At 69.2% G+C, this 222976-nt stretch carries 223 protein-coding genes, 2 pseudogenes and 4 riboswitches (2 of these 229 cut by a window edge); of the genes and pseudogenes, 119 read left to right on the top strand and 106 right to left on the bottom strand.

All coding sequences use genetic code 11. The annotated features are described in order from the left end of the window. The 6 genes in view from ACEWX3_RS26275 to rfbA are tightly spaced (at most 18 nt apart) and all read left to right on the top strand, a layout consistent with a single transcriptional unit that may run on beyond the window. On the top strand, positions 1 to 761 hold the 3' portion of the coding sequence (locus ACEWX3_RS26275; RefSeq protein ID WP_207068862.1) for a UDP-glucose/GDP-mannose dehydrogenase family protein. Its footprint begins 580 nt before the window's first position; the window shows 761 of its 1341 coding nt (coding positions 581–1341); the start codon falls outside the window, past its left edge; the stop codon is at positions 759 to 761. Between the two features lie 9 nt (positions 762 to 770). Beyond that, positions 771 to 1094 carry a DUF1330 domain-containing protein gene (locus ACEWX3_RS26270; protein WP_207068861.1) on the top strand — a complete coding sequence of 108 codons (324 nt, stop codon included), beginning with the start codon at positions 771 to 773 and terminating at the stop codon, positions 1092 to 1094. Beyond that, on the top strand, positions 1094 to 2434 hold the full coding sequence (locus ACEWX3_RS26265; RefSeq protein WP_374158134.1) for a cytochrome P450: 1341 nt from the start codon (positions 1094 to 1096) through the stop codon (positions 2432 to 2434). Before ACEWX3_RS26270 ends, ACEWX3_RS26265 begins: the two co-directional genes overlap by 1 nt. Before the next feature lies 1 nt (position 2435). Next, positions 2436 to 3182 (top strand): maleylpyruvate isomerase family mycothiol-dependent enzyme, encoded by a 747-nt coding sequence (locus tag ACEWX3_RS26260; RefSeq protein WP_207068859.1) that lies wholly within the window; start codon positions 2436 to 2438, stop codon positions 3180 to 3182. A gap of 18 nt (positions 3183 to 3200) precedes the next feature. Beyond that, positions 3201 to 3569, top strand: coding sequence for a nuclear transport factor 2 family protein (locus ACEWX3_RS26255; RefSeq protein WP_152515169.1), 369 nt, complete (start codon positions 3201 to 3203; stop codon positions 3567 to 3569). Continuing rightward, positions 3569 to 4432 carry a glucose-1-phosphate thymidylyltransferase RfbA gene (gene rfbA / locus ACEWX3_RS26250; protein ID WP_221350288.1) on the top strand — a complete coding sequence of 288 codons (864 nt, stop codon included), beginning with the start codon at positions 3569 to 3571 and terminating at the stop codon, positions 4430 to 4432. The genes ACEWX3_RS26255 and rfbA overlap by 1 nt, the downstream gene beginning before the upstream one ends. A 40-nt stretch (positions 4433 to 4472) precedes the next feature. On the opposite strand, the gene ACEWX3_RS26245 is transcribed toward rfbA, so the two are convergent. The 6 genes from ACEWX3_RS26245 to ACEWX3_RS26220 form a co-directional block, all read right to left on the bottom strand. Continuing rightward, on the bottom strand, positions 4473 to 5708 hold the full coding sequence (locus ACEWX3_RS26245; RefSeq protein WP_374158133.1) for a YibE/F family protein: 1236 nt from the start codon (positions 5706 to 5708) through the stop codon (positions 4473 to 4475). 126 nt (positions 5709 to 5834) lie between these two features. Next, complete coding sequence (locus ACEWX3_RS26240; RefSeq protein WP_207068856.1) at positions 5835 to 7151, bottom strand: pyridoxal phosphate-dependent aminotransferase; 1317 nt, start codon at positions 7149 to 7151, stop codon at positions 5835 to 5837. Positions 7152 to 7158: 7 nt separating this feature from the next. After that, positions 7159 to 8250: a nucleoside hydrolase gene (locus ACEWX3_RS26235; protein WP_374158132.1), complete on the bottom strand. Its 1092-nt coding sequence runs from the start codon at positions 8248 to 8250 to the stop codon at positions 7159 to 7161. A 5-nt stretch (positions 8251 to 8255) separates the two neighbouring features. Beyond that, a complete protein-coding gene (locus tag ACEWX3_RS26230) occupies positions 8256 to 11480 on the bottom strand; it encodes a heterodisulfide reductase-related iron-sulfur binding cluster (protein ID WP_374158131.1) in 3225 nt (1074 codons plus the stop codon). A 132-nt stretch (positions 11481 to 11612) separates the two neighbouring features. After that, a complete protein-coding gene (gene iniR / locus ACEWX3_RS26225) occupies positions 11613 to 14135 on the bottom strand; it encodes an isoniazid response ATPase/transcriptional regulator IniR (RefSeq protein WP_374158130.1) in 2523 nt (840 codons plus the stop codon). Further along, the gene (locus ACEWX3_RS26220) at positions 14132 to 15976 is read right to left on the bottom strand and encodes an Hsp70 family protein (protein WP_374158129.1); all 1845 of its coding nucleotides are present in this window, start codon (positions 15974 to 15976) and stop codon (positions 14132 to 14134) included. Before ACEWX3_RS26220 ends, iniR begins: the two co-directional genes overlap by 4 nt. Before the next feature lie 215 nt (positions 15977 to 16191). Between ACEWX3_RS26220 and ACEWX3_RS26215 the strand changes: the two genes are divergently transcribed. From ACEWX3_RS26215 to ACEWX3_RS26200, 4 genes are all read left to right on the top strand, one after another. Continuing rightward, the gene (locus ACEWX3_RS26215; protein WP_374158128.1) at positions 16192 to 16782 is read left to right on the top strand and encodes an Rv0340 family IniB-related protein; all 591 of its coding nucleotides are present in this window, start codon (positions 16192 to 16194) and stop codon (positions 16780 to 16782) included. Between the two features lie 183 nt (positions 16783 to 16965). Then, complete coding sequence (locus tag ACEWX3_RS26210; protein ID WP_221350269.1) at positions 16966 to 17925, top strand: IniB N-terminal domain-containing protein; 960 nt, start codon at positions 16966 to 16968, stop codon at positions 17923 to 17925. An 88-nt stretch (positions 17926 to 18013) separates the two neighbouring features. Beyond that, positions 18014 to 19870 (top strand): dynamin family protein, encoded by a 1857-nt coding sequence (locus ACEWX3_RS26205; protein WP_374158127.1) that lies wholly within the window; start codon positions 18014 to 18016, stop codon positions 19868 to 19870. Then, complete coding sequence (locus ACEWX3_RS26200; protein ID WP_374158126.1) at positions 19867 to 21348, top strand: dynamin family protein; 1482 nt, start codon at positions 19867 to 19869, stop codon at positions 21346 to 21348. Before ACEWX3_RS26205 ends, ACEWX3_RS26200 begins: the two co-directional genes overlap by 4 nt. A 1-nt stretch (position 21349) precedes the next feature. Here the strand turns inward: ACEWX3_RS26200 and ACEWX3_RS26195 are convergent, their stop codons facing one another. From ACEWX3_RS26195 to ACEWX3_RS26160, 8 genes are all read right to left on the bottom strand, one after another. Next, entirely contained in the window at positions 21350 to 21856 is a 507-nt protein-coding gene (locus ACEWX3_RS26195) for a hypothetical protein (protein WP_374158125.1), read from the bottom strand. A 24-nt stretch (positions 21857 to 21880) separates the two neighbouring features. Next, entirely contained in the window at positions 21881 to 22315 is a 435-nt protein-coding gene (locus tag ACEWX3_RS26190) for a hypothetical protein (protein ID WP_374158124.1), read from the bottom strand. A 40-nt stretch (positions 22316 to 22355) separates the two neighbouring features. After that, the gene (locus ACEWX3_RS26185) at positions 22356 to 23297 is read right to left on the bottom strand and encodes an LLM class F420-dependent oxidoreductase (RefSeq protein WP_221350261.1); all 942 of its coding nucleotides are present in this window, start codon (positions 23295 to 23297) and stop codon (positions 22356 to 22358) included. Between the two features lie 11 nt (positions 23298 to 23308). Then, entirely contained in the window at positions 23309 to 23932 is a 624-nt protein-coding gene (locus ACEWX3_RS26180; RefSeq protein ID WP_221350259.1) for a TIGR03085 family metal-binding protein, read from the bottom strand. Positions 23933 to 23971: 39 nt separating this feature from the next. After that, the gene (locus ACEWX3_RS26175; protein WP_221350257.1) at positions 23972 to 25774 is read right to left on the bottom strand and encodes a glycoside hydrolase family 15 protein; all 1803 of its coding nucleotides are present in this window, start codon (positions 25772 to 25774) and stop codon (positions 23972 to 23974) included. Further along, positions 25767 to 27173, bottom strand: coding sequence for a glucose-6-phosphate dehydrogenase (zwf, locus tag ACEWX3_RS26170; protein ID WP_374158123.1), 1407 nt, complete (start codon positions 27171 to 27173; stop codon positions 25767 to 25769). Before zwf ends, ACEWX3_RS26175 begins: the two co-directional genes overlap by 8 nt. Then, positions 27170 to 28549, bottom strand: coding sequence for a mycothione reductase (locus ACEWX3_RS26165; RefSeq protein WP_374158122.1), 1380 nt, complete (start codon positions 28547 to 28549; stop codon positions 27170 to 27172). Before ACEWX3_RS26165 ends, zwf begins: the two co-directional genes overlap by 4 nt. A gap of 79 nt (positions 28550 to 28628) precedes the next feature. Continuing rightward, positions 28629 to 29177 (bottom strand): hypothetical protein, encoded by a 549-nt coding sequence (locus ACEWX3_RS26160; RefSeq protein WP_207068901.1) that lies wholly within the window; start codon positions 29175 to 29177, stop codon positions 28629 to 28631. 344 nt (positions 29178 to 29521) lie between these two features. Here ACEWX3_RS26160 and ACEWX3_RS26155 point away from each other — a divergent pair, with 344 nt between their 5' ends. The 9 genes from ACEWX3_RS26155 (at position 29522) to ACEWX3_RS26115 (ending at position 38022) form a co-directional block, all read left to right on the top strand. Next, complete coding sequence (locus ACEWX3_RS26155) at positions 29522 to 30940, top strand: DUF222 domain-containing protein (RefSeq protein ID WP_374158121.1); 1419 nt, start codon at positions 29522 to 29524, stop codon at positions 30938 to 30940. A 13-nt stretch (positions 30941 to 30953) separates the two neighbouring features. Beyond that, on the top strand, positions 30954 to 31616 hold the full coding sequence (locus ACEWX3_RS26150) for a dihydrofolate reductase family protein (protein WP_374158120.1): 663 nt from the start codon (positions 30954 to 30956) through the stop codon (positions 31614 to 31616). A 185-nt stretch (positions 31617 to 31801) separates the two neighbouring features. Next, a complete protein-coding gene (locus tag ACEWX3_RS26145) occupies positions 31802 to 32224 on the top strand; it encodes a rhodanese-like domain-containing protein (protein ID WP_286183394.1) in 423 nt (140 codons plus the stop codon). A gap of 73 nt (positions 32225 to 32297) precedes the next feature. Further along, positions 32298 to 33029 (top strand): hypothetical protein, encoded by a 732-nt coding sequence (locus ACEWX3_RS26140; protein WP_207068125.1) that lies wholly within the window; start codon positions 32298 to 32300, stop codon positions 33027 to 33029. A 262-nt stretch (positions 33030 to 33291) separates the two neighbouring features. Next, entirely contained in the window at positions 33292 to 35172 is a 1881-nt protein-coding gene (dnaK, locus tag ACEWX3_RS26135; RefSeq protein WP_207068124.1) for a molecular chaperone DnaK, read from the top strand. After that, positions 35169 to 35801 (top strand): nucleotide exchange factor GrpE, encoded by a 633-nt coding sequence (grpE, locus tag ACEWX3_RS26130; RefSeq protein WP_374158119.1) that lies wholly within the window; start codon positions 35169 to 35171, stop codon positions 35799 to 35801. Before dnaK ends, grpE begins: the two co-directional genes overlap by 4 nt. A gap of 45 nt (positions 35802 to 35846) precedes the next feature. Next, positions 35847 to 37031 carry a molecular chaperone DnaJ gene (dnaJ, locus tag ACEWX3_RS26125; RefSeq protein ID WP_221350246.1) on the top strand — a complete coding sequence of 395 codons (1185 nt, stop codon included), beginning with the start codon at positions 35847 to 35849 and terminating at the stop codon, positions 37029 to 37031. A gap of 28 nt (positions 37032 to 37059) precedes the next feature. Further along, on the top strand, positions 37060 to 37434 hold the full coding sequence (locus tag ACEWX3_RS26120; protein WP_207068121.1) for a heat shock protein transcriptional repressor HspR: 375 nt from the start codon (positions 37060 to 37062) through the stop codon (positions 37432 to 37434). Between the two features lie 177 nt (positions 37435 to 37611). Next, the gene (locus ACEWX3_RS26115; RefSeq protein WP_207068120.1) at positions 37612 to 38022 is read left to right on the top strand and encodes a VOC family protein; all 411 of its coding nucleotides are present in this window, start codon (positions 37612 to 37614) and stop codon (positions 38020 to 38022) included. 87 nt (positions 38023 to 38109) lie between these two features. Here ACEWX3_RS26115 and ACEWX3_RS26110 read toward each other — a convergent pair whose 3' ends face one another. From ACEWX3_RS26110 to ACEWX3_RS26100, 3 genes are read right to left on the bottom strand one after another with little or no spacing between them, the layout of a single operon-like run. Further along, positions 38110 to 39012, bottom strand: coding sequence for an aldose 1-epimerase (locus ACEWX3_RS26110; protein ID WP_207068119.1), 903 nt, complete (start codon positions 39010 to 39012; stop codon positions 38110 to 38112). Positions 39013 to 39037: 25 nt separating this feature from the next. Continuing rightward, entirely contained in the window at positions 39038 to 40204 is a 1167-nt protein-coding gene (locus tag ACEWX3_RS26105; RefSeq protein ID WP_207068118.1) for an FAD-binding oxidoreductase, read from the bottom strand. A gap of 16 nt (positions 40205 to 40220) precedes the next feature. After that, complete coding sequence (locus tag ACEWX3_RS26100; RefSeq protein ID WP_374158118.1) at positions 40221 to 41246, bottom strand: ABC transporter permease; 1026 nt, start codon at positions 41244 to 41246, stop codon at positions 40221 to 40223. A 97-nt stretch (positions 41247 to 41343) separates the two neighbouring features. Between ACEWX3_RS26100 and ACEWX3_RS26095 the strand changes: the two genes are divergently transcribed. After that, on the top strand, positions 41344 to 41982 hold the full coding sequence (locus tag ACEWX3_RS26095) for a TetR family transcriptional regulator (RefSeq protein ID WP_374158117.1): 639 nt from the start codon (positions 41344 to 41346) through the stop codon (positions 41980 to 41982). Here ACEWX3_RS26095 and ACEWX3_RS26090 read toward each other — a convergent pair. After that, positions 41979 to 42650: a GAP family protein gene (locus ACEWX3_RS26090; protein ID WP_207068115.1), complete on the bottom strand. Its 672-nt coding sequence runs from the start codon at positions 42648 to 42650 to the stop codon at positions 41979 to 41981. The two genes, ACEWX3_RS26095 and ACEWX3_RS26090, sit on opposite strands and share 4 nt — an antisense overlap. 76 nt (positions 42651 to 42726) lie before the next feature. Between ACEWX3_RS26090 and ACEWX3_RS26085 the strand changes: the two genes are divergently transcribed. From ACEWX3_RS26085 to ACEWX3_RS26065, 5 genes are all read left to right on the top strand, one after another. Then, positions 42727 to 44133, top strand: a complete 1407-nt coding sequence (locus tag ACEWX3_RS26085; protein WP_207068114.1) for a guanine deaminase — start codon at positions 42727 to 42729, stop codon at positions 44131 to 44133. 47 nt (positions 44134 to 44180) lie between these two features. After that, positions 44181 to 44534, top strand: coding sequence for a VOC family protein (locus ACEWX3_RS26080; protein WP_207068113.1), 354 nt, complete (start codon positions 44181 to 44183; stop codon positions 44532 to 44534). Between the two features lie 79 nt (positions 44535 to 44613). Then, positions 44614 to 45081 carry a GtrA family protein gene (locus ACEWX3_RS26075; RefSeq protein WP_207068112.1) on the top strand — a complete coding sequence of 156 codons (468 nt, stop codon included), beginning with the start codon at positions 44614 to 44616 and terminating at the stop codon, positions 45079 to 45081. Between the two features lie 119 nt (positions 45082 to 45200). Beyond that, the gene (locus ACEWX3_RS26070; RefSeq protein WP_374158116.1) at positions 45201 to 46445 is read left to right on the top strand and encodes an NRAMP family divalent metal transporter; all 1245 of its coding nucleotides are present in this window, start codon (positions 45201 to 45203) and stop codon (positions 46443 to 46445) included. 9 nt (positions 46446 to 46454) lie between these two features. After that, positions 46455 to 47243: a putative hydro-lyase gene (locus ACEWX3_RS26065; protein ID WP_374158115.1), complete on the top strand. Its 789-nt coding sequence runs from the start codon at positions 46455 to 46457 to the stop codon at positions 47241 to 47243. Between the two features lies 1 nt (position 47244). On the opposite strand, the gene ACEWX3_RS26060 is transcribed toward ACEWX3_RS26065, so the two are convergent. The 7 genes from ACEWX3_RS26060 to ACEWX3_RS26030 all read right to left on the bottom strand — a co-directional run bounded on the left by ACEWX3_RS26060 (position 47245) and on the right by ACEWX3_RS26030 (position 53124). Then, on the bottom strand, positions 47245 to 47619 hold the full coding sequence (locus ACEWX3_RS26060) for a VOC family protein (protein WP_374158114.1): 375 nt from the start codon (positions 47617 to 47619) through the stop codon (positions 47245 to 47247). Beyond that, positions 47616 to 48467: an ABC transporter permease gene (locus ACEWX3_RS26055; protein ID WP_207068108.1), complete on the bottom strand. Its 852-nt coding sequence runs from the start codon at positions 48465 to 48467 to the stop codon at positions 47616 to 47618. The genes ACEWX3_RS26060 and ACEWX3_RS26055 overlap by 4 nt, the downstream gene beginning before the upstream one ends. Beyond that, positions 48464 to 49162, bottom strand: coding sequence for an ABC transporter ATP-binding protein (locus ACEWX3_RS26050; RefSeq protein ID WP_207068130.1), 699 nt, complete (start codon positions 49160 to 49162; stop codon positions 48464 to 48466). The genes ACEWX3_RS26055 and ACEWX3_RS26050 overlap by 4 nt, the downstream gene beginning before the upstream one ends. A 62-nt stretch (positions 49163 to 49224) precedes the next feature. Beyond that, entirely contained in the window at positions 49225 to 49905 is a 681-nt protein-coding gene (locus tag ACEWX3_RS26045) for a GntR family transcriptional regulator (protein WP_207068107.1), read from the bottom strand. Beyond that, a complete protein-coding gene (locus ACEWX3_RS26040; RefSeq protein WP_374158113.1) occupies positions 49902 to 51194 on the bottom strand; it encodes an FAD-binding oxidoreductase in 1293 nt (430 codons plus the stop codon). Before ACEWX3_RS26040 ends, ACEWX3_RS26045 begins: the two co-directional genes overlap by 4 nt. Beyond that, positions 51191 to 52348 carry an ABC transporter substrate-binding protein gene (locus ACEWX3_RS26035; protein ID WP_374158112.1) on the bottom strand — a complete coding sequence of 386 codons (1158 nt, stop codon included), beginning with the start codon at positions 52346 to 52348 and terminating at the stop codon, positions 51191 to 51193. The genes ACEWX3_RS26040 and ACEWX3_RS26035 overlap by 4 nt, the downstream gene beginning before the upstream one ends. Before the next feature lie 158 nt (positions 52349 to 52506). Continuing rightward, complete coding sequence (locus ACEWX3_RS26030) at positions 52507 to 53124, bottom strand: hypothetical protein (RefSeq protein WP_374158111.1); 618 nt, start codon at positions 53122 to 53124, stop codon at positions 52507 to 52509. A gap of 161 nt (positions 53125 to 53285) precedes the next feature. Between ACEWX3_RS26030 and clpB the strand changes: the two genes are divergently transcribed. Beyond that, a complete protein-coding gene (gene clpB / locus ACEWX3_RS26025; protein WP_374158110.1) occupies positions 53286 to 55832 on the top strand; it encodes an ATP-dependent chaperone ClpB in 2547 nt (848 codons plus the stop codon). 146 nt (positions 55833 to 55978) lie between these two features. Here clpB and ACEWX3_RS26020 read toward each other — a convergent pair whose 3' ends face one another. Beyond that, complete coding sequence (locus tag ACEWX3_RS26020; RefSeq protein WP_374158109.1) at positions 55979 to 56656, bottom strand: SDR family NAD(P)-dependent oxidoreductase; 678 nt, start codon at positions 56654 to 56656, stop codon at positions 55979 to 55981. Positions 56657 to 56761: 105 nt separating this feature from the next. On the opposite strand from ACEWX3_RS26020, the gene ttfA reads away from it, so the two are divergent. Genes ttfA through ACEWX3_RS26000 form a run of 4 tightly spaced genes read left to right on the top strand, consistent with a single transcriptional unit; the run spans position 56762 to position 59905 of the window. After that, on the top strand, positions 56762 to 57547 hold the full coding sequence (ttfA, locus tag ACEWX3_RS26015; protein WP_207068101.1) for a trehalose monomycolate transport factor TtfA: 786 nt from the start codon (positions 56762 to 56764) through the stop codon (positions 57545 to 57547). A gap of 14 nt (positions 57548 to 57561) precedes the next feature. Further along, positions 57562 to 58338 (top strand): SDR family NAD(P)-dependent oxidoreductase, encoded by a 777-nt coding sequence (locus ACEWX3_RS26010; protein WP_374158108.1) that lies wholly within the window; start codon positions 57562 to 57564, stop codon positions 58336 to 58338. Positions 58339 to 58374: 36 nt separating this feature from the next. Beyond that, positions 58375 to 59238: a hypothetical protein gene (locus ACEWX3_RS26005; protein WP_374159960.1), complete on the top strand. Its 864-nt coding sequence runs from the start codon at positions 58375 to 58377 to the stop codon at positions 59236 to 59238. Next, positions 59231 to 59905 carry an RNA methyltransferase gene (locus ACEWX3_RS26000; RefSeq protein ID WP_221350219.1) on the top strand — a complete coding sequence of 225 codons (675 nt, stop codon included), beginning with the start codon at positions 59231 to 59233 and terminating at the stop codon, positions 59903 to 59905. Before ACEWX3_RS26005 ends, ACEWX3_RS26000 begins: the two co-directional genes overlap by 8 nt. On the opposite strand, the pseudogene ACEWX3_RS25995 reads toward ACEWX3_RS26000, so the two are convergent. Next, positions 59795 to 61399: pseudogene (locus ACEWX3_RS25995) on the bottom strand (MFS transporter); the annotation flags it as partial. The gene ACEWX3_RS26000 and the pseudogene ACEWX3_RS25995 overlap by 111 nt on opposite strands. Beyond that, positions 61396 to 61929: a TetR/AcrR family transcriptional regulator gene (locus ACEWX3_RS25990; protein ID WP_207068098.1), complete on the bottom strand. Its 534-nt coding sequence runs from the start codon at positions 61927 to 61929 to the stop codon at positions 61396 to 61398. The gene ACEWX3_RS25990 and the pseudogene ACEWX3_RS25995, both read right to left, overlap by 4 nt. A 73-nt stretch (positions 61930 to 62002) precedes the next feature. Here ACEWX3_RS25990 and ACEWX3_RS25985 point away from each other — a divergent pair, with 73 nt between their 5' ends. The 9 genes from ACEWX3_RS25985 (at position 62003) to ACEWX3_RS25945 (ending at position 71825) form a co-directional block, all read left to right on the top strand. Further along, positions 62003 to 63142, top strand: coding sequence for a glycoside hydrolase family 76 protein (locus ACEWX3_RS25985; protein WP_374158107.1), 1140 nt, complete (start codon positions 62003 to 62005; stop codon positions 63140 to 63142). Then, positions 63135 to 64994, top strand: a complete 1860-nt coding sequence (nhaA, locus tag ACEWX3_RS25980) for a Na+/H+ antiporter NhaA (RefSeq protein WP_374158106.1) — start codon at positions 63135 to 63137, stop codon at positions 64992 to 64994. The genes ACEWX3_RS25985 and nhaA overlap by 8 nt, the downstream gene beginning before the upstream one ends. 136 nt (positions 64995 to 65130) lie before the next feature. Then, a complete protein-coding gene (locus tag ACEWX3_RS25975; protein WP_374158105.1) occupies positions 65131 to 65778 on the top strand; it encodes a GntR family transcriptional regulator in 648 nt (215 codons plus the stop codon). A 187-nt stretch (positions 65779 to 65965) separates the two neighbouring features. Beyond that, positions 65966 to 67123, top strand: a complete 1158-nt coding sequence (locus ACEWX3_RS25970) for an ABC transporter substrate-binding protein (protein WP_286188569.1) — start codon at positions 65966 to 65968, stop codon at positions 67121 to 67123. Between the two features lie 86 nt (positions 67124 to 67209). Beyond that, on the top strand, positions 67210 to 68073 hold the full coding sequence (locus ACEWX3_RS25965) for a branched-chain amino acid ABC transporter permease (RefSeq protein ID WP_286183392.1): 864 nt from the start codon (positions 67210 to 67212) through the stop codon (positions 68071 to 68073). Beyond that, positions 68073 to 69050: a branched-chain amino acid ABC transporter permease gene (locus tag ACEWX3_RS25960; protein WP_207068093.1), complete on the top strand. Its 978-nt coding sequence runs from the start codon at positions 68073 to 68075 to the stop codon at positions 69048 to 69050. Before ACEWX3_RS25965 ends, ACEWX3_RS25960 begins: the two co-directional genes overlap by 1 nt. A 2-nt stretch (positions 69051 to 69052) precedes the next feature. Beyond that, the gene (locus ACEWX3_RS25955; RefSeq protein WP_374158104.1) at positions 69053 to 69826 is read left to right on the top strand and encodes an ABC transporter ATP-binding protein; all 774 of its coding nucleotides are present in this window, start codon (positions 69053 to 69055) and stop codon (positions 69824 to 69826) included. Continuing rightward, positions 69823 to 70548, top strand: coding sequence for an ABC transporter ATP-binding protein (locus ACEWX3_RS25950; protein WP_207068091.1), 726 nt, complete (start codon positions 69823 to 69825; stop codon positions 70546 to 70548). Before ACEWX3_RS25955 ends, ACEWX3_RS25950 begins: the two co-directional genes overlap by 4 nt. Positions 70549 to 70649: 101 nt before the next feature. Then, on the top strand, positions 70650 to 71825 hold the full coding sequence (locus ACEWX3_RS25945; protein ID WP_207068090.1) for a RidA family protein: 1176 nt from the start codon (positions 70650 to 70652) through the stop codon (positions 71823 to 71825). Between the two features lie 10 nt (positions 71826 to 71835). On the opposite strand, the gene ACEWX3_RS25940 is transcribed toward ACEWX3_RS25945, so the two are convergent. After that, the gene (locus tag ACEWX3_RS25940; RefSeq protein ID WP_207068127.1) at positions 71836 to 72522 is read right to left on the bottom strand and encodes a VTT domain-containing protein; all 687 of its coding nucleotides are present in this window, start codon (positions 72520 to 72522) and stop codon (positions 71836 to 71838) included. A 57-nt stretch (positions 72523 to 72579) separates the two neighbouring features. Between ACEWX3_RS25940 and ACEWX3_RS25935 the strand changes: the two genes are divergently transcribed. Then, positions 72580 to 73593: an alcohol dehydrogenase catalytic domain-containing protein gene (locus tag ACEWX3_RS25935; protein ID WP_207068089.1), complete on the top strand. Its 1014-nt coding sequence runs from the start codon at positions 72580 to 72582 to the stop codon at positions 73591 to 73593. A 132-nt stretch (positions 73594 to 73725) separates the two neighbouring features. Then, a complete protein-coding gene (gene fbaA / locus ACEWX3_RS25930; RefSeq protein ID WP_207068088.1) occupies positions 73726 to 74763 on the top strand; it encodes a class II fructose-bisphosphate aldolase in 1038 nt (345 codons plus the stop codon). 133 nt (positions 74764 to 74896) lie between these two features. Here fbaA and ACEWX3_RS25925 read toward each other — a convergent pair whose 3' ends face one another. Continuing rightward, entirely contained in the window at positions 74897 to 75691 is a 795-nt protein-coding gene (locus ACEWX3_RS25925) for a DUF4878 domain-containing protein (RefSeq protein WP_374158103.1), read from the bottom strand. 99 nt (positions 75692 to 75790) lie between these two features. On the opposite strand from ACEWX3_RS25925, the gene ACEWX3_RS25920 reads away from it, so the two are divergent. Next, a complete protein-coding gene (locus ACEWX3_RS25920) occupies positions 75791 to 76207 on the top strand; it encodes a DUF3151 domain-containing protein (protein ID WP_207068086.1) in 417 nt (138 codons plus the stop codon). Between the two features lies 1 nt (position 76208). On the opposite strand, the gene ACEWX3_RS25915 is transcribed toward ACEWX3_RS25920, so the two are convergent. Further along, complete coding sequence (locus ACEWX3_RS25915) at positions 76209 to 77099, bottom strand: cation diffusion facilitator family transporter (protein ID WP_207068085.1); 891 nt, start codon at positions 77097 to 77099, stop codon at positions 76209 to 76211. 58 nt (positions 77100 to 77157) lie between these two features. On the opposite strand from ACEWX3_RS25915, the gene ACEWX3_RS25910 reads away from it, so the two are divergent. Beyond that, positions 77158 to 78348 carry a polysaccharide pyruvyl transferase family protein gene (locus ACEWX3_RS25910; RefSeq protein ID WP_374158102.1) on the top strand — a complete coding sequence of 397 codons (1191 nt, stop codon included), beginning with the start codon at positions 77158 to 77160 and terminating at the stop codon, positions 78346 to 78348. Here the strand turns inward: ACEWX3_RS25910 and ACEWX3_RS25905 are convergent. Together ACEWX3_RS25905 and ACEWX3_RS25900 are read right to left on the bottom strand one after the other, a co-directional pair. Beyond that, complete coding sequence (locus ACEWX3_RS25905; protein WP_374158101.1) at positions 78315 to 79094, bottom strand: site-2 protease family protein; 780 nt, start codon at positions 79092 to 79094, stop codon at positions 78315 to 78317. The two genes, ACEWX3_RS25910 and ACEWX3_RS25905, sit on opposite strands and share 34 nt — an antisense overlap. A gap of 20 nt (positions 79095 to 79114) precedes the next feature. Beyond that, the gene (locus tag ACEWX3_RS25900; protein WP_374158100.1) at positions 79115 to 79750 is read right to left on the bottom strand and encodes a peptidase M50; all 636 of its coding nucleotides are present in this window, start codon (positions 79748 to 79750) and stop codon (positions 79115 to 79117) included. Between the two features lie 51 nt (positions 79751 to 79801). Between ACEWX3_RS25900 and ACEWX3_RS25895 the strand changes: the two genes are divergently transcribed. The 5 genes from ACEWX3_RS25895 (at position 79802) to ACEWX3_RS25875 (ending at position 85149) form a co-directional block, all read left to right on the top strand. Beyond that, positions 79802 to 81217: a multicopper oxidase family protein gene (locus ACEWX3_RS25895; RefSeq protein WP_374158099.1), complete on the top strand. Its 1416-nt coding sequence runs from the start codon at positions 79802 to 79804 to the stop codon at positions 81215 to 81217. A gap of 106 nt (positions 81218 to 81323) precedes the next feature. Continuing rightward, positions 81324 to 82619 carry an adenylosuccinate synthase gene (locus ACEWX3_RS25890; protein ID WP_374158098.1) on the top strand — a complete coding sequence of 432 codons (1296 nt, stop codon included), beginning with the start codon at positions 81324 to 81326 and terminating at the stop codon, positions 82617 to 82619. Further along, positions 82616 to 83275, top strand: a complete 660-nt coding sequence (locus tag ACEWX3_RS25885; protein WP_207068081.1) for a PaaI family thioesterase — start codon at positions 82616 to 82618, stop codon at positions 83273 to 83275. Before ACEWX3_RS25890 ends, ACEWX3_RS25885 begins: the two co-directional genes overlap by 4 nt. 19 nt (positions 83276 to 83294) lie before the next feature. Next, a complete protein-coding gene (locus ACEWX3_RS25880; protein WP_374158097.1) occupies positions 83295 to 84404 on the top strand; it encodes a diguanylate cyclase in 1110 nt (369 codons plus the stop codon). Between the two features lie 25 nt (positions 84405 to 84429). Further along, complete coding sequence (locus tag ACEWX3_RS25875) at positions 84430 to 85149, top strand: hypothetical protein (RefSeq protein ID WP_207068079.1); 720 nt, start codon at positions 84430 to 84432, stop codon at positions 85147 to 85149. Here ACEWX3_RS25875 and ACEWX3_RS25870 read toward each other — a convergent pair. The 3 genes from ACEWX3_RS25870 to ACEWX3_RS25860 are packed head-to-tail and all read right to left on the bottom strand — an operon-like array spanning position 85106 to position 88577. Then, positions 85106 to 85306 carry a ferredoxin gene (locus ACEWX3_RS25870; protein WP_207068078.1) on the bottom strand — a complete coding sequence of 67 codons (201 nt, stop codon included), beginning with the start codon at positions 85304 to 85306 and terminating at the stop codon, positions 85106 to 85108. The genes ACEWX3_RS25875 and ACEWX3_RS25870 overlap by 44 nt on opposite strands. Further along, entirely contained in the window at positions 85303 to 86520 is a 1218-nt protein-coding gene (locus ACEWX3_RS25865; protein WP_374158096.1) for a cytochrome P450, read from the bottom strand. Before ACEWX3_RS25865 ends, ACEWX3_RS25870 begins: the two co-directional genes overlap by 4 nt. Continuing rightward, positions 86520 to 88577 (bottom strand): MMPL family transporter, encoded by a 2058-nt coding sequence (locus tag ACEWX3_RS25860; protein ID WP_374158095.1) that lies wholly within the window; start codon positions 88575 to 88577, stop codon positions 86520 to 86522. Before ACEWX3_RS25860 ends, ACEWX3_RS25865 begins: the two co-directional genes overlap by 1 nt. Positions 88578 to 88668: 91 nt before the next feature. Here ACEWX3_RS25860 and ACEWX3_RS25855 point away from each other — a divergent pair, with 91 nt between their 5' ends. The 6 genes from ACEWX3_RS25855 to ACEWX3_RS25830 are packed head-to-tail and all read left to right on the top strand — an operon-like array spanning position 88669 to position 92900. Then, the gene (locus ACEWX3_RS25855; RefSeq protein ID WP_374159959.1) at positions 88669 to 89130 is read left to right on the top strand and encodes a MarR family winged helix-turn-helix transcriptional regulator; all 462 of its coding nucleotides are present in this window, start codon (positions 88669 to 88671) and stop codon (positions 89128 to 89130) included. 57 nt (positions 89131 to 89187) lie between these two features. Beyond that, positions 89188 to 90375 (top strand): formate-dependent phosphoribosylglycinamide formyltransferase, encoded by a 1188-nt coding sequence (gene purT, locus ACEWX3_RS25850; protein ID WP_374158094.1) that lies wholly within the window; start codon positions 89188 to 89190, stop codon positions 90373 to 90375. Then, the gene (locus ACEWX3_RS25845) at positions 90372 to 90815 is read left to right on the top strand and encodes a lumazine-binding protein (protein ID WP_207069219.1); all 444 of its coding nucleotides are present in this window, start codon (positions 90372 to 90374) and stop codon (positions 90813 to 90815) included. Before purT ends, ACEWX3_RS25845 begins: the two co-directional genes overlap by 4 nt. A gap of 19 nt (positions 90816 to 90834) precedes the next feature. Continuing rightward, entirely contained in the window at positions 90835 to 91248 is a 414-nt protein-coding gene (locus ACEWX3_RS25840) for a rhodanese-like domain-containing protein (RefSeq protein WP_207069218.1), read from the top strand. Continuing rightward, positions 91245 to 92474: an O-succinylhomoserine sulfhydrylase gene (locus ACEWX3_RS25835; RefSeq protein WP_374158093.1), complete on the top strand. Its 1230-nt coding sequence runs from the start codon at positions 91245 to 91247 to the stop codon at positions 92472 to 92474. Before ACEWX3_RS25840 ends, ACEWX3_RS25835 begins: the two co-directional genes overlap by 4 nt. After that, the gene (locus tag ACEWX3_RS25830; protein WP_374158092.1) at positions 92475 to 92900 is read left to right on the top strand and encodes a hypothetical protein; all 426 of its coding nucleotides are present in this window, start codon (positions 92475 to 92477) and stop codon (positions 92898 to 92900) included. Positions 92901 to 92904: 4 nt separating this feature from the next. Here ACEWX3_RS25830 and ACEWX3_RS25825 read toward each other — a convergent pair whose 3' ends face one another. Genes ACEWX3_RS25825 through ACEWX3_RS25815 form a run of 3 tightly spaced genes read right to left on the bottom strand, consistent with a single transcriptional unit; the run spans position 92905 to position 95262 of the window. Continuing rightward, positions 92905 to 93777, bottom strand: coding sequence for an SDR family oxidoreductase (locus tag ACEWX3_RS25825; RefSeq protein WP_374158091.1), 873 nt, complete (start codon positions 93775 to 93777; stop codon positions 92905 to 92907). 32 nt (positions 93778 to 93809) lie between these two features. Next, positions 93810 to 94553, bottom strand: a complete 744-nt coding sequence (locus ACEWX3_RS25820) for a DUF899 family protein (RefSeq protein WP_374158090.1) — start codon at positions 94551 to 94553, stop codon at positions 93810 to 93812. A 10-nt stretch (positions 94554 to 94563) separates the two neighbouring features. Then, on the bottom strand, positions 94564 to 95262 hold the full coding sequence (locus ACEWX3_RS25815) for a maleylpyruvate isomerase N-terminal domain-containing protein (RefSeq protein WP_374158089.1): 699 nt from the start codon (positions 95260 to 95262) through the stop codon (positions 94564 to 94566). Between the two features lie 86 nt (positions 95263 to 95348). Here ACEWX3_RS25815 and ACEWX3_RS25810 point away from each other — a divergent pair, with 86 nt between their 5' ends. After that, positions 95349 to 95681: a helix-turn-helix transcriptional regulator gene (locus tag ACEWX3_RS25810; protein ID WP_207069212.1), complete on the top strand. Its 333-nt coding sequence runs from the start codon at positions 95349 to 95351 to the stop codon at positions 95679 to 95681. A gap of 32 nt (positions 95682 to 95713) precedes the next feature. Continuing rightward, positions 95714 to 96118, top strand: coding sequence for an SRPBCC family protein (locus ACEWX3_RS25805; RefSeq protein WP_221350942.1), 405 nt, complete (start codon positions 95714 to 95716; stop codon positions 96116 to 96118). Between the two features lie 5 nt (positions 96119 to 96123). Here the strand turns inward: ACEWX3_RS25805 and ACEWX3_RS25800 are convergent. From ACEWX3_RS25800 to ACEWX3_RS25790, 3 genes and pseudogenes are all read right to left on the bottom strand, one after another. Beyond that, positions 96124 to 96297, bottom strand: a pseudogene (locus tag ACEWX3_RS25800) (glyoxalase superfamily protein); the annotation flags it as partial. Positions 96298 to 96385: 88 nt separating this feature from the next. After that, complete coding sequence (locus tag ACEWX3_RS25795) at positions 96386 to 97921, bottom strand: helix-turn-helix domain-containing protein (RefSeq protein ID WP_374158088.1); 1536 nt, start codon at positions 97919 to 97921, stop codon at positions 96386 to 96388. 115 nt (positions 97922 to 98036) lie between these two features. Continuing rightward, positions 98037 to 99152, bottom strand: coding sequence for a hypothetical protein (locus ACEWX3_RS25790; RefSeq protein ID WP_374158087.1), 1116 nt, complete (start codon positions 99150 to 99152; stop codon positions 98037 to 98039). A gap of 388 nt (positions 99153 to 99540) precedes the next feature. Here ACEWX3_RS25790 and ACEWX3_RS25785 point away from each other — a divergent pair, with 388 nt between their 5' ends. Next, positions 99541 to 100053 (top strand): GNAT family N-acetyltransferase, encoded by a 513-nt coding sequence (locus ACEWX3_RS25785; protein ID WP_152515247.1) that lies wholly within the window; start codon positions 99541 to 99543, stop codon positions 100051 to 100053. A 36-nt stretch (positions 100054 to 100089) separates the two neighbouring features. Further along, positions 100090 to 100353, top strand: coding sequence for a hypothetical protein (locus ACEWX3_RS25780; RefSeq protein WP_207068724.1), 264 nt, complete (start codon positions 100090 to 100092; stop codon positions 100351 to 100353). Position 100354: 1 nt separating this feature from the next. On the opposite strand, the gene ACEWX3_RS25775 is transcribed toward ACEWX3_RS25780, so the two are convergent. Beyond that, positions 100355 to 101104, bottom strand: coding sequence for an MBL fold metallo-hydrolase (locus ACEWX3_RS25775; protein WP_374158086.1), 750 nt, complete (start codon positions 101102 to 101104; stop codon positions 100355 to 100357). 23 nt (positions 101105 to 101127) lie between these two features. On the opposite strand from ACEWX3_RS25775, the gene fgd reads away from it, so the two are divergent. From fgd to ACEWX3_RS25755, 4 genes are read left to right on the top strand one after another with little or no spacing between them, the layout of a single operon-like run. Then, positions 101128 to 102138 (top strand): glucose-6-phosphate dehydrogenase (coenzyme-F420), encoded by a 1011-nt coding sequence (gene fgd, locus ACEWX3_RS25770; protein ID WP_163672820.1) that lies wholly within the window; start codon positions 101128 to 101130, stop codon positions 102136 to 102138. 16 nt (positions 102139 to 102154) lie between these two features. Beyond that, the gene (locus tag ACEWX3_RS25765) at positions 102155 to 103126 is read left to right on the top strand and encodes an endonuclease/exonuclease/phosphatase family protein (RefSeq protein ID WP_374158085.1); all 972 of its coding nucleotides are present in this window, start codon (positions 102155 to 102157) and stop codon (positions 103124 to 103126) included. 54 nt (positions 103127 to 103180) lie between these two features. Then, positions 103181 to 105277 (top strand): phosphate acetyltransferase, encoded by a 2097-nt coding sequence (gene pta, locus ACEWX3_RS25760; protein WP_374158084.1) that lies wholly within the window; start codon positions 103181 to 103183, stop codon positions 105275 to 105277. After that, on the top strand, positions 105274 to 106440 hold the full coding sequence (locus ACEWX3_RS25755) for an acetate kinase (RefSeq protein ID WP_374158083.1): 1167 nt from the start codon (positions 105274 to 105276) through the stop codon (positions 106438 to 106440). Before pta ends, ACEWX3_RS25755 begins: the two co-directional genes overlap by 4 nt. Here the strand turns inward: ACEWX3_RS25755 and ACEWX3_RS25750 are convergent. The 4 genes from ACEWX3_RS25750 to glnX form a co-directional block, all read right to left on the bottom strand. Next, on the bottom strand, positions 106375 to 106833 hold the full coding sequence (locus ACEWX3_RS25750; RefSeq protein ID WP_221350142.1) for an STAS domain-containing protein: 459 nt from the start codon (positions 106831 to 106833) through the stop codon (positions 106375 to 106377). The two genes, ACEWX3_RS25755 and ACEWX3_RS25750, sit on opposite strands and share 66 nt — an antisense overlap. Positions 106834 to 107095: 262 nt before the next feature. Beyond that, positions 107096 to 109384: a serine/threonine-protein kinase PknG gene (locus ACEWX3_RS25745; protein ID WP_207068713.1), complete on the bottom strand. Its 2289-nt coding sequence runs from the start codon at positions 109382 to 109384 to the stop codon at positions 107096 to 107098. Beyond that, on the bottom strand, positions 109381 to 110352 hold the full coding sequence (locus ACEWX3_RS25740; RefSeq protein WP_152515255.1) for a glutamate ABC transporter substrate-binding protein: 972 nt from the start codon (positions 110350 to 110352) through the stop codon (positions 109381 to 109383). The genes ACEWX3_RS25745 and ACEWX3_RS25740 overlap by 4 nt, the downstream gene beginning before the upstream one ends. A 12-nt stretch (positions 110353 to 110364) precedes the next feature. After that, on the bottom strand, positions 110365 to 111684 hold the full coding sequence (glnX, locus tag ACEWX3_RS25735) for a protein kinase G-activating protein GlnX (protein WP_207068712.1): 1320 nt from the start codon (positions 111682 to 111684) through the stop codon (positions 110365 to 110367). A gap of 163 nt (positions 111685 to 111847) precedes the next feature. On the opposite strand from glnX, the gene ACEWX3_RS25730 reads away from it, so the two are divergent. Further along, positions 111848 to 112339, top strand: a complete 492-nt coding sequence (locus ACEWX3_RS25730) for an NUDIX hydrolase (RefSeq protein ID WP_207068711.1) — start codon at positions 111848 to 111850, stop codon at positions 112337 to 112339. On the opposite strand, the gene thiE is transcribed toward ACEWX3_RS25730, so the two are convergent. Next, positions 112323 to 113012: a thiamine phosphate synthase gene (gene thiE / locus ACEWX3_RS25725; protein WP_207068710.1), complete on the bottom strand. Its 690-nt coding sequence runs from the start codon at positions 113010 to 113012 to the stop codon at positions 112323 to 112325. The two genes, ACEWX3_RS25730 and thiE, sit on opposite strands and share 17 nt — an antisense overlap. A 36-nt stretch (positions 113013 to 113048) precedes the next feature. Beyond that, a riboswitch (TPP riboswitch) is annotated at positions 113049 to 113158 on the top strand. Between thiE and thiO the strand changes: the two genes are divergently transcribed. From thiO to ACEWX3_RS25680, 9 genes are all read left to right on the top strand, one after another. Then, positions 113149 to 114162, top strand: coding sequence for a glycine oxidase ThiO (gene thiO / locus ACEWX3_RS25720; protein WP_374158082.1), 1014 nt, complete (start codon positions 113149 to 113151; stop codon positions 114160 to 114162). Its footprint overlaps the riboswitch before it by 10 nt. Further along, the gene (gene thiS / locus ACEWX3_RS25715) at positions 114159 to 114356 is read left to right on the top strand and encodes a sulfur carrier protein ThiS (RefSeq protein WP_221350132.1); all 198 of its coding nucleotides are present in this window, start codon (positions 114159 to 114161) and stop codon (positions 114354 to 114356) included. The genes thiO and thiS overlap by 4 nt, the downstream gene beginning before the upstream one ends. Continuing rightward, positions 114349 to 115104: a thiazole synthase gene (locus tag ACEWX3_RS25710; RefSeq protein WP_374158081.1), complete on the top strand. Its 756-nt coding sequence runs from the start codon at positions 114349 to 114351 to the stop codon at positions 115102 to 115104. Before thiS ends, ACEWX3_RS25710 begins: the two co-directional genes overlap by 8 nt. Next, positions 115101 to 115859 carry an SGNH/GDSL hydrolase family protein gene (locus tag ACEWX3_RS25705; RefSeq protein ID WP_374158080.1) on the top strand — a complete coding sequence of 253 codons (759 nt, stop codon included), beginning with the start codon at positions 115101 to 115103 and terminating at the stop codon, positions 115857 to 115859. The genes ACEWX3_RS25710 and ACEWX3_RS25705 overlap by 4 nt, the downstream gene beginning before the upstream one ends. Then, on the top strand, positions 115856 to 116761 hold the full coding sequence (locus ACEWX3_RS25700) for an ABC transporter ATP-binding protein (RefSeq protein ID WP_374158079.1): 906 nt from the start codon (positions 115856 to 115858) through the stop codon (positions 116759 to 116761). The genes ACEWX3_RS25705 and ACEWX3_RS25700 overlap by 4 nt, the downstream gene beginning before the upstream one ends. Beyond that, entirely contained in the window at positions 116758 to 117477 is a 720-nt protein-coding gene (locus ACEWX3_RS25695; RefSeq protein ID WP_374158078.1) for an ABC transporter permease, read from the top strand. Before ACEWX3_RS25700 ends, ACEWX3_RS25695 begins: the two co-directional genes overlap by 4 nt. After that, positions 117467 to 118387 (top strand): alpha/beta fold hydrolase, encoded by a 921-nt coding sequence (locus tag ACEWX3_RS25690; protein WP_374158077.1) that lies wholly within the window; start codon positions 117467 to 117469, stop codon positions 118385 to 118387. Before ACEWX3_RS25695 ends, ACEWX3_RS25690 begins: the two co-directional genes overlap by 11 nt. A gap of 9 nt (positions 118388 to 118396) precedes the next feature. After that, positions 118397 to 119905: a M28 family metallopeptidase gene (locus tag ACEWX3_RS25685; protein WP_374158076.1), complete on the top strand. Its 1509-nt coding sequence runs from the start codon at positions 118397 to 118399 to the stop codon at positions 119903 to 119905. Between the two features lie 26 nt (positions 119906 to 119931). Next, positions 119932 to 121362 carry a M20/M25/M40 family metallo-hydrolase gene (locus ACEWX3_RS25680; RefSeq protein WP_374158075.1) on the top strand — a complete coding sequence of 477 codons (1431 nt, stop codon included), beginning with the start codon at positions 119932 to 119934 and terminating at the stop codon, positions 121360 to 121362. Here ACEWX3_RS25680 and ACEWX3_RS25675 read toward each other — a convergent pair. After that, positions 121316 to 122593 carry a uracil-xanthine permease family protein gene (locus tag ACEWX3_RS25675; protein WP_374159958.1) on the bottom strand — a complete coding sequence of 426 codons (1278 nt, stop codon included), beginning with the start codon at positions 122591 to 122593 and terminating at the stop codon, positions 121316 to 121318. The two genes, ACEWX3_RS25680 and ACEWX3_RS25675, sit on opposite strands and share 47 nt — an antisense overlap. Positions 122594 to 122607: 14 nt before the next feature. After that, positions 122608 to 123846 (bottom strand): APC family permease, encoded by a 1239-nt coding sequence (locus ACEWX3_RS25670; protein WP_374158074.1) that lies wholly within the window; start codon positions 123844 to 123846, stop codon positions 122608 to 122610. Between the two features lie 23 nt (positions 123847 to 123869). Between ACEWX3_RS25670 and ACEWX3_RS25665 the strand changes: the two genes are divergently transcribed. Next, complete coding sequence (locus ACEWX3_RS25665; protein ID WP_374158073.1) at positions 123870 to 125120, top strand: TetR/AcrR family transcriptional regulator; 1251 nt, start codon at positions 123870 to 123872, stop codon at positions 125118 to 125120. Here the strand turns inward: ACEWX3_RS25665 and ACEWX3_RS25660 are convergent. The 5 genes from ACEWX3_RS25660 to thiC all read right to left on the bottom strand — a co-directional run bounded on the left by ACEWX3_RS25660 (position 125087) and on the right by thiC (position 129934). After that, positions 125087 to 125329, bottom strand: coding sequence for a hypothetical protein (locus tag ACEWX3_RS25660; protein WP_221350936.1), 243 nt, complete (start codon positions 125327 to 125329; stop codon positions 125087 to 125089). The genes ACEWX3_RS25665 and ACEWX3_RS25660 overlap by 34 nt on opposite strands. Before the next feature lie 44 nt (positions 125330 to 125373). Beyond that, a complete protein-coding gene (locus tag ACEWX3_RS25655) occupies positions 125374 to 126861 on the bottom strand; it encodes an NAD(P)/FAD-dependent oxidoreductase (RefSeq protein WP_207068699.1) in 1488 nt (495 codons plus the stop codon). Between the two features lie 30 nt (positions 126862 to 126891). Then, entirely contained in the window at positions 126892 to 127518 is a 627-nt protein-coding gene (locus ACEWX3_RS25650; RefSeq protein ID WP_374158072.1) for an alpha/beta family hydrolase, read from the bottom strand. After that, on the bottom strand, positions 127518 to 128345 hold the full coding sequence (gene thiD / locus ACEWX3_RS25645; protein ID WP_374158071.1) for a bifunctional hydroxymethylpyrimidine kinase/phosphomethylpyrimidine kinase: 828 nt from the start codon (positions 128343 to 128345) through the stop codon (positions 127518 to 127520). Before thiD ends, ACEWX3_RS25650 begins: the two co-directional genes overlap by 1 nt. Continuing rightward, positions 128342 to 129934 (bottom strand): phosphomethylpyrimidine synthase ThiC, encoded by a 1593-nt coding sequence (thiC, locus tag ACEWX3_RS25640; RefSeq protein WP_207068696.1) that lies wholly within the window; start codon positions 129932 to 129934, stop codon positions 128342 to 128344. The genes thiD and thiC overlap by 4 nt, the downstream gene beginning before the upstream one ends. Further along, positions 129923 to 130032: riboswitch (TPP riboswitch) on the bottom strand. It overlaps the preceding gene by 12 nt. A gap of 113 nt (positions 130033 to 130145) precedes the next feature. On the opposite strand from thiC, the gene ACEWX3_RS25635 reads away from it, so the two are divergent. After that, positions 130146 to 131870, top strand: coding sequence for an MFS transporter (locus ACEWX3_RS25635; RefSeq protein WP_221350107.1), 1725 nt, complete (start codon positions 130146 to 130148; stop codon positions 131868 to 131870). On the opposite strand, the gene ACEWX3_RS25630 is transcribed toward ACEWX3_RS25635, so the two are convergent. From ACEWX3_RS25630 to ACEWX3_RS25610, 5 genes are all read right to left on the bottom strand, one after another. After that, the gene (locus ACEWX3_RS25630) at positions 131867 to 132247 is read right to left on the bottom strand and encodes a hypothetical protein (protein WP_207068694.1); all 381 of its coding nucleotides are present in this window, start codon (positions 132245 to 132247) and stop codon (positions 131867 to 131869) included. The two genes, ACEWX3_RS25635 and ACEWX3_RS25630, sit on opposite strands and share 4 nt — an antisense overlap. 7 nt (positions 132248 to 132254) lie before the next feature. Further along, complete coding sequence (locus ACEWX3_RS25625) at positions 132255 to 134060, bottom strand: DUF222 domain-containing protein (protein WP_374158070.1); 1806 nt, start codon at positions 134058 to 134060, stop codon at positions 132255 to 132257. A gap of 348 nt (positions 134061 to 134408) precedes the next feature. Next, positions 134409 to 135227: an exodeoxyribonuclease III gene (locus ACEWX3_RS25620; protein WP_221350103.1), complete on the bottom strand. Its 819-nt coding sequence runs from the start codon at positions 135225 to 135227 to the stop codon at positions 134409 to 134411. A gap of 9 nt (positions 135228 to 135236) precedes the next feature. Beyond that, positions 135237 to 136145 carry a GNAT family N-acetyltransferase gene (locus ACEWX3_RS25615; protein WP_374158069.1) on the bottom strand — a complete coding sequence of 303 codons (909 nt, stop codon included), beginning with the start codon at positions 136143 to 136145 and terminating at the stop codon, positions 135237 to 135239. A 3-nt stretch (positions 136146 to 136148) separates the two neighbouring features. Beyond that, positions 136149 to 136742, bottom strand: coding sequence for a peptide deformylase (locus ACEWX3_RS25610; RefSeq protein WP_207068806.1), 594 nt, complete (start codon positions 136740 to 136742; stop codon positions 136149 to 136151). A gap of 138 nt (positions 136743 to 136880) precedes the next feature. On the opposite strand from ACEWX3_RS25610, the gene ACEWX3_RS25605 reads away from it, so the two are divergent. From ACEWX3_RS25605 to ACEWX3_RS25585, 5 genes are read left to right on the top strand one after another with little or no spacing between them, the layout of a single operon-like run. Then, complete coding sequence (locus ACEWX3_RS25605; protein ID WP_152515279.1) at positions 136881 to 137189, top strand: DUF3263 domain-containing protein; 309 nt, start codon at positions 136881 to 136883, stop codon at positions 137187 to 137189. A gap of 31 nt (positions 137190 to 137220) precedes the next feature. After that, entirely contained in the window at positions 137221 to 137682 is a 462-nt protein-coding gene (locus tag ACEWX3_RS25600; protein ID WP_207068805.1) for a LytR C-terminal domain-containing protein, read from the top strand. Positions 137683 to 137692: 10 nt separating this feature from the next. Next, positions 137693 to 138397 (top strand): superoxide dismutase family protein, encoded by a 705-nt coding sequence (locus tag ACEWX3_RS25595; protein WP_374158068.1) that lies wholly within the window; start codon positions 137693 to 137695, stop codon positions 138395 to 138397. After that, complete coding sequence (locus tag ACEWX3_RS25590; protein ID WP_374158067.1) at positions 138375 to 139520, top strand: glutamate--cysteine ligase; 1146 nt, start codon at positions 138375 to 138377, stop codon at positions 139518 to 139520. The genes ACEWX3_RS25595 and ACEWX3_RS25590 overlap by 23 nt, the downstream gene beginning before the upstream one ends. A gap of 2 nt (positions 139521 to 139522) precedes the next feature. After that, a complete protein-coding gene (locus ACEWX3_RS25585) occupies positions 139523 to 140155 on the top strand; it encodes an LON peptidase substrate-binding domain-containing protein (protein WP_374158066.1) in 633 nt (210 codons plus the stop codon). Positions 140156 to 140160: 5 nt separating this feature from the next. On the opposite strand, the gene ACEWX3_RS25580 is transcribed toward ACEWX3_RS25585, so the two are convergent. The 8 genes from ACEWX3_RS25580 to ACEWX3_RS25545 form a co-directional block, all read right to left on the bottom strand. Beyond that, complete coding sequence (locus tag ACEWX3_RS25580) at positions 140161 to 140955, bottom strand: SAM-dependent methyltransferase (RefSeq protein ID WP_374158065.1); 795 nt, start codon at positions 140953 to 140955, stop codon at positions 140161 to 140163. 37 nt (positions 140956 to 140992) lie between these two features. Next, positions 140993 to 141331, bottom strand: a complete 339-nt coding sequence (mnhG, locus tag ACEWX3_RS25575) for a monovalent cation/H(+) antiporter subunit G (RefSeq protein ID WP_152515285.1) — start codon at positions 141329 to 141331, stop codon at positions 140993 to 140995. Continuing rightward, positions 141328 to 141603 (bottom strand): monovalent cation/H+ antiporter complex subunit F, encoded by a 276-nt coding sequence (locus ACEWX3_RS25570; protein WP_152515286.1) that lies wholly within the window; start codon positions 141601 to 141603, stop codon positions 141328 to 141330. The genes mnhG and ACEWX3_RS25570 overlap by 4 nt, the downstream gene beginning before the upstream one ends. After that, positions 141600 to 142136: a Na+/H+ antiporter subunit E gene (locus ACEWX3_RS25565; protein WP_374158064.1), complete on the bottom strand. Its 537-nt coding sequence runs from the start codon at positions 142134 to 142136 to the stop codon at positions 141600 to 141602. Before ACEWX3_RS25565 ends, ACEWX3_RS25570 begins: the two co-directional genes overlap by 4 nt. Further along, positions 142133 to 143734, bottom strand: coding sequence for a Na+/H+ antiporter subunit D (locus ACEWX3_RS25560; RefSeq protein WP_374158063.1), 1602 nt, complete (start codon positions 143732 to 143734; stop codon positions 142133 to 142135). Before ACEWX3_RS25560 ends, ACEWX3_RS25565 begins: the two co-directional genes overlap by 4 nt. Further along, positions 143731 to 144189: a Na(+)/H(+) antiporter subunit C gene (locus ACEWX3_RS25555; protein ID WP_163672848.1), complete on the bottom strand. Its 459-nt coding sequence runs from the start codon at positions 144187 to 144189 to the stop codon at positions 143731 to 143733. Before ACEWX3_RS25555 ends, ACEWX3_RS25560 begins: the two co-directional genes overlap by 4 nt. Beyond that, positions 144186 to 147047, bottom strand: coding sequence for a Na+/H+ antiporter subunit A (locus ACEWX3_RS25550; RefSeq protein ID WP_374158062.1), 2862 nt, complete (start codon positions 147045 to 147047; stop codon positions 144186 to 144188). Before ACEWX3_RS25550 ends, ACEWX3_RS25555 begins: the two co-directional genes overlap by 4 nt. Positions 147048 to 147124: 77 nt before the next feature. Then, complete coding sequence (locus ACEWX3_RS25545; protein WP_207068796.1) at positions 147125 to 147820, bottom strand: TrkA family potassium uptake protein; 696 nt, start codon at positions 147818 to 147820, stop codon at positions 147125 to 147127. Between the two features lie 76 nt (positions 147821 to 147896). Here ACEWX3_RS25545 and ACEWX3_RS25540 point away from each other — a divergent pair, with 76 nt between their 5' ends. Continuing rightward, positions 147897 to 149393 carry a potassium/proton antiporter gene (locus tag ACEWX3_RS25540; RefSeq protein WP_221350082.1) on the top strand — a complete coding sequence of 499 codons (1497 nt, stop codon included), beginning with the start codon at positions 147897 to 147899 and terminating at the stop codon, positions 149391 to 149393. On the opposite strand, the gene ACEWX3_RS25535 is transcribed toward ACEWX3_RS25540, so the two are convergent. The 6 genes from ACEWX3_RS25535 to ACEWX3_RS25510 form a co-directional block, all read right to left on the bottom strand. Next, on the bottom strand, positions 149390 to 149833 hold the full coding sequence (locus tag ACEWX3_RS25535) for a DUF1707 domain-containing protein (protein WP_374159957.1): 444 nt from the start codon (positions 149831 to 149833) through the stop codon (positions 149390 to 149392). The two genes, ACEWX3_RS25540 and ACEWX3_RS25535, sit on opposite strands and share 4 nt — an antisense overlap. A gap of 227 nt (positions 149834 to 150060) precedes the next feature. Further along, positions 150061 to 152292 (bottom strand): AAA family ATPase, encoded by a 2232-nt coding sequence (locus ACEWX3_RS25530; protein WP_374159956.1) that lies wholly within the window; start codon positions 152290 to 152292, stop codon positions 150061 to 150063. A gap of 10 nt (positions 152293 to 152302) precedes the next feature. Next, on the bottom strand, positions 152303 to 153154 hold the full coding sequence (gene pssA / locus ACEWX3_RS25525; protein WP_152515295.1) for a CDP-diacylglycerol--serine O-phosphatidyltransferase: 852 nt from the start codon (positions 153152 to 153154) through the stop codon (positions 152303 to 152305). Beyond that, on the bottom strand, positions 153151 to 153849 hold the full coding sequence (locus tag ACEWX3_RS25520) for a phosphatidylserine decarboxylase (protein ID WP_374158061.1): 699 nt from the start codon (positions 153847 to 153849) through the stop codon (positions 153151 to 153153). The genes pssA and ACEWX3_RS25520 overlap by 4 nt, the downstream gene beginning before the upstream one ends. Before the next feature lie 28 nt (positions 153850 to 153877). Continuing rightward, positions 153878 to 155071, bottom strand: coding sequence for a gephyrin-like molybdotransferase Glp (gene glp / locus ACEWX3_RS25515; RefSeq protein WP_374158060.1), 1194 nt, complete (start codon positions 155069 to 155071; stop codon positions 153878 to 153880). Further along, positions 155071 to 155988, bottom strand: coding sequence for an SDR family NAD(P)-dependent oxidoreductase (locus ACEWX3_RS25510; RefSeq protein ID WP_374158059.1), 918 nt, complete (start codon positions 155986 to 155988; stop codon positions 155071 to 155073). Before ACEWX3_RS25510 ends, glp begins: the two co-directional genes overlap by 1 nt. 20 nt (positions 155989 to 156008) lie before the next feature. Here ACEWX3_RS25510 and ACEWX3_RS25505 point away from each other — a divergent pair, with 20 nt between their 5' ends. Genes ACEWX3_RS25505 through ACEWX3_RS25490 form a run of 4 tightly spaced genes read left to right on the top strand, consistent with a single transcriptional unit; the run spans position 156009 to position 159324 of the window. After that, complete coding sequence (locus tag ACEWX3_RS25505) at positions 156009 to 156491, top strand: PH domain-containing protein (protein ID WP_207068789.1); 483 nt, start codon at positions 156009 to 156011, stop codon at positions 156489 to 156491. Between the two features lie 44 nt (positions 156492 to 156535). After that, positions 156536 to 157936: a PH domain-containing protein gene (locus ACEWX3_RS25500; protein WP_374159955.1), complete on the top strand. Its 1401-nt coding sequence runs from the start codon at positions 156536 to 156538 to the stop codon at positions 157934 to 157936. A 46-nt stretch (positions 157937 to 157982) separates the two neighbouring features. Next, a complete protein-coding gene (locus tag ACEWX3_RS25495) occupies positions 157983 to 158798 on the top strand; it encodes an HAD-IIA family hydrolase (protein ID WP_221350072.1) in 816 nt (271 codons plus the stop codon). 49 nt (positions 158799 to 158847) lie between these two features. After that, positions 158848 to 159324: an SRPBCC family protein gene (locus ACEWX3_RS25490; protein ID WP_374158058.1), complete on the top strand. Its 477-nt coding sequence runs from the start codon at positions 158848 to 158850 to the stop codon at positions 159322 to 159324. A 3-nt stretch (positions 159325 to 159327) separates the two neighbouring features. Here ACEWX3_RS25490 and ACEWX3_RS25485 read toward each other — a convergent pair whose 3' ends face one another. After that, entirely contained in the window at positions 159328 to 159837 is a 510-nt protein-coding gene (locus ACEWX3_RS25485; RefSeq protein ID WP_374158057.1) for a hypothetical protein, read from the bottom strand. Positions 159838 to 159894: 57 nt separating this feature from the next. After that, the gene (locus ACEWX3_RS25480; protein ID WP_221350068.1) at positions 159895 to 161595 is read right to left on the bottom strand and encodes a DEAD/DEAH box helicase; all 1701 of its coding nucleotides are present in this window, start codon (positions 161593 to 161595) and stop codon (positions 159895 to 159897) included. A 276-nt stretch (positions 161596 to 161871) separates the two neighbouring features. Between ACEWX3_RS25480 and ACEWX3_RS25475 the strand changes: the two genes are divergently transcribed. Beyond that, on the top strand, positions 161872 to 163119 hold the full coding sequence (locus ACEWX3_RS25475; RefSeq protein ID WP_374158056.1) for a PE-PPE domain-containing protein: 1248 nt from the start codon (positions 161872 to 161874) through the stop codon (positions 163117 to 163119). A 3-nt stretch (positions 163120 to 163122) separates the two neighbouring features. Here ACEWX3_RS25475 and ACEWX3_RS25470 read toward each other — a convergent pair whose 3' ends face one another. Next, positions 163123 to 163617 carry a cupin domain-containing protein gene (locus tag ACEWX3_RS25470; protein ID WP_221350064.1) on the bottom strand — a complete coding sequence of 165 codons (495 nt, stop codon included), beginning with the start codon at positions 163615 to 163617 and terminating at the stop codon, positions 163123 to 163125. A gap of 19 nt (positions 163618 to 163636) precedes the next feature. Beyond that, on the bottom strand, positions 163637 to 164539 hold the full coding sequence (locus ACEWX3_RS25465) for an SDR family NAD(P)-dependent oxidoreductase (RefSeq protein ID WP_207068785.1): 903 nt from the start codon (positions 164537 to 164539) through the stop codon (positions 163637 to 163639). A gap of 95 nt (positions 164540 to 164634) precedes the next feature. Between ACEWX3_RS25465 and ACEWX3_RS25460 the strand changes: the two genes are divergently transcribed. Together ACEWX3_RS25460 and groL are read left to right on the top strand one after the other, a co-directional pair. Continuing rightward, positions 164635 to 165195 carry a TetR/AcrR family transcriptional regulator gene (locus ACEWX3_RS25460; protein ID WP_207068784.1) on the top strand — a complete coding sequence of 187 codons (561 nt, stop codon included), beginning with the start codon at positions 164635 to 164637 and terminating at the stop codon, positions 165193 to 165195. A 186-nt stretch (positions 165196 to 165381) separates the two neighbouring features. Then, on the top strand, positions 165382 to 167007 hold the full coding sequence (gene groL, locus ACEWX3_RS25455) for a chaperonin GroEL (RefSeq protein ID WP_221350060.1): 1626 nt from the start codon (positions 165382 to 165384) through the stop codon (positions 167005 to 167007). A 182-nt stretch (positions 167008 to 167189) separates the two neighbouring features. Here the strand turns inward: groL and ACEWX3_RS25450 are convergent, their stop codons facing one another. Beyond that, positions 167190 to 168029 carry a DUF559 domain-containing protein gene (locus ACEWX3_RS25450; RefSeq protein WP_374158055.1) on the bottom strand — a complete coding sequence of 280 codons (840 nt, stop codon included), beginning with the start codon at positions 168027 to 168029 and terminating at the stop codon, positions 167190 to 167192. Between the two features lie 97 nt (positions 168030 to 168126). Continuing rightward, the gene (locus ACEWX3_RS25445) at positions 168127 to 168492 is read right to left on the bottom strand and encodes a pyridoxamine 5'-phosphate oxidase family protein (protein ID WP_374158054.1); all 366 of its coding nucleotides are present in this window, start codon (positions 168490 to 168492) and stop codon (positions 168127 to 168129) included. A gap of 30 nt (positions 168493 to 168522) precedes the next feature. Here ACEWX3_RS25445 and ACEWX3_RS25440 point away from each other — a divergent pair, with 30 nt between their 5' ends. Continuing rightward, entirely contained in the window at positions 168523 to 169341 is an 819-nt protein-coding gene (locus ACEWX3_RS25440) for an SDR family NAD(P)-dependent oxidoreductase (protein ID WP_374158053.1), read from the top strand. Here the strand turns inward: ACEWX3_RS25440 and ACEWX3_RS25435 are convergent. Next, the gene (locus ACEWX3_RS25435; RefSeq protein WP_374158052.1) at positions 169330 to 171063 is read right to left on the bottom strand and encodes an amidohydrolase family protein; all 1734 of its coding nucleotides are present in this window, start codon (positions 171061 to 171063) and stop codon (positions 169330 to 169332) included. The two genes, ACEWX3_RS25440 and ACEWX3_RS25435, sit on opposite strands and share 12 nt — an antisense overlap. 22 nt (positions 171064 to 171085) lie before the next feature. Here ACEWX3_RS25435 and ACEWX3_RS25430 point away from each other — a divergent pair, with 22 nt between their 5' ends. The 4 genes from ACEWX3_RS25430 to ACEWX3_RS25415 are packed head-to-tail and all read left to right on the top strand — an operon-like array spanning position 171086 to position 174130. Further along, positions 171086 to 171475 carry a VOC family protein gene (locus ACEWX3_RS25430; protein WP_374158051.1) on the top strand — a complete coding sequence of 130 codons (390 nt, stop codon included), beginning with the start codon at positions 171086 to 171088 and terminating at the stop codon, positions 171473 to 171475. 4 nt (positions 171476 to 171479) lie between these two features. Beyond that, on the top strand, positions 171480 to 171992 hold the full coding sequence (locus ACEWX3_RS25425) for a mycothiol transferase (RefSeq protein ID WP_374158050.1): 513 nt from the start codon (positions 171480 to 171482) through the stop codon (positions 171990 to 171992). Positions 171993 to 171997: 5 nt separating this feature from the next. Then, positions 171998 to 172591, top strand: a complete 594-nt coding sequence (locus tag ACEWX3_RS25420) for a PA-phosphatase (protein WP_286183617.1) — start codon at positions 171998 to 172000, stop codon at positions 172589 to 172591. A 9-nt stretch (positions 172592 to 172600) separates the two neighbouring features. Beyond that, positions 172601 to 174130 (top strand): aldehyde dehydrogenase family protein, encoded by a 1530-nt coding sequence (locus ACEWX3_RS25415; RefSeq protein ID WP_374158049.1) that lies wholly within the window; start codon positions 172601 to 172603, stop codon positions 174128 to 174130. Between the two features lie 22 nt (positions 174131 to 174152). On the opposite strand, the gene ACEWX3_RS25410 is transcribed toward ACEWX3_RS25415, so the two are convergent. Beyond that, positions 174153 to 175049, bottom strand: a complete 897-nt coding sequence (locus ACEWX3_RS25410; RefSeq protein ID WP_374158048.1) for a TauD/TfdA dioxygenase family protein — start codon at positions 175047 to 175049, stop codon at positions 174153 to 174155. A 186-nt stretch (positions 175050 to 175235) separates the two neighbouring features. Here ACEWX3_RS25410 and ppk2 point away from each other — a divergent pair, with 186 nt between their 5' ends. Both ppk2 and ACEWX3_RS25400 read left to right on the top strand, forming a co-directional pair. Next, positions 175236 to 176093 carry a polyphosphate kinase 2 gene (gene ppk2, locus ACEWX3_RS25405; protein WP_207068774.1) on the top strand — a complete coding sequence of 286 codons (858 nt, stop codon included), beginning with the start codon at positions 175236 to 175238 and terminating at the stop codon, positions 176091 to 176093. 24 nt (positions 176094 to 176117) lie between these two features. Next, entirely contained in the window at positions 176118 to 176960 is an 843-nt protein-coding gene (locus ACEWX3_RS25400) for a hypothetical protein (protein ID WP_374158047.1), read from the top strand. A gap of 3 nt (positions 176961 to 176963) precedes the next feature. On the opposite strand, the gene ACEWX3_RS25395 is transcribed toward ACEWX3_RS25400, so the two are convergent. The 3 genes from ACEWX3_RS25395 to ACEWX3_RS25385 form a co-directional block, all read right to left on the bottom strand. Next, complete coding sequence (locus tag ACEWX3_RS25395; RefSeq protein WP_374159954.1) at positions 176964 to 177662, bottom strand: ABC transporter permease; 699 nt, start codon at positions 177660 to 177662, stop codon at positions 176964 to 176966. A gap of 113 nt (positions 177663 to 177775) precedes the next feature. Beyond that, the gene (locus tag ACEWX3_RS25390; protein ID WP_374158046.1) at positions 177776 to 178486 is read right to left on the bottom strand and encodes a fluoroquinolone transporter permease; all 711 of its coding nucleotides are present in this window, start codon (positions 178484 to 178486) and stop codon (positions 177776 to 177778) included. After that, positions 178483 to 179370, bottom strand: coding sequence for an ABC transporter ATP-binding protein (locus ACEWX3_RS25385; protein WP_374158045.1), 888 nt, complete (start codon positions 179368 to 179370; stop codon positions 178483 to 178485). Before ACEWX3_RS25385 ends, ACEWX3_RS25390 begins: the two co-directional genes overlap by 4 nt. A 133-nt stretch (positions 179371 to 179503) precedes the next feature. Here ACEWX3_RS25385 and ACEWX3_RS25380 point away from each other — a divergent pair, with 133 nt between their 5' ends. Both ACEWX3_RS25380 and ACEWX3_RS25375 read left to right on the top strand, forming a co-directional pair. After that, a complete protein-coding gene (locus ACEWX3_RS25380; protein WP_207068812.1) occupies positions 179504 to 179944 on the top strand; it encodes a MarR family transcriptional regulator in 441 nt (146 codons plus the stop codon). A gap of 45 nt (positions 179945 to 179989) precedes the next feature. Next, positions 179990 to 180640 carry a DedA family protein gene (locus ACEWX3_RS25375; protein ID WP_286183615.1) on the top strand — a complete coding sequence of 217 codons (651 nt, stop codon included), beginning with the start codon at positions 179990 to 179992 and terminating at the stop codon, positions 180638 to 180640. Here ACEWX3_RS25375 and ACEWX3_RS25370 read toward each other — a convergent pair. The 9 genes from ACEWX3_RS25370 to ACEWX3_RS25330 form a co-directional block, all read right to left on the bottom strand. Beyond that, positions 180593 to 181231, bottom strand: coding sequence for a TetR/AcrR family transcriptional regulator (locus tag ACEWX3_RS25370; protein ID WP_374158044.1), 639 nt, complete (start codon positions 181229 to 181231; stop codon positions 180593 to 180595). The genes ACEWX3_RS25375 and ACEWX3_RS25370 overlap by 48 nt on opposite strands. Continuing rightward, positions 181228 to 182739 (bottom strand): FAD-dependent oxidoreductase, encoded by a 1512-nt coding sequence (locus ACEWX3_RS25365; RefSeq protein ID WP_374158043.1) that lies wholly within the window; start codon positions 182737 to 182739, stop codon positions 181228 to 181230. Before ACEWX3_RS25365 ends, ACEWX3_RS25370 begins: the two co-directional genes overlap by 4 nt. A 39-nt stretch (positions 182740 to 182778) precedes the next feature. Next, the gene (locus ACEWX3_RS25360; RefSeq protein ID WP_207068767.1) at positions 182779 to 183687 is read right to left on the bottom strand and encodes a crotonase/enoyl-CoA hydratase family protein; all 909 of its coding nucleotides are present in this window, start codon (positions 183685 to 183687) and stop codon (positions 182779 to 182781) included. A gap of 25 nt (positions 183688 to 183712) precedes the next feature. Then, entirely contained in the window at positions 183713 to 183964 is a 252-nt protein-coding gene (locus ACEWX3_RS25355; RefSeq protein ID WP_374158042.1) for an anti-sigma factor, read from the bottom strand. After that, positions 183961 to 184599, bottom strand: coding sequence for an RNA polymerase sigma factor (locus ACEWX3_RS25350; RefSeq protein WP_286183613.1), 639 nt, complete (start codon positions 184597 to 184599; stop codon positions 183961 to 183963). The genes ACEWX3_RS25355 and ACEWX3_RS25350 overlap by 4 nt, the downstream gene beginning before the upstream one ends. After that, positions 184596 to 185033, bottom strand: coding sequence for a YkgB family protein (locus ACEWX3_RS25345; protein WP_373889113.1), 438 nt, complete (start codon positions 185031 to 185033; stop codon positions 184596 to 184598). Before ACEWX3_RS25345 ends, ACEWX3_RS25350 begins: the two co-directional genes overlap by 4 nt. Positions 185034 to 185180: 147 nt before the next feature. Then, a complete protein-coding gene (locus ACEWX3_RS25340; protein ID WP_374158041.1) occupies positions 185181 to 185498 on the bottom strand; it encodes a hypothetical protein in 318 nt (105 codons plus the stop codon). Then, entirely contained in the window at positions 185495 to 186121 is a 627-nt protein-coding gene (locus tag ACEWX3_RS25335; protein ID WP_207086036.1) for an LpqN/LpqT family lipoprotein, read from the bottom strand. The genes ACEWX3_RS25340 and ACEWX3_RS25335 overlap by 4 nt, the downstream gene beginning before the upstream one ends. Position 186122: 1 nt before the next feature. Further along, positions 186123 to 188165 carry a prolyl oligopeptidase family protein gene (locus tag ACEWX3_RS25330; RefSeq protein WP_374158040.1) on the bottom strand — a complete coding sequence of 681 codons (2043 nt, stop codon included), beginning with the start codon at positions 188163 to 188165 and terminating at the stop codon, positions 186123 to 186125. A gap of 97 nt (positions 188166 to 188262) precedes the next feature. Here ACEWX3_RS25330 and ACEWX3_RS25325 point away from each other — a divergent pair, with 97 nt between their 5' ends. Continuing rightward, the gene (locus ACEWX3_RS25325) at positions 188263 to 189318 is read left to right on the top strand and encodes a diguanylate cyclase domain-containing protein (RefSeq protein WP_374158039.1); all 1056 of its coding nucleotides are present in this window, start codon (positions 188263 to 188265) and stop codon (positions 189316 to 189318) included. A gap of 124 nt (positions 189319 to 189442) precedes the next feature. Here ACEWX3_RS25325 and ACEWX3_RS25320 read toward each other — a convergent pair whose 3' ends face one another. After that, the gene (locus ACEWX3_RS25320; RefSeq protein WP_374158038.1) at positions 189443 to 191275 is read right to left on the bottom strand and encodes an NAD(P)-binding domain-containing protein; all 1833 of its coding nucleotides are present in this window, start codon (positions 191273 to 191275) and stop codon (positions 189443 to 189445) included. Positions 191276 to 191415: 140 nt separating this feature from the next. Between ACEWX3_RS25320 and ACEWX3_RS25315 the strand changes: the two genes are divergently transcribed. Genes ACEWX3_RS25315 through ACEWX3_RS25305 form a run of 3 tightly spaced genes read left to right on the top strand, consistent with a single transcriptional unit; the run spans position 191416 to position 194617 of the window. Further along, positions 191416 to 192468: a 2,3-butanediol dehydrogenase gene (locus ACEWX3_RS25315; protein ID WP_207069103.1), complete on the top strand. Its 1053-nt coding sequence runs from the start codon at positions 191416 to 191418 to the stop codon at positions 192466 to 192468. Between the two features lie 2 nt (positions 192469 to 192470). Then, positions 192471 to 193265: an acetoin reductase gene (locus tag ACEWX3_RS25310; RefSeq protein ID WP_207069102.1), complete on the top strand. Its 795-nt coding sequence runs from the start codon at positions 192471 to 192473 to the stop codon at positions 193263 to 193265. Between the two features lie 23 nt (positions 193266 to 193288). Beyond that, positions 193289 to 194617: a helix-turn-helix domain-containing protein gene (locus tag ACEWX3_RS25305; RefSeq protein ID WP_207069101.1), complete on the top strand. Its 1329-nt coding sequence runs from the start codon at positions 193289 to 193291 to the stop codon at positions 194615 to 194617. Here ACEWX3_RS25305 and ACEWX3_RS25300 read toward each other — a convergent pair. Then, complete coding sequence (locus ACEWX3_RS25300) at positions 194614 to 195384, bottom strand: DUF5134 domain-containing protein (RefSeq protein ID WP_374158037.1); 771 nt, start codon at positions 195382 to 195384, stop codon at positions 194614 to 194616. The two genes, ACEWX3_RS25305 and ACEWX3_RS25300, sit on opposite strands and share 4 nt — an antisense overlap. Before the next feature lie 118 nt (positions 195385 to 195502). Between ACEWX3_RS25300 and ACEWX3_RS25295 the strand changes: the two genes are divergently transcribed. The 9 genes from ACEWX3_RS25295 to ACEWX3_RS25255 all read left to right on the top strand — a co-directional run bounded on the left by ACEWX3_RS25295 (position 195503) and on the right by ACEWX3_RS25255 (position 203868). Next, positions 195503 to 195991, top strand: a complete 489-nt coding sequence (locus tag ACEWX3_RS25295) for a DUF779 domain-containing protein (protein WP_207069099.1) — start codon at positions 195503 to 195505, stop codon at positions 195989 to 195991. Between the two features lie 79 nt (positions 195992 to 196070). After that, positions 196071 to 197669, top strand: coding sequence for an ABC transporter substrate-binding protein (locus ACEWX3_RS25290; RefSeq protein ID WP_374158036.1), 1599 nt, complete (start codon positions 196071 to 196073; stop codon positions 197667 to 197669). After that, complete coding sequence (locus ACEWX3_RS25285; RefSeq protein ID WP_374158035.1) at positions 197657 to 198703, top strand: ABC transporter permease; 1047 nt, start codon at positions 197657 to 197659, stop codon at positions 198701 to 198703. The genes ACEWX3_RS25290 and ACEWX3_RS25285 overlap by 13 nt, the downstream gene beginning before the upstream one ends. Next, positions 198700 to 199530, top strand: a complete 831-nt coding sequence (locus tag ACEWX3_RS25280; protein WP_374158034.1) for an ABC transporter permease — start codon at positions 198700 to 198702, stop codon at positions 199528 to 199530. The genes ACEWX3_RS25285 and ACEWX3_RS25280 overlap by 4 nt, the downstream gene beginning before the upstream one ends. Continuing rightward, complete coding sequence (locus ACEWX3_RS25275) at positions 199527 to 200297, top strand: ATP-binding cassette domain-containing protein (protein WP_374158033.1); 771 nt, start codon at positions 199527 to 199529, stop codon at positions 200295 to 200297. The genes ACEWX3_RS25280 and ACEWX3_RS25275 overlap by 4 nt, the downstream gene beginning before the upstream one ends. Next, the gene (locus ACEWX3_RS25270) at positions 200294 to 201001 is read left to right on the top strand and encodes an ABC transporter ATP-binding protein (protein WP_374158032.1); all 708 of its coding nucleotides are present in this window, start codon (positions 200294 to 200296) and stop codon (positions 200999 to 201001) included. Before ACEWX3_RS25275 ends, ACEWX3_RS25270 begins: the two co-directional genes overlap by 4 nt. A gap of 5 nt (positions 201002 to 201006) precedes the next feature. Then, the gene (lpdA, locus tag ACEWX3_RS25265) at positions 201007 to 202407 is read left to right on the top strand and encodes a dihydrolipoyl dehydrogenase (RefSeq protein ID WP_207069095.1); all 1401 of its coding nucleotides are present in this window, start codon (positions 201007 to 201009) and stop codon (positions 202405 to 202407) included. Continuing rightward, complete coding sequence (locus tag ACEWX3_RS25260) at positions 202408 to 202686, top strand: hypothetical protein (RefSeq protein WP_207069094.1); 279 nt, start codon at positions 202408 to 202410, stop codon at positions 202684 to 202686. Positions 202687 to 202782: 96 nt separating this feature from the next. Next, a complete protein-coding gene (locus tag ACEWX3_RS25255; protein WP_207069093.1) occupies positions 202783 to 203868 on the top strand; it encodes a diguanylate cyclase in 1086 nt (361 codons plus the stop codon). On the opposite strand, the gene ACEWX3_RS25250 is transcribed toward ACEWX3_RS25255, so the two are convergent. The 3 genes from ACEWX3_RS25250 to ramB are packed head-to-tail and all read right to left on the bottom strand — an operon-like array spanning position 203770 to position 206833. Continuing rightward, a complete protein-coding gene (locus tag ACEWX3_RS25250; protein ID WP_374158031.1) occupies positions 203770 to 204807 on the bottom strand; it encodes an alpha/beta fold hydrolase in 1038 nt (345 codons plus the stop codon). The genes ACEWX3_RS25255 and ACEWX3_RS25250 overlap by 99 nt on opposite strands. 59 nt (positions 204808 to 204866) lie before the next feature. Next, positions 204867 to 205412, bottom strand: a complete 546-nt coding sequence (locus ACEWX3_RS25245; protein ID WP_374158030.1) for a carboxymuconolactone decarboxylase family protein — start codon at positions 205410 to 205412, stop codon at positions 204867 to 204869. Next, positions 205409 to 206833, bottom strand: coding sequence for an acetate metabolism transcriptional regulator RamB (gene ramB / locus ACEWX3_RS25240; protein WP_374158029.1), 1425 nt, complete (start codon positions 206831 to 206833; stop codon positions 205409 to 205411). The genes ACEWX3_RS25245 and ramB overlap by 4 nt, the downstream gene beginning before the upstream one ends. 159 nt (positions 206834 to 206992) lie before the next feature. Here ramB and ACEWX3_RS25235 point away from each other — a divergent pair, with 159 nt between their 5' ends. From ACEWX3_RS25235 to ACEWX3_RS25225, 3 genes are all read left to right on the top strand, one after another. Next, entirely contained in the window at positions 206993 to 207769 is a 777-nt protein-coding gene (locus ACEWX3_RS25235) for an acyl-ACP thioesterase domain-containing protein (protein ID WP_374159953.1), read from the top strand. A 234-nt stretch (positions 207770 to 208003) separates the two neighbouring features. Next, positions 208004 to 209290, top strand: a complete 1287-nt coding sequence (aceA, locus tag ACEWX3_RS25230; protein WP_207069089.1) for an isocitrate lyase — start codon at positions 208004 to 208006, stop codon at positions 209288 to 209290. Positions 209291 to 209598: 308 nt separating this feature from the next. Next, positions 209599 to 210453, top strand: a complete 855-nt coding sequence (locus ACEWX3_RS25225) for a 3-hydroxybutyryl-CoA dehydrogenase (protein ID WP_374158028.1) — start codon at positions 209599 to 209601, stop codon at positions 210451 to 210453. Here ACEWX3_RS25225 and ACEWX3_RS25220 read toward each other — a convergent pair. The 3 genes from ACEWX3_RS25220 to ACEWX3_RS25210 all read right to left on the bottom strand — a co-directional run bounded on the left by ACEWX3_RS25220 (position 210447) and on the right by ACEWX3_RS25210 (position 213469). Next, a complete protein-coding gene (locus tag ACEWX3_RS25220) occupies positions 210447 to 211322 on the bottom strand; it encodes an endonuclease domain-containing protein (protein ID WP_374158027.1) in 876 nt (291 codons plus the stop codon). The genes ACEWX3_RS25225 and ACEWX3_RS25220 overlap by 7 nt on opposite strands. Positions 211323 to 211875: 553 nt before the next feature. Continuing rightward, positions 211876 to 212760, bottom strand: a complete 885-nt coding sequence (locus ACEWX3_RS25215) for a polyphosphate kinase 2 family protein (protein ID WP_221349980.1) — start codon at positions 212758 to 212760, stop codon at positions 211876 to 211878. Between the two features lie 4 nt (positions 212761 to 212764). Further along, positions 212765 to 213469 (bottom strand): TetR/AcrR family transcriptional regulator, encoded by a 705-nt coding sequence (locus ACEWX3_RS25210; protein WP_152515352.1) that lies wholly within the window; start codon positions 213467 to 213469, stop codon positions 212765 to 212767. A gap of 118 nt (positions 213470 to 213587) precedes the next feature. Between ACEWX3_RS25210 and ACEWX3_RS25205 the strand changes: the two genes are divergently transcribed. The 6 genes from ACEWX3_RS25205 (at position 213588) to deoC (ending at position 217637) form a co-directional block, all read left to right on the top strand. Beyond that, complete coding sequence (locus ACEWX3_RS25205) at positions 213588 to 214931, top strand: DUF445 domain-containing protein (RefSeq protein ID WP_207069436.1); 1344 nt, start codon at positions 213588 to 213590, stop codon at positions 214929 to 214931. A 90-nt stretch (positions 214932 to 215021) separates the two neighbouring features. Further along, complete coding sequence (locus ACEWX3_RS25200; RefSeq protein WP_207069435.1) at positions 215022 to 215558, top strand: helix-turn-helix domain-containing protein; 537 nt, start codon at positions 215022 to 215024, stop codon at positions 215556 to 215558. A 17-nt stretch (positions 215559 to 215575) separates the two neighbouring features. Next, positions 215576 to 216205 (top strand): heparin-binding hemagglutinin, encoded by a 630-nt coding sequence (locus tag ACEWX3_RS25195; RefSeq protein WP_207069434.1) that lies wholly within the window; start codon positions 215576 to 215578, stop codon positions 216203 to 216205. A gap of 49 nt (positions 216206 to 216254) precedes the next feature. Continuing rightward, positions 216255 to 216539, top strand: a complete 285-nt coding sequence (locus tag ACEWX3_RS25190) for a DUF2516 family protein (protein WP_207069439.1) — start codon at positions 216255 to 216257, stop codon at positions 216537 to 216539. A gap of 44 nt (positions 216540 to 216583) precedes the next feature. After that, positions 216584 to 216964, top strand: coding sequence for a DUF2599 domain-containing protein (locus tag ACEWX3_RS25185; RefSeq protein ID WP_374159952.1), 381 nt, complete (start codon positions 216584 to 216586; stop codon positions 216962 to 216964). Position 216965: 1 nt separating this feature from the next. Beyond that, the gene (deoC, locus tag ACEWX3_RS25180) at positions 216966 to 217637 is read left to right on the top strand and encodes a deoxyribose-phosphate aldolase (protein ID WP_374158026.1); all 672 of its coding nucleotides are present in this window, start codon (positions 216966 to 216968) and stop codon (positions 217635 to 217637) included. Positions 217638 to 217697: 60 nt separating this feature from the next. Here the strand turns inward: deoC and ACEWX3_RS25175 are convergent, their stop codons facing one another. The 3 genes from ACEWX3_RS25175 to ACEWX3_RS25165 are packed head-to-tail and all read right to left on the bottom strand — an operon-like array spanning position 217698 to position 220613. Then, on the bottom strand, positions 217698 to 218618 hold the full coding sequence (locus tag ACEWX3_RS25175; protein WP_221349971.1) for a DUF2993 domain-containing protein: 921 nt from the start codon (positions 218616 to 218618) through the stop codon (positions 217698 to 217700). Continuing rightward, entirely contained in the window at positions 218615 to 219451 is an 837-nt protein-coding gene (locus tag ACEWX3_RS25170) for a carbon-nitrogen hydrolase family protein (protein ID WP_374158025.1), read from the bottom strand. The genes ACEWX3_RS25175 and ACEWX3_RS25170 overlap by 4 nt, the downstream gene beginning before the upstream one ends. A 13-nt stretch (positions 219452 to 219464) precedes the next feature. Then, a complete protein-coding gene (locus ACEWX3_RS25165) occupies positions 219465 to 220613 on the bottom strand; it encodes an agmatinase family protein (RefSeq protein WP_207066820.1) in 1149 nt (382 codons plus the stop codon). Between the two features lie 11 nt (positions 220614 to 220624). Then, positions 220625 to 220693: riboswitch (guanidine-III (ykkC-III) riboswitch) on the bottom strand. Between the two features lie 119 nt (positions 220694 to 220812). Continuing rightward, a riboswitch (guanidine-I (ykkC/yxkD leader) is annotated at positions 220813 to 220921 on the top strand. Positions 220922 to 220950: 29 nt separating this feature from the next. Between ACEWX3_RS25165 and ACEWX3_RS25160 the strand changes: the two genes are divergently transcribed. After that, on the top strand, positions 220951 to 222546 hold the full coding sequence (locus tag ACEWX3_RS25160; RefSeq protein WP_374158024.1) for a sodium:solute symporter family protein: 1596 nt from the start codon (positions 220951 to 220953) through the stop codon (positions 222544 to 222546). Between the two features lie 24 nt (positions 222547 to 222570). Here the strand turns inward: ACEWX3_RS25160 and ACEWX3_RS25155 are convergent, their stop codons facing one another. Continuing rightward, positions 222571 to 222976, bottom strand: the 3' portion of a protein-coding gene (locus tag ACEWX3_RS25155; protein WP_374158023.1) for a class I SAM-dependent methyltransferase. The gene runs 395 nt beyond the window's last position; 406 of the gene's 801 nt are visible here — the last part of the coding sequence; the start codon falls outside the window, past its right edge; the stop codon is at positions 222571 to 222573.

The following is a 222976-nucleotide window of genomic DNA, read 5'->3' as shown; positions in this document are numbered from 1 at the left end:
ACGGGGTGCCCTTCCTGCTCACCGACCTACAGACCGCCGAGCTGGTCAAGGTCTCCGCCAATGCTTTTCTGGCGACCAAGATCTCGTTCATCAACGCGATCTCGGAGGTGTGTGAAGCCGTCGACGCCGACGTCACGCTGCTGGCCGACGCGCTGGGCTACGACGCACGTATCGGTCGCCGCTTCCTCAACGCGGGCCTCGGGTTCGGCGGCGGCTGCCTACCCAAGGACATCCGCGCATTCATGGCCCGCGCCGGCGAACTGGGTGCCAACCACGCGCTGACCTTCCTCCGCGAAGTCGACAGCATCAACATGCGCCGGCGCACCCGGATGGTGGAGTTGACCACGAAAGCCTGTGGCGGCTCGCTGCTGGGCGCCAACATCGCTGTGCTGGGTGCCGCGTTCAAGCCCGAGTCCGACGACGTGCGCGACTCGCCGGCCCTCAACGTCGCCGGCATGCTGCAACTCAACGGGGCCACCGTCAACGTCTACGACCCCAAGGCGATGGACAACTCCCGCACCGTGTTTCCGACGCTGACCTATGCCACCTCCGCCGTGGAGGCCTGCGACCGGGCCGACGCGGTGCTGGTGCTCACCGAATGGGCGGAGTTCGTCGGCCTCGACCCGGCCGCACTGGCCGACACCGTGCGGGCGAAAGTCGTTGTCGACGGCCGCAACTGCCTCGACGTGGCGCGCTGGTTGCAGGCCGGCTGGCGGGTGTACGCGCTGGGCCGCTCCATCGGGGAACCGTCCGCGGCGTAGCGTCGCGGCATGACCGTCTACGCGCTGAACCTGTTCGACGTCGCCGACCGCGACGAGTACCTGGCCTATTCGAAGCGCTCGCCGGCCGAGGTCGCCAAGCACGGCGGTCGGGTTGTCGCGCTGGGCAAGTTCCGCGAATCCATGACCGGCGACATCGAACCGCGCACCGTGCTGATCCTGGTCGAGTGGGACTCCAAGGACGCGTTCGACAGCTACTGCAACGACCCCGAGCTGGCCGACCTGCACGCCCACCGCGAGAACGGGTCGTCGTCCTACATCTGGCACCTGTTCGATCGCTTGGACGACTTGCGTCCCGTGCTTAAGCTCGAGTGATGGCAGCTGATCGATTTCGCCAGCGCATCCGCTGGGTGGCTCTGCACGGGGTGATCCGCGGCCTGTCCAAGTTCGCGATGCGGCGCAGCGGCGACCCGCAGGCCCGGCTCATCGCCGACCCGCAGGTGCGCGCCGATCCGGCCGCGTTCGCCGACGAACTGCGCGCCCACGGGCCCGTCGTCCGGTGCCGCGCGGTGCTGATGACCGTCGACCACCAGGTGGCCAACGAGCTGCTGCGCTCCGACGACTTCCGGGTCTCGTCGCTCGGCGCCGGTCTGCCGGCGCCGCTGCGCTGGATCAACGAGAAGACGAATCCGGGGCTGCTGCACCCGATCGAGCCGCCGTCGCTGCTGTCGATCGAGCCGCCCGACCACACCCGCTGCCGCAAACTGGTGTCGTCGGTGTTCACCACGCGGGCGGTCAATGCGCTGCGTGACCGCGTGCAGCAGACCGCCGACGAGCTGCTCGACAGGCTGGCCGACGAGTCCGGGGACGACGTGGTCGACATCGTCGAGCGGTACTGTTCGCAGCTTCCGGTGGCGGTGATCAGCGACATCCTCGGCGTGCCGGAAAGCGACCGCCAGCACATCCTGCGGTTCGGGGAACTGGGTGCCCCCAGCCTGGACATCGGGTTGTCCTGGCAGCAGTACATGCAGGTCCATGAGGGGCTGGTCGGCTTCAACACCTGGCTGACCGGCCATCTGGAACGCCTGCGCCGCAACCCGGGCGACGACTTGATGAGCCAGCTGATCCAGGCCAGCCAGGCCTCCGACGAGGCCGCCCGGCTGTCGGAGCGCGAGCTGCAGGCCACCGCGGGCCTGGTGCTGGCCGCCGGCTTCGAGACCACCGTGAACCTCCTCGGCAACGGGATCCGGATGCTGCTGGACACCCCCGAGCACCTCGATACGCTGGCCGCCCGCCCGGAGCTGTGGCCGACGGCGGTCGAGGAGATCCTGCGGCTGGACTCCCCGGTGCAGATGAGTGCCCGCTTCGCGCGCAGTGACGTCGAGGTGGCCGGGACCCCGATCGAGCGCGGTGAGCTCGTCATCATCTATCTGGCCGGCGCCAACCGCGACCCCCAGGTGTTCGCCGACCCGCACCGCTTCGACATCGAACGCGACAACGCCGGTAAGCATCTGTCGTTCTCCGGCGGCCGGCACTTCTGCCTCGGGGCGGCGCTGGCCCGCGCCGAGGGTGAGGTCGGCCTGCGCACGTTCTTCGAGCGCTACCCGGACGCCCGGCTGGCCGGGGCGGGCAGCCGCCGCGACACCCGGGTGCTGCGGGGATGGTCGACATTGCCGATCAGGCTCGGCGCGGCCCGCGCCGCGATAGGTTCGTGAGGTGGATTTTCGGGCAGCGCTGCTCGAGCAGACTCGGGCGTTCGGAGACCTGATCAGATCGGGTGACCGGGACACCCCGGTGCCGACGTGCGGCGACTGGACCCTGGAGAAGTTGTTCCGCCACGTCGGGCGCGGGAACCGCTGGGCCGCTCAGATCATCATCGAGCGCCGCAACGAGCCCCTGGATCCCCGCGACGTTCCCGACGGGCGCCCGCCGGACGATCGCGACGCGGCTGCCCAATGGCTCGACAGCGGTGCGCAGATGGTCCTCGACGCCGTCGACCGGGTGGGTTCCGACACCCGGGTGTGGACCTTCCTCGGCCCGCGCCCGGCGGGCTGGTGGATTCGGCGGCGCCTCCACGAAGCGACCGTGCACCGCGCCGACGCCGCGATGGCGCTCGGCACGGACTACGACCTGGACCCGGAGTTGGCCGGTGATGCGCTGAGCGAGTGGATCGAGCGGACCTGTGTCGACCGCCGGCATCCACCGCGGCTGGACCGCGGTCAGTCCATCCACCTGCACGCCACCGAGGAAGCGCTCGGGCCGACGGGCGAGTGGACCATCGTCCACGACGAGGACGGCGTCGGCTGGTCGCACAGCCACAGCAAGGGCAGTGTCGCGTTGCGTGGCCCCGTCACCGAGCTGCTGTTGGCGACCGTGCGCCGCAAGACCGCGGCCGAGGCCGGGCTGCAGGTGTTCGGCGACACCGCGGTGTGGGACGCCTGGCTGGCCAGCACGCCCTATTGAGCCGCCTATGCTCCGAGCATGACCACTTCCGAGATGGCCACCGTCCTTGCCTGGCACGACGCGCTGAACGCCGGTGACGTCGACACCCTGCTGTCGCTGTCCAGCGACGACATCGAGATCGGCGACCCGCACGGTGCCGCCCAGGGTCACCAGGCTCTGCGGGACTGGGCGGAGAAGCTCGACTACAAGCTCGAACCCGGCCGGGTCTACGTCCACGACGGGGTCGTAGTCGTCGAGCAGCGCGTCGTGTCGGTCACCGGCGAGGCCGGTCCGGGAGCGTCGGCGTTCCGGGTGGTCCACGACCATGTCACGTCGATGTTCCGGCACGACGACCTCGACGCCGCCCTGGCCGCCACCGAGCTGACCGATGAGGACCTCGTGAGCTGATGCGCGGCCTCATCCTGGCCGGCGGGTCGGGCACCCGGCTGTATCCGATCACGCGGGGAGTCAGCAAGCAGCTGCTGCCCGTGTACGACAAGCCGCTGATCTACTACCCGTTGTGCACGCTGATGATGGCCGGCATCCGCGACATCCAGGTGATCACCACCGCGCATGACGCGCCGGCATTCCATCGGCTGCTCGGCGACGGTTCGGCGTTCGGCATCCACCTGAGCTACGCGGTGCAGGACCAGCCCGACGGGCTGGCCCAGGCGTTCGTCATCGGCGCCGACCACATCGGCACCGACTCGGTGGCACTTGTGCTGGGCGACAACATCTTCTACGGGCCCGGCCTCGGCACGGGCCTGCGGCGGTTCCACAACGTCTCCGGCGGTGCGATCTTCGCGTACTGGGTCGCCAACCCGTCGGCCTACGGTGTCGTCGACTTCGCCCCCGACGGCACCGCGCTGTCGCTGGAGGAGAAGCCCGCCACGCCCAAGTCCCACTACGCCGTGCCGGGCCTGTACTTCTACGACAACGACGTGATCGAGATCGCCCGCGCACTGGGCAAATCCGCGCGCGGTGAGTACGAGATCACCGAGATCAACCAGACCTACCTGGACCAGGGCCGGCTGTCGGTGGAGGTGCTCGCGCGCGGCACCGCCTGGCTCGACACCGGCACCTTCGACTCTCTCTTGGACGCAGGCGATTTCGTGCGCACGATCGAACGCCGGCAGGGGCTGAAGATCAGCGTGCCCGAGGAGGTCGCCTGGCGGGTCGGGTTCATCGACGACGACGCGCTGGCCGCGCGGGCCCAGACCCTGCTGAAGTCGGGCTACGGGCAGTACCTGCTGGACCTGCTGGAGCGTTGAGGCTCAGGGCAACCCGGGTGCCGGATGCCGACGGGTGAGGTCAGGTACTGCGCTGCGGGGTCGCCAGAATCGCGGCGATGCCGGTGGTCAGCGGCACCGACAGCGCCAACGCGATACCGCCGACCGCCGAGCGGGCGATCTCGATGGCCACGCTCTCGCTGGTCAGCACGTCACCCAGCGACCGGTTGGCCACGCTGAACAGCAGCAGCAGCGGCAGGGCGCTGCCGGCGTAGGCGAGGACCAGCGTGTACACGGTGCTGGCGATGTGGTCGCGGCCCACCCGCATCGCGCCGACGAACACGTCCCGCCGGTCGGCGCCGTCACCGAGGGCCGCGAGCTCGAACACCGTCGACGCCTGGGTGACGGTGACGTCGTTGAGCACGCCGAGGGAGCCGATGATGAACCCGGCCAGCAGGAGCCCGGTGATCGACACGTTGCCCAGATAGGCCGCGACCTCGTTGTTGGTGTCCTCCGACAACCCGGTCAGATGCGCCAGTTCGATGGCGCCCCAGGACAACGCCGCGGCCAGCAGCAGCGACGCCAGCGTGCCGAGCAGAGCCGCGCTGGTGCGCAGACTGACGCCGTGGGCCAGGTAGATCACCGCGTACAGGATTGCCGCCGAGGCGACCAGCGCCACCGGGACGGCGGGCGCCCCGTCCCGCAGCGCCGGCAGCAGGAACACCACCAGCACCCCGAACGCGACGACGATGCCGACCAGGGCGCGGAACCCGCGCCACCGGGCCACCGCGACGACGACCACCGCGAAGACAGCGGCCAGCGCGATCAACGGCCAGGTGCGCTCGTAGTCGTAGAACGCGTAGGTGGTGGTGCCGAGGTCGTCGACCTGCCTGCTGATGCGGATGTCGTCACCGGCGGCCAGGCGGGGCTGGCCGGGTCCGCCGCCGAACTCCAGCAGAGTCCGGGCGCCCTGGTTGGGTCCCGATTCGATGGCCACCACGGTGTGCACGCAGGTGGTGGCGCTGTCCTGCGGGGCGGGCAGGGGATCGGCGGTCAGTACCGCGCCGGCCGACGGGCTGCCGCACGGTTCGGTGCCGCTGGACAGCACGCGACCCGACTCCGTCGTCACCGCCGCGCCCGTGGCGTTCTGGAACGGCAGCGGGATGTCGGCCTTGTCGCCGCTGGGCCACAGCAGCGCCGCGCCGAGGAGCACTGCCACCCCGGTGGCCACCAGCAGGCCGACGACGACCTTGGCCGCCAGCGGCCCGACCGGCGAGGGACCGCTCAGCGAGTGCGAGTGAGAGTGCGAGTGCGCCACCCGGACAGGGTAGAGGTCGCGCCCCGCCGCGCCCGCGGGTGTGAACCTGCGCCGAGCGTGACGGTAGGTTCACGCTCGGCGCTCACCGTCGCCGTGGGTTCACGTTCGGCGCTTACGGTCGCGGCGCTACTGGCGGTAGCTGACCAGGAAGTTGCCCAGCCGCTCGATGGCGTTGGCCAGGTCGCGCGACCACGGCAGCGTCACGATCCGCAGATGGTCGGGGGTGGGCCAGTTGAACCCGGTGCCCTGGGTGACCAGGATTTTCTCCTGCAGCAGCAGATCCAGCACCAGCTGCTCATCGTCGACGACGTCGTAGACCTCGGGATCGAGGCGGGGGAACGCGTACAGCGCGCCCTCGGGTTTCACGCACGACACCCCGGGGATCTCGTTGAGCTTCTCCCACGCCACATCGCGCTGCTCGAGCAACCGGCCACCCGGCAGCACCAGGTCCTCGATGCTCTGGTGGCCGCCGAGCGCCACCTGGATGGCGTGCTGTGCAGGCACATTCGGGCACAGCCGCATGTTGGCCAGCAGGCTGATGCCCTCGATGAAACTGGTGGCGTTCTCCTTGGGGCCGGTGATGACCAGCCACCCCGACCGGTAGCCGGCCACCCGGTAGGCCTTGGACAGGCCGTTGAAGGTCAGCGTCAGTACGTCGGGCGCCACCGACGCCATCGCGATGTGCTCGGCGTCGTCATAGAGGATCTTGTCGTAGATCTCGTCGGCCAGCAGCATCAGTTCGTGCTTGCGGGCCAGGTCGGCGATCTGGGTGAGCACCTCGCGGCTGTACACCGCCCCGGTCGGGTTGTTCGGGTTGATCACGACGATCGCCTTGGTGCGGTCGGTGATCTTGGACTCCAGGTCCGCGATGTCGGGCTGCCAGCCCTGGGTCTCGTCGCACAGGTAGTGCACCGGGGTGCCGCCGGCCAGCGACGTCGACGCCGTCCACAGCGGATAGTCCGGCGCCGGGATCAGCACCTGGTCGCCGTTGTCCAGCAATGCCTGCAGCGTCATCGTGATCAGCTCGGAGACCCCGTTGCCGAGGTAGACATCGTCGATGTCGAAGCGGGGAAACCCGTCGACGAGTTCGTAGCGGGTGAACACCGCGCGGCGCGCGCTGACGATGCCCTTGGAATCCGAATAGCCCTGCGCATAGGGCAGTGCCTGGATGATGTCGCGCATGATCACATCGGGCGCCTCGAACCCGAACGGCGCCGGGTTGCCGATGTTCAGCTTCAGGATGCGGTGGCCCTCGGCCTCCAGCCGGGAGGCGTGCTCGTGCACCGGACCGCGGATCTCGTAGAGAACGTCCTGCAACTTGCTCGACTGCGTGAACACACGCTGGCGCGCGTGATGGCCGCTGCTCGCCTGCCACGGCGCCGGTTGGGTAGTCACGTCGACAATTCTCCCACGGTTGTCGACGTGTTTTTGCCGGTGGCCCACACCAGCGCTAGCGGTAGGACACCGACAGGTTGGTGTACTCGACCCAGGCGCGCTGGAACTCCTGCGGGCTGAGCACCGTCTCCAGATGGGCCCCGACCGGCTGGAACAGCGCGGGATCCAGCAATGCCAGCGCCGTCGACTGGTCCCAGAACATGGTCCGCCCGCCGTAGCCGGACTGCTCCCACGTGTCGAGTGCCCACGTCGCCGAATCGTCGAGCAGGATCTGCCGGAGGTAGCCGGGCAGGCCCGTCGGCGCCAGCTGCCGCGCCATCGCCAGCGTGGGCCCGTAGACGCGGCCTTCGCAGCCGGGCTTGTTCGGGGTGGTGTCGCAGTCGGCGCGCGGCACGTCGACGAAGACGTGGTCCAGACCGGGTAGCTGCCGGTCGAAGACCTGTGCGCAGGAGTGGCGGTCGTAGACGCAGTTGAAGGATTCGCCCGCCTCGAGCTCCGCATCACCGGCCGGCGGCCGGCCCGTGATGACGACCCGCCCGATCTTGGACCGGATCGCCGGGCTGTAGCGGACGAACGACGAGAACGGGCCCAGGATCAGCACATCCACCTGTGCGCACCCGGCGACCGAATCGCTCACCCGTCGTACCTCGTCGTCGGGGGCGGCGGGCGGCAGGGCGACGGGCAGGGCGTTGTTCACGCGGCTCATCAGGGCCCGGTAGTCGAGGACGTAGTCGCCGAAGGTGGCGGCGATGTCCGCCTCGGGCCGCTCGGTGGCCGCGCCGACGATGACCGGGACATCGCGCTGGCCGGGGTGATCGATCAGGTGCTCGACCGCCGGGGCGCCCAGGGCGGGCACCGTGTATCCCTCGGTGGCGACGACGGCCGCGACGTGGCGGGCTCCGATCACGGTCGGGATCGTCATCATGTCGTCGATGTCGAAGTCGGTGTCGATCAGGACACAGCTGTCGACCGGGGGTTCGGGCCCGGGGGCGGGGGCTTGCGCGTCCGCGGGGACCGCGGCGAAGAACACTGCGGCCGAGAACACCGCGGCCGAGAACACCGCGGCCGAGAACACCGGGGCTGACAACACCGGGGCTGAAAACAGCGAGGCCGCCGTCGCGAACGCGACGGCGGCCAGGCGGGTCAACTGACCTACCGCTTGCCCGGGCGGCGGGCGCCCTTGGCGATGCCGAGGCCCTTCACCGGCGGCTCGTCGCCGACGATTCTCGCCTCGCCGTTACCGGAACCGTGTGACGCCGTGGTCTCCGGCTCCGAGTCGGCCGTCGGCGCGGCTGTGGACTCGTCGGCCGGGGATTCCTCGGCAGCAGACTCCCCAGGCTTCGGCTCGGGCTCTGCCTCGGGGGCCGAGCCGGTCGACGAGGCCTTCTTCGCGCCGGGTCGACGTGCACCCGGGGCGATCCCCAGGCCCTTGACCTCGGGTTCCGGCGTGGCGTCGAGCCCGCGGTCGGAGTCGGCGCTGTCGGGCGCTTCGGTGCCCGCCTCGACGTTGTCGGGGTCGACGTTCGGCGGCTGCACGACCGTCGGCTCGCCCTCGTTGGGCGAGACCTTGGCCGCCGGGGCCTTCTTCGCACCGGGCCGGCGCGCGCCTGACGCGATGCCGAGCCCCTTGACCTCGGGCTCCGGCTTGACCTCGGTCTGAGCTTCGGCCTGAGCTTCGGCAGGCTCCGCGGCAGCTGTCTCGGCCTTGGCCGGGGCGGCCTTCTTGGCGCCGGGTCGCTTGGCGCCCCCGGCGATACCGAGGCCCTTGACCTCGGGTTCCTTGGCCGGCGCTGCGGTCGTCTCTGCGGACGTCTCGGCCTTGGCGGGAGCGGCCTTCTTCGCGCCCGGTCGCTTGGCGCCGCCGGCGATGCCGAGCCCCTTGGCGGGGGCGGCGGCCGGAGCCTCGGCCTTGTCCTCCGGTGCCGCGGTCTTCTTGGCGCCGGGTCGCTTGGCGCCCCCGGCCATCCCGAGTCCGGTGACCGGCTTGGATTCGGCCGGAGCCGTGTCGGCCTTCGCCGACGGCTCGGGCGCCTCGTCGGATTCCGGCTCCGCTTTCGCCGGTGCCGCCGGAGCCTCGGCGGCGACCCGTGCCGCACGCTCCTCGGCTTCCTTGGCGGCCGTGCCCTTCTCGGGCAGCGTGACGCTGCCCTTGTCGAGCGATCCCAGCAGCAGCTGGGCCACGTCGAGCACCTCGGGCTTCTCGACGTCGCGGGTGGCCGCCACATCGTCGACGCCGTCGGTCATCATGACGCGGCAGAACGGGCAGCCGGTGGCGATCGCCGACGCGCCGGTGTCGACCGCTTCTTCGGAGCGTTCCACGTTGACGCGTTTGCCGATGTGCTCTTCCATCCACATGCGCGCACCGCCGGCGCCGCAGCACAGACCGCGGTCGGCGTGGCGCGGCATCTCGGTCAGCTTCGCGCCCGACGCGCCGATCAGCTCGCGCGGTGCCGAGTACTCCTTGTTGTGGCGGCCCAGGTAGCACGGGTCGTGGTAGGTGATGTCCATGCCGTTCTCGGAGGACTTCACCGGGATCAGCTTCTTGTCGCGGATCAGCCGGTTCAGCAGCTGGGTGTGGTGCAGCACCGTGTAGTTGCCGCCCAGCTGCGGATATTCGCGGCCGAGGGTGTTGAAGCAGTGCGGGCAGGTCACGACGACCTTGCGGTCGACACGCTCGACACCTTCGAACAGGTCGTTGAGCGTCTCGACGTTCTGGGCGGCGAGCTGCTGGAACAGGAACTCGTTGCCGGAGCGCCGCGCGGAGTCGCCGTTGCAGGTCTCGCCCTCGCCGAGCACCAGATACTTGACGCCCGCGGTGGCCAGCAGTTCGGCGACCGCCTTGGTGGTCTTCTTGGCGCGGTCTTCGAAGGCGCCGGCGCAGCCCACCCAGAACAGGTACTCGTAGCCCTCGAACGAGTCGACGTCCTTGCCGAAGACCGGCACGTCGAAGTCGACCTCGTCGATCCAGTTGGTGCGGTCCTTGGCGTTCTGGCCCCAGGGGTTGCCCTTGGTCTCCAGGTTCTTGAACAGCACGCCGAGTTCGCCCGGGAACTCGGATTCCATCATCACCTGGTAGCGGCGCATGTCGACGATGTGGTCGATGTGCTCGATGTCGACCGGGCACTGCTCGACGCAGGCGCCGCAGGTGGTGCAGGACCACAGCACGTCGGGGTCGATGACGCCCAGTTGTTCGGCGCTGCCGACCAGTGGCCGGGCGGCCTGCTCGGGTCCGGAACCCATCACCCGTTCGAATCCGGACTCGGGGACGTGGTGTTCCTCGTCGTGCTCGGTGCCGACCAACCCGCCCTGGGCCGACTCCAGTGCCTTGGCCAGTGTCTCTTCGTCAGGCTCAGGCTTCTCGCCGAGGAAGTACGGCGCCTTGGCGAACATGTGGTCGCGCAGGTTCATGATCACGAGCTTGGGCGACAGCGGCTTGCCGGTGTTCCACGCCGGGCACTGCGACTGGCAGCGTCCGCACTCGGTGCAGGTGGTGAAGTCGAGATAGCCCTTCCAGGTGAAGTCCTCGATCTTGCCGCGGCCCAGCACGGCGTCCTCGGCGGGATCCTCGAAGTCGACGATCTCGCCCTTGGACTCCACCGGCAGCAGCGGGCCCAGACCGTCGGGCATCCGCTTGAAGGTGACGTTGATCGGAGCCAGGCCGATGTGCAGGTGCTTGGAGTGCAGCACGATCAGCAGGAAGACCAGCATGATCGCGATGTGGGCGAGCAGCGCCAGCGTCTCGATCCACACGTTGGCCGTGTAGCCGAGCGGGCCCATGATCCAGCCCATGAACTGGGAGAAGAACGCGCCGTTGCCGTACGGCAGCGCGTCGGTGTTGACCGCAGCGCCGCGGACCAGCGCGTAGGTCCAGATGACGTTGAAGATCATGAACAGGATCAGCCACGCGCCGCCGGTGTGGGAACCGTAGAAGCGGGACTCGCGGCCCAGCTTCTTGGGCTCACGGGTGAGGCGGATGATCGCGAACGTGATGATGCCGAGCAGCACGGCCACGGCGAAGAAGTCCTGCAGGAAGCCCAGAGCGTCCCAGCGGCCGATGAGCGGGATGTGGAAGTCGTGGTCGAACAGCAGGCCGAACGCCTCGAGGTAGACCGACGCCAGGATGAAGAAGCCCCACATGGTGAAGAAGTGGGCGATACCGGGGATCGACCACTTCAGCAGCCGGGTTTGCCCGAAGACCTCTTCGAATTGCGTCGTGATCCGCTTGCGAAGGTCGTCCTTGCGGTTGTTGGACTCGCTCATCGGCTGACCTGACCGGATGAGTTTCGTCAGCCACAGCACTCGCTTGACCGCGAAAACGCCCACGATCGCGGTCATCAGGACCCCGACGACGATCCTGATCAGCATCTGCGTATCCACACGCGCCTCCGGTTTCGTGGTTACCCGTCGGTAACTTAGACAAAGTTACCGGTGAGTAACTTTAGCTCGGTGCCTGCTCATAGTTGCATCCTGGCGGGAAAGCCCGCTACGAAGGCTGACCTAACTAACCGGTTAGGTGGGATCCGAGCCGGCCGGCGCGGTGTCCAGCAGGGCGCGCAGCATCGACAGCATCTCCGACCGTGACTCCGCGCCGAGCCGCCGCCGGATGCGGGCGACGTGGTGCTCGACGGTCTTTGCCGAAATGAGCAGTTGGCTGCCGATATCCCGATAGGGGCGACCGAGAAGCAGTAGCTCGGCCACCTCGCGCTCGCGGTCGGACAGCGTGGGCGCGGCCGGCCGCACGACCTCGCCGCGGCGGGGACCGGCCGACGGGCGTTCCGACAGGGCGGACTCGTCGGCGGCGATGGTGTGTTTGAGGTCACGCGCCAGCTGCAGCATCGCCCCCGACACCCGGGCGTCGGGTGAGTGCAGCGCGGCCTGGCTGGCCAGCCGGGTCGCCTCCCACGTCAGCCCGAACTGGCAGAGGGTGCGGGCCGCGGCCGTGACGTCGTCGGTGTCCACGCGCTGGGCCAGCACCCGCAACCAGGTGCGACCGGCCGTGGCGAGGGCCCGTGCGTACGTGCTCCCGGCGGCGGCGGAGGTCAAGGCCTGGCCGTACGGGGCGACCGCTTCCGGGGTGTTGGCCAGGATCCCGGCGTGCACCCCGGCCCACTGCAGGGGCACCGACCACAGCGCGGGGTTCCCCAGTGATTCCAGGGCGGCGAACACCTCGCGTACGGGATGCTCGACACGGTCCTGGCGGCGCAACAGCACCGCAGCCACCCACAGTTCGCCGACCGGCAGTACCGAGAACACGTCGACCGAGCACTCGACGAGAACCTCCATCGCCGCGTGCCAGTGGGTGTGCAGCGCTCCGCTGTCTCCGGCACGGCGAGCGATCGCGGTGTTCAACGCGTGCGCCCACAGCGCGTCGCGTCGGGGCAACGGGCCGTCGGGGGCATTCAACACCGCACGGGCGTCGGTGCCGGCGGCGCGCAGTTGACCGTCCTGCATCCGCAACCACCCCTGCAGCAGCCGATGCCGGTGGCTGTAGGCGCGGCCGTGAGCGCTGCCGCTGAGCTCAGGGCCTGCCGGACCGTCCCCGTGCAGCGCGCGCGCCAGCACGCTGCGCGCCCGCACCGGATCCCCGCCGTGCAGCGCGGCCAGCGCGGCCACCGCTGCCGCACTGTCCACCCCGATCGGCACATCGACGCCCGCCGCGCGGCCCAGAACCGACACCACCTCGAGATACGGCCGGTCGACGGAGGCGAGAACGCCGTCACCGAGGCAGCGCGCCGCCCTGGACGCCGAGGTGGGCGGTCCCTGCGCGGGCCCGCCGAACGCCGACCGGGCCAGCTCCAGGTCGCCGACGGCGACGCCGGCCAGGACCCCGCTGACCGCGACGACCGGATCGGGCTGCGGGCCCAGCCAGCGGTACAGGTCGGCTGCCTGAGCCATGGCCCCGTCGTGAGCGGCCGCCGCGGCGGCGATCCGGACGGCGGCCACACGCTCGTCACGGTCCTCGGAGCCGACCATTTCCTCGGCCATTCGTCCGGCCGTCACGAGGTCACCCGAGATGGCCAGCGCGTCGGCCAAGTCGGCGCTGACGTGGGTGCCGCCCGCGGAGCGCGCGGCGCGCAACAGCCGCGCCGCCCGGGCCGGGGCGGTGTCGGGCCGACCGGCGAGGTCGGTCAGCGGGCGCGCGAGACGATCATCCTGCAATCCGTGCTCGGCCAGCTGGAGCGCCAGCTCGGCCGACAGTGACGCGGCGTCGAGTTGCGTTGTGAGAAGGGTGGTTTCGAGTTGACGGTGGCGCGCGGCGCCGACGGAGTGGGCCGCGCAGTGGTGGACGCGCTGCAGGAACGTGTCGGGGAGGGACGGTCCCAGCAGGCCGCTGGCCCGGGCCCGGTCCACCAACGCCACCGCGTCGGGCACCTCGATCCGCATCGCGGCAGCCAGGTCGGCCGCACCCAGCTCCCCGGACAGCGACAACACCACCACCGCGTCGAGGACGGCGTCGTCGCACCAGCGCAACCGCTCGGTCAGCGCCTGCTCCGCGCGCCGGGCCAGAGCGACCGGGTCGGTGCCGGGTTCGCTCAGTGCCGCGGTGATCAGCAGCGGCAGGCCGCCGGTCACCGTCGTCAGGGCCCGGATCAGCTCCGGCGACGGCTCGGTCGCGAGGATGGTGGCGGCGGCGTCGGCGATGTCCGCTGCGGTCAGCGCGGACAGCGCCAGCACCGGGCGCTCGCGCTGCACGGCGATGACCAGCGCGCGCAGCGCCGGGCGGTGCGTGAGCGGCTCAGCGGCCACCACCACGGTGCAGGTGCGGTCGAGGACCAGTTCGGTCAGCTGGTGCAGCGCGTCGTCGTCGAGCAGGTGCGCGTCGTCGATGACGACCGCCTGGCCAGGTTCCTCGCCCGGGCGCGGCAGACGCGGTGTGACCGCGACGCCGCCGGCGGCCAGCGCCACGCGCACGGCGGCCAGCGTCGAGGACTTCCCCGTGCCGATGCCGCCGGTCACGGCCATCACCGCCGGCTCGGTGGGCGCGGCGGCCAGACTCGCGACCGCGGCCCGCGCGGCCGGGGGAACCCTCACGGTGACAGTGGCGGCGCAGCCAGCGGGGTGGTGACATCCCCTCCGGCGTCCGGGGTGACCGGATCGGGTTCGGGTTCGGGCTCGGGTTCCGGGGGCGGCGCCGTCGTGGTGGGGGGCGGTGCCGTCGTGGTGGGCCGCGTGGTGGTGGGCCGGGTCGTGGTGGTCCGGGTGGTCGTGGTGGTCGGCTGCGTCGTGGTCGTCGTCGGTTGCGTGGTCGTCGTGGTGGTCGTCTCGGTGGTCGCGCTGGTGGTCGACGTCGTCTCCGAGGCCGGGCTGGTCGTGGTGGTCGTCGGCGGCGGCGGGGTGAACACCGACGTCGTCGGCAGCCCGTCCGAGCCGGTGACCGTCACCGTGACCGGGGGCGGGGGTGCCACCGGTTCCCCGTTCTCCCCGGTGGTGGGGGTGTCGGAGGAGGGGCCGGTGTCCCCGTCGGTCGAGGCGAGGGTGACGGCCAACCCGCCGGCCGCCACCAGTGCCGCCGCCGCGGCCACGCCGAACAGCACCGGTGGGCGTTTGTACCAGGGCAGCGGCGCCGGGTCGGCGTAGTCGGCGTCCGGTTCGGCGTCGAACGCCATCGCCGGGCGCGCCTCGGTGCCCTCGAAGGTGTAGTCGTCGCCCACGTAGGGGACAGGCTCCTGGCCGCTGGCGTCGTCCTGCGACCACGCCAACGCGCGGAATGTGGCCGACGGCGCGCCGTCGGCGGCGGATTCGGTGGCTGCGGCCCCTGCCGTGCCGGCCGCCCATGCCGCCGGTGCGATGCCGGTGGGGCTGTCGGCTGCCCCGGACATGGTCGTGGCATCGGAGGTCAGCCCCCGCTCGGCGACCAGGGCGGCGCCGGCGGCGACACTCGTCTGCGGCGCCGGGGTGGTGATGACCGGCACCCGCAGCCGCTCCGAGAGACGCTGGGTGATCAGCGGAATCTGCGCACCGCCACCCACGGTCGCCACCGCTGCCAGCGAGGCGGCGCTCAACCCCACCCGCTGCAGGCTGTCCTCGAGCACCAGCAGTGCCCCCGACAGGGGCTGGTCGACGAGGTTCTCCAGCTCGGCCCGGGTGATCCGCACGTCGGCCGGCAAGCCGGGCACCTGCGTGCTGACACTCGTCGACGTCTCGGTGGACAGGCGTTCCTTGGCCAGCCGGCACTCGGCCCGCAGACGGGCCAGCGAGCCGACCGCCGCGGTACCGGCCGGGTCGGCGGCGTCGGTGGCCGAGGCCGCGATGACATGGTTGAGCAGCAACGCGTCCACACCGTCACCGGAGAACTCGGCGAACCGCGCCGTCTCACCCAGCGGGGCGAATCCGGCGCCGGCATCGGCCAGGCTGATCGACGTACCGGTACCGCCGAAATCCAGCAGCGCCACCACGCCGGTGGTCGGCAACCCGGGCGCGGCCTGCAGCGCGGTCAGTGCGGCGGCCGAGTCGGGAACGAGGGCGGCGGGCACCCCGCCCGGAGCCAGGGCGGGCACGGCGCGCAGCGCCCCCCGTAACGCGCCGACCGCCGCGGGACCCCAGTAGGACGGCACCGCGATCGCGACGGGGGATCCGCCACCGGCCGCCCGCGCCATCGCGTCGAGAGCTTCGGCCAGCACCCGTTCGGCCTGGTGGGCCGAGCCGTCCGCGGCCACCAGCGGGATGGGGTCGCCCACCCGTTCGACGAAGCCGGTGAGCACCAGGCTGTCCGGTTGCGGCACGTCGAGGTTCGGGTTCTCGCCGGGAACCCCGACCTCGGCGGGCCGGTCGGGATAGACGGTGAGCACGGAGCGCCGGATCACGGTCGATCGACCGGCGGCGGTGGCCACCAGATTGGTCGTCCCCACGGACAACCCGAGTGAGTCACCCACTCGCACCTCCCTGCTCTGTTCGACACACCTTAGCCGCCCGAGCCGTCATTTCCGGGCAAGCCCCTAGTGGCCCCGAGTCCCTAATCGAAAGCCCCTAACCGGACCCTCGACAGGGATGGGTGCCAGCACCGATCTCCGCATCGGGAATCGTCATTACGATCGGGTCCGGCGGGGTCTGAGCCCGCCGTGAGCTGCGAGCGAAGGTAGGACGTGTCATGGCGAACCCGCTGCTGGAGTTCGTGCTGTCCCTGGTGCGTGACCCCGACGCGGCGGCCCGCTACGCCGCCGACCCCGAGCGGGCCATCGCCGACGCCCACCTGGCCGACGTCACCAGGGTCGACGTCAACAGTCTCATCCCGGTGGTGTCCGAGTCGATGTCGGCCGGGGCGATGGATGACAACGTGTGGACCAGCGGGCAGGCCGTGTCGGCGTTCGACGCCTTCGGCGATGAACTGCCCGCGCAGGTCACCGGTGATGACCTCGTCGCGGCGGGCCGAGAGGTCATCGACGCCTCCGATGTCCCCGACACCTGGGGTGTCTCTTCAGTCATCTCCGACCTGTCCGCCCCGGACCCCGGGGTCCCCGACCGCCTCGGTGCATTCGACGACGTTCTGGACGCCCCCGACGGGATGCCGGCGGTGGACGACGCCGTCGTCGGCGGGGAGTGGTTCGACGACGGGCTGGACGCGGTATCGCCACCGCTCGACGGGCACGGTGGCCCCGATGGCTCAGGTGATCCCGGTGGCCTCGAGGACCTCGAGGACCTGCCGCACCAGGCCGGCGGTTTCGACGCCTTCGGGCAGTGACGGTGCGCGCCGGCCTGCCCCGGTCCACCCCCTAATCCCCTAATAGGGTCTCCCCCTGGACCCCTGACATTGATCCCCCAAGAAGGGGTGGTCGCCCCGTTTTCGGGGCCTCCTCCGAGCCATAGCGTGGTTCTTGCCTCGCCGGACACGGCGACCGAACACCCCCAGTGAGAGGACCCCGACATGAACGCCTTGATCGAGTTCATCATCAACCTGTTCCGCAGCCCGGCCTCGGCCGCCGAGTTCGTCGCCGATCCCGAGGAGGCGATGCGCACCGCGGGGCTGCCCCCGGTCAACCCGGCCCAGCTGCAGGCGATCGCGGCGACCGCGGCTCCCGCCGGCGCCGTGCTGGGCGGCGGCGACCCGATCGTCGGACTGCAGCGCGCCGTCGCCGACCATCACAACATCGCCTCCCCGTTCTCGCCCCAGACCACCTGGGCCCCGCAGACCCAGAGTGAGTTCGCCAGCCGCAACGACACCGAGTTCGCCAGCCGCAACGACACCGACTTGGCCAGCAACAACGACACGTCGCTGCTGAGCCCGGAGCAGTCCTCCGGCGCCAACTCCCAGCAGGGCGGGCTGAATCTGGGCTTCGGCGACATCACGTTCGGCGACAAGACCTCCAACACCGCCACCGACGGCGCCGTGATCGCCGATGGTGACATCTCCGGCCCGGTGGCCACCGGTGACGACGCCGTCGCGACCGGCGGCGACAACTCCGGCGACATCCTGACCGGCGACCGCTCCGTGCAGGGCGACGGAAACAGCGCCAACTCCGGTGACGTGCTCGCCGGCAGCGGGTCCAACGTGGTGATCGGTGAGGACAACGACGTCGAGGACAACGGCAACACCACCAGCGGCGGCGGCGACATCGTCACAGACAACGAGGGCCCGGTGATCGGTGAGGTCGACTCCGGTGACGACTCGGCGGTGGTGATCGACGACGGAGACGTCGCGACCGACACCACGACCGTGGTGGACGGGGACGTCCTGACCGGCGGCGATGCGTTCGACATGTCGGACAACTCCGGTCAGGACAACTCGGACAACCGGGACTACTCCGATGACGACCTGACGTCGATCGACACCGACATCAGCAACGACATCATCACCGACATCGACAACGACATGAGTCTGCTCTGATCGCACGGACCATCACCGAGGCGGTGTGGCGGGATCGAGAAGGTCCCGCCACACCGCCGCGATATGGTCCTGGTTCGCTAGGAGTGCCATGAGTCAGCCGAACCACCAGCCCGAGCACCGCACCGCGACCGGCGGGCGCCGCGACGTGAAGGTCATCGTCGAGTTGATCGAGCACACCGCTTCGATCGCCGGCACCTACGAGCGCGGTGACCTCGTCGACCGGATGACCCGCGCCAAGGCCCGCATCACCGATCCGCAGATCCGGGTGGTCATCGCCGGGCAGCTCAAGCAGGGCAAGAGCCAGCTGCTCAACTCGCTGCTCAACGTTCCCGTCGCCCGCGTCGCCGACGACGAGTCCACGGTGCTGCCGACCGTGGTGACCCACGCCGAGGAGCCCTCGGCCCGCATCGTCGTCGAACGTCCCGGTGCTGAGGCCCCCGAGCTCATCGACATCCCGACCGCCGACGTGCGGACCGACCTGCGCTTCCATCCGCTGGCCCGCGGACGACGGGTGATCCGCGCCGAGGTCAGCGCGCCCAGCCCGCTGCTCAAGGGTGGACTGGCGTTCGTCGACACCCCCGGGGTGGGAGGCCACGGTCAACCCCATCTGTCCGCCACGCTGGGCCTGCTGCCCGACGCGGACGCGGTGCTGATGGTCAGCGACACCAGCCAGGAGTTCACCGAACCCGAGATGACGTTCCTGCGCCAGGCGGTGCAGATCTGCCCGGTCGCCCGGATCGTGGCGACCAAGACGGATCTGTACCCGTACTGGCGTGACGTCGTCGCCGCCGACGAGCGGCACCTGCAACGCGCCGGGGTGGCGGTGCCGGTCATCCCGGTGTCCTCGGTGCTGCGCAGCTACGCGATCAAGACCAACGACAAGGAACTCAACACCGAGTCCAACTTCCCGGCGCTGGTGAACTTCCTGTCCGAGCAGGTGGCCTCCCGCGAGAACGACCGCATCCGCGCTCAGGTTCTGGCCGAGATCCGTTCGGCGGCAGAGCATCTGCGTCTCGCGGTGGGCGCCGAGCTGGAAGCGCTCGACGACCCCGCGGCGCGAGAGGCGCTGCGCGCCGACCTGGAACGCCGAAAAGCCGAAGCGCAGGACGCCCTGGCGCAGACGGCGCTGTGGCAACAGATCCTCAACGACGGGATCGCCGACCTCACCGCCGACATCGAACACGACCTGCGTGGCCGCTTCCGTGCCATCACCCAGCACACCGAGAAGGTGATCGATTCCTGTGATCCGACGCGGGTGTGGGCCGAGATCGGCGCCGAACTCGAAGACGCCGTCGCCACCGCGGTCGGGGACAACTTCGTGTGGGCCTTCCAGCGGGCCGAGGTGCTCGCCGAAGAGGTGGCCCAGACCTTCGTCGGCGCCGGGGTGGACTCCGTCGATGTGCCCGCCATCAGCGCCCGGATCATGGGCACGGGGTTCGGGGAGATCAAGGCGCCCCAGAAGCTGGAGGCCAAGCCGGTCGGCAGAGGCCGCAAGGCGACCATCGGACTGCAGGGATCCTACGGCGGTGTGCTGATGTTCGGCATGATGACCTCACTGGCCGGGTTGGGCATGTTCAATCCGATCTCGCTGGGCGCGGGAGCCCTGATGGGCCGCGCGGCCTACCGGGAGAACATGGAGAACCGCATGGTGCGGGTGCGCAGCGAGGCCAAACTGAACAGCCGCCGGTTCGTCGACGACGTCGCGTTCGTGGTGGCCAAGGAGTCCCGTGACCGGCTCAAGGAGATCCAGCGGCAGCTGCGCGATCATTACCGCGACATCGCCAACCAGGCCACCCGCTCCCTCAACGAATCGCTGCAGGCGACCATTGCCGCTGCCAAAGTCGAAGAGAACGAACGGAACTCGCGTATCAAGGAGCTGCAACGCCAATTGAGCATCCTGAGCCAGGTGCTCGACCACTGCGCCGAGCTCACGACCGGGCGATGAGCGCGGGCGATCAGGTCCGGGCGATCCTGGCCGGGGTCGTGCGGGCCTACCAGGCCGACCCCGCCTACCGGCAGCGTGCCGACGTGCACAACGAACTGGACCGCATCGGTCGGCGGCTGAACCAACCGATTCGCATCGCACTGGCCGGAACGCTGAAGGCCGGGAAATCCACCCTGGTCAATGCGCTGGTGGGGGAGGACATCGCGCCCACGGACGCGACAGAGGCCACCCGCATCGTCACGTGGTTCCGGTACGGGCCCACCCCGCGGGTCACCGCGAACGAACGCGGCGGCAGGCGGCGCAACGTCCCCATCGTGCGCGAGGGTGGCCTGACCTTCGATCTCGCCGATCTCGACGCGGCCGAGGTGGTCGATCTCGATGTCGAGTGGCCGGCCGGCGCGCTGGTCGACGCCACCATCATCGACACCCCGGGCACCTCCTCGTTGTCTCCCGATGTCTCCGAGCGCTCGCTGCGGCTGCTGGTTCCCGACGACGGCGTGCCCCGCGTCGACGCCGTGGTGTTCCTGCTGCGCACCCTCAACGCCGCCGACATCGCCCTGCTCAAACAGATCGGCATGCTGGTCGGCGGCGCGACCGGCGCACTCGGCGTCATCGGGGTGGCCTCGCGCGCCGACGAGATCGGGGCCGGGCGCATCGACGCGATGCTGTCCGCCGACGAGGTCGCCACACGGTTCACCACCGAGATGGACAAGACCGGCATCTGCCAGGCGGTGGTGCCGGTGTCCGGGCTGCTCGCGCTCACCGCGCGCACGCTGCGCCACGACGAGTTCGCCGCGCTGCGCAAACTGGCCGACGTCGACCCCGCCGAGCTGGCCAAGGCGATGCTGTCGGCCGACCGATTCGTCCGCGACGACAGCTCGCTTCCGCTGGACGCGGCGACGCGCCGCGCGTTGCTCGACCGGTTCGGGATGTTCGGCATCCGGATCTCGGTGGTTGTGCTGCAGGCCGGGGTCACCGACTCGGTGGCGCTGGCCGACGAACTCCTCGAACGCAGCGGTCTGGTGGCGCTGCGGGAGGTCATCGACCAGCAGTTCGCCCAACGGTCGGACGCTTTGAAGGCGCACACCGCACTGCTGTCCCTGCGCCGGATGGTGACCGCGAATCCGCTGTCGGCCTCGGCGCAGATCGTCGCCGACATCGACCCGTTGCTGGCCGACACCCACGCGTTCGAGGAACTGCGACTGTTGAGTCAACTGCGTTCCCGGGCAACCACATTGACCGACGACGAGATGGTCTCGCTGCGGCGGATCATCGGCGGCGCGGGTACCGATGCGGCCAGCAGACTGGGGCTCGGGCCGGGATCGGCCGACGACGGCCCCCGGGCGGCCTTCGCCGCGACGCAGCGGTGGCGCAGACGCGCCGATCATCCCCTCAACGACCCGTTCACCACCCGGGCGTGCCGGGCCGCGGTGCGCAGCGCGGAAGCGCTCGTCGCGCTGTACTCGTCGCGCCGCTGACTCAGGGGGCCGGGGGCGTCTCCGTCACCGTCTCGGTCTGGGTCTCGGTCTGCGTGACGGTGCTGGTGCTCGTGCTGACGCTGGGGCTGGTGGTCGTCGTTGTGGTCGTGGTCGTGGTGGTCGTCGGCGCAGTGGTGGTCGTCGAGGTAGTTCCAGCGGGCCCGGTCGGCTCGGTGGTGGAGGGTGTCACCGTCTCGGTCACGGTCTGCGGCGGCACCACCGCCGGAGCAGAGGTCGAGGTGAGCGGCGTCAACGGCGTGGTGGTGGTGTCGGTGCCCGGGCCGGAGTCGCCGGTGATCAGGCGCGCCAAACCGTAGACGATCAGCGCGATCAGTACTGCCCCCAGCGCGCCGAACGCCACGAGGGCGACGGGTTTGCGGAACCACGGCACCTCGCCCGACTCCGCCGGTCCCGGCTGGCCGTACCCGCTGTAGCCGCCGGTGTTGAGGCGGGTCGGGTCGTCGTCGGAGTAGTAGTTCTGATCGTCGTCGGATCCGTAGCGCGCCACGAAACCCGATAGTAGGCGCTGCGGCTAGGGATTTTCGGCGGGTTCCTCGCTGGGCGTGGTCCTGCGCGTCAGCCTGGGCCGCTCCCGCGTCGTCGGACCCACATCGGTTTCGCGGGTGCGCGGCGGGCGGGTGGTGATCGTCGACGGACCGGACTCGGTGGTCGTCGGCGTCGTCTCCTCGGGGTTGATGTCGGTGGTCACCGGAGGGCTCGTAGTGGTGATCGTCCCGGTCGTCGCGGGCGACCCGGAGTTCGGCGTGCTGCTGTCGGTGACCGAATACGTGGGTTCGACGAAGTCGATCGGCGCCGGCTCGGGTTCGTTGGCCTGCCCGGTCACGTAGCTGATCGCGCCGATCAGCAACGCGAGCAGAGCCAGCGCCGCGGCGCTGACCCCCAGCAGCGTCGACGGGCGGTTGTGCCACGCCGGCTGCGGCGCATCGTCACGGTCGGGGCCGGTCACGGGCACCGATAGTAACCGCGCACGCGTACGGAGTGCTGGGTCAGCGAAGCTGCGGGACGACCGTCTCGGCGATGAACTCGATGTGCTCGAGGTCCGACATGTCGAGAACCTGCAGATAGACGCGCTGCACACCGCCCTGCAGGAAGGGGCCGAGCTTGTCGACGATCTCGTCGGGGGTGCCGACGGCGGGGGAGTTGGAGCGCAGTTCGTCGACCTCGCGCCCGATGGCGGCGGCGCGTCGAGCGATCTCGGCGTCATCGCGCCCGGCGCACAGCACGAACGCCGCCGAGTAGGTCAGCGAATCCTTGGCGCGGCCGGCCTCCTCGACCGCAGCCGCCACCCGGGCGTACTGCTGGATCAGGCCGTCCAACGGTGCGAACGGGATGTTGAACTCGGTGGCGAACCGCGCGGTCAGCGCCGGAGTGCGCTTGGCGCCCATGCCACCCAGGATGATGGGCGGGTGCGGTGTCTGAGCCGGCTTGGGCAGCCCGGGTGACTCGGCCACGCTGTAGTGGGTGCCGGAATAGTCGAACGTCTCCCCGGACGGGGTCCCCCACAGTCCGGTGATGATCTCCAGCTGCTCGGTGAGCCGGTCGAACCGCTCGCCCAGCGGTGGGAACGGGATGGCGTAGGCGCGATGCTCGGCCTCGAACCAGCCCGCACCGAGTCCGAATTCCACTCGCCCGCCGCTCATCTCGTCGACCTGGGCCACCGAGATCGCCAGCGGGCCGGGATGGCGGAACGTGGCCGAGGTGACCATCGTGCCCAGCCTGATGGTGGTGGTCTCCCGGGCGAGACCGGCCAGGGTGACCCAGGAGTCGGTCGGCCCGGGGAGACCGTCACCGCTCATCGCGAGGTAGTGGTCGGACCGGAAGAACGCCGAATACCCCGCACTTTCGGCAGTGCGGGCGACGGCGAGCTGATCGGCGTAGCCGGCGCCCTGCTGGGGTTCGACGAAGACACGGAAATCGACGGGGCTCACGGTTGTCCAGCCTAGAGGCCCGCGCGGGACTTCTTCACCGCGGCGACCGCGTCGGCAGGCCCGTCGAACTCGACCCGCGCCTCGTCCCGTCCGGCGGCGAACATCAGCAACTCGCCGGCATCACCGGTGACCTTGACCTGAGTCCCGCTGCCCAGCGTGGCCAAGGTGTCGCCGTCCGGCGTGGCCAGGACCACCGTCGCCGGTGCCTTCCGCAGCGTCATGCGTGCCATCATCTGAACGGGCCGGCGCAGCGCCGACGCCGTCGGCTCGTCGAGCGGGCGGGGCTCCCACCCCGGACGGGCCCGCCGGACGTCCTCGTGGTGGATGAACATCTCGGCGACGTTGGCGATCGGGTCCAGCAGCTTGAACGGCGAATACAGCGGCGGGCCGGACGCGACCTGACCGACCAGTTCGTCCCAGTCGGTCGAGGACGCCACGTTCTTCTGCACCCGTTCGGTGTAATCGGCGAACGCCGGGATCAGGATGCCGGGCGCGGCGTCGAGCCGCCGTTCCCGCACCACCAGGTGTGCGGCCAGATCCCGGGCGTCCCACCCGTCACACAGGGTGGGAGCGTCGGGGGCCTGTTCCCTGAGTGTCGCCACCAGGGCCGCCCGCTCGCGCTGTGCAATCGTCATGGGAGTCCTACTTTCCCTCGTGCGGTCATGCGAAACACGTCAACCGAGCGCGCGGTCCAGGTTGATCGCTGCGCTGATCAACGACAGGTGTGTGAAGGCCTGCGGAAAATTGCCGACCTGGTCACCGGTGGCACTGACCTGCTCAGCGTAGAGGCCCACGTGATTGGCGTAGGTGAACATCTTCTCCAGCGCCAGTTGAGCGTCGGCCAGGCGGCCGCACCGGGTCAGCGCCTCGACGTACCAGAACGTGCACAACGAGAACGTGCCTTCGTCGCCGTCGAGACCGTCGGTTTCCGGCTGATAGCGAAAAACCAGGCTGTCGGTGACCAGCTCGCGCTCGATGGCCGCCAGGGTCGACAGGAAGCGCGGATCAGCCGGCGAGATGAACTTGACCATCGGCATCAGCAGGACGCCCGCGTCGAGCCGGTCACCGCCTTCCACCTGCGTGAAGGCCTCCAGGTCGGTGTTCCATGACTCCGTCATGATCCGGTGGTACATCGCGTCGCGCGCCGAGGACCACGTCACCAGATCGGCGGGCAGACCACGGTGGCGGGCGATGCGGATGGCGCGCTCCACCGCGACCCAGCACATCAACCGTGACGTGGTGTGCGCCTTCTCCGCATCGCGGATCTCCCACATCCCGGCATCGGCGCGTTCCCAGTTGTCGATCAGCCAGTCGATGACGAAGACGACATCGGACCAGGCGTCGTAGCTGATGCCGGGACCGTACTTGTTGAACAGGTACACCGAGTCGATCAGGTCACCGTAGATGTCGAGCTGCAGCTGGCCGACCGCCGCGTTGCCGACCCGCACCGGCCGCGAGTCCAGATGGCCGCGCAGGTGGTCGAGTTCGGCCTCAGGCGGTGGTTCGTTGCCGTCGATGTCGTAGAGCACCCGCAGCGGGCCGAGACCGTCTGCTTCCCGGTCGCCACAGCCCAGCCGCCGCGACAGCCAGGCGATGAACGAGTGTGCTTCGTCGTGGAAGCCCAGCGCCAGTAGCGCGTAGAGGCTGAAGCCGGCGTCGCGCATCCACACGTAGCGGTAGTCCCAGTTGCGTTCCCCGCCGATGTCCTCGGGCAGGCTGGTGGTCGGTGCCGCGATGATGGCCCCGCTCGGCTCATGGGTGAGCAGCTTGAGCGTGATCGCCGAGCGCTCCACCATCTCCCGCCAACGGCCCTGGTATCGCGAGTTCTTCAGCCAGGACCGCCAGAAGTGGATCGTCCCGTCGAAGAGCTCGTCGACGCTCGGGCCGTGCTCGGGGGCATCGCGGTCGCTGGTCTCACCCAGCTCGAGGACGAACTCGGCGGTCTGACCGGGCTTCAACTCGAATTCGGCGGCCACCACGGTGTCGTCGACGGTGAGGTCCACCGACGAACGCAACTGCATCGCCAACCCGTCGAGGCGGAAGCGCGCAGTCCCGTGAGATGACTGCACGTCGAAACGGCGGCGGCCGTAGTCGGGGCGGGCGTCGAACACCATGCTGACGGTGGTCGTGCCGCGAACCGCGACGACGCGACGCACCAGCCGCTGGACGTGGGCCTCGTCTTTGGGCTGCAGCACCGGCATGAAGTCGTGGACCTCGATCACACCGTCCGCGGTCAGGAAGCGGGTGATCAACGCCGCGGACTGCGGAAAGTAGAACTGGTGGGTGCGACTGTCCTTGCGCGCGGTGGATATCGTCCAGCTGCCGCCGCGTTCCGGGTCCAGGATTGCGCCGAACACGCTGGGGGAGTCGAACCGCGGGGCACAGAACCAGTTGATGCTGCCGTCGCTTCCGACCAGCGCGCAGGTGCGCAGGTCACCGATCAGGCCGTGCTCGGCGACCGAGGGGAAGTCAGTCATCGGCAAGCCGCCAGCCCGCCGGCCCGGGCAGCGCCAGCGCGGGTTCGGGACCCCATGAACAGCGCTCGTAGCTCAGCGCGGGCGGGGGGTTGTCCAGCACCGGTGCGCAGATCTGCCAGAGTCTGTCGACCTCGTCGGCGCGGGCGAACAAGGTCTGGTCCCCGCGCATCGCGTCGAGCAGCAGCCGCTCGTAGGCGTCCATGGCGTCGGACTCGAGGTTCGGATCGGCCAATCCGGTTGTCACCGTGAGGTGTTGCGGCGTGAGGCCCGGACCGGGCCGCATGCCGGTCAGGTCGAAGGCGGCGTTCGGGGAGTCGGTCAGGTCGAGCACCAGCCGGTTGGGCCGCGGATCGGGGAACGTCGCCGGTGCGGGGTCGCGGAACGTCAGCGTCACGGCCCGGCGGTCGGCCGGCATGGCCTTGCCGGTGCGCAGATAGAACGGCACCCCCTGCCAGCGGGGCGTGTCCACGAACGCTTCGAGTGCGACATACGTTTCGACGCCGGAGTCGTCGGCGACATCGTCCTCGTCGCGGTATCCGTCGTACTGGCCGAAGACCACCCGTGCGGGATCCAGCGGACGCATCGCCTCGAACACCGCCGACTTGGCGTCGCGCAGCGAGCGGGCATCCATACCGGACGGCGGCTCCATCGCCACAACACCGAGCACCTGACACAGATGGGTGCTCACCATGTCGCGAAAGCATCCGGTCTTCTCGTAGAAGCTGCCCCGGCCCTCCATGCCCAGCTGCTCGGGCACATCGATCTGCACGGACGCGACATGCTCGCGGTTCCAGAGGGATTCGATGAGGCCGTTGGCGAACCGTAGCGCCATCAGGGTGCGCACCGCCTCTTTGCCGAGGAAGTGGTCGATCCGGTAGACGTGATCCTCGTCGGTGACCGCCTTGAGGGCCTGATCGAGCTCGCGCGACGACTCCAGGTCGGTGCCGAACGGCTTCTCGACGATGAACCGCGCCTCCTCGGCCAGGCCTTGCCGGCCGAGCATGCCGATCAGCGGTTGCATGGCCACCGGCGGCACCGACAGATAGATCAGTGTGCGCGCACCGTCACCGAGCTGTGCCGCCTTGGCGCGGACAGCCTCGGCCAGGTCGGAACCGTCGTCGTCGCTGGCGGCCTGAAAGCTCAACCGCGACATCAGGTCATCGAGGATCTCGTGGTCCGGCTCCTCGATGTCCTCGGCGATGGCATCGCTGATGTCGTCGCGGAATTCATCGTCGCTGTCGGGCGTGGTGCGCCCGGATCCGATGACGGCGAACTCGTCGGGCAGCCGGCCCGCCGCGGCGAGACGGTAGAGGCTGGGGAACAGCATCCGCCGTGCCAGATCGCCACGGGCCCCGAACAGGACGAGCACCAGCGGTTCAGCGCGGTCGGATTCGGTCATGTGCTGGGTCTCCTCACATTGAGCAGTGCGTTCTCCACGACCTCGCTGAGCGCGGGGTGGATCCAGTACGGGCGCCGCGCCAGGTCACCGGCGGGGATACCGAAGTTCATGGCCACCACGAAGATCTGGATCAACGAGGCGGCCTGGCTGCCGATCACATGCGCGCCCAGGATGCGGCCGGACTCGGCCTCGGTGAGGACCTTGCACAGCCCGGTGTGGTCCTGCATCGCCCAGCCGTAGGCGACGTCCTCGTACCGTGCCACCCCCACCCGGTAGTCGCGGCCGTCGTCACGACAACTCTGTTCGGTGGCTCCCACGGAGGCCATCTGCGGGTTGGTGAAGACCGCCGACGGCACCAGGCTGTGGTCGACCTGGTGCAGGTCATCGGGGTTGAGCAGGTTGTGCTGGACCACCGCGGCTTCCCGGTTGGCGACGTGTTTGAGGGGGATCGCGGTGCAGATGTCGCCGAGCGCGAACACGCCCGGCGCGGTGGTGCGGCAGTACTCGTCGACGACGACGCGGCCGTCGTCGTGGGTGTCGATGCCGCCGCACTGCACGTCGAGGTGGTCACTGTTGGGAGTTCGTCCGATCGCCACCAGCAGCGTGTCGGCCTGCACGTCGGTTCCGTCGTCCAGGTGGAGGACCAGATCTCCTGGCGTGCCGGACATCTTGGTCAGCTCGGTACCGCAGCGCAGATCGTAGCGGGCACGCATCATCTCGGTGTAGGTGTCGCGCAGCGCCTCGTCCTGCGGACCGCCGAGAAGCCGGCCCGCCTTCTCGATGATCGTGATCTCGCTGCCGGCGCTGGAGAACACGTGGGCGAGTTCGGCGGCGATGTACCCGCCGCCGAGCACGGCGAGGTGCCGCGGCGCGGTGTCCATCCGCATCACGGTGTCGGAGGTCTCGTAGGGCAGACCCGACTCGGCGACCTGCGGCGGCACCGCAGGGCGGCTACCGGCTGCGACGACGATCCGGTCGGCGCTGAGATACTCCATGCCCTCGGCCGTGGTGACCGCGAGTTCCCGGTCGCCGGTGAAGCGGGCATGTCCGGAGTGCACGTCGACGAAGTCGGCGGCGCGGCGGCCGCGCTCGCCCTCGGCGGACACCGCGTCGGTGCGACCGAAGACACGGTCGCGTACCTGTGGCCAGCGCAGTTCGTGCAGCTCAGCGTCGATGCCGAAGGTGTTCGCCCTGGCGATGCTGTCGGTCAGCTCGGCGGTGTAGGACAGCATCTTCGACGGGATGCAGCCGTAGTTCACGCACGTCCCACCGAATTTGCGGTCCTCGACGATCGCCACGCGCAGGTCTTCGAACCGGTCGTCGACGACCATGTTGCCCGAGCCCGCGCCGATGACGATGAGATCGTGGGTGCGCACGCCTGTGCTGTTCCCGGGCCGGGGTTGCGGTCAAACCCGGCTGCGATGACCGAACGGTGACCTCGGACTCACTGGGTGTTCAGAAGCCTTCGACGCCCTCGACACTGATGACCATGCCGTGGCCGGTGCTGTCGTTGGTGAACCGGGTGCCGTTGACATCGGCATCGATGGTCCAGCCCACCGCCGAGTAGGTGCGGTAGTCCAGGGTGACCGCCGGAATGGCGCCGAGATTGCCCAGCACCCAACTGATGTCGCCGTCGGCGCTGAGACGGACGCCGTTGGCGGGCATGCCGTCGATCTCGGGTGCGTTGACGAACGAGGACTCGCAGCCGACTTCGCGAGTGTCGAGCTGGCAGCGGGTCTTGCCCGACTTGGTCTCGATGAAGACGTAGCCGTTCTGCGGACTCAGCACCTCCCCACCCGGTGCCGGGGTCGCGGAAGGCGCCGGTCTCGGATTCGCGGTGGTCGGGGGAGGAGAGGGATCAGGTCGGGTCGGACGCGGTGTCGGGAACTCCGGCTCGGCGAAGGAGTCGGGGCTGCGGGTCGCGGTGCCCTCGATGTTCGACGAGCACCCCGCGAGCGTCACGCCCACGCCGAGTGCGACGGCGACGACCGACCGAGCCTGCATCACCCCAGCGTACGCACATTGGTGCCTGCGGGACGGAAGTGACTCGCGGGCCGCTCCGGCTCCAGACCAACTACGTCTTCTGCGCGACTGATGTCCATCAGTTGCACGGCAGTTTTCGCTCTGCGTCCCGCCGCCGGTCCGAGCCGTTTACTGTTCGGGCCCGACCTAGAGCGTGTTGCGGCGTTTCGGTCCGCTGGTCGCCCGGTAGTTGAGGCTTCGTGTCGCTTCCCAGAACGAACGAGGCGACGGCGCGCCCCTGATTTTGTCGATTGTGGTCGCCGGAGACTGTGCGGTACGGGCTGCGGGCGCCCGTTTTTGTCGGACCCTGCTGCTTTGATGGGGTCATGTCCTCTGCTGCAGCGTCTTTGGTTGACGATGAGGTGTCGCCGAAGGAGCGGTTGGCGGAGTTGTTCGAGCAGATCGCGGAGTTGACCGGTCAGCGCAACGCCATCGATGCGCAGATCGTGGACATTGTCGCCGAGATCGATCATGGCGGGTTGGCGGGGATGACCGGGGCGCGGTCGATGTCGGCGCTGGTGGCCTGGAAGACCGGGGTGTCACCGCGTAACGCGAAGACGATCGCGGCGGTCGCGGCGCGTGGTGAGCAGTTTCCGCGGTGTGTGGCCGGGTTGCGGGAGGGCCGGTTGTCGTTGGATCAGGTCGGGGTGCTCGCTGAGCGCGCCGCCGAGGGTTCTGATGATCATTACGTGGAGTTGGCGTCGGTGGCGACGGTGACCCAGTTGCGCAAGGCGGTCAGCCTGGAACCGCGCCCCGATACAGCCCCGAAACCGCAGCCAGAACGCGCCCTCTCGCGCACCGATCATGGTGAGTTGGTGACGTATCGGATCACGGTGTCCAAGCTCGAGGCCGCCAAGGTCGACGCTGCCCTGGCCGGCAAGCGCGACGGGTTGATCGCGGACTGGAAACGCGACCACGACCAGCAGCCCGATGCCGCCACCGGCACCAGCGCCACCCCCTGCGCCGAGGATTTCGATGCCGTCGCCGACGCCACCACCGACGCCGACGCCGACGCCGACGCCGACGCCACAGCCGACCCCGCCGATGGCGTCGGTGGGGAGTACGACGACGACTTCGACGACCTCGCCGACATTGCGGGTGAAGGCCCTCAGCGTGCGCCGATGCCGACCACCGTGGATGCATTCATGGAGCTGATCGAGACCGGCTGGGACGCCGAGGTGGCCCGGCGCCCGCACGCTCAGCACACCACCGTGGTCGTGCACGTCGACGCCGACAAGCAGGTGGGGGCGCTGCATCTGGGTCCGCTGCTCACCGACGCCGAACGCCAGTACCTTTCCTGTGATGCGACCTGTGAGGTGTGGTTCGAACGCGCCGGACGCCCGATCGGCGCCGGCCGCTCGACCCGCACCGTCAACCGGCGGCTGCGCCGCGCGCTGGAACATCGGGATCGCTGCTGTGTGGTACCCGGCTGCGGCGCGACCCGCGGCCTGCACGCTCACCACCTACGGCATTGGGAGAACGGTGGGCTCACCGAGTTGGAGAATCTGGTGCTCGTCTGTCCGTACCATCACCGGCTGCACCACGCCGGGGGGATCACCCTGGCCGGCCCCGCCCACCAGCTCGTGGTCACCGACGCCGACGGCCAGGTCCTGATCAACGCCTCGCTGGCCCGCCCACCCACACAGCCGCCACCGGCCGTCGCCCCCTGCACGGGGCCGACCGGCGAACGCGCCGACTGGTGGTGGTACGAACCCTTCCAACCCCAACCACCACCGAGAAACTAGTTCGCTGATCGCGATGAGTTCGTCGGTGGGACCGGGTCGGTATGTCATGCATCAGCCCACCTTCACCACCGTCCACTGCAGCATCTCTCTCGATGGCTTCATCGCCGGGCCGAACCAGAGCTACGACGCTCCAGGCGGGATCGGCGGATTCGACCTTCATCGCTGGCACTCCGACCGCGAACAGGGCGGCCGGGTGGTCGACAAGGCCTGGGCGGACTCGTTGCTCCGTCCGCGGGGCGCATACCTGATGGGACGCAACATGTTTTCGCCGGTGCGCGGGGCCTGGTCATCCTGGGAGGACGTGCACGGCGAGTGGCGCGGTTGGTGGGGCGACGAGCCCCCGTACCACGCCCCGGTCGTCGTACTGACACATCACGACCATCCGCCCGTCACGATGAACGGCGGCACCACCTTTCACTTCGTCACAACCGGTTTCGATGCCGGGTTGGCGCGGGCGCGAGAGCTCGGCGACGGCGACGTGCACGTCGCGGGCGGCGCCGCCACGATCCGGCAGGCACTGGCCGCCGGCGTCGTCGACTCGCTCGCCCTCGACATCGCACCAGTTCTGTTGGGCACCGGCGAGAGGATCTTCGACGGCACGGCCCAGCCCCGGCTGAGCATTGTCGAGGTCGCGCACTCGCCGTACGCGACACACGTGCGATACGACATCGGCTGAGGACGACAGACAAGCCGTGTCTGTCGTCGCCCCGCCGGACTGCCGTCAGAGTGACGGTGCACATGTGTCGGACTGCACGCCGTAGCTGTCGACTTCGCGCACCGGTTGGCCTTCCGGTTCCGGCCCCCATCGTGAATGATGGAAAGATGCGGGGCCCGAGGCAGATGTCGACTGGATGCAGTTGCGTGGCCTTCGCGGTGGTGTTGACGCTCTCCGGTTGTAGCGCAAACGATTCCCGTACGATCCCGGCGGCGACGTCCTCTCCGTCCGCAACTGATCTGGGTGCTCCAGCGGGAATGCGATCGGTGGGGCCGCCGGAGTTCGAGCGCGCCATCGCCGGTGGCGAACGCGTCATGATCAACGTCCATGTGCCCTACGAGGGTGAGATCGCCGGAACGGACCTGTCGATCCCGTTCGACCGGATCGAGGCGGAGAGCGGGCGTTTACCCTCCGACCGTTCGGTCCCTCTGGCGATCTATTGCCGCAGCGACCGAATGAGCGCCGTTGCCGCCCAGTCGCTCTCCCGTCTGGGATACGACGACATCGTTGAACTCGACGGCGGCATGCAAGCCTGGGAGCAGAGCGGGCGAGCGCTGATCTGGCGCTGACCGCCGGTCGTCGACGAGGAGCAGGTGACGAAGCCATCTCGTTCCGGTGGAGATGTGGTGTCCCGCTGGGGTCATGCGGGGTCGCGCTGTCATCATCGGACGCGTGGTGAGCGGACCAGCGAGGAGGACCGACACGGCCCTCGCGGCCCGGTTGGCCGCACTCGCCTCGTTCGGTGCGGCTGTCATCCACTTTGCGGTGGTGCCGGCGCATTGGCAGGAGTGGATGGTCGCTGGGCAGTTCTTCGCACTCCTGGCGCTGTTCCAACTCGTGTGGGCACGCGCGGTGCTGGCCCGACCGACGAATCTCGTTCTTGCCGGCGGAGTCCTGCTCAACTTGGGAGCCATTGCGCTGTGGGTGGTGTCCAGAACCGTGGGAGCGCCGTTCGGTCCGCACGCCGGAGAGCCTGAGCTCGTGCAGGCTGCCGACCTGTGCGCGCTGCTGCTCCAGCTGTATGTGGTGATGGGAGCGGGGTGGCTGTGCCACCGCGGCCTACGGGGCAAGCCGATTTCGTGGTTGGCCAACGGTGTCGTCCTCCTCGGTGCCACCAGCATCGTCGCGCTCGCCTCCACTGTCGGCGTCGCTTCCGGGCTCCAGCACGGCCATCACTCCCCGTCCGGGACGGGCACCGGTCATCACGGGCCCGGCGTCGATCACGCCGATGAGCATCGAGCTCACCCGCCGGAGGCGAACTCTCCCGCGCCCCTCGACGAATCGGTCGGCACGCCGGCGCAGACCGCACCTGCGCCGCGGGTCGCCCCGTCAGCTGTGCCGTTACACGACTCACATGACCACGAGCACGGCTGACAGCTGATCTCCCGCCGGGATGACAGCGTGCCCGCCGAACGTCGTCGGGATCCCCGCCGGGACAGCCGTCAGCGCCCCATCGAGGCGCGACTGGTGTGACGGTGCTCATGTGTCGGGAACAAATGCGGTGCGCACCCCGTTGACCCGAGCGATAGTTGAGTGAACCAGACTCAAGTCAGGCTTGACACCACGGTGTGACAAGAGCAGGCTTGAGCGCGGCGCACTCAGTTCCACCAAACGTTCTATTCAGGAGGCAGTAACTATGGCTCGTGCGGTCGGTATCGACCTCGGGACCACCAACTCCGTCGTCGCAGTGCTCGAGGGTGGCGACCCCGTCGTCGTCGCGAACTCCGAGGGCTCCCGGACCACCCCGTCGATCGTCGCGTTCGCGCGTAACGGCGAGGTGCTGGTCGGCCAGCCCGCCAAGAACCAGGCCGTCACCAACGTCGACCGCACCATCAGGTCGGTCAAGCGTCACATGGGCTCGGACTGGAACGTCGAGATCGACGACAAGAAATACACGCCGCAGGAGATCAGCGCGCGTGTGCTCATGAAGCTGAAGCGTGACGCGGAGAGCTACCTCGGTGAGGACATCACCGACGCGGTCATCACGGTGCCCGCCTACTTCAACGACTCGCAGCGTCAGGCCACGAAGGAAGCCGGCCAGATCGCCGGCATGAACGTGCTGCGCATCGTCAACGAGCCGACCGCCGCGGCGCTGGCCTACGGGCTGGACAAGGGCGAGAAGGAACAGACCATCCTGGTCTTCGACCTCGGTGGCGGCACGTTCGACGTGTCTCTGCTCGAGATCGGCGAGGGGGTCGTCGAGGTGCGTGCCACCTCCGGTGACAACCACCTCGGTGGCGACGACTGGGACGACCGGATCGTCGAATGGCTGGTCGACAAGTTCAAGGCCAGCAGCGGTATCGACCTGACCAAGGACAAGATGGCGATGCAGCGTCTGCGCGAGGCGGCCGAGAAGGCCAAGATCGAGCTGAGCTCCAGCCAGTCCACGTCGATCAACCTGCCCTACATCACCGTCGACTCCGAGAAGAACCCGCTGTTCCTCGACGAGCAGCTGACCCGCGCGGAGTTCCAGCGCATCACCCAGGATCTGCTGGACCGCACCCGTCAGCCGTTCCAGTCGGTGATCAAGGACGCCGGCATCTCGGTCGGCGAGATCGACCACGTCGTGCTGGTGGGTGGTTCCACCCGTATGCCCGCGGTGTCCGAGCTGGTCAAGGAAATGACCGGCGGCAAGGAGCCCAACAAGGGCGTCAACCCGGACGAGGTCGTCGCCGTCGGCGCCGCGCTGCAGGCCGGTGTGCTCAAGGGTGAGGTGAAAGACGTTCTGCTGTTGGACGTCACGCCGCTGTCGCTCGGTATCGAAACCAAGGGTGGCGTGATGACCAAGCTCATCGAACGCAACACCACGATCCCGACCAAGCGCTCGGAGACGTTCACCACCGCCGACGACAACCAGCCGTCGGTGCAGATCCAGGTGTTCCAGGGCGAACGCGAGATCGCCGCGCACAACAAGCTGCTCGGCAGCTTCGAGCTGACCGGCATCCCGCCGGCCCCGCGCGGTGTGCCGCAGATCGAGGTCACCTTCGACATCGACGCCAACGGCATCGTGCACGTGACCGCCAAGGACAAGGGCACCGGCAAGGAAAACACCATCCGCATCCAGGAGGGCTCCGGCCTTTCCAAGGAAGAGATCGACCGGATGGTCAAGGACGCCGAGGCCCACGCCGAGGAGGACCGCAAGCGCCGCGAGGAGGCCGATGTCCGCAACCAGGCCGAGTCGCTGGTCTACCAGACGGAGAAGTTCGTCAAGGAGCAGCGCGAGGCCGAAGGTGGCTCGAAGGTCCCCGAGGACACCCTGACCAAGGTCGACGCCGCGATCAGCGACGCCAAGTCGGCGCTGGAGGGCACCGACATCGGTGCCATCAAGACCGCGATGGAGAAGCTGGGTGAGGAGAGCCAGGCCCTGGGCCAGGCGATCTATGAGGCCACTCAGGCCGAGCAGGCCTCTGCCGGTGGCCAGGAAGGCGCAGCAGGCGGCGCCGGCGGCTCTGCCGACGACGTCGTCGACGCCGAGGTGGTGGAGGACGATAGCGCGGACGGTGGCGAGCGCAAGTGAGCGACAAGGATCGAGAAGAGCCGATCACCGTCACCGACAAGCGCCGCATCGATCCCGACACCGGACAGGTTCGTGAGAGCCCGAACTCGCCCGGCCCGGCCCCCAGTGGGTCGGGGCCGGACGAGTTCGCCGGGGAGACGCCCGAGGAGGCCGGCAAGGCCGCCGAACTGCTCGCGGATCTGCAGCGGGTCCAGGCCGACTTCGCCAACTACCGCAAGCGGGCCCTGCGCGATCAGCAGGTGACCGCCGACCGGGCCAAGGCGACGGTCATCGGCCAGCTGCTTCCGGTACTCGACGATCTCGACCGGGCGCGCAGCCACGGCGACCTGGAATCCGGGCCGCTGCGGGCGGTCGCCGACAAACTCGTCAGCGCGCTGGAAGGCCTCGGCCTCACGGCGTTCGGCGACGAGGGTGACGAGTTCGACCCGGGGTTGCACGAAGCGGTGCAACATGAGGGCGACGGGACACATCCAGTGGTCGGGACCGTGATGCGCAAGGGCTACAAGGTCGGCGAGCAGGTCGTCCGTCACGCGATGGTCGGTGTCGTCGACACCGTGCCCGAGGCGAATGGTTCCGGCGACGCCGGCGCTGATGCCGGCTCCGAAGCCGGCGAGCCCTCAGAATCGTAAGAAGTGACCGCGAACAAGAATCATTAGGTAAGGAGGTGACGCGGTATGGCCCAACGAGAGTGGGTTGAGAAGGACTTCTACAAGGAGCTCGGCGTCGCCTCCGACGCCAGCCAGGACGAGATCAAGCGGGCTGCCCGCAAGATCCTCGCCGAGAACCACCCCGACCGGAACCCGGGCAACTCTGTGGCCGAAGAGCGGTACAAGGCCGCCTCCGAAGCCAAGGAGGTGCTCACCGATCCGGCCAAGCGCAAGGAATACGACGAAACCCGCCGGCTGTTCGCAGGCGGCGGGTTCGGTCGTGGCCGGTTCAGCGGTGGCAGTGGTGGCTTCGGTGGATTCGGCGGAGGCGACGGTCAGGAGTTCAACCTCAACGATCTGTTCGACGCCGCCGGGCAGACCGGCGGCGCCAACATCGGTGACCTCTTCGGCGGACTCTTCGGTCGCGGCGGGGCGCAACCGCGCCCGTCGCGGCCGCGGCGGGGCAACGACCTCGAGACCGAGACCGAGTTGTCCTTCCTCGAGGCCACCAAGGGGGTGGCGATGCCCTTGCGGCTCACCAGCCCCGCCCCGTGCACCAACTGTCACGGCAGCGGTGCACGGCCGGGCACCAGTCCCAAGGTGTGTCCGACCTGCAACGGCGCCGGAGTCGTCAACCGCAACCAGGGTGCTTTCGGGTTCTCTGAACCCTGTACCGAATGCCGCGGCAGCGGGTCGATCATCGAGCATCCGTGCGACGAATGCCGTGGCACGGGTGTGACCACCCGTACCCGCACCATCAACGTGCGGATCCCGCCGGGCGTCGAGGACGGTCAGCGCATTCGGCTGGCCGGTCAGGGCGAGGCCGGGCTGCGCGGTGCACCGTCGGGCGACCTGTACGTCACCGTGCACGTCCGGCCGGACAAGGTGTTCGGCCGCAACGGCGACGATCTCACCGTCACGGTCCCGGTCAGCTTTCACGAGCTGGCGTTGGGCACCACGCTGTCGGTGCCCACGCTGGAGGGCAAGGTGGGTGTGCGGGTGCCGAAGGGCACCTCGGACGGACGAATCCTGCGGGTACGGGGGCGCGGTGTGCCCAAACGCTCCGGCGGTAACGGCGATCTGCTGGTCACCGTCAAGGTCGCGGTGCCGCCGAACCTCGAGGGCGAGGCCGCCGAAGCACTGGAGGCCTACGCGAAGGCCGAACGCGCGAGCGGGTTCGACCCGCGGGCGGGATGGGCTGGATCCCGATGAGCGCTTGCGCGAAGAGGCGAGACTACCGATGAGCGCCAGCCGGAAGGATCCGGCCGAACAGGCTCGAACCTTCCTGATCTCGGTGGCGGCCGAGCTGGCCGGTATGCATGCGCAGACGTTGCGCACGTACGACCGGCTCGGCCTGGTCACTCCTCAGCGGACCTCCGGTGGGGGGCGCCGCTATTCGCAGCGTGACGTCGACCTGTTGCGCGAAGTCCAGCGGCTCTCGCAGGACGAGGGTGTCAATCTGGCCGGGATCAAGCGGATCATCGAGCTGACCAACCATGTCGAGGCCCTGCAGGCCCGGGTCCGTGAGTTGACCGAGGAGGTCGAACGGCTGCGCTCGCAGCCGCGGCCCAAGAGCACCGCGCTGGTCGTGTGGCAGCCCCGCAATCAGCGCTAGCCGTCAGCCGGGCCATGCGTGAACTCGGCCTCGCGGGCGTTTTCGCAGTGGTGCCCGACGGCTTCACAGCCGAGATGGTTCGGTAGCCGGCTCAATCTGCAAGGCGGTGTTGCAGGCAGCGCATGGGCTGGACGCCGCACTCGCCTTTCATTGCAGGCCACTCGTAGGCTCGGATGCGTGTCCTCCATCTGGCCCGTCCTGCACTACGACGATACGAGGGGAGCGCTGCGGTTCCTCGTTGACGTCTTCGGCTTCCATGAGATTCTCGCCGTCGCCGACGAGGACGGTGACATCGTGCATGCCGAGGTGGGCTGGCCGGGTGGCGGCTGCATGGTCTTCGGCTCGACCAAACATACCGACAGCGTTCACGGAGCCATGAAGCCAGGAGGCAGTGCCGTGTACGTCATCTCGGGCGACGTGGACGCCGTCTACGAGCGAGTGGTTCACGCCGGCAACGCCACCGTCGTCCAGGCGCCGAACAACACTCAGTTCGGTTCGGGCGTTCAAACCTACGCATTCACCGCAGCCGATCCTGAGGGCAACCTCTGGACGTTCGGCACGTACCAAGGGACGACCCAACGGTTGTAGGGGATCACTTCGTGCGACGGCCGGCTGACCGAGAGGTGCGTCGCTCCGCCGACGTGGGGGACTGGCCCGCGCAATCAGCGCTGGCCGTCAGCCGACCACGATCCGGAACTGGGCGGTGACCGACTCACCCGGCTGGACCTCGCGGTAGCCGCCGCGCCGCAACGCATCGGTGGGGGCCGCCATCGGCTCGAAGCACACCACCTCGTCGGTGGCGGGGGCGAAGACCTGCGCGGCGGTGTAACCGGCGTCGAAGTGGACCTCGATGCGGCGGTCCCCGCCCGAGACGGCGAACACCGAGCCGTCGGCGACCTCGTCGAAGCCGTCGTCGATGACCTTGTCTCCCAACGTCTCCGAGGTGGCCGGATGGGCTATCGCGGCCCCGGTCGGGATGCCCCACGGATTGACCGGCCGGTGCCGCATCGTCGGGGTCTCGATCTGCCACTGCGCCCGCGGCACACCGGGGAGTGTGAGATAGGGATGGAAACCGAAGCACATCGGGACCCGCGCCCCCGTCGTCGCCGTGACGGTGGTCTGCACGGTCAGCGTGCGCTGCATCAATGTCACGTCGAGCGTCAGCAGATGCGGAAACGGGAACGAGGCCAGCAGACCCGGGCGCGCGGCGAAGTCCAGTTCGGCGGTCAGCTGAGATTCCAGCTCGGTCGTGACGCGCCAGCCCGGGTAGGCGGCCAGCGTGCCGTGGATCGGGACACCGTGCTCGTCGGTGCGCACCCCGCCGGTGCCCGGGGTCAGGGTCACGACGGCGCCGTCGACGCCGTAGCCGTTGCTGCTGAGCCGGTTCGCCCACGGGTAGAGGATCGGGATGCCCATGGTCTTGTGGTTCGAGACGTAGGCCTGCAGGCCCCGACGTTGACCCAGCAGTTCCGCGCCGGCGTCGGACAACGACGTGGCGATCATGCCGGCTTCGGGGACATAGGTGGCGGTCAGCGCCGATGACGGGTCGCGCAGGGTGACGGTTTCGAACTCGGCCATGACCCTCGATCCTGCCACGCCGGGATCAGCTGGCCAGCGGGTCGTGCTGAATTCGTTCCGCCGGTGCGCCTTTGGCGATGAGCGCCTGCTTGGTCGCCGTCACCATCGCCGGCCCGCCGCAGAGCAGGATCTGACGGTCACTCCAACTGCCGTAGCGGGTCACCACCTCCGGTAACAGGCCGGTCTGGCGCACGTGCAGTCCGCGTGGCGGGGTGGGGTCGGGGTAGTCGGCGGCCCACGGCGGGTCGAACGTCAGCTCGGACACCGGGGTCACCGACAGCCACGGGTTGGTCGCGGCGACCTCCCACAACGTCGGGAGATCGTAGAGGTCGGCGGGATATTTCGCGCCGAAGAACAGGTGCACGCGCGGATTCTCGCTGAACCGGGCCAGGTCCATGATCAGCGCCCGCAGCGGCGCCAGCCCGGTGCTGCCGGCCACCATGAGCACGTCGCCGGCGTCGCGGTCGATGTGCAGCGCGCCGTGTGGGTTCGACACCCGCCAGCGGTCGCCGGGCCGGGCCTCACCCAGGATCGCGGTGGAGACCATGCCGCCGGGCACCGAGCGGACGTGGAACTCGACGTAGCCGTTCGCGTCGGCCGGAATCGAGGGGCTCAGGTAGCGCCACCGGCGCGGCCACTGCGGTATCTGCACCGGCACGTACTGGCCGGGCAGATAGGACAGGGCATGGTCCATCTTCAGCCGGATCACCGACACGTCGCGGGTCGGGCGCAGATGCTCGAGCACGGTGCCGTCGCAGAACGGGGGGCTGGTCTCGGCATCGGCCGCTCCGCTCATGACTCCCACGACGAGGGTCACGACGTCGTTGACCGCCTCGGACATCCGCCGGTCCCAGTGCTCGGCCAGATGGGTGCGCAGCGCGCCGAGCAGGGCAGTCTTGAGCGTTTCGTAATGGGCCTGGGTGACGCCGTACTTGCGGTGGTCGCGGCCGAGCTGGGCGAGAAAGGCCACGGGCTCCTCGGCCCGCTGGGCGATGAGCTCGTCACACAGCCATGTCAGGGCCTCGGCGAAGACGTAGCGCTGCTTCTCCATGTCCGGCGGGAACAGGTCGCGCGCGGACAGGTCGGTGGCGAACCAGCGGGTGTAGAAATCGCGGATCAGCATCTCGGACTCCGGGCCCGGGCAGACGGCGGCGCGCAGAATGCGCATCGTCTCCCGGTCTTCGAGTCCCACGCCGCACGATCCTAAGTCACCGGGCCGCGAGCTTCCTGTGACGCAACGCAGCAGCCGATAACAGTGCGGTACCGGTCAGGGCCCAGCACACCAGCACGGCGACCGCACCTGACGACCCGGCTCCGTCGAAGAAGGCCGCCGACCGCAGCACCGTGGCGGTCGCCCCCTGGGGCAGCAGCTGGCCCAGCGCGCCCCAGCCCGCAGGCAGCATCTCCGGGGCGCTGGTCAGGCCGGACAGCGGATTGCCGACCAGGACCGCGAGCAGGGCGCCGACGCCGAGCCCGGCCTTGCCGAACAGCGCACCCAGCCCGAGCAGCAGCAACAGCGCAGCCCCCACACCCAGTGTCAGTCCGCCGGCCACGCCCCAGAAGTTCGTCGTCGTCGACCCGAGCACGTAGCGCAGCAGCGCCGCGATCGTGACCCCCGACAGCGCCGCCGAGGCCAGTGCCGCCCCGAACTGCAGGCCGGGCGCCCGCGGGAAGGCGAGTACCAGCGCGATGGCCGGCAGCAGCCCGGCCAGCGTCAAGGGCAGTGCCGAGGCCGCCAGGCCGGCGCCGCGGGGATCGTCCGGGGTGGGCGGGGCGAGGTCCTCGATCGTCACCGGCATGCCGGTGTGCGTGCCGAGTTGCTGCCCCATCTGGGTCAGCAGCCCGGCCACGGCGGGGCTGGCGCCGGTGGCGATCAGCAGCGTGGCCGGCTCGCCAGGCGCCGCGGGCAGCGTGATGCCGCCGTAGACCTCCCGGTCCTCGATGGCCCGGGTCAGCGCGGCCCTACTGGGATAGAACGTCACGGCGAAGGCGTCCCGACCGCTGCGCTCGAGCATGTCGACGGTCTGCGCGGAGGCCGCCTGCGGACCGGCCGCGCCGATCGGGACCTCGCGGGGGGCCGAGTGCACCGCGGGGAGCGCGAAGGCCATCGCGATGACGGCCAGCGCCGCGGTGATCGCGAGGACGAGACCGGCGGCCCGGGCGGCCGCAGATGGTTGGTGACCCTCGCCTGCCGGAGGGGTGGGACGAGCGTTCGTCTGTTGGGTGCCAGTCATGTCGACCCGCCTTTTCACTGGGCGATGAATTAATGCCAGTGACGTTAGACGTCCGCCGGCATAATTTCAACGCTCATTGAAATGGTAGCCTGCGTCGATGGCCTCACCAGGGAAAACGCCGCGGCGCCGGGGGCGTCGGGAGGGTGAGCCGGTGTCCCGGGACGTGGTGCTGGCCGCGGCGAAGTCCCGGTTCGCTGCAGACGGCTACGAGAAGACGACGCTGCGTGCGGTGGCCACGGACGCGCGCGTCGACCCGGCGATGGTGCTGTATCTGTTCGGTTCCAAGCAGGAACTGTTCCGGGAATCGCTGCGCCTGATCATCGACCCCGCTGTGCTGGTGGCTGCCCTACAGGGACCGGAAGCCGACGGCGACCCGGACGTCGGAGCCCGGATGGTGCGCACCTACCTCGGGGTGTGGGAAGCACCCGAGACCGGGGATTCCATGCGGGCGATGCTCGCCTCGGCGACGTCGAACACCGACGCGCGCGAGGCGTTTCGCTCCTTCATGCAGAGCTACGTCCTGGCTGCCGTGTCCGAGGTGCTCGGCGGTGGCAGCGAAGCCCGCCTGCGCGCCTCGCTGGCAGGCAGCAGCCTGGTCGGAGTCGCGATGCTGCGCTATCTGATGAGCGTGCCTCCGTTGTCGGAGCTGCCGGCCGACGACGTGGTGCGGCTGGTGGCCCCTGCTGTCACGCGGTATCTGACCGCGGACGCCGACGAACTCGGGCTGCCCACCTAGAGGGCGTGGATCCCCTTGTAGGCCACCAGCAGTCCGATCACGACGAGGATCACCGCGACCAGCGTGGCGTGCTGACGCTCCATCCAGTCCTTCAGCCGCTCCAACGTGGGGTCCAGGCGATCTCCCGACACCGCGTAGGCCAGGATGGGCAGGGCGACGGTGGAGCCGGCGAACATCACGTACCAGATCTCGGCGACGAATGCCCCCGCTGGGCGCAGACCGGAGGTGCCGATGGCCAAACCGGCTGCGGCGCAGATGAACAGCACCTTGAGGTTCAGCACGGTGAGGACGACGGCGGTCACGCCGGCCTTCGCGGGCGTCAGCGTGCTCATCCGCGACATCCATCCCGGCATGTGCTCGGATTTGTGGCGGGTCGCCCAGCGGTAGACGCCGAAGACGATCAACGCGACGCCGATCACGATCCGCAGCCAGGAAGCCCAGCTCGGTGGCTTGTGGTCGAGCCCGCCCAGCAGATTGGACACCGCCACGAACAGTGCGGTGAGTGCGGCGAGGCCGACCAGCCATCCGATCATGAACGCCAGCCCGGTGGGCTTGGGCCGCGGGGTGTGCAACACCAACACGGCCGGGATGATCGTCAGCGGCGACAGTGCGACCACCAGAGCCAACGGGATGAGTTCGGTCAGGACTGAACGCCAAATCTCCGACACGTGAGAGAACCTAGCAAGGCGTGCACCCCGCTGCTCGGAATCGTGCGACCCGGCGGTCGGCACTATCGTCGCTGAGATGGCTGAGGTGCATCTCGGGCACGTGTTCCACATCGCCGGACAGCCCGTCGTCGCCGATGCGTCTGCCGCGCTCGTGTCGATACCCGACGGCGCGCTCGTCGTCGCCGACGGTCGGATCGCCTATTGCGGAGACCGCGACGCGGTGCCCGCCGAGTTCGCCTCGGCGCGGATCCGCGACCATCGTCCCGGGTTCCTGCTGCCTGGATTCGTCGACACGCACATCCATTTCCCGCAGACCTACGCCGGTGACTCCTACGGCGGCGGACAGCTGCTGGAGTGGCTCGAGGGATGCATCTTCCCGGCCGAGGCCCGGTTGTCCGACCCGGATTTCGCCCGGCGGATCGCGACCGAGTTCTGCGATCGGCGGATCGCTGCGGGCACCACCGCGGCGATGGTGTTCGGTTCGGCCTTCCCGCACGCGCAGGACGCGCTGTTCTCCGAAACCCGGCGCCGGGGTCTGCGCATCGTCAGCGGGCGGGGCATCCAGACCGTGGGGCCGGCCTCCGCCGGCGCCCTGATCACCTCCGAAGCCGATGCGCTGCGGCTGACCCGCCAGGAGATCGACACGTGGCACGCCGCCGACACGAATGACGTCGCCACCGCGCGGCTGCACGTCGCGATCGTTCCCCGGTTCTCCCTGTCGGTCACCGCCGAGACCCTGAAAGGCCTTGGGGAACTGTATGACTCGGTACGTGATCGCGGTGTGTACGTGCACACCCACCTCAACGAGAACAACCGGCCCGGCACCGGTGAGATCGACACCGTCAAGCGACTGTTCGGCGTCGAGAGCTATCTCGACACCTACGACGGCAAGTTCCTGCCCGGGTCGTCGGTCGGCGGTTCGAGCCTGCTGGGTCGTCGCACGATCCTGGCCCATTGCGTGCACTGCTCTGATGCCGAGCTGGCGCGGATGGCCGAGACGGGCACGTCGATCGCGCACTGCCCGGTGTCGCAGTTGTTCCTCGGGTCGGGCACCATGCCGTGGCGGCGCACCGTCGCCTCCGGTGTGAACATCGCGGCCGGAACGGATTTCGGCGGCGGCGACGAGTGGCTGATCCCGCGCGTGCTCGCCGACGCATTCAAGGTGCACATCAGCGAGCCCGGTTGTGACAGCGTCTCCATGCACCCCGCCGAGATGCTGTTCCTCGGCACACTTGCCGGCGCCCGCGCCCTGGACATGGAGGACCGTTTCGGCAACTTCGACGTCGGCAAGGAGGCCGACGTCGTGGTCGTCGACCCGGGCCGGACCCCGGCGTTGGCGAGTGCTGTCGACTACGGCGTTCGCTCGTCCGACCCGGCGATGGCGGCCCAGCAGACCCTGTTCGCGCTGTTGATGGGGTTGCGCGAGCCGGCCATCAGCGAGGTCTACGTCCAGGGCCGGCGCCTCGACAACGGCCCGCGATGACTTCTGGCCGACGTGCGGGTCGGTACTGGGGAGAAAGAGAGGATCACATGCCGATCTCGCACGTGCTGGCCGTCGTCCCGGTGACCGACATCGAGGCCAGCAGGCGGTGGTACACCGCGTTGTTCGACCGCCCCGAAGACAACAATCCGATGCCCTCGCTGGTCGAGTGGCAGGTGCTGCCCGGCGCCTGGGTGCAGGTGTTCGCCGACGAATCCGCCGCGGGGCAGGCGTACCTGAACTTCGCGGTCGACGACCTCGACCAGCATGTCGACGATCTGCGCCGGCGCGGTCTGCATCCGGGTGAGATCAGCGCGGCGGACAAAGGGGTGCGACTGAGCCGGATCAGCGATCCAGATGGCAACACCGTCGGGCTGATCGGCGGGTTCCGGGTGGTGTACTGAGCATCGCGTAAAGACAGTGGTGGCCTGGTGTTCGCGGCCCGCTCACGGAACCGACACCTGCCGACGCCACAGTGGTCACGTGTCTGTCGACGTGGCACTCGGCCCGCCGCAGCGCTTCCACAGCTGGTGTGCGCACCTCGTGGCGCGGCTGCCGTTCGGGCTGGCCGGCCTGGTCGCCCCCACTTTCCTGGGCTTCTGCCTCATCAACAGCTTCACCTTCGGGGTGGACCTGGTTCTGCTGGTGAGCCTGCACGGCCTACTCGGCGTGCCCTACCCGGCCGCGGTCAGCGTCGCCTACGGGTGCGCGTTCGGGCTGAGCTACGCGCTGAACCGGTATTTCAACTTTCGTTCGCATGCCCCGGTGGGGCCACAGCTGAGCGTCTACGTCGTCGTGGTGGTGATCAACTACGTCGCGTTCATCCTCGCGGTGTCGTCGGCGCTGACCGCGCTGGGCCTGGACTACCGGGTGGCGCGCATGCTGGCCGGCGCCTGCGAAGCGGTCTACATGTACTCCGCGATGCGCTGGGTGGTGTTCCGCAGGTCCTGACCGTGACCCTGATCTGAAGATCGGCGATTGATCGCCCCACCGTTCGGGTAGTCGTGCATCGATTGCACGACGGTGTCAGTCAGCGGCCAACCACTGCGGCGACGGTGAGGACCTCACACATGACAACGCCCGAACGCCCCGCGCTCGACCCCGACGTGTCCGAAAAGCCTCGACCGCCCGCGGAATCGACGCGGGTGGCTCTGCTGGGGGCCATGTTCCTGATGGCGACCAGCGCGGTCGGGCCCGGCTTCATCACCCAGACCACCGACTTCACCATGCGCCTCGGTGCCGCCTTCGCCTTCGCGATCGTCGCGTCGATCGTCATCGACTTCGCCGTGCAGTTGAACGTGTGGCGGGTGATCGGTGTCTCGGGGTTGCGCGCCCACGAGCTCGGCAACCGGGTACTGCCGGGTGTCGGCTATGCGCTGGCGGCCCTGGTGGTACTGGGCGGCCTGGTCTTCAACATCGGCAACACCAGCGGGGCGGGGCTGGGTACCGACGCGATGTTCGGCCTCGACCCGCGCATCGGAGGTGCGGTTTCCGCGCTGATCGCCATCGGCGTGTTCCTGAGCAAGCGGGCCGGCGTCGCGCTGGACCGGATCGTCGTCGTCCTCGGGGCCGGAATGATCGCGATGACCGCCTACACCGCCATCGTGTCGCGGCCACCGCTCGGTGAGGCGCTGCGCAACGCGGTGCTGCCCGAGTCGATCGACTTCCTCGCCATCACGACGATCGTCGGCGGCACCGTGGGGGGCTACATCACCTACGCCGGTGCGCACCGGATGCTCGACACCGGCATCACCGGACCCGCCAACGTCGGACGCATCACCACCGCCTCGGTGTACGGCATCCTCGTCACCGGTGTCATGCGGGCGTTGCTGTTCCTGGCGATCCTGGGTGTGACCGCCGGCGGCGTCGCCCTGGCGAAGGACAATCCGACCGCCTCGGCTTTCGAGACCGCCCTCGGCGCCGCCGGTGGTGTCTTCTTCGGCGTCATCCTCTGGGCGGCATCGATCACGTCGGTGATCGGTGCGGCGTACACCTCGGTGTCCTTTCTCACCAGATCGGAGACGTCCCGGCGTCGGCAGAACGTGTTGACGGTGGGTTTCATCGCGGTCAGCGCCGCGCTGTTCGTGCTGCTCGGCGCCGCGCCGGTGAAGCTGCTCATCTTCGCCGGCGCGTTCAACGGGTTGATCCTGCCGATCGGTTTCACCATCGTGGTCTGGGTGGCCTGGATGCGCCGCGACCTGCTCGGCGGATATCGGTATCCGCTGTGGCTGAAGGTGATTGCGCTGGCCGTGTGGCTGTTGACGCTGTACCTCGGGTGGATGTCGCTGAGCGAGCTGCCCGGGGTGTGGAGCTGATCCCCGCCCATGTCCGCTGATCCGGCCGGTATCTCGCCCGCGCAGGCGCGGACCCGATTCCGCGCCGGGCTCAGGGTTCCGACCGCGGGATGGTCGGCGGGTTACGCCCAGGCCAACCTGATCGCCGTGCCGCGCGACCATGCCTACGACGTGCTGCTGTTCGCTCAGCGGAACCCGAAGGCCTGCCCGGTACTCGACGTCCTCGAACCCGGAAACCGCAGCGGCCCAATGCTTCCCGACGGCGACATCCGCACCGACCTGCCGGCCTACCGGGTCTACGTCGACGGAGAGCTCGTCGCCGAGCCCAGCGATGTGGTCGAGTTCTGGACCGAGGACCTCGTCGCCTTCCTGATCGGCTGTAGTTTCACCTTCGAAGCGGCACTGCAGGATTCAGGGGTGGCGATGCGCCACATCGAACAGGGGCGCAACGTGCCGATGTACCGGACCAGCCGCATGTGCCGCTCGGCCGGGCGGATGAGCGGCCCGCTCGTGGTGTCCATGCGGCCGGTGGCGCCTGAACAGGTCGCCGACGCGGTGCGTATCACCTCGCGTTATCCCTCGGTGCACGGCGCCCCGGTGCACGTCGGCGATCCGGCCGCGCTGGGTATCGCCGATCTCGCGGCGCCTGACTTCGGTGAACCGGTGACCGTGCTGCCGGGTGAGATACCCGTCTTCTGGGCTTGCGGTGTGACACCGCAGGCGGCCGTCATGCAGTCTCGCCCGCCGTTGGCGATCGGTCACGCCCCCGGGCACATGCTGATCACGGATCTGCGCGACGCCGCTCTGGTCGTACCGTGAGTCACCGATCGGGGCTGTCGGCGTCGTAGCGGACGAACTGCACGGTCAACCCGCCGTCGTCGGTCAGCATCGCCGAATCGGCCCTGGCCGCACCCAGGCGGTAGGGCGGGCGCGTCACCTGCAGCGGCGGGGGAGGTGACGCGGCCGCCGCGTCGACGTCATCGACCTCGAAGGCGAGGTGAGCCAGCCCGTCGGCGCCGGACTCGATGAGCTCGAGCTTGAACCCGCGTTCATCGGAGAGCATCGCGATCCTGCGGCCGGGGTCGGCGCTGAGCGAGCCGACCCGTCGCACCACCATGCCGAGCCGCTGCAACATCGCGATGCGGTCGTCGAAATCGCCGACCTCGACGGCGATGTGGTCCAAGCGTGCGCTCATCGGCCCGGCCCCGTCCACGCTCCGGTCACCCGCTGCCCCAACCACCCGATGAACCAGAACACGACGATGCCCAGCGACGAGGACGCGAAGATCGCGGCGATGAGGCCCTCGTAGTTGAGGTTCGCCCGGTAGATGTCGAGCAGCCGGCCGATCCCCGGATAGCCCTGGCGGAAGAAGAAGTCGCTGACGATCGCGCCGATCACCGACAGTCCGCCGGCGATCCGGATCCCGGTGAACATCGCGGGCAGCGCATTCGGGAAGGCGATGGTGCGCAGCCGGGTCCAGCGCGACGCGTTGTGCAGGGTGGCCAAGTCGTGCAGGCCCGGGTCGGCGGACTTGAGCCCGAACAGGGTGTTGGTGATGATCGGAAACAGGCTCATCACCACGCACACGATGACCCGGCTGGAGAAGTTGAACCCGAGCCACAACCCGACCAACGGCACGATCGCGACGATCGGCAGCGTCTGAACGATCACCGCATACGGATAGATCGACTCCTCGAGCCAGCGGGCCTGGCTCATCAGCACCGCGATCGTGACACCGACGAGCACGGCTACCCCGAGCCCGGTCAACGCGACCGTCGCGGTCTGGGTCAGCGCGGCGACGATGGCCGAACGCGAAACCGGGTCGACCAGACCGGTGTGGGCGACCGCCCACGGCGGCGGCAGCAGGAATCGGCGGCGCTCGTCGAGCACCAGGTACGTGACCGCCACCCACAGCGCCAGACCGGCCAACAGCACCAGTGCGGGAAGCACGATGCGACGGGCGCGGTGCGCCGCCGCGCGACGTGGCGTCGCGGTGGTCGTGGACGCAGCGAGGACTCGCGGTTCTTCGGTGGTCGTGCTCATCGGCTCACCGCCCGCAACGCCTCCGAGGCCGCGGCGCAGACTTCGGCGAACTGCGCCGAGTAGCGCAAGTCGTCGCCACGCGGGTAGGCAAATGGCACGTCGATGTCGGCAACGATGCGACCCGGCCGCGGCGACATGACCAGCACCCGGGTGCCCAGGTACACCGCCTCGGCGATGGAATGCGTCACGAACACCCCGGCGAACGGGGCGTCCCGGAAGACCTCGATGAGTTCGTCGTTGAGTCGTTCGCGGCTCAGTTCGTCCAGTGCGCCGAACGGCTCGTCGAACAGGAAGACGTCCGGGCGTAGCGTCAGCGATCGGGCGATCGACGCCCGCATCCGCATGCCACCGGAAAGCTGTCGCGGGTAGTGCTTTTCGAAACCGGAGAGGTTCACGCGGTCAATAGCCTGCTGGGCGAGGCGGCGACGTTCGGCCCTCTTGACGCCGTTGAGCTCGGCCAGGTAGCCGACGTTGCCGATCAGGGTGCGCCACGGCATGAGCGTGGGGTCCTGGAAGACGTAACCCAGCTCCCCGCGCACCGACACCGTTCCGGCGGTGGGACGCAGCAGACCCGAGGCGAGTTTGAGCACCGTGGACTTCCCGCAACCGGACGCGCCGACGATGCTCACCATCTGTCCGGGCGTCACCTCCAGATCGACGCCGTCGAGCACTTCGGTGCCGTCCGGGTAGCGCATGCTCACCCCCGATAGTCGAAGGCCTTGTACGACAGTGTCGTTGGGTGCGACGGCGACGGCGCTCACAGCATCTCCTCGATCGGGTCGCGCCGGTACTTCAACGAGAAGTCCTTGGTGGCGTTGGCGATGTGCACGCTCATCAACTGATCGGCCCCTTCTACGTCGGCGGCTTCGATGGCGTTGAGCAGGTCGGCGTGTTCGTGCCACGACGACGCTGCCCGGTTGGCGATGTCCACCGAGTACATCCACGCCACCTTCTTCATCAGATCGGCGATTATGCGGCGCGCGACCTGATTGCCGCTGGCCTGTGCCAGCAGATCGTGGTACTCGGTGTTGAGGGCGGCCAGGTCGTCGAGGCGATCCTGCGCCATCGCGGCTTCGGCCTCGCCCATCACCCGATGCAGTTGCGCCAGGTGCGCGTCGGTGCGCCGTTGCGCTGCCGAGCGGGCGATGAGCGTTTCCAGGTTCGCCCGGACCTCGAGAATGCTTCGTGCTTCGTCTTCGTCGAGGCGCGCGACGACCACGCCGCGCCCCGGCCGTGACACCAGGAAACCTTCGGCTTCCAGCACTCGCACGGCTTCGCGCACCGGGTTGCGTGAGACACCGAGCTCGGCGGCGACCTCCGCCTCGCCGAGCGCCGTTCCGGGGGCACGCCAGCCCTTGATGATCTCTTCGCGCAGACGGTGGGCCACACGTTCGTGCAGCGGGTCCAGGCGCGATCGGCGGGTCAGTGCGTCGGTCATGGCATCAGCTTGCCCGGGTTGAGCAGTCCGCGCGGATCGAATGTGGCCGCCGCCGCCAGGTAGCCGTCGAGGCCACCGTGGCTGCCGACGAGCCAGGTGTGCGGGTTGACGACCACGACTCCCAGCGCACGGAGGGCCTCGATGCCTCTGGTCAGCGTCTCGTCGTCGACCCACGTGGACAGCAGCAGGCCCGAGAAGCCCTTGCCGTAACGCCGGGGGGCGTTCCCGTCCAGATGGATGCGGGCGTCCGGAAGCGTTGCGCGGACGGCCTTTTCGTGTTCGACCACGGCTTCGCCGCGGATCTGCACCGCCGCCAGCCCTGGATCGCAGCGGTGAGCCCGCAGCGTGCTGTGGTTGTAGACGCTGCTGGTCATCGCGCGCACGGCGGTGTCGTCGATCGCCGTGACCCGGCCCCCGGCCGCGCCCGTGATCGTGCGGGCCGCCTCGGCGGTGCCCACCTCGAGCATGGCGCGCAGCAGCACCGCGCCGTCGTGACCGTCGTGCGCGATGAAGGTCTCCCAGACGGCGCGGTCGTCGACCGAGATCGCGCGTGGCGGTACCGGGAGATCCATCAGCTCGCGTCCGGCCCGTGTGGCCGCGGCGAGCGTGTCGAACGCGGCGAACAGCACGGTGCGGTCCCGCTTGGGCGCGGTACCCAACCTGGCTCGCGTGATGATGCCGGTGGTGCCGTAGGCGTGCAGGTGCCGGCCCATCGAATCGCCGGTGATGTCAACGGGTTCGGGGTCCTGCACGCAACCGACGACGGTGAGGCCCCGGACCCAGCCGTCCCAGATGGAACCGAACTCGATGGAGCCGATGCCCTGGTTGCCGCCGGACAGGAAGCCCGCGACCGTGCTGGTCACGGTGCTCGGCATCACCGCGACCTCCCGGTTGTGTTCGGCCAGCGCCTCTTCCAGCGACGCGAAGGTGGCGCCCGCCTCGACGACGACGCTGTCCGCGTCGATGTCGATGATGCCGGTGAGCCGGGTGGTGTCGAGCACGATGCCCGGTGCCATCGGAACGGACTGACCGTAGTTGCTGGTGCCGGCGCCGCGCGGCGTCACCGCCAGCCGGCGCCGGTAGGCGAAGTCCAGCACGTCGGCGACCTGATCGGTGTGCTCGGGACTGACCGCGACGGAGGCGGGCACCGAGCGCAGATCGCGCGACAGGATCGGTGACAGCCAGGAGAAGTCCCGCGACAACCGGTGGAGCACCTCGGGTCTGGTCTCCACCCCCGGCCGGCCGACGAGCGCGATGAGCTCGTCGGCCAGATCGGCCGAGACCGTCACAGGCCGATCTCCGGATCGATGAACTCGTTCGTGTAGACGACCGCCGGGTCGTCGACAGGGACGAAGTCAGGGTTGGACTCGGCCAGAATCGGTGTCACCAGCGCCGCGAACTCCGCGACGCGGGCCGGGTCGAAGTTGCCGAGCGTTCCGTCGGCGCCGTTTCCGACCACGCCGCGTTCCCGCATCGTCTCGGTGGCGAACTCGTTGGCGTCCAGAGTCAAGGTCCACGAACTGGCCAGCTCCTCGACGATCGAGACGAGCCGCTCGTTCATCGGTGCGGGATCACTGATGTAGTCGACCTGGGCCTGCTGGAGCAGCGGCACCAGACCGGCGAGGCAGTCGCGGCGCTGCTCCAGGGTCTCCGGGGTGGCGCCGAGCGCGTTCTCGTACGGGTTGTAGCCGGCCTCGGCCAGCAGCAGCGAATCCACCGGCTGGCCCCATTCCGGGAAGTCGTGCTGGTAGGTGTAGGGCTCGCTGGTGACATAGCCCTGCTGCACCACGTCGCCGCCGCTGGCCACCAACCGCGACGGCGAACCGTCGTAGCTGTCGTCGATCTGGCCCGCCGTCAGCTGGCCTTCCTCGACGAAGTAGGTGACCCAGGGGTCGTCGGAGCCGTAGACCAGCACCGGCAGGCCGGAGGCTCCGATGTCGGCCATCGAGCCGAACTCGTGCTTCTCGGGGTCCCACAGCAGTACCTGCGGGCTCTGCTCGAGCGGCGCGAACACCGAGACCGTCGGGAACTCGGCGTTGAGGTTGAGTGCCTCGTCGGTGTTGATCTCGCCGAGCAGGATGTCGGGATCCTGGTACAGCATGGACACCGCGGACTGATCGCCGACGTACGGGCCGCCGACGCGCACTTCCAGATCGACGCCCGTGGAGCCCAGCGGCCCGACGTAGGCGCCTTTGTCCACATCGACCACGCCCTCGGTGCCGATGAGCTGGTACAGGTAGCCGCGTTCGGGTTGCGGGAACCACCCGGTCTGGATGACCACGGTGTCGGGACAGACGCCCGACAGGTCGGTGGTGTAGGCCGCGGCCGCACGTTCGTCGGACCCGGCCTCGGGTGCGGGATCCGAGGAGCAGCCGGCCAGCGCGGCGGCCGAGCCGACCGCGGCAAGCACCGATGCGGTGCGGGCAATCTTGTATACATCCATGCCCGCAATGTTGTGGGCATGCTGTTTCGGGGTTGTGACGTGGTCGTGAAGATCGCTCGACGGCTGACGGTGCGCCGCGGCCCGCACGCGCATCGGCGAGAGCCGCCGCGTCGTCGGTGTTTGCCAGGTGGTGCGGGGGTGCGCGGACCGATCGACGCTCAGCGGCTCTCGAACTGGTTGCGTCCCAGGCTGCCGACGAAGCGCGGGCCCACCGCGTCGAGTTCGCGGCGGTAGGACTCGGCCCAGGTGCCGAACGGGTGCTCGGCCAGGTATTCGTTGCGGAACCGGTCGTCCTCGGAGACCTCGGTGGTGCAGAACGACGGGATGGTCAGGTCGACCACGGGTCCGTCCCGCTCGACCTCGGCCATCATCAGCGGCGCGTTGCCGGCGAGGAACCGGTCGATGATCCAGCCGTCCTCGCCCAGCCAGACCGAGGACCGCACCTTGAGCACGACATGCGCTGCCCGCGAGACGATCTGGCCGGCCACCAACGCGTCGAGCTCGCGTTCGGCCTCGTAGCGGGTGCCGCCCGCGGCCGGCCCCTTGGCGGTCATGGTGCCGATCGCATCGTCACCCAGCATGGTCAGCAGCTCGGCGAGGCTGGCGTCCAGGTCGGCGGGCGCGGGCCCCTGCAGTCGAACCCGTACCGCGTACCCGTCGGCGGCGAACAGATACGCCTGGGCGATGAGGGCGGGACTGGGGTCGGAGGCCGCCACGGCCGGCATGTCGAGCACGAAGAACTTCCGTTCGAACTCGAAGTCACCGAAGTCGGCCATCTTGGGACGTTAACCCGGACGCGTCCTCAGCTCCGGCGACCAGGGGCTGTGTTGGGCGTGCAAAATTGCCGGAAATTTTCTAGAGTTGAGCGGAACAGACTCAACCTTGACTGCGTTGGCCTAGAGGACAAGCATTTTTCCCACCGATGAATGGAGGTGTCGTGGACTCGTTCAACCCGACCACGAAGACCCAAGCGGCACTGACCTCGGCGATGCAGGCGGCCACCACCGCGGGCAACCCACAGATCATGCCCGCGCACCTGTTGATGGCGCTGCTCACCCAGAACGACGGCATCGCCGGCCCGCTGTTGGAGGCGGTCGGAGTTGATCCTGCGACGATCCGCGCCGAAGCGGAACGCCTGATCGGCCGGCTGCCCACGGCCAGTGGTGCCAGCACGACCCCGCAGCTGAGCCGGGAGTCGATCGCCGCCATCACTGTGGCCCAGCAACTGGCCACCGAACTGGACGACGAGTACGTCTCCACCGAACACCTGCTGGTCGGCCTGGCCAGTAACGACACCGACGTCGCCAAGCTGCTGACCGGCCACGGCGCGTCCCCGCAGGCGCTGCGCGAAGCGTTCCAGAAGGTGCGCGGCAGCGCGCGGGTGACCAGCCCGGACCCCGAGGGCAGCTATCAGGCGCTGGAGAAGTACTCCACCGACCTGACCGCCCGGGCCCGGGAAGGCAAGCTCGACCCGGTGATCGGCCGTGACAACGAGATCCGGCGCGTCGTGCAGGTGCTCTCCCGGCGCACCAAGAACAACCCGGTTCTCATCGGCGAGCCCGGCGTGGGCAAGACCGCCATCGTCGAGGGCCTGGCGCAGCGCGTCGTGGCCGGTGACGTGCCCGAGAGCCTGCGCGACAAGACCGTCATCTCGCTCGACCTGGGCTCGATGGTGGCCGGCGCCAAGTACCGCGGTGAGTTCGAGGAACGCCTCAAGGCCGTCCTCGACGAGATCAAGAACTCCGCGGGGCAGATCATCACGTTCATCGACGAGTTGCACACCATCGTCGGCGCCGGCGCCACCGGCGAGTCGGCGATGGACGCCGGCAACATGATCAAGCCCATGCTGGCCCGCGGTGAGCTGCGGCTGGTCGGGGCGACCACGCTCGACGAGTACCGCAAGTACATCGAGAAGGACGCCGCGCTGGAACGCCGCTTCCAGCAGGTGCTGGTGGGCGAGCCGTCTCCCGAGGACACCGTCGGCATCCTGCGTGGCCTCAAGGAGCGCTACGAGGTGCACCACGGTGTGCGCATCACCGACTCGGCGCTGGTGGCCGCGGCGACGCTGTCCGACCGGTACATCACGTCGCGGTTCCTGCCCGACAAGGCCATCGACCTCGTCGACGAGGCGGCCTCGCGGCTGCGGATGGAGATCGACTCCCGCCCCGTCGAGATCGACGAGGTGGAACGCCTGGTGCGGCGCCTCGAGATCGAGGAGATGGCGCTGGCCAAGGAGGAGGACGTCGCCTCCAAGGAACGCCTGGAGAAGTTGCGGGCCGAGCTGGCCGACTACAAGGAGAAGCTCTCCGAGCTGACCACCCGTTGGCAGAACGAGAAGGGCGCCATCGATGTGGTGCGCGAGCTCAAGCAGCAGCTGGAGGACCTGAAGGGGGCCGCCGACCGCGCCGAACGCGACGGTGACCTGGCCAAGGCCGCCGAGCTGCGCTACGGGCGCATCCCCGAGGTCGAGAAGAAGCTCGACGCCGCGGTCCCGCAGGCCGAGGTCCGCGAGAACGTGATGCTCAAGGAGGAGGTCGGTCCCGACGACATCGCCGAGGTGGTGTCGGCGTGGACCGGAATCCCGGCGGGCCGGATGCTCGAGGGTGAGACGGCCAAGCTGCTGCGCATGGAGGAGGAGCTGGGTCGTCGCGTCGTCGGGCAGAAGAAGGCCGTCGCCGCGGTGTCCGACGCGGTTCGCCGCAGTCGCGCCGGTGTCGCCGACCCGAACCGGCCCACCGGTTCGTTCATGTTCCTGGGCCCGACCGGTGTCGGCAAGACCGAGCTGGCGAAGGCGCTGGCGGAGTTCCTGTTCGACGACGAGCGCGCGATGGTGCGCATCGACATGAGCGAGTACGGCGAGAAGCACTCCGTGGCACGCCTGGTCGGCGCCCCTCCGGGGTACGTCGGCTACGACCAGGGTGGTCAGCTGACCGAAGCGGTGCGCCGGCGCCCGTACACGGTGATCCTGTTCGACGAGATCGAAAAGGCCCACCCCGACGTGTTCGACGTGCTGCTGCAGGTGCTCGACGAGGGCAGGCTGACCGACGGCCAGGGCCGCACGGTCGACTTCCGCAACACGATCCTGATCCTGACCTCCAACCTGGGTGCCGGCGGCACCGAGGAGCAGGTGATGGCGGCGGTGCGGGCGGCGTTCAAGCCCGAGTTCATCAACCGGCTCGACGACGTGATCATGTTCGACGCGCTGAATCCCGAGCAGCTGGTGTCGATCGTCGACATCCAGCTGGCCCAGCTGGATAAGCGCCTCGCGCAGCGCCGGCTGGCGCTCGAGGTGTCGTTGCCGGCGAAGAAGTGGCTGGCCGAGCGTGGCTTCGACCCGCTCTACGGGGCCCGGCCGCTGCGCCGCCTGGTGCAGCAGGCCATCGGCGACCAGCTGGCCAAGATGCTGCTGGCCGGCGATGTGCACGACGGCGACGTGGTGCCGGTGAACGTGAGCGCGGACGGCGACTCCCTGGTGCTGGGATGAGCGCTTGCGCGAAGACCCGAGGGTTGGGCTGACACCCCGAGGGTTGGGATGACACCCCGCCGAGACTGCGGTCAGATCGCGAAATCCCCGTTGGGGGCGATCTGACCGCAGTTTCGCGCTGTGTGGGGGCTCAGCTGTGCGGGGACTCAGCTGAACGCGCTGCTGGGCACGTCGGTTTCGTCGCCCAGCAGCGCGTTCACGATGCGCTCGGCGACCACGTCGGGGTCCAGGCCGGTGGGCAGCCGCGGCGGCTCGCCGGCGATGGCCCGGCCCGCCAGCCCGGTCTCGGTGTGCGGCGGCCGGACGTCGACGACCCGGATCTTGCATCGCCGGGCCTCTCCGCGCACGGCCGTGAACAGTGCCGCCGCGGCGGCCTTGACCGCCGAGTAGACCGCCATGTTGGCCATCGGCTTCTCGGCGACGACCGCGCTGATGTTCAGGAGCACCCCGCCGGGGGCCAGCTCGGGTAACGCGGCCCGTACCACCCGCAGCGGCGCCAGGAAGTCCACCAGCACCAGATCGTCGACGGTGTCGTCGTCGATGTCGGTCACCGGCCCGAACGCCACCACGCCCGCGGCGATGACGACGCCGTCGAGGTGCCCGTGCTGCTCAACCGCCGCGGCCACGACGCTTCTGCCGGCGTCGGGGTCCCGCAGATCCGCGATGATGACATGGGCCCCGTCGAACGCCGCCAGCGCGTCGGCGGAGCGTCCCGTCACCGTCAGCGCGGCTCCGCGCGCGGCGAGTGCCTGCGCAACGCGTGACCCGAGTGCGCCGCTGGCGCCGACGACGAGGTAGGCCTTACCGGAGAAGTCGGTCACCATCCGAGTATGCGTGGGCAGCGCCGACGGCGGCCCCGGGAGAAGGTGACCGGGTTGTGACCCATTCGGATTCGGAGTGCGCCGCCGGAAGCGGATACTCTGGAGCCAATGGTCCCGCTCTGGTTCACGCTGTCCGCACTCTGTTTCGTGGGTGCGGGCGTGTTGCTGTACGTCGACCTGGATCGACGCCGCGGTCTGGGCCGCCGCCGTAAGTCGTGGGCCAAGTCGCACGGCTTCGACTACGAGGCCGAATCCGCTGACATCCTGCAGCGCTGGAAGCGTGGCGTGATGTCGACCGTGGGCGACGTCACCGCACGTAACGTCGTGCTCGGCCAGATCCGCGGCGAAGCGGTGTTCATCTTCGATCTCGAGGACGTCGCCACCGTCATCGCGCTGCATCGCAAGGTCGGCACGAACGTGGTGGTCGACATGCGGCTCAAGGGCCTCAAGGAGCCCCGCGAAAGCGACATCTGGCTGTTGGGCGCCATCGGCCCCCGGATGGTGTATTCGACCAACCTCGACGCCGCCCGCCGCGCCTGCGACCGGCGCATGGTCACCTTCGCCCACACCGCGCCCGACTGCGCGGAGATCATGTGGAACGAGCAGAACTGGACCCTGATCAGCATGCCGGTGACCAGCACGCGCGCCCAGTGGGACGAGGGCCTGCGGACCGTGCGGCAGTTCAACGATCTGCTGCGCGTGCTGCCCCCGGTGCCGTCGACGGCCGCCGGCCAGCCCGCCCCGCGGCGCACCGGCTCACCGAGTCGCCCGCTGACCCCGGCACCGGCGGGCCGCGCCGAGATGCCACCCGGCTACCCGCCGCCGCGTCCGGAACCCGGCCGCGCGCAGCAGCCGACGCGCAACGGTCGGCAGTCGCCGAACTATCAGCGATAAGTACTGTCTAGGGCATGTCCCGCCCTGTCGCCCTGATCACCGGGCCGACGTCCGGCCTCGGTGAGGGCTTCGCCCGCCGCTATGCGCTGGACGGCTACGACCTGGTGCTGGTGGCCCGCGACCAGGACCGTCTGACCCGATTGGCCGCCGAATTACGCGACGAGGCGGGTGCTGATGTCGAGGTGATCCGCGCCGACCTGGCGCAGGCCGCTGACCGTGCCGCCGTTGCCGACCGGTTGCGCGCCGGTGTGCAGGTGCTGGTCAACAACGCGGGGTTCGGCACAGCGGGGGAGTTCTGGTCGGCCGACTACGCACTGCTGCAGTCCCAGCTCGACGTCAACGTCACCGCCGTCATGCAACTGACCCATGCCGCGCTGCCGCCGATGCTGGCCGCGGGGACGGGCACGGTCCTCAACGTCGCCAGCGTCGCCGGGCTGCTGCCGGGCCGCGGGTCGACGTACTCGGCGTCCAAGGCCTGGGTGGTGTCCTTCTCCGAAGGGCTGGCCAACGGATTGGGCGGCACCGGGGTCGGGGTTCATGCGCTGTGCCCGGGTTTCGTGCGCACCGAATTCCACGCCCGGGCCGGCATCGACATGGCCGGCACCGCGTCGTTTCTGTGGCTCGAGGTCGACGACGTGGTGCGCGAGACGTTGGCCGACATCGCCAAAAACAAGATCGTCATCATCCCCGGTCTGCAGTACAAGGCGCTGACGACCGGCGGACGGATGATCCCGCGGAACGTGGTGCGGGCGCTGACCCGAGTGGTGGGCAAGGGCCGTGACCGGACGTGAGCCGCGGTGCGGCTGATCGTGCTCCTGGCGGCGATCATGCTGGCCGCCACCTCGTGTGCCGGGGGAGATGACCGCTCCGACGTGTATTCGGCGCCGACCGCCGCCCTGGGGGAGTCGATGGCGGTGCTGGGCTGGAACATGTCGGTCGCCAACCTGCGCTTCGACGCCGACTATGTGCTGGTCGACATCGACGCATCGCCCTCGCAGGAGGGGGGTGAGCACGTCGCCCCCGGGGACGTCCGGTTCGGGCTCTACGGCGCGCTGGCCCACCCCATCGAGGCCGACGCCGTCGGTGGCTGCGGGGACGTGCCCGACCTGGACATCGACCCCGTGTCGGCGTCGACGCCGGACCGGATGACGGGCACGGTGTGTCTGGGTCCGCTGCGCGACCAGTCGCAGGTGCGGGGCGTGTATGCGTATTCGTCCGAGGACCGGATCGCCGGCACCACCGCGGCCTACCCGGCGGCGTTTCCGGTCGGCGTGCTGCCCACCAACGAGAACGACACCGGTCTGACGATGAAGACCACCAGCGTCGACGCGTTCCGGGCCGACGGCGCGAAGCTGGACCCGTCGGCGCTGGGCGATCCCACCGCCTTCACCGGCAACGGTTACATGCTCATCGGACTCGAGATCGACGGGCTGGCGGCGCGGTATCGGGAGGAGTCCGCCGAACGCGGCGGCCCACTGATGGTGGTGGCCGGTCCCACCATCGACGGCCGCGGCCTCAGCCACGCCTGCGACAAGTACGGGGCCTCGGTGCTGGTGCTGCCGGAAGCCTCCCGCGAGCGCGTGCAGGTCCAGGTGTCGCTGTGCACGCAGGGCGAGATCAACAACGCCCTGCTCTATGCGACGGTGTCGATGACGGGGACCCACGCCGCGCTGTGGCTCGTCGATGCCTGAGCTGCGCGAGCCTGAGCCGCCGGAACCCGAACTGCCCGGCCCGACCGAGTGGGGCGACGGCCCCGGGGTCGGGCCGTGGCAGGGGCCGCCGCCCGACGACCCCCGCTACGACCCGGATCTGTTGCGCGACGGAGACACCCGCAACGTCGTCGACGCGTACCGGTATTGGACGCGGGACGCGATCGTCGCCGACATCGACGCACGCCGGCACCGGCTGCACATCGCGATCGAGAACTTCGGCAACGACGCGAACATCGGCGCGGTGGTACGCACCGCCAATGCGTTCGCCGTGCACACCGTGCACATCGTGGGTAGGCGCCGCTGGAACCGGCGCGGAGCCATGGTGACCGACCGTTATCAGCGGTTGTGCCACCACGACACCACGGCCGATCTACTGCGGTTCGCCGCGGGTGCGGGACTCGTGGTCGTGGCCGTGGACAACGTCCCCGGCGCCGCACGGATCGAGGACACGGTCCTGCCGCGAGACTGCCTGCTCGTCTTCGGGCAGGAGGGGCCGGGCATCACCCCCGAGGTGAAGGTTGGGGCCGATGCGACGGTGTCGATCGCACAGTTCGGCTCGACGCGCAGCATCAACGCCGCCGTCGCCGCCGGAATCGCCATGCACACCTGGATCCGTCAGCACGCCGACCTCGGCGATGCCTGGTGACACCGGATGTGTGCGCAGCAGCCACCAGACCGCGACCGCGGCCGAGAGCAGCAGGGCCGCACCGACTCCCGAGGCGACGGCCAGGCCGTGGGTGAAGGCTTCCCGTGCCGGATCGAGCAGCCGTTCGGCCTGCTCGGCCGGCAGTGACTGCGCGGCGTGGATCGCGCTGGGCAGCGAATCCCTTGCCTGCGTGGCGATCTCGGCAGGCAGGCTGGGCGGGACCGACACCGTGCGGTACACCGCGGTCAGGATCGAACCCAAGGTGGCGATGCCGAGCGCCATGCCGAGCTCGTAGGCGGTCTCGGAGACCGCCGCCGCCGAACCCGCGCGCTGCGGGGGGACGCTGGCCAGGATGACGTCGCTGGCCACGGTGAAGGCCAGGCCGAGCCCGACCCCGACGACGAACAGCGCGATGCCCAGCGGCAGGTAGGAGATCGGTGAGATCAGCAGCAGGAACGCCATGAGCGTCCCCATCGCCACCCCGACCAGCGTCAACCCGGCGGTCAGGACCAACCGGTGTGACACGTACCGCACAGCGATCCCGGCCAGCACACCGAACACCGTGGCGGTCACCGCGGCGGGCAGTTCGGCCAGCCCTGCCTGCAGCGGACCGTAGCCCCGCACCAGCTGGAAGTACTGCGACAGGAAGAACACCAGACCCGAAAGGCCCAGCACCGAAAGAAGATTCGCCACCACCACGCCGGTGAACACCGGGCGGCGGAACAACCGGACGTCGATCAGCGGGACGGGAAGGCGCAGCTGACGGCGCACGAACAGCGTCAACGCGGCGGCGCCGAGCAGCGCGGCCAGCACCGCGTCGATCCGGATGCCGTGCGCGGCAGCCGCGATGCCCTCCTTGATCGCGTAGACGACGCCCAACATGCCGACCATGGACAGGCCGACACTCGGCAGATCCCACGGTCCCGGCTCGGGATTGCGATGTTCGGGCAGCAGCACCAGACCGCCGACGACCAGGACGACCATCGCCGGAATGTTGATCAGGAACACCGAGCCCCACCAGAAGTGCTCCAGCAGAACACCTCCGATCACCGGGCCCAGCGCCGCACCGGCCGAGAAGGCCGACGCCCAGATGCCGACGGCGATGCTGCGTTCACGTTGGTCGGGGAACAGCCCGCGGATCAGCGCCAGCGTGGCCGGGGCCAGCGTGGCGCCGGCCATCCCGAGCAGGGCGCGGGTGGCGATGAGCATCTCCGGCGACGACGAGTACGCCGTGATGGCCGATACCACGCCGAATACCGTTGCACCGCAGAGCAACAACTTCTTGTGTCCGATGCGGTCACCGAGGCTGCCCATGCTGATGAGCAACGCGGCCAGCACGAAGGAGTAGATGTCGCCGATCCACAGCAGCTGGGTGCCGCTGGCCGAGAGGTCGGCGCTGATGAACGGCATCGCCAGTGCGAGCACGGTGCCGTCGACGCCGATGATGAGCACGGCCATGGTCAGGACGCCGAGGGCAAACCAGCGTCTGCTCATTGCTTCACTCCGTTGAGTAGTAGGTCGGTGATCAGTCGGGTTCCGTCGCGTGCGGCGACCCGCCCGGCGCGGATGGACCAGTCGGTCGCGGCGACCAGGCTGTAGAAGGTCTCGGTCAGCCAGGCTGCGGGCAGTTCGGGCCGGAACACCCCGTCCTGCTGGCCGCGCAGGAAGAGTTCGGTGATCGTCGAGTCGATCTCACCCCACACCTCTATGCAGGTGTCCGGATCCTCCTGGCTCTGGCTGTAGAGCAGCGCGAGGTACGGGGAGATCGGCTCGCAGGCGGTCACCAGCCGTCGCAATGCCTCGTCGGCGGGCCCTTCATGCAGCCGGACGGCGGCCAGCACCTCGGACATCTCGGCGATGGCGAGCTCCTCGAGCGCCGTCATCAGCGCGGAGCGCCCGGCGAAGTGCCGGTGCAGTGTTGCGCGGCTGACGCCGACCGCCGAGGCGATCTCGTCCTGTGTCGCGTTCGGCCGCCGGCCGAGGTAATCGGCGGCGGCGCGCAACAGATCTTCACGCGTGGACATGAGACGACTATAGCTCAGATGAGACAAATTTGTCTCATAGCGTTTCGGGTGGCTGGTGAGGCAGGATCGACGGATGGATCAGTTGTGGGCCAACCGCGCCGCCAGCGCAGAAGCCGCGATCGCCCGGCGGCACCTCAGGCGGTTGTGGGGGCTGCCCGGGACGCAACTCGGGGTGGTGGCCTGGCCCGCCGCCCCGCGCTACCGCCGCTTCGGCACCTGGCACTACTGGTGGCAGGCCCATCTGCTGGACAACCTCGTCGATGCGCAGCGGCGCGACCCGACCGAGGCGCGGCAGAAGCAGATCACCCGCCAGATCTGCGGGCACCGGCTGCGCAACGTCGGTCGCTGGACCAACGACTACTACGACGACATGGCCTGGTTGGCGCTCGCGCTGGAGCGGGCCGGCCGGATCGCCGGTGTCGAACGGACCAAGGCGCTGGAGACGCTGACCGAGCAGTTCGTCACGGCCTGGGTGCCCGAGGACGGCGGCGGGATCCCGTGGCGCAAACAGGACCAGTTCTTCAACGCGCCGGCCAACGGGCCCGCTGCCATCTTCCTGGCCCGGCACGACGAACGGCTGCGCCGGGCCCAGCAGATGGCCGACTGGATCGACGAGACACTGATCGATCCGGAGACCCACCTGGTGTTCGACGGCATCAAGGCCGGGTCTCTGGTCCGTGCCCAGTACACCTACTGCCAGGGCGTGGTGCTGGGACTGGAGACGGAACTCGCCGCACGCACCGAGGACTCCCGGCACGCGCAGCGGGTGCACCGCCTGGTGGCCGCCGTCGCCGAGAACATGGCACCCGACGGAGTGATCAAGGGCGCCGGCGGGGGCGACGGCGGGCTGTTCAACGGAATCCTGGCGCGCTACCTCGCGTTGGTGACGACCATGCTCCCCGGACACGCGCCCGACGACGACACGGCGCGCGACACCGCCCGCTCGATCGTGCTGGCCTCGGCGCGCGCGGCGTGGGAAGGCCGGCAGACCGCCGAGGAGCTGCCACTGTTCAGCGCATTCTGGGACCGCCCCGCCCAGGTGCCGACCCCGGCCGGATCGGACGCGCAGTTCGTCGACGGAGCGGTGAACTCGTCGGAGATACCCGAGCGGGACCTGTCGGTGCAGCTGGCGGGATGGATGCTGATGGAGGCCGCGTGCACCGTCGCGGGCGACGAATCGGAAACCGTCGCGGGCGACGAATCTGGTGAGTGAGCTCCCGTCGTCGCGGGGTTTCCCGCTGCTGCCGTCGCGGCGGGTCAACCGCGGGTCGAAGACCACGTCGACATCGGACAACACCGCCGCCGCGCTACTGCTCGGGTTCACCGTCATCGCCATCCTGTGGGCCAATTCGCCGTGGGCGCAGAGTTATTCAGAGCTGCTCGAGACCCATCTCGGTGTCGCATTCGGCGACCACCACTTCGACATGTCGGTCAAGCACTTCGTCAACGACGCGTTGATGGCGTTCTTCTTCTTCATCGTCGGACTCGAGGTCAAACGTGAATTCACCATCGGCGAGCTGACCGACCGCTCGCGCGCGGCGGTGCCCGTCGTCGCTGCCGCGGCCGGTCTGGTGTTGCCGGCGGTGGTGTTCCTGGCGTTCAACCCGTCCGGGGAGAACGCCGCGGCGTGGGGCGTGGTGATCTCGACCGACACCGCCTTCCTCGTCGGTGCGCTGGCGCTGATCCGGCCGATGTTCCCCGCCCGGGTGCGGGTTTTCCTGCTCACCTTGGCGGTCGTCGACGACGTCGGTGCGCTCGGCGCGATCGCGCTGTTCTATTCCGACAGCATCCAGGTCGTGCCGCTGCTCAGCGCGGTCGCGCTGCTGGCAGCGCTGGCGACGGTGAGGTTCCTGCCCACGGCCCGCGGGCCCGCCTACGCGGTGCTCGGTGTGGCGTTGTGGATCGCGCTGTACCTGGCCGGCGTCCACCCGACACTGGCCGGCGTCGCGGTCGCCCTGCTGATCCCGGTGTTCACCCCCGAGCGCCGGCCGGTGGAGCAGGCCGTCGAGCAGATCCGCGCCTTCCGGCAGTCCCCGAACTCGCAGTACGCGCGGGCTGCCAGCCGCTCGCTGCGGGAGTCGATCTCGATCAACGAACGGCTGCAGGAAAGCGTCGGGCCTGCGGTGTCGTTCTTCATCCTGCCGTTGTTCGCGTTGGTCAACGCCGGGGTTCGTCTCGATGCGCAAACCCTGTCCACCGCTGTGCGGTCGTCTCTGACCTGGGGCATCATCGCCGGGCTGGTGTTGGGCAAGTTCGTCGGCATCACCGCCGCCACCTGGTTCATGCGTCGTAGCGGTCTGGGTGTACTGGTCCCGGGGCTGACGCTGCGGCGTATCGCCGGCGGCGCCGCACTGTCCGGAATCGGCTTCACCATCTCGCTGTTCATCGTCGACATCGCGATCGCCGAACCCGAACGCCAGGATCAGGCCCGCATCGGTGTGCTGGCGGCGTCGGTGCTTGCGTTCGTGTTCGGCTGGGCGGTGTTCCGCATCACCGACTGGCTCAGCCCGCCCGAACCGGTCGGGCTCAAGCTGCTGCGGCCGGTGGATCCCGACCGCGATCACGTCCGCGGGCGGCACGACGCACCGCTGACGCTGGTCGAGTACGGCGACTTCGAGTGCCCGTTCTGCAGTCGCGCGACCGGTTCCATCGACGAGGTGCGCGATCACTTCGGCGACCGGCTGCGGTACGTCTGGCGACATTTCCCGCTGGAACGTGCACATCCGCGGGCGTTCGACGCGGCCCGGGCCAGCGAAGCGGCGGCGCTGCAGGGCAGGTTCTGGGAGATGGCCCGCGAGCTGTTCGCCCATCAGGACGACCTGGAGTGGTCGGACATGTATCGCTATGCGGTCGCGGCGGGCTGCGACATCGATCAGTTCGACCAGGATGTGCGCGTGCACTCGTCGAAGGTGCTGCACCGGGTGACCGACGACGCCGAGGACGCCGAGGCGATGGACCTCAACGCGACACCCACGCTGTTCGTCAATGGTCTGCGCCACAGAGGCCCGTGGGACGCCGCCAGCCTGATCCGCGCGCTCGAAGAGAGCCGTTCACCGAAGGCCTAGCTCCACCGGCGAAACCTGTGCGAAACAGCACGCATCTGTATTTAACATGCGCCATTTAGTATTCGGCATTGACCTTATGAATACGTAAAGCTACGTTCTGTATACGTAATACGGATCACAGATACAGGTAGGTGTGATGGCATCGTCAGTCGTCGGGCACGCCGTGGTGAACAAGCTTCGCCATGCACTGCTCACGGGCGAAATCGGCGCCGGAGTGCGGCTGTCGTATTCGAAGCTGGCAGAGCAGTTCGGGGTCAGCCGGATACCGGTGCGCGACGCGATGCAGGCACTCGTTGCCGAGGGGCTGGTCGTCATGCTCGACGGCATCCCGTACTCGCGGCGGCTGTCCATCCTCGAACTACAGGAACTGTACGAGCTGCGGATGGCGGTCGAGCCCACGCTGACCCAGATGGCGGTACCGCAGATCGGTCGCGCCGAAATCATCCAGATGACCGGGCACTACGAAACGATGTCCGAAACCACCGACGTCGTCGAGTGGCTGGAAGCCAACGCCAACTTCCACGCCACCATGTATCACCGGGCGAACCGGCCGATGACCATCGCGCACATCGATCAGCTTCGTAAGCTCGCCGACCGCTACCTCTATCTGCACCTGGCGGTGATCGGCAACGTCGAGCATCTCCAAGAAGAACACGCCGCGATTCTCGAGGCCGCTAAAACCGGTGACGGCCCAGGGCTGTACGCGCTAACCCGCACTCATCTCGAAACCTCCCACGAGTTCATCGTCCGATATCTGCTGGCCAATGACGAGGTCAGCTCCTGAGCCTGACCCCTGGGTTCGCCTGGAGGGCATGGATTTTCGGCGCCGACACCGACGACGACGCCGACCTGGTCGACCGAGCCGAGAAAGGAAAACAGTGAACAGAACCAAACGAGCCATTGGCGCGGTCTCCAGTGCCGCTCTCCTGCTGACAGCGTGCAGTAGCGGAGGTGGCGGTGCCGACGATGACGTGATCAAATTCGGCTGGCTGAACGGCATCACCGGCGACTACTCGTCGTACTACGAGCCGTCACAAGCCGCTGTCTCGGTGGCCATTGACGAAATCAACGACAACGGGGGAGTGCTCGGCAAACCCGTCGAACTTGTCGCGGCGGACAACCTGTCCACTGTCGAAGGTGCTGTTCAGGGCTTCTCTCGGCTGGTCGACGTCGAGGGTGTGGTGGCCGTCGGCGGCGTCGAGTCGACGGGCGGCCTCGCCATTCGTGACAGTGCCAACGAGCTGGAGATCCCGGTATTCTGCCCAGGCTGCGGCACCCCGGAACTCGACGATGCCGGCGGCGAATACATCTGGCGTATCACCGGTTCGGACACCGACGGCGGCACCATCGCGGCGCAGTTCGCCCGCGACGAGGGAATCCAGCGGGTCGCCATCATGGCGCAGAACACCGAAGGTTTGTCCGAACCCGCCGACATCTTCAAGGAAGTGTTCGAGGAAGGCGTCGGCGGTGAGGTCGTCGCCGACGTCCGGTTCAACCCGGGCCGATCCTCCTATCAGGCCGAGCTGGCCCAGGCGTTCGACGCGAACCCCGACGCGGTCTACCTCGCCGCCGGGCACGAAGCAGGGTCGGTGATTCTGCGGGAATGGCAACGCCGCGGATACGGCGGAAAGTTCTTCGTCTCGCCCGACCTCGTCACGCCCCCCATCGGCTCGCTGATGCCAGAACTGGAAGACGGGGTGGCCGTAGGCGCGATCGCCGCCTACGACACCGAATCACCGGCCTACCAGAGCTTTGCGGAGCGCTTCAAAGCCAAGACCGGGGAGGATCCGGCGGCCGGGGTCTACGACGCGAACCAATACGACCAGTACATCGCGTTGGCGCTGGCCATCACCAAGGCGGAAAGCACCGAAGGTGCCGACATCGCGGCCGCTATCCCCGAGGTGCTCAGTCCCGGCGGCGTCGAGGTGTTCTCCTACGCCGACGGTGTTCGGGAGCTCGAAGCGGGCAACGAGATCAACTATCACGGCGCCTCGGGAACTCTGGACCTCAACGACGCCAACAACCTGGCCGCGCCGCTGTTCGGTGAACAGTTCATCGTCGACGGCGCCTGGACGCAGGTCGACGTGCTCGAGCTCGATCCGGCACTGAGCGAGGTACTCGATCGCTAGCCGGTGAGGTGGGCGGTCACCCCGGTGGCCGCCCACCCCAGCGCGCACTCGACGCATTCCTCCGTCAACGCCCGAAAGGCAGTGCAGTGCAGTACGTCATATTCGGCCTGGTGACCGGGAGCATTCTCGCCATGGCCACCGTCGGGTTCTCGATGGTCCGTCAAACCGAGGGATTCCTGAACATCGCCCACGGCCAATTCCTCGCCCTCGCTGCGTTTGTCGGCCTCTTTGCCAGCCGTGATCTCGGCATGCCGACATGGTTTGCCGCATTGTTCGCCGCCGCCACCACCGGGGTGGCTGCGGTAGTGCTATCGGTGGTGGTATTCGAGCCGATCCGACAAAAGGGCGTCCTCGTGCAGCTCTTCTCGTCGGTCGGGGTCGCTTACATCATCTACGGGCTGCTGGTGATGATCTTCGGCGCCAACCTGCAACACTACGAGGTCTCGTTCGGCACCTCGTACTCCGTGGCCGGAATGCAGATCTCCTTCGGCGAGATCGCGATCATGGCGACCGCCGCGGTGGCCATCCTGGCACTGCACGTCTTCTTGACCAAGACGCCGGCAGGGATCTCGGTGCGCGCGGTGGCCACCAACCCGGACTTGGCCAGAGTTCGTGGGATCTCGACTCGGTTGGTGTCCTACCAGGTCTGGTTCATCGCCGGCTTTCTCGCCGGACTGGCCGGCGTGATGATCGGCATCATCGGCTCGGTGGGCCCCGAATTAGGCTGGCAGAACATCATTCTCATTCTGGCCGCCGCAGTACTTGGTGGCCTCGGCAGCACCTACGGGGTCATCATGGCCAGCCTCTTGTTGGGACTGGCGATGGACCTCAGTGCGCTACTCATCCCGACGTCCTATCGCACCGTCGTGGCCTTCGCAGCGCTGATCATCGTGCTGTTGTTCAAGCCGAGCGGCCTGTTCAGTGTGCGGCAGCGGAAGCAGGCGGCCTGATGCAGTCATTGATCGTTTTTCTGGTGGGGGTGTTGACCCTCGCCGCCATCTATGCAGCCCTGGCAATGGTGTTGAATCTGGTCGCCGGTTGGGCGGGCATGTGGGACCTCGGGGTTGCCGGCCTGGTCGCCGTGGCGGCGTACACCTACATCATCGTGACCCAGACGAAAGTGGATTCGGGCCTGTGGTTCGCGCCGGGCTGGTCGATGGCGACCGGCATAGTCGCTGCCGTCGCCGTCACCGCGGTGGCCGCGTTGATTGTCGCGCTCCCGGCGATTCGGCTGCGGGGAGAGTACTTCCTGATCACCACGCTCGCCTTCGCCGAAGTCATCCACCAGTTGATCATCAGTGAGGACAAGCTGACCCGGGGCGCCACCGGATTCTCGTCGATCGACCGGCCGTTAAGTGACCTGGTACCGGCGAGCGACTACCGGTGGGTGCTGCTCGGGCTGGCCCTGGCGGTCGCGCTCGGTGTCTACCTACTGACCAACCGGCTGTCCAAGACACCGTTCGTCCGGGTGTTGCGGGCGAGCCGGGATAACGAGGCGGTTGCCCGATCGCTGGGCAAGAACGTCGTACGGTACCGCATCGTCACCTACGTACTGGCCGGCGCGTTGATCGCTGTGATCACCCCGCTGTATCTGTGGCATGTACGCAGCGTGGTGCCCTCGCTGTTCGTCTCCGAGCTGACCTTCGTGGTGTGGACCGCGCTGGTCGTCGGAGGGATGGCCAGCCGTAGGGGACCGGTGATCGGTGCGACGCTGCTGATCGTGTGCACCGAACTGCTGACCTTCCTACAGGGTTCAGCCGAGTACGCACAGATTCTGGCCGCGACCCGGCCGCTGATCCTGGGCCTGCTCCTCGTCCTGGTACTGCGGTTCCGCCCGGAGGGCCTGTCCAGCGAGAGATCGGCGTTCCGGTTCAGCGAGGCTGATCTGCTGCCGGACAAGACTTCCGAAACCAAGGCGGTGCCATGACGATGGCTGAATCAGACGACGTGGTCTTGCGCGCGGACAACGTGACGAAGTCCTTCGGCGGCGTGACCGCGGTCGACGGAGTGACGCTGCGCGCCCGCAAGGGCACCATCACAGCCGTGATCGGACCGAACGGCGCCGGCAAGACCAGCCTGTTCAATGTGCTGACCGGGTTCGACCAGCCGGATACCGGTGAGGTCGTGTTGTACGGACGGCGTATCGACCGGGAACCGGCGTGGAAGATCGCTCGGCGCGGGATGGTTCGGTCATTTCAGACTCCGGTCGGCTTTCCGCTGCTGTCGGTGTGGGAGAACCTCATGACCGCCGGTGCCGACCAATCGGAATCCTTGTGGTCAGCTGTTTTTCGTCGGTCTCGCTGGACCCGTCAGGAGCGCGAACTCGCTTCTCGGGCGGATCGTCTGCTCGACGAGATCGGGCTTGGAGCGGTCAAGGATCAGCGGCTGGAGGACCTCACCGCCGGTCAGACCAAGCTCGTCGACTTCGCCCGGTTGATGATGGTGCAGCCGCAGATGGTGCTGCTCGACGAGCCGGCAGCCGGAGTGGCTCCCAGTGGAATCGGCAAGTTGTCCGAACAGGTCAGTGACATGCGAGCGCGTGGGATCACCCTGTTGATCATCGACCACAACATCCAGTTCGTCTTCGCGGTGTCGGACTACGTGTACGTGATGGCCGAAGGCCGAGTGGTGGTTTCCGGCACACCCGAGGAGATCGCCGAGCATCCGACGGTCGCCGAGATCTACTTGGGGAGTGCCACATGACGCTGCTTGACGTCCGGGGCGTCACTGCCGGCTACGGCAAGTTGCCCGTCATCCACGACGTCTCCTTGTCGGTCCGGGAAAGCGAGACAGTCGCGCTGGTCGGGCCCAACGGCGCGGGCAAGTCCACGCTGTTGAAGACTGTGTTCCGGCTGCTCAAACCGATGTCCGGGCAGATCGAGTTCTCGGGTTCGGATTTGAAGGCCATTCCGACCGAACGGATGGTGCGCAAGGGTATGGCCTATGTGCCCCAGGGTGGCAACACTTTTCCGACCCTCACCGTCGAAGAGAACATCCGTGTCGCGGCGATGCCGTTGGGCAGGTCCAAGACCGCCGCCGCGCTGGACACAGCGCTGGACCGATTCCCGTCTCTGCGCAAACGGCGCAACAGCAGCGCCTCCACGCTTTCCGGCGGCGAGCGCCAGATGCTCGCTGTCGCCGGCGCATTGGCCTCCAACCCGACCTTTCTGGCGCTGGACGAACCGACGACCGGTCTGGCTCCGACAATTGTGCAGGAACTGATCAGTCGCCTGGCCGACGCGGCCGACAGCGGTGTCGGTGTGCTGTGGGTGGTGGAGGAGAACCCCGCGGCGATCCTGCCGCACTGCAGCCGGGTGCACATCATGCAAGGTGGCCGCATCGGTGAGGAGCAGGATGTCGCCACGGTGCTGCAGGACGAAGGTTTGCGACGGCTCTTCTTCGGCATCGACGAGGCTTCCTCGTAGGCGAATCGTGCCAGGGCCACTAATCGCAAGTACAGCAAGAGAATACGGTTTTAAGTCAGTGTTGTCGTGGGCGGTAATCCGCCGGGGAGGAAGTGCGCTTCATGTCGAGCTCGGGTAGCCAGACGCATACCGTGGAGTTCCTGGTCGAGGAGCGAGTTACGGTCAGCGACGGTCTGGTCTTCGTGTCGGGTCTGACCGCCGCCGACCCTGAGGTCGGCATACCGGCTCAGGCTGCGGTCTCGCCTGAGTTCCCCTATTACGGAGCTGACATCCAGCGGCAGACGACCTACATTCTGGAGAAACTCAGCAGGTTGCTCGAATCGGTGGGTGCCAACCTCGGGGCCGTCGTCAAGACTCAGGTGTTCCTCACCGACTGCCGGTTGTTCGACGCCTTCGACCAGGTGTGGAAGCGCTTCTTTCCGATGCCGCCGCCACGCACGACAGTGGGTGTCGGTTCGGACGCGATGCCGGTGCCGGGCGCGCTGGTCTCGGTGGACGTCATCGCGGCACAGCCTGAGGTCCTCGCGGTCACACAGGTCGACAGCCCGCGGTTACCGAAGCCGCTCGCCAACTACACGCCCTGCGTCGCGGCGGGGGATTGGCTGTTTCTTGCCGGCCAGCTGCCAACAGAATTCGGTGTGACCGGCTTGGCCCCAGCGGCGACGGTGAATCCGAACTTCCCCCATCATGTCTCACCGCTGGTGGCCCAAGCCACCTTCACCCTCGGCATCTGCACCACGCTGCTAGAGGACGCGGGGAGTAACTGGGACCAGGTGGTCCGCGTTCATGTGTTCTTGAAGAACGTTGCCGATGCACCGTTGTTCGAGGCGTTGTGGAACGACATGTTCGACGCCGGTCCTCCGCCGTCTCTGGTCATCGGGGTGGATGAACTGCTGACCGGCGGTGCCCTCATCGAGGTCGACGTCATCGCGATCCGGGCGGCTACCCCCAAACAGGTCCGCACCGCGCCGGACGGCACCGTCGCTGTCGGTGCCAACGCGACGCTGTTCGCCGTGGCCCGGGCTGGGGTGGTCGAGCATGCACACCGGGTGCTCGCCGTCGAGGCGGCTGTGACCACAGCTCTTTCGAGCGCCGGTCAGGCCGCCGGAGACGGCGCGCGCCCGGTCAAGCTGCACGCTTTTCTACCCCACCCGCAGGACACGTTCGGGTTCGGTCGTGGACTCGACAGCGTCGCTCAGGCAGCCGCTGTCACAACCTCGCCGTCGGTCGGCGCCACCGGCGTGGCGATGGAGATCGTCTACCGCGCCGAGAGCTAGCCCTTCCGCGCTAGGTCGTTTGTTCGCCGGACTCCATGGGCGGGGTCGGGATGCCGGCTCGCTTGGCGGCCTTGCGGCGCTTGTACCACTCGACGGCGATGGGCAGCACCGACAGGAGCACGATGCCGATGACGATGGGCTCGAGCAGCTTCTGGATGATCTCGATGCGCCCCAGCCAATACCCCAGCAGCGTCAGACCGACCCCCCATACGACCGCGCCGACGGCGTTGTACAGCGTGAACACCGCGTAGTTCATCCTTGCTGCGCCGGCGGTGATCGGTGCCAGCGTGCGGACGATCGGCACGAACCGGGCGATGACGATCGCGAACGGGCCGCGCTGCTCGAAGAACAGGTGGGCCTCGTCGAGGTACCTCTGCTTGAGGAACCGGGCGTTGGGCTTGAACATGGCGGTGCCGACGTTGCGGCCGATCCAGTAGCCGACCTGCGCGCCGAGGATCGCGGCGATCGGGATGAACAGCAGCAGCTGCCACAGCTGGAAGTTCACGTCGGCGACGTTGCCCTCCGCGGACGCCGTGGAGATGCCCGCGGCCAGCATTCCCGCCACGAACAGCAGCGAATCTCCTGGAAGGATCGGGAACAGCACGCCGGACTCGACGAACACCACCACGAGCAGGCCGACCAACGCCCACGTGCCGAAGTAGCTCAGCAGGTTGATGGGGTCCAGAAAGTCGGGCATCAGGGCGAGATTGTCGATGACCACGGCTCCCTAGGGTACCGGCGCTAGGGTTCATACATGTCCTCCCACAAGGCCGTGCAGGTTCCCGCCGCCAACGAGGCGCTGACCGTCGTCGAGGTCGACACCGTGTCACCACCGCCGGGACATGTGCGCCTCGACGTGGCCGCCTGCGGTGTGTGCGGCACCGACCGCGAGTTCTACGCGGGCCACTTCCCGGGTCTGCAGTGGCCGCTGACGCTCGGTCATGAGATCGCCGGGACCGTGGCCGAGGTCGGCGATGGCGTCGAGGACTTCGCCATGGGCGATCGGGTGGCGGTCGGCTGGTTCGGCGGCAACTGCAACCGCTGCATTCCGTGCCGCAAGGGTCTCTTCATGCAGTGCGAGCGGATGCAGGTGCCCAGCTGGCACTACCCCGGCGGTTATGCCGAGTCGGTCACCGTCCCGTGGACCGCGTTGGCGCGGGTGCCCGAGGGGTTGTCGTTCGTCGAGGCCGCGCCGATGGGATGCGCGGGCGTGACGACGTTCAACGGGCTGCGGCAGACCCGCGCCAAGGCCGGGGACCTGGTCGCCATTCTGGGCGTCGGCGGGCTCGGGCACCTCGGTGTCCAGTGGGCGCGGGCCATGGGCTTCGAGACGGTCGCGATCGCGCGCGGTAGCGGCAAGGCCGATGAAGCCAGGCAGTTGGGCGCCCACCACTACATCGACTCGACAGCGCAGGACGTCGCGGCGGAGCTGCAGAAGCTCGGCGGTGCCGCCGTCGTGCTGGCCACGGCGAACAACGCCGAGGCGATGGCCGCAACCGTCGGCGGGCTCGGTCCGGCCGGGGAACTGGTCGCAGTCGGCGTGACACCGGAGAATCTGCCGATCAGCCCGCTCGACATCATCAACTCGGGGCTGTCGGTGACCGGGCACCCGTCCGGCACCGCGCGCGACGTGGAGGAGACGCTGCACTTCGCGCTGCTGACCGGAGTGCGCGCCATGGTGGAAGAACGACCGCTCGCCCAGGCCGCCGAGGCTTTCGAGGCGATGGACGCCGGCCGCGCGCGCTACCGCATGGTGCTCACCACCTGATCGTCCGCGCACCGGGCCGGGCGAGGCGCTGACGACCGATGACCGCTGCCGGGCATCTGACGGCTGCGCTGTGCATCCAAGCCATTCTTGCGATACTGGCGGGCGACGCCAGCACAGCTGAGAGGAAAGCCGATGCCCATCGCCACGCCCGAGGCCTACGCCGAGATGCTGGGCCGAGCCAAGGAGCACGCGTACGCGTTCCCGGCCGTGAACTGCACCTCGTCGGAGACCATCAACGCCGCACTCAAGGGCTTCGCCGACGCGGGGTCCGACGGGATCATCCAGTTCTCCACCGGCGGTGCGGAATTCGGCTCCGGACTGGGCGTGAAGGACATGGTCACCGGTGCGGTCGCGCTGGCGGAGTTCGCGCACGTCGTCGCCGAGAAGTACCCGATCACCGTTGCGCTGCACACCGACCACTGCCCGAAGGACAAGCTCGACACCTACGTGCGGCCGCTGCTGGACATCTCCTCGGAGCGGGTGCGTGCGGGCCAGAACCCGTTGTTCCAGTCGCACATGTGGGACGGCTCGGCCGTGCCGATCGACGAGAACCTCTCGATCGCGCAGGAACTGCTCAAGCAGGCGGCGGCCGCGAAGATCATCCTGGAGATCGAAATCGGCGTGGTCGGCGGCGAAGAGGATGGCGTGGAAGCCGAGATCAACGACAAGCTCTACACCACGCCCGAGGATTTCGAGAAGACCATCGATGCGCTCGGTGCCGGTGAGCACGGCAAGTATCTACTGGCCGCGACGTTCGGCAACGTCCACGGCGTCTACAAGCCCGGCAACGTCGTGCTCAAGCCCGAGGTGCTCGCCGAGGGGCAGCGGGTGGCCGCGGCGAAGCTGGGCCTGGGCGACGACGCCAAGCCGTTCGACTTCGTGTTCCACGGGGGATCGGGCTCGCTGAAGTCCGAGATCGAGGACTCGCTGCGCTACGGCGTGGTGAAGATGAACGTCGACACCGACATGCAGTACGCGTTCACCAAGCCGGTCGCCGCGCACATGTTCACCAACTACGACGGTGTGCTGAAGATCGACGGCGAGGTGGGCAACAAGAAGGTCTACGACCCGCGTAGCTACATGAAGAAGGCCGAGGCCTCGATGAGCGAGCGGGTTGTGGAGGCGTGCAACGATCTGCTCAGCGCCGGCCGGAGCGTGACCGCCGGCTGAGTCCTCGCTGGCTCGAACACGACGAAATCCGACTTTTGCGCGCGAAGAGCGAGTGATCGCCGGCAAAAGTCGGATCTCGTCGCGTCGAAGGTGTCGAGGGTGAGGCCGCCCGAGGATCGGCGGGCTCGGCTGCTCAACCCGTCGGGGCCTGGCAGATCTTCCACTGGTCGTCGCGGAACTGCAGGTCGAAACTGCGGGTGGAGCGGGTCTGCGGGGCGTACGCCATGAAGGTGGTGACGTTGGCTTCGGCGTGGTCGCCGTTGACCACCACCTGGTCGATGCTGGCGACGACCGGGTACTGCTTGGCGGCCGAAACCCGGGCGTGGGTCTCGGCCCAGGCCTTGTCGTCGTAGCGGACGTAGCTGTCGCGGGTCGCCCCGCAGGTCATGCTGCGCAGTGCGGCGAGATCACCGTTCTGCACTGCGACGTCGAAGTCTTCGATGGTGGACCGGACCATGTCCTCCTGTGAGACCTGCGGCGCGGAGCTGCGGGTGATCAGCAGGGTCCCCAACACGGCGATGGCCGCCAACGCGATCACGATGACCGCGATCGCCACGACCCAGCCCCAGCTGCGTTTGCGCCCGGGCGGTTTGGGGCTGTCGCCGCGCGGGGGGATCTCCTGCGGGCCGGCCGCTCTCTGCGCGGTGAACACCTCGGTGGGCGGCTCACTGGGCCGGTTGATCACCTGGGTGGAGCCGGCGTCGAAACCCGAGGGCGCGGTGAAGCGCCGCTCCTCGGGTTGATCCTGGGCGCCGGGCGCATTCGGATCCGCCGGGGCCATCACCTCGGTGGCAGGCTCGTGTTCGGACTCCGGCAACACCTCGGTCCGCTCGTCTTCGCTGTGCGGGCCGTGCTCGTCCTGCTCGTTCGGCTCGCGGACCTCGTCGGTGGTCTCGTCCGGCCGGTCAGGCTCTGTGGGGTTCGACATCCCTGCTGCGGTCCTCCCTGGCGTCCCCAACGATCGTAACGGCGGAAGCTTAGTCATCCGCGGTGACGCCCGCTCATCCGCGCACGGCACAATGGGGCCATGACTCGGATGGGTGACCTCCTCGGACCAGAACCAGTGCTGCTTCCCGGCGACCCGGCGGCCGAGGCGGAGCTGGATGCGCAGGAGAATCCCGCGATCGTGGCTGCCGCGCACCCGTCGGCGTCCGTCGCCTGGGCGGCGCTGGCCGAGGACGCGCTCGACGACGACAAGGCGGTCACCGCCTACGCCTATGCCCGCACGGGCTACCACCGGGGCCTCGACCAGTTGCGCCGCAACGGCTGGAAGGGCTTCGGTCCGGTGCCGTATGCGCACGAGCCCAACCAGGGCTTCCTGCGCTGTGTTGCGGCGCTGGCCAAGGCGGCCGACTCCATCGGCGAGACCGACGAGTACCAGCGCTGCCTGGATCTGCTCGACGACTGCGATCCGGCGGCGCGCGTCGCGCTGGGGTTGTCCTGACCTAGGTCGTCTCGCATTCGCAGTCGGCGGCGGCGTCCGGGGGTTCCACCTGGACGGTGGAGTGGCCCAGGCCCCGGGCTGTGAGAACCGCACGCGCGTCGTCGAGGACGAGGGCTGCCTCGCGTCTGCTGGTGAGGTGTGCGGTGACCATGTCCTTGCCCGGCACCAGCGTCCACACGTGCAGGTCGTGGACCTCGGTCACCCCTTCCACCGACCCGAGGGCGGTGCGCAGTTCGTCGACGTCGATGTGGCTGGGTGAGCTCTCCGACAGGATCCGCAGCGCTGACCTGGCCAGCGCGATGGCCCGGGGCAGTACCCACAGGGCGACGAGCACCGCGACGACGACGTCGGCGTACGGCCAGCCGGTGGTCACGGTGACGATGCCGGCGATCAGCACCCCGATGCTGCCGAGGGTGTCGGCGACGACCTCCATGTAGGCGCCCTTGACGGCCAGGCTGGATTTCGAATGTGAGCGCAGCAGCAGCACGACCGCGGCGTTCGCGGCAAGTCCGACCAGGGCGACGACGATGAGCGGCACGCCGGGCACTTCGGGGGCGTCCCCGATCCGCTCGACCGCTTCGTACAGGATGAACGCGGCCACGCCCAGCAGCAGCACCGCGTTGGCGACCGCGGTGAACACCTCGGCGCGATGCCAGCCGTAGGTGCGCGACGGCGACGTGCTGCCCCGCCGCGCCATCAGCACCGCGGTCAGGCCCATGAACATCGCGACCAGGTCGGTCAGCATGTGACCGGCGTCGGCCAGCAGCGCGATCGAGTTGATCGCCAGCGCGGTGGTCAGCTCGACGACGAAGAAGATCGACAGGATTCCCGCGGCCAGCACCATCCGGGACACCCGGGCATCGGCGTGGCTGTGGTCGTGTCCGGCACCCATGGCCGCAATATATGCGAACTCGCGCATGTGTTGCAAGGGCCTCGTCTACGATGGCCCGATGCCGCCGACCTGGGAATCTCCTGTGTTCTACCTGGTGACGACGGCCGGATATCCCAACTTCGGTGACGAGCTGATCCTGAGCGGATGGCTGCGTCACCTGGCCCGGGTCGCCCCACGGGCCACGGTGTGGGTCGACACCCATTCGCCGGGCTCCGTGCAGATGCTGCTGGGCGACGCGCACCCCGGCGTGCGGTTCACCGACACGCTGTGGCGCCTGTGCTGGGAGGCGCCGAGTGAGGACCCGTGGGAGGTGGCCAGCTGGGTCCAGCACGCGGTGGCCAATCCCGGCCTGGCGCCGCGCTGGCATCAGGGCATCATGGCGCTGCGCACGCTCGACGTGGTGCACGTCGTCGGCGGCGGCTACGTCAACGCGATCTGGCCGCGCCACGTCGGACTGCTCGCCGGAGCCGCGGCGGCGGCCCGCCATTCCGGCGCCCGGTTGGCGATGACGGGCCAGGGTCTGGCTCCCGAGCCGCCCGGTTCGGCTCCGCTGCTGCGCGCGCTGGCCGACCGGTTCGACGTCGTCGACGTGCGGGACGTGCCGTCCGCGGAGTTGCTCGGCATGGATGCCGGTGAGGCCGGGGTCGACGATGCGTTCCTGACCGTCGGTACCGAGCGCAGCGTCGACCCACGCGAGGTCTGGCGGGACGGTGCCGCGCCCGCGGTCATGGTGTGTCTGCAGTCCGACCTCAACGAGGTCGGGACCGCGGCGGTGGCCGGAGCGACGTTGTCGATGCTGCGCGCCTGGGGTGTCCGCGGCGACCAGGTGTGCGTGGTCGAAGGCATCCCGCGGGTGGACCGCGAGGTGTACGCGTTGATCGAGCACGAGTTACCCGGCGCCGGTTTCTACCCGTTCGCCGATGTGTGGGAGCGCGGCCTGCCGGTCGCGCCGGGGCAGACGTGGATCTCCACCCGGTTTCATCTGCACATGGCCGCGGCGACGGCCGGCGCCGGTGGGGTCGCGATGGCGATCAGTTCGGACTACTACGCGATCAAGCACCAGTCGCTGATCGACCTCGGCTCGGGATGGACCCTGCTCGAGGACATGAGCCAGGTGCCGGCCCGCCCGTCGGGTCGCGGTTTCCCTGCCGGGGCCGTCGACAAGCTGCGGCGTGACAAGATCGCGTTGGCCCACGCCGTGTACGGCGCGGCGGCTCACACCCAGGCCGACCAGAACCGGGTCAGCTGACTTCCCTCCCAGGACAGTCCCGGTGACACCCCGGACAGGTCGAACAGCCAGTACACGGCCCCGAAGAACCACTGGTTCAGGGGCGGGGCGATCAACACGACCAGCAGGATGACAAAGCCCCACTGCTTGGCCGGATCCACCGCCCGCCGGGTCTGCGGGCTCAGGTGCGGTTCGAGTGCGCCGTAGCCGTCCAGCCCTGGAATGGGCAGCATGTTCAGCAGCAGTGCGGTGACCTGCAGGAAACCCAGGAACGCGACGCCGGCCCAGAACACCGAATGCGCCGGGTCGTAGAGCACCCTGGTCAGCGCCAGCAGTGCGATCGCGAAGCCGAGGTTGACCGCCGGGCCGGCGAGGCTGACCAGCGTCTGCCTGCGCGGCGTCATCCACCCGGTACGCACGTACACCGCACCGCCGGGCAGCCCGATCCCGCCGATGGCGATGAACAGCACCGGCAACCCGAGGGACAGCAGCGGATGCGAGTACTTCAGCGGGTTCAGCGTCAGGTAGCCCCGCACCGCCACGTCGTGGTCGCCGAACCGCCAGGCGAGGTAGGCGTGGGCGAATTCGTGCACGCACAGCGTGACCAGCCAGCCCATGATGACGAAGACGAACACCCCGATGTAGGCCAGCGGCCGTGCCTGGTTCGCCGACAGCCACGCCAGCGTCCCACCCGCCGCGGTCGCGGCGAGCAGCGCCAGGAACACCGGGCTGGGCCGCACCGCCTGCCTTGTCGGCCGGACGTTCATGTCTGTGAACGTACCTGCAACTATTTGCGCTTACCGGGCCCGACCCGCAGCCAGCCCTGGGTGTGCCGGTAGAACGTCGAGCGCCGCACCGTGCGTGGCGCCGCCACGCCGTCGCGCACTACCACCGCTCCCGTGGTGCCGAGTTGGGCCGCCCGGCCGGTGACCCAGCGTCGGGGGCGTAACGGGTCCGGGGCACCGTCGGGTGTCCGGCGGGACCTTCCGGGCGCCAGCACCCTGGCGCGCAGACCCGGCGCCGACGCGATCGGCTCGATCCGCACGCCGGCGGCCTCGCCGTCGAACAACACGGTGTCATCGACGACCGCTTCGCCCCGCACCCGCGGCGCGTCGTCGGCCGGCAGCCAGTAGGCCACACCCGTCAGCACGGTCCCGGTTTCGTCGCGGATCAGCGGGACCCGGCGGGCGACACCGGTGAGGGCTGTTCGGGCCTGCCACCAGTGCCGCACGTGCGCCACCTCGACGTCGAGCCGGTCGGCTTTGAGCAGCCGGGTCAGGGCGGCGGCCAGGTCCCGGTCGGCTCCGACAACCACCACCCGGTCGCAGTCGGCCAGGCCGTCGAGGTCGACGACCGGCAACCGGCGTAGCGGCCGCGGCACCCGCCCGGGACCGAAGACCGCCACCGCTGGGATCTCGGGCACCGAGTTCTCCTTTTTCCGGTCGTCCACGTCGAGCAGTGCGACGATCTTGACATGCTCACCCGCCGGAGCTTCCTGCTCGCGTCGGCCACCGGAGCGTCGGTCGCGCTGACCGGGGCGTGTGCTTCCGGCAGCCGGGTCGAGTCGCCAGCCGCAACCGGCCGGGTCGAGTTTCCGATGCGGGCCGCCGAGTCGGAGGTGGATCTCGGCGGGCTGGCCGTGCGTACCTGGACCTACACCGGCACGGTCCCGGCCACCGAGATCCGGCTCCGCGTTGGCCAGACATTGCGGGCGCCGGTAGCCAACCGCCTGCCGCAGGAGACGACGGTGCACTGGCACGGGCTGGCGATCCCGAATGCGATGGACGGCGTGCCGGTGCTGACCGGCCCGGCGATCGCGCCCGGCGGCGACTTCACCTACGAGTTCCAGGTGCCTGACGCCGGCACCTACTACCTGCACTCGCACGTCGGGACCCAACTGGACCGGGGGATGTACGGACCGCTGATCATCGAAGACCCCGAGGACGGCGCGGACTACGACGAGGAATTGGTCGTGGTTCTCGACGACTGGATCGACGGCACCGGCACCGGCACCGATCCCGATCAGGTGTTCACGAAGCTGCAGACCGACGGGATGGCCCCGATGGCACCGGGTGGGCCCGGCGTGAGTCCGACAGCTCCGCTGGGCGCCGACGGGGGTGATGTGACCTACCCCTACTTCCTGATCAACGGCCGCACCACCGCCGACCCACAAGTAGCCGATTTCCGCGCTGGACAACGGATTCGGCTGCGCATCATCAATGCCGGCGCCGACACCGCGTTCCGGGTCGGGGTGCCTGGCGTCGCGATGCGGGTCACCCACACCGACGGCTTTCCGGTGGTGCCGCAGCGGGCCGATTCGGTGATCCTGGGGATGGGCGAGCGGGCCGATGCCGTCGTCGAGTTGAGGTCCTCGGTGCCGGTGATCGCCGCCGCCTACGGCAAGGACGGTTACGCCCAGCTCACCATGCGCGTCGGCGGCGCTCCGTCGAGCGTCGATGTCGCCGCGTTCGTCGCGCAGCTGCGCAGGCAGGCGCCGCTCAACACGGCCACGCTGGCCCCGGACCCGGCGGTCGCGTTGCCCGCGCGCCCGGTCGACACCTCGGTCGACCTCGCGCTGCAGGGGCCGGTGGCGCCCTACGCCTGGCCCATCAACGGCGCGCTGTACGACCCGCCCCGCAACGGCATCCCGCTGCAGGCGGGGGTCCGGGTGCGGATGCGGTACGTGAACCAGACGTCGATGTATCACCCGATGCACCTACACGGACAGACGTTCCAGGTGGTCGGCGGCCCGCGGAAGGACACCGTGCTGGTGCCACCGAAGCGCACCGTCGAGGTCGATTTCGACACCGACAATCCGGGCCGCTGGATCGTGCATTGCCACAACGACTACCACCTCAATGCCGGGATGGCGACGTTCATCGAGTACTGAGGCATCCCCAGGGGCCGCCGTCGCGCTATGGCCGGGTACGTCGGTCGATTACCCTGTCTGCCGGGATGTGCCCAGAAGGGGTTCACGACAAGCGGGAGTACCAGCCATGCCGGCAATCGTGCTCATCGGCGCCCAGTGGGGCGACGAGGGCAAAGGAAAGGCCACCGATCTGCTCGGTGGCCGTGTGCAGTGGGTCGTGCGGTATCAGGGGGGCAACAATGCGGGTCACACGGTGGTCCTGCCGACGGGGGAGAACTTCGCGCTTCACCTGATCCCGTCGGGGATCCTGACCCCCGGGGTGACCAACGTGATCGGCAACGGGGTGGTCGTCGACCCCGGTGTCCTGCTGACCGAACTGCGCGGTCTCGAGGACCGCAGCGTGGACACCGGACAGTTGCTGATCTCCGCCGACGCGCACCTGCTGATGCCCTATCACGTGGCCATCGACAAGGTGGTCGAGCGGTACGCCGGCAGCAAGAAGATCGGCACCACCGGACGCGGAATCGGTCCGTGCTACCAGGACAAGATCGCGCGCATCGGCATTCGTGTCGCCGATGTGCTCGACCCGGTCCTGCTGGCCGAAAAGATCGAGGCAGCACTGGAATTCAAGAACCAGGTGCTGGTCAAGATCTACAACCGCAAGGCGCTCGATCCCGCCGAGGTGGTCGACAACCTGCTGGCCCAGGCCGAAGGCTTCAGGCACCGCATCGCCGACACCCGGCTGCTGCTCAACGAGGCACTCGAAGCCGGCGAGACGGTGCTCCTCGAAGGGTCGCAGGGTACGCTGCTCGACGTCGACCACGGCACGTATCCCTTTGTCACATCGTCGAATCCGACCGCGGGCGGGGCCGCCGTCGGGTCCGGCATCGGCCCGACCCGCATCACCACCGTACTGGGCATCCTCAAGGCCTACACCACGCGCGTGGGGTCGGGGCCGTTCCCCACCGAACTGTTCGACGAGAACGGCGAGTATCTGGCCAAGACCGGCGGCGAGGTCGGGGTCACCACCGGTCGTCGCCGTCGGTGCGGCTGGTTCGACGCCGTGATCGCCCGGTACGCCACCCGAGTCAACGGCATCACCGACTACTTCCTGACCAAGCTGGACGTGCTGTCGAGCCTGCAGACGGTGCCCATCTGCGTCGGCTACACCGTCGACGGCAAGCGCACCGACGAGATGCCGATGACCCAGAGCGACATCGCGCGCGCCGAACCGGTGTACGAGGAGCTCCCCGGTTGGTGGGAGGACATCTCGGGGGCCCGCACCTTCGACGAACTGCCCGCCAAGGCCCGGGATTACGTGCTTCGGCTCGAAGAGCTTGCCGGAGCGCAGGTTTCGTGCATCGGCGTCGGTCCGGGGCGAGAGCAGACCATCGTCCGGCACGACGTCCTCGGGCGCGCGTGACGTCCGCGGCCGACGGCGATCCGGGCTCCGATCCACGCACCGCCGATCCCGACTACGACCGGCACGGCGGCTTCCCCAATTTCCAGCCCGCACAACCCGGGCCGGGCTTCGGGCGCTTCCTGGCGGCGGTGCGCCGAGTGCAGGACCTGGCGGTGTCCGCCGATCCGGATGCGGCCACCTGGGACCGGGCGGCCGAGCTGGCCGAGGAACTCGCCGGGCTGCTCGGACCCTTCGAGGCCGCCGAAGGTGTCGGACCGGCCAACCGGGTGCCGTCGCTGCCGGGTGCGGGCAGTCTGCTGATGCCGCCCTACCGGGTGAGGAAATTCGAGCCCGACGAGGTGGTGCTCGAGGTCGCGTTCAGCCGTTTCTCGGTCGGGGGCAACTACGCGGTGCACGGCGGCGTGCTGCCGCTGCTGTTCGACTCGGTGTTCGGCATGGTGATCCACGCCGCGGGAAGGCCGATCAGCCGCACCGCGTTCCTGCACGTCGACTACCGTCGGGTCACACCCATCGACACCACGCTGACCGCACGGGGCTGGGTGCGCGAGACCGACGGGCGCAAGGCGTTCGTCAACGCCGAGCTGCTCGACCCGGAGGGCAATCTGCTGGCCGAGGCCAACGGGTTGATGATCCGGCTGCTGGCCGGGCAGCCCTGAGGCAGCGCGGGTTGGGCTGATGGAGAAGGGTTTCCGCGACTACTTCCGGACCTGGCTCCGTCAGCCGTTCGACTTCGACTGGACCGTCAACCACCTGCGGTCGCGCGGGTTCCTGCGGATCCACATGGTCTTCATCGGCAGCTTCTCGCTGCTGTACGGGCTGACCGCGCTGCTGACCGTGCTGTGGGCGCAGACCGACGGTGGCGCGGTGGTCGCCACCGCGCTGGTGCTCATCATCGCGGTGAGTTCGGCCGTGCTCGGTGTGCTGTGGATCTTCGGGCCGTGGCCCACCGAACGGCAGTCGATGGCCTTCGCCGTGTACGCCGACATCGCGGTGGTGACCGTGCTTCTGTGCTTCCAGGACGCGTTCACCGCGATGCCGGGACTGGCGTTGCTGGCAACCAACGGCATCTACATCGTGGTGGTGCACGGACCGCGGGCGCTGCTGGCACATCTGGTGTTCACCGCGGCGGCGTTCGCGGGACTCTACGGTTTGGCCCTCGTGCAGGCGACCCAGGCGGCCACGGTCATCACCGTGCGGTTGCTGGTGCTGTTGCCTACGGTCGTCGGTGTCCCGGTGATCGTGCAGTCGCACCTGCTGGCCTTACGCCTGGGCGCGGTCGACGCCCTGCACGATCCGCTGACCAGACTGCACAACCGGCGCGGACTCGACGCGGCGGTGGAACAGCTGGTGCCCGTCGACGGCGGTCAGCTCGGGGTGCTGGCCGTGGACATCGACAAGTTCAAGGCCATCAACGACGCGTTCGGACACGACGCCGGCGACCGGGTGCTGGTGTCGGTGGCCAATGCGACGCGCGACGCCGTCTCGGCGGTCGAGGTCCATGCGGTGATCGCCCGCACGGGCGGCGAAGAGTTCGTCGTCGTCGTGGCGGGAGGTCCGTACGTGCTCGAGCGGGTCGCGACGGTGCTGCACCGGGCGGTGGCCGCCAGCGACGGCCCGGCGGCGCCGACCGTCAGCGTCGGGCTGGCCTGCGAGCCCATCAGTGGTAAAGACGTGGTGGCCGGGGTCCACGATCTGATCGACCGGGCCGACGCCGCGATGTACCGGGCCAAGCACGCCGGGGGAAACCGCACCGTGACGGCCGACGGAGAAGTGGCCCCGGATTGACCGCCGTTCGTGCCACGATGACGGCATGCCCACTCCGGTCGACCGACAGCTGCGGCGCCTGAGCACACCACGGGCGGCGGCGTTCGCCGGGGTGCTGTTCGCGCTGCTGTTCGGGACGGCGCTGGTGCTGATGCGCACCTCGCTGCCCGCCGACGCCGAGCTCGGTCTGCAGTGGGTGGAGGGGCCGGGCAAGCGGCTGCGGGTCGCGGTGGTGTTGATGCCGTTCGCCGGCATCGCCTTCCTGTGGTTCATCGGTGTGGTGCGCGACGGGCTGGGCGAGCTGGAGGACCGCTTCTTCAGCTCGGTGTTCCTCGGCAGCGGGTTGCTGTTCCTGGCGATGATCTTCGCGTCGACGTCGGTGGGCGCAGGGCTGCTGGTGAGCCGCGAGCTGGTGATGCGCGCCGACACCCGCACCGAGGTCGTGGCGTTCGGGCAGGGCCTGCTGCTCGCGCTGAGCAACACCTACGCGCTGCGGATGGCCGCGGTGTTCATGATCTCGCTGGCCACCATCTGGCTCCGAACGCGGCTGATGCCGCGCTGGCTGGTGTTCGCGACCTATGCGACGGCACTGGCCGTGCTGGTGGCCAGCGACATCAACATGTGGATGACGGTCAGCTTCCCCGCCTGGGTGCTCGTGGTCAGTGTGGTGATGCTGGTGCGCGCGGGCGTGATCGACCTGCCCGGCGACGACGAGCGGCGGCTCAGTCCTCCGCCAGGCTCAGCGCGCTCGACGGACACAGCTTGACGGCCTCGCGGACCCGGTCGGCGAGTTCTCCGCTCGGGTCCACGTCCTCGTCGAGCACCACGACGATGCCGTCGTCGTCCTGGTCGAACACGTCGGCGGCGACCATCACGCAGTTGCCCGCCTGGATGCACGCCTCCCGGTCGGCCTGAACTCTCACCAGTTCACCTCCAACGACTTCAGACCGTAGATGAAGTGGAACGAGCGGAACGCCACATCCTCGAAAGCCTCGGCCGGGGACAGCGTCGGGAACCGGCGCAGCAACGCCGGCAGAGCGATCTGCATCTCCATGCGCGCCAGCGGCGCTCCCAGGCAGTGGTGCACGCCGTGGCCGAACGCCAGATGCCCGAGCGCGCCCCGGCCGATGTCGAGGGCATCGGGGTCGGAGATGAATGCGGGGTCGCGGTTGCCCGTGGGCAGCGAAGCGAATACGAGCTGACCCGGCGGGATGACGGTGCCGGCGATCTCGACCTCGGTGGTCGTGATGCGCGGAACCGCCGCGTGCACGATCGACAACCAGCGCAGCAACTCCTCGACCGCCGGCGCGACCGCGGCCGGGTCGTCGCGCACGGCGGCCAGCTGCTCCGGGTGGCGCAACAGTGCCAGGGTGCCCAACGCCAGCATGTTCGACGTCGTCTCGTGACCGGCGAGCAGCAGCAGTCCGGCGATGCCGATCAGTTCGTCGTCGGTGAGCTCGGCGCCGTGCTGGCGCACCAGCATGCCCAGGATGTCGTCACCCGGGCGGCGGCGCGCCCCGTCGACCAACGTCGCCATGTAGGCGCGGCCCTGCCGCGCCAAGTCGAGCCGCTCGGGGATCGAGATCGACAGATCCAGCTGGCGGGCGCTGCGCCGCTGGAAATCGTCGCGGTCGGCATACGGCACCCCGAGCAGCTCACAGATCACCAGCGACGGGATCGGCAGCGCGAAGTGCTCCACCAGGTCGGCCGGGGCTCCGGCGGCGGCGAGCTCGTCCAGCTGGGCGTCGACGATGTCGACGATGCGCGGCTGCAGGCGTCTGATCCGGCGGATGGTGAACTCCGGGGTCAGCATGCGGCGCAGCCGCTGATGTTCGGGCGGGTCCAGCCCGAGCAGGTTCCCCGCGCGGGCCCGGCGCTGCTCCTCGTCGCTGAGTTGGGGCGCGCCGGGAGCGACGAATCCGGGCGGGCGGGAATTGGAGAACCGGGCGTGGTCGGAGAGCACCGTCTTGACGTCGTCGTGGCGGGTGACGAGATACACCGTCATGCCGAACGCGTTGGTCACCGTGCGCACGCCGTCGGTGTCGCGGATCCGCGCCAGCTCGGGGATCGGGTCGAAACCGTTGCGCCGCATGTGCAGCGGCGGCGGGGCGGTGTCGGCGGCGGGTGCCTCGGTCATCACACGACGCTACTCGCCTTGCGGTGTCGGGGACGCGCACCGACGGACGCCGGCCACCAGATCCGCGGCCCGATCAGCGTGAACAACGCGGGGATGACGACCGTGCGGACGACGAAGGTGTCCAGCAGGATGCCCAGGCCGACGATGATGCCGACCTGGGTGAGCACGATCAGCGGAAGCACTCCGAGCACACAGAACACCGCCGCGAGCACGATGCCCGCGCTGGTGATGACCGCGCCCGTCGCCGACACCGCCCGCACGATGCCGTCGGTGGTGCCATGTTCGGGGGTCTCCTCCTTGGCGCGGGTGACCAGGAAGATCGTGTAGTCCACGCCGAGCGCCACCAGGAACAGGAACGCGAACAGCGGGGCGGTGTTGTCCAGTGCCGGGAAGCCGAACACGTGCACGCTGGCCCAGCCGCCCAGCCCGAGGGCGGCCAACGCGGACAGCACGGTCGCGGCGACCAGCACCAGGGGTGCGAGCGCGGCGCGCAGCAGGACGTAGAGCACGGCGAGCACCACGGCGAGGATGGCCGGGATGACCACCACCCGGTCGTGTCGGGCTGCTGCCGCAGCGTCGCGGGCCTTGGCGTCGGACCCGCCGACCAGCCCGGACGGATCAGCCCGGTGCACCGAGTCGCGCAGCGCGTCGACGGCGTCGAATGCCTCGTCGGAGGCCGGTGGGGCGTCGAGTACGACCGTGAACTGCTGCAGGCCGTTGGATGCGGACCCGGCGGGCGTGACCGACACGACGCCGGGGGTGTCGGAGATGGCTCGCTGGACCGTGTCGGCGCGTTGCGCTGAGGCGATGACGACGGTGGGGTCGGTGAGCCCGCTGGGGAAGTGCTCGGCCAGTGTGGAGTATCCGTCGACCGACTCGGCCTGCACCCGGAACTGCTCGGTCTGCGACAGGCCGAGCGGGGTGGCCAGGATGCCGGTGCACAGCAGCGCGAGCGCCCCGATCGAGACCGCGGAGACCGGGGCGGGACGCCGCGCGACCGCCGAGGCGACCCGGTGCCAGACACCGCTGTCGGTCAGTGCCCGCGCCCCCATCCTGGGGATGAACGGCCAGAACAGTTTCCGGCCGAACAGACCCAGCAGCGGGGGCAGCACCAACAGCACGAAGATCGCGGCGACCACGAGTCCCGACGCGGCCTGCACGCCGAGGCTGCGGGTGGTGGGTGCTTCGGCCAGCAGCAGTGTCAGCAGGGCCAGCACCACGGTGGCGTTGGACGCCAGGATGGCCGGCGCCGCCCGGCGCACCGCGACGTCCAGCGCGTCGCGGGGGGACTCGTGGCGGCCCAGCTCTTCGCGGTAGCGCGAGATCAGCAGCAGCGCATAGTTGGTGCCGGCCCCGAACACCAGCACGCTGGTGATGCCCGATGTCGAGCCGTCCGGGGTCATGCCGACGGCCTCGGCGATCGCGGTTCCCAGCACGGCGGCGACCCGGTCGGCGAAGGCGATGACCAGCAGCGGGACCAGCCACAGCGTCGGGGAGCGGTACGTGATGATCAGCAGCAGCGCCACGACGGCCGCGGTCACGGCCAGCAGGGTGACGTTGGCCCCGGAGAACGAGTCGGCGATGTCGGCGCCGAACGCCGGCCCGCCGGTGACCTCGGCGCGCAGCGCGTCGGGCAGGCCGTCGTCGGCGGCGGCACGGACCTTCTCGACCTCGTCGGTCAGGGCGAAGCCCGACAGATCGGCGGCGAGCGGCACCGTGGCCAGCGCGGCCTGCCCGTCGTCGGACACCTGGGTGGGCGGGCCGGGCGGGGCCGTGGCTCCGGCGGCGGTCAGCATGCGCTGGCGCGCCTGCTCCACGGCCTGCAGGTCGTTCTGATCCAGCGGCGCACCGTCGGTCCGGGTGACGACGAGGATCACCGGTACCTCGTCGCTGCCGGGAAACGCCTCCCGGGCGGCGTCGGCCCGGGCGGACTCGGCGCTGTCGGGGACGGGCACCGGGGACTGCTCGGCGGAGCTGCTTTGACCGAGCAGGCCCATCAACGCGCCGGAGGACACCACGATGACGAGGGCGATCAGCCAGGAGAGTCGACGGCTCATGCGAGCCAATATTTCAGATAATTAACAATTAATCAATTGAAATTCTGGCTATGGTGGGCTGGTGCCAGAGCCCGACCGCCCTGCGCTGGAGATGCTGATCGCCGACGACGTCCGCGCGATGAACGCCGAGTCCGACCAGATCGGTCAGGTGTTCGCGGGCCGGCACGCGCTGACCGCGAACGACTTCCGCGCGCTGCTGCACGTCATGGTTGCCGAGACCGCCGGGACACCGCTGAGCGCCGGGGAACTGCGCCAGCGCATGGGGACCTCCGCCGCGGCGGTCACCTACCTGGTGGAGCGGATGATCGCGTCCGGGCATCTGCTGCGCGATCCCGATCCCGCCGACCGGCGCCGGGTCAAGTTGCGGGTCGCCGAGCACGGCCTGCAGGTGGGGCGGGACTTCTTCACCCCGCTGGCCGAACACACCCACGCGGCGCTGACCGACCTGCCCGACAGCGATCTCGCCGCCGCGCACCGGGTGTTCGGCGCACTCATCGACGCGATGGGTGCGTTCCGTACCGACCTCGGCGACACCGCGGGCAACCCCGCTTGAGCATGGCGACACGGCGCGAGCCGTCCCGTCTGGCAGGCTGGTGATCCGATGGCAGACATGACGGACGATGACGCAGTGACCGGGCCGACAGCCTCCCGTGGTGCGGTCTCGGTGATGCTGCTGGGCGCCTCGGACCTGACCGGCGAACTGGCCTCGGCGTTTCGCCACCTCGGTGCCGACGTGGCGACCGTGCCGGGTTACTCCGACACCGCGACGCTCACCGCCCTGATCGACGAGTCCCGGCCCGACTTCGTGGTGGCCGACACCTCCGCGGTCGCGACGGACGCCCTGGTCGGCCTCGCCGAGCGGGACGACCTGGAGGTGTTCCCGACGCCGCGCACCGCCCGGCTGTCCCTGGACGGAGAGGGCCTGCGCCGGCTGGCCGCCGACGAGCTCGGCCTGCCGACCGCGCCGTTCTGGTTCGCCGGATCGGCGCAGGAACTCGGCGCGGTCGCCCAGCACGCGGGTTTTCCGCTGGTGGTCAAGCCCGTCGCGGCGGTTCCCGGGGAGGGGGAGTCGGTGCTGCTGCGCCCCGACGACGTCGAGCCGGCGTGGCGGCGCGCGGTCGCCGGCGGTGCGTTGAGCATGAAGCGGGTGATCGCCGAGTCCGTCGTGGAGGTCGACTTCGCGGTGACGCTGCTGACCGTGCGCACGGTCGGCGCGGCCGGGCCGTCGGTGTCGTTCTGCGAACCGATCGGCCACCACCGCGGTGACGGGGACACGCTGGAATCCTGGCAGCCGCAGCAGCTTTCGCCCGCGGCTCTGGATGCGGCGAAGTCGATCGCGGCCCGGATCGTCAACTCACTGGGCGGTCGCGGGGTGTTCGCGGTGGATCTGCTGGTGCACGGCGACGAGGTGTACTTCTCCGATGTGCGTCCGCGGCCGTCGGACAGCGGGCTGGTGACGGTGCGCTCGCAGCGGCTGTCGCAATTCGAACTGCATGCCCGCGCCGTCCTGGGCCTGCCGGTGGACACCATCATGATCTCGCCGGCCGCGATGCAGGTCGACCGGCACGACTCTGTCGGTGCTCAGGTCGGACTGCACGGCTCCGCCGATGCGGTGCTCCCCCCGCCGGTGCTGGCCGACGCGCTGGCCGTCGCAGAGAGCGACGTCCGGGTACTGGCGGCCGACGGGGCCGGTGAGGCAGGACGCGCGGTGCTGGTGGCGCTGGCCACCGCGCCGGACCCGATCGTCGCCCGCGACCGCGCCCGCCGGGTCGCGACCGCGCTGCGCAGGTCGCGATGAGCGAACCCGAGGACTCGTCGACCGGGTCCAGCGTGGGCCCGTTCCTGGGTGCGCTGACGATCATTGTCGCCGTCGTGATCGCAATCTGGTTGTTCAACATCTTCTCCGGCGACGAACTCACCGACGACCAGCAGATCGCCCGCGCCGTGTCGGCGCAGAACGCGGCGCTGCAACAGCGCAACTACGCCGAATTCCTCGTCTACACCTGCTCCGAGGAGTGGGGTGAGGAATCAGAAATTCTTGACCGGCAGCGTGATTCGGTGGCACAACGTGGTGAACGCATCGTCGAACGGGTGGCCGGGGTGAACGTCGCCGGAGACCGAGCCACCGCCGAGGTGACCTACTACTTCGACAAGGATTCGGACACGAAGGAGACGGTGCAGGTCGACCTGGTCCGACGCGAAGGCGTCTGGAAGGTCTGTTCGACCGGTCCCAGGTAGCTGTGGGACACTCACGACCGTGGGTTATGCCGGAGACATCACACCGCACGAGGCCTGGAAGCTGCTGAGCGAGAACAGCGATGCGGCGCTGGTGGACGTGCGCACCGCCGCCGAGTGGCGTTTCGTCGGGGTCCCCGATCTGACGTCGCTGCACCGCGAGGCGGTCTACATCGAGTGGAACCGCGGAGACGGCACCCGGAACGAGGGCTTCGTCGACGATCTCAAGGCCGCCGGGCTCACCCCTGGTCAACGCCCCGTGGTGTTCCTGTGTCGGTCCGGCAACCGCTCGATCGGGGCGGCCGAGGCCGCCACCGAGGCGGGCATCGGGCCCTCGTACAACATTCTGGACGGCTTCGAGGGCAACCTCGACGAGAACAAGCACCGGGGCGTCACCGGATGGAAGGCCGACGGGCTGCCCTGGACGCAGTCATGAGCGCCGACGAGCAGGTCCCCTCCGTGCGCATCCCGGCGCCGCTGCCCGACGGGGTCAGCCAGGCCACCGTCGGGGTGCGCGGCGGGTTGCTGCGCTCGGGGTTCGAGGAAACCGCCGAGGCGATGTTCCTGACGTCGGGGTACGTCTACGAGTCCGCCGCCGACGCCGAGAAGGCGTTCACCGGCGACATCGACCGGTACGTGTACTCGCGCTACGGCAACCCGACGGTGTCGATGTTCGAGGAACGGCTGCGGCTGCTCGAGGGTGCACCCGCCTGTTTCGCCACGGCGTCGGGCATGTCGGCGGTGTTCACCTCGCTCGGCGCGCTACTGGGCGCCGGCGACCGGTTGGTCGCCGCGCGCAGCCTGTTCGGGTCGTGCTTCGTGGTGTGCAACGAGATCCTGCCGCGCTGGGGAGTCGAGACCGTGTTCGTCGACGGTGAGGACCTCGCGCAGTGGGAGGAAGCGCTGTCCGTCCCGACGCAGGCGGTGTTCTTTGAGACGCCGTCGAACCCGATGCAGTCGCTGGTCGACATCGCCGCCGTCTGCGAGCTCGCCCATGCGGCGGGGGCGAAAGTGGTGCTGGACAACGTCTTCGCCACCCCGATCCTGCAGCAGGGTTTCCCGCTCGGCGCGGACGTGGTGGTGTACTCGGGCACCAAACACATCGACGGGCAGGGCCGCGTGCTGGGCGGTGCCATTCTGGGCGGCACGGACTACATCGACGAACCGGTGCAGAAGCTGATGCGCCACACCGGGCCTGCACTCAGCCCGTTCAACGCCTGGACTCTGCTGAAGGGACTCGAGACGCTGTCACTGCGGGTCACCCACCAGAACGCCTCGGCGCACCGCATCGCCGAGTTCCTGGAATCCCATGCCGGGGTGCGGTGGGTCCGGTATCCGTTCCTTGAGTCGCATCCGCAGTACGACCTCGCCAAGCGCCAGATGACCGGTGGTGGCACCGTCGTCACGTTCGAGCTGGACGCCCCCGACGGCCGGGGCAAGGAGCGGGCGTTCGAGGTGCTGGACCGGCTGCAGATCGTCGACATCTCCAACAACCTCGGTGACGCGAAGTCGTTGATCACCCACCCCGCCACCACCACTCATCGCGCGATGGGCCCCGAGGGCCGCGCCGCGATCGGCCTCGGGGACGCCGTGGTCCGGATCTCGGTGGGGCTGGAGGGCACCGACGATCTGATCGCCGACCTGGACCGGGCGCTGGGTTAGGTGTCTCGCCGGTCGGATCAGAAGAAGGCCCGGCGCAAGAAGCGCCGGGCCGCCCGCGACCAGACCTGGTTGCCCGAGGGGATGGGGGAGCGAGTGGCCGAGGTGGTCGCCGATCTGGAGGAGTTCGACGCACGGTTGGCCGAGCGGGGTTGGCAGTTCAACGATCCCGAGCACCCGGACGACGACGTCGGTGTCTCGTGGTTCTGGCCGCCGTCGTTCGTCGACGTGGACGGCCGCGAGGACGACGATGACACCATGCGGGCGACAGTGATCGCACTGCTCGAAGACGAGGGTGGCGAGATCGCCCACGTGTTGCTGGTGGGCACCGCCGACGACTACCAGTTCGACCTCGGCGAGTTGCTCGAGAACCTCGACGTCGTCGAGGGGTACCGCGCCGGTGACCCGCCGCCGGTGTTCGAGCAGTAGGGTCCTACTTCTCGCCCTCGGCCTTCGCGCCGTCGACCACGCCCAACGCTGACTGCGCGCGCTGCTCGTAGCTCTGCCGCTGGGTGGTGTCGAACTCGAGGAACACGCTGTCCAGCCCCAGCTTCTTGTTCATCCAGCGCCGCCCGCGCGGGCCGAGCATCTGGGCGGCCTGGGCGGTGAAACGCAGGAACGGCGGCACGGCGACGTGGGTCTTGGGCTTGTCGAGTGTCTTGACCACGGCGGCGGCGATTTGGTGCGGTTCGACCGGCTTGGTGCCCGGTGTCTCCCGGGTGCCCGAGATCAACTCGGTGTTCGTGAACGGGGGCATGACCACCGATACGTGCACACCGTGCGGGGCCATCTCGTCGGCCAGTGCGGCGGACAGGCCCACCACCCCGAACTTGGCGCCGACGTAGACGACCTGGCCGGGCACCGGGATCACGCCGGACAGCGACGCGATGTTGATGATGTGACCGCGCCGGCGGGCCACCATGTCGGGCAATGCGAGCTGGCAACCGGCGATGACGCCGTAGAGGTTCACCTCGATCGACGAGCGGATCGACTGCTCGGACTGCTCCAGGAACGGCCCGATCGGCATGACACCGGCGTTGTTGATCAGCACGTCGATGTGGCCGCCGCCGTCGGTGCGGGCCTTGTCGAGGAACGCGGCGAAGGATTCCCGGTCGGTGACGTCCAGCGGATATCCCGACACCGAGCCGAGGTTGGTGAGTCTGGCCACCGACGATTCCTGCAAGGCGACGTCGCGGTCCCCGATGACCACGCGCGCACCGCGCTTGAGCAGGGCCTCGGCCGTGGCATATCCGATGCCCCGGGCGGCACCGGTGATCGCGATCGTCTTTCCGCGGATGTTGTCCATGCCGCGAAACTTTACACGTGTCAAGTTTGGGGTCAAAGGGGTCGGGTGAGGTCGTCGCAGCGTCCCGCCGCCAGCCGCGACCACTGTGCTGCCGGCCTGCCGTCGACGCGGAAATTGGAGCCGTCCCCTCCCCAGTGCTGGGGCCAGCCGGGCGGCGAGTCCTCCCACGGTTCCTGGCGTCCGTAGACCGTCAGGTCCATCAGCGCCAGGCTGTAGTCCATCGCCTCCACTCCGCGCCGGGTGGTCCAGTACGTCTCGAACACCCGGTCGCCCTCGCGCAGGTAGCAGACGAGGTGCATCATTCCCGCCTGGCGTCCGATCAGGAGTTGATCGAGCGAAGGCAGTGCCGAGTACCAGGGCATCGTTGATCCCATGAACTCGCGGTAGCGCGCGCTTTCCGGGTAGGGGCCCTGGCAGAACACCGCGAACGTGATGTCGCGTGAGTGCAGGTAGGACAGTTCGGCCACCTGGGTGGTCACCCACGTGCAGCCCTCGCACTGCTGTGCGGCCGGATGGCCCGCATGCCACATGGAGTAGTAGGCGAGAAGCTGTCTGCGCCCGTCGAAGACGTCGAGAAGGGGCACCGGCCCGTCCGCTCCGGTCAGTTCCATCCTCGGGTCGACCTCCACCATCGGCAGCCGTCTGCGTGCCGCGGCGATGGCGTCACCCTCACGGGTGTGTGCCTTCTCGCGCCGTCGCAGTCCGGCGAGTGCGGTTTCGAACTCCGCGCGCTCAGCGGTGCGGGGTAGTACTGCGTCGTCGGGGATCGCGGTCACGACTGTCCTTTCACTCGATGATGTCGGTGCGGGCGGGGCCGAACAGGTGCAGGTGGTCGAGCACCGGCGCCGGATCTGCCGACCAGTCCATCGCTGTCAGCTGTGACCGGCTGCGACGCCCCAGACGCCACCGCAAAGTCTCGAAAAGCGTGGTATGGAGCTGTATTTCGTCCCCGCGCGGCGGACCGCTGCGATACTCACCGTCCTCGGTGATCACCCGGAGCGGCACGGGTGGCTCCAGCATCGCCAGAAGTTCGTGAGCGGTCCAGCGAACCGAGTCGGCGTCGCGCGCCCCAGGCTTCCCGAGTGCGGCTCGGATGTCGTGCTCGTGACAGGCGATGTCGCCGAGCGGAGGTGCCAGGCCGGCCGTGGCGGCCGCCTGCACCAGCCGGTCCGCGGCGCCGCCCCAGATGGAGAACAGTTCGTCCTCGCCGCATCCGTCAAACCGGCGGACGTGTTCAGCAGTCTCGGCGTCCGACGGCGGCACCGTCAGCCGGCCGTCGAGGAGGTCTAGAGCCACCGCCGTCAGGTGAGCCACGACGTCGCGGACGGACCACCCGGGGCATGCCGGCACCGGTCGGTTCCACTGCGCGGCATCCGAATCATCGAGCAGGCCGACGATCCGGTCCTTCGTCGCGCAGTACAGGTCGGCGAGTCGGCACACGTCGTCCTGGACTTGGGTGGCGGCTCCGGTTCCGGGTGTGGTCATCGCCTGTCCTCCTGGATAGAAAGTTCAACACTTGAGTTGAACGTCTGCTACCCAGAACAGCACGGCCCGCCGCTATAGTCAACAGAATGGTTGAAGATTCGGTGCTGGATCGGGCGTACGCCGCGCTCGCGGATCCCACCCGCCGCCGGTTGTTGGAGACGCTGCGGGACGGCGATGCCCGCCTCACGGATCTGGCTGAGCCACTGCCGATGTCGTTCGCGGGCGTGTCGCGACATGTCGCGGTGCTGGAAACGGCGGGGCTGGTGCGCCGCGAGGTGCGGGGGCGCGAGCACTGGTTCTCGGTGCAACCGGACGGCCTCACGGCGGCCCGGCAGTGGATCGACGAGCAGAACGCCTTCTGGGCCGACCGCGCTGATGCGCTGTCGGAGCGATTGCGGCGTAAGGGGAAAGCACGGTGACCGACGTGTTCGTCGCCCGTGTCCGGCGGATCATGCCTGCTCCGCCGGAGGTGGTGTTCGACGAATGGCTGGACCCGGAGTCGCTGGCCGACTGGATGTGTCCGCGGCCGTCGCGGTGTGTGGCGGTCACGGTCGAACCCCACGTCGGCGGACGGGTCCGGTTCGACGTCGACACCCTCGGTGAGCTCGTGTTGATCGCCGGCCAGTTCCTGGCCGTGGACCGGCCCTCGCTGTTGCGGTTCACCTGGAGTCATTCGGGCTGGGCCGATCCCACTGCCGGCAGCATCGTCACCGTGGAGTTCGCCCCGCACGGTGAGAAGCAGACGCTGATGTCGATCGAACACGAGCTGCTGCCCAGTCGGGAAGCGCTCGACGACCACCAGCACGGCTGGGAGGTCACCGCCGATCAGCTCGCCGGGCGGCTATCTCGGCGCTGACGGCTCTACGGAATTGTCTGGCAGAAGCGAATCGTGCTGGAGAACGAGTCGATGACTTCCATGGTGGGCCTCCCTGGTGAGTCGACGTCGATGCCGGGGTTCATCCGTTGATATCCGGTGGCATGAAGTTCTTCGTGCAGTGCGGTGACGTCGCTGACCGGAACCCAGACGCGAGCGTGAGACGACGGAGAGCGATACCCTTGGTCTTAACCCTCTTCATGACGCGATGAGCCTCAGATCAGGACGCTACAGCCGTGAGACGGGCCGTCACGCGCCCTGCGCTGGGAGGTTCTGACTGACCCAGAGGTCGACGCTGGGCGGCATGCCCCACCATCGGCCGCCGCCCGGCTGCTGAATCGCAAGGTTGTAGATGTCGTGGATCGCAGATGCGATCTTAGGGTCGGCGACACCCGGCAGCATTCGATGCCGAATATTAGCGTCAGCGACGAGTCGCTGCGCCATTGGCTTTGCGCGATTTTCATCGAACGTAACCGACGACGGGTACGCGGAACCGTGATCTGTGCCCATGGAGGCGACGACGACGCAGTACGCGATGTCGAACTCACACAACGAATTCAACGCAGCGTCATCGTGCCTGATTTCTTCGGCTGGAACCTGACTATCGTCTAGGTCGGGCCGCATTGCCGCGTGTTCGACCATCAGGTCGCGCGCCGCCGAGAGGATGAATCCGGCGCGTGCTTGCTGACTCGGATCGTCAGGATCGGCGCCGAGGTTGGCTCTGGAAACATGGACGGTCGCGTTGCGAATCCATGACGAGTACATGTAGTCGGGGTAGCTGGTACTGCTGGGAACTGGTTGCAAAGAAAGAGATTTCACGGTCTCCCACGCCTCTTGGCGTACGGCCAATGAGCCGAGCACATATATCCGGATTACCACCGCGAATCGCTTACGTATCGCGGTCTCATCTTCGCCGAACGTCTTGAAGACGTCACGCAGTTTCTTGATAGCGTCGTCAACAAGATCTCGTCGCTCGAAGTACAAAGCCTGAGCGCAGAACACAGTCCACTTGTCGAGCGCGGCAGTGAAATCGCTGAGGCTCGTGGCCGGTCCGGTCGCCGCGGTCAGCGATCTAATGAACTGTCTGAGGCGAACATCGTTGCCTGATTCAAGAAGCGACACCATCGCGGCGGCGAAGGTGGTTTCGTCCATGGTCATCAGCAGCGGCACGTCAGGCGCGCCACCTGCGGATTGCTGCCGTGCCGCGAACACCTCGTTCAACAGGTTTTGGGCGGCGGCGCCGGCTTCGCCGCGAATCTTATCGGCGTACGCCGACAGAAGGTCCTGCCAGTGCGCGTACCTGATCGGCACGTTTTCGGCACCTTCACGAACAAATATCTCGCCCCTGCGGAACACCGTCACGGTCTTGCCGTCGTCGCCCTGGTACTGGCCGTCCTTGTTGAAGGGCACGGGCAGGCGGTCACGGTTCTGCTGCACGTACACCATGACAATCTCGTTGCTGCCGAGTTCGTGAATCTGGACGAGAACGTGAACTTCGCCTTCGATGTATCCGCGAATCAGCGCGCCGATTCGTGAGCCGTCGAATCGACTTCGGTCGGTGATGGTGCCGACCGGCATGCACGGCTTGCCGTCGTCATCAACCCCGATGAGGATGTAGCCGCCCGGGGGGCGCTGAGACATCGACACCGCATCTTTTACGAACTTCAGCTTGTCCTCGGAGACGGTCAGATCGACCTTCGCCTTCAGGTCGAGGTGCGTTTCTTCGGGGTTGCCGAGAATTTCGTTCAGCTTCTCAGGGTCGGTACGCCCGTCAGGAACGATCATCGGTTGATTTCCCCCGCAGCAGGTCTAGGTTTGGTCGTGATTCCCCGTCGGGCCACGTTACCCCCGGCGTCGGACAAATAGGCCGCGACCAGGGTAGATGTAGCATCGAGCGATGCTAGCCTCCTGTACCTGATTCAGTTTGGGCAGCAATCCACGCTGCAAGCGCCTGATCCAGAGCAGCGTCCTTCGTGATACCCGACGCGGCGACGGCCCTATCGAACTCGACGATCAGTTCGGCCTTTGCGTTCGCCCCGACTGGGAGTCGATCCCTGACGAACTCCGGCGGCTTGACTTTGAGTGCCTCCGAAGGGAATTCGGTCAACAATTCGAGGTAGTTCGCAGGTGTCGGGATCATCGACTGGCCCTTGGTGAACCACTTCAGCATCTTGTTCTTCGCAGCGTTCCTACAGAGCCCGCGTGTGTGGACGTAGTCCTGGCGCATGTTCCGGACGTCGCCGAAGTAGTCCAGCTTGATGTCGTCGGGCTTGCAGCCCAGCGCTTTGGCAAGGGCGGGCCGGTAGTACTCCTCCCACTCGGTGTAGAAGGTGACGATCAGCTGAGCCGCGAACTGCTTCATGATCCACGGCTGGTCATTCGGATCGGGTTGCAGGATCTCAGCCCAGCTGTTCGCCACGGTCTGGTCGACCGACGCGGCGAACACGGCCATCGGGAGTGATGTCTTGGTGGGCCGATGGACGAGTTCATTGGTCGCGAAGTCCCAATGCCGAGGGGGCAGGCGAAACCCCGACTGGGCCGGTTCCACCTGTTTCGCGATCTCATCGTCGATGACCTTGAGTGGGCCGAGATGGCTCGTCCCGGCGACGAGGAGATTGATCTTCAGCCATGTCTGCATGTCGGCGATGACCTGGTCCGCGGCGAGCGCGGTGGCGCCCGCCCCCGCGAGACCAGCGCGCGCAGTCGCGGTGGCCTCCAGAAGACGATCGACTTGCGGCTCGAAGGGCTCGTACGGCGTAAAGTTCGCGGCATCGCGGACCGGCTGGAGAAGTTCCCGTAGCCCGGGGTCGGCGGGCGGATCTGCCGCCCACAGTTCGACGATGGGTGCGGTGTAGAGGGTCGAGAGCACTTCGTAGGAGTTGGCGGGCATCTCGATGCCCGTCTTGTTACCAGCCATCGCGTGCTGCCGTGCGAGCCTGCCAGAGGGAGAATCGTCTGTGCGCTCGACGTTCTCCAGGGCCCTGTCCCAGACGTTGGCTGCGCCTTGTGTCGCCATGACCTGAACGGTAGCGACCGGATGCGACAGAGTGTTCTCCTGCGTTTCGCAAACACCATTTGATCAAGACGTTCTTCGGCGGCCCCGGCGGTCGGTGGGAGCGACGACTTCCGGACGGCACCATGGTTTTCCTCTCCCAAACCGCAAGGTGCCCTGTTCTTCCCGCAGCTGGGTGCACCGACCGAGGCGCTGACGATCACCGAGGTGCCGCCGAGCGGAGACCCGACCCGCAGGCTGGCGATGCCGACTCGGCAGCGGACTCGCGCCCAGGACCGCGCGTACCGCATCAACTGGGAACGCGGCGTCAACAAGCGTCGCTGGGATGCCGACCCCCCGCCTTTCTAGGTGCCTTCGGAACAGCACCGGTCGCGCTGCGTTAAATGGTGGTGTGACATCCGAACCTGCGGTCGGTCAGCTGCGCTTCGTCGCGGTCGGTCAGGACGACCCGCTGGCCGCGCCGCTCATCGACGAGCTCGCCGTGGAGTACGCCGACCGCTACGGGGGCAACCGGACCCGGGTGCACACCTGGCTGCGGTCCTACCCGAGCGAGGAATTCGACCCGCCCGACGGCGGCCTGTTCATCGGGCTGCTCGACGACGAGCCGGTCACCGGTGGCGCCTTCCGCCGGTTCGACGACACCACCGCCGAGCTGAAACGGATCTGGACCGACCACCGCCACCGTCGCCGCGGACACGGCCAGAACCTGGTGCGCCACCTGGAGGGCGAGATCGTCCGCCGGGGGTACTCGCGGATCTACCTGACCACCGGAGACCGCCAACCCGAGGCCGAGGCGCTCTACCTGTCGCTGGGGTATCAGCGGCTCGCCGAGCCGCTGCCCGCCGAAGAGGTCTACCCGATCGCGTTCGTCAAGGCTGTGGGCACGGCCGGGCCCGACCGATAGGGTTGCTCTGTGTCGCAGGCGACCGTGGGGTGGTTGATGCTCGCCGCTGCGGCGTTGATCTTCCTGTTCGGCGGGCTGTCCCGGATGTTCGTCGGCCGCTGGCGTGAGACCGCCCCGGTGCGGCGGCTGGTGCACCTGTTCCGCCGGACCGGGATCGCCCGGGTGCTGTTCGGCCGGTTCGAGGACGACGTGCTCGACGACGACGAACTCGACACCATGATCCTGATGCCCGCCATCGTCATCGCCTGCGGTCTGTGCCTGACCGCGATCTTCCTGCTCGGCTACGACACGCTGGCTTGATTCACGGCTCCGCCGTGGTGGCCCGAATGGCCTGATCAACCGCGTCCCGCACCGGGCCCCGCCACAGCGGCCCGTGCCCGGGCAGCAGCACCTCGGCGTCGAGCATGCCCAACGCCGACAGGCTGCGCCGGCAGGCCGCGTCGTCGTGGTTGAACATCGACGGCAGCAACTGCGGACCCGGCCTCGAGGCCACCGGATGCCCGGTGATGATCGCGTCGCCGGCGACCAGCACCCCGTCGACCAGATACGAGCAGTGCCCGCCGGTGTGCCCGGGCGTCGGGACCGCTACCGGGGCGCCGGGCAGGACCGCACCGAGGTCCTCGGTGAACGCCAGCGTGCTCGGGATGCCGGCGTGGGTGAGCGCCCCCTTGCGCATGATGGCCGCCGACCACCGCAGCCACTTCGGCTGCCAGGCATGCGCCGCCACCGCCAGCGGGGACGCCTGCTCGAGGTACTCGCGTTTGGCGTGGCCCACCTCGTCGGCGTGGCAGTAGACCGGGGTGCCGTGCGTCTGGGCGAACCAGATCGCGGTACCGAAATGGTCGATGTGGGCGTGGGTCAACAGGATCGCGCGGACATCGGTCACACCGAAGCCGAGCTCCCCCAGGGAGGCGAGCACGTCGGCCCGGCTGCCGGGGAACCCGGCGTCGATCAGGATCACCCCGTCGTCGCCGGTCACCAGCGTCCAGTTGACCAGGTCGGTCTGGGCGAAATGAACGTGGTCGGTGACGGCTGTCAGAACCGGTGCCATCTGGCGAGTGTAGAAACATAGGTATGGCTGAACTGAAACTGGGCTACAAGGCGTCGGCGGAGCAGTTCGCGCCCCGTGAACTCGTCGAACTGGCGGTCGCCGCGGAGGACCACGGCATGGACACCGCCACCGTCAGCGACCACTTCCAGCCCTGGCGCCACGAGGGCGGCCACGCACCGTTCTCGCTGGCCTGGATGACCGCCGTCGGCGAACGCACCAAGCGCCTCAACCTGGGCACCTCGGTGCTCACGCCCACGTTCCGCTACAACCCGGCCGTCATCGCCCAGGCCTTCGCGACGATGGCGTGCCTGTACCCGCAGCGGATTTTCCTCGGTGTCGGCACCGGCGAGGCGCTCAACGAGATCGCCACCGGCTACGAAGGCGAATGGCCCGAGTTCAAGGAACGCTTCGCCCGGCTGCGCGAATCGGTGCGGCTGATGCGGGAGCTGTGGCTCGGCGACCGCGTCGACTTCGACGGCGAGTACTACAAGCTCAAGGGCGCCTCCATCTACGACGTCCCCGAAGGCGGCGTGCCGGTCTACATCGCCGCCGGCGGACCCGTCGTCGCCAAATACGCCGGGCGCGCCGGCGACGGTTTCATCTGCACCTCCGGCAAGGGTGAGGAGCTCTACAAGGACAAGCTCATCCCGGCGGTGAAAGAGGGGGCCGACAAGGCCGACCGCGACGCCGACGACATCGACCGGATGATCGAGATCAAGATCTCCTACGACACCGACCCCGAACTCGCGCTGGAGAACACCCGGTTCTGGGCGCCGTTGTCGCTGTCGGCCGAGCAGAAGCACAGCATCGACGACCCGATGGAGATGGAGAAGGCGGCCGACGAACTGCCGATCGAGCAGGTCGCCAAGCGGTGGATCGTCGCCTCCGACCCCGACGAGGCCGTCGACAAGGTCAAGGACTACGTCGGGTGGGGTCTCAACCACCTGGTGTTCCACGCCCCCGGCCACGACCAGATGCGTTTCCTGGAACTGTTCAAGCGCGACCTCGAGCCGAGGCTGCGGCGCCTGGCCTGAGCCAGACCGCAGCGAGATGATCCGATTTCTCGCGACCGTGCTGGGCCTGCTGGCCCTGGCGGTCGGGGCGGTGGCTGTCGCGGCACGGCATCTGCCGATCTCGGCGCATCCCGGTCTGGTGCTGGCGGCCGCAGCGCCGTATCTCGCCGTCGCCGCGCCGGTGGCGGTCTTCCTGCTGGCGGCGGGGCGGCGCTGGCTGCTGACCCTGCTTGCGGTGGCGCTGACCGCGGCCTCGGTGTGGGTCTATGCGCCCCGCTACCTCCCGGCTCAGCAGCCGCAGCAGGCCGCGGCCGACGTACGCGTGCTGACCACCAATCTCGGTATGGGACAGGCGGACCCCGCGGCCCTCGTGGCGCTGGCGCAGGACGCCGCCGACGTCGTCGCGGTCCAGGAGATGACCCAGTCCGCGGCCGACGGGCTGACCGCTGCCGGCATGGACGCGGTGTTCCCGCACCGGGTGATCCTGCCTGCGCCGCTGGCGTCGGGGATCGGGCTGTGGAGCCGGCACCCCATCGTGCAGTCGGGCCGCATCGACGGATACGCCCTGCCCATGCTGGGCACCCGCATCCGCATCCCGGGCGTGGCCGTCGACACCACGGTGCTGTCGGTGCACCTGGCCGCGCCGTGGCCGCAGCCGATCGACCAGTGGTTGGACGACATCGCCGCCTTTCCCGCGACCCTCGACGAGCTCGGCCGCGCGGCCGGGGCAGGCGCCGTCATCGTCGCCGGTGACTTCAACGCGACCGCCGACATGGCGCCGTTCCGCGAACTGCTGCAGCAGGGTTACGGCGACGCTGCCGCCGAAGCGGGCGCCGGTCTGGCCCGCACCTACCCGGGCCGCGGCCGGTGGCCCCCGGTGATCGGCATCGACCACGTCCTGGTCAAGCACGCCACCGCGGTGTCGGCGCGTACCGTCACGGTCCCCGGAGCCGACCACCGTGGCCTGTTGGCCACGGTCGCGGTGCCGGTGGACATGACGGCCAGTTGAACGACGGTGGGGCGAGGGTGGCCCCGCGGAGGCCGATACGGCAGGCTTTGACGTGTGCCTGCTGCCCCGAGATCCGCCATCTACGTGGCGTCGCCTGAGGGCGACACCGGAAAATCGACCGTCGCGCTGGGGATCCTGCACCGGCTGACCGCCACCGCGGCCAAGGTCGGCGTGTTCCGGCCGATCACGCGCATGGGAGAACAGCGCGACTACATCCTGGAGCTGCTGCTCGACCACACCACCGCCGGCCTGCCGTACGAGGAGTGCGTCGGGGTGAGCTATCAGCAGCTGCACGCCGACCCGGACGCCGCGATCGCCGACATCGTCGACCGCTTCCACCAGGTCGCCGACCAGTGCGACGCCGTCGTCGTGGTGGGCAGCGACTACACCGACGTCGCCACGCCCAGCGAGCTGTCCATGAACGCCCGCATCGCCGCCAACCTCGGTATCCCGGTCGTGCTCACCGTCAAGGGACGTGACCGCACCCCCGACCAGATCGTCAAGCTCGTCGAGGTGTGCGTCGACGAGATCGCCGCCCAGCACGCGCACACCGCGGCCGTGGTGGTCAACCGCAGCGACCCGCAGCGCATGGCCGAGATCGCCGACGCGCTGCAGCAACGCGAGCCGGCCGGTCTGAAGAACCTGAAGAGCTACGTGCTGCCCGAGGAGCCGCTGCTGGTGGCGCCGTCGGTCGCCGAGCTGCAGACCTCGGTCGAGGGCAGCCTGCTGCAGGGCGACCCGGAGCTGCTGAGCCGCGAGGTCCGTGACGTGCTGGTGGCGGGCATGACCGCCGAGCACGTGCTGGAGCGGCTCACCGACGGCGTGGCGGTCATCACCCCCGGGGACCGCTCCGACGTCGTGCTGGCCGTGCTCAGCGCCCATGCCGCGGAGGGCTTTCCGTCGCTGTCGGGCGTGATCCTCAACGGGGGCCTCGGGTTGCATCCCTCGATCGCCGCGCTGGTGGGCGGGCTGGGGTTGCGCCTGCCGATCATCGAGACACGGTTCGGCACCTTCGAGACGGCCGGCCGGGTGGCGGCGACGCGCGGCCGGGTGACCACCGGATCGCACCGCAAGGTCGACACCGCGCTGACGCTGATGGACACCTATGTCGACACCGCGGACCTGTTGACGCAGTTGGCGATTCCGATACCGTCGGTGGTCACGCCGCAGATGTTCGCCTATCAACTGCTCGACCGGGCGCGTGCGGACCGCAAGCACATCGTGCTGCCCGAAGGCGACGACGACCGCATCCTGCGGGCGGCGGGCAGGCTGCTGCAGCGCAGCGTCGCCGACCTGACCATCCTCGGCGAGGAGGCCCAGGTTCGGGCCCGCGCCGCCGAGCTCGGGGTGGACCTGTCGGCGGCCGCCGTGCTCGACCCCCGCCGCAGCGAACTGTGCGACCAGTTCGCCGAACAGTACGCGGAGCTGCGCAAGCACAAAGGCGTGACGGTCGAGCAGGCCCGCGAGACCATCCACGACGTCTCGTATTTCGGCACGATGCTGGTCTACAACGACATGGTCGACGGCATGGTCTCCGGTGCCCGGCACACCACCGCGCACACGGTGCGGCCGTCCTTCGAGATCATCAAGACCCTGCCGGACGTCTCGACGGTGTCGAGCATCTTCCTGATGTGCCTGGCCGACGAGGTGCTCGCCTACGGCGACTGCGCGATCGTGCCGGACCCGACCTCCGAGCAGCTCGCCGACATCGCGATCTCGTCGGCGCGCACGGCAGCCCAGTTCGGCATCGAGCCCCGCGTGGCGATGCTGTCCTATTCGACCGGCACGTCGGGAACCGGAGCCGACGTCGAGAAAGTCAGGAAGGCAACCGAACTGGTGCGAAGCCGCGAACCCGAGCTGCTCGTCGAGGGGCCCATCCAGTACGACGCCGCCGTCGAGCCGTCCGTGGCGGCGACCAAGATGCCGGACTCGCAGGTGGCCGGCCACGCGACCGTGCTGATCTTCCCCGACCTCAACACCGGCAACAACACCTACAAGGCCGTGCAGCGCAGCGCGGGTGCTATCGCCATCGGCCCGGTGCTGCAGGGGCTCAAGAAGCCGGTCAACGATTTGTCCCGCGGCGCACTGGTCGAGGACATCGTCTACACCGTCGCGATCACCGCCATCCAGGCCCAGGGAATCCTGCGATGACCCGCTCGGTGCTGGTCCTCAACTCCGGCTCGTCGTCGGTGAAGTATGCGGTGCTGGAACCGGATTCGGGCGCATTGGTGGCCGAGGGCATCGTCGAGCGCATCGGCGAGGACGTCGAGCAGGGCGGCGTCGCCGATCACGCCGCCGCGATGCAGGTGGTGTTCGACGCGCTGGCCGACGACGGGCACGACCTGGACAGCCTCGGTCTCGAGGCGGTCGGGCATCGGGTGGTGCACGGCGGCCCCGACCTGTACCAGCCGACCGTCGTCGACGACGCGCTGATCGCCCGGCTGCAGGAGCTCGCCCCCCTTGCCCCGCTGCACAATCCGCCGGCCATCCTCGGGATCGAGGTGGCCCGGCGGGCGCTGCCCGATCTCCCGCACATCGCGGTGTTCGACACCGCGTTCTTCCACGACCTGCCGCCCGCGGCGGCGACGTATGCCATCGACCGGGACATCGCCGAGCAGTGGCATGTGCGCCGGTACGGCTTCCACGGCACCTCACACCACTACGTCAGCGAGCAGGCGGCGGCGTTCCTGGGCGTCGGCACGGACACCCTGAGCCAGATCGTGCTGCACCTGGGCAACGGGGCGTCGGCGTCGGCGATCGTCGGAGGCCGGCCGGTCGAGACCTCGATGGGCCTGACCCCGATGGAGGGCCTGGTGATGGGCACCCGTTCCGGCGACGTGGACCCCGGCCTGATCTTCTACCTGTGGCGCACCGCCGGCATGAGCGTCGAGGACATCGAGACCATGCTCAACCGCCGCTCCGGGGTGCGGGGGCTGGGCGGCGAGGTCGACTTCCGGGTGCTGCACGAACGCATCGACTCCGGTGACGGTGAGGACAGTGCGGCCGCGCGGTTGGCCTACGACGCCTACATCCACCGGTTGCGCAAGTACATCGGGGCCTACCTGGCGATCCTCGGCACCGTCGACGTGATCACGTTCACCGCCGGTGTCGGGGAGAACGACGCCGCGGTGCGCCGGGACGCGCTGACCGGGTTGACCGCGTTCGGGATCGAACTCGACGAGCACCTCAACGACAGCCCGAGCCGCGCGGCCCGGAGGATCTCGCCCGAGGGGGCGCCGACGACGGTGCTAGTGATTCCCACCAACGAGGAGTTGGCGATCGCGCGGGCGTGTGCGCAGGTTATGGACGCTTGACCGGTCCACGGGAAGTTCCCGGCGCGGATCGCAGACCCGCAGGAGCCTGTCCACGTGCGGGCCGGGCAGCACCGACCAGCGCACCCCGGCGCGCTCGCAGATGACGTTGAGGTGGGTCAGCGCGGCGAAACCGGACGCGGCGAAGAACTGCACGGTCTGCAGGTCCAGCACCAGCTTCTCGGCTGCACCGAGACGACGCTCGACGTAGCGGGCCAGTGCGGCGCTGTTGGATGCGTCGATCTCGCCGTGGATCGTCACCACGACCGTGTCGGGGGGATGCTGGGCCGTGGAGAACGTGGCCCAGCGGTGCTCTTCGCGCAGCGCGAACGCCCGGGGATCGGGGCGGAACACCCGCTGCGTGCCCGGGTCGGCCGATGATTCAAGAAAGGGCATGGTGGCCTCCCTCAGTCGGAATCTGTGATTCGCACTGTGGCTGCCGTCAGGAAACGGGCCCTAGGTTTCTCAAAGCCGATGACGTCACCAGGCCGCTCACGCTACTACGGAATCCGCAGTTTGGGAACTGGCTCTGGGGAACTCCCAGAAACCGCCTGAACTGCAGGTTTATTGACCACAGCGATGTAATTTCGCGGGTGGCCCGCGGTCGGCGGGGACGGCCGGGGCGTCCAGCAACCGAATCCGTGGTTGCTGGGGCGATTCAGAAGGTCGACGTCGGCCGCACGCTGTTGGCCAGGTCGACGAGCGCATAGCGGTGGGCCTGGGTGGGCGCCACCCGGGCCAGGCTGCGCAGCGACGCCTCCACGCCGAGTTGCAGGCCGTGCTCGGTGAACGGGAAACCCAGGATGTGGTTGGTGCTGGCGGTGTTGTCCGACAGCCAGTCCATCGCGGTTCCCAGCACCAGCGCCCTGATCTGCAGCACCCTCGGCTCGGTGTCGGGCAGGGCCTCCACGCGCCGTGCGGCGTCGCGGATGTGTTTCTCGGTGATCTCACTGGCCGAACGACCGGACAGCAGCGTGACCGCGCTCGTCAGCCGGGCGGTGGTGAAATGCCTTGACGTGGCGGGCACTTCGTCGAGTGTGCGCACGGCGGCGTCCCGCTCGCCCTGCGCCGACAGCGCGCGGGCCAGCCCGAATCCGGCCGAGATGATCCCGTGGTCGGTGGACCAGACGGTGTCGTAGAACGTGCGCTCGTCGGCCGATCCGCTCAGCTCCGCGGTGGCCGCCAGGGCCAGCTTGGGGGCCAACTCGCCCGGCAGGGTGTCCAGCACCTCGCTGAAATGCTTTGTCGCCGAATCGTAGTCAGCGGTCAGCAGCTCGGAGACGGCGCGGAACCACACCAGCCGCCACCGCCACCCGACCCGCTCGGCCAGGTCGTCGAGCTTGCGGGTGGCCTTGGCGACGTCGCCGAGATCCAGTAGCGCGCGGACCTCCATCAGTGGCAGCTCCACCGACTCGCTGAGGTCGACGCCGTCGGAGTCCAGCGCGCCGTGCCGGGCCGCCCGCAACGAATCCAGCGTCTGCACAGGCTGACTCAGCACGGTTGCCGACAACACCGCCGCCCCGATGTCGGTCGGGTCGACCAGCGGAACCTGCAACGCCTTGACGATCTCCTGGGCGGTCAGCTTCTCCGAGTGCACCTGTCCGTCGACGTAGACGTCGGTGTGCGCGACGAGCAGGTCGATGCCGAACGTCGACCGGGACGGACTGAACACCCCCGACAGGCCGGGCCGGGGCACTCCGCTGTCGCGGGCCACCACTTCGCGCAGCACACCCATCAGCTGGCTCGACATCTCCTCCGCGGTGGCGAAGCGGCGTCGCGGGTCCGGGTCGATGGCGCGGCGCAGCAGCCGGCCGAACGAGTCGTAGGTGGCCAGTACCGGATCGTCTTCCGGCAAACCGTCGACGTAGCGCCCGTTGCGCGTGCGCAGGCGCAGCGTCAGCGCGGCCAGCGTGCGGCCCACCGTGTAGATGTCGGTGGCGACGGTGGGGCCGGTCTTGACGATCTCGGGGGCCTGATAGCCCGGGGTGCCGTACAGGTAGCCGAACGAGTTGATCCGCGACACCGCACCGAGGTCGATGAGCTTGAGCTGGTCCTCGGTGACCATGATGTTCTCGGGCTTGAGGTCGTTGTAGACCAGGCCGATGGAATGCAGGTAGCCCAGCGCCGGCAGGATCTCGAGCATGTAGCCGATGGCCTCGGCCACCTCCAGCCGGACGCCGTCGGACCGGGTCAGCCGGGTGGCCTGCTTCAGCGAGGTGCCGCCGACGTACTCCATCACGATGTAGCCGACCGGGTTGCCGTGCTTGTCGTCGTGCTCGACGAAGTTGTAGATCTTGACGATCCCGGGGTGGGTCACCTCGGCCAGGAACTGGCGCTCGGCCATCGCGATCGCCTGGGCTTCGGCGTCGCCGGAGTGCACCAGCCCCTTGAGCACCACCGGCCGGTCGTTGACGTTCTTGTCGAACGCCAGATACACCCAGCCCAGCCCGCCGTGGGCGATGCAGCCCTTGATCTCGTACTGGTCGGCGACGATGTCCCCGACGCCCAGCTGCGGCACGAAGGAGTACGCGCTGCCGCAGTGCGGGCACCAGCCCTCGGACAGGGCTTTGCCGGCCGGTGTGGACCGGCCCACCGGCCGTCCGCAGTTCCAGCAGAACCGTTTCGACTCGGCCACCACCGGGTTGACCATCAGCGCGGCCTGCGGATCGACTGCAGGAACCCGCGGGATCTCGACCAGCCCGCCGCCCAGGCGCCGGGTCGGCGCCAGGTTGCGGGTCAGCGTCGTGGTGTGCTCCTGCGGCTCGGTGTCCCCGGTGTGCACCAGCAGGTCGTCATCGTCGTCGTCGAAATCGGGCCGGAACACCGCCTGGGTGGACATCGGCCGCATCGTGGCCACCGACTCCATGTCCATCTCGTCGAGGCTGGCCGGCTGGGTGCCGGGGTCCACCAGGTCGTCGGTGTCGTCGGTGTTGTTGGGCTCGGTCATTCTTCGACGTACCTCGCGCGGGGCGGGGCCGGGGCGGGCCCGAGCACGGTCAGCCACTTGCGGTACAGCGTGTTCCACGTGCCGTCGCGGCGGATCCGCTCCAGCGTCCCGTTCACATAGCGCACCAGCCCGGTGTTCTGCTTGTTGATCCCGATGCCGTAGGGCTCTTCGTTCAGCGTGGGGCCCACTATGTGCAGGTAGGGGTCCTGGGCGACCAGGCCGGCCAGGATCGAGTCGTCGGTGCTGACCGCGTCGACCTGGCGCTGCTGCATCGCCACCAGGCAGTCCGCCCAGGTCTCCACCCCGACGATGATCGGCGGCGGGGTGATCTGCTGGAGCCGGTTGAGCGACGTGGTGCCCTTGGCCACGCACACCCGTTTGCCGGACAGGTCGCCGGGTTGGCGGATCGGCGAGTCGCGGGGCGCCAGGATGCGCTGGTTGGCGTTGAGGTACACCGTGGAGAAGTTCACCAGCTCCTTGCGCGCGCAGGTGATGGTCATCGTCTTGACCACGACGTCGACCTCGTTGTTCTCCAGCGCCGAGACGCGGTCGGCCGAGGACAGGATCCGGTACTCCACCTGGGCCGGGGTGCCGAAGATGTCGCGCGCGATCTCCCCGGCGATGTCGACGTCGAAGCCGGTGATCTCGCCGGTGATCGGGTCCCGGAAGCTGAACAGGTTGCTGCCGATGTCCAGGCCGACGATCAGCCGTCCACGTTTGCGGATGTTGGCGACGGCCTCGTCAGCCTCCTCCTCGGTGTCGAACGGGCGCAGGCTCGCGGTGCGGTCGCAGTCGTCCTCGGCCGGCGTCGGCGGTTGGGCCGGCTCCGGCGGCAGTTCCTCCATGCCGGCGGGCGTGGGCGGCGCCAGCGTCACCCCCGGATCCGGAACCACCGGAGCCGCCTCCGAGCACGCGGTCAGAACGGTCAGCAGTGCCGCCGCTGCCAGGGATGCCCATGCTCTTCTCATCGTGTAGCCGTTCTACCTGTACTCACTGAGTCGCGGCCAGATGCCCAGCGCGACCGAGATCGCCGCCACCACACTCAGCGCCGCAGCCCCCACCGTCGAGCCGGACAGCACCCGGCGCGCGTTGACGATGTCGGAACGCAGCTGGTTGCGGCTCTGCTCGATGCCCTGGCTCAGCGCCTCGTCCAGCTTGTCGAACGCCGGGGTGGAGTCGTCCTCCCCGGTGCCCAGGGCCACCTGGGTCGCGGCCTGATAGTTGCCGACCGCGATGTAGGCGGTGATCCGGTCGTCGGCCGCGCGCCAGCGTTCGAGCAGTTGCTGGGCGTCGGCCAGGTCGGCCTTGTCGATCGAGTCCTCGCGGGCCAGGTACTGCGCCAGCTGCTGCTGCATCTGCTCGATGCGCTGGTAGTAGGACTGCTTGCGCACGTTCTCGTCGCCGCGCCGGATCAGGGACAGCGTCTCGTCGGCGCGGGCCTGCTGGGCGGTGATCGCCAGCGACGTGATGGTCTTGAGCGACTCGGCGGCGGTGTCCTTGGCGCTGCGGCTGTCGACCGTGGAGATGATCAGCGCGGTGCCCACCCAGATCAGCATGATCAGCACCGCCATGCCGCCGGCGACGAAGCCGATGTTGACCCGTCGTCGGGTGCGTTTGGCCAGCCAGCGGTTGGCGAACACGCCGAACAGCAGGGTGGAGAGCACGATCAGGATCACCGGCAGCGGAATGCGCGTGGACGCGGTGGTCTCGGCGTCCACCCGCCCCGAGGTGACCTCGTAGAGCCGCTGGGCGTCGGGCAGGATCTCCTGCTGCATCATCGACGACGCCTCGGACAGGTAGGACGACCCGACCGGATTGCCGGCCCGGTTGTTGGTCCGGGCGGTCTCGACCAGCCCGGTGTAGACGGCGAGCCGGGCGTTGATGCGGCCCAGCAGCTGGACCATCGGTTCGTCGGTGAGCCCGCTCGAAGCCCGGGTGACGGCTACGGCCGCGTCGGTGATGGCCTGCTCGTAGCGTTGCCGCACGGGTTGCGGCTCGGTGCCGGCGATGAACGCGGTGGCGGCGGCGGCGTCGGCGACCGACAGCGTCGTGTACAGCTGGCCCGCCGCGAACGACAGCGGTTCGGTGTGGTCGAGGACGGTGGTCAGCGCCGCCTGGCGGTTGTTGATGGTCGTCGACGTCGCGAACGCGCTGGCGATGACCAGTGCCGCGAGCACGAACCCGATGGACAGGATCCGTCCGGGGGTGGTCCACAGGAACCACCACCGCGGATGCGACGGCGTCGTGGGCGACCGCGACGCGAGGGGTTCGGTCGATGGATGCGCCAACTCCACAGTCACGTCTACCCGGACCCCATCTTGAGCTCGATCTTTCCGGCGGTCGTTCCGACTGGCCCCCACTCTATAAAAGAAGTCTAAGAGTTGATCGGAGGGCGCGGGGGGATTCGCGGCGCCGGCGAGCCCGAGATCACCCCACAGCCGACCGGTTACCTATCCTGAACGGGTGCGCGGCGACGGTGACGGTTGGGTGGTGTCGGCCAGTGGCGCGGCCTACTGGGGCCGCTACGGCGCGGCCGGTCTGCTGCTGCGGGCCCCCGGACCCGGCGGCGTCGCCGCGGTGTTGCTGCAGCACCGGGCGCCGTGGAGTCACCAGGGCGGCACGTGGGGGTTGCCGGGCGGCGCCCGCGACAGCCACGAGACCCCGGAGCAGGCCGCGGTCCGCGAGGCCCACGAGGAAGCCGGGTTGGCGGTCGATCAGCTCACTGTCCGCACGACCGTGGTGACCGCGGAGGTGACCGGGTGGACCTACACGACCGTCATCGCCGACGCCGTCGAGCAACTCGACACCGTGCCCAACCGGGAGAGCGCCGAGCTGCGCTGGGTGGTCGAGGACGACGTCACCGGTCTGCCGCTGCATCCGGGGTTCGCCGCCAGTTGGGCGCGGCTGCGCACCGTCGCGGCGGAGATCCCGCTGCTGGTCAATCCGCAGAGCTGAGCAGTTCCTTCAGCGCTCGGGCCGCCGCGGCCGGATCCTCGGCGGCGGTGACGGCGCGCACCACCACGACGCGGCGCGCCCCCGCGGCCAGCACGTCGGGCAGCCGTTCGGCGTCGATGCCGCCGATCGCGAACCACGGCGTGTCGGTGCCGGTGGCGGCTGCGGCGCGGACCAGGTCGAGCCCCGGGGCGTGCCGGCCCGGCTTGGTCGGTGTCGGCCAGCACGGCCCGACGCAGAAGTAGTCCGGCTGTTCCGGGCCGTCGGCCAGCGCGGCGCGCAGCTGGTCCACGTCGTGCGTGGAGCGGCCGATCAGCGTGTCGCCGACGATGTCGCGGGCCAGCGGCAACGGCAGGTCGTCCTGACCCAGGTGCAGGATGTCGGCGCCCGCGGCGCGTGCGATGTCGGCTCGGTCGTTGACCGCCAGCAGCGCCCCGTGCCGGCGCGCGGCCTCGGCCAGGATGGCCAGGGCCGCCAACTCCTGACGGGCCTCCAGCGGGCCGAAGCGCTGTTCACCCGCCGAACCCTTGTCCCGCAACTGGATGATGTCGACGCCGCCGGCCAGTGCGGCGTCGGCGAATTGGGCCAGGTCGCCGCGTTCGCGGCGGGCGTCGGTGCACAGATACAGCGACGCCGTCCCCAGTCGGGTGGCCGCGGGGCTCGGGGCTTCACGCACACGTCGAACGCTAGTGCCGCCGGCACGTAGGCTGGTAACCGACCACACGGGAGCCCCGGGCCACGGGGGCTGAGAGTGAGCGCGCCGCTCGTACCGTCACACCTGATCCGGGTCATGCCGGCGAAGGGAGATCACCATGTCCGCACTGGCCGTCATCGGCGGCGGCGTGATCGGCTTGGCCGTCGCGCGTCGCGCGGCGCAGGACGGCTGGGCTGTCCGGGTGCACCGCAGCACCGAACGCGGGGCGTCCTGGGTGGCCGGCGGAATGCTCGCCCCGCACAGCGAGGGCTGGCCCGGTGAGGAGCGTCTGCTGCAGATCGGGCTGGCCTCACTGCAGCTGTGGAACTCGGGGTTTCTCGACGGCCTGCCGGCCGAGGTGGTGACCGCGAGGGGGTCGCTGGTGGTCGCCGTGGACCGGGCCGACGCGGCCGACCTCAAGACGGTGGCCGACTGGCTGTCGGCGCAGGGGCACCCGGTGACCCCGACGACCACGGCGCGCGACGTCGAACCTCTTCTGGCCCAGGGCATCCGGCACGGCTTCGTCGCCGACACCGAACTCGCGGTCGACAACCGCCTGGTGGTCGACGCACTTTCCGCGCACTGCGACCGGCTGGGGGTGCGGTGGGCGCCCGCGGTCGCGGAATTGTCCGAGGTCGACGACGCCGACGCGGTCGTGATCGCCAACGGCATCGACGCGCCGGCGTTGTGGCCCGGGTTGGCGGTGCGCCCGGTGAAGGGCGAGGTGCTGCGGCTGCGCTGGCGCCGCGGCTGTATGCCGATGCCGCATCGGGTGATCCGTGCCCGGGTGCACGGTCGCCAGGTCTATCTCGTGCCCCGCCACGACGGCGTGGTGGTGGGCGCGACGCAGTACGAGCACGGCCGCGACACGGCGCCGACCGTCGGCGGTGTCCGGGACCTGCTCGACGACGCGTGCGCGGTGCTGCCCGCGCTGGGCGAGTACGAGTTCGCCGAATGTGCGGCCGGTCTGCGGCCGATGACCCCGGACAATCTGCCCGTCGTCGGCCGCCTCGACGAACGCACGCTGGTGGCCACCGGGCACGGGCGTTCCGGGTTCCTGCTGGCGCCGTGGACCGCAGAGACGGTGGCCTTGGAGTTGACGGCGATGAGAGGTGCGGAGGTGCGAGGTTGAAAGTCACGGTGAACGACGAGGCGGTGGAGCTCGACGGCCCGACCACGGTCGGCGGACTGCTGACGCGGCTCGGCTTCCCGGACAAAGGGATTGCGGTCGCGGTGGACCTGTCGGTGCTGCCGCGCTCACAGTGGGGCACCACGGTGCCGGACGGTGCGAAGATCGACGTGGTGACGGCGGTGCAAGGTGGCTGAGCTGACCATCGCCGGCCGCGAATTCGGGTCCCGGCTGATCCTGGGCACCGGCGGGGCGGCCAACCTGGCGGTACTCGAAGCCGCGTTGCGCGCCTCGCAGACCGAGCTGACCACCGTCGCGCTGCGACGAGTGGACGCCGACGGCGGCACCGGAGTTCTCGAAGTGCTCACCCGGCTCGGCATCACCGCGCTGCCCAACACGGCGGGATGCCGCGGCGCGGCCGAGGCGGTGCTGACCGCCCAACTGGCCCGCGAGGCGCTGCAGACCGACTGGGTCAAGCTCGAGGTGATCGCCGACGAACGGACCCTGCTGCCCGACGCGGTCGAACTGGTCAGGGCGGCAGAGCAATTGGTCGACGACGGCTTCACGGTGCTGCCCTACACCAACGACGACCCGGTTCTCGCGCGCCGGCTCGAAGACACCGGCTGTGCGGCCGTGATGCCGCTGGGCTCACCGATCGGCACCGGGCTGGGCATCGCCAACCCGCACAATATCGAGATGATCGTCGAACAGGCCGGCGTGCCGGTGATCCTGGACGCCGGCATCGGCACCGCCAGCGACGCCGCGCTGGCGATGGAGCTGGGATGCGACGCGGTCCTGCTGGCCACCGCGGTGACCCGCGCCGCGGATCCACCGGCCATGGCGGCGGCGATGGCCGCGGCGGTGAAGGCCGGGCACCTGGCCCGGGGAGCCGGGCGTATCCCGAAACGGTTCTGGGCTCAGGCGTCCAGCCCGGCGCTGTCGTGAAACGGTATGTCGCGCTGGGTAGTTCCATGGCGGCCGGGCCCGGTATCGCACCGCGCGCCGACGGCTCGCCCAGGGCGGCGCAACGCTCGGCGCGCAACTACCCGCACCTGGTCGCCTCCGCCCTGGCCCTCGACCTGGTCGACGTAACGTATTCGGGCGCGACGACCGCGCACGTGCTGACCGACACCCAGCGGGGCGCCCGGCCCCAGATCGAGGCGCTCGACGGCACGGAGACGCTGGTGACGGTGACCATCGGCGGCAACGACGTCGGATATGTGCCCCTGCTGTTCGCGGCGAGCCTGCCGCGCTGGACGCTGTCGGTGCCGCTGCTGGGCAGCCGTCTGCGCGATCTGCTCGACCCCGAGGCGCGGGAGCGGGCACTGACCGACGTGGAGGCGGCGCTCGTCGAGGTCGGGCGGACCGTGCGATCCCGTGCGCCGCAGGCCACGGTGCTGTTCGTCGACTACCTGACGCTGCTGCCGCCCGCGGGCCCGGCGCCGCCGCTCGCCGACTCCGACGTCGCGCTGGGGCGCCGCGTGGCCGCGGCGTTGCGGCGCGCCACCGCAGCCGCCGCCGAGGCGACGGGGGCGGGTCTGGTGCGCGCTGCGGAGGCCAGCGTCGAGCACCACGCCTGGTCCTCCCAACCCTGGACCACCCGCCCAGGGCTGCCGGTCCCGGGCCGTCCCGCGCCGCTGCACCCCAACGCCCAGGGCATGCAGGCCGTCGCGGACCTGATCGTGGGGGCGCTGCGATGATCGAGCTGCGCGACCTGACCAAGGACTACGCAAGCACCCGCGCCGTCGACAACCTGACCTGCACCATCGAACCGGGCGTGGTGACCGGATTCCTCGGCCCCAACGGCGCGGGCAAGACCACCACGATGCGGATGATCCTGGGACTGGACCACCCCACGTCGGGCTCGGCGACGATCGACGGCAGGTCCTACCGGCAGCTGACCGACCCGCTGCGCAGCGTCGGCGCGCTGCTCGACGCGCGGCAGGTGCACCCGAACCGTTCGGTGCGCAACCACCTGCGCTGGATGGCCGCGACCAACCGCATCCCGCGTCGCCGCGTCGACGAGGTCCTCGAGATGGTCGGAATCTCCGCGGTGGCCGGCGCCCGGGCCGGCACGCTCTCGCTCGGGATGAGCCAGCGTCTCGGCATCGCCGCGGCCCTGCTGGGCGACCCACCTGTGCTGTTGTTCGACGAGCCGGTCAACGGCCTGGACCCCGAGGGTATCCACTGGGTGCGCACACTGATGCGCACGCTGGCCGGCGAGGGCCGCACCGTGTTCGTCTCCAGCCATCTGCTCGCCGAGATGTCCAACACCGCCGACCGGCTGGTCGTGATCGGCAGGGGCCGGCTCATCGCGTCGACCACGGTCGGCGAGTTCGTCAGCCGCTGCGGCGCTGCCACCGTGCGGGTCCGCAGCCCGCACCTCGAGCAGCTACGCGCGGTGCTCGTGGACGCCGGCCTGACCGTGGACGCCACGCCCGACGCACTGAGCGTGCACGACACCAGCACCGATGCGGTCGGCGAGCTGGCCGCCCGGCATTCCCTGGCGCTGCACGAGTTGAGCTCACAGGAGGTGTCGCTGGAGCAGGCCTACCTGTCGTCCACCGACGACGCCACCGTCTACCGGGGGAGCCCCGGATGACGCGTTTCGTGGCGGTGGTCGACGCCGAACGGATCAAGCTCACCACGCTGCGCTCACCGCTGTGGGCGACCGCGGCGGCGGCGCTGCTGAGTTTCGCGGTGGCCGCGCTGCAGGCGGCGGCGAGCTACCGCGGGCTGACCGTGACGTCCGCGGTGCTCGGCGTCGCGGTGTTCGGCGTGCCGGTGCTGATGGTCGTCGCCGCGATGACGGTGACCGGCGAGTACCGCACCGGCCTGATGCGGACCACGCTGATGGCGGCCCCGAACCGCACCGCGGTGCTGGGGGCCAAAGCCGTCGTCGCCGCGGCGTTCTGCGGGGGCGCCGCGGCCCTGATGACGATCGGCGCTGTCCTGGTGGGGCGCGCCGACGGGCCCGGGCTGTGGCGTGCCACCGGCGCCATCGGGCTCTACGCGGCTCTGGCCGCGGTGCTCGGCGTGGCGGTGGCCGCGCTGGTGCGGCACACCGCCGGAGCGGTCACGGTGCTGTTGCTGTGGCCGCTGCTCGTCGAACCACTGCTGGGCAACCTGCCGGGGCACGGCGCGCGGATCGGGCCGTACCTGCCGTTCGCGAACGCGTTGCGGTTCCTCGACGTGTCCTGGCTGTTCCCCGCCTACGACATGCCGTGGGGCGAGTGGGGGTCGCTGGGATACTTCGCCGCCGTCGTCGCGGCCGTGTTCGCCGTCGCCGTTGGCACAATGAACCGTCGTGACGCCTGAATCGCCCGCGCAGCCGCTGACGCTGACCCTGCCGCACCTGGACGTCGCCGCGCTGTCCTGGGGGCCACCCGACGGCCGGCTCGTGCTGTGCCTGCACGGTTTCCCCGACAGCGCCTGGGGCTGGCAGGGTATGGCGCCGCTGCTCGCCGAGCAGGGTTTGCGGGTGGTCGCGCCGTTCTCGCGGGGCTACGCACCCACCGGTCCCGCACCCGACGGGGACTACCAGATCGGGGCGTTGATGTACGACGCGCTGGCGGTGTACCGGGAGCTGGGCGCCCCGCCCGACGCGGTGCTGATCGGCCACGACTGGGGTGCGTTCACCACCAGCGCCCTGGCCGCCTACCCGGATTCGCCGTTCGCCGAGCACATCACCATGGCCGTGCCCCCGGTCGGGGCGATCAACCGGTCGCGCGGTGCGCTGACCCGGCAGCTGCGGATGGCTCCCCGCCAGCTGCGCAACAGCTGGTACATCCTGTTCTTCCAGCTGCCCGGGCTGCCCGAGCGTCTGCTCCCGCGGATCATCCCCCGGCTCTGGCGCGACTGGGGCCCGCCCGGATTCCCGACCGACGCGGAACTCGACGCCGCGCTGGCCGCGCTTCCCAGCGCCGCGCACCGGCGCGCCGCGGTGGGCTACTACCGGGCCATGGTCCGGCCGTCGCGGCCGACCGCCCGCTATGCCGACCTGCACTCCTACCGCTTCGCCGTGCCGCGGGTGCCGATCCTGCACCTGCAGGGCGCTCAGGACGGCGCGATGATCGCCGACTACGCCGCGACGCTCGGTGACGTGCTGCCCGCCGGCAGCCAGGTGCACACATTGCCCACCGCGGGACATTTCCTGCAGATCGAGGAACCGCAGGCCGCCGCCGAGGCCGTGCTGCGCTATCTCGGGGACCGCTCGGACGCGCGCTAACGTGGTGGCGTGACACGGACAGGACGGCCCGGGACGGCGGCGGTGGCGCTCATCATCGCGCTGGTCGCCGTGATCAGCGGGTGTGGCCGCGAGGTGGAGCCGGTACCGCTGCCGGCGCCCGACCCGGCCGAAGCCACCCGCTTCGCCGAGGAACTGCGCCGCAGCGTCACCGTCGACGCCACGATGGGCCATCTGAGGGCGTTGCAGGACATCGCCGATGCCCACGACGGCAACCGCGCGCTCGGCACCCCTGGTTTCGACGCCAGTGTCGACTATGTCGCCGATGCCCTGCGGGACAAGGGATTCGACGTGCAGACCCCCGAGTTCGAGGTGCGGCTGCCGTGGGCCGACGAACCCGCGCTGACGGTCGCGGGCGGTGCGGTGGAGGCCAGGCCGCTGGAGTACACCATCGGCACGCCGCCGGACGGGGCGTCCGGGCCGCTGGTGGCGGCCCCGGTCGACGACACCCCCGGCTGCACCGCCGACGACTACGACGGGTTGCCGGTGCAGGGCGCCGTCGTCCTCGTCGACCGCGGATCATGTCCGTTCGGCGCGAAGCAGGCCGTCGCCGCCGAGCGCGGCGCGGTGGCGCTGATCGTGGCCGACAACGTCGACGAAGAGCGCATGGGCGGCACGCTCGGTGAGCAGACCGACGTGCGGATCCCCGTCGTCTCGGTCACCCAGGACGTCGGCGGGCAGATCCGCGGGCAGGCGGGGGTCCCCGTCTCGCTGCGGCTCAACGCCGGTGTGCGGCAGGAGACCACCCGCAATGTGATCGCGCAGACGGCGACCGGTTCGACCAGCGACGTCGTCATGGTCGGCGCCCATCTCGACAGCGTGGCCGACGGCCCGGGCATCAACGACAACGGATCCGGGGTCGCCGCGGTGCTGGAAACCGCGCTGCAGCTGGGTAGTTCGCCGCCGGTCAACAACGCGGTGCGGTTCGGCTTCTGGGGTGCCGAGGAATACGGGCTGCTCGGATCGTCGAACTACGTCGAATCCCTGGACAACGAGGCGCTGCAGGACATCGCGCTGTATCTGAACTTCGACATGCTCGGCTCGCCGAACCCCGGCTACTTCACCCTCGACGGCGACCAGTCCACGATCATCCGCGGCGCGGGCGTGCCGCGGGTCCCGGAAGGCTCAGCCGGCATCGAACGCACCCTGGTCGGCTACCTCGACCGCGCGGGAAAGCCCGCCGAGGACTCGTCGTTCGACGGCCGCTCCGACTACGACGCCTTCACCCGCTCGGGAGTGCCTGCCGGAGGCCTGTTCTCGGGTGCTGAGGCGGAGAAGACGCAGCAACAGGCCGATGTCTGGGGCGGCGAGGCCGGGGCGAAGTTCGACCCGAACTACCACAAGGACACCGACACCTTCGACAACATCGACCGCACCGCGATGGACATCAACGGCGGCGGGGTGGCCTTCTCGGTGGGCCTGTACGCCCAGGATCAACGGGGGCGCAACGGCGTACCGATCCGCGACGACCGCACCCGGCACCCGCTCACCGACTCGTGAGAGCGCGTCCGTCGGCAACAGTCCTGGTGGCCCTGGTGGCCGTGGTGCTCCTGGTCGCCGCCTGCTCGGGCGCCCCGGACCCCGTGGCGCCGGCCGAGCTGGCCGACAGTGTCGGCATCGACGCCGTCTACGGCCACCTCGCCGAGCTGCAGGACATCGCCGACGAGCACGACGGGAACCGGGCCGACGGCAGTCCCGGCTTCCAGAGCAGCGTCGACTATGTGGCGAACACGCTGCGCGAACACGGTTTCGACGTCGAAACCCCGGAATTCCAAAGGCTTTCCGGTGCGGTGGGCGGTGATCCGGCGCTGACGGTGTCGGGCCGCACCCACCGCGTCACTCAGGCCTCGCTGCTGGTGACCACACCGCCGGGCGGGTTGCGCGCGATCACGCTGCGGCCACCCCGCTTCGCCGGCTGCTCTGCCGCCGACTACGGCGCCATGACCGTCAAGGGCGCCATCACCGTCGTCGACGACACCGGTTGTTCCATCGTCGACAAGCAGAACGTGGCCCTGGCGCAGGGCGCGGTCGGGATGCTCGTGGTCAGCGAGGCGAGCCCGGCGCGGCCGACGGGAGCGCCGACCGGACTGTTCCCGCCGAGTTACTACCGCCAGTTGACGCTGCCGGTCGGGATCATCGACACCGAGGCCGACGCGGCGCTGCGGCGCACCAGCGCCCCGGTGCGGCTGGAACTGGACAACGAACCGGTGATGACGACGTCGCGAAACGTCATCGCCCAGACCAAGACCGGTGATCCGAGCAACGTGGTGATGGTCGGCGCGCATCTGGACAGTGTGCGTTCGGGGCCGGGCATCAACGACAACGGCTCGGGCGTGGCCGCCGTGCTGGAAACCGCGACGCAGCTGGGTGCGCGCCCGCAGATCTCCAACGCGGTCCGGTTCGCGTTCTGGGGCGCCGAGGAGATCGGGCTGGAGGGGTCGCGGAACTATCTGCGATCACTGGACGAGGGCCAACTCGCCGACATCGCGCTGTATCTGAACGTCGACGTGATCGGTTCACCGAATGCGGGGTACTTCACCGATGACGGCGACGAGTCCGCGCAGACCGCGCCGCGGCCCGTACCGCCGGGATCGGCGGGCATCGAGCGCACGCTGGCTGCCCGGCTGAACACCGCGGGGGTCCGACCGGCCGACATCCCGTTGGGCCGCACCACCGACTACGCGCCGTTCATGATCGCCGGTATCCCCATCGGCGGGGTCACCACCGGCTCGTCACAACGCAAAACCGAGGTCCAGCAACGGTTGTGGGGTGGCCAGGCCGGGGTGGCGTTCGACCCCGACTATCACACCCCGCGCGACACCCTCGACAACATCGACCGCGACGCGTTGGCGGTGATGGGCTCGACGGTGGCGTTCGCCGTGGGCGTCTACGCCCAGCAGATCGGCGGTGTCAATGGGGTGCCGGCGCGGGATCAGCGCGATCACCGGACGCCCTGAACCCCAGCAGCCTCATGCCGTGGTAGACCAGCAGCGCGGCGATGGAACCCAGTGCGATCCCGGTGAACTTCAGCGGCCCCGGCGTCCACACGAAGTCGGCGATGCCGATGACCAGCGGGATGGCCGCGGTCATCTGGTTGATCGGCAGGGTGAAGTCGACGCGGTTGGTCAGCCAGATCCGGATTCCGACGATGCCGACCAAACCGTAGAGCACCACCGTCGCCCCGCCCAGCACCCCGGCCGGGACCGCCGAGATCACCGCACCCACCTTGGGGCACAACGCCAACCCGATCGCCACCAGGGCAGCGACCCAGTACGCCGCGGTCGAGTAGATGCGCGTCGCCGCCATCACCCCGATGTTCTCGGCGTAGGTGGTGGTGGCCGAGCCGCCGCCCAGACCGGCCAGGGTGGTGGCCACCCCGTCGGCCGCCAGCGCACGACCCATCAGCGGGTCCAGGTCGGTGCGGGTCATCTGCGCGACGGACTTGACGTGGCCGATGTTCTCGGCGACCAGCGCGATGACCGCGGGCAGGAACAACGGCAGCACCGACCACGCGAACGTGGGAGTCTGGAACTCCGGCAACCCGATCCACGGCGCGGCCGCGATCGCGGAGGTGTCCACCCGGCCGAGGAACAACGCCAGCACGTAGCCGGCCGCCACGGCCAGGAAGATCGCCAGCCGGCCGATCATGCCGCGGAACACCGCCAGCACCGCCACCAGCAGCACCAGCGTGACGAACGCGACGAGCGGGTCGGCCTCGAAATTGGTCTTGGCGGTGGGCGCCAGGTTGAACCCGATCAGCGCGACGACCGCGCCCGTCACCACCGGCGGCAGCACCATGTCGAGCCAATGGGTGCCCGCCACGTGCACGACGGCACCGATGAGGATCAGCGACAGCCCGACGGCGACGATGCCGCCGAGCGCGCCGCCGGGGCCCGCGCTGCCCATCGCACCGAGCACGGGTGCCAGCACCGAGAAGCTCGAGCCCAGATAGCTCGGCAGCCGGTTGCCGGTGATCAGCAGGAACAAGATGGTCCCGATACCGGAGAACAGCAGCGTCGTGGCGGGCGGGAAACCGGTCAGCACCGGCACCAGGAAGGTGGCGCCGAACATCGCGACCACGTGCTGGGCGCCGAGCCCGATGGTGCGTGGCCAGCTCAGCCGCTCGCCGGGGGCGACGACGAAGTCATGATCGGCGCGGGTGTCGACGCGGGTCCAGGTCAGCGGCACAGGCACGACAGCGACTACACACCATGTCGGCGGCGGGCGCCAGCGGAGTAGCTGATCATCCCCACTGCGACCACGACGGCGCCGGCGAGTACCGACGTCAGCGGCAGTGTCGCTGCCAGCGTCAGGCAGCCGACGAGACCGATGGCGGGCAGTACCCGCCGACCCAGCGTCAGCGCCGAGGCGTTGGCGATCGCGTAGTACAACAGCACCCCGAACGACGATAACCCGATCGCGCTGCCCAGATCGACGACGGCGGCCAGCACCGCGACGGCAGCGCCGACCGCGAGCTCGGCCCGGTGCGGTGTGCGGTGGCGCGGATGCACCGCGGCCAACACGTGCGGCAGATGACGGTCGCGGGCCATCGCCAGCGTCGTGCGGGACACCCCCAGCAGCAGCGCGAGCAGCGCGCCCAGCGCGCCGATCGCCGCCGCCACCCCGACCACCGGTTCGAGCACACCGAACCCGGCCGCGCGCACCGCATCCGACAGCGGGGCCTGTGAGCCGGCCAGACCGGCGGCACCCAGTTCGGCCAGCACCGCGACGGCCACCAGGGCGTAGACCACCAGCGTGATGGCCAGCGCGATCGGGATGGCGCGGGGGATGGTTTTCTCCGGGTCGGCCACCTCTTCGCCGAGCGTGGCGATGCGGGCGTATCCGGCGAAGGCGAAGAACATCAACCCGGCCGCCTGCAGCACCCCGTACGCGGTGACGTCACCACCCAGCGTCAACCGCGACGCATCAGCGCCGCCGAAGCCCAGCAACACCGTGACGACGACCGCCAGCACCGCCAGCACCACGGCCACGATGACCCGGGTGAGTAACGCCGAGCGCTGGACGCCGGCGTAGCCGACGGCGGTCAGCGCGACGACCGCGGCGACCGCCACCGCATGCGCGTACTGCGGCCAGGCGTAGTAGCCGACCGTCAGCGCCATCGCGGCGCACGACGCGGTCTTGCCGACGACGAAGCTCCACCCCGCGGTGTGCCCCCAGAAGGGGCCGAGCCGCTCGCGACCGTAGACGTAGGTGCCGCCCGATTGCGGGTAGCGGGCCGCCAGCCACGCCGAGGACATCGCGTTGCAGGTGGCCACCACCCCGGCGAGGGCCAACCCGACCAGCAGCCCGGTGCCCGCCGCGGCGGCGGCCGGCGCGAGCGCGACGAAGATGCCCGCCCCGATCATCGAGCCCAGGCCCAGGGTGACCGTGTCGAACAGCCCGAGCCGCCGGCGCAGTGCCGGCTCGCCGGGGGTCGTCACGGCCTCACGATATCGTGGTTGCCATGGCGCGCAACGCCAGCGCGGAGATCCGCCGCCGGCCCAAGGACCGGAAAGCCCAGATCGCGCGCGCGGCGGCGGAGGCGTTCAGTGAACACGGCTACCACGGTGTCAGCATGGAGGCCATCGCCGCGCGCGTCGGCATCTCGGCGGCGGCGTTGTACCGGCACTACGCCGGCAAGTACGAGCTGTTCCGCGGTGCGGTACTCGGCCTGGGCGGTCAGCTCGTCGACGGCACTGCTGATCTCGACGGCACCTCAGATCTCGACGGCGCTGACGACGAGGATGCTCGGCAGCAGTTCGACGCCCTCGTCGGCGCGCTGGTCGACGTCGCCCTGGCCAACCGGACCTCGGGCGGGTTGTACCGCTGGGAGGGGCGGTATCTCGACGACGCCGACCAGGCCCAGCTGCTCGCCCAGATCGGCACCGTGCACGACCGCATCCACCGGCCGCTGGCCCGGCTGCGGCCCGGGTTGACCCACCGGCAGTACCTGACCCTGTCGACGGCGGTGCTGTCGGTGGTGGGCAGCATTGTCGACCACCGTGCCAAGCTCCCGGCCGCCTCGGCCCGTGAGCTGCTGATCGAGCTGGCCGCTGCGGTGGCTGCCGTCGAACTGTCCGACGAACCGGTACCGGCCGAACCTCCTGCTGCGTCCCGCGCTCCGGCGCCCGACCCGTCGACATACGAAGCGCTGCTGCGGGAGTCGCTGACCCTGTTCCACCGCCACGGCTACCGCGACACGGGGATGGAGGACATCGCGTCGGCGGTCGGGATACCGGCATCCGGTATCTACAAGTACTTCTCCGGCAAAGGCGACATCCTGGCCGCGGTGTTCCGTCGGGCGTCGGATCGGGTCTCCGGCGAGCTCGCCACCGTCGTCGCCTCCGCCGCCGACCCGCACGAGGCGCTCTCCGCCGTGATCGACAGCTACGTGGCGCGCACGTTCGACCAGCCGGAGCTCGAGTACGTCTACTACACCGAACGGCTCAACATGAGCGCCGCCGACCAACGCATCGTGCACGACCTGCAGCGTTCGGTCGTCGAGTCGTGGGTCGAGCTGGTGGTCGCGGTGCGTCCGCAGTGGTCGCCGGCGCAGGCGCGGTTCGCGGTGCACGCGGCCATGGCGTTGGTCATCGACCTCGGCCGGCTGCAGCGCCACCCCGACGCCGCGCAGGCGCGCGCGGTGGTGAATCGACTGGTGGAAGCGGTCCTGCTGGGGGACTACCGGTTACGGGCGACGTTCACGCCCATGTAGACCAGGTAGGCGAGCAGGCCGAGCACGGCGAGCTTGCGGGTCTTGCGCACCGCCAGGCCCAGTCCCACAGCGGTCTCGATGCCGCCGTCGATGTAGACGTGCTGGCGGGTGTCGGTCGGAAACGCCGACTTGGTCAGGCCCTCGTAGAGCTGCGGTGCGACGAAATGCGACAGCCCGGTGAGCGCGAGCACGATGCCGGCGATCGTCATCCCGCGCGATTTGCTCTCGGTCCCCACTTCGGTCACGACGTCTCCTAGCTCATCCGGTAATCGCTCAGCGGGAAGTCGGAGGCTTCCTGGATCGCCTTGCGAGTCGAGGTCGGGCGCAGCAGGGTGGGTTCCCCGCTGGGATTGAAATAGTACGACCGTGCCGAAGCGCAGTCGCCGGTGGTGAACAGCGAGTCGCCCAGCAGTTCGGTCATCCGGTCCAGGTACCTGCTGTTGGCGTCCTCGGTGACCTCGAACGTCGTCGCGCCGCGGCGTTGCAGTTCACCGAAAACGCGGTCCATGTGTCGCATCTGGTATTCCATCGTGTTGAAGAAGTTCAACCCGAGGAAGGCGTACGGGCTGGCCAGCGACATGAAGTTGGGGAACTGCGGCATCGTCACACCCTGGTAGGCCTGGAACCGGGTGTCGCGCCACCACTTCCCCAGATTGCGGCCGCCCCGGCCGATGACCTCGATGGCGGGGAAGTTGGCTTCCCACAGATCGAAACCGGTGGCCAGCACCAGGGTGTCGATGACGGTCTTGGTGCCGTCGACGGCGACGACGCCGTCGGACTCGATCCGTGCGATGCCGCTGTCCTGCAGGTGGACGTGCGGCTTGGTGAAGGTGCGGTAATAGCTGTTGGAGAACGTCGGACGCTTGCAGCCGAAGTCGTAGTCCGGGGTGAGCTTGGCGCGCAGGTCCTTGTCGCGGATCGTGGCGAACCGGTGCATCTTGGCGAGGTCACCGGCGGCGATGTTGAACCGGCCCCGGGTGTTCTTGTAGTGCACCACTCCGACCGACACCATGAACTCGTAGACGGCGTCGGTGACGGCGCGGATGGCCCGCTGGGTCAGCGGAAAACGGGCGAACAGCCGCTTGGCCCGTTCGGAGAACCGGAAGTCGACCTTCGGCACCACCCAGATCGGGGTGCGCTGGTACACCGTCAGCTCGGCCGCCTTCTTGGCCAGTTCGGGGATGAGCTGCACCGCGGTGGCGCCGGTCCCGATGATGCCGACCCGCTGGCCGGTGGGGTCATAGGCGTCATCCCAGGCCGTGGTGTGGATCACCCGGCCGTCGAAGCCGGTGATGCCGGGGATGTCGGGCATGTGCGGCTGGGACAGGAAGCCCGTCGCGGTGAACAGGAACCGGGCCGACACCGTCTCGCCGCCGGCCAGCGCCACCCGCCACAGTGCAGCTTCCTCGTCCCAGCGGGCGCTCTCGACGACGGTGCTGAACCGCATGTGGCGGCGCACGTCGTACTTGTCGGCCACGTCACCGGCGTACTGCTTGATCTCCGCTCCGGTGGAGAACAGCCGGGACCAGTTCGGGTTCGGCTCGAAGAAGTAGGAGTACGTGGTGGTGGGGACGTCCACCGCCAGGCCCGGGTAGTGGTTGACGTGCCACGTACCGCCCAGATCGTCCTCGCGGTCGAGGATGACGAAGTTCTCGTAGCCCATCCGTTTGAGCTGGATGGCGGCGCCGATTCCGGCGAAGCCGGCGCCCACGATGACCGCGTCGAAGTGCTCCGAAGTCATGCGTAGACGGTACCGCAGGTACCAGCGAGGTCAGCCGAGCAGTTCGAGCGCCGCGTCCACTGCGGCCTTCGGCACGTCGATCTTCTTGGAGGCCAGGTCGTGGCGGGCGCCGGTCACCTCCACGATCGTGGTGGGCGCCGGGATCAGCGCCGCGGCCGGCCGGAGCTCGTCGATGCTGCCGAACGAGTCGGCGGTGCCATGGGTGAACACCGTCGGGACGGTGATGTCCGGGAGATGCCCGGTGCGGGCCCGCTCGGGCTTGCCCGGCGGATGCAGCGGATAGGAGAACAGCGTCAGCAGGTCGAGGGACAGGCCTTCGTCCTCTGCCCCAGTGCCGGCGGCCGCCATCGAGGTGAGCCGGCCACCGTACGAGTGCCCGCCGGCGATCACCGGGCCGTCGGCCAGCGTGCGGACCGCGGCGACCGCTTCGACGATGCCGGCGAGATCGGCGGCCGACGAACCCGACGGTGGCCCCTTGGGGCGGCGACGCCGATACGGCAGGTTGTAGCGCACCGCGACCCAGCCGCGGCGGGCCCATTCTTCGCAGAGTGCTTGCAGCAGAGGTGCTTCCCGGCTCCCGCCGGCGCCGTGGGTCAGCGCGACCACACCTTGCGGCTTCCCGTCGGGCCGGTGCACCACCCCGGCGATGTCGTCCATCAGCCGAGCCGGAACAACGCCGACACGGGACCGTGGCCTTGCCCCAATGGGTATGCCGCCCTGAGGCATTCGGTGACCCAGCGCTTCCCGAAGCCGACCGCCTCGGGCACCTCGTAGCCGTGGGCCAACGCGCTGGCGATCGCGGCCGCCAGGGTGTCCCCGGCGCCGTGGTCGTCACCGGTGTCGATGCGTTCGGCCTCGTACTCGACGAAGTCGGTACCGTCGAACAGCAGGTCTGGGCTGTGCGCCGACGACCGCAGGTGCCCGCCCTTGACCAGCGCCCACCGTGGTCCCAGCGCATGCAGCGCACGGGCCGCCTCGCACTGGGTGGCGGCGTCGACGACGTCGATGCCGGTGAGCAGCCGGACCTCGTCGAGGTTGGGGGTCACCACCGTCGCGAGCGGGAACAGCGTGTCCTTCAGCGCTCTCAGCGCACTGGGATGCAGCAGCGGGTCGCCGTGCATCGACGCGCACACCGGGTCGACGACCAGCGGGACATCCGGTGCGGCGCTGCGCCAGGTGGTGGCGACGGTGTCGATGATCTCCGAGGAGGCCAGCATGCCGGTCTTGGCGGCCTGCACGCCGATGTCGCCGGCCACGACCTCGATCTGGCCGGCGATGACATCGAGCGGCACCTCGTGAAAGCCCTTGACGCCCAGTGAGTTCTGAACTGTCACCGCGGTGACCGCGACGAGACCGTGCATGCCCAGCATGGCGAAGGTGCGCATGTCGGCCTGGATGCCGGCGCCGCCACCGGAGTCCGAGCCCGCGATCGTCATCACACGGCGCGGGGTCTGCCCCGGCGGGGTGAGCGGCAGGTACGTCATGCCGGCGTCACCGGTAGATACACGCGGTTGCCGTGCTCGGCGAACTCCCGGGACTTCTCGGCCATCCCCTTCTCGTAGGCCTCGCGCACGTCGTGGCTGATCCGCATCGAGCAGAACTTCGGTCCGCACATCGAGCAGAAGTGCGCGGTCTTCGCGGGCGTCGCCGGCAGGGTCTCGTCGTGGAACTCGCGTGCCGTGTCGGGGTCCAGCGAGAGGTTGAACTGATCCTCCCAGCGGAACTCGAACCGTGCGGTGGACAGCGCGTCGTCCCGTTCCTGCGCCCGCGGGTGCCCCTTCGCGAGATCGGCCGCATGGGCGGCGATCTTGTAGGCGATCACCCCGTCTTTGACGTCCTTGCGGTTGGGCAGGCCGAGGTGTTCCTTGGGTGTGACGTAGCACAGCATCGCGGTACCGGCCTGGGCGATCATCGCGGCCCCGATGGCCGAGGTGATGTGATCGTAGGCCGGTGCGATGTCGGTGGTCAGCGGCCCGAGGGTGTAGAACGGCGCCTCCTCGCACAGCTCCTCCTCGAGCCGGACGTTCTCGGCGATCTTGTGCATCGGGACGTGGCCGGGTCCCTCGATCATCACCTGCACGCCATGGGATTTGGCGATCTTGGTCAACTCGCCCAGGGTTTCCAGCTCGGCGAACTGCGCGGCGTCGTTGGCGTCGGCGATCGAGCCGGGACGCAGGCCGTCACCGAGGGAGAAGGTCACGTCGTAGCGGGCCAGGATCTCGCAGAGTTCCTCGAAATGCGTGTAGAGGAACGACTCCTGGTGATGTGCCAGGCACCAGGCGGCCATGATCGACCCGCCGCGGGAGACGATACCGGTGACGCGGTCCACGGTCAGCGGGATGTGGCGCAGTAGGACGCCGGCGTGCACGGTCATGTAGTCGACGCCCTGCTCGCACTGTTCGATCACCGTGTCGCGGTACAGTTCCCAGGTCATCTCGACCGGATCGCCGTTGGTCTTCTCGAGAGCCTGGTAGATCGGCACCGTGCCGACGGGAACCGGCGAGTTGCGCAGAATCCACTCGCGGGTCAGGTGGATGTCGCGGCCGGTGGACAGGTCCATGATCGTGTCGGCACCCCAGCGGGTGGCCCACACCATCTTCTCGACTTCTTCGGCGATCGACGACGTCACCGCCGAATTGCCGATATTGGCATTGACTTTCACCGAGAACGCCTTGCCGATGATCATCGGCTCCGCCTCGGGGTGGTTGTGGTTGGCCGGGATCACCGCGCGCCCGCGGGCCACCTCGTCGCGAACCAGTTCGGCGGACACCCCTTCGCGCTCGGCAATGAAGGCCATCTCGGCGGTGATCTCGCCGGCCCGGGCACGCTGCAGCTGGGTGCCGCGGTCGCGCGTCACCGGCCGACGGGTCAGACCGGCGTCCAGATCGATGACGGCGTCGGCGTCGGTGTACGGCCCGGAGGTGTCGTAGAGGTCGAGATGCTCGGAGTTGGTCAGGTGGACCCGGCGAAACGGGACCCGGGCGCCGGCGACGTCCCGGTAGACCTTGGAACTGCCCTGAATCGGGCCGGTGGTGACGGTCGGACGGACTGCGGAGTCGACAAAGTCGGTCATGATTCTCCCTACGCCGGCATTACCCGGTCAGGTTCGTACGGTCGACGGGCCCACCCGTCCTCTCAGCGCACTCGGTGCACGCTCCCGCGTTTGCGATTGGCGAGTTCCACGCTAGCGCACGACCGCACGGCGGGGGAACCGGGCAGCGGGCACGAATTGCGCCCAGATGATTTGCATAGCTAATATATGTTTTCTATGGGCGAGGTGACTGATGTCGACTGAGATCGAACCGGCGGACAAGACGACACGGGCGGGTAGCCGCTTCGATCTGGACCACCCCCGCTACAAGTGGGTGGCCTTGTCCAACACCACGCTCGGCACGCTGTTGGCGGCGGTGAACGCGTCGATCGTGTTGATCTCACTTCCGGCGATCTTCCGCGGTATCGACCTCAATCCGTTGTCCCCGGGCAACATCAGCTATCTGCTGTGGATGCTGATGGGCTACCTGGTCGCCACCGCCGTGCTGGTGGTGCCGTTCGGCCGGCTGGGCGACATGTTCGGGCGGGTGCGCATCTACAACATCGGATTCGCCGTCTTCACGGTCGCGGCGATCGCGCTGTCGTTCGACCCGTTCCACCTGGGCGCCGGTGCTGTCTGGCTGATCGTCTGGCGCGTCGTCCAGGGTGTCGGTGGCGCCATGCTGATGGCCTCCTCGTCGGCGATTCTCACCGACGCGTTCCCGGCGAACCAGCGCGGGATGGCGCTCGGGGTCAACATGGTGACCGCCGTCGCCGGGTCGTTCCTCGGCTTGCTGATCGGGGGCGCACTGGCTGAATGGCACTGGCAGGCGATCTTCTGGGTCGGTGTCCCGATCGGATTGGCAGGCACGATCTGGAGCATGCGATCGCTGCGCGAGATAGGGCAGCGGACACCGGGACGGCTGGACTGGGCGGGCACACTCACGTTCGGCGTCGGGTTGACCGTGCTGTTGATCGGCATCACCTACGGCATCCAGCCCTACGGGCAGTCGACCACGGGCTGGACCAATCCGGCGGTGCTCGGATCGATCGTGGCCGGCCTGGTACTGCTCGTCGCGTTCTGCGTGGTGGAGCTCAAGGTGGCGCAGCCGATGGTGAACATCCGGCTGTTCCGGTCGACCGCGTTCGGCATGGGGAATCTCGCTGGTCTGATGTCGTCGGTCGGCCGCGGCGGTCTGCAGTTCATGTTGATCATCTGGCTGCAGGGAATCTGGCTGCCGTTGCGCGGCTACGACTTCGAGTCCACACCGCTGTGGGCCGCGATCTACATGTTGCCGATCACGGTCGGTTTCCTGCTGGCGGGGCCGATCGCCGGGGCATTGTCGGACCGTTACGGCGCCCGACCGCTGACGGTGGGTGGCATGGCCCTGATGGCGGTGTCGTTCATCGCGTTGGTGATGATCCCGGTCGACTTCGATTACCGGGTGTTCGCGCTGCTCATCTTCCTCAACGGGGTGGGTGGTGGCATCTTCACTGCACCCAACACGGCGGCCATCATGTCCAGCGTGCCGGCCGCCGAGCGCGGAGCGGCGTCCGGGGTGCGCGCGACCTTCTTCAACGCGGGATCGTCCCTGTCGATCGGGATCTTCTTCTCGCTGATGATCGTCGGACTGGCCAACACGCTGCCCGGTGCACTCAGCAGCGGCCTGCAGGAGCAGGGGGTGTCGGCGTCGGTGGCGCAACAGGTCGCCGACCTGCCCCCGGTGGGGAGCCTCTTCGCGGCGTTCCTGGGTTACAACCCGATCGCCGAGGTGCTCGAGCCCTATCACGCGTTGCAGCAACCCGGTGTCAATGCCGAAGAACTGACCGGACAGACGTTCTTCCCTCACTTGATCATCGAACCCTTCCATGCCGGCTTGACTGTGGTGTTCATCGCCGCTGCGGTGATGATGGTGATCGGCATGGTCGCGTCGCTGTTCAACCCGGGCCGGTACGCCGAAGATGTCACGGCCGACTAGAACAACGCGCCGCGCAGGAAGAAGTCGTCGAGTCGGCGGGTGATGATCGCCCCGACGGGTAACTGGGCGGCGATCTCCAGGTTGTCGTCCGCGACGTCCTCGGCCCATGACCGAGGCCATCCGCCGTCGCCGAGGCTGGTGTCGAAGGCCAATACCACGTCTTCGCGGGTCATTTCGGTTTCCACGACCATCGCGGTGGTCGTCGCCCGATGGGAAGCGGCACCGGCGAACCCGCGTCCACACCCGCAGGGGCCACCGGGGTCCAGCCGGTCCCGGTCGCAGGGCTCCTGGATCCACACCAACTCACGCTCGACGCAGTAGTGGTAGTCGCCGGGATTCGTACCCTGCGTATGTCCAGTGGCTACAAGGATTTTCACGTTTCTCCTAGAACGGTGGTGGGTCGTCGCCGTAATCGGATGGCGGGTTGAGGGATTGCTTCATGGCGTCGATGGCGGCGGCCGTTCTGCGGCGGATGTTGCGGCGTTTGTCGGCGGCTGCTTGTTCGGCGGCGCGGTCGAGTTCGGCTTGGAGCGCGTTGTGTTGGCGGGCGGCGGTGATGTAGGCGGCGCGGTTGTCGGCGCGGGTGCGTTGGCGGGTGGGCATCTTCCGTGTCCGTCCCGGGTGGTGGCGGGGCGGTGTGGGGCGGGTGGGTTGTCGTGGTGGGGGTGGGTCTGTGGTGGTGGTCCAGGTGGGGAACAGCAGCGCCGAGAACGGTCGTGTGGTGTAGGTGTGTCCGGTGGGGGTGCTGAGGTGCAGGGTGCCGTCGGGTTGTTGCTGTTCGGTCCAGCCTTCCCAGAATGTTTTGAGCAGGTGGTGCAGGCGGCATTTGCCGTTGAGGTTGCTGGGGTGGGTGGGTCCGGCGGGCCAGGGGTTGCTGTGGTCGAGGTCGGTGTCGAGGGCGGGGCGGTCGCAGCCGGGTATGCGGCAGGTCAGGTCGCGGCAGCGTACGAATTGGTCGTGGGCGGTGGTGGGCCGGTAGCCGGGGGTGACCGGCAGGGCGCGGGGGTCGGCCACTGTACGAACTGCGGCGCCGCGGGTGAGGACTTCGGCCAGCACCGCGGGGGGTAGCACTGCGCCGCGCAGCCCCAGGATCACCGCCGGACGGGCCGGGGCGGCGGGGGCTGGCTGCGGGGCGGCCTGCGGCTGCGGCTCGGGGGCGGTGTGCTCCGCGGTGGGGGGTGTGGGTTGCAGGTTCGCGGTGGACGGTTGAGCACTGTGCGCGGGCTCGGGGGCGCGCGCAGGTTCAGTGTCCGGTCCGGGGACGGGTTCAGGTCCGAGTGCTGCGTCCGCCTCAGCGGCAGCGTCGGTGTCGGGGGTGTCGGCGTTGCCGTGCAGGGCGGGGTCGGGGGTGGCGGTGAGGGAGCTGTGGTCGGCGACGACGTGGACGACGACGCTGGTGGCGCGGGCGTCGGGGACGGCGGCGACCGGGCAGTCGGGTTTACCGCACAGGCAGCTCAGATGGAACGCTCCGGCGAACACCGCGCCGAACGCGTCGGCGCGTTTTTGGGCGGTGGTGCGCGGATCCTCGCCGCACACGCTGTTGACCATGGCTTTGAGGCGGGCCGCGGCGATCGCGGCGTCGAGGGAGTTGATCCGGCCCCACACGCTGGTGGTGCCCGCGGCTTGATCGCGGCCGCCGATGCGGACATCGCGGCCGCGGTGGGCGGTGGCCGCGCGCCGGACGGCGTCGGGGTCGAGGGTGTGGATCCACACGGTGATCGCGGTGTCGAGTTTGTCGCCGGACAGCGTCCCCCAGGTGCTGGCCGCGGTGGCGAACTGTTCGTCGAGTTGGGCCCATACCTGTTCGTCGACGACCAGGGCGCACAGCCACACGATGCGCGCGACCACGCGCTCGCTGACCTGGCCGGCCAGGAAGCGGGCGTTGAGGCGGGGCAGATGGTCACGCAGGGTGACCGCGGTGTCCATCAGCGCCACGGCGCGGCCGTGGGAGACGGTCAGTGCGCACCCGATCTGGGCGGCGGCCTCGTCGACGGGGTCACACGCCCAGCGCGCCCGTACCGGATCAGCGTCGGCGGTGGTCTCGGCGCGGCGGCGCCGTTCGGCGACCGCGGCCAACAGTCGGGCCTGGGCTGCGGCCGCGGCGCCCGCCCAGCCGGTGATCGCCTCGATCAACTCGCCATCGGAGACCTCGGCCAGAGCGGCCGGACCAGGAAGCGAACCATCGAACATGTGTGCGATTTTATCGACGCAGAGCGACCGCGCACCCGCGGATCGACCGTCCGCCGCCCACGCTGGGGATGAAAACGCGATTGGGGATAACGCCATCTGAAATGGCCTGCTATTGGGGACAACCGTGAGTAGGTGCGAGAACGCGGCGTGGCGGCGAAGAACTCGTCGGCCATCTGAAATCACGGCAGATTGGGGCAGAACCGCGTTGCGATGAGGAGAAATGGGCCGCGATCGGGGTCACCGGCAAGGAGGGGCCGAAACGCGAGTGAGGCGGCCGCAACCGGGATGGGGATCGCGACGGGGAAAACGCAAGTGGCTCATCAAGCCGAGAACAGCCTCAGTCTCGGACTACGGGGCCAGTTCGATCAGCACCGGCGCATGGTCACTGGGTGACCCGACCCTGTTCTTCCCGGTCTTGCGCTCGTCGCGGACGATCTCGCCATGGGTGACCCGGTCGGCCAACGCCGGTGAGCCGAGGATGAAATCGATTCGCATACCACGGTTCTTGGGGAACCGCAGCTGCGTGTAGTCCCAGTAGGTGAACACGTCCGGACCCGGCGTGTACGGGCGCACCACGTCGGTGAAACCGGCGTCGATCACCGCGGTGAACGCGGTGCGTTCGGGTTCGGTGACGTGGGTGCTGTCCCGAAACACCTCCATGTCCCAGACGTCTTCGTCGGTGGGCGCGATGTTCCAGTCGCCCATCAACGCGATCTGCGCACCGGCGTCGGCGCTCAACCACGACGCTGCGGTCTCACGAAGGGCGGCAATCCATTCCAGCTTGTACCGATAGTGGGGCGAGTCGACAGTGCGACCGTTCGGGATGTACAGACTCCACACTCGCACGCCGGCGCAGGTCGCACCCAGTGCCCGCGCCTCGGCGGCGGCCTCGTTCTCGGGCTTGTCGCTCCAGGTCGGTTGCCCGGGGAAGCCGACCTCGACGTCGTCGATGCCGACCCTGGAGGCGATCGCCACGCCGTTCCACTGATTGAACCCGCAGTGGACCACGTCGTAGCCCAGCGCGGCGAACGGCATGGTGGGGAACTGGTCGTCGGAGCACTTGGTCTCCTGCATCGCCAGCACATCGACGTCGGCGCGGGCCAGCCAGTCGGTGACGCGGTCGACGCGAGCGCGGATGGAGTTGACGTTCCAGGTGGCCACTCGCATGCGCCAACCCTACGTGTGGGCGAGCAGGTCGTCGGCACGCACATAGCGGGAGCGGTGGTGCTCGCGAAATCCCATCGACTCGTACAACGCTCGCGCGCCGGTGTTGTCGGCGACGACCTGCACGTAACCACGGGTGGCGCCGCGGTCGCGGGCCCACGCGAGCAGGCCGGTGCACAGTGCGCGGGCCAGACCGCGACGCCGCGCGTGTTCGGAGACGTGTACCGCGGAGATGCCGGCCCATCGCGTCCCGTCCGGCGCCTCGGTCACCGCGCCGCGCCCCACCGCGGCGTCGTCCAGCGCGGCGAAGGCGACCTCACCGTCGACGACAGCGGTCAGGACCTCGACGGGCACGTCGCGTTGATACAGCTGCCGCCACCGGTCGTCAGGGCGCGACGACACCACGAGGTCGGCTGGCGGCGGCGCGGGATCATCGAGATCGGTTGCCATGACCAGATTCTCGGCGTCCGTCGGCACGCCCGGAGGAATCCGCAGCAGCCGGTCGGGCGCCGAGATCAACGCCGGCACCCCTCGGGAGCTGTACCAGTCGGCCACTGCGGCGATCTCGGCGTACGAGGTGAAGCGCAGCGGCACAGCCGAATTGGCCCGCCGGGTGCTTCCGTGTCCGAACCGGGCCAGCCAATCGCCGAGCCAGGCATGCTCGGTGCCCGGCCACGCCAGCGCGGCCGCATGTTCGAGATTGCGGATGTCGCCCGTGCGCACAGGCATCTCCGGAACGACCCGCACCGCCAGCACGTCGGCCGACGCCACCTCGACGACCTCTCCGCGTCGGGTGCGCACCCGCACCGTCGCGCCGGTGTCGATCAGATGACCCACGACGTCGGAGTGCGGCGGTATCTCACCCGCTCGCAGGCGGTACCGCAGGCTGACTCGGGTGCCGACCTCGGGCAGGTCTGTCACGGGTCAGTGGCCGAACGGGTCGGGGTCCTCGCCGGGCATCCATGACAAGCCCGGTACGCCCCAGCCGTGGGACTTGATCGCGCGCTTGGCGCTGCGGGCGTTGCGGCCGATGAGCCGGTCCACGTAGAGGAAGCCGTCCAGGTGGCCGGTCTCGTGCTGAAGCATCCGCGCGAACAGATCCTCACCCTCGAGGGTGATCGCCGAGCCGTCGGCGTCCAGGCCGGTCACCCGCGCCCACGACGCGCGGCCGGTCGGGAACGATTCCCCGGGCACCGACAGGCAGCCCTCGTCGTCGTCCTCGGGGTCAGGCATCGTCTCGGGCACCTCGGAGGTTTCCAGCACCGGGTTGATCACCACCCCGCGCCGGCGCACGGTCTTGCCCCGCGCGTCGGCGCAGTCGTAGACGAACAGTCGCTTGCCGACTCCGATCTGGTTGGCTGCCAGCCCGACCCCGTGTGCGGCGTCCATCGTGTCGTAGAGGTCTTGGATCAGATCCGCGATCTCGGCGGGCAGCGAACCATCGTCGGCGACGGGCACCGGTTCGGTCGCGGTGTGCAGGACGGGATCTCCTACGATGCAGATGGGTCGTACGGCCATGACCGGCAAGCTTAGTGCGGCGGTTCGGCCGCCGACTCGCGGCGGTTTGTGACGACTTCCGTGACCAACCCGTGATTGAATACTCGCCGAAACCACATGGATGTCATTCTCGATTGTCGGAAAGGTCCCATTAGCAATATGGACGGCGCGATTGCGCGGGCTGAGCACTCCGGGGACGACACCGAACCCACCGACGGCTTGACCCGTCGCGAACACGACATCCTGGCCTTCGAACGGCAGTGGTGGAAGTACGCGGGCTCCAAGGAAGACGCCATCAAGGAGCTGTTCTCGATGTCGGCGACCCGCTACTACCAGGTGCTCAACGCTCTGGTGGACCGCCCCGAGGCCCTGGCGGCCGATCCGATGCTGGTCAAACGGTTGCGGCGGTTGCGCGCCAGCAGGCAGAAGGCCAGGGCGGCACGTCGCCTCGGCTTCGATGTGACCTGATCGCTACCGGGTGTCGATACAGTAGGCGCCGATGAACCAGCGAGACTCCTCGGGCCTGCCCCTGCGCGCCATCATCATGGTGCTGTTGTTCCTCGGTGTGGCATTCCTGCTCATCGCGTTGCAGACGATGGGAGGCGGGTCCGACGACGGGGACGACTCGTCGATCGCCGCCGTAACGACGACCACGACGGCCACCACGACGTCGGCCCCGGCCGAGCCGGAGCGCCCTGAGGTGCGCGTGTTCAACATCGGCACCGTCGAGGGCGCGGCCGACGCGACGGCCACCCGGCTGCGCGACGCCGACTGGAACGTCACCGAGACCGGCAACCTGGAGCTGCCGGACACGACGGTCACCACCGTGTTCTTCGGTGACACCCCGGGTGAACAGCAGGCGGCCGAGGAGATCGGCAGATTGCTCGAGGCGCCCGTCGCGCCCCGGGTTCCTCAACTTCTGGAGCAGCCACCGGGCGTTGTGGTGGCTGTCACCGGTTAGGCTCTTGGGCATGCTCAGGACCGTCGCCGCCGCCACCTTGTTCGCAGTGCCCGCGCTCGCGCTCAGTGCCTGCGCCCCGCCCGGGCAAGTGCCCTCGGACACCACGGGCACCACACCCGCGATCTGGACGGGATCACCGTCGCCGTCGGCGGGTCCCGGTGAGGAGCACGGCGGCGCCCACGGAGGCGCCGCAGCGGGGCAGATGCTCACCGCTGACCTCAAGTCACCCGACGGCACCACGGTGGCCACCGCCGAGTTCGAGTTCTCCGACGGCTACGCGACGATCACCGTGCAGGCCGGCGAGGGCAGCGAGCTGGAGCCCGGCTTCCACGGCCTGCACGTCCACTCGGTCGGCGCCTGTGAGGCGAACTCCACGCCGCCGACGGGCGGACAGCCGGGGGACTTCCTGTCGGCCGGCGGTCACCTGCAGGTGCCCGGGCACAGCAGTTACCCCGCCAGCGGCGACCTGCCGAACCTGTTCGTCAAAGAGGACGGCTCGGCCATGCTCGTGGTGGCCACCGACGCCTTCACGATGGAGGACCTGACCGGCAGCGAGGGGACCGCGTTGATGGTCCACGAGTCGCCCAGCAACTTCGGCAACATCCCGCCGGAGAAGTACACCCAGGTCAACGGAACCCCGGGCCCGGACCAGGACACGCTGGCGACCGGCGACGCCGGATCGCGGGTGGCCTGTGGCGTCATCACCGGGTCCTGATCCCGGGGCCGGTGCCCGCATCGAGTTCGCCGGGTCGCCCCGGCCGACCCTCGGCGTCGAGTGGGAGTTCGCGCTCGTCGACCCCGACACCCGCGACCTGAGCAACGAAGCGGCGTCGGTGATCGCCGAACTGGGCGAGAACCCGCACGTGCACAAGGAGTTGCTGCGCAACACCGTCGAGGTGGTGACCGGCATCTGCGACAACACCGGGGAGGCGATGGCCGATCTGGCGTCGACACTGCAGCCGGTCCGCCAGATCGTGCGCGAGCGCGGCATGGGACTGTTCTGTGCCGGCACCCACCCGTTCGCGAAGTGGTCGGCGCAGAAACTCACCGACGCCCCCCGCTACGCCGAGCTGATCAAGCGCACCCAGTGGTGGGGCCGGCAGATGCTGATCTGGGGGGTGCACGTCCATGTCGGGGTGTCCTCGGAGCACAAGGTCATGCCGATCATCACCTCGATGCTCAAGTACTACCCGCATCTGCTGGCGCTGTCGGCCTCCTCGCCGTACTGGGAGGGTGAGGACACCGGGTACGCCAGCAACCGGGCGATGATGTTCCAGCAGCTGCCGACGGCCGGGCTGCCGTTCCAGTTCCAGAAGTGGAGCGAATTCGAAGGGTTCGTCGCCGACCAGAAGAAGACCGGCATCATCGACCACATGAACGAGATCCGCTGGGACATCAGGCCTTCCCCGCATCTCGGCACGATCGAGGTGCGGATCTTCGACGGGGTGTCCAATCTGCAGGAGCTCTCGGCGCTGGTGGCGTTGACGCACTGCCTGATCGTGGATCTGGACCGCCGGCTCGAGGCGGGGGAGACGCTTCCGGTGATGCCGCCCTGGCATGTTCAGGAGAACAAGTGGCGCGCCGCGCGTTACGGGCTGGACGCGATCATCATCCAGGACGCGGACAGCAACGAGAAGCTGGTGACCGAGGATCTCGACGCGCTGCTCGAGCGGTTGTCCCCGGTGGCGCAGTCGTTGTCGTGCAGCGACGAACTGGCCCGGGTCGCCGACATCTACCGGGCCGGCGCGTCGTATCAGCGGCAGCGCCGGGTTGCCGAGGAACACGACGGCGATCTGCTGGCCGTGGTGGACGCGCTGATCGCCGAGTTGGTGATCTGAGCATGCCGACCGTGCCGATGTTCCCGCTCGAGGTGGCGATGCTGCCGGGCGAAGAGCTGCCGCTGCGGATCTTCGAGCCCAGGTATGCCGCGATGGTGCAGGCCTGCCTGACCGCCGACGACCCGGCCTTCGGGGTGGTCCTCATCGCCGCCGGGCGCGAGGTGGGTGGGGGTGACAGCCGCAGTGATGTCGGCGCGCTGGCCCACATCACCGAGTACGCCGAGCTCGGACCCGGTCTCTACCAGCTCAAATGCGTGATGGGAGAACGAATCCGGGTGGTGGAGTGGTTGCCCGACGATCCGTACCCGCGCGCGGTGGTGCAGACCTGGCCGGATCAGCCTGGTGAGGCCGTCGACGTGGAGGCCATCCGCGACATCGAGGACCGGATGGTCGCCCTGTTCGAGCGCATCGCTGCCGCACGCGGGGCGCAGGTCAATGCGCGCGACATCGTGCACGGCGCCGACGAGTCGGGGGAGGCCGCAATGTGGTTGTACGCGTTGACCTCCCGACTTCCGATGGGGCAGGCCGACAGGTACTCGGTGCTGGCCGCGCCGACCGCCGCCGAGCGGGTCGTGGCGCTGTCCGAGGCCGTCGACACCGTGACCGCGATGGTGGAGTTCCAGCTCTCGGAGTGAGCGCGCTACAGCAGCGCGGCTTCGATGAACGTCCGCCGCGGCAACACATCCTCGACGCCGTCCGGCGTGCACCGGGCGTAGCGGTCGAGCAGGCTCGTCGAGCTGACAGTGCTGACCTCCCAGCCGCGTTCGGCCAGCCAGCCGCCCAGGTCGGCGCTCTCGTCGTCGGGGACTTCGACGGCGAGCCGGCTGCACGGCCGGCTCAGTGCAACGGCTCGGCGCACCACCTCGGCTCGATCCCCGGCCGACCAGCCGGGCAGCATCCCCTCCAGCGACCAGGTGACTGGTTCGGAACGGTCGAAGCCGGCGCTCGCCAAAGCGGCCGAGAAATCGGCGGGAACGTCGGCGGGTACCGGGACATGGCGGGTGACCGCACGCTCGGCGCGGCGGTCGTGCAATGCCGCGATCTTGAACTCCAGCACCGGAAGCCGGTCGACCTCGTAGAGCGTGCTGCTCGACAACCACGGCAGCCGCCAGGCCCGGGTGTCCAGCCCGGCAGCCAGGATCACGGCCTGGTCGACCCCGTGCGCCCCCGCGGTGACGAAATGCTGGTCGAACCACCGGGTGCGGCAGGCGACGTAGGCCTCGAGGGCGGCCGGCGGGATGTCGTCGACGAGCCGATCAGCTGTCCACCCGTGCGCGGCGGCGGCCGCCAGCAGATCCTTCGCGTACGGGTCGGTGAACAGCGGGCAGGCCGAGCGGTCCTCGTCGGCGCGCAGGGTCGCGGCCGAGAGCATCGCGGCGTGCACCGCGGCACCGTCGAGGCCGTCGGCGCATCCGCTTTCCGCTGTGGTGACCATGGCGGCAAGGTTCCCGTTTTCGGCCCCGCTCAAGCGGTCAGCCTTCGGGGCGTTGGTCGCCCAGTTCGTCGATCGCCATCAGGTCCTTGCGGTAGGTGCCTTCGCGGTACACCACCTGGCTGACGCGCATCGCGATCACCGGTGCGGTGATCGCGGTGAACAGTCCCGCCAGGACGAGTACTCCGACGTCGACGCTGTCGCGCAACCGCAGCGACGCGCCGGCGAGCACCAGCAGCAGGCCCAGTACCTGCGGCTTGGACGCCGCGTGCATACGGGACAACGAGTCCGGGAAGCGCACCACACCGATGGCGGCGGTCAGCGCCAGCACCGACCCGGCCAAGACGAGGAGTGCACCGATCAGGTCCAGGATGTTCACGGCTGCGGGTCCCCCTCCTTGTCGGGCACCCGGAACCGCGCCACGCTGACCGACCCGACGAAGCTCATCAACGACAGGGCGACGATGCCGTACTTGACGGTGGAGTCCAGGCTGAACGCCGCCCAGGTCGCCAGGCCGCACATCACCACCGCGATCAGGGTGTCGCTGGCCACCAACCGGTCCATGGTGTTCGGCCCGGCCAGCACCCGGTACATCGTGATCGAGGCAGCCGTGATCAGCAGTACCGCGCTGATCGTCCAGATGACGGTCACTGGGTTGCCTCCTCGTCGGCCGGCCGCCACTCGTGCTCGCGTTCGAAGGCGGCGATGACCAACTGCTCCAGATGGGCGAGCTGGGCGAAGAAGTCCTCGATGGCGCGTTCGGGGCGGACGTCGAGGACGTGGACGTAGAGGATGCGGCGGGCCTGGTCGACGTCGACGACCATGGTGCCGGGGATCAGCGTCAGGATCGACGCGATCAGCGACAGCGTCAGGTCGGACTTCACCGACAGCGGCGCCCGCACGATCGCACTCTGCGGCGGCGGACCGGGTTTCACGGTGAGCCAGGCGATCTGGAGGCTGGCCTTCGCCAGGTCGACCATGACGCGGCCCTGCAGGCGCAGCAGCGACAGCGGATGCAGCCGGCCCTGCACCGGCACCACCGGAAGGGGCAGCAGCAGCGTGATCAGCAGCGCGACCGCCAGCCCGCCGAGGATGTTGGCCGGCGAGAGGGTGCCCCACAGCAGCACCCACACCGCGGTCAGCCAGCAGACCAGGCTGATGCGCAGACCGTACTTGCGGTTCACGACGGCTCTCCGAGCACGGCGCCGACGTAGGCGGGCCGGTCGAGCAACTGGTCGGCGGCGCGCTCGCTGTAGGCGAAGATCGGCCCGGCGGCCACCGTGAGCGCCAGCCCCACGCCGATCAGCGCCACGGTCGGTGCCACCATCCCGGCCGGCATCCTGCCCACGTCGGCGCGCGCGTTGAACTCGACGTCCCCGCCGCCGTCGGCGATCAGCGCGGTGGGTGCGGCCATCGCCAGCTGCCCCTCCGGGGCCTGCTCGCGCGGCCGCCAGAACGCCTTGGCATACACCCGGGCCATCACGTACAGCGTGAGCAGGCTGGTCACCACGCCGCCGCCGACCAGCATCCAGGCCAGCACCGCGCCGTCCGCCGCGCCCGCCTCCAACAGCGCCACCTTGCCGATGAAGCCTGAGAACGGCGGTATGCCACCGAGATTCAGCGCCGGGATCAGGTACAGGATCGCCAACAGCGGGCTCGCAGCCGCCAGCCCGCCGAGGCGCCGCAGCGTCGCCGAGCCGCCCTGCCGTTCGATCAGGCCGACCACCAGGAACAGCGTGGTCTGCACGATGATGTGGTGCGCCGCGTAGAAGATCGCGCCGGACAGGGCCAGCCTGGTGGCCAGCGCCACCCCGAAGATCATGTAGCCGATGTGGCTGACCAGCGTGAACGACAGCAACCGCTTGATGTCGTTCTGGGCGATGGCGCCGAAGATGCCCAGCAGCATGGTGGCCAGCGCGGCCACCAGCAGCACCGGGTTGAGCCCGACGTCGGGGAACAGCAGCGTGTGCGCCCGGATGATCGCGTACACGCCGACCTTGGTGAGCAGGCCGGCGAAGACGGCGGTCACCGGCGCCGGTGCCGTCGGATAGGAGTCGGGCAGCCACGCGTACAGCGGGAACACCGCGGCCTTGATGCCGAACGCGACCATCAACACGGCGAACAACGCGCTGCGGGTGCCCGGGCTGACGTCGTCGAGGCGGATCGCGAGCTCGGCCATGTTGACCGTGCCGGCCGCCGCGTAGACGAGCGCCACGCCGGTCAGGAAGATCATCGACGACACCATCGAGACCATGACGTAGACGACCCCGGCCCGGATCCGCGCGGCGTTGCCGCCGACGGTGAGCAGCACGAAGCTGGCCGCCAGCAGCACCTCGAAGCCGACGAACAGGTTGAACAGGTCACCGGCGAGGAACGCGATGGACACGCCCGCCGCCAGCGCCAGGTAGGTCGGCGCGAAGATCGAGACCGGTTGGCGGTCGTCGCCGTCACGCATGCCCTGGCCGATCGCGAACAGAAGCACCGTCAACAGCACGATCGACGAGACCACCAGCATCAGCGCCGAGAGTCGGTCGACGACCATCGAGATGCCCAGCGGGCCCAGTCCGTCGTCCGTGGGTCCCCACCCGCCGACCTGGACCACCAGGGTGTCGCCGCGGTCGGCGAGGTAGAGCAGCGTGACCGACACGGCCAGCACCGCCGACAGCGCGATCAGCGAGATCAGCCGCTGCACCCGCGGCCTGCGGCCGGCGATCAGCGTGGCGGCCGCCCCCAGCATCGGGATGAGCACCGGCAGCGGAATGAGGATCGCTGCGGCGGTCACGTCTCGTGCTCCTCGTCGTAGAGCTCGTCGAGATCGGCGCGCTCACCCGGGGAGCGGGCGGGGCGCTCGGTCACCACGTCGCGGTGGTCGTCCTCGCTGCGTTCGGCCACCGCGACGTCCTCGGGGTCGCGCCCGATCTCCTCGGCGGTGGTCAGTTGGTAGGAGCGGTAGGCCAGCGCCAGCATGAACGCCGCAACGCCCATGGTGATGACGATCGCGGTGAGGATCATTGCCTGCGCGAGTGGATCGGCGGTGATCTCGCGACCCAGCACGGTCCGTCCCCGCACCGGCGGGTTGCCGGACGGTCCGGCGGTGATCAGCAGCAGCAGGTTGACGGCGTTGCTGATCAGCAGCACCCCCAACAGCATCCGGGTCAGGCTGCGGTCGAGGACCAGGTACACACCGCAACTGAGCATCGCACCGATGGCGACGAGTCCTACCAGTGACGGGCTCATGCGGTCTCCGCCTGCGCGACCGGTCGCTGCCTGCCGAGATCGTCGTCGAGCCGCGCGCCGAGGCTGCGCAGGATGTCGAGAACCAGACCGACCACGATCAAATACACTCCCGCGTCGAAGAACAACGAGGTCACCAGCTTCACATCACCCAGCACGGGCAGCGTCGCCTCGAGGGTCGCCGACGACAGCACCGGCGCGCCCAGGAACAGCGAGACGACGGCGGTGCCCGCGGCCAGGGTCAGCCCCGCGCCCAGCACCTTGCCGGCGTCCAGCGGCAGCGTCTCGCCCAGCTCGTAACGACCGCCGGCCAGATAGCGCAGTGACAACGCCAACCCCGCGGTGAGCCCGCCGGCGAAACCGCCGCCCGGGGTGTTGTGGCCGGTGAAGAAGAAGTACAGCGACAGTGCCATGATCAGCGGGAACACCATGCGGGTGGCGACCTCGAGAACCAGGGACCGTTCCGCGGGATCGCGGAAGACGTTGCCGCGCAGCAGGATGACCGGCGAGGGGCGCGGGGCGTGCTCGGTTCTGCGGTCACCCGGAACCCGGGGTGCGGCGCCGAACCGGCGGTGCCGGAACACCATCGAGGCCACGCCGGTCGCGGCGATCAGCAGCACGCACACCTCGCCGAGGGTGTCCCAGGCGCGGATGTCGACCAGGATGACGTTCACCGCGTTCGAGCCGTTTCCGCGGTAGTAGGCCGCATCGGGCAGCAGTGTGGCGACCGAGACGGCGTCGCGGGCAGCCATGGCGAACGCCGCGACCGTCGTCACCGTCGCACCCACCGCCACCGCCAATGCCGCGCGCGGCAACCACAGTCGCTTGACCGTCGCGGCGCTGGTCTCGGCGGGCAGTGTCCGCAGCACCAGCACGAACACCACCAGCAGGACCGTCTCGACCAGGAATTGCGTCAGCGCCAGGTCCGGGGCGCCGTGCAGCGCGAACACCACGCCCGTGCCGTAGCCGGTCAGGCTGATCAGCAGCACCACGGCCAGCCGGTTGCGGGTGACGGTCGCGCCCAGCGCCGCGGCGATGATCAGCACGCCGATCACCGCCTGCAGCGGCGAATCCCACGGACGAAGCTCGACGCGGTCCCGCGCCCCCCACGCCAGCATGGCCAGCGGCAGCAGCACCAGCGTGGCCATGACGGTGGCCTGGATCGCCGGGATCGAGCCGCGTTGCGTCACCCCGGTTGCCCGCAGCGAGAGGCGGTCGGCGGCACGCACCACCGCGTCGTAGCGTTCGTCGGCGTCGCCCAGTGACAGCCAGCGGCTGCGCAGCCGAGGAAGCCGGCGGCGTCCGAAGAACGCCGCCGTGCCGACGCCGATCACCACCGCCGACAGCACCACCGGCAGACCGAAGCCGTGCCAGAGCGCCAGGTAGTAGTCGACGCCGCCAGGCAGGGTGCGGGCGTAGGAGCTCAGCGCGCTGTCGATGGGGGACGGGAACACCCCGAACAGCAGGCCGGCGGTGGCCAGCACGGCCGGCGACGCCAAGAACACCACCGACGGCTGATGCATCCGGGCCACCAACGGTGACGGCTCGGGTTGTCCCTTGCGGGCGAAGCCACCCCACACCACGCGCAGGCTGTACATGAACGTGAACGTCGAACCGAGCACGATCGCGGCGAGCACGAACGGCGCGCTGCCGCCGAGCTGCGGGCTGTGCAGCAGCGTCTCGAAGTCGGCTTCCTTGGCGACGAAGCCGAAGAACGGTGGCAGCCCGGCCATGCTGGCGGCCGCGGCGGCCGCGATGACCAGCAGCGCCGGGCTTCGGGCGCCCAGCCAGGCGAGCTCGCGGATGTCGCGTGTCCCGGTGGCGTGGTCGATGACACCGACCACCATGAACAGCGTGGCCTTGAACATCGCGTGGGCGCACAACAGCGCCAGCCCGGCCAGCATCATGTTGCCGCCGCCGGTGCCGACCATCACGGTGATCATCCCGAGCTGGCTGACCGTCCCGTAGGCCAGGACGAGCTTCAGATCGTATTCGCGCAGCGCCCGCCATCCGGCGATGAGCAGCGTCAGCGAACCGAGGACCACCACCGTGGGCCGCCACGGCGGGGCGTCGGCGAACCCCGGAGTCAGCCGGGCCACCAGGTACACACCGGCTTTCACCATCGCCGCCGCATGCAGGTAGGCGCTGACCGGGGTGGGTGCCGCCATGGCGCCGGGCAGCCAGAAGTGCAGCGGCACCAGCGCCGACTTGCTGATCGCGCCGATCAGCACCAGCGCGAGCGCGACGTTGACCGCGACGCCGGTGGGCGGTGCAGCCACCAGTTCGGAGAGCAGGTAGGTGCCGGACGCGGTGCCCAGCACGATGATGCCGACCAGCATCGACAGCCCGCCGGCAGTGGTGACCAGCAGCGCCTGCATGGCGGCGCGGCGGCTGGTCGCGCGCTCGGCGTAGTGGCCCACGAGCAGGAACGACAACACCGTCGTCAGCTCCCAGAACACGTAGAGCAGCAGCATGTTGTCGGCGGTGACGAGGCCGAACATCGCGCCCGCGAAGGCCACCAGCTGGGCGGCGAAACTGGGCAGCCGGTCCTCCCGGCGGCCGTCGTGGTGGTGGAAGTACTCGGTGCAGTACAGCAACACCAGCGCGCCGACGCCCAGCACGATCACGCTCATCACCGCGGCGAGCGGGTCGAACCGCAACGCGATGTCCATCGACAGTTCGGGCACCCACGGCACGTCGACGCGGGCCTGATACCCGTCGGAGGGCCAGTTCGTCGCGACCCATGTCAGCGAGCCGGCCGGGACGAGCGCGAGCACGGGGAACGCCCGTCGGTCCCACCGGCGTACGAGCGCCGGTGCCACCACGGCGGCAGCCGCGTGGGCGAGCAGTATCGCGAGCATGGACTCCGGGGATTCGGGGGCGGGGGACCGGTGAACTGGTGCGATCAGTCTACGTGAGCGCCGGTTTCGTCCATTTGTCAGCGATCGCTGACGGTCGGTGCCCCCTGCACCATGGCCGAGATCTTCTCCTCGACCCCCGCTGCGGCGACGAACAACAGCTCGTCGCCGGCGCGCAACACCTCGCTGTGCTGCGCGACGATCAGATGCTTGCCGCGCAGCAGCGCCACCAGGACGCTGTCCGCGGGCATGGGCAGCGTGCGGACCTGGCGGCCCACCAGTCGGCTCTGAGCCGGCAGCGTGAACTTGGCGATGTTGGCCGGGCCGACCCGGGTGGGTGAGACCCCGCCCAGGCCCATCAGCCGGACCAGGCGGCCGACGTCGATCGCGCCCTCCACGGCGGCGACCATCGCCAGCGGCGTGGACACCGCGACATCCACCCCCCACGCTTCGGTGAACAGCCACTCGTTGCGGGCGTCGTTGATGCGCGCCACCATCCGGCCCACGCCGAACTCGCCCTTGGCCAGCAGCGCCATGGCGAGATTGGCCTTGTCGTCACCGGTCGCGGCGATCGCGACATCGCAGCTCTGCAGCTGCGCCTCCTCCAGCGACGACAGTTCGCACGCGTCGGCCAGGAACCAGTCGGCCCCGGGCACCCGGGCAGGCACGTACCGGGTGAACTCCCGCTCGATCAACAGCACCTTGTGGCCGTTGTCGACCAGCTCCGCAGCCACCGAACGGCCGACCGCGCCGGCTCCGGCAACCGCTATCCGCATGGCTGGCTCCTTTCGGCCCTGAAATACTGTCCGCGAGTTTCTCCGCGCGCCACGCAATTGTGAACGAGGATTTTCAGTGACCCTGCACCAGTTGTACGTGGCGCTGTTCGTCGGTGGCCTCGTGCTGCTGGCGAGCATCATCGCCACCCGGCTGGCCACCGGTCTGGGTCTGCCCAGTCTGCTGCTGTTCCTCGGCGTCGGCGTGTTCGTCGGCGAGGACGGCATCGGGTTGAGCTTCGACGACGCCCAGCTCGCGCAGAATCTCGGCACCGCGGCGCTGGGCATCATTCTCGTCGAGGGTGGTCTGACGACGCGGTTCAGCGATGTGCGCAAGGTGCTGGCGCCGGCCGGTGTGTTGGCGACGGTCGGAGTCGGGGTCAGCGCCGTGGTCACGGCGACCTGCGTGCATCTGCTGCTCGGCATCGACTGGCAGTTGGCGTTGCTGATGGGGGCGATCGTGTCCAGCACCGACGCCGCCGCGGTGTTCTCGGTGCTGCGGGTGGTTCCGCTGCCCCGGCGCCTCGGCGGTCTGCTGGAGGCCGAATCGGGCTTCAACGACGCGCCTGCGGTCATCCTGGTGCTGTTGTTCAGCGCGGTCCCGCTGGAGCTCGACCCGGTCCGGATCGCGGCGACCCTTGTCTACCAGCTGGGGACGGGCATTCTGATCGGTCTGGCCTGCGGGTTCCTGGGCGCGATGCTGCTGCGGCGCATCGCGCTGCCCGCCGCCGGGCTGTACCCGCTGGCGACGTTCGGGTGGGGCATGCTGGCGTTCGCGGCGGGTGGGGCGGCCGAGGCCAGCGCCTTCGTCGCGGCGTATCTGGCCAGCGTGGTGCTGGCCAACTCGGGGCTACCGCACCGGTCGGCGACGAAGTCGTTCGCGGAGGGGTCCGGGTGGCTGGCCCAGATCGGGTTGTTCGTGCTGCTCGGGCTGCTGGTGACGCCGTCTCAGCTGGTCGATGATCTCGTGCCGGCGATCGTGGCCGGCCTGGTGCTGCTGCTCGTCGCCCGCCCGGTGTCGGTCATCGTGTCGCTCACCGGTTTCCGGGTGCCGTTGCGTGAGCAGGCCTTCCTGTCCTGGGCCGGGCTGCGCGGCGCGGTGCCCATCGTGCTGGCGACGTATCCGATCGTCGAAGGCGTGCCCGGCAGCGGGCGGCTGCTCAACATCGTGTTCATCCTGGTGGTGGTGTTCACATTGGTGCAGGGGCCGAGCCTGAGGTTCGTCGCCGAGCGGCTGCGCCTGGTGACCCGGGACACCACCCGGGAGATCCAGGTCGACGCGGCGCCGCTGGACGTGCTGGGTGCCGAGTTGCTGACGATGACGCTCGCGCCGGGGTCGCGGCTGCACAACGTCACGGTGCTCGAGCTGCAACTGCCCGATCCCAGCGTCATCACGCTGATCATCCGTGCGGGTCGGTCGTTCGTCCCGGAGCCGATCACCCGACTGCAGGTCGGTGATGAGCTGATGATCGTGACGACGACCGCGACCCGGGAACTGGCCGAACGCCGGCTGCGGGCGGTGAGCCGGCGGGGCCGGCTCGCGTACTGGTTCGACGAGTACGGCGACCCGGGTTAACGCACCCGGTGCGGGCGCAGTGGGCGACACGGAGACGGCAGCGCGTATCTCGCCGGAGCCGCGTGCCCGAGCAGCCCGAGGCCCGCGCCGAGGATCGGCCAGATGGGCCAGAAGTACCACGAGCCGGCGGTCAGCCCGACGACGAGCCACACAGTCAGCACGATGACGACCATGGCCAGGTAGCCCGCCAGATGCAGCTGCACGCTGCGCCGGGCGGCGGCCCGTCGGGCAGCGCGGCGGCGCGGGTCGTGGCGCCGCAACTCGGCCACCGGCAGGTCGGTGGTCAGCGCCCGCAGTTGGTCGGCGGTCTGCGCGGTGAACGCGGACTGTAGACGGTTCTCGTACTCCGGCATGTCCAGGTAGCCCTCGGTGAGCGCCTGGCCGAGGAGGGTGGCGGTGGATTCGCGGTCGCGGTCGCCGGCGCGGGTGGGGGAGGTCATCGGGTGGCGGGCGGGAGAAGTCATCGGGTGCCTCGCAATCTTGACGGTGACAAGTTCGACGATGCCAGGTGAACTAGTCACTGTCAAGATCCATCACCACGTTCAGACTGCGTCCACTGCGGGAAAGTGCGAGAAGACCCCGCGGCCAGCGCAGTCTGAACGTCGGGTACCGCGGCCAGCGCAGTCTGAACGTCGGGCCCCGCGGCCAGCGCAGTCTGAACGTCGGATCAGCGGCCGGCGGCGAAGTCCCGCAGCGCGGCCACCTGCGCCGGGTCCAGCGACGGCCGCACCGCCTCGCGGGCCGCGGCCACGTCGGCGGCGGTGACGTCGGCGGCGTCGATTGAACGCCGCATCGCCGTGAGCGCCGCCTCGCGCAGCAGCGCCACGCAGTCCGCCGCGCTGTAGCCGTCGAGCTCACCGGCTAACGCCTCGAGGTCGACGGCTTCGGGGCCTTCGGAAGCCAGCGGCACCGATTTGCCTGCGGTGCGCAGGATCTGGACGCGCGCCTCGGCGTCGGGGGGCTCGACGAACACCAACCGCTCCAGCCGCCCCGGCCGCAGCAGCGCCGGGTCGATCAGATCGGGGCGGTTCGTCGCACCGAGCACCACCACATCACGCAGCGGCTCGATCCCGTCGAGTTCGGTCAGCATCGCGGCCACCACCCGGTCGGTCACCCCGGAATCGAAACTCTGGCCTCGCCGCGGCGCCAGCGCGTCGATCTCGTCGAGGAACACCAGCGAGGGCGCGGAATCCCGGGCCCGCCGGAACAGTTCGCGTACGGCCTTCTCGCTGGAGCCGACCCACTTGTCCATCAGCTCGGCACCCTTGACCGCATGCACCGACAGCCGGCCGGAGCTGGCCAGCGCGCGCACCACGAACGTCTTACCGCAGCCGGGCGGGCCGTAGAGCAGCACGCCGCGCGGCGGCTGCACGCCGAGGCGTTCGAAGGTGTCCGGGTGTTGCAGCGGCCAGAGCACCGCCTCGGTCAGCGCCTGCTTGGTCTCGGCCATGTCGCCGACGTCGTCGAGCGTCACCGCGCCGACCGACACCTCCTCCGTCGCCGAGCGCGACAGTGGCCGGATCACGCTCAGCGCGCCGACCAGATCCTCCTGGCGCAGTTCGGGCGCCACTTCGTCGCGGCTGGCGCGTGCCGCGGCCCGCAACGCTGCCTCGCGCACCAGCGCGGCCAGATCGGCGACGACGAAACCCGGTGTCCGGCCCGCGATCTCGGTGAGGTCCAGCTCCGCGGCGGGGACGTCCCGGACGAGCACCTCCAGCAGCTGTTTGCGGGTCGTGCCGTCGGGCAGCGTCAGGCCCAGCTCGCGGTCGCACAGGTCCGGGGCGCGCAGCCGGGCATCGACGTTGTCGGGTACCGCCGAGGTCACGATCAGTGCGACACCGTCGGCGGACACCGCCTTGCGCAGCTCGGCGAGGATCAGCCCGGCCACCGGCTCGGCCGTCGCCGGCAGCAGCGCGTCGATGTCGTTGATCAACAGGATGCCGCCGCCATGATCCGGCGCACTCGCGGTCACCACCGCGTTGGTCACCGCGGTCAACCGGTCGGCCGGCGCCAGGGAGCCGATTTCGGGCCCGTCGAGTTCCACCAGCCGGCGGTCGGCGCACACGGTGCGCACCATCGTCGCTTTGCCGACGCCGGCCGGGCCGGACACCAGCACCCCGAGATCAGCTGAGGCGCCCAGGGTTTCGAGTAGATCGGGCTCGTCGAGGGCGAGCTTGAGCCACTCGGTCAGCTTTCCCGCCTGCACATGGGAGCCTTTGAGGTCGTCGAACGCGACCGCAGGCGGGCTCGGCCGCACCGGCGGCTCGTCGGTGCGCGCCACACCCGCGTCGGGTCCGCTCACCCGCGGCTCCTGCGGAGTCCAATCCCCCCAGCTGACCAGTGAATTCGGCTGCACACTGACCGGCCCCGACGGGTCGACCCCGGTGACGGTGAGCAGTTCGGAGGTCCAGGTGATCCCCACGGCGGCCGCCAGCGCGGCGCTGGCCTGCGACGTGGACGTGCCGGGTCCCAGGTCGCGGGGCAGCAGCGAGACGATGTCGCCGATCGTCATCACCTTGCCCAGCAGGGCCTGACGCAGCGTCGCCGGGGTCAGTGAGCGGGTGGCCAACGCCGAGCCACTCAACGTCACCGAGCGCGCTCCGTACACCGTCACCGGGGCCACTAGCACCGGCGCATCCTCGCGCACCCCGGCGTTGGACAGCGTCACGTCGTCGAGCAGGGCGGTACCCGGCGGGATGCCGGCGGGCGCGATCCCGGCGACCGCGGCGGTGGTCCGTGAACCCGTCAGCGACACCGCGTCCCACTCCCGGATGCCCAGGGCGGCCAGCGCTTCGGGATGAAGCCGCACCACGCCGCGTCGCGAGTCCGTCGCCGAGGTGTTCAGCCGCGCCGTCAACGTCAGCTGCGGGCGGGGTGTCTCGCGGTCGGCGACGTCCAGGTCGGACACGTCATCCCCTCGGGGGGCGGCGCAGCCCCAGCCGCAACATCGAGCGCCGGTGCGGCTGGGCGCGCCGGTAGGCGCGGCGCGCGGCACGCTGCTGGCGCGGCTTGTCCTGCCACACCTCGGGGTGGGCGGCCAGGAAGCGGCGGGTGCGGATCGCGAACGGGATGTGCAGTGCGTAGGCCACGATGATCACCAGGATCACGACGTAGCCGTACAGGATCGAGGCCGCCACGCCGATGGCCAGCAGCGCCAGCAGCGGCGCCACCATGTTCGGCGGCACCGAGAACGTGTGGATCTTGCGCATCGGCAGCGTGCTGACCACCAGCAGCGACACCACGATCATCCAGATCACCACGGCCGGCTCCGAGGTCCACCAGCCGTCGCCGAACTGCATCTTCGCCGCCAGCGGACCGATCGCGCCGATCGCACCGGCCGGGGCGGGCATCCCGACGAAGTACTTCTTCTCGTAGGCGGGCTGATCCAGGTCCAGCATCGCGTTGTAGCGGGCCAGCCGCAGCACGATGCACACCGCGTACAGCAGCACCACGATCCAGCCGATCCGCGACGTGGACAGCAGCGTGCCGTAGACGATGAACGCCGGCGCCACGCCGAAGTTGACCGCGTCGGCGAGCGAGTCGATCTCCTCGCCCATCCGCGACGTCGCGTTCAGCGCCCTGGCGGTGCGGCCGTCCAGCGCGTCCAGGATCGCCGCGACGGCGAGAAAGGCCATCGCCTCGGTGGCGCGACCGTCCAGGGCGAACTTCACCGACGACAGGCCCAGGCAGATGGCGGCGACGGTCATCGCGCTGGGCAGGATGCGGGCGCTGACCACCGGAGGTTTGAGGCGGGGCCTCATGGCAGCTCGGCCAGCACGGTCTCGCCGGCCAGCGTGCGCTGGCCGACCTCGGCCAGCACGGTGGATCCGGCCGGCAGATAGGTGTCGAGCCGCGACCCGTAGCGGATCAGGCCGTAGGTCTCGCCGATGCCGACCGTGTCACCGGCCTTGACGTCGCACACGATCCGGCGGGCCAGCAGTCCGGCGATCTGCACCGCGACCACCTCGGCGCCCTCCGGCGTGCGGATGACGACGCTGTTGCGTTCGTTGTCCTCGCTCGCGGCAGCCAGGTCCGCCGAACCGAACAGGCCGGGACGGTGCACGGTGGTGACGACGTGACCGCCGACCGGCGCGCGCTGCACGTGCGCGTCCAACAGGGACAGGAAGATGCTGATCCGTGGCACCGGGCTGGCGGGAAGGCCCAGTTCGAGCGGCGGGACCGCCTCGTCGACGACGCAGATCAGACCGTCGGCCGGGGCGACGACGACCCCGGGGCGGCTCGGTGGGGTGCGCGGCGGGTGCCGGAAGAACGTGGCGTTGGCCGCGGCGGACGCGAGGCCGGTGCGGCGCAGCCAGCGATGGTTGCGGCCGGCCAACGCCAGCGCGAGGCTGGCGCCGACGAACGGCGCACCCGCGCGATGCATGGGAGGTACAGCCGAACGAACCAGGGCCGCGAGCCGCGCTGGTCCTGTCTTGAGGTCGGGGCGTCTGGCCATCGTCTGGCGATTGTACGGTGACGGGTGCTCAGCGCAGGTCCCACACCTGCACGCGGGACCCGGCGTTCACCGAGTCGACATCCTCGCCGAGCTCGAGCAGGCAGTTCGCCGACGCCAGCCAGCGCAGATGGTGCGAGGCCGGCGGCCCGTAACCGGTCACCGCGTCGCCGTCGAGCACGCCGCGGCGGAACTGTCGCTTGCCCCGCGGGGAGGTCAGGTCCTCGGTCAGCACCGCCTCGCGGCGCGGTCGCGCGGCGTCGGGGCGCCCCATCGCCACGCGCAGCGCGGGCCGCACGAACACCTCGAAGGAGACCAGCGCACTGACCGGGTTGCCGGGCAGCGTCACCACCGGTACGCCGTCGAGCCGGCCTGCGCCCTGCGGCATGCCGGGCTGCATCGCCACCTTGACGAACTCCACGTCACCGGAGCCGCCGAGGGCGTCCTTGACCACCTCGTAGGCGCCCGCGCTGACCCCGCCGGTGGTCAGGATCAGGTCGGCGTCGGCGGCATGGCCGCGCAGCGTCTCCCGGAACGCGTCGACGTCGTCGCCGGTCATCGGCGAGGCGGCCACCTCGGCGCCGGCGTCGCGCACCGCCGCGGCCAGCATGACGCCGTTGGACTCGTAGATCTGGCCGGGTTGCAGCGGCACGCCCGGGCCGACCAGTTCGGTGCCGGTGGACACCACCAGCACCCGCTGACGGGGTACGACGGTCAACTCGCCGAGCCCGAGGGCGGCGGCCAGCCCCAGCGCGGCCGGTGTGACGACCTGCCCGGCACGCAACACAGTGGTACCCGCGGTGACGTCTTCCCCGGCGCGGCGGACGTGCTGGCCCTCTCTGGGTGCGGACCGGATCGTGACAGTGTCGGTGGCGCCGTCGGTGGCCTCGACCGGCACGACGGCCGTCGCGCCGGCGGGCAGCGGTGCACCGGTCATGATGCGGTGGGCGGTGCCGGCAGCCAGCGTCGGGATGTCGGTGCGTCCGGCCGGGATGTCCTCGACGACGGGCAGCCGCACCGGGGTGTCCTGCCCGGCGGCCGCGACATCGGTGGCCAGCACCGCGTACCCGTCCATCGCGGAGTTGTCGAAACCGGGCAGCGACAGCGGGGCGACGACGTCGCCGGCCAGCACCAGCCCCAGCGCGTCGGCGAGGGGCAGCGCGACCGGCGGCCGGGGGTTGATCAGGCCGGCGACCACCCGGCGGTGTTCCTCGACGGAACGCATCAGACGGGGAATTTCACGCCGGTGAGTTCCTCGGACACCGACCACAACCGCTGCTGGACGTCGGTGTCGTGCGATTGCCGGTTCGACTGCACCAGCACCGGATGGCCGACCAGCTCCCGGAAGCCGGACGGCCCGTAGTACTGGCCGCCGCGTACCGCCGGATCGGTGGCGGCCCGCAGGGTGGCCAGCGAGCCGACGGCGGGGCTGTTGGTGACCAGGCCGGCCAGCGCGGAGAAGCCGGGCAACCCCGAGCCGGGGATGTGGCGCATCAGCTCGGTGTTGGAGATTCCGGGGTGCGCGGCCACCGCGACGGTCGGGGCCTGCTTGGCGGCCAGCCGGCGCTGCAGTTCGTAGGTGAACATCAGGTTCGCCAGCTTGGACTGGCCGTAGGCCGCGACGCGGTTGTAGCTGCGCTCCCACTGCAGGTCGTCGAAATGGATACCGGCCTGGATGTTGTGCGCGATGCTGGCCACCGTCACCACGCGCGAGCCCTCGACCTGCAGCAGGTGGTCGAGCAGCAGACCCGTCAGCGCGAAGTGCCCGAGATGGTTGGTGCCGAACTGCAGCTCGAACCCGTCGGCGGTGGTCTGCTTGGGCGGGTACATGACGCCTGCGTTGTTGATCAGCAGGTCGATGCGTGGGTAGGCGGCCCGCAGCTCGTCGGCGGCGGTGTGAACACTGGCCAGTGAGGACAGGTCCAGCTGCTGCAGCGCGACGTCGGCGTTCGAAGTGCGGCGCCGGATCTCGCCGACCGCTGCCTCGCCCTTGCCGAGATCGCGCACCGCCACGACGACGCGGGCGCCCCGCTCGGCCAGCATGGCGGCGGTCTCGAGGCCAAGGCCGGCGTTGGCACCGGTGACGACGGCCACCCGGCCGGTCTGATCGGGAACATCGGCGGCGGTCCACTTCGTGCTCATGGCATCAACATACTGAGAGCATGACCTTCGCAGAACCCGCGCATCCGCCGAGCGCCAAGGCGCCGCTGGTGTGGGCCCTGGGCGCGGCCATCCCGTGGGCGTTCGCGGTGCTCGCACAGATCGTGTGGTTCGTCCTCGACGGCCGACTGCCGTGGTTGCACGCGCTGGCCGCGGTCGCCACGCTGCTGGGCATCGTGCTGTTCGTGGTGGTGGTGCCGATGTGGCGCTACCGCGTGCACCGCTGGGACCTGGACCCGACCGCGGTGTACACCCGCAGCGGATGGCTGGTGCAGGAGCGCCGCATCGCACCGATCTCACGGGTGCAGACCGTCGACACCTATCGGGGGCCGCTGGACCGGTTGTTCGGTCTGACCAACGTGACGGTGACGACCGCGTCGTCGGCGGGCGCCGTGCGCATCGTCGCTCTCGACGACCCGGTGGCCCAGCAGGTGGTGGCGCGGCTGACCGACATCGCGGCGCTCGGCGCCGAGGATGCGACGTGACCGGCGCCCCGGCCGCCGACGGCTGGCAGCGGCTGAGCCCGCGCATGCTGCTGGTGCATCCCGTCCACGAGGTGATGCGCCAGCTTCCGGTGTTGATCGGTTCGCTGGTGCTGGGGTCGGCAACCGGAAACCCACTGTGGACGGTGGCCGGTGTCGCGCTGATCGTGGCCTACGGTCTGGCCCGCTGGTTCACCACCACCTACCGCATCGGTCCAGACGAGGTGACGCTGCGCACCGGCGTGCTGCAGCGCTCGGTGCTCTCGGTGCCGCGCAACAGGATTCGCTCGGTGTCCACCGACGCCCGGCTGCTGCACCGGTTGCTCGGGCTGACGGTGCTGCGGGTGTCCACGGGCCGCGAGGCCACCGGCGACACGGTGTTCGCCCTCGACGCGGTGCCCGCCGGCGACGTCCCGCGGCTGCGGGCCGTGCTGCTGGCCGACTCGCTGCCACCGCAGCCGTCCGGGCGGGTGCTGGCCGCCTGGCAGCCCTCCTGGCTGCGCTACAGCCCGCTGACCTTCACCGGGCTGGCGATGATCGCCGCGGCGGTCGGGGTGATCTCCCAGTCCGGTCTGCTCAGGACGCTGAGCGACTCGGCGGTGCTGCGAGCCGGCGAGGGCGCCGCACAGGGCCTGGGAGTGTGGGGCGCCGTCGCCGTCGGTGCCGCGGTGGTGCTGGTGGCCTCGGTGGTGTTGTCGGTCACGCAGTCGCTACTGACCTACGCCAACCTGATGCTGCGCCGAGACGGCGAGGTGCTGCATCTGTCCCACGGTCTGCTGCGGGTGCGCGAGCACACCTACGACATGCGTCGGCTGCGGGGCGGCACGCTGCGCGAACCGCTGCTGGTGCGGATGTTCGGCGGCGCCCGGCTGGACGCCGTCATGACCGGTGTCGCCGGGGCGGGCGAGGCCTCGCAGCTGCTGCCGCCGTGTCCGCGGACCACCGCCGAGGCGGTGCTGGTGGACCTCATCGAGCGACCGGATGCGGTGACAGGCACGCTGACACCGCACGGGCCGGCGGCGACCCGGCGGCGCTGGGTGCGGGCGCTGGCGCTACCCGTCGTGGCGTCCGTCGGCGCCGGGATCGCGGCGCTGACGGTCGGGATCGGCGTGTGGGTGTGGCCGGTGCTGATGCTGCTGGCCGCCTTCAGCGTGTTCCTTGCCGTCGACCGGTCCCGGTCACTCGGTCACCGGGCCGGTGGTGGCTGGCTGGTGGCCCGGTCGGGCAGCATGCAGCGCCGCCGCGACTGCGTGGCCGCCCCGGGCATCGTCGGCTGGACGGTGCGCCAGAGCTGGCCGCAGCGCCGCGCCGGGGTGGCCACGCTGGTGGCGGCGACGGCGGCGGGAACCAAGCGCTACGAGGTGCTCGATGTGCCGGCCGACGCGGCGTGGACGATCGCGGCGACGACATCTCCGTGGCTCGCGGCCACCTCCTGGGCACGGGACTGACCCGGGCCCGAGTTGCGTCCGACTGTCGGCGGTTTACTGTCGCAGCATGGCTATCGGTGGAGTGCTCTTCGACATCGATGGGGTGCTGGTGACGTCGTGGAAGCCGATCGACGGGGCGGCCGAGACGCTGCGCACGTTGGCGGACAACCAGATTGCGTGCGCGTACCTGACCAACACCACCACCCGCACCCGCGCGCAGATCGCGCAGTTGCTGACCGATGCCGGGATGGTGGTCAGCCCCGACGAGGTCATCACCGCGGCCGTGCTCACCGCTGACTATGTGCGCAGCCGCTACCCCGACGCGCGCTGCTTCCTGGTCAACAGCGGCCAGATCGGCGAGGACATGCCGGGCATCGACCTGGTGTACTCCAGCGAGTTCGGCGGTCCGAAGGCGCCTGAACGCCCCGATGTGGTGCTGCTCGGGGGAGCAGGTCCCGAGTACAGCCACCTGACGCTGTCATGGGTGTACGACTGGATGGCGCAGGGGGTGCCGGTGGTGGCGATGCACCGCAGCACCGCGTGGACCACCGAGGACGGGCTGCGCGTCGACACCGGCATGTATCTGATCGGGATGGAGGAAACCTCGGGGCGCAAGGCCACCGCCGTCGGCAAGCCGGCACCGGAGGGTTTCCTGTCGGCGGCGAGCCGCCTCGGCGTCGACCCCGAGGAGATGTACATGATCGGCGACGATCTGAACAACGACGTGCTGGCCGGGCAGGTCGTCGGCATGACCGGCGTGTTGGTGCGCACCGGAAAGTTCCGCCAGGACACGTTGGACCGTTGGGCTGCCGACGAATTCGCCATGCAGCCCAACCACGTCATCGACTCGGTGGCCGACCTGCCCGCGCTGCTGGATCTGTAGGTCGCGCCGGCACCGGTGAGTTTTCCGCTGACAGCGGGTCAGTCTCGGTATGACAGAGATCCTGGACGTCACTACCTACGTCGACGCACCCGCGCCTGCCATTTTCGCAGTGCTCACCGACCCTGCCAACCACGCGGCCATCGACGGTACCGGTTGGGTGCGTGAGTCGTTGGACGGCGAGATGCTCTCCCAGCTGGGCCAGATCTTCCGCATCGCCATGTATCACGACAACCATCCCGACGGTCACTACGAGATGGCGAACAAGATCACCGCCTATCAGGCCGATCGAACGATCGGATGGGAACCCGGGCAGGCCGGTCCCGGCGGCGACATCGAATTTGGCGGCTGGACATGGTGTTACGACCTGAGTCCGGTCGACGACCAGCAGACCCGGGTGACTCTGACCTACGACTGGTCCGCGGTCCCACCAGCGCTACGCGAGCACATCCAGTTTCCGCCGTTCCCGGTCTCACACCTGGAACAGTCGCTGGCGAACCTCGCGACGCTGGTGGGCGCTCGGGCCTGAGTGTCAGGGCGCGGGCACCGTCACGCAGACGTCTCCGACGCAGCCGCCGCCGCCCTCGGGGCCACCGCCGCCGCTACCGACGCCGGGAATGGAGCCGCTGCCGCCCTCGGGCCCGCCGCCACCGGTCGGCCCGCCGGGGATCGATCCGCTGCCGCCCTCGGGCCCGCCGCTACCGGTGGGGCCGCCCGGGATGGCGCCGCCTCCCCCTTCGGGCCCGCCGCCACCGGTGGGGCCGCCCGGGATCGCGCCGCCGCCACCGGGCTCCTCGCCCTCGGTTCCGCCCGGTGCCGGCGTCGGGGTCATCGGTGTGGTCGTGGTGGTGCTCTCCTGCGACGTCGTGGACGTCGTGGTGGTGGTGGTCTCGTCACCACCGTCACCCTCGGAGCCGCACGCGGCCAGCAGAGGCGCCGCGGTGAGGCCGACCGTCAGCCCGAGGACCGCAGACCAGCGCCGCCAGCCGCCGCGAGTGCTCGACGATGCTGCGAGGGATTCGTGTGCCATTCCGAGTGCCATGTGCCCGCTTCCTAGTCGGCGTTTCGGTCGGCGCCGTTTTCCCGGAATCGCGGGTTTCTAACCTTGTTGGGAGAGCTGGCGTACCGCGACGATGCGGGCCTTGAGCTGATCGCTGGTCGCCGCGGCCACCGGCGGGCCACCGCAGATGCGGCGCAACTCGTTGTGGATCTGGCCGTGCGACTTGCCGGTGCGGTGGTGGGCGAGCGACACCAGCGTGTTGAGTTCTTTGCGCAGGTCGCGCAGCTGGCCGTGGGTCGACGGGCGCGGCACCTCCCCGTTGGCGGTGCGCTTGGTCAGCTGCGCCTCCTGGCGCTGGCGCAGCAGGTCCCGCATCGCTGCGGCGTCGAGCAGACCGGGGATGCCCAGGAAGTCGAGCTCCTCGTCGCTGCCGGCCGGCGTGGCCGTGCCGAACGACGAGCCGTCGAAGATGACCTGGTCGAGTTCGGCGTCGGCGCCCAGGTACTCGATCTTGCGCTGCTCGTCGTCGCCGGGTTCGTCGCGCTTCTGCTCGGCCAGTTCGGCGTCGAGCGGATCGTCGAGGGTCTCGCGGTGCGGTTTGCCCAGCACGTGGTTGCGTTGGGCCTCCATCTCGCTGGCGAGCAGCAGCAGGTTGGGCACCGACGGCAGGAAGATGCTGGCGGTCTCGCCCGCCCGGCGGGAGCGGACGAACCGGCCGATCGCCTGGGCGAAGAACAGCGGCGTCGACGCACTGGTGGCATACACCCCGACCGAGAGCCGCGGCACGTCGACACCCTCGGAGACCATGCGCACCGCCACCAGCCAGCGCGACGTTCCCTCGGAGAACTCGGTGATCCGCAGCGAGGCGTCCTTGTCATCGGAGAGCACCACGGTGGGCACCTCCCCGGTGATCTTGGTCAGCAGGTCGGCGTAGGCGCGGGCCGAGGACTGGTCGGAGGCGATGATCATGCCGCCGGCGTCGGGCACGTGCTGACGCTTCTGCTGGAGCCGTCGGTCGGCCGCCTGGATCACCGCGGGCATCCACTCGCCGGCCGGGTTCAGCGCCGTCTTCCACGCCCGCGCGGTCTGCTCTGCGGTCAGCGGCTCACCCAGGCGGGCGGCGTGTTCCTCACCGGCGCTGTCGCGCCAGCGCGCCTCGCCGGAGTACGCCAGGAACACCACGGGCCGCACCACCCCGTCGGCCAGCGCGTCGGCGTAGCCGTAGGTGTGGTCGGCGGTGGAGTACTTGAATCCCGCGGCGTCCTCTTCGTAGGTGACGAACGGGATGGCACTGTCGTCGCTGCGGAACGGGGTTCCCGTCAGGGCGAGCCGGCGGGTGGCGTCGTCGAACGCCTCGCGGATGGCGTCACCCCACGTCTTGGCGTCACCGCCGTGGTGGATCTCGTCGAAGACGACCAGCGTCTTGCGGTTCTCGGTGCGCACCCGGTGCCGGGTCGGATGGCTGGCGACCTGGGCGTAGGTGACGACGACCCCGTGGTACTCCGAGGACGTCTGCGAGTTGGAGTTGGAGAACTTCGGGTCCAGCGCGATGCCATGGCGCGCAGCGGCCAGCGCCCACTGGATCTTGAGGTGCTCGGTGGGCACCACGATCGTGACGGCCTCGACGGTGCGCTCGGCCAGCAGCTCGCTGACGATGCGCAGCGCGAACGTCGTCTTGCCGGCGCCCGGGGTGGCCACCGCGAGAAAATCGCGGGGAGCGGCCGTCAGGTATTTGACCAGCGCACGCCGCTGCCAACCGCGTAACGCCTGGGCGGCGGGTGCTCCGGCGGCACCGGACATGGGTGCTGCATCAGCCTGCACCCACAACTCCTCCCCGACGTTTCGTCCTCGACTGCGGGACCGGAAAGCAGTTTAGGGCAGGCGGTTCCGCGGCCGCATCTCTGCTCGGCGTGTCCGGCGGCCGCGTGTCCGCGACGATCAGGTCGGGTCCTCGCCGTTCCAGCGGGCCGCACCTTGAATTAGCGACCGCTGTCAATTTCGGGAAAGTCCGATCCGGCCGCCCGCTGCTGTGTCACGCTCCGTGACAGCGCTCGGTGGTTCGGGGAGGGCGATGACATGGTCGTCTGGTGCAAGCGGTTGTTCGCGGCTGTGGCGGTTTGCGTCCTGCTGCTCGGCACGGGGACTTTCGCGCACGCCGTCAGCGCCGAGGATGCGGTGCTGATCCCTGGGGCCACGGTGTTCAAACACCTCAACCCGGTGTATCCGCTCTTCCAGCGGTACTTCTACCCGCACATCGGCGCGCACTTCCATACGGACGACGACCCGCAGGTTATCGACTACTCCCAAAATGCCCTCGTCTCGGACTGGGCGATACGGCAGGGGGTCCAGCGAACGGTTGCGGTGCTGGACGGGCTCGGCGGCGAGGTCGTGGTCATCGGTGAGTCGATGGGAAGCATGGTGGCCGCCCGCGTGGCCGCGCAGTCGGCGGCCGGGCCGGAGCCCCCCTCCGTCGATGCACTGCGCTTCGTGCTGGTGGTGCCGCCAGAAGTCGGTGTCGCCGAGTATTTCAAAGAGGGAACCTTCATTCCGATCCTCAACTACCGAATCAGCCGTCTTCCGGAATCCCCCTATCCCACGACGATCGTGATTGGTGAGTACGACGGCTGGTCTGACCCGCCGGACCGGCCGTGGAACTTGGTGTCGCTGCTCAATGCCGTTTTCGGGGTCGGTTTCGTGCACACGTTCGTCTCGTTGATCGACCCAGCCGATGTTCCGCCGGAGAACATCACCGTCGAGCGGAACTCCCAGGGTGGGCTGGTGACCACCTACTTCGTGCCCACTGCCCGTCTCCCGCTGACGGCTCTGGCCCGACTGGTCGTTCCGGGACCCCTCGTTGATCTCCTCGACGGAGTACTTCGCCCCATCGTCGATGCGGGATATCGCCGCCACGACGAGCCCGGTGACTGGCGCCCCTATGTTGATGACGGCCGGATCGTCTGGCCTGCGCCATGCCCGAAGGTCGACGCTGTTGCGGTCGGCTCTGGAACCGGAGACGACAGCGAGCCTCAGCCGCAGTCCGCGCCGTCGACTGATGCGGAGCTGGAGACCGATTCTCCCGAAGACCCCGCCGCGCCCGAGGCGTCGTCGGGCTCAGCCGACAACGAGCCGGAGATGGAAAACGAGGAGTCGACGGACGACGAGTTCGCAGCGACGGACTCGGACGACTCGCCGACAGCGACAGAGCTGGAGTCGGACCACCCGCCCACGCCGAACATCGATTCCGGCGCCGGCGAGACCGCACCGGAGGACAGGCCCGACGACGCGGACACTACGGAGAGCGGAGCGTCGGAAGCGGCGAGCTGACGGTCATACCAGGTGGTTGTCGTTCTTGACGAACCATTCGGCGCGCTCGTCGTCGGTCAGCTCACCCAGCCGCGCCAGACCTTCGAAGTAATGCTCGCGCGGCGCGCCGGGGGCGAACAACATCAGCATGCTCAGCGGCTCGTCGGTCTCGTTGCGGAACCCGTGCACGCCACCCGGGGGGACGTAGAGGAAGTCACCGGCGCGCCCGTCGACCCACTCGGTGCCGTTGTAGAGCGAGACGGTGCCCGACAACACGTAGAACGCCTCGGACATGCCCCGGTGGAAGTGCGGGCCCGGACCGCCGCCGTTGGGGGCGATCCGGATGCGGTAGAGCCCGTAGTCGCCGTCGGTGTCGGACTGGTTGGCCAGGTAGTGATACTGAACGTGCCCGAATGCGTCGTAGTCGGGCGGGGCGTCGGCGCGCTTGAGCCACGCGCTGGCCTCGGGTTCGTCGGCGGTGTAGCGCGGCGGGGGATAGGGCGGCACGACCAGCGACATGCCGCCCAGTCTGCCCGCCTCAGCCGACCGGGAAGACCACCTTGGTCAACTCCTCGGAGACTGTCCACAGTCGTCGCTGGAGATCCAGGTCGTAGGACTGGTCGCTGGATGCGACGACGACGGGATTGCCGCGCTGCTGGCCGACACCGTCGGGTCCGTAGTACTGGCCGCCGAGCGCGCCCGGGTCGGTCGCTGCCCGCAGCGTCGGCAGCGCGCCCTTGTCCGCGGTCTGGGCGAACAGCACCGGGGCCGCGGCCAGGAACGCCCGCTCCACCGGACGGGGGAGGTTGCGTGCGAGCTCGGTGGTCGAGGTGCCCGGATGCGCGGCCAGCGCGACGGTCTTGCCGCGTGGGGCCAGTCGGCGTTGCAGTTCGTAGGTGAACAGCAGGTTGGCCAGCTTGGATTGGGTGTAGGCGCCCATCCGGTTGTAGCGGCGCTCCCACTGCAGGTCGTCGAAGTGGATCGAGCCGCCCATCTTGTGGCCGTTGCTGCTGACGGTGACGATGCGGGCGCCGTCGACGTCGAGCAGCCGGTCGAGCAGCAGACCCGTCAGCGCGAAGTGGCCGAGGTGGTTCGTGCCGAACTGCAATTCGAAGCCGTCCTTGGTGGTGGCCTTCGGGGTGGTCATCACGCCGGCGTTGTTGATGAGCAGGTCGAGCGACTCGAACGTCGTGTGCAGTTCCTCCGACGCCGCGCGGATGGAGGCCAGCGACGTCAGGTCGAGTTCCTGCACCGTCACGTCGCCACCGATGCGCGCGGCGGCCTGACGGCCCTTGTCGGTGTCGCGGACGGCGAGCACCACGCGAGCGCCCTTGTCGGCGAGCGCTTTGGCGGTCTCGAAGCCGAGCCCGGTGTTGGCTCCGGTGATGACGGCGGTGCGACCGCTCTGGTCGGGGATGTCGGCGGTGGTCCAGGTGCTCATCGGTACTCCTAGAATGGCGGAAACGGGGCGGCCGCCCCGGTTGATCACAACTATACGGAACGTGCGCCCCGTTTATTTGTTCCCGGGAGGTGGCGATGGCTCAGCCGCACCGGACGCTGCGCGCCGACGCCGCCCGCAATCGCGGACGCATCCTCGAGGTGGCCTACGAGACGTTCGCCGCCGAAGGGGTCGCGGCGCCCATCGACGAGATCGCACGCCGGGCCGGTGTGGGCGCCGGCACGGTCTACCGGAACTTCCCGACCAAGGAAGCGTTGTTCACCGCCGTCTTCGAGGACCGCATCGCCACGATGCTCGACCGGGCCCGCGCACTGCTCGCCGCCGATCCGGCCGACGCGCTGTTCGTCTTCCTCCGCGAGATGATCGAGGTCGGCGCCACCGACCAGGGGCTCGTCGACGCGCTCGCCGGCGACGGGATCGACGTACTCTCGGCCGCGCCCAAGCTGGAGACGGACTTCCTCGGCGTCCTGACCGACCTCCTGGCGGCCGCGCAACGGGCTGGTACCGCGCGCTTGGACGTCGACGTCCGACAGGTCAAGGCGCTGCTGGCGATCTCCAAGTCGGCGCAGGGATACGGCGCCGACGTCATGGCCGGGGTGGCCACGGTGATCCTGGACGGTCTCCGGGCGTCCGGATAGGGCCCTTCCGACCTTGCACTCGCCCAGGTCGAGTGCTAAGAATGCAATTGGCACTCGCGACCGGCGAGTGCTAGGTCGGAGCGGTGAGGCCGGGGCCGCGACAGCGAGCACAGCCCCAGTCGTCCGTCGCGGGCATCGATGCCGACCACAAGACGTGCATCCCCGATCCGGAGGAAACACTTCGCAATGGCCAAGACAATTGCGTATGACGAAGAGGCCCGCCGGGGCCTCGAGCGGGGCTTGAACAGCCTCGCCGACGCGGTAAAGGTGACGCTGGGGCCCAAGGGCCGCAACGTCGTCCTCGAGAAGAAGTGGGGCGCTCCCACGATCACCAACGACGGCGTGTCCATCGCCAAGGAGATCGAGCTCGAGGATCCGTACGAGAAGATCGGCGCTGAGCTGGTCAAGGAAGTCGCCAAGAAGACCGACGACGTCGCAGGTGACGGCACCACCACCGCCACCGTTCTCGCTCAGGCGCTCGTTCGCGAGGGCCTGCGCAACGTGGCTGCCGGCGCCAACCCGATGGCGCTCAAGCGCGGCATCGAGAAGGCCGTCGAGAAGGTCACCGAGACGCTGCTGAAGTCGGCCAAGGAGGTCGAGACCAAGGAGCAGATCGCTGCCACGGCCGCCATCTCCGCCGGCGACTCGCAGATCGGCGAGCTGATCGCCGAGGCGATGGACAAGGTCGGCAACGAGGGTGTCATCACCGTCGAGGAGTCCAACACCTTCGGCCTGCAGCTCGAGCTCACCGAGGGCATGCGCTTCGACAAGGGCTACATCTCGGGGTACTTCGTGACCGACGCCGAGCGCCAGGAAGCCGTCCTGGAGGAGCCCTACATCCTGCTGGTCAGCTCCAAGGTGTCCACCGTCAAGGATCTGCTGCCGCTGCTGGAGAAGATCATCCAGTCCGGCAAGCCGCTGCTGATCATCGCCGAGGACGTCGAGGGCGAGGCCCTGTCGACCCTGGTGGTCAACAAGATCCGCGGCACCTTCAAGTCCGTCGCCGTCAAGGCCCCGGGCTTCGGTGACCGCCGCAAGGCGATGCTGCAGGACATGGCGATCCTCACCGGTGGCCAGGTCATCAGCGAAGAGGTCGGCCTGTCGCTCGAGACCGCCGACGTCTCGCTGCTGGGCAAGGCCCGCAAGGTCGTCGTGACCAAGGATGAGACCACCATCGTCGAGGGCGCCGGGGATTCCGACGCCATCGCCGGCCGTGTCTCGCAGATCCGCGCCGAGATCGAGAACAGCGACTCCGACTACGACCGCGAGAAGCTGCAGGAGCGCCTGGCCAAGCTGGCCGGCGGTGTTGCGGTGATCAAGGCGGGCGCCGCCACCGAGGTGGAGCTCAAGGAGCGCAAGCACCGCATCGAGGACGCGGTGCGCAACGCCAAGGCCGCCGTCGAGGAGGGCATCGTCGCCGGTGGCGGCGTGGCCCTGCTGCAGTCGGCACCGTCGCTCGAGGAGCTCTCGCTTTCCGGTGACGAGGCCACCGGCGCCAACATCGTGCGTGTCGCGCTGTCGGCTCCGCTGAAGCAGATCGCCCTCAACGGCGGGCTCGAGCCCGGCGTCGTCGCCGAGAAGGTCACCAACCTCTCGGCGGGTCACGGCCTCAACGCCGCGACCGGCGAGTACGAGGACCTGCTCAAGGCCGGCGTCGCCGACCCGGTGAAGGTCACCCGCTCGGCGCTGCAGAACGCGGCGTCCATCGCGGCGCTGTTCCTCACCACCGAGGCCGTCGTCGCCGACAAGCCGGAGAAGGCCGCCGCACCTGCCGGCGACCCGACCGGTGGCATGGGCGGCATGGACTTCTGAGTCCCAGTCAGTGAAAGGCCCGGTCCCGTTCGCGGGGCCGGGCCTTTTGCTGTGCCAGCTGCCGACTGACCAGCTGCCGACTGACCAGCTGTTCTGCTGTCCTGTTCTTGCTGTCCGTGGTCGGCTGCGCCGCAATGTCGGCCTGAGAGCACCCTCATGGATATATCTGCGCGACGCTGCTCTCAGGGCGACATCGTGGTCGGGCCGCGATGAGCGCGCCGGCGGATGACCAGCAGGATGTCCTCGAGAACCACGTCCCAGCGATAGACAACGTCCTCATACGTCAGTCGAATCACCACGTAGCCCAATCCGATCGCCACTCTGTCCCGGGTTCGGTCGGATTGGTATGACGGCAGGTGGTGCTCGCGGCTGTCGGCTTCGATGATCAGTCGATCGCCCACCAGGAAGTCGACCCGTCCCACTCCCACGATGGTCACCTGCGTGCGAACCTGGATTCGCTGGGCGCGCAGCCGTAGTCGGATGATCGTCTCGGTACCGGATTCGCTCTTGGCATCGCATCGCTCGGCCAGATTCATCCGGGCGAAGCGCGATGCCGCCACGATCGCTCTGGCGTCGGCGATCTCGATCATCCGCTTGTTCAGCATCGAGTCCAGCACGATGACCACTCCCTCGGCGTCGAGGCAGTTGGCCGCCGATGCGACGGCAATGTTCATCGGGTCGACCGCACCGACGAAGGGTGGATCCAGACGATACGGATGACAGGATGGAATCCCCGGACGAGACCGGCGTGCCCGAGACGAATACCGGATGTGGAGAGCGGAATCCGGCACCCATACACGCCAAAGGCGCAGCGCCGAGACACAACCCAGTACCCCGCCGGCAGAGACGGCACGGACGACCTCCGGGTTGGCGACCTGACCGGCGTACCACCCTCGCCGCAGGCGCAGCCAGCCCTGTTCGGGTAGTTGCTTGATCCGTACGTGCGTCCACCCCGCGGCACGCAGTTGCGCGGTGGACACCACCCCACCGTTGGCCGCGAGGAGATGCGCGATCCCTGCCACCGCTCAATAGCAGCGCAGGACTACTGATCAGCGGTAGGGCGATCGCGCGTGCTGTGGACAACTGCCACGAGCATCCGCTCCGCCGAAGGGGACCGCGCTACAGCGGCACGCAGTCGTCGCCGCAGCCCGAGGCGGTCGCGGCGCCGGGCGCGGCGGGCCGGTGCAGCACCGCGCCGGTGGGCTCGACGCGCAGGTCGTCGTCACCGACGACCGCGGCACCGTCGACGATCAACGTGTAACCGCCGGGCGCACGTGGCGGCCAGACCAACGTGACGACAGGGTGCGCGGACGCGTTGCGGCGCGTGCTGTTTCCCACTCCACCGATGTGCAGTGCGCCGGCGGTCAGCGTCGGATCGACTGCCACCGTGTGCGCGCGGAAGTCGTCGCCCACCGTGACGAGGTAGGCGAACGAGAAGTCGCGCAGCGTATCGCTCAGCGTGTCGAGATCCACCTTGACGCTCATGAGGCGAGGGTACGGCGATAGGTTCGAAGCATGCCGCTGCCACAGCCGACACCGACCACCACCGCCCTCGTCACCGGGGCCTCGTCGGGTATCGGCGCTGACCTGGCCCGCGAGCTGGTCGCCCGCGGTCACGGCGTCACGCTGGTCGCCCGCCGCGAGGACCGACTCCGAGAACTGGCCGACGAACTGGCCGGCACCGTGCGGGTCGAGGTCATCGGCTGCGACGTCGCCGACCCCGCCGCCCGAGCGGAGCTCTTCCCCGAGGTCGAGCGGCGCGGCCTGACCGTCGACATCCTCATCAACAACGCCGGGGTGGGCACCATCGGCCCGGTCGTGGACTCGACACCGGAGGCCGAGGTCGCGCAGGTGCGGGTCAACGTCGAGGCCCTGATCGACCTAACCACCCGCGCCGTCCAACAGATGGTGCCACGCGGCCGCGGCGCCATCCTCAACGTCGGCTCTACCGCAGGTTTTCAGCCGTTCCCCGGCCAGTCCGGCTACGCGGCGACCAAGGCGTTCGTGCGTTCCTACACCGACGGTGTGCGCGGAGAGCTCTCCGGCACCGGAGTCACCGTCGCCGCGCTGCATCCGGGGCCTGTGCGCACAGAGTTCCTGGAGACCGCGGGCATGGACGAACGGACCTTCGCCGCGGCGTTCCCGCGATTCATGTGGGTGCCGTCGGCGACGGTGGCCAAGGCCGGCATCGACGCGTTGGCGCACGACCGCGGCGCGGTGATCCCCGGCCTGCAGAACGAGATCCCTGCCCGCCTGTTCGAGTTCATGCCGCGTCGGTTGCTGCTTCCGCTGCTGACCGGTCGCCACCCGGCGCTGCGCCGGTCAGGTCGCTGAACCGACAGGCGCTTTCTGACGGCCGCGGATCAGCTTGCCCGGACGCGCATCGGTGGGGGAGCCGTTCTCGGCGATCACCTCACCGGAGACGATCGTGGCGACGTAGCCGTCGGCGGTCTGGTCGAGGCGGCGCCCACCGGCAGGCAGGTCGCTGACGACGACCGGCCGGTGCAGCCGTAGCGCCTGCGCGTCGATGACGTTCAGATCGGCCTTGTAGCCCACGGCGATTCGGCCGCGGTCGGCCAGCCCGGCGACGCGGGCCGGCACCGACGTCAGCTCCCGCACGGCTTCGGCGACCGCCAGCCGGCCCGCCGCGCGGTCACGCACCCAGTGGGTCAGCAGGTACGTCGGGAAGCTGGCGTCACAGATCATCCCGTAGTGCGCGCCGCCGTCGCCGAGGCCGAGCACCACGTCGTCGCGGCGGATGAGCTCGGCGACGGTGTCCAGCGAGCCGTCGCGGAAGTTGGCCAGCGTCACCAGCAGCATCGCGTGACCGTCGTCGTCGAGCAGCCGGTCGTAGGCCTCTTCGAGGGGGGTCACGCCCCGCGCGGCCGCGCGGGCACCGATCGAATCCGACGGCGACGGTTCGTAATCCGGCGGATCGGCAAGCGGGAACATGTAGTTCCAGGCCTGCGCGGCGAACATCAACGGGTGTCCGTCCGATCCCGGCTTGTCGTTCAGGATGCGTTCGCGCACTTCGGGTTTGCGCATCTCGGCGACGCGCTGCGCCAGCGACAGGTCGGCGATCTGCTGATACGACGGGTACATCACGAACGGGTTGCCCGACAGCTCGAGCCCGAGCACCAGCCCGATCGGGCGCGGGAAGATCTGCGCGGTGATGTCACCGCCATCGGCATTCGCCTTCTCCACCATCGTCAACGCGTCGAGGAAGAAGGGCTCGCCGGCGTTGCCGATCGCCAGCGTGAAGGTGACCGGCAGCCCGACCTCGGCCGCGACCTCGAACACCGTCTTCAGCACGGGTTCGTAGTCACCGGCGACCAGATCGGGAACGAACTGGATCAGGCCGCCGCCGGCGTCGTCCACCCCGCGGGCGATCGTCTCGATCTCGGCGCGGTCGGCGTCATAGCTGGGAATCGGTGCGCCGCTGAAGGTCTTGTGCAGCGTGAAGCGCGACGACGCGAAGCCCAGGGCCCCGGCGCGCACCGCCTCGGCGGCCAGCTTGCGCATCATCTCGAGGTCTTCGGCAGTGGCGGGCTCGCGGTCGACGCCGCGGCGGCCCATCACGTACACCCGCAGCGGCGAGTGCGGCAACAGCGCGGCCACGTCGATGTCGCGGTGTCCGGCCTCCAGCGCGTCGAGGAACTCCGGAAACGTCTCCCAGTGCCACGGCAGCCCGTCGACCATGACCACGCCGGGGATGTCCTCGACGCCGGCCATCACGTCGACCAGCACGTCGTGGTCGGCGGGCCGGCACGGGGCGAAGCCGACTCCGCAGTTGCCCATCACCGCCGTGGTCACCCCGTGTGCGGACGAGGGGGTCAGCCGGTCCGACCAGATCGCCTGCCCGTCGTAGTGGGTGTGCAGGTCGACGAAACCGGGGGTGACCAGCAGGCCGGTCGCATCGATCTCGCGGGCGCCGGACTCGTCGACCTGACCCACCGCGGCTATCACACCCCCGGACACCGCGACGTCGCCGACGAACGGTTCGCCGCCGAGTCCGTCGACGATGGTTCCGTGGCGGATGACGAGTTCATATGTCATATCCCGAATGTACGGTGAGCGCATGATCGACCACTTCGGAATCAACTGCGCTGACTTCGAAAAATCGGCGTCGTTCTACGACCACGTGCTCGGCGTGCTCGGCTACACCCGGCAGATGGACATGGGGGTGGCCGTCGGTTACGGCACCGACGGTCACCCCGCTTTCTGGATCTCGGACATGGCCGCCGGAAACGCCGCCGGCCCCAACCGAGAGGTGCATGTCGCCTTCGCGGCCAAGGATGCCGAAGCGGTGCAGGCGTTCTACCGCACGGCACTGTCGCTGGGAGCCGAGCCGCTGCACGAGCCGCGGCTGTGGCCGGAGTACCACGACAGCTACTACGGCGCGTTTGTGCGGGACCCCGACGGGAACAACGTGGAAGCGGTGTTCCACGGCGGCGGACCTGAGGAGTGACGACATGACCGACATCGATGCCGCCCGCGAACTGCTGCGTGACGCGTTCACCCGGCAGATCGAGCACGTCGACGACCTGATCGAGGGACTGACCGACGAGGTCGCCTACTTCCGGCCGGCGCCTGACGCCAACACGATCGCGTGGCTGATCTGGCACAGTGCCCGCATGCACGACGCGCAGCTGTGCGCGCTCGCCGACCTCGAGCAGGTGTGGTTCCGGGAGGGCTGGGTGGACCGGTTCGATCTCGACCTGCCGCGCGACGCGCACGGCTACGGCCAGACCCCCGAGGACGTCGCCAAGGTGCGCGCACCCGCCGATCTGCTGGCCGGCTATTACCACGCGGTACACAAGGAGACCTTGGAGTACCTGGCGTCGGTGTCGGCCGACGAGCTCGCCCGGGTGGTCGACCGCAACTGGAATCCGCCGGTGACGGCCAGCGCACGCCTGGTCAGCATCATCGACGACGCCGCTCAGCACCTCGGCCAGGCCGCCTATATCCGGGGCATCGCACACTGACACGGTTGATCCGGTGGTGGCCGGCGCTGGGTCTGGCCGGTGTCGTGCTGCTCGGACTCGCGGTCGGTGACGGCACGACGGCGCTCGACGAGTGGTTCCAGCGTCTCGGCAGGCAGCACCCGGCGCTGGGCTATCTGCTGGTGTTCACCGATGCCCGCGTCACGCTGGGTCTGGGTGTCTGCGTCCTGCTGATCGCGCTCTACCGGCGGCGATGGCGACTGGCGGCGGTGGTGGCGGTGGCGCCGTTGCTTGCTGTGCTGTCCGCGCGGATCGCGAAACGCCTGTTCGGCCGGTACAAGGACGACGCGCTGGCCTACCCGAGCGGGCACACCACGGTGGCGGTGGTCGTGCTCGGGATGGCGGTGCTGGTCGCGGGTGCGGCGACGTGGACGGTGATCGCAGCGACGGTGGCGGTCGCGCTCGGCGTCGTGGGGCAGGGCGTGACGTATCACTTCTTCACCGACGCGGTCGGCGCGGTGTTGCTCGGTACCGCGCTGGTGTCGGTCCTCGCTGTCCTCGCAGAACGAGGCCCGGACAGGCCCCCGACCAAACTTGACGGGTGTCAACCCGGGTGCGACGTGGATCACAGCGGCCGTTAACATAGGCCCATGACCGCGACGCCAGACGTGCACACGCCCGACTCCTTCACCGGCACCGGCACCATCAGGAACCCGGCGACGGGCGCCGTCGCCGGCGAGGTGCGCTGGACCGATCCGGCCGACGTCGCCCACATCGCCGCCGGGCTGCGCACCGCGCAGACCGAATGGGCGGCCCGCGGCGCCAAGGGAAGGGCGAAGGTGCTGGCGCGCTATGCGGTGTGGCTGGGCGAGCACCGCTCCGAGATCGAGCGACTGCTGATCGCCGAGACCGGCAAATCCGCCGTCGACGCGTCGCAGGAGGTGCCGCTGATCATCATGATCGCGTCCTACTACATCAAGACGATGGAACAAGCCCTGGCGCCCGAGACGCGTCCGGCTGCGCTGCCCTTCATGGCCATCAAGAAGATCGCGGTGCACTACCGGCCGCGTCCGGTCGTGGGGATCATCGCGCCGTGGAACTACCCGGTGGCCAACGCGTTGATGGACGCCATCGGTGCACTCGCGGCGGGTTGTGCGGTGTTGCTCAAGCCGTCGGAACGCACGCCGCTGACCGCCGAACTGCTGCTGCGCGGCTGGCTCGAGTCGGGTGCCCCCGAGGTGTTGGCGCTGGCGCAGGGCGCCCGCGAGGTGTCCGAAGCGGTGATCGACACCTCCGACTTCATCCAGTTCACCGGCTCCAGCGCGACCGGCGCGAAGGTCATGGAACGTGCGGCGCGCCGGCTCACCCCGGTGAGCCTGGAGCTCGGCGGTAAGGACCCGATGATCGTCCTCGAAGACGCCGACGTGGATCTGGCCGCGCACGCCGCGGTGTGGGGCGCGATGTTCAACGCCGGGCAGACCTGTGTCTCGGTGGAGCGGGTCTATGTCGTCGACGCCGTCTATGACCGGTTCGTCGCCGCGGTGGTGCGCGATGTGCAGAATCTGAGCACCGGAGCCGGTGAGGGGCACGCCTTCGGCGCGATGATCGACGAGAGTCAGGTGGCCGTCACCGAGCGTCACGTCCAGGACGCGCTGGCCAAGGGTGCCCGCGCGTTGACCGGCGGCCGCCGTCCGGTCGGCGCGGGTTCGTTCTACCCACCGACCGTGCTCGTCGACGTCGACCACTCGATGATGTGCATGACCGAGGAGACGTTCGGGCCCACGCTGCCGATCATGAAGGTCGCCGACGCCACCGAGGCGGTGCGGCTGGCCAACGACAGCCCCTACGGCCTGTCGGCGTCGGTGTTCTCCGGCGATGTCGAGCGTGCCGAAGCCGTTGCGGTGCAACTCGATTGCGGAGCGGTGAACATCAACGACGTCATCTCCAACCTGATGTGCACCACGGCGCCGATGGGCGGATGGAAGTCCTCCGGCATGGGTGTGCGGTTCGGCGGCGCCGAGGGGATCCGCAAATTCTGCCGTCAGGAGGCGGTGGTGGCGCCCCGCACCAACGTCGGCGCCGGCGGCAACTACTACAACAACTCGCTGCGCGCACTCAAGCGGATGAACACGATGATGACCAAGATGGCGCTGATCGGGCCGAGGCGCGCGGCGAAGTAGCCGGCACCCGGCGAAGTAGCCGTCACCCGGCGAGCGTGGTGGGCTCTGAATCGCCGATCGCCCTGCTCGGGGATCCGTGGATGTCGACGGGGACGTCACCGGCGAGGGTGACCCGATGCATCAGCCGCCTCTGCCGGTCGTAGTCGTCGACAGCGCGGTGCTGGGTGGCGCGGTTGTCCCAGATCGCCACGTCGCCGGCCTCCCAGTTCAACCGGATGGTGTTCTCCGGCACCGTGATCCGTCGCTGAACGAGATCGAGCAGGGTTTGCGAGTCCTGCGGGTCGAAACCGATCAGGTGTCGGGTGAAGTCTCCGGCGACCAGGGTGCGCTCGCCGGTCTCGGGGTGGACCCGCACCAGTGGATGTTCGGTACGGAACTCTTTGTGCGCGAAGGCCGCCCGCGCCGCGCGGAACTTCTCGTCGGTGGTGGTGGCTGAGGTCGCGACGTAGTCGAACCGATTGCTGTGCAGGGCCCAGGCGTTCTCGGTCAGCCGTTTGAGCGGATCCGGCAGATCGCGGTAGGCGGCGGCGGTGGACGCCCACATCGTCGAGCCGCCGTAGGGCGGCAGGGTGACGGCCCGAAGGACCGAGATCGAGGGGTAGTCGGGAACGAAGGTGACGTCGGTGTGCCACCGGTTTGCCGAGGCGTAGTCGGAGTCGATCGGCGTGATGGTCGGGACGTCCGCGGCGAGCGCGGGGAGCAGGGGATGCCCGACCGGCGTGCCGAGGAGTGCGGCGAAGCGTCGCTGGGCAGCGTCGTCGAGGTGGTGTTGGTGGCGGAAGAAGATCACCCCGTGTTCGAGCAGCGCGGTGTGGATCGCCGAGACGACGTCCGGGGAGAGGTCGCCGCTGAGGGGGACGTCGTCGATGCGGGCCCCGATGTTGCTGCCCAGTTTGGTGATCGAGGGGATGGTGGCCATGGGTCGGGGTCCTTTCCCTGTTGTGTAGTCAGTCGACTACACCTCGACCGTAATCGACTGACTGCAGTCGCGCAACGGTGTGGGGAACAGGGCAGACACCGCGTCGGCGAGAGCTCGCGGCAACCGGCCACCTGCCGTTCACCGCGACGTCACCGACTGGTTCGTGAGGCTGGATAGCTTCGGCGCGTGACTCTGGACACCTCTGGTTACACGGTGGTCGACGACGATGATGACGACCCGGTTCTGCTGATCCAGCCCGGCGACCAGGTGGTCGACACGTGGCGGGAGAACTATCCGTACGACGAGCGGATGAAGCGCAGCGATTACGAGGAACAGAAGCGGCTGTTGCAGATCGAGCTGCTCAAGCTGCAGAAGTGGAGCCAGGCCAACGGGCACCGGCACGTCGTCGTGTTCGAGGGCCGCGACGCCGCAGGCAAAGGCGGCACCATCAAGCGCTTCATGGAGCACCTGAACCCGCGCGGCGCGCGCATCGTGGCGCTGGAGAAGCCGACCGAGCAGGAGCGCACGCAGTGGTATTTCCAGCGTTATGTGCGCCACCTGCCGCATGCTGGCGAGATCGTGATGTTCGACCGGTCCTGGTACAACCGCGCCGGCGTGGAACGCGTGATGGGCTACTGCACCCCCAAGCAGCACGCCGAGTTCATCCGCCAGGTCCCCTGGTTCGAGCAGATGCTGGTCAACGACGGCATCTTCCTGACCAAGCTGTGGTTCTCGGTGTCGCCGTCCGAACAGCGCACCCGGTTCACGATCCGCCAGGTCGACCCGGTCCGGCAGTGGAAGCTGTCACCCACCGACCTGGCCTCGCTGGACAAGTGGGACGACTACACCGCGGCCAAGGAGGACATGTTCGCCTGGACCGACACCGAGACGGCGCCGTGGACAGTGGTCAAGAGCAACGACAAGAAGCGTGCCCGCGTCAACGCGATGCGTTTCGTGCTGAGTAAATTCGACTACGACAACAAAGACCATGACGTGGTCGGCCGGCCCGACCCGCTCATCGTGGGACGCGCGCTGGGCGACTGACCGGCGGAGAAGGAGGACGCGTCGGTGCGGTTCGTGACGGCGCTGTTCTTCTGGCTGCTGACCACCGCGGCGTTGGCCGTCGCGGTGCCGGTGGTCTGGGCGCAGATGACGATCGTCAACGAGGACGGCTACGCCGCGTTGTCGGCGTCAGCCGCGGGTGACGCGCGCCTGCAGGAGGCGATGGCGGGTGAACTGACCACCCAGCTGGTGTCGCTGGGTGACGACAACGGCTACAGCCTCAACCCCGTCCTGGTGCGTCAGGTCGCCGCGTCCTACACGGGCAACGACGGCTTCGCCGGACAGTTCGCCCAGGCGAACCGCATCGCACATCGGTGGATGTTCACCGGTGCCGTGCCCAGCGGCAACTCGACCGACGAGTGGCTCATCGACGTCGCGCCGATGCTGTCGGATCCGTCGTTCCAGGCCACGCTGGGCTCCCTGGACCTGGAGGTCCCGCCGGCACTGACGGTGCCGATCACCGTCGACAGCCCGGAGCTGCAGCCGGGCAAGCTGCGCTGGCTGGCGACGTGGGGACCTTGGGCCAGCGCGGCGGTGGTGGCGGTGGTGGCGATGTGTGCGTTGCTCACCGTCGTCGCGGCCCGGTCCCGGGGCAAGGCGCTGGCCGCGCTGGGAGTGTCGGCGTTGTTGGTGGGCGCGGCAGGCTGGGCCGGCATCGAGGTGGGCCGCGGCTACGTCGAGGACGCGCTGAACCGCACGACCGGTGACATCCGCACCGTGGCCGAGGTGATGGTCGCTCACGCCGAGGGCAGCCTGCACCACTGGCTGAACATCACTCTGGTGGCCGGGGCGGGGCTGGTCGTCCTCGGCGCGATCGCCGCGGGCCTGGGCGGGCTGCGCCGCGACTGAGGATCAGGAGTTGCTGGCGACGAACCGGCGCAACAGCGGCCACCCCGCCGCGAGGTTGACCGCCACGCCGCCGAGCAGGTACGGCCACCACGAACCGCCGGCGCAGGCCACCCAGAAGGCCTTGGCCGCCCAGTACGGCGGCAGCACCCCGAACGCCAGATTCCAGGCGGAGTCGACGAACCAGGGCAGGCACGGGATCCCGGCGATGAGCAGACCGAGCAGGCGCAGCATGGCGATGCCCTGCACCTTGTTGCGTGCCACGGCGACGATCAGCAGCATCGTCACCACCGCCGACATACCGGCCACCATCCCGATCGGGATCAGCGGCCACACCAGCGAGGACGGCACCAGGCCCGTCAACGGGATCGTCACCGCGACATAGACGGTCGTCACGGTCACCACCGTGGCGGCGCGGTAACCGAAGAAGCTGCGCAACGTCACCGGGGTCACCCGCAGCGCTGTCAGCGTGCCGGCGTCGACCTCGTCGAGTACCAGGAACGCCGCCAGCCCGCCGACGACGATGATGCTGGTCAGCAGCAGCAACCCGGTGACTGCCAGCGGGTAGTAGGGCACCAGGTCGAAGTCGTAGCGCTGCGCCAGGGCGGTGGCGAGTCGCGGCACGAGCACCGCCGTGCCGACGGTCCAGATCGCCGGGGCGAACACCAGCATCACCAACAGCGGGTCGCGGTAGGTCCCCCGCAGGTCGTTGCGGCCGAAGGCCGCGAATGTACGGAGGCGGCCGAAGGCCGCGAATGTACGGAGGCGGCCGAAGGCCGCGTATGTACGGAGGCGGCCGAACGCGGCCCAGGCGGCGGTCACGCGGCACCCGACCGGGCGATGACGTAGCGGTCGAACAGGACCCGGGCCACCTGGTACAGCCCTGCCGCACAGAGCAGCGGATAGACCAGTGCGTACCCGATCTGCCAGGGCGCCAGGCTGATCTGGTCGAACACCGCGGCGAACAGTAACAGCGGGCCCTGGGTCGGGATCAGGTAGAGCACCGGGTGCGTCCACACCCCGAGCAGGTACACCACCGGCAGCGCCAGGATCAGCAGCGGTACCACCGTCGAGAGGAACCAGTCACTGACCGAGGCGAACGGCAGCGCGGAGATGAATCCGGACAGCAGCATGACCAGCGTGCCGAGGACGACGCCGACGACCAGTGGTGCAGGGTGGAAGTCGGTGCCGTGCGTCGCGGTCACCACCACCACCGCGACGAGCAACGAAATCACGGTCAAAACAACAAGTTTCACCGACAGGTATTCACCGAAGCGCAATGGGCTGCACACCACCGCCCCGAGCGTGCGTTCCTGCTTCTCGAGGAACACCGAGCCGCCGATGAAGAAGAAGCCGATGACGGCGATGTCGCCGATCAGCACATAGGGTTCGACGATGTTGCGCAGGTGGTGCGGCATCGGCAGCAGGACCGCCAGCCACAGCAGGCCGGAGATCACCGCGGCGTGCACGAACCGTTGGCGCACCTGCAAAGTGGCCTCCAGGCGCAGGGCGCTGATCCAGCGCGTCATGCCAGGCTCCGGCCGGTGACGTCGACGAACACCTCGTCGAGGCTGGCCTCGCGACTGTGGATGGTTTCCACGTGGTGGCTGCGCAACACGGAATGGAAGTCGGGGTCGTCGGCCAATCCGTCCATCGGGAACTCCGCGGTCTGCAATGTGCCCTCCGGAGCGCGGTATTCGACGCGGACGAGCCGACGACTGCGGGCGATCTTCAGTTCCGTCGGCGCGTCGAGGGCGACGATGCGGCCGTCGACGACGAACGCCACCCGGTCGCAGAGTTCGTCGGCGGTCGCCATGTCGTGGGTGGTGAGGAATACGGTGCGACCGCGGTCTTTCAGTTCCAGGACCATGTCTTTGACTCGCCGCGCGTTGACCGGGTCCAGGCCCGAGGTCGGCTCGTCGAGGAAGATCAACTCGGGGTCGTTGAGCAGCGCCCTGGCGAACGTCAGCCGCATCTGCATTCCCTTGGAGTACTTGCCCACCCGGGTGTCCGCCGCGTCGGCGAGGCCGACCGCCTCGAGCAGGGTGCGCGGATCCTGCGTCGCCCCGTCGTACAGCGAGGCGAAGAACTGGAGGTTCTCGGCACCGGTCAGCTTCAGGTAATGGTTCGGCAGCTCGAACGACACCCCGATGCGTTGGTAGTAGTCGGACCCCCAGTCCAGCGGGTCGCGGCCCCAGACCAGCATTCGGCCGCCGTGGCCGCGCAGCAACCCGATCAGCAGCTTCTGCGTGGTCGACTTGCCCGCACCGCTCGGGCCGAGGAAGCCGAAGATCTCTCCCGGGGCCACGGTGAAATCCATGCCCCGCACGGCGGGTTCGGACGTCTTGGGATAGGTGTAGGTCAGCTCGCTTACGGCGATGACGGGTTCGGTGTTCATCTCGACTCGTGTCATCCTTCGGTTGGACAGCCGGGCAGGAATTCCGACCAGACTTCCCGGAGCGCCGCGTCAGACTATAGTGAATTTTCAGAAATTATTGAAGTCTTTGAAATCCTCAGGAGGTCTGCTGGTGACGCCCGCGCCGAGACTGCACGAGGCCGCGGAGCGGCTCGCCCTCGTCCTTTCGGGTCAAGGTCTGCAACGCATGACCGCCCGGGTGCTGACCGCGCTGTTGTTCTCCGAGAGGTCCAGCGTGACGATGTCCGAGTTGGCCGACGAGCTCCAGGCCAGCGCAGGCTCGATATCCGGGGCGCTGAAGAATCTGACGTCGGTCGGGCTGGTCGAGCGGGTGCCCGCACCGGCCAGCAGGCGGGACCACTTCCGGCTGCGGCCGGACGCCTGGGCGACGCTCTACACCAGCCAGAACCAGACGATCGCCGCGTTCCTGCAGGCGGCCGACGACGGGATCGCCGCGACCGGTGGCTCCGGCCTGGCCCGGGACCGGCTGGTCGAGATGCGCGACTTCTACGCATTCCTGCTGGCCGAGATTCCGGCGGTGCTGGAACGCTGGCACGCGAGCCGGTCCTGACCGACAGGTACCCTCGGAACGAGTCCCCTCTCGAAAGGTCGCTCATTGTCCTCACCTGGCACCGCCGAACTCGACGGTCTCGCCGGCTGGACGGTGGACCTGATGGAGCGCCTCGGAGGCCCCGGAGCAGGCCTGGCGATCTTCCTGGAGAACGTCTTCCCGCCGCTGCCCAGCGAGGTCATCCTCCCGATGGCGGGGTTCGCCGCGCGGCTCGGCCAGCTGTCCGTCGTCGAAGCCGTGCTGTGGACCACCCTCGGGTCGGTGGTGGGCGCCTGGTTCATCTACTGGCTCGGTGCGCGACTCGGCCATGACCGGATGCGCAGGCTGGTGCTCAAAGTCCCGTTGATCGACGTCGAGGACATCGACAAATCCGCGGCATGGTTCGCGCGCCACGGCACCAAGGGTGTGTTCTTCGGCAGGATGCTGCCGTTCTTCCGCAGTTTCATCTCCGTCCCGGCCGGCACCGAGCGGATGAACTTCGCCGTCTTCACGGTGCTCACCTTTCTGGGCAGCCTGATCTGGAACAGCGTTTTCGTCGGTGCGGGGTATGGGCTGGGCGCCAACTGGCACCGGGTGGAGCCCTACGCCGCGACGTTCCAGTACATCGTGCTCAGTGCGGTCGCGGTCGCGCTCGGTTGGCTGGTCGTCTCACGCATCCGTCGTCGGCTGCGGGCCGAGGCCGGCACGGAGGTCTGAGCGGGGCAGCAGGCCGACCTGTCGGTACACCTCGCGCAGATAGCGGCGCATCTCGTCGACGTCGGGCGGTGCGGGTTGCAACACCCGGTAGGTGACCGCGCCGACCATCATGTCGATGGCCACCTCGAGGTCCGTGTCCGCGGCGACGGTGCCCAGCTCGCGCGCCCGCTCGAGCAGCGCCGCTGCCTGACGTCGACGGGGCGCGATGTAGCGACGCCAGTAGGTGGCCATCAGCTCGGGATGGCTGACCGCCGAGCCGAACACCCGGGCCACCAGGGCGCGGTACTGCGGGCTGGCCGCGGTGGCCGCAGCCCGCTCGATGGCGGCCTCGACCACCTCGTACGGCGACGTGGACGCCGCGGTCGACGCCCAGCCGGACTCGTCGGCGACCAGCGTTTCCATGGCCCCCGAGATCAGGTCCTCCTTGTTCGACCAGCGCCGGTAGACCGTCGGTTTCCCGACGCCGGCCCGGCGGGCGATCTGCTCGATGCTGGCGCCTTCGACGCCGCGCTCGAGGAACAGTTCCAGGCCGGCCTGCAGGATCGCCCGGTCGGCCCCGGCGTCGCGCGGTCGCCCGCGCGGCGCGCTCACGGTGTCGAACCGGAGGTCAACGCGGCGGTGAGCCACCGGTGCACGGCGGATGCGTCGCCGGGACGTCCCCGCCACGCCAGGTGGGCGTCGGGGCGGATCAGCATCGCCGAGTCACCGTCGTAGTCCAGGCGGGCGACGAAGTCGCCGAGGTGCCGGCGGGCGGCCTCGATCACCGGTGGCCGAACTCCGGGCGTCAGCAACGCCCACCGTCCGCCGAGCTCCCGGTGCAACCAGGTGGCGGTGCCGTCGGCTCGGGTGCACGCCAGGTCGGCGATCCGGTCTCCCGGCCGCGGCTTGGCTCCGCGGCCGCCCAGCGGGCCCTTGTGGTAGCTGACCCACAGCTGCGATGCGGTGTAGGTGATCCACCGCTGCACCGGCGCTCGCCCGAAGATCTTCGGGGCGACCCGGTCGCGCAGGAAGCGGCCGACGGGGTGGTCCGCCACGTTGACGCGGGTGACTGCGCTGGTGCCGCGCAGTACGTCGGTGGCCAGTGGGCGGCGCTCGGCCTCGTAGGTGTCGACGAACCGATCGGTGGCCAGACCGCGGATGGTCAGGGCGAGCTTGAAGGCCAGGTTCTCGGCGTCGCCGATGCCGGTCAGCATGCCCTGCCCGCCGAACGGGGCGTGCGCGTGGGCGGCGTCGCCGGCGATCAGCGCGTGGCCGTGACGGTAGCGGTCGGCGAGACGGCGGTGGACGGTGAACATCGACAACCACTCGGCGTCCCCGACGTGCACGCGCCGCCCGCTGCGTGCGGGGATGAGCTGCCGCAGGCGCGTCAGCATCTGGCCCTGGTCCGGCGGCGCGGTGTTGCCCGGGTCGTAGGCGAACACCCGCCACAGGTCGTCGCGGCCGTCATCGCCGGGCATCGGCATCACACCGAGCAGGCCGTCGGGGTGGATCCACCCGGTGGTGCCGCCGCGGTCCATCTCCCAGTCGAGGTGCAGGTCGGCCAGCAGCCAGCGTTCGGTGAGCTTGACGCCCGGGAACGCGATGCCGGCCAACCGCCGGGTGGTGCTGGAGGTGCCGTCGCAGCCGACGATCCACTGCGCCCGCAGTCGGGTTCCGTCGTCGAGTTCGGCGACGACGAGGTCTTGCGGGGGCCCGTCCTGCTGGGACAGCCCGGCCAGGCCGACACCCCAGTGGGGAACGACGTCGAGTTCGGCCAGCCGGTCGCGCAGCGCGGCCTCGACCTTGGCCTGGGAGACCACCATCGGCGGGGCGGCGGTGTCCATCCGGGGATCGCCGAACTCCAGCGTGACCAGCGGGCGGTCCCCGAGGTAGTTCGTGATCCGCATCGCCCGCAGCGACTCGTCCGGCAGGCTGCCGAGGGCGCCGAGCCGGCCGAGCACCTCCGAGCCGCGGGCGTGCAGGAAGTTCGCCCGCGACGTGGTGGCCGGTCCGGGGGCGCGGTCGACGACCTGTACGGAGATCCCGTGCAGGCGTAACGCACAGGCCAGCGTCAGTCCCGTCGGTCCGGCGCCCACCACCAGGACCTCGGTGTCGGTCACCCCGTCGACAATAACGGAACGGTAGCGTAACGGAAAGGGTCAGGGGTGGATCACGTGGGACGGGTCCGGACGGCGTTGCGGCGGGGCCTGGCTGTAGTCACCCCAGGGCCCGTCGCGCTGTTCCACCGCCGCGCGCACTCCCTCGGCGGCAGCGGTGTCGACGAAACGCAGCGCGTCGGGAGTGTTGCGCATCAGCCCGTCCAGGATGCCGCCGAGCGTCTGCGTCGAGGCCAGCCCCATGTTCTCGTAGGCCTGGTTGACGATCAGCTTCTGCGCCTGCAGCTGGCTCAGCGGAATGGTCGCGAGCCTGGCGGCGATCTCGGCGACGCGCGCCTCCAGACGCTCGAACGGCACCGACTCGTTGATCAGCTCCACCGCCGCGGCCTCCTTGCCGGTCAGCGGCTCCCCGGTCAGCGAATGCCATTTCACCTTCGACAACGACAACCGGTAGAGCCACATGCCGGTCAGGTAGGCGCCCCACATCCGGGCGTAGGGGGTGCCGATCACGGCGTCGTCGCTGGCGATGACCAGGTCGGCGCACAGCGCGTAGTCGCTGGCCCCGCCCACGCACCAGCCGTGAACCTGCGCGATCACCGGCTTCGACGCCCGCCAGATCGCCATGAACTTGTTCGTCGGCCCGGTCTCACGGGCGGACACCATGGCGAAGTCCTTACCCGGGTCCCACCGGCCGTCGGTGTTCATCGCCTCGCCCCAGTGCTCGAACCCGCCACCGAAGTCGTAGCCGCCGGAGAACGCCCGCCCCGCTCCGCGCAACACGATCACCTTGATCGCGGGATCGCGTTCGGCCAGCCCGATGGCCGCCTCGATCTCGTCGGGCATCGGCGGGACGATCGTGTTGAGCCGCTCGGGACGGTTGAGCGTGATGGTGGCTACCGGCGGTTCGGTTCGATACAGCAGGGTCTCGAAGGTCGACGAGGTCGGTGACATAGTCAGCCAGTGTGCCCGTTGGGCTCTACCGCCAGCCGCGGAACGCGTCGAGCAGCTTGGCCCGGAAAGCCGGGTCGAGTTCCTCCGACCCGATCCGGTCGACGCGGTTCAAGGTGGCCACCGTCGTCCGGAACTGCTGCAGATAGTTCTCGCAGCCTTCGCAGTCGAGCAGGTGCGTGTCGAAGCGCGCCCTGGTCTCGGCGTCCAGCGATCCGTCGAGGTAGGCGGTGACCAGTTCGACGAGCTCGGCGCAGGCCAGGTCATGGTCGTCGGTCATGACACATCCTCCAGGTAGTTCTCCAGTGCCTGGCGCACCGCGGCGCGGCCCCGGTGCAGGAGCACGCGCTGGTTGGCGACGCTGATGTCGAGCAGCGCGCAGACTTCCGCGGAATCGAGGTCCAGCACGTCACGCAACGTGACCACGACGCGCTGGCGTTCCGGGAGTTTGTCCAGCTCGCGCCGCGCGACGTCCATGAGCTCTCCGCCCAGCACCGCGCCTTCCGGAGACTCCGGAAACGCCACGGGCGCGACGTCGTCCCTCCAGTGGCCCGGCCACTCGTCGTCGCCGCCGCGGAACCGTGCCGGGTCGACGCTGCCGCCGGTGAACGCCACGACCTGCATGTCACGGTCCTTGCGTTCCCGGGCGCCGCGGGTCCGGGCGATGTTGATCAGAACGGTGAAAAGCCATGTGCGGACGCTGGATCGGCCCTCGAAGCCGTCGATGCCCTTGAGCAGCGCGATCCACGCCTCCTGGACGACCTCCTCGGCGATCTCCCGGCTGGCGACGTAGCCCCGCGCCACCCGCAGCATCGACGGGGTGTGCCGATCGACCAACGCGGCGAAGACCGCCTCATCGCGCGCCCGCAGCGCCGCGACCAGCTTCTCCTCGTCGGCCGGCGTAGCGGTCGTCACGGCCCGATGGTAGCCCGCCGCGACTGGAGTGCGCGGTGTGAATCGGCCAGCGTCCACACCGAGATGCCCAGCAGCGCAACATCCTTGATCAGGAACTGACCCGTCGAGGACAACACCGGGAAGCCGCCCGCCGACGCCTCGAACACACCGGGTGTGGTGATCAGGAAGCTCAGCGTGGCGGTGAACAAACCGACCGCGACCACGCTGCCGGCCATCGAGAACGTCGGCCACCACGGCTTGACCGCGATGAGGGCCGCGGTCGCGATCTCGAGCGCTCCGAGCAGCGCGGAGAACGTCGTGACCGAGAAGACGTCGTACACCCAGCTCATGAACGGACTGGACGCCACCAGGGGCTCGATGCCCCGCGCTTCGAACTCGGTGAACTTCAACGCCCCGATCCAGGCGAGGATCAGCACCAGCGAGTAACGCAGCAGAGCGCTGCCGGCGCGGTCCAGCCCGCTCTGGAGTCGGTCGGGATGTGGGGTTCGGACAGTGGTCATCGCAACGCCTCCCGGGGTCGGCGGGCCCACCCGGACGGCGCGGCCCTTCACCGTGGGCAGTGTGGGCAGGCGGGCCGGGCGTTACACCGCCGGCGGGTCGGGCTCACGCTGCGCCGCGTCCGCGGATCGGATCCGGCCGCCGAGCTTGATGTTCGGGGTGCGGAAGTACGCCCAGCCCGTCATGAGGATCGCCGCGGCGGCGACGAACGCGACCGCGCTCTGCACGTCGGGCAGGCCGCCGAGGAACAGCAGCACGATGCCCACGCCTGTTCCCGTCCAGTAGATCCGCCGTTTGACCGAACGCCGGGGCAGTGTGGCGGCGTCCCATCCGGGTACCACGATCGCCAGCAGCAGCGCCAGCGCGCCCGCGCTCAGCAACACCGTCGAGGTCGTCGTCACGTCGCCGGTAGCACCAGCTGGAATCCGTCGACGATCTGCTGGGCGTCGCGGCGGAACTGTGGATCGTCGGGTTCGGTGGTCTGGATGGTCAGCGTCGCCAGCCACGTGGGATCGGATTCGGCGACCACCGCATGCATGATGACCGGTCGCTCCGGGGCCAGGCCCATTTTCGGAGCCGTGTACCGCGTTGTCTCCGAGGGGAACCCGCAGGTGGTGTTCGTCTCGACCGACAGGTCACTGGCACCCATGATTTCGACGAGGTTGTTCCGGTTCTGGTCGAAGATCTCGGTCGGCGTCTCGTTGGTGCCGCGCGCCGATTCGAGGGTGACCACGGCGTTCGTGGCGAACCCCCGGGTTCGGAATTTCTCGGCGACGATCGCGTACCGGATCACCCGGCTGTCCATCATCGAGTTGCGTTTCCAGCCGCTGGGAACCGGGATGCGCAACTGGGGCTCGCCCGCGTCGGTGGTGGGGATGTCGGCCAGCGGCGCATCGACCGTCGCGCATGCGTCCGCCCCGCCGGAGGCCGTGACGGCGGTTCCGGTGACGTCGCGGGTGCAGCCGCTGACCAGCAGCGCGGTGACGGTCCCCGCCGCCAGCAGAGCCCGGTAGGTGAAGGTCATGTCAGCTCCCGTCCAGTGTCCGCCAGAGGTACTCGTAGATCAGTGCCGCGCGGAAGGCGATCTGCGGGTTGTCGGCGGCACCGGCGTGGCCGCCTTCGACGTTCTCGTAGTAGGACACCTGATGGCCGGCGGCCTCCAGCGCCGCGGTCATCTTCCGGGCGTGTCCGGGGTGGACGCGGTCGTCGCGGGTGGAGGTGGTGATCAGCACCGGCGGGTAACGGCGCTCGGCGGAGATGTTCTGGTAGGGGGAGTATTTCGAGATGAACGCCCAGTCGTCCGGGTTGTCGGGGTCGCCGTACTCGGCCACCCAGGAGGCGCCGGCGAGCAGCAGGTGAAACCGGCGCATGTCGAGCAGCGGCACGCTGCACACCAACGCCCCGAACAGCTCCGGGTACTGGGTGAGCATGATGCCCATCAGCAGACCGCCGTTGCTGCCGCCCTGGGCGCCGAGTTGGGCGACGGTGGTGATGTTCCTGGCCACCAGATCCCGCGCCACCGCCGCGAAGTCCTCGGCCACCAGGTGACGGCCTTCCCGCATCGCCTGGGTGTGCCAGGTGGGGCCGTACTCGCCGCCGCCGCGGATGTTGGCCAGCACGTAGGTGCCGCCGCGGGACAGCCACAACCTGCCCAGCACGCCGTCGTATCCCGGGGTGCGCGCCACCTCGAACCCGCCGTATCCGCCCAGCAGCGTGGGACCGGGGCCCTGTCGATGCCGGTGGCCCACCACGAAATACGGGACGGCGGTGCCGTCGTCGGAGGTCGCGAAGTGCTGCGTGACCTCCAGGTCGGCGGCGTCGAAGAACGACGGCGCCCGCTTGACCTCGGTCAGCTCGCCGCCTGCGGCCCCGTGCAGCAGCCGCGACGGCGTGTCGAAACCGCTGCAGTCCAGGAAGATCTCGTCGCCGTGCGGGTCGGCGGCCACGATGGAGGTGTTGGTGTTCTCCGGCAGACCCGACACGGCGTGCGAGTCCCAGGTGCCCGGGGTGAACACCTCGACCCGGCTGGCCACGTCGGCCAGGGTGACCACCACCAGCCGGTCCTGCGTCCAGGCGTAGTGGTGCAGGCAGGTGTGCGCGTCGGGAGCGAACACCACGTGCAGTCGCGCTGTGCCGGCGAGGAATTCGTCGTAGTCCGCGGCGAGCAGCGAACCGGCCCGGTACTCCTCGACACCGGTCTCGAGGCTGTAGTACCAGTCGGTGCGCAACTCGACGAGCAGCCAGCCGCGGTGGATGGAGATGCTCGCGTCGGTGGGGGTGTCGATCCGGATCAGTTCGCCGCCGCGAAGCTCGTAGACCTCTTCGTTGAAGAAGTCGAGCGCCCGGCTGATGATGGTGCGCTCGAAGCCGGGCGTGCGGTCCACCGACGCCGCGACGATGACGTCATCGGGAGAGCCGGAGAACACCGTTTCGGCCTGCTCGAGCGGCTGGCCCCGCCGCCACCGCTTGACGATGCGCGGGTAGCCCGACGCGGTGAGCGAACCCTCGCCGAAGTCGGTGCCGACGAGCAGAGTGTCCTCGTCTGCCCAGGTGGTCTGTGACTTGGCCTCGTCCAGCTCGAAGCCGCCGTCGACGAACGTGCGGGTGGTCATGTCGAACTCCCGCACGACCGCGGCATCCGAGCCGCCGGGCGACAGGCTGATCAGCGCGCGGTCGTGGTCGGGTTCGATGACGGTGGCCCCGGCCCACACCCAGTTCCGATCGTCGGTGCGCGCCAACTCGTCGACGTCGATGACGACGTCCCAGTCGGGCTTCTCGGTGCAGTAGCTGTCCAGCGTGGTCCGCCGCCAGAGGCCCCGCTGGTTGGTCGCGTCCCGCCAGAAGTTGTAGAGGTACTCGCCGCGGCGCCGCACGTACGGAATCCGGGTGTCGGTGTCGAGCACCTCCAACGCCTCGGCGCGCAGCTGTTCGAACCGGTCGCCGGTCAGTTCGGCGACCGTCGGCTCGTTGTGCTGGTGCACCCACGCCAGCGCATCGTCACCGGTGACGTCCTCGAGCCACAGGTACGGGTCGGTCGGGTCGTGGTCGTGCGGCGCGGTGTCGGTCACGCCCCCATTCTGCGCATCCGCTGCGGTCCTGTCCGAACCGGTCGCGCCAACGGGAGGTCCCGGTAGCATCACCACCGGTGAGCGTCGGGGGCTCGGAGTGATCCACATCCGCCGGTGGTGGCGGCAGCCCGACCGGTATGACTGGCTGTCGGAATACCTCGCGTCCCGCCGGTTGCTCGGGTTCTCGCGGGCGCTGATGGCCGTGGTCGTGGCGGTGCTCGCCGTCGCCGCGACGTTGATGCCGGTCAGCCCGGCCGGTGGGCAGGCGGTTGCCCTGGCAGCGGCGGCGTACTTCGCCGGTTTGGCCGTCTTCTATGCAGTGCGCTGGCCGAGCCGTGGGCAATCGGCGGTCTTCTCCCTCGTCGGCAGCGTGGCCATCGCCGTGGTGGCTCTCACCCCGGCAGACCCGCACGCGGGGCTGCTGACCTGCTGGGGGTTCGTCGGACTCGCCGCCTACGTGGCGTCCTTCCACAGCTCGCGGCTGCTGGTGCTCACAGTGGGCGTGGCGCTCGGCACCATGGTGGCGTGTGCGGTCCGCACCTGGCTGACCGGCGACCCGGCGTTGGGCGTGGCCACGCTGCTGTTGTCCAGCGGTGCCTTGATGACGGTGCCGTTCGGTGGGCAGATCCTGGTGCGGCTGCTGTGGAACGACGCGGTGTCGACAGACCCAATGACGAACCTGGCGAATCGACGGGGGTTCCGACGGTCGTCGCGCGCCCTCATCTCGCACGCGGTGCGCCGCGGCGCGGTGTCGTTCAGCGTGGTGTTGATCGACCTCGACGGTTTCAAGCGTCTCAACGACACCCGCGGTCATGCCGTCGGGGACCAGGTGATCGTGGAGGTCGCCGCGCGGATCCGCGAGGTCAGCGGTCCGGGTGTGATCGCGGCCCGGATCGGCGGTGAAGAGTTCCTCGTCGCCCAGGCCACCCAGCCCCGCGAGGTCGAGCTGCTGGCGCGTCGGCTCTGCTCGGCCATCGCCGCCACCCGGTGGGGGGTCACCGCGAGCCTCGGCATCGCCGGGGTCACGGTGACGGCCGCGGCCGGCGACATCGGCGCCCTCGTCGAGCGGGTGGTGGCCAACGCCGACATGGCGATGTACGAGGCGAAGCGCGCGGGCGGCAACCAGATCCGGCAGTCCACCGCCGCCGCGTAGCGCCTCGTCACCGTCCCCACCGCGCTGGAGGCGAGATCGACACGGGGGCTGTTATCGCCGCGGCATCGCCGACGAATCGCAACCCTCACGTCGATCTCGGCTCCAGCCTCTCGCGCGGGTCGGATCAGCTCAGGTGGTGCACCTCGGCCAGGCCGTAGACCGGGGTGGGGATGTTCTCGTAGCGGGCCTTGAGCTGCAGCGCCAGGTACAGCGAGTAGTGCCGGGACTGGTGCAGATTGCCGCCGTGGAACCACAGGTTGGGCTGCCGGGTGGGCTTCCACATGTTGCGCTGCTCGCCCTCCCACGGTCCCGGATCCTTGGGGGTGGCGCTGCCCAGGCCCCACACCTTGCCGACCCGGTCCGCGACGTCCTGGCCGATCAGATCGGCGGCCCAGCCGTTCATCGAGCCGTATCCGGTCGCATACACCACGACGTCGGCGGGCAGTTCGGTGCCGTCGGCCAGCACCACCGCGTTCTCGGTCAGGTGGTCGACCTGTCCGTGCGCGAGCTTGATCCGGCCGTCGGCGACCAGATCGCAGGCGCCGACGTCGATGTAGTAGCCCGAGCCGCGGCGCAGGTACTTCATGAACAGTCCCGAACCGTCTGCGCCCCAGTCGAGTTCGAAGCCCGCCGCCTCGAGACGGTCGTAGAACTCCTTGTCGCGTTCGCGCATCTGGTCATACAGCGGGATCTGGAACTCGTGCATGATCCGGTACGGCAGCGACGCGAACGTCAGGTCCGCCTTCTCGGTGGTCATGCCCGCCGCCAGCGCGCGTTCGGAGTACAGGTCGCCGAGCCCGATGTCCATCAGCGTGTCCGATTTGACGATGTGGGTCGACGAGCGCTGCACCATCGTCACGTCGACGCCGTTCTCGTAGAGGGCCTTGCAGATGTCGTGAGCCGAGTTGTTGGAACCGATCACCACCGCCTTGCGGCCGACGTAGGCGTCCGGTCCGGGATGGGCCGACGAATGGTGCTGGTCACCGCGGAAGACGTCCTGACCCGGCAACGTGGGGATGTTCGGCTTGCCCGACATTCCGGTCGCCAGCACCAGTTGGGTGGGGTGCAGGGTCAGTTTCTCGCCGTCGCGGTCCACCTCGACCGTCCACCGGTTGGTCTCTTCGTCGAACGAGGCCGATGTGCAGGTGGTCTTCGACCAGTACGGCACCTCCATGACGCGGGTGTAGAACTCCAGCCAGTCGCCGATCTTGTCCTTCGGGGCGAACACCGGCCAGTTGGCCGGGAACGGCAGATAGGGCAGGTGGTCGTACCACACCGGGTCGTGCAGGCACAGTGACTTGTACCGCTTGCGCCACTGGTCACCGGGCCGCTCGTGCTTGTCGACGACGATGGCCGGCACGCCGAGCTGGCGCAGCCGCGCCCCCAGCGCGATGCCGCCCTGACCACCGCCGATCACCAGAGCGTAGGGCTGGATGCTGCGGCCCAGCTCGGCCTCCTCCTCGGCGCGTTTCTCCGCCCACGACCGAGGGTCGGGATCGTCGCCGTGCACCGCGCCGAGCACCCGGCTCGGGCCCTTGGGCTCCTCGTGGCCCTTGAGCTCCTGCAGCGCGGTGAGCAGCGTCCATGCCCGGGGCACCCCGTCCTCGTCCTTGAGGCGCAGATGCCCGACCCCACGGCCGACGGCGGTCTCGAACTCGATGAACGCCGTGGTCACGCCCTCGTCCTCGGTGGGGGTCTCCCGGGTGCGGAAGCCGGACGGGTCGGTTCCGGCAAGCCGTGTGGTGAGCATGTCGGTGATCTGCTCGCGGCCCTCCATCGTCTTGAGGTTCCAGGTGAACGACACCAGGTCACGCCAGAAGCTGTCGACGGCGAACATGCCGGCGACCCGGTCGATGTCGCGTACGGCGAGGGCGGCCTCGAAGTCGGCCAGCCAGGCGTCGACACGCTGGGCGGGAGTCACATCGGGAGCGGTCTGCGGATCGAGAGTGGAAGTCATGTGAGCCAGGACACACCGCTGGATCGGCGGCGGGCAAGAGTTGCGAAGCGTTGCACGCTGCCCGTGCAACCCTCGAGACTGCCGGTGCAACCCCTCGCAACTCTTTCGCGCTGTGTCGCCCGTCACATACAACTGCGGGCATGAAAGCAGCTGTCTACTACGGACCGAACAAGCTCGAGATCGACGACGTGCCCGAGCCCGAGCCCAGGCCGGGCACCGTCAAGCTGCGGGTCGGCTACAACGGCATCTGCGGCACCGACCTGCACGAGTACTACGCCGGGCCGATCTTCGTGCCCACCGAACCGCACCCGCTGACCGGGGCGCAGCTGCCGCTGACCATGGGCCACGAGTTCTCCGGCACCATCACGGCCGTCGGCGACGGCGTGACCGGGTGGAGCGAGGGCGACCGGGTCGCGGTCGAGCCGGTGTACCGGTGCGGAACCTGCGCACCGTGCCGGGCCGGCAACTACAACGTGTGCGCGCAAATCGGGTTCCACGGACTGATGTCCGACGGCGGCATGGCCGAGTTCAGCATCGTGCCGACCGAGATGCTGCACCGGCTGCCCGACAGCGTCGGGCTGGAACTCGGCGCGCTCGTCGAGCCGATGTCGGTGGCCTACCACGCCGCAACACTAGGTGACGTCTCTGCCGGCGACACCGCCATGGTGTTCGGTGCCGGACCCATCGGGATCGGCCTGTGGTTCGCACTGCGCGGCAAGGGTCTCGAGGACGTCTTCGTCGTCGAACCGTCACCGACGCGCCGTGCCGCGATCGAGGCGCTCGGCGCCACGACACTGGATCCGGGCAGTGCAGACGTGCCCGCCTTCATCGCCGAGCACACCCGGGGCGCCGGAGCGGACGCCGTGTTCGACGCCGCCGGGGTGACCCCGGCGGTGGCCACCGCGCTGGCCTGTGTCGGTTCCCGCAAGCCGATGGTCAGCGTCGCCATCTACGAGAAACCCTTGGAGACACCGCTGTTGAACCTCGTCATGAACGAGTCCCGGATCCAGGGCTCGCTGTGCTACACCGGCGCCGACTTCGAGGCGGTGATCGCGCTGATGGCCGAGGGCGCCTATGACACCACCGGGTGGGTGACCCGCATTCCGCTCGACGACGTGATCGACGAGGGGTTCGAGGCGCTGCACGCCGGCACGAAGATGAAGGTTCTGGTCGACCCGAACGAAGGGAAATAGTCATGGCTCTCGACGGCAGGGTTGCGTTGGTGACCGGTGCGGCACGCGGTATCGGCCGAGGTATCGCGCTACGGCTTGCTCGCGACGGTGCGGCGGTGGCGCTGGTGGACACCCGCGCCGACGGCATCGAACACGTCGCCGGTGAGATCGCCGAGATCGGCAGCAAGGCAACGACGTTCGTTGCCGACGTCAGTGACCGCGGGCAGGTGTTCGCCGCGGTGGACCACGCTGCCGCCGCCCTGGGCGGTTTCGACATCATGGTCAACAACGCCGGTATCGCACTGGTCGGGCCGGTCGGTGAGGTGACGCCCGAGGAGGCGAACCGGGTCTGGGCGATCAACGTCAACGGGGTGCTGTGGGGCATCCAGGCCGCGGTGGCCAAGTTCAAAGAGCTGGACAACCAGCAACAGGGAAAGATCAGCAAGATCATCAACGCCTCGTCGATCGCCGGCCACGACGGGTTCGGCATGCTCGGGGTGTACAGCGCGTCGAAGTTCGCGGTGCGCGCGCTGACCCAGGCCGCCGCCAAGGAGCACGCCGCCGACGGCATCACCGTCAACGCCTACTGCCCGGGCGTGGTGGGCACCGACATGTGGGTCGAGATCGACAAGCGGTTCGCCGACCTGACCGGTGCCGCCGAAGGCGAGACCTACGACAAGTTCGTCGGCGGCATCGCGCTGGGCCGCGCCGAGACCCCCGAGGACGTCGCCGGCTTCGTGTCCTATCTGGCCGGACCCGACGCCGACTACATGACCGGGCAGGCCGGTCTGATCGACGGCGGTCTGGTCTACCGCTGAGATGGAGAGCACACTGGGTGACGATGCCCAGCTATGGAGGCAGTCCGCCCGTGCCTGAGCCCGCGGTCGCCGTCGGAGAGGATCCGCGCAGTTATGCGCGGCTGATGTCGGCGGTCTACGACGCGACGATGGCCGGTCACCGGGCCCCCGCGCGGCCGCGGGACGTCATCGGGCAGAGCTGGCAGCGGATGATGGCGCGCGGGATGCACGAGCGGGTCGCCGACGAGCACGCCGAGCCGGTCGTCGAGGCCGGCGCGCTGGAGACGTTGCGCCGGTCCTCCGGGCTGCTCGAGGTGCTCGGCGAGATCTCGCACGGGCTGGAGTCCCTGGTCGCCGACGGCGAGAACATCCTCGTCGTCGCCGACGCGCAGGGCCGGGTGCTGTGGCGCAGCGGCTCGCCGTCGGTGCTGCACAACGCCGACCGGCTGGGTTTCGTCGAGGGCGCCAACTGGGGCGAGGGTGCGGTCGGCACCAACGCGATCGGCACGGCGCTGGTCTCCCAGCGTGCGGTGCAGGTGTTCTCCGCAGAGCACTTCCTGCGCAGCCACCATGCGTGGACGTGCGCGGGGGCACCGATCCGCGACCCTCGTACCGGACACGTGCTGGGTGTCGTCGACGTCTCCGGTCCCGCCGCGACCGTGCACCCGACGACCATCGCGCTGGTCGACGCCGTGGCGCGGCTGGCCGAATCGCACCTGCGCGCCGAGCACGACCGCACGTTGAACCGGCTGCGGGCGCTGGCCGCACCGATCCTCGCCCGCTTGGACGCCCCTGCGCTGGCCGTCGACACCGAGGGCTGGGTGGCCGCCGTCGACGCGATGCCGTTGCACAACCGGATCCTGCTGCCCGAGCACCTCGGGCCCGGCAGGGTGTGGCTGGCGACGCTGGGCATGTGTGCCGTCGAGCCGCTGCCGGGCGGCTGGCTGGTGCGGCTGGCGGGTGACTCGGGGATCGGTGACGAGGACGGTCCCGCCCTGTCGCGGGTGACCGTGGATCTCAGCAACCCGGACCGGCCGTCGCTGTGCCTGGCCGGCGAGTTCGGCTCCTGGCGACACGACCTGTCGCTGCGGCACGCCGAGATCCTCTGTGTGCTGGCCGATTCGCCCCAGGGCCGGACCGCTCCCCAGCTGGCCGACGATCTGTACGGCGACCGTTCCCGGGTGGTCACCGTGCGGGTGGAGATGTCGCGGCTGCGCAAGCAGTTCGCCGGACTGCTCGCCGCCCAGCCCTACCGCTTCGCGGGCACGGTCGAGCTGGACGTGCGCTATCCGACCGATCGGCGGCTGCTGTTGCCGCCGTCGACAGCCCCGGCGATCCGGGCCCTGCGGGATGCGACCGAAGCCGGGACCTAGAAGGCGAACACCGTGAAGAACGGCAGGATCGGCACCAGCAGGCCGGTGCTCATCCAGAACATGCCGAAGTTCATCGCGACGTCGCACGAGGCGGCGAGCCGGTGCGCCGTGCTCCCGATCGCGCGGACTTCGTGGCAACCTCGCTCGGGTCCGGCCGGCGTGAGCACAGCCACCCCGGCGCCGGTGGTTGCCTGCTCGAGCTCGGCCACGCGCGGGCGGGTGAGCTCGCGGATCGCGATGACGCCGGCGGCCAGCAGATAGGTCATCAACGGCACACCGATCAGCGCGAACATCCACATCGTCGTTCCCGGTTGCGCGCCGGGGCCCGTGGCGCCGTGACTCATGCCGTCGTGACCCATGCCCTGGTGACTCATGACCTGGTGCCCCGTGGAGTGCTGCGCTTTCACCGCCATCGCGGCCAGATGCCAGGTCATCGCGGCGAACATGGTCGCGTGCCCGCAGAAGTGCAGACCGGCGCGACGGTCGGCGGCCCGGAAGCCGTCCACCGCCAGCCAGCCGAACCACGCCGTCCCCACGGCGAACGCCGCCACCAGTGCCGAGGTGGGCACGAGCGCCGTGAGCGCCACCCAGGTCGGTCTGGCCACCATCAGCAGCATCACCACCGCCATCGTGAGATGGGCGGCATTGGAGATGCGCTGCCGGGCGTCCTGTCGGCGGGTCAGCTCGTAGGTACACCACACGGTGCACCAGGCGAACAGCGCGAGCAGGGCCACGAACTTGACCGGCGTATCGGCGAGCGTGAACATTCTTCCTCCCGGTATCCCTGTTTCATTGGTCGCGGCGGGGCACGGTTCGGTTCCGCGCCTATCCGAAAGGTGGGCAAGGTCGCGGCGCGCATCGGCGGGCGGGGCCACAATGGAGGACATGGACGCACCGAACCGGGCACTGGTGACCGAGGCCGCGGCCGAACTGCTGCGCACCCTGCAGGACAGGCATGGAGCGTTGATGTTCCACCAGTCCGGCGGCTGCTGCGACGGCTCGTCGCCGATGTGCTACCCGAACGGCGATTTCGTGGTGGGGGACCGCGACGTGCTGCTGGGAGTCCTCGATGTCGGGGACGGGGTGCCGGTGTGGATCTCCGGTCCGCAGTTCGAGGCGTGGAAGCACACACAACTGGTGATCGACGTGGTGCCGGGTCGCGGCGGCGGGTTCAGCCTGGAGGCCCCTGAGGGAATGCGATTCCTGTCCCGGGGACGGGCATTCACCGACGACGAGAACCGGGCCCTCGACCAGTCCCCCCCGGTGACCGGCGCGGACTACGAGCGCGGTGTGCGTCCGCAGAGCCACGGCACCCGAGTGGTGTCGGAGGGGGATGCCGAGTTCGACGCGGTGTGTCCGTTGCCGCAGGGCTAGGGCGTACTGCAGCCAGGCGCGCCGCCCGTCCCGGTGGGATCAGCCTCTGGCTGGGGTCTCGTCAGCACATCAACTCCTCATGTGTTCAGATAGACATGTGAAATCGACCGTGAGGGGTGCTCTGGCGGCGACCGCGGTGCTGGCGGCGGCGGGCTGCGCCGCGCCGACATCGAACGACGCCGACGACACGCAGATCGTGCTCGCGGAGGGCTACGAACTGGGCGGCTACAACCCCGTCAACGGGTACGCCGAATCGGGCGTATCGCCCATCTACGAGGGCCTCTACCGTCCCAGTGCCACCGCCGACGATGTGGTGCCCGACCTGGCTCCGGCGCTGGCGCAGGGCGCGCCCGAGCCGGCCGGGCCCAACCGGTGGCGGATTCCGCTGCGCGCGGGAGTGCAGTTCTCCGACGGAACTGCGTTCGACTCCGCCGACGTGGTGGCGACCTACGCCGCAGTGGCCGACCCGGCGGTGGCCTCGGAGATCGCCACGGCCGTCGCTCCGATCGTGTCCGTGGTACCGGACGGCCCGGAGGCGGTGACCGTCGAGTTGGCGACCGCGGCTGATCCGCGGCCCTACCTGCTGCTGGGGATCCTGCCGTCGGAGCGTGTCGAGTCGGCGCCCGCCGGGGACTGGGCGGTCAACACCGAACCGGTGGGTACCGGCCCCTACCGGTTGGACAGCCTGCGGCCCGACCAGGCGGTGCTGGTGGCGAGGGAGGACTACTGGGGTACCCCGGCGCAGGTGGACAGGCTGGTCTACACCTACACCCCCGACGACAACAGCCGGGCGCAGAGCATGGCCTCGGGTGCGGTCGACGGCACCAATCTTCCACCGCGGCTGATCGACTCGCTCAACGCCGACGACGTCGCGACGGTCGCGGTGAACTCGGCGGACTGGCGCGGCATCGCACTGCCCGCAGGTAACCCGTTCACCGCCGAGGTGCAGACCCGGCTGGCGATGAACCTCGGGGTCGACCGGGAGGCCATCGTGCGCGATGTCCTGCGTGGATACGGAAGGCAGGCCAGCACGCCCGTCGCCGAAGCCTACGGCGCCGCATACAACCCCGATGCGCAGTACGATTTCGGCGCCGACGAGGCCAGCAGCATGCTCGACGCTGCCGGCTGGCGCGTGAGCTCGGACGGAATACGCGAAAAGGACGGTGCCCGAGCGTCGTTCGAGCTGCTGTACAACGCCCAGGACACGTTGCGTCGCGATCTGGCGGTCGCCTTTGCGGCAGCGATGAAGCCTCTGGGCATCGACGTACGCCCCCGCGGCACCAGCTGGGACGAAATCGATACGCGGTTCGGCGATTCCGCAGTCGTGCTGGGCGGCGGAGCCAGGCCTTACAGCATCGACTCCCAGGTCTATGACACCCTGCACACCCGGGTGCCGGACTCCTCGCCGTACTCGAATCCGGGCAACTTCACCGCCGCGGGTCTGGACGGCATGCTCGAGCGCGCCGCGCAGTTGCCACCCGGCCCCGAGAAAGACGATGTCTATCAACGGATTCAAGCCACGTATGCGGCCGAGCCCTCACAGGTTTTCCTGGTGTTCCTCGACCACACCTACGCCTACCGCGACCTCGGCTGGAACCAGAGTGCGCCGATCATGGAACCGCATTCGCACGGGGTGACGTGGGGGCCGTGGTGGAACCTCGCCGCGTGGACGCGCTGAGCACGCCGGCCACGCTCGACCGTCCGGCCGTCGAGTCCGTCGGCTGGACTCCCCGTAGCCGCGGGCGGGCCGCCGCCCGCCTGCTGGCGGTCCGGACCGCCGTGGCGGTACCGCTGACTGTCGCCATCTCGGCCGCGATGTTCGCCGTCGCGTCCCTGTCCCCGTTCGACCCGCTGGCCGCCTATCTCGGGGCCAACTACCAGTTCGCCACCGAATCCCAGCGTGCGGCGATGCGCACCGCCTACGACACCGAGATGCCCTGGTATCAGGCGTGGTGGCAGTGGATCGGCGGTCTGCTGCGCGGGGACCTGGGATGGTCTTCGACCCAGTCGCAGCCGGTGAGCACGGTGCTGGCCGAGCGGATGCCCTTCACGCTCGGCCTTTCGGGCGCGGCGCTGCTGACAGCCACCGTGGTCGCCCTCCTGCTGGGGTGTCTGGCCGGTATGCGCCGTGGCGGGATCCTCGACCGGGTGTGCACGGGCCTGTCGGTGGCGCTGGCCGCCGTGCCGCCGTTCGTGGTGTCGCTGATACTGGTGATCGTGGTGTCGGTGGGCCTGCGCTGGCTTCCGGTCTCCGGCGCGGCCGCGCCGGGCGCGGACTACACCCCTGCGGGCGTACTGCAGCACGCGATACTGCCGTGGCTTGCGCTGAGCGTGTCGATGGTTCCGTGGCTGCTGCTGACCACCCGGGCGGCCGTGGTCGAGAGTGTCGACTCCGACGCGGTCCGCGGCGCCCGCTCCCGCGGCGTGCACGGCTGGGCCCTGTTACGGGGCCACATCGCGCCGGTCTCGGTGTTGCCGACCCTGGCACTGCTGGGCACCCGGCTGCCCGAACTGATCGCCGGCGCCGCGATCGTCGAAACCGTGTTCGGCTGGCCCGGGATGGCTGCGGTCCTCGTCGAATCGGCTGCTGCTCTTGACTTTCCGCTGCTCGCTGCGCTGACCGTGGGTGCGGCGGCAGCCGTGCTGGCCGGATCGGCACTGTCGGACGCGGCTGCGGTGGCCATCGACCCGCGGATCGCGATGGTCGCATGAGCGCCTCGACCGCCCTGTCCCCGCTGCGGATGCCGCGCTGGCCGTGGCTGTTGCTCGGCGCTATCGCCGTTGCGGCGGTGGGCATTCCGCTGCTCGCCGGCGAGCAGATCGCCGATTTCGGTGCCGCACTGCAACCTCCCGGTGCCGGCCACCTCGCCGGAACGGATCACTCCGGGTACGACCTGCTGGTGCGCACCGCCGAGGGGCTGCGGGTGTCGCTGCTGATCGCGGTGGTGTGCGCCCTCGCGGCCACGGCGTTGGGGCTGGCCGTCGGCGTCGGCGCCGCGCTCGTCGGCGGCTGGGTCGACGCGGTGGTGATGCGTCTGGTGGACGGCTTCAACGCGCTGCCGCATCTGGTGGTGGGCATCGTGATCGCCGCGATGTGGCGAGGTGCCCCGCTGGCGATCGTGGCGTCCATCGCGCTGACCCACTGGCCGGCCGTCGCCCGCGTGGTCCGCGCGGAGCTGCTCGCCGTCGCCGAGGCGGGTTGGGTCGAGGCTGCGCAGTTGGCCGGTGCGTCACGGGGATTCATCGCCCGCCGGCACCTGATCCCGGCGGTGACCGGTCAGGCGTTGGTCGCGATGATCGTGCTGCTTCCCCACGCCGTGTGGCACGAGTCGACGCTGTCTTTCCTCGGGGTGGGGCTCTCGCCCGACCGGGCCAGCCTCGGCACGCTGCTCAGTGAGGCCCGCGGCGACATTCTGTCCGGCGCCTGGTGGACGCTGGCCGTGCCGGCCGCGGCGCTGATCGCGACGGCACTGACGTTCGCGGCGGTGGGCACGCTGGCCCGGCGCCGTCATCAGCCACCTGTGGGGCGGGTGTGGTGAGGGCCGTCGTCGCGAGTCTGCGCGGCTTCAGCGCCGACATCGCGGTGCGCCGGGGCCGCGGCACCGACTCGGTGGCCGTGCTCGACCGCGTCGACCTCACGGTACGCGCCGGCTGCGTCACCGCCCTGATCGGCGAGTCCGGTTGCGGCAAATCGATGGTCGCCGCCGCGCTGGCCGGTCTGATGCCCCCGGGGTCGCGGGTGCGCGGCACAGTGCGGGTCGGCGAGACCGACATGGACGCGCGGGACGAGAAGAGCTGGCGCGCACTGCGCGGACACCGCATCGGTCTGGTGCCGCAGTCTGCGGCGACGTCGTTCACGCCGGTGCGCACCGTCGGCTCCCAACTCGCCGAGATCTGCGCCCGGCTGGGCGCCGACCGCAACCCCGAGCAGTTGTGCACAGCCGTGGCACTGCCGGCCGACGTGGTCGACCGCTATCCTGGGGAACTGTCCGGGGGCATGGCCCAACGCGTCGCGATCGCCGCCGCGCTGGCAGGGCGCCCAGCCCTGCTGCTGGCCGACGAACCGACTTCGGCGCTCGACCCGGGCAACGCCGAGCTGGTGTGGCACCTCCTCGGGCAGGCCTGCGCCGACGGTGCCGGGGTACTGGTCATCACCCACGACATGCCGTCGCTGCTGCGCGCGCAGAAGTGCGACGACGTCGCGGTCATGGCGCGGGGCCGCGTGCTCCACCAGCTGCCCCTCGACGCCGCCCTGGCCAGCACCGACCCGTACCTGCGGGACTTGCTGAACGCGGTGCCGGCATGACCGGTGACCTGTACGCCACCGGCCTCACCGTCAGATTCGGTGGGCGGACGGTGCTCGACGGCGTGGACCTGACGGCTCCGGCCGGCGCCATCACGGGTGTGACGGGGGCGTCGGGCAGCGGCAAGACCACGCTGCTGCGGGTGCTGGCCGGGCTGCAGAGGCCGCACGCCGGAGAGATCCGCTACGGGGCTGCGTCCGCGAGCGGCGCGTCGAATCCTGCGTCCGCGAGCGGCGCGTCGAATCCTGCGTCCGCGAGCGGTGCGTCTGGGCCGCGCCGCGGTTCCGTCGCGCTTTTGGCCCAGCACCCGCGGCTGGTCTGCAACCCGCGCTGGACGCTGCGCCAGATCATCGACGAACCGCTGGCCATCCGTGCGGGCCGCGGCTACCGCTCGTCGGCCGAGCAGACCGCCGCCCGTGTCGGCCTCGACACCGCGCTGCTGGAGCGCTATCCCGGCCAGGTCAGTGACGGGCAGCTGCAACGAGCCTGCCTGGGGCGCGTGCTGACCCAGGGCGACGGCGGGCCGTTGCTGGTGCTGTGCGACGAACCGACGGCAATGCTCGATCCCATCGCGACGGGCTCGGTGGTGTCTCTGCTTCGCGACATGGCGGGCACCGGGTCGACCGTCATGCTCGTCAGCCACGACCCTGTGCTGATCGACGCCCTCACCGAGAGCGCGCTCGCCTTGCCGACCCCGTTAGGGTGAGAACCGTGACCCACTATGACGTCGTCGTTCTCGGAGCCGGTCCCGGCGGGTACGTCGCGGCCATCCGCGCCGCCCAGCTCGGGCTCAACACCGCCATCATCGAACCCAAGTACTGGGGCGGTGTGTGTCTGAATGTCGGGTGCATCCCGTCCAAGGCGTTGCTGCGCAACGCCGAGCTCGCGCACATCTTCACCAAGGAGGCCAAGACCTTCGGCATCAGTGGGGAGGCCAGCTTCGACTACGGCGTGGCCTTCGACCGCAGCCGCAAGGTCGCCGACGGCCGGGTGGCCGGCGTGCACTTCCTGATGAAGAAGAACAAGATCACCGAGATCCAGGGCTACGGCAAGTTCAAAGACGACCACACCATCGTCGTCGATCTCAACGAAGGCGAGACCGAGGAAGTCACCTTCGACAACGCCATCATCGCCACGGGCGCGCACACCAAGCTGGTGCCGGGCACCGAGCTGTCGGAGAACGTGGTCACCTACGAAGAGCAGATCATGGAGCGCGAGCTGCCCGGCTCGATCGTCATCGCCGGCGCCGGCGCGATCGGCATGGAGTTCGGCTACGTCATGAAGAACTACGGCGTGGACGTCACGATCGTCGAGTTCCTGCCGCGCGCGCTGCCCAACGAGGACGCCGAGATCTCCAAGGAGATCGAGAAGCAGTTCAAGAAGCTCGGCGTGAAGATCATGACCGGCACCAAGGTGGAATCGATCAGGGACGAGGGGGCCGACGGTTCCGTCACCGTCACCGTGAGCAAGGACGGCAAGTCCACCGAAATCAAGACCGACAAGGTGATGCAGGCCATCGGCTTCGTCCCGAACGTCGAGGGCTTCGACCTGGACAAGGCCGGCGTCGAACTGACCGAGCGCGGCGGCATCGCCATCGACGACTACATGCGCACCAACAAGCCGCACATCTATGCCATCGGCGACGTCACCGGCAAACTGCAGCTCGCCCACGTCGCCGAGGCCATGGGCGTCGTCGCGGCCGAGACCATCGGCGGCGCCGAGACACTCGCGCTGGGCGACTACCGGATGATGCCGCGCGCCACGTTCTGCCAGCCCCAGGTGGCCAGTTTCGGGCTCACCGAGGAGCAGGCCCGCGAGGAGGGCTACGACGTCAAGGTCGCCAAGTTCCCCTTCACCGCCAACGGCAAGGCGCACGGCATGGGCGATCCCAGCGGCTTCGTCAAGCTGATCGCCGACGCCAAGTACGGCGAACTGATCGGCGGTCACCTGATCGGCCACGACGTGTCCGAGTTGCTGCCGGAGCTGACGCTGGCGCAGAAGTGGGACCTGACGTCCAACGAGCTGGCCCGCAACGTGCACACGCACCCGACCATGTCCGAGGCGCTGCAGGAGTGCTTCCACGGCTTGGCCGGCCACATGATCAACTTCTAATTGAGGGCGATCTGGATAGCCGGCATCGGCGGGCTGGCCATCGGTCACATTTTGTGGCTGGCGGGTATCTCGGCGGCGGTCGCGACCAACGACGTCGCTCAGTGGGTGCTGGTGGTGGCGGGGGTGTCGCTGGCGGTCGGCGTGCTGTCGGGACTGCTGGGCTGGCGGGCGTTTCGCGGCAAGACCCGCACGGGCGAGATCTGGGCGGCGTTTCTGTGGGGCCTGCCGATCTCACCGGTGTTGTTCTCGCTCATCGTGCTCGGCGTGACCTACCTGTAGCGCCGCCGGCGACGTAGCTGGCGATCGCTGAATTCAGCTATGACGTGGATCGACGTTTCCCCACGGTATTCACTGGCACATTCCTAGACTGATCCGGTGGGGGAGAGCGCCGATCCTGGTCTGCTGCGGCAGTGGTGGCAGCAGCGCGACGACTACCAGTGGCGTATCGACTTCCTGCGCAGCCGTGGGCTGCTGACCCCGCTGCGCTATGTCATCGCCGGCATCGGTGCGGTGATGGGCATCCTCGCGGCGATCAACGTCGTGGTCCCGCCCGGGGCCGACGGTGCGCTGTTCCGGATCGGCTGGGCCGTGACGGCGGTCGGCTCACTGGCCTGGGCAGTGCGCTGGATGCTGCTGCGCTGGCCGTCGGCGCGCGAGTCGGCGGTGCTGGTGATCTACGTCGACATGATCATGACGCTGTCGACGGTGTTGTTCGGCGACGCCAACCTGGCGATGTCGGGTATCCCGATCCTGCTGTGCGCCGGCGGGTATGTCGTGTTCTTCCACGGCCCGCGGCTGCACCTCGTGCACATCGGCTGGTGCCTGCTCTCGGTCGGGGCCATCGCGGTCTGGCTGGCTGCCAGCATGCCGGAGCACGGCCTGCAGGTGGCGGTGTCGCGGGCGGTCATCGCGCTGCTGGTGACCGTGTGCATCCTGCCTGCGCTGCAGTTCGGTTTCTGGTTGCTGCAGGACAGCTCCATGCAGTCGCTGACCGATCCGCTGACCGAGCTGACCAACCGGCGCGGCCTGACGGTGTCGATGAAACGACTCGATGCGCGCGTGGACGGAGACACGGACCTGTGCGCGTTCCTGATCGACGTCGACGGATTCAAGGTCGTCAACGACACGCACGGCCATGCCGTCGGCGACGAGGTGCTGATCCGCACCGCGCGCCGGATTCGCGACAGCGTGCGCAGCGACGCCGTGGTGGTGCGGTGGGGCGGCGAGGAATTCCTCGTCGTCGACCGGATCCCGGCGGCTCAGGCGGCCGGGGTCGCCGAACGTATCCGGACGGCGGTCTCGGCACCGGCGCGGCCGGTCGTCACAGCCAGCATCGGCCTGGCGACCTGCACCCGGCCCGGGTCAGACCTTGCTGAGGTGATCACCGCCGCCGACGTGGCCATGTACCAGGCCAAGGCCCGCGGCGGGGACCGGGTCGCCATCGCCGCCGACCTCTGTTGACCCGCTCAGGTGCCGGTGCACGAAGGCGAGGACGTCGTCGGCCTTGGCGAACCCGCCGAGGTGGCTCTCGTCGGGCATCAGTATCAGTTCGACGTTCGGCAGATGCTCCGCGGCCGCCTGGGCGTCGGCCAGTCCGATGATGGAGTCGGCGTCCCCGTGCCACCACTGCACGGGCACCGCGACGTCGGCCAGCCGGAATCCCCAGTCGCGGCCGAACAACCGGGCGTCGTCGAGCAGGGCCTGGAACCGGCCGTTGGCGACGTGGACGATGTCGTCGATGAACATCGCCTCGATGTCCGGGTTCGCGAACACCTGCTTGTCGCCGTCGGGCATCGCCGACGCCAACCCCTTGTAGGCCAGGTGTGCCAGCGGGATGACCGGCGTCAGCAGGGACGCGGTGGCGGTGGCGAAAGGCCTGCGCATCACCGACATCAACGGCGCGAACCGGCGGGCCAGCGCGATGGCTCCGCTGCAGGTCGCATCGGGTCCGACCGACGGTGTGACGCCACCGAGCACGGCGACGGCGGCGACGCGGTCGCGCAGCGCCGGCATGCCCGCACACGCCAGCGCATACGGCCCGCCACCGGACAGGCCGACCACGCCGAGCTTCTCGGCACCCAGCACATCCGCGACGTGGGCCATGTCGGCGGCCCAGTCGCCGATGCGCTCGTAGCGGTGCGGATCGCTCAGCCCGGAGCCGGCGCGTTCGAGGAGGACCACCCGCAGGCCGAGCCGTTCGGCCGCGCGGCGGCCGACGATCGGGAGCTGTCGGCGTCCGCCGGGCGTGCCGTGGAACCACAACACCAGCGGTCCCGACGGGTTGCCGAACTCGGCGTAACCGAGGCGGCGTCCGCCGGGAAGGAAGAACGTGCCCTCGGCGCGGGGCGGCGCGCAGCGGGGAACGCCGGGCGGGTGCCGCCACGGGTTGTCGACGGTCACCACTTCGTCGGCGCTGACGTGACGCGGATCATGTACGGATGGTAGCGCTGGGCGGCTGCTCAGTCCGGGAAGTCCAGCGGGACCTGCAGCGTCGTGATCGTCGCGGCCAGGCCGTCGTACTGGGCGGCCAGCATGCAGAATTCGATGAGCTGGGCGCGGGTGTAATGGCCGGCCAGCGCCCGCCAGGTCTGCGCGGACACCGAGCGGGTGACGACGAACTCGTCGGTCGCGGTGATCAGCACCCGCTCGCGCTCGGTCAGGCCCGCGGCGTCGGGTCCCTCGAAGATCTTGGCCTGGAAGGCTTTGTCGAGGCCGCGGCTGCGTGCCAGGCGGCGGTGTTGCTGCAGTTCGTACTCGCAGTCGCGCAGATGGCCGACGCGCAGGATCACGGTCTCGGCGTCGCGGCGGGACAGCTTGCCGGCGTAGAGCAGGTAGGCCGACAGCGGCAGCCAGACAGGGAACAGCAGGCGGTGCTGGCCCAGCACGTTCATCAGGCTGAACCGCGGCCGGCGGATGCCGCGGGCGCCGGCCTTGGCGATGACCCAGTTGACCGGGCCGAGTTCTTTGAAGCCGCCGGGCGGGATGCCGGCCGGTGACGGGCTCATGACGGCTTCACCAGGTACGGCGACACCGTCGAGCGGTGCTCGTCGATGTCGAGGGCGCGTCCGAGCGCGGGGAACGCGCGTTGCGGGCAGTCGTCGCGTTCGCACACCCGGCAGCCCGCACCGATCGGGGTCGCGTTCTCACCGCTCAGGTTCAAGCCCTCCGAGTAGACCAGCCGCTGGGCATGGCGCAGCTCGCAACCCAGCCCGATCGCGAACGTCTTGCCGGGCTGACCATAGCGCGACGCGCGCCGCTCCACGGTGCGGGCCACCCACATGTAACTGCGCCCGTCGGGCATCTCGGCGATCTGCACCAGGATCTTGCCCGGGTTGGCGAACGTCTCGTAGACGTTCCACAGCGGGCACGTTCCGCCACTGGAGGAAAAATGAAAGCCGGTGGCGGACTGACGTTTCGACATGTTTCCCGCCCGGTCCACGCGGACGAACGAGAACGGTACGCCACGCATGGATGGCCGTTGCAGCGTGGACAGTCGGTGGCAGATGGTCTCGTAGCTGATCGAGTAGTAGGCCGACAGTCGCTCGATGTCGTAGCGGAAGTTCTCGGCCACCTCGTGGAACTGGGCATACGGCAGCACCGTGGCCGCGGCGAAGTAGTTCGCCAATCCCTTGCGGGCCAGTTTGCGGGCCTCCTCGCCGGTGAACTTCCCCTCCTCGACGAGCCGGTCGATCAGGTCCCCGTACTCCAGGTAGGCCAGTTCGGCGGCCAGCCGCGTCACCGTCTGCCCTGCCGACAGGTGGGCGCTGACCTGCAGCCGTTTGGACATCGGGTCGTAGCGGTGCAGGACGCCCTCGCCGAGGTCGATGCGACGGATGATCGTCACCCCGTGCACGATGCGCAGCCGGTCGGCCAGGTCGCTGGCCAGATCGCCGCGGTTGATCCGCATCCCGGTGGTGAGCTCCTCGGCGGCGGTGTCGAGGTCGTGCAGGTAGTTCTGCCGCTCGTAGAAGTAGTCGCGAACCTCCTCGTGGGGCATCGAGATGGAGCCCGACCCGGATCCGGACCCGGTGTCGTTGAAGCGGTCCTCGGTCGCGGCGGCCAGCCGGGTGGTGGTGAGCTGGTAGCGCCGGTGCAGGTTCACCATCGCCTTGGCCAGCGCAGGGTGCGCGGCGACCATGTCGGCGACCTCGGCAGGCTCGACGTCGGCGTCGAGGTCACGGTCGAGCAGCACCTCGCGCAGCTCGGCGATCAGGCGGGTGTCGTCCTGGGAGGCGAAGAACGTCGCATCGACGCCGAACACCTCGGTGATCCGCAGCAGTACGGCCACCGTCAGCGGCCGCACGTCGTGCTCGATCTGGTTGAGGTAGCTGGGCGAGATGTCGAGCATCTGCGCCAGCGCCGCCTGGCTGAATCCGCGTTCGCTGCGGAGCTGACGGACCCTGGCGCCGACGAACGTTTTGGGCACGTCAACCACCATAACAACGGTGCAAAGGAAATATTTGCAGTGTTGGCAAATGGTCGGGGTGTGGCAGTATCGGGATCCGTGAGTACCACCGGGGATTCGGCTGTCCCGTCTGCGTCGACCGGACCGTCGTCGAAGCCGGCCGCCGGCTTGGCCAAGGTGATGATGCCGGTGCCGGATCCGCACCCCGACGTCTTCGACCAGAACTGGCCCCTGCGGGTCGCCGACATCGACCGCACCGGCCGGCTGCGGTTCGACGCCGCGACCCGGCACATTCAGGACGTCGGCCAGGACCACCTGCGCCAGCTCGGTTTCGAGGAGACCCATCCGCTGTGGATCGTGCGGCGCACCATGATCGACCTGATCCGGCCGATCGAGTTCCAAGACACGTTGCGGCTGCGGCGGTGGTGTTCCGGGACGTCGAACCGCTGGTGTGAGATGCGGGTGCGCATCGACGGCCGCCGCGGCGGGCTCATGGAGTCAGAGGCGTTCTGGATCAACATCAACCGGGACACCCAGGGGCCGGCGCGCATCGCCGACGACTTCATCGAGGGCCTGCGCCGGACCACGACCGAGACGCGACTGCGCTGGAAGGCGTATCTGAGGGCGGGCAGCCGGGAGGACGCCAGCGAGATCCGCGAATACCCGGTGCGGGTCGCCGACATCGACCTGTTCGACCACATGAACAATTCCGTCTACTGGTCGGTGATCGAGGACCATCTCTTCGGCGCCCCGGAGCTGCTTCGCGGCCCGATCCGGGTCACCATCGAACACGATGCGCCGGTCGCGCTCGGCGACAAGTTGGAGATCCTCACCCACGTCTATCCGCCCGGCTCGACCGATCAGTTCGGTCCCGCCCTGGCCGATCGCACTGTTACAACGCTCACATATGCGGTCGGCGACGAGACAAAAGCGATCGCCTCGATCTTCTCGCTCTGATTCGGCGCGTTTAACAGTACGGGCGTACTGACCTGCGCAGATGTGTTACCGGGCGGTAACTACTGAACCGGTTCAGTCCAAGATCGACTTTGCAAACTTTGCAAGTTAACCGACCGCGTTGGCGAAAGTTGGCAATCAAAACAAGTGGACCTGCGGTTATGGCTTGATGCATCCTCGAGTTAGCACACCAGTGAAGAAGCTGGAGCGTTAACAACCGCATGAAGGAGCCACCTGATGTCGACTGTGGGCACCCCGAAGTCCCCCGAACAGATCCAGCACGACTGGGACCACAACCCGCGCTGGAAGGGCGTCAGCCGCACCTACTCGCCGGCTGATGTCGTCGCTCTGCAGGGGCATGTTGTCGAAGAGAACACCCTGGCCCGCCGCGGCGCCGAGGTGCTGTGGGAGCAGCTGCACGACATGGACTTCGTCAACGCGCTCGGCGCGCTGACCGGCAACATGGCCGTGCAGCAGGTGCGTGCCGGCCTGAAGGCCATCTACCTGTCGGGCTGGCAGGTCGCCGGTGACGCCAACCTGTCCGGACACACCTACCCCGACCAGAGCCTCTACCCGGCCAACTCGGTGCCGCAGGTGGTGCGCCGCATCAACAACGCGCTGATGCGTGCCGACCAGATCGCCAAGGTCGAGGGCGACCGCTCGGTGGAGAACTGGCTCGCCCCGATCGTCGCCGACGGTGAGGCCGGCTTCGGCGGCGCGCTCAACGTCTACGAGCTGCAGAAGGCCATGATCGCCGCCGGTGTCGCCGGATCGCACTGGGAGGACCAGCTGGCCTCGGAGAAGAAGTGCGGCCACCTCGGTGGCAAGGTGCTCATCCCGACCCAGCAGCACATCCGCACCCTGACCTCGGCCCGCCTCGCGGCCGATGTCGCCGACGTCCCGACCGTGGTCATCGCGCGCACCGACGCCGAGGCCGCCACGCTCATCACCTCCGACGTCGACGAGCGTGACCAGCCGTTCATCACCGGTGAGCGCACCGCCGAGGGCTTCTACCGGGTGAAGAACGGTCTCGAGCCGTGCATCGCCCGCGCCAAGGCCTACGCGCCGTACTCCGATCTGATCTGGATGGAGACCGGCACCCCGGACCTGGAGCTGGCCAAGAAGTTCGCCGAGGGCGTCAAGAGCGAGTTCCCGGACCAGATGCTGGCCTACAACTGCTCGCCGTCGTTCAACTGGCGCAAGCACCTCGACGACGCGACCATCGCGAAGTTCCAGAAGGAACTCGGCGCCATGGGCTTCAAGTTCCAGTTCATCACGCTGGCCGGCTTCCACGCGCTGAACTACTCGATGTTCGACCTGGCCTACGGGTACGCCCGCGAGCAGATGAAGGCCTACGTCGACCTGCAGGAGCGCGAGTTCGCTGCCGAGGAGCGCGGTTACACCGCCACCAAGCACCAGCGCGAGGTGGGCGCCGGCTACTTCGACCGCATCGCCACCACGGTGGACCCGACGTCGTCGACCACCGCGCTGGCCGGTTCGACCGAAGAGGGCCAGTTCCACTGACGAAGGAAGTGGAACCGGTGCTGTGGCCACTGACGAAGGAAGTGGAACCGGTGCTGTAGCCACTGACGAAGGAAGTGGAACAGGTGCGGTAGCCACTGACGAAGGAAGTGGAACAGGTGCTGTGGCCACTGACGAAGGAAGTGGAACCGGTGCTGTAGCCAGTTATCTGATCCACCAGCACCGCGAGCGCGCTGGTCTGTACCGCGCCACGCGTAGCGCGGACACGATTCGCGCGCTCGCCGGAGTTGACAGCGCAGACCCCGCTCAGAAATCTTGAGCGGGGTCTGACGCTATCGGAAAGAAGGCAGATGAGTATCGAACGAGTCGGTGTCGTGGGCGCCGGGCAGATGGGCGGCGGCATCGCCGAGGTGTGTGCAAAGGCCGGCGCGCAGGTGCTGGTGTACGAACCCTCCGAGGAATTGGTCGACGCCGGACGCACGCGCATCACCGCGTCGCTGGAGCGGGCTAAGGCCAAAGGCAAGCTCGCAGCCGACGACTTCGAGGTGGCAATGGCGCGGCTGAGCTACACCACCGAGCTCGCCGACATGGCCGACCGCCAGCTCGTCATCGAGGCCATCGTCGAGAACGAGACCGTCAAGGCCAAGGTCTTCGCCCAGCTCGACGAGGTCGTCACCGATCCCGAGGCGGTCCTGGCGTCGAACACCTCCAGCATCCCGATCATGAAAATTGCTGCGGCAACCAAGAATCCGAGCCGCGTGCTGGGGCTGCACTTCTTCAACCCGGTGCCGGTGCTGCCGCTCGTCGAGGTGATCGACACCCTCGTCACCGCCCCCGAAGCCGTCGCCAAGGTGGAGAAGTTCGCCGGCGACGCCCTGGGCAAGAAGGTCGTGCGCTGCGGCGACCGTTCGGGTTTCATCGTCAACGCGCTGCTGGTGCCCTACCTCCTTTCGGCGATCCGGATGGCCGAGGCAGGCGTGGCCAGCGTCGAGGACATCGACACCGCGGTGGTCGCCGGTCTGTCGCATCCGATGGGACCGCTGAAGCTGTCCGATCTGATCGGGCTGGACACGATGAAGCTGATCGCCGACTCGATGTACGACGAGTACAAGGATCCGCACTATGCGCCGCCGCCGCTGCTGCTGCGCATGGTCGAGGCCGGCCAACTCGGCAAGAAGTCCGGCAAGGGGTTCTACACCTACTGAGACACTGGGAGCTTCCGGGTCAACCGGCGCCGTCTCAGTGCGTCGTCGACCCGGGCGCAGATACCTTCCGGCTCGGAGCGCAGTTGACGCGAGCTGACTCGGATGATCAGCCAGCCCCTCGCGGCCAGAAACTCCAGCCGGGTGATGTCCGCGGCGTGAGCGTCGGGGTCGGTCCAGTGGTGGCCACCGTCGTACTCGACTCCGACCAGGTGTTGCGGCCAACCCATGTCTATGCGGCGAACAACTCTGCCGTGCTGGTCGGTCACCGCGATCTGAGTGACAGGGCGCGGAAAACCGTTGCGAATCAGCAACAACCGCAGAAGGGTTTCCTGGGGTGATTCGGCGCCGCCGTCGACGAGGTCGAGGGTGGACCGCAGGAGTCGGTTACCGCGCGCCCCGGGATAGCGCGCGGCCAGCGCCTTGACTTCGGCCGGGGTGCACCGGGTCGCGTTGAGCAAGCTGTCGATGCGGATCACTGCGGCATCACCGCGGGTTCGCCTGCCGATGTCGTAGGCGGTTCGGGCGGGCGTGGTCGTGTCGATGCTCTCGACCAGGCACAACTCGTCGTCGGCGATGCTGCCCCGGTGTACGACGATCCCGGGAGCGACTGCCGCGCGGACGCGCGCGAGTTCGGCAGGCTCGTCCGTGGGTAACCACTTGGCACCCAGCAGTGCTGCGGCCGACAGCCCTGCGACGGTGGCCTCGCGGCGGGACCAGAGCCAGGCTGCGCGTGCCCGGTCAGCCGCGGTCAATGTCATGTCGACCGGCGCGTAGACGTTGTGGTGCAGCTTGACGTACGACGTCCGCAGGACCTGGCGGGTCAACCTGCCCGCAGCCAGTGCCTCGCTGGCGACGACGAGGTCCTCCACACCATGTCGGACGCGGCGGCGGGGCTGACGGTTCCCGGGAGTACGGATTGTGATGGAAATCGGCTGTTTTCCGTCAGGAACCGTACGCTCGCGAGACGGGGATAGCGCGGGCGGCACGGGGACGACGCGCTCGGCGCGGGCGACATGGGGGACGCGGGGCAACGCCGGGCAGCGCGGGGGGAGTACTGACGTGCGACTCCGCGGGAGTACGGATTGTGATGGAAATCGGCTGATTTTCGTCAGGAACCGTACGCTCGCGAGACGGGGACAGCGCGGGCGACGTGGGGACGACGCGCTCGGCGCGGGCGCCATGGGGACGACGCGCTCGGCGCGGGCGACACGGGGATGCGGGGCAACGCCGGGGGACGCGGGGGCGCGGGCGCGGCGAGCAATGATGCGGACGCCCGACGCGGGGGAGTGCGGACGTGCGACTCCGCGGGAGTACGGATTGTGATGGAAATCGGCTGTTTTTCGTCAGGAACCGTACGCTCGCGGGACGGGGACGACGCGTTCGCGAGACGGGGACAGCGCGAGCGCCCCGGCGCCCAAGTCCCTACACCGACTCGAGGCGCTTCTTCTCCGCCTCGACATCGAAATCCGGTGGCGGCCAGGACATGTTGAGCCGCTTCAACGTCTCGATGAGCAGTTCGGTGACGGCCAGCCGGCTGTACCACTTCTTGTCGCACGGAATGATGTGCCACGGTGCGTAGTCGGTCGAGGTCCGGTCCAGCATCGCCTGATAGGCCTGCTGGTACAGCGGCCACTTCTGGCGTTCGTCGATGTCACCGGGGTTGTACTTCCAGTACTTGTCCGGCCGCTCCAGCCGCGACGCCAGCCGCCGCTTCTGCTCGTCGAGCGAGACGAACATCGCGACCTTCACGATCGCCATCCCACCGTCGACGAGTTCGCGTTCGAACGCGTTGATCTCGTCGTAGCGCGGCTCCCACACCTCGCGGGGCACCAGGTTGTGCACCCGCACGATCAGTACGTCCTCGTAGTGCGAGCGGTCGAACACGCCGATGTGTCCCGCGGCGGGCAGCGCCTTGCGAATCCGCCACAGGTAGTGGTGGGACAACTCCTCGGGGGTGGGCTTGCCGAAGCTCTTGTAGTCGATCCCCTGCGGATTCGCTCCGCCGACAACGTGTTTGACGATGCCGCCCTTGCCCGCGGTGTCCATGCCCTGCAGCACCAGCAGCACCGAGCGGTGGTCACCTGCGCGGCTGTTGGCGTAGAGCATCTCCTGGAGCTCGGCGAAGCGCACGTTGCGCTCCTCCTGCAGTGTCGGCGCGTCGGACTTGTCGCCGCGGAAGCCGGGGGTGGCGTCGGGGTCGATGTCGGCGACTCGGTCGCCGGGGTGGAACATCAGATGTGCGTGGGGCTCGTGCGACCACAGCGAGGGCAGGTCTTCCGGGTCGTTGGAGTCGTCCGCGTCGTTCATGCCCCTAGTCAAGCAGCCGGGCGGGCAGAACCGGGGGAGGATGCGGAGCCTGCCGGAAACTCTCCAGCGATCCGCCGACCTCGACGATTCCGCGCAAGGCGCTCCACGACAGCATGGTCAGGTAGTCGATCAGCTCATCGGCACTCATCCGGGGATTCGACATCCACGAGTGGGTGGCCAGCTGCACGCCCCCGACGATGTGGAACGCCCACGGCTCGGCGCCGCCGGTGTCCATTCCGACCGACACCATCCGGCGTCGCAGCATCACCGCGAGCATGCGCGCGATGATCTGCTCGGAATCGGCGACGGCCTTGCTCTTGCTGGCCGAGTTGTTGGCCATCACGAACCGGTAGGGCTCAGGCTCGGCGGCCACGGTCTCGACATACACCCGGATGATCTCCCGGGTGAGGTCGTAGCCGTCGAGGTCCGACGACAACGCGGCGGCCATGTTGGGGATCAGCGTGGTCTGCGCGAAACGCATCATCACCGCGGTGGTGAGGTCGTTCTTGTCGACGAAGTAGCGGTAGAGCACGGTCTTGGAGACCCCGATCTCGGCGGCGATCTCGTCCATGCTGACATTGCTGCCGAGGCGGCGGATGGCCTCCAGCGTGCCGTCGACGAGTTCGTTGCGGCGCTCGACCTTGTGCTTGTGCCAGCGTCGCTTTCGGCCATCGGTTTTGACCGCCACCGGCGGGTGTTGTTGTGCCACGTTCGCGGTGATCCGTTCCCCTTTAGTCCTCGTCAATAGTACGGGGACGCCTCGCAGCGGGCTCCCGGGAGAGGGGCGCCTCCCCCGGGTAGTTGCCGGGGTAGCGGATCATGGAGGGGTGGCACACCGACCCGAGGGTGGCCGACCGGCGGCGACGTCCGTCTCCGCCGGTCCGCGACCCAGTTTTGCCGAGGCGCTCACGGGCGTGGATTCCGCGGCGGACGCCGAACGCAGGCGCGCCCTGCGGCGGATGAAGATCGTCGCGCTGAGCTTTTTGCTCGGTGCGGCGGTGATCTTTCTGCTCTGCTCGTGGCTGCAGTCGCGCGGCGACGCGGGCCCGTGGGTCGGGTACGTGCGGGCCGCCGCGGAGGCGGGCATGGTCGGTGCGCTCGCGGACTGGTTCGCGGTGACGGCGCTGTTCAAGCATCCGCTGGGCATCCCCATCCCGCACACCGCCATCATCAAGCGCAAGAAAGACCAGCTGGGCGAGGGGCTCGGCACGTTCGTGCGGGAGAACTTCCTGTCGGCCGACAACGTCGAGACGAAGCTGCGCAGCGCCGACGTCGCGAGCCGGACCGGCAAGTGGCTCGCCGAGCCGGTCAACGCCGACCGGGTGGCCGCCGAGGCCTCGACGGTGCTGCGGGCACTGGTGGAGATGTTGCGCGACGAGGACGTCCAACAGGTGCTCGACCGGATGATCGTCAAGCGGATCGCCGAGCCGCAGTGGGGGCCTCCGATCGGACGGGTGCTGTCCTCACTGTTGGAGGAGGGCCGCCAGGAGGCTCTGCTGCAGCTGCTCGCCGACCGGGCGTTCCAGTGGACGCTGAATGCCGACGAGGTCATCGAGCGGGTGATCGAGCGCGATTCTCCGACGTGGTCGCCGCGATGGGTGGACCACCTGGTCGGCGACCGCATCCACCGTGAGCTGATGGACTTCACCGACAAGGTGCGTCGTAACCCCGACCACGAGCTTCGCCGGTCGGCGACGAAGTTCCTGTTCGAGTTCGCCGACGACCTGCAGAACGACGCGGTGACGATCCAGAAGGCCGAGAACGTCAAGGAACAGATCATGGGTCGCGACGAGGTGGCGCGCGCGGCCGAGACGGCCTGGAGCACCGCCAAGCGGCTGATCCTGGAATCGGTGGACGATCCGTCCTCGGCGTTGCGGGTGCGGATCGCCGACACCGTGGTGCGGATCGGGGAATCGCTGCGCGACGACGCCGACCTGCGGGTCAAGGTGGACAACTGGATCGTGCGCGGGGCCCAGCATCTGGTGTCGGAGTACGGGGCGGAGATCACGACGATCATCACCGACACGATCGAGCGGTGGGACGCCGACGAAGCCTCCCGGCGCATCGAGTTGCATGTCGGACGTGACCTGCAGTTCATCCGGATCAACGGCACCGTGGTGGGCTCGCTGGCCGGCCTGGTGATCTACACCGTCGCGCACTTGTTGTTCTGACCTGCGCTAACTAGTGCTTGCAAAAGTTAGCACTCCGTCGTACGGTAGATGGTGTCGATATCGGTTACCCATCGCAACGAGGAGGCACGCATGCCGCAGGACGAAAATCTTGCCGCTGTCGTGTCCAGCGCTGCACAGGACATCGGCAGCTTCATCCGCAGCCAGCGCGAGGCCGCGCAGGTGTCGGTACGGCAGCTGGCCGAGAAGGCCGGCGTCAGCAATCCCTACCTCAGCCAGATCGAACGGGGATTGCGCAAGCCTTCTGCGGACGTCTTGAACCAGATCGCCAAGGCGCTGCGGGTATCGGCCGAGGTGCTCTACATCCAGGCCGGAATCCTCGAGCCGAGCGAGACGAACGAGGTACGCGACGCGATCGTCACCGACACGGCGATCAACGAGCGGCAGAAGCAGGCGCTGCTCGACATCTACACGTCGTTCTGCGCGCAGAACGAGGCCGCTTTGACCGAGGCGGCAGTGGGGATGGCCTTCGGCGAAGCCGAGAAGTCGGACACCTTCGGCGAAGCCGAAAAGTCGGAAACCGTCAGCGAAGCAGACGAGGAGCCGAGTACTGAACACGAGGGCCCTCTGGAAATCCCGCAGATCGCATCAACTCATTCGCAATCCTGACCCGAAAGGAAACCACCATGGCTGAGAAGTCCCAGAACCAGTTCGACATCGACGATCTGAAGGCCCCGCTGCTGGCCGCGGTCGGTGCCGCCGACCTGGCGCTCGAGCGTGTCAACGAGATCGTCGCCGCGCTGCGTGAGCGTGCCGGCGAGGCCCGCACCGACGCCGAGACCCGCGTCGAGGACAGCCGCGCCCGCATCACCCGCCTCCAGGAAGAGCTGCCGTCGCAGTTCGACGACATCCGCGAGCGGCTGAGCTCGGAGGAACTGCGCAAGTTCGCCGACAGCTACGCCGAGGCCGCGCAGACCACCTACTCCAAGCTGATCGAGCGTGGCGAGGCCGCGCTGGAGCGCCTGCGCAGCCAGCCGGGCCTGGAAGAGGCCGCGAGCCGGGTCGAGGGTTACACCGACCAGGCCGTCGAGCTCACCCAGGAAGCGCTGGGCAACGTGGCCACCCAGACCCGCGCCGTGGGTGAGCGCGCCGCCAAGCTGGTGGGCGTCGAGCTGCCCAAGAAGGCCGAGGACGCCGCCGAGCCGGTGAAGAAGACCGCCGAGAAGGCTCCGGCCAAGAAGGCCCCCGCCAAGAAGGCCCCCGCGAAGAAGGCTCCGGCCAAGAAGGCCCCGGCCAAGAAGGTCACCCAGAAGTAAACGACGGAAGTCGACCGGAGGGCGTAACCCGCATAGGCTGTAAAGCGTGATGCTCCAAGGCCTCGTGGGTTACGTCCTCCTCGCGTTGCAGATCGCCGTGCTCGTCGCGGTCGTCTATGCGTTCGTGCACGCCGCGATGCAGCGTCCCGACGCCTACCCCGCGGTCGACAAGCTGACCAAGCCGGTGTGGCTGGTGATCCTCGGCGTTGCCGGGCTGCTCGTGCTCGTGTTCGGTACCAGCGTGTTGGGCATGGTGATCGGATCGGTTGCCGCGGGCATCTACCTGGTCGACGTCCGGCCCAAACTGCTGGAGATCCAAGGGAAGTCGCGGTAGTGCGGCTCGCCCGGCTCGCCGCGGTCGCCATCGCGGGCGGCGTCATGTCCGGCATGCTGTCCGGTATTTTTGCGCCGATCGCCGCGGCGTCACCGCTGGGTGCTCCCGCCGTCGACCACGTCGAATGGGCCAAGTGGGGTGACCTGTCCAGCCTGCGCGTCTACCCGACGCCGGCCGGTCGGGATGCCTCGGCCCGGCCCGGAGCGTCGGCGCAGGCCGGCCAGGTGTGGAACGAGGTGCTCGCGCTGGCTCCGGACGCCGACATTCCCGGCATGTACGAGCAGTTCGCCTGCCACTGGCAGTTCGCCGAACTCTTCGAGCCCGGCAAGGTCAGCTGGAACCTCGAGCCGTGGCGCCCGGAGGTGAGCTACCAGGACATGGTGGCGGCCGGGTGTAATCCGGGCGGCACCGAAGAACCCTTCTGACATGGGCTATACCCGCTCGCAGGTCGCTGCGCTGATCGACCACACCCTGCTCAAGCCCGAGGCCACCGAGGCCGACGTCGTCGCGCTGCTCACCGAGGCGGCCGACCTCGGGGTCTACGCGGTGTGCGTGTCCCCGCCGATGGTGTCGGCCGCGGCCCAGGTTCCCGGCGGACCCGTCGTCGCCGCCGTGGCCGGGTTCCCGTCGGGCAAGCACCTGCCGGGGATCAAGGCCGAGGAGGCGGCCCACGCCGTCGCCGACGGTGCCCGCGAGGTCGACATGGTGATCGACGTCGGCGCCGCGTGCAGCGGTGAACTCGACGTGGTGCGCGCCGAGGTGGCCGCGGTCCGCAGCTCCGTACCGCAGGCGGTGCTGAAGGTGATCGTCGAGTCGGCGGTCCTGCTGGAACGCGGCGGTGAGCCAATGCTCGCCGACATCTGCCGGGTCTGCGAGGACGCCGGCGCGGACTTCGTGAAGACCTCCACCGGGTTCCATCCCAGCGGTGGCGCGAGCGTGCGGGCGGTGGAGGTGATGGCCGGCGTCGTCGGCGGCCGCCTCGGGGTCAAGGCTTCCGGAGGGATCCGCACAGCGCAGACCGCGATCGAGATGCTGGATGCGGGCGCCACCCGGCTGGGGTTGTCCGCCAGTCGAGCCGTGCTCGACGGCCTGGGCTGAGAACCTCTCAGAGGGCGGAGAAAGCGGGACCCGCTCGGAGGCCCGAGAAACGGGACCCGCTCAGAGGCCGGAGAAGCACGGGTCGTCGGTCTGCTTCGGGATCGAGGCGTTCTGCGTGGAGAACCGGCTGATCACACCGCTGTCGGTGACCTGCACCGAGTCCGCGCGGATGTTCATCGGATAGTCCTGGGTGAGCCGCGAGGTGAACGCGTCCAGCGCGGGCTGCACCGCCTCGCGCGGCAGCGTGAACCCGAGCCCCGTCACGTTCTCCACCTGCAGTGAGATGCCGCCGTCGACGACCTCCGGGCGGGCGGTGATGCTGCCCAGCGCGCCCTCCAGCTCGATGGTGCCGGCCCCGGCGTTCGTCGTCACCCCGGTGACGAAGCTGCCGACCAGCGGGATGGCGCCCTGGATCGTCTGCTTGATGCCCTCGGCGCTCCACGTGATGTTCGCGACCAGCGAGCCGATGGACCCGCTCGAGGTCGCCGAGTCCTCCAGACGGACGTCGTTGATGTCGAGATCGACCTTCATGCCCTGGGCGTCCCGGATCTGGTTGCCCGCCGTCTCGATCCGGATGTTCGTGTAGTGCCCCGACGCGTGCTGCAGCAGGAACGGCGGCAGCACCCCGAACGACGCGGTGGCGTCGTCCTGGACGACACATTCGACGACTCCGGCGACCACCGAGTCGGCCCGGTGCCGCGCATACAGTTCGCCGCCGAGCAGACCCGCGAACACCAGCGCCAGCACGATCACCACGACCAGCGCCAGAGACAGCGGGTCGCTGAAGATCTTCTTGAAGCGGGCCTGCACCGAAGAATCCTCCTCGGGGGGAGCAGTGGACGTCGGCGCCGGGCCGTGGCCCGAATAGGCGGGGTCGTAGCCCGGATGGGGTGGGCCGGGCGGGTTGGGCGGGTAGCCCCCCGCAGCCGGCTGCTGCGGCGGGCCGGGCTGCTGGGGCGGGGGAGCCCAGGGATCGGTCACCTGAGCGATTGTGCCTTACCCGGATGAGTGAAATCTGAGCGGTTGGACATGACCGCGACCGTGGTGCGTGCTTTGCGGGCCGCCTCGACGTCCACGTCGTGGATCAGCAGCTGCGGGTCCGGCCCGGCGGAGACGAGGACCTCGCCGAGCGCGGAGGCCACCAGGCTGCCGCCCACCCCGGTCGGCCCGGCCGCGGCGATCTCGTCGCCCGGGTAGGCCTGGCCGACGGCGGCGACGACGCTGGAGGTGTCGATCGCGCGGGCCCTGGCCAGCAGGTTCCACTGGTCGAGCTTGCCCGGACCGGCGCCCCACGAGGCGTGCGCGGTGATCACCTCGGCGCCGAGGTCGGCCAGCGCGATGTAGAGCTCGGGGAAGCGGATGTCGTAACACAGCGTCAGCCCGACGGTCACCGGGCCCGCGTCGCCGTCGACGGTGATGACGACGGGTTCGCGGCCCGGGGCGACGGTCTTCGATTCGCTGAAACCGAACGCGTCGTACAGGTGGATCTTGTCGTAGTGCGTGTCGACGCCGCGGCCGGCGGCCAGCAGCGTGTTGGTCACCCGGTGGTCGGCGTCCCCGTCGGCGGGCCGGAACATCCCCGCCACCACCGTCACCCCGGACCGCTCGGCGATCGCCCGCACGCCGTCGGCCCACCGGCCGTCCAACGGTTCGGCGACCGGCGCCAGTGGAACCCCGAAGCGACACATCGTCGCCTCGGGGAACAGCACCAGCGACGCACCGGCCTCGGCGGCCTCCCGGGTGTGGCGGTCGACCAGCTCGAGGTTGGCCGCCGGGTCGGTGCCGCTGAGGATCTGGGCCAGGGCGATACGCATGCATCCAGCGTAATTACGGCCCCCAGGCCGGCCGGTTGCGCGCCGCGGCCTTGTTGCCGAGCTTGCCGGTACGCACCTGCGCGGCCAGGCTGTCGAGGATCACCCGGGAACTCATCAGCGCGGTCTGCTCGGCCCAGTCGTAGGGCGGGGAGCATTCGACGACCTCGATGCCCGCCAGCCCCGGCTCGGAGACCATCTTGACCAGGTTCAGCGCCTCGCGGGGCAGCAGTCCGCCCGGCTCGGGCCAGCCGGTGCCGGGGACGAAGCCCGCGTCGATGACGTCGATGTCGAAGGACAGGTAGACCGCCTTGGCGTCCTTCCAGGCGGTCTCCAGGGCGATTTCCGCAATTTTTTCTACGCCGACTCGTTCCACGTCGCCGACGGTGATCACTGTCGACTGGCGTTCCCGGCCCACCTTGACGCCCTCGCGGGGGCTCTGCCAGCCGCCGATGCCGATCTGCACCAGGTTGGTCGCCGGGGCGTTCTTGATGTTGGTGGCATGGAACCACGGGGTGGTGTGCATCCGCTCGTCGAGGTCGGTCTCCTGGGTGTCGACGTGGCGGTCGAAGTGGATGATCCCGATGTTGCCGTCCAGGTAGGGCGCCATGCCGCGGATGGTGGGAAAGCCGATGGAGTGGTCCCCACCGAGGACGACGGGCATCACGCCCTTCTGCACCACGTGGGCCATCGCCTGGCTGATCTGGTCGAACGACTTCTCCAGGTTGCCGGGGATGGTGAACACGTCGCCGATGTCGACCATGTTGAGCTGCTCGCGCAGATCCACGCCGGACTCGTAGTTGTACGTGCCGAACAGGTTCGTCGAGCGACGGATGCCCTGGGGGCCGAAGCGGGTGCCGGGCCGGTAGGTGGCGCCTGCGTCGAGCGGCACCCCGAAGATCGCCACCTCGGCGTCGTCGACCTCGTTGACGTCCTCGACGAACGGACATTTGAGGAATGTGCCGCGCTCACCGGCGAAGTGCGGCTTCTCGCCGCGGACGAACGTGGAGATGGTGCGGTCATTGATGGTGGGTGCGGCTTCCAGCCCGTAGCTCAAGCCGCGGTCGATCTCCTCGCGCAGCCGGCGGTCACCGAGCCTGGCTTCGGCCTGCTGGGCCCAGGCGCCCTCGGCGTTGGGCAGATTCGGGTCGGGGGAGTCGGACACGGTGTGCTCCTCACGCGCCGTCTTGTCGCTGACCGGGTACGACGCACCTCGTCCGGGGAACCGGGTCGCCCGACTCCTGCGGCCATTGTCAGCACGGTTGCGAAGCGCTGTCCAGCGGAAACGGAAACACATCGTTAACAGCGCAGGCGACTACGCGTAATGGGCCGGGGTTTGTCTGAACGGGACCCACCTGACGAATGTGGGGCGCGTCTAGGGTTCCGCCGGCCGCCGGCCGGGTCTGGTCCGAGAGACGCAGGCGGCGGGCACCGGAGCCGGTCGTTCCACGGCGGGACAAAAGCCCGGGAGACTCCAGCGTTTCACAGGAGGCTCCGCAAGCATGATTCTTCTCGGCGTAGGCGCCAGCATCGTCGTCGTCACCCTGATCGGACTGGCGGTCGCCCGCCGGGTCGGCGGGGACAGCACCAACTTCCTCGTCGGCGGGCGCAACCTCGCGCTGCCGCTGGTCGGCGCCGCCCTGATGGGGCAGGCCGTCGACACCAACGCCACCCTCGGCAACACGGACCTGAGTTCGGCGTTCGGGTTCTGGGCCGGTGCGGCGCTGCCGCTCGGGCTGGGTCTGTGCCTGCTGATCACCGGCATCTTCTTCGCCAAGCCGATGAACCGGATGGGACTGACCACGCTGCCGGACTACTACCGGCTGCGCTTCGGGCGGCCGGTCGAGATCATGGCCTCGATCCTGATGATGATCGCGTTCGCGATCCTGGTGGCCGGCAATCTGGTGGCCGGCGGATTCCTCTTCGAGTACTTCGTCGGTTTCCCGTACTGGGTGGGCGTGGTGCTGATCGCCGGGATCGTGCTGCTGTACACCGGTGCCGGCGGCATGCTGGCCGACGCCTACACCGCGATCGTGCAGATGAGCCTGATCCTGGTGGCCGCGGTCGCGACGCTGATCTGGGTGACCGTCGCCTACGGGTTGACGATCCCGGAAGGCATGGGGCCGTTCGACTTCGGCCAGCTCTCCGATCCCGCGCAGGGCGCCGCGATCAACTGGGCGACGCTGATCGCGCTGGGCATCGGCGACATCGTCGCGATCGACTTCATGCAGCGCATCTTCTCGGCCCGCTCGCCGGAGGTGGCCCGTCGCGCCTGCTTCGTCGGTGCGGCCGGTGCGGCCGCCATCGGTATCCCGTTCGCGCTGGTGGCGCTGGCCTCGACCGCGATCGTGCCCGAGGGCAGCGACGGTCCGGTGCTGTTCGTGCTGCTCAACGACTTCGCCCCGCTCGGGCTGACGGTCTTGGTGCTCGCCGGCATCGTCGGGGCGTCGATGAGCACCGCCAACGGGGCCATCCTCGGCACCGCGGCGGTGGCGGTGCGCAACGTGGGCAACGTCCGGCGGGTGCACATCGAGGGCAAACAGGACCCGCTGCTGAAGGCCACTCGGTGGGCGATGCTGCCGGTGGCCGCGGTGTCGATCGTGTTCGCGCTGGAGGTGCCGCAGACCGGGATTCTGCTGACGCTGGCGTTCGACCTGCTGCTGGCGTGTCTGATCGTGCCGTTCGTGCTCGGGATGTACTGGCGGCGGGGAACTGCCGCAGCGGCGGTGACGGCGATCGCCGTCGGGTTCGTGGTTCGGATGGCCCTGTTCGCGATGACGCCGACGATTTACGGCGTGGACAACACGATTCTGTACTTGCCCAACGGGATGTTCGACGCCACGTTCGACGGCTACCCGACATTCATCGCGGTTCTGGCCTCGTTGGTGGCATACGTCGCGGTGGCATTGGTTACCCGGCCGGCGACATTGCGGGCCCTGGACATCCAGCTGGCCGACGACCTCGACGAGGCGCTGGCCAGGGCTGACGCCGGGGACGCCGCCGCATTGCGGGCGGCGAAACCCGCCCCCGCCCCCACGCTGACGCCCGCCGCGGGCAGTCTTGCCGGCGCCGCCGACCCGGAAGGCGCACCGACGTAAGCAGCCGCCGCCTTAGCCGCCGCCTTAGCCGGCGACGGGCGCGACGGCCGCCCACGGCACCGTGAGGATGCCGTCGCGCAGACTCCGCCTCGGCGTCGACACCGGAAAGCCCTCGGCGGCAAGCATTTCCACCATCGCGCGCCACCGCGCGCGGGGGCCGAAGACGCCGTGTCCGGCGACTCTGGCCCACGCGTGATCGGCGGCGGACAGCAGCGTGTGGATCGGCTCGCCGGCCACGTTGCGGTGGATCAGCACCTTGGGCAGCCGCTCGGCCAGATCCGAGGGGGTGTCGATGGCGAACGGATCGCACGCCAGCGTCAGGCTCAGCGGGGCCGCGACGTCCAGCAGGATCCAGCAGCAGCGCCGCCCGAGTTCGTCGCAGGTGCCGTCGAGGATCAGTCCGCCCGGCGCCACCCCGCGCTGCATCGCG

The sequence above is a fragment of the Mycobacterium sp. G7A2 genome, assembly GCF_041902445.1.
Classification (GTDB): Bacteria; Actinomycetota; Actinomycetes; order Mycobacteriales; family Mycobacteriaceae; genus Mycobacterium.
This window is presented reverse-complemented; position numbering and strand designations above follow the sequence as displayed.

Excerpts from the sequence above, each read along its gene's own strand:
- ACEWX3_RS26270 (WP_207068861.1), top strand. The coding sequence starts at position 771 with ATGACCGTCTACGCGCTGAACCTGTTCGACGTCGCCGACCGCGACGAG.
- ACEWX3_RS26265 (WP_374158134.1), top strand. The coding sequence starts at position 1,094 with ATGGCAGCTGATCGATTTCGCCAGCGCATCCGCTGGGTGGCTCTGCAC.
- ACEWX3_RS26255 (WP_152515169.1), top strand. The coding sequence starts at position 3,201 with ATGACCACTTCCGAGATGGCCACCGTCCTTGCCTGGCACGACGCGCTG.
- rfbA (WP_221350288.1), top strand. The coding sequence starts at position 3,569 with ATGCGCGGCCTCATCCTGGCCGGCGGGTCGGGCACCCGGCTGTATCCG.
- ACEWX3_RS26215 (WP_374158128.1), top strand. The coding sequence starts at position 16,192 with ATGGCGAACCCGCTGCTGGAGTTCGTGCTGTCCCTGGTGCGTGACCCC.
- ACEWX3_RS26210 (WP_221350269.1), top strand. The coding sequence starts at position 16,966 with ATGAACGCCTTGATCGAGTTCATCATCAACCTGTTCCGCAGCCCGGCC.
- ACEWX3_RS26205 (WP_374158127.1), top strand. The coding sequence starts at position 18,014 with ATGAGTCAGCCGAACCACCAGCCCGAGCACCGCACCGCGACCGGCGGG.
- ACEWX3_RS26200 (WP_374158126.1), top strand. The coding sequence starts at position 19,867 with ATGAGCGCGGGCGATCAGGTCCGGGCGATCCTGGCCGGGGTCGTGCGG.
- ACEWX3_RS26180 (WP_221350259.1), bottom strand. The coding sequence starts at position 23,932 with ATGACGATTGCACAGCGCGAGCGGGCGGCCCTGGTGGCGACACTCAGG.
- ACEWX3_RS26175 (WP_221350257.1), bottom strand. The coding sequence starts at position 25,774 with ATGACTGACTTCCCCTCGGTCGCCGAGCACGGCCTGATCGGTGACCTG.
- zwf (WP_374158123.1), bottom strand. The coding sequence starts at position 27,173 with ATGACCGAATCCGACCGCGCTGAACCGCTGGTGCTCGTCCTGTTCGGG.
- ACEWX3_RS26160 (WP_207068901.1), bottom strand. The coding sequence starts at position 29,177 with ATGCAGGCTCGGTCGGTCGTCGCCGTCGCACTCGGCGTGGGCGTGACG.
- ACEWX3_RS26155 (WP_374158121.1), top strand. The coding sequence starts at position 29,522 with ATGTCCTCTGCTGCAGCGTCTTTGGTTGACGATGAGGTGTCGCCGAAG.
- ACEWX3_RS26150 (WP_374158120.1), top strand. The coding sequence starts at position 30,954 with ATGAGTTCGTCGGTGGGACCGGGTCGGTATGTCATGCATCAGCCCACC.
- ACEWX3_RS26140 (WP_207068125.1), top strand. The coding sequence starts at position 32,298 with ATGCGGGGTCGCGCTGTCATCATCGGACGCGTGGTGAGCGGACCAGCG.
- dnaK (WP_207068124.1), top strand. The coding sequence starts at position 33,292 with ATGGCTCGTGCGGTCGGTATCGACCTCGGGACCACCAACTCCGTCGTC.
- dnaJ (WP_221350246.1), top strand. The coding sequence starts at position 35,847 with ATGGCCCAACGAGAGTGGGTTGAGAAGGACTTCTACAAGGAGCTCGGC.
- ACEWX3_RS26120 (WP_207068121.1), top strand. The coding sequence starts at position 37,060 with ATGAGCGCCAGCCGGAAGGATCCGGCCGAACAGGCTCGAACCTTCCTG.
- ACEWX3_RS26110 (WP_207068119.1), bottom strand. The coding sequence starts at position 39,012 with ATGGCCGAGTTCGAAACCGTCACCCTGCGCGACCCGTCATCGGCGCTG.
- ACEWX3_RS26100 (WP_374158118.1), bottom strand. The coding sequence starts at position 41,246 with ATGACTGGCACCCAACAGACGAACGCTCGTCCCACCCCTCCGGCAGGC.
- ACEWX3_RS26095 (WP_374158117.1), top strand. The coding sequence starts at position 41,344 with ATGGCCTCACCAGGGAAAACGCCGCGGCGCCGGGGGCGTCGGGAGGGT.
- ACEWX3_RS26085 (WP_207068114.1), top strand. The coding sequence starts at position 42,727 with ATGGCTGAGGTGCATCTCGGGCACGTGTTCCACATCGCCGGACAGCCC.
- ACEWX3_RS26080 (WP_207068113.1), top strand. The coding sequence starts at position 44,181 with ATGCCGATCTCGCACGTGCTGGCCGTCGTCCCGGTGACCGACATCGAG.
- ACEWX3_RS26070 (WP_374158116.1), top strand. The coding sequence starts at position 45,201 with ATGACAACGCCCGAACGCCCCGCGCTCGACCCCGACGTGTCCGAAAAG.
- ACEWX3_RS26065 (WP_374158115.1), top strand. The coding sequence starts at position 46,455 with ATGTCCGCTGATCCGGCCGGTATCTCGCCCGCGCAGGCGCGGACCCGA.
- ACEWX3_RS26060 (WP_374158114.1), bottom strand. The coding sequence starts at position 47,619 with ATGAGCGCACGCTTGGACCACATCGCCGTCGAGGTCGGCGATTTCGAC.
- ACEWX3_RS26055 (WP_207068108.1), bottom strand. The coding sequence starts at position 48,467 with ATGAGCACGACCACCGAAGAACCGCGAGTCCTCGCTGCGTCCACGACC.
- ACEWX3_RS26050 (WP_207068130.1), bottom strand. The coding sequence starts at position 49,162 with ATGCGCTACCCGGACGGCACCGAAGTGCTCGACGGCGTCGATCTGGAG.
- ACEWX3_RS26045 (WP_207068107.1), bottom strand. The coding sequence starts at position 49,905 with ATGACCGACGCACTGACCCGCCGATCGCGCCTGGACCCGCTGCACGAA.
- ACEWX3_RS26035 (WP_374158112.1), bottom strand. The coding sequence starts at position 52,348 with ATGGATGTATACAAGATTGCCCGCACCGCATCGGTGCTTGCCGCGGTC.
- ACEWX3_RS26030 (WP_374158111.1), bottom strand. The coding sequence starts at position 53,124 with ATGGCCGACTTCGGTGACTTCGAGTTCGAACGGAAGTTCTTCGTGCTC.
- ACEWX3_RS26020 (WP_374158109.1), bottom strand. The coding sequence starts at position 56,656 with ATGGTGACCGACTTCTCCGGTAAGGCCTACCTCGTCGTCGGCGCCAGC.
- ttfA (WP_207068101.1), top strand. The coding sequence starts at position 56,762 with ATGGTCCCGCTCTGGTTCACGCTGTCCGCACTCTGTTTCGTGGGTGCG.
- ACEWX3_RS26010 (WP_374158108.1), top strand. The coding sequence starts at position 57,562 with ATGTCCCGCCCTGTCGCCCTGATCACCGGGCCGACGTCCGGCCTCGGT.
- ACEWX3_RS26005 (WP_374159960.1), top strand. The coding sequence starts at position 58,375 with ATGCTGGCCGCCACCTCGTGTGCCGGGGGAGATGACCGCTCCGACGTG.
- ACEWX3_RS26000 (WP_221350219.1), top strand. The coding sequence starts at position 59,231 with ATGCCTGAGCTGCGCGAGCCTGAGCCGCCGGAACCCGAACTGCCCGGC.
- ACEWX3_RS25990 (WP_207068098.1), bottom strand. The coding sequence starts at position 61,929 with ATGTCCACGCGTGAAGATCTGTTGCGCGCCGCCGCCGATTACCTCGGC.
- ACEWX3_RS25985 (WP_374158107.1), top strand. The coding sequence starts at position 62,003 with ATGGATCAGTTGTGGGCCAACCGCGCCGCCAGCGCAGAAGCCGCGATC.
- ACEWX3_RS25975 (WP_374158105.1), top strand. The coding sequence starts at position 65,131 with ATGGCATCGTCAGTCGTCGGGCACGCCGTGGTGAACAAGCTTCGCCAT.
- ACEWX3_RS25960 (WP_207068093.1), top strand. The coding sequence starts at position 68,073 with ATGCAGTCATTGATCGTTTTTCTGGTGGGGGTGTTGACCCTCGCCGCC.
- ACEWX3_RS25955 (WP_374158104.1), top strand. The coding sequence starts at position 69,053 with ATGGCTGAATCAGACGACGTGGTCTTGCGCGCGGACAACGTGACGAAG.
- ACEWX3_RS25950 (WP_207068091.1), top strand. The coding sequence starts at position 69,823 with ATGACGCTGCTTGACGTCCGGGGCGTCACTGCCGGCTACGGCAAGTTG.
- ACEWX3_RS25945 (WP_207068090.1), top strand. The coding sequence starts at position 70,650 with ATGTCGAGCTCGGGTAGCCAGACGCATACCGTGGAGTTCCTGGTCGAG.
- ACEWX3_RS25940 (WP_207068127.1), bottom strand. The coding sequence starts at position 72,522 with ATGCCCGACTTTCTGGACCCCATCAACCTGCTGAGCTACTTCGGCACG.
- ACEWX3_RS25935 (WP_207068089.1), top strand. The coding sequence starts at position 72,580 with ATGTCCTCCCACAAGGCCGTGCAGGTTCCCGCCGCCAACGAGGCGCTG.
- fbaA (WP_207068088.1), top strand. The coding sequence starts at position 73,726 with ATGCCCATCGCCACGCCCGAGGCCTACGCCGAGATGCTGGGCCGAGCC.
- ACEWX3_RS25925 (WP_374158103.1), bottom strand. The coding sequence starts at position 75,691 with ATGTCGAACCCCACAGAGCCTGACCGGCCGGACGAGACCACCGACGAG.
- ACEWX3_RS25920 (WP_207068086.1), top strand. The coding sequence starts at position 75,791 with ATGACTCGGATGGGTGACCTCCTCGGACCAGAACCAGTGCTGCTTCCC.
- ACEWX3_RS25915 (WP_207068085.1), bottom strand. The coding sequence starts at position 77,099 with ATGGGTGCCGGACACGACCACAGCCACGCCGATGCCCGGGTGTCCCGG.
- ACEWX3_RS25910 (WP_374158102.1), top strand. The coding sequence starts at position 77,158 with ATGCCGCCGACCTGGGAATCTCCTGTGTTCTACCTGGTGACGACGGCC.
- ACEWX3_RS25905 (WP_374158101.1), bottom strand. The coding sequence starts at position 79,094 with ATGAACGTCCGGCCGACAAGGCAGGCGGTGCGGCCCAGCCCGGTGTTC.
- ACEWX3_RS25895 (WP_374158099.1), top strand. The coding sequence starts at position 79,802 with ATGCTCACCCGCCGGAGCTTCCTGCTCGCGTCGGCCACCGGAGCGTCG.
- ACEWX3_RS25890 (WP_374158098.1), top strand. The coding sequence starts at position 81,324 with ATGCCGGCAATCGTGCTCATCGGCGCCCAGTGGGGCGACGAGGGCAAA.
- ACEWX3_RS25880 (WP_374158097.1), top strand. The coding sequence starts at position 83,295 with ATGGAGAAGGGTTTCCGCGACTACTTCCGGACCTGGCTCCGTCAGCCG.
- ACEWX3_RS25875 (WP_207068079.1), top strand. The coding sequence starts at position 84,430 with ATGCCCACTCCGGTCGACCGACAGCTGCGGCGCCTGAGCACACCACGG.
- ACEWX3_RS25865 (WP_374158096.1), bottom strand. The coding sequence starts at position 86,520 with ATGACCGAGGCACCCGCCGCCGACACCGCCCCGCCGCCGCTGCACATG.
- ACEWX3_RS25860 (WP_374158095.1), bottom strand. The coding sequence starts at position 88,577 with ATGAGCCGTCGACTCTCCTGGCTGATCGCCCTCGTCATCGTGGTGTCC.
- ACEWX3_RS25855 (WP_374159959.1), top strand. The coding sequence starts at position 88,669 with ATGCTGATCGCCGACGACGTCCGCGCGATGAACGCCGAGTCCGACCAG.
- purT (WP_374158094.1), top strand. The coding sequence starts at position 89,188 with ATGACGGACGATGACGCAGTGACCGGGCCGACAGCCTCCCGTGGTGCG.
- ACEWX3_RS25845 (WP_207069219.1), top strand. The coding sequence starts at position 90,372 with ATGAGCGAACCCGAGGACTCGTCGACCGGGTCCAGCGTGGGCCCGTTC.
- ACEWX3_RS25835 (WP_374158093.1), top strand. The coding sequence starts at position 91,245 with ATGAGCGCCGACGAGCAGGTCCCCTCCGTGCGCATCCCGGCGCCGCTG.
- ACEWX3_RS25825 (WP_374158091.1), bottom strand. The coding sequence starts at position 93,777 with ATGGACAACATCCGCGGAAAGACGATCGCGATCACCGGTGCCGCCCGG.
- ACEWX3_RS25815 (WP_374158089.1), bottom strand. The coding sequence starts at position 95,262 with ATGACCACACCCGGAACCGGAGCCGCCACCCAAGTCCAGGACGACGTG.
- ACEWX3_RS25810 (WP_207069212.1), top strand. The coding sequence starts at position 95,349 with ATGGTTGAAGATTCGGTGCTGGATCGGGCGTACGCCGCGCTCGCGGAT.
- ACEWX3_RS25805 (WP_221350942.1), top strand. The coding sequence starts at position 95,714 with ATGCCTGCTCCGCCGGAGGTGGTGTTCGACGAATGGCTGGACCCGGAG.
- ACEWX3_RS25795 (WP_374158088.1), bottom strand. The coding sequence starts at position 97,921 with ATGATCGTTCCTGACGGGCGTACCGACCCTGAGAAGCTGAACGAAATT.
- ACEWX3_RS25790 (WP_374158087.1), bottom strand. The coding sequence starts at position 99,152 with ATGGCGACACAAGGCGCAGCCAACGTCTGGGACAGGGCCCTGGAGAAC.
- ACEWX3_RS25780 (WP_207068724.1), top strand. The coding sequence starts at position 100,090 with ATGCTCGCCGCTGCGGCGTTGATCTTCCTGTTCGGCGGGCTGTCCCGG.
- ACEWX3_RS25775 (WP_374158086.1), bottom strand. The coding sequence starts at position 101,104 with ATGGCACCGGTTCTGACAGCCGTCACCGACCACGTTCATTTCGCCCAG.
- fgd (WP_163672820.1), top strand. The coding sequence starts at position 101,128 with ATGGCTGAACTGAAACTGGGCTACAAGGCGTCGGCGGAGCAGTTCGCG.
- ACEWX3_RS25765 (WP_374158085.1), top strand. The coding sequence starts at position 102,155 with ATGATCCGATTTCTCGCGACCGTGCTGGGCCTGCTGGCCCTGGCGGTC.
- ACEWX3_RS25755 (WP_374158083.1), top strand. The coding sequence starts at position 105,274 with ATGACCCGCTCGGTGCTGGTCCTCAACTCCGGCTCGTCGTCGGTGAAG.
- ACEWX3_RS25750 (WP_221350142.1), bottom strand. The coding sequence starts at position 106,833 with ATGCCCTTTCTTGAATCATCGGCCGACCCGGGCACGCAGCGGGTGTTC.
- ACEWX3_RS25745 (WP_207068713.1), bottom strand. The coding sequence starts at position 109,384 with ATGACCGAGCCCAACAACACCGACGACACCGACGACCTGGTGGACCCC.
- ACEWX3_RS25740 (WP_152515255.1), bottom strand. The coding sequence starts at position 110,352 with ATGAGAAGAGCATGGGCATCCCTGGCAGCGGCGGCACTGCTGACCGTT.
- thiO (WP_374158082.1), top strand. The coding sequence starts at position 113,149 with ATGTCCGCACTGGCCGTCATCGGCGGCGGCGTGATCGGCTTGGCCGTC.
- ACEWX3_RS25700 (WP_374158079.1), top strand. The coding sequence starts at position 115,856 with ATGATCGAGCTGCGCGACCTGACCAAGGACTACGCAAGCACCCGCGCC.
- ACEWX3_RS25695 (WP_374158078.1), top strand. The coding sequence starts at position 116,758 with ATGACGCGTTTCGTGGCGGTGGTCGACGCCGAACGGATCAAGCTCACC.
- ACEWX3_RS25665 (WP_374158073.1), top strand. The coding sequence starts at position 123,870 with ATGGCGCGCAACGCCAGCGCGGAGATCCGCCGCCGGCCCAAGGACCGG.
- ACEWX3_RS25660 (WP_221350936.1), bottom strand. The coding sequence starts at position 125,329 with ATGACGATCGCCGGCATCGTGCTCGCGCTCACCGGGCTGTCGCATTTC.
- ACEWX3_RS25655 (WP_207068699.1), bottom strand. The coding sequence starts at position 126,861 with ATGACTTCGGAGCACTTCGACGCGGTCATCGTGGGCGCCGGCTTCGCC.
- ACEWX3_RS25650 (WP_374158072.1), bottom strand. The coding sequence starts at position 127,518 with ATGGACGACATCGCCGGGGTGGTGCACCGGCCCGACGGGAAGCCGCAA.
- thiD (WP_374158071.1), bottom strand. The coding sequence starts at position 128,345 with ATGACGTACCTGCCGCTCACCCCGCCGGGGCAGACCCCGCGCCGTGTG.
- thiC (WP_207068696.1), bottom strand. The coding sequence starts at position 129,934 with ATGACCGACTTTGTCGACTCCGCAGTCCGTCCGACCGTCACCACCGGC.
- ACEWX3_RS25635 (WP_221350107.1), top strand. The coding sequence starts at position 130,146 with ATGTCGACTGAGATCGAACCGGCGGACAAGACGACACGGGCGGGTAGC.
- ACEWX3_RS25625 (WP_374158070.1), bottom strand. The coding sequence starts at position 134,060 with ATGTTCGATGGTTCGCTTCCTGGTCCGGCCGCTCTGGCCGAGGTCTCC.
- ACEWX3_RS25620 (WP_221350103.1), bottom strand. The coding sequence starts at position 135,227 with ATGCGAGTGGCCACCTGGAACGTCAACTCCATCCGCGCTCGCGTCGAC.
- ACEWX3_RS25610 (WP_207068806.1), bottom strand. The coding sequence starts at position 136,742 with ATGGCCGTACGACCCATCTGCATCGTAGGAGATCCCGTCCTGCACACC.
- ACEWX3_RS25605 (WP_152515279.1), top strand. The coding sequence starts at position 136,881 with ATGGACGGCGCGATTGCGCGGGCTGAGCACTCCGGGGACGACACCGAA.
- ACEWX3_RS25600 (WP_207068805.1), top strand. The coding sequence starts at position 137,221 with ATGAACCAGCGAGACTCCTCGGGCCTGCCCCTGCGCGCCATCATCATG.
- ACEWX3_RS25595 (WP_374158068.1), top strand. The coding sequence starts at position 137,693 with ATGCTCAGGACCGTCGCCGCCGCCACCTTGTTCGCAGTGCCCGCGCTC.
- ACEWX3_RS25585 (WP_374158066.1), top strand. The coding sequence starts at position 139,523 with ATGCCGACCGTGCCGATGTTCCCGCTCGAGGTGGCGATGCTGCCGGGC.
- ACEWX3_RS25580 (WP_374158065.1), bottom strand. The coding sequence starts at position 140,955 with ATGGTCACCACAGCGGAAAGCGGATGCGCCGACGGCCTCGACGGTGCC.
- ACEWX3_RS25555 (WP_163672848.1), bottom strand. The coding sequence starts at position 144,189 with ATGAGCCCGTCACTGGTAGGACTCGTCGCCATCGGTGCGATGCTCAGT.
- ACEWX3_RS25550 (WP_374158062.1), bottom strand. The coding sequence starts at position 147,047 with ATGCTCGCGATACTGCTCGCCCACGCGGCTGCCGCCGTGGTGGCACCG.
- ACEWX3_RS25545 (WP_207068796.1), bottom strand. The coding sequence starts at position 147,820 with ATGCGGATAGCGGTTGCCGGAGCCGGCGCGGTCGGCCGTTCGGTGGCT.
- ACEWX3_RS25535 (WP_374159957.1), bottom strand. The coding sequence starts at position 149,833 with ATGACCTCCCCCACCCGCGCCGGCGACCGCGACCGCGAATCCACCGCC.
- pssA (WP_152515295.1), bottom strand. The coding sequence starts at position 153,154 with ATGAGGCCCCGCCTCAAACCTCCGGTGGTCAGCGCCCGCATCCTGCCC.
- ACEWX3_RS25520 (WP_374158061.1), bottom strand. The coding sequence starts at position 153,849 with ATGGCCAGACGCCCCGACCTCAAGACAGGACCAGCGCGGCTCGCGGCC.
- glp (WP_374158060.1), bottom strand. The coding sequence starts at position 155,071 with ATGCGTTCCGTCGAGGAACACCGCCGGGTGGTCGCCGGCCTGATCAAC.
- ACEWX3_RS25510 (WP_374158059.1), bottom strand. The coding sequence starts at position 155,988 with ATGAGCACGAAGTGGACCGCCGCCGATGTTCCCGATCAGACCGGCCGG.
- ACEWX3_RS25505 (WP_207068789.1), top strand. The coding sequence starts at position 156,009 with ATGACCTTCGCAGAACCCGCGCATCCGCCGAGCGCCAAGGCGCCGCTG.
- ACEWX3_RS25500 (WP_374159955.1), top strand. The coding sequence starts at position 156,536 with ATGCTGCTGGTGCATCCCGTCCACGAGGTGATGCGCCAGCTTCCGGTG.
- ACEWX3_RS25495 (WP_221350072.1), top strand. The coding sequence starts at position 157,983 with ATGGCTATCGGTGGAGTGCTCTTCGACATCGATGGGGTGCTGGTGACG.
- ACEWX3_RS25490 (WP_374158058.1), top strand. The coding sequence starts at position 158,848 with ATGACAGAGATCCTGGACGTCACTACCTACGTCGACGCACCCGCGCCT.
- ACEWX3_RS25485 (WP_374158057.1), bottom strand. The coding sequence starts at position 159,837 with ATGGCACTCGGAATGGCACACGAATCCCTCGCAGCATCGTCGAGCACT.
- ACEWX3_RS25480 (WP_221350068.1), bottom strand. The coding sequence starts at position 161,595 with ATGTCCGGTGCCGCCGGAGCACCCGCCGCCCAGGCGTTACGCGGTTGG.
- ACEWX3_RS25475 (WP_374158056.1), top strand. The coding sequence starts at position 161,872 with ATGGTCGTCTGGTGCAAGCGGTTGTTCGCGGCTGTGGCGGTTTGCGTC.
- ACEWX3_RS25470 (WP_221350064.1), bottom strand. The coding sequence starts at position 163,617 with ATGTCGCTGGTCGTGCCGCCCTATCCCCCGCCGCGCTACACCGCCGAC.
- ACEWX3_RS25465 (WP_207068785.1), bottom strand. The coding sequence starts at position 164,539 with ATGAGCACCTGGACCACCGCCGACATCCCCGACCAGAGCGGTCGCACC.
- ACEWX3_RS25460 (WP_207068784.1), top strand. The coding sequence starts at position 164,635 with ATGGCTCAGCCGCACCGGACGCTGCGCGCCGACGCCGCCCGCAATCGC.
- groL (WP_221350060.1), top strand. The coding sequence starts at position 165,382 with ATGGCCAAGACAATTGCGTATGACGAAGAGGCCCGCCGGGGCCTCGAG.
- ACEWX3_RS25445 (WP_374158054.1), bottom strand. The coding sequence starts at position 168,492 with ATGAGCGTCAAGGTGGATCTCGACACGCTGAGCGATACGCTGCGCGAC.
- ACEWX3_RS25440 (WP_374158053.1), top strand. The coding sequence starts at position 168,523 with ATGCCGCTGCCACAGCCGACACCGACCACCACCGCCCTCGTCACCGGG.
- ACEWX3_RS25435 (WP_374158052.1), bottom strand. The coding sequence starts at position 171,063 with ATGACATATGAACTCGTCATCCGCCACGGAACCATCGTCGACGGACTC.
- ACEWX3_RS25430 (WP_374158051.1), top strand. The coding sequence starts at position 171,086 with ATGATCGACCACTTCGGAATCAACTGCGCTGACTTCGAAAAATCGGCG.
- ACEWX3_RS25425 (WP_374158050.1), top strand. The coding sequence starts at position 171,480 with ATGACCGACATCGATGCCGCCCGCGAACTGCTGCGTGACGCGTTCACC.
- ACEWX3_RS25415 (WP_374158049.1), top strand. The coding sequence starts at position 172,601 with ATGACCGCGACGCCAGACGTGCACACGCCCGACTCCTTCACCGGCACC.
- ACEWX3_RS25410 (WP_374158048.1), bottom strand. The coding sequence starts at position 175,049 with ATGGCCACCATCCCCTCGATCACCAAACTGGGCAGCAACATCGGGGCC.
- ACEWX3_RS25390 (WP_374158046.1), bottom strand. The coding sequence starts at position 178,486 with ATGACGCGCTGGATCAGCGCCCTGCGCCTGGAGGCCACTTTGCAGGTG.
- ACEWX3_RS25385 (WP_374158045.1), bottom strand. The coding sequence starts at position 179,370 with ATGACACGAGTCGAGATGAACACCGAACCCGTCATCGCCGTAAGCGAG.
- ACEWX3_RS25360 (WP_207068767.1), bottom strand. The coding sequence starts at position 183,687 with ATGTCACCGACCTCGTCGACCTTCGAGACCCTGCTGTATCGAACCGAA.
- ACEWX3_RS25355 (WP_374158042.1), bottom strand. The coding sequence starts at position 183,964 with ATGACCGACGACCATGACCTGGCCTGCGCCGAGCTCGTCGAACTGGTC.
- ACEWX3_RS25335 (WP_207086036.1), bottom strand. The coding sequence starts at position 186,121 with ATGACCTTCACCTACCGGGCTCTGCTGGCGGCGGGGACCGTCACCGCG.
- ACEWX3_RS25320 (WP_374158038.1), bottom strand. The coding sequence starts at position 191,275 with ATGACTTCCACTCTCGATCCGCAGACCGCTCCCGATGTGACTCCCGCC.
- ACEWX3_RS25315 (WP_207069103.1), top strand. The coding sequence starts at position 191,416 with ATGAAAGCAGCTGTCTACTACGGACCGAACAAGCTCGAGATCGACGAC.
- ACEWX3_RS25310 (WP_207069102.1), top strand. The coding sequence starts at position 192,471 with ATGGCTCTCGACGGCAGGGTTGCGTTGGTGACCGGTGCGGCACGCGGT.
- ACEWX3_RS25305 (WP_207069101.1), top strand. The coding sequence starts at position 193,289 with ATGCCCAGCTATGGAGGCAGTCCGCCCGTGCCTGAGCCCGCGGTCGCC.
- ACEWX3_RS25300 (WP_374158037.1), bottom strand. The coding sequence starts at position 195,384 with ATGTTCACGCTCGCCGATACGCCGGTCAAGTTCGTGGCCCTGCTCGCG.
- ACEWX3_RS25295 (WP_207069099.1), top strand. The coding sequence starts at position 195,503 with ATGGACGCACCGAACCGGGCACTGGTGACCGAGGCCGCGGCCGAACTG.
- ACEWX3_RS25290 (WP_374158036.1), top strand. The coding sequence starts at position 196,071 with ATGTGTTCAGATAGACATGTGAAATCGACCGTGAGGGGTGCTCTGGCG.
- ACEWX3_RS25280 (WP_374158034.1), top strand. The coding sequence starts at position 198,700 with ATGAGCGCCTCGACCGCCCTGTCCCCGCTGCGGATGCCGCGCTGGCCG.
- ACEWX3_RS25270 (WP_374158032.1), top strand. The coding sequence starts at position 200,294 with ATGACCGGTGACCTGTACGCCACCGGCCTCACCGTCAGATTCGGTGGG.
- ACEWX3_RS25245 (WP_374158030.1), bottom strand. The coding sequence starts at position 205,412 with ATGAGCCCGTCACCGGCCGGCATCCCGCCCGGCGGCTTCAAAGAACTC.
- ACEWX3_RS25235 (WP_374159953.1), top strand. The coding sequence starts at position 206,993 with ATGATGCCGGTGCCGGATCCGCACCCCGACGTCTTCGACCAGAACTGG.
- aceA (WP_207069089.1), top strand. The coding sequence starts at position 208,004 with ATGTCGACTGTGGGCACCCCGAAGTCCCCCGAACAGATCCAGCACGAC.
- ACEWX3_RS25225 (WP_374158028.1), top strand. The coding sequence starts at position 209,599 with ATGAGTATCGAACGAGTCGGTGTCGTGGGCGCCGGGCAGATGGGCGGC.
- ACEWX3_RS25215 (WP_221349980.1), bottom strand. The coding sequence starts at position 212,760 with ATGAACGACGCGGACGACTCCAACGACCCGGAAGACCTGCCCTCGCTG.
- ACEWX3_RS25200 (WP_207069435.1), top strand. The coding sequence starts at position 215,022 with ATGCCGCAGGACGAAAATCTTGCCGCTGTCGTGTCCAGCGCTGCACAG.
- ACEWX3_RS25195 (WP_207069434.1), top strand. The coding sequence starts at position 215,576 with ATGGCTGAGAAGTCCCAGAACCAGTTCGACATCGACGATCTGAAGGCC.
- ACEWX3_RS25190 (WP_207069439.1), top strand. The coding sequence starts at position 216,255 with ATGCTCCAAGGCCTCGTGGGTTACGTCCTCCTCGCGTTGCAGATCGCC.
- ACEWX3_RS25185 (WP_374159952.1), top strand. The coding sequence starts at position 216,584 with ATGTCCGGCATGCTGTCCGGTATTTTTGCGCCGATCGCCGCGGCGTCA.
- deoC (WP_374158026.1), top strand. The coding sequence starts at position 216,966 with ATGGGCTATACCCGCTCGCAGGTCGCTGCGCTGATCGACCACACCCTG.
- ACEWX3_RS25170 (WP_374158025.1), bottom strand. The coding sequence starts at position 219,451 with ATGCGTATCGCCCTGGCCCAGATCCTCAGCGGCACCGACCCGGCGGCC.
- ACEWX3_RS25160 (WP_374158024.1), top strand. The coding sequence starts at position 220,951 with ATGATTCTTCTCGGCGTAGGCGCCAGCATCGTCGTCGTCACCCTGATC.